The organism is Citrobacter sp. RHBSTW-00986, assembly GCF_013783065.1.
GTDB classification, from domain to species: domain Bacteria; phylum Pseudomonadota; class Gammaproteobacteria; order Enterobacterales; family Enterobacteriaceae; genus Citrobacter; species Citrobacter braakii.
The window spans coordinates 802368-1033053 of record NZ_CP056200.1 but is presented as its reverse complement, the minus strand read 5'-3'; the positions used below and the strand labels follow the sequence as shown (position 1 = coordinate 1033053).

198 protein-coding genes, 4 tRNA genes, 1 other RNA gene and 3 pseudogenes (2 of these 206 only partly in view) are annotated in these 230686 nt (G+C 52.4%); 71 read left to right on the top strand and 135 right to left on the bottom strand.

The window, feature by feature from the left end; translation table 11 throughout:
• On the bottom strand, window positions 1-488 hold the 5' portion of the coding sequence (syd, locus tag HV345_RS05055; protein WP_181636330.1) for a SecY-interacting protein. The gene continues 58 nt to the left of window position 1, outside the view; only the first 488 of its 546 coding nucleotides appear in the window; its start codon is at window positions 486-488; the stop codon falls past the left edge of the window.
• Between the two features lie 68 nt (window positions 489-556).
• Between syd and queF the strand changes: the two genes are divergently transcribed.
• The 5 genes from queF to xni all read left to right on the top strand — a co-directional run bounded on the left by queF (window position 557) and on the right by xni (window position 7049).
• Window positions 557-1405, top strand: coding sequence for an NADPH-dependent 7-cyano-7-deazaguanine reductase QueF (gene queF / locus HV345_RS05050; protein WP_016154246.1), 849 nt, complete (start codon window positions 557-559; stop codon window positions 1403-1405).
• Between the two features lie 113 nt (window positions 1406-1518).
• On the top strand, window positions 1519-2883 hold the full coding sequence (ppnN, locus tag HV345_RS05045) for a nucleotide 5'-monophosphate nucleosidase PpnN (RefSeq protein WP_003840366.1): 1365 nt from the start codon (window positions 1519-1521) through the stop codon (window positions 2881-2883).
• A gap of 562 nt (window positions 2884-3445) precedes the next feature.
• The gene (locus tag HV345_RS05040) at window positions 3446-4735 is read left to right on the top strand and encodes an HAAAP family serine/threonine permease (protein WP_016154247.1); all 1290 of its coding nucleotides are present in this window, start codon (window positions 3446-3448) and stop codon (window positions 4733-4735) included.
• 53 nt (window positions 4736-4788) lie between these two features.
• Window positions 4789-6156 (top strand): L-serine ammonia-lyase, encoded by a 1368-nt coding sequence (locus HV345_RS05035; protein ID WP_016154248.1) that lies wholly within the window; start codon window positions 4789-4791, stop codon window positions 6154-6156.
• Window positions 6157-6293: 137 nt separating this feature from the next.
• Complete coding sequence (gene xni / locus HV345_RS05030) at window positions 6294-7049, top strand: flap endonuclease Xni (RefSeq protein ID WP_016154249.1); 756 nt, start codon at window positions 6294-6296, stop codon at window positions 7047-7049.
• 91 nt (window positions 7050-7140) lie between these two features.
• Here the strand turns inward: xni and fucO are convergent, their stop codons facing one another.
• The 7 genes and pseudogenes from fucO to HV345_RS04995 all read right to left on the bottom strand — a co-directional run bounded on the left by fucO (window position 7141) and on the right by HV345_RS04995 (window position 15315).
• Window positions 7141-8289, bottom strand: a complete 1149-nt coding sequence (gene fucO, locus HV345_RS05025; protein ID WP_141895572.1) for a lactaldehyde reductase — start codon at window positions 8287-8289, stop codon at window positions 7141-7143.
• Between the two features lie 27 nt (window positions 8290-8316).
• Window positions 8317-8964, bottom strand: a complete 648-nt coding sequence (gene fucA, locus HV345_RS05020; protein ID WP_003034062.1) for an L-fuculose-phosphate aldolase — start codon at window positions 8962-8964, stop codon at window positions 8317-8319.
• Between the two features lie 141 nt (window positions 8965-9105).
• The gene (locus HV345_RS05015) at window positions 9106-10104 is read right to left on the bottom strand and encodes a LacI family DNA-binding transcriptional regulator (protein WP_016154251.1); all 999 of its coding nucleotides are present in this window, start codon (window positions 10102-10104) and stop codon (window positions 9106-9108) included.
• Between the two features lie 66 nt (window positions 10105-10170).
• A complete protein-coding gene (locus HV345_RS05010) occupies window positions 10171-11751 on the bottom strand; it encodes an FGGY-family carbohydrate kinase (protein ID WP_047414355.1) in 1581 nt (526 codons plus the stop codon).
• Window positions 11752-11804: 53 nt separating this feature from the next.
• The gene (locus HV345_RS05005; RefSeq protein ID WP_016157361.1) at window positions 11805-12755 is read right to left on the bottom strand and encodes an ABC transporter substrate-binding protein; all 951 of its coding nucleotides are present in this window, start codon (window positions 12753-12755) and stop codon (window positions 11805-11807) included.
• Between the two features lie 73 nt (window positions 12756-12828).
• Entirely contained in the window at window positions 12829-13812 is a 984-nt protein-coding gene (locus tag HV345_RS05000; RefSeq protein WP_003034055.1) for an ABC transporter permease, read from the bottom strand.
• Between the two features lie 3 nt (window positions 13813-13815).
• A pseudogene (locus HV345_RS04995) lies at window positions 13816-15315 on the bottom strand (sugar ABC transporter ATP-binding protein).
• A gap of 463 nt (window positions 15316-15778) precedes the next feature.
• Between HV345_RS04995 and fucI the strand changes: the two are divergent.
• The 4 genes from fucI (at window position 15779) to fucR (ending at window position 20282) form a co-directional block, all read left to right on the top strand.
• Window positions 15779-17554, top strand: a complete 1776-nt coding sequence (gene fucI, locus HV345_RS04990) for an L-fucose isomerase (protein WP_075847504.1) — start codon at window positions 15779-15781, stop codon at window positions 17552-17554.
• A gap of 99 nt (window positions 17555-17653) precedes the next feature.
• A complete protein-coding gene (gene fucK, locus HV345_RS04985; protein ID WP_181636329.1) occupies window positions 17654-19072 on the top strand; it encodes an L-fuculokinase in 1419 nt (472 codons plus the stop codon).
• 1 nt (window position 19073) lies between these two features.
• Window positions 19074-19496 carry an L-fucose mutarotase gene (fucU, locus tag HV345_RS04980; protein WP_019077593.1) on the top strand — a complete coding sequence of 141 codons (423 nt, stop codon included), beginning with the start codon at window positions 19074-19076 and terminating at the stop codon, window positions 19494-19496.
• Window positions 19497-19553: 57 nt separating this feature from the next.
• On the top strand, window positions 19554-20282 hold the full coding sequence (gene fucR / locus HV345_RS04975) for an L-fucose operon activator (protein WP_181547005.1): 729 nt from the start codon (window positions 19554-19556) through the stop codon (window positions 20280-20282).
• Window positions 20283-20317: 35 nt separating this feature from the next.
• Here fucR and rlmM read toward each other — a convergent pair whose 3' ends face one another.
• The 4 genes from rlmM to HV345_RS04955 all read right to left on the bottom strand — a co-directional run bounded on the left by rlmM (window position 20318) and on the right by HV345_RS04955 (window position 23333).
• Window positions 20318-21418 carry a 23S rRNA (cytidine(2498)-2'-O)-methyltransferase RlmM gene (rlmM, locus tag HV345_RS04970; RefSeq protein ID WP_003034040.1) on the bottom strand — a complete coding sequence of 367 codons (1101 nt, stop codon included), beginning with the start codon at window positions 21416-21418 and terminating at the stop codon, window positions 20318-20320.
• Window positions 21411-21806 (bottom strand): DUF423 domain-containing protein, encoded by a 396-nt coding sequence (locus HV345_RS04965; RefSeq protein ID WP_003034037.1) that lies wholly within the window; start codon window positions 21804-21806, stop codon window positions 21411-21413. Before HV345_RS04965 ends, rlmM begins: the two co-directional genes overlap by 8 nt.
• An 18-nt stretch (window positions 21807-21824) precedes the next feature.
• Complete coding sequence (gene gcvA, locus HV345_RS04960) at window positions 21825-22742, bottom strand: glycine cleavage system transcriptional regulator GcvA (protein ID WP_016154260.1); 918 nt, start codon at window positions 22740-22742, stop codon at window positions 21825-21827.
• A gap of 363 nt (window positions 22743-23105) precedes the next feature.
• Entirely contained in the window at window positions 23106-23333 is a 228-nt protein-coding gene (locus tag HV345_RS04955) for a YgdI/YgdR family lipoprotein (RefSeq protein WP_016154261.1), read from the bottom strand.
• Between the two features lie 192 nt (window positions 23334-23525).
• Here HV345_RS04955 and csdA point away from each other — a divergent pair, with 192 nt between their 5' ends.
• Window positions 23526-24731: a cysteine desulfurase CsdA gene (gene csdA, locus HV345_RS04950; RefSeq protein ID WP_181636328.1), complete on the top strand. Its 1206-nt coding sequence runs from the start codon at window positions 23526-23528 to the stop codon at window positions 24729-24731.
• Entirely contained in the window at window positions 24731-25174 is a 444-nt protein-coding gene (gene csdE, locus HV345_RS04945; protein WP_016154263.1) for a cysteine desulfurase sulfur acceptor subunit CsdE, read from the top strand. Before csdA ends, csdE begins: the two co-directional genes overlap by 1 nt.
• Window positions 25175-25221: 47 nt before the next feature.
• On the opposite strand, the gene tcdA is transcribed toward csdE, so the two are convergent.
• On the bottom strand, window positions 25222-26028 hold the full coding sequence (tcdA, locus tag HV345_RS04940) for a tRNA cyclic N6-threonylcarbamoyladenosine(37) synthase TcdA (protein ID WP_103766717.1): 807 nt from the start codon (window positions 26026-26028) through the stop codon (window positions 25222-25224).
• Window positions 26029-26067: 39 nt separating this feature from the next.
• Entirely contained in the window at window positions 26068-27165 is a 1098-nt protein-coding gene (gene mltA / locus HV345_RS04935) for a murein transglycosylase A (RefSeq protein ID WP_019077597.1), read from the bottom strand.
• Window positions 27166-27370: 205 nt separating this feature from the next.
• On the opposite strand from mltA, the gene HV345_RS04930 reads away from it, so the two are divergent.
• Window positions 27371-27447 (top strand) — tRNA-Met (locus tag HV345_RS04930).
• 34 nt (window positions 27448-27481) lie between these two features.
• Window positions 27482-27558 (top strand) — tRNA-Met (locus HV345_RS04925).
• Window positions 27559-27632: 74 nt separating this feature from the next.
• Here the strand turns inward: HV345_RS04925 and amiC are convergent.
• On the bottom strand, window positions 27633-28886 hold the full coding sequence (gene amiC, locus HV345_RS04920; RefSeq protein WP_016154266.1) for an N-acetylmuramoyl-L-alanine amidase AmiC: 1254 nt from the start codon (window positions 28884-28886) through the stop codon (window positions 27633-27635).
• Between the two features lie 235 nt (window positions 28887-29121).
• Here amiC and argA point away from each other — a divergent pair, with 235 nt between their 5' ends.
• The gene (gene argA / locus HV345_RS04915; protein WP_181636327.1) at window positions 29122-30453 is read left to right on the top strand and encodes an amino-acid N-acetyltransferase; all 1332 of its coding nucleotides are present in this window, start codon (window positions 29122-29124) and stop codon (window positions 30451-30453) included.
• A gap of 46 nt (window positions 30454-30499) precedes the next feature.
• On the opposite strand, the gene recD is transcribed toward argA, so the two are convergent.
• The 12 genes from recD to rppH all read right to left on the bottom strand — a co-directional run bounded on the left by recD (window position 30500) and on the right by rppH (window position 48863).
• Window positions 30500-32320, bottom strand: a complete 1821-nt coding sequence (gene recD / locus HV345_RS04910) for an exodeoxyribonuclease V subunit alpha (RefSeq protein ID WP_149381204.1) — start codon at window positions 32318-32320, stop codon at window positions 30500-30502.
• Window positions 32317-35862 carry an exodeoxyribonuclease V subunit beta gene (gene recB, locus HV345_RS04905; protein WP_181636326.1) on the bottom strand — a complete coding sequence of 1182 codons (3546 nt, stop codon included), beginning with the start codon at window positions 35860-35862 and terminating at the stop codon, window positions 32317-32319. Before recB ends, recD begins: the two co-directional genes overlap by 4 nt.
• A complete protein-coding gene (ptrA, locus tag HV345_RS04900; RefSeq protein WP_181636325.1) occupies window positions 35855-38743 on the bottom strand; it encodes a pitrilysin in 2889 nt (962 codons plus the stop codon). Before ptrA ends, recB begins: the two co-directional genes overlap by 8 nt.
• Before the next feature lie 179 nt (window positions 38744-38922).
• On the bottom strand, window positions 38923-42291 hold the full coding sequence (gene recC / locus HV345_RS04895) for an exodeoxyribonuclease V subunit gamma (protein ID WP_181636324.1): 3369 nt from the start codon (window positions 42289-42291) through the stop codon (window positions 38923-38925).
• Window positions 42292-42303: 12 nt separating this feature from the next.
• Window positions 42304-42627 (bottom strand): prepilin-type N-terminal cleavage/methylation domain-containing protein, encoded by a 324-nt coding sequence (locus HV345_RS04890; RefSeq protein ID WP_181636323.1) that lies wholly within the window; start codon window positions 42625-42627, stop codon window positions 42304-42306.
• Window positions 42612-43019 (bottom strand): DUF2509 family protein, encoded by a 408-nt coding sequence (locus HV345_RS04885; RefSeq protein ID WP_016154272.1) that lies wholly within the window; start codon window positions 43017-43019, stop codon window positions 42612-42614. The genes HV345_RS04890 and HV345_RS04885 overlap by 16 nt, the downstream gene beginning before the upstream one ends.
• Window positions 43016-43579 carry a prepilin peptidase-dependent protein gene (locus HV345_RS04880; RefSeq protein ID WP_016154273.1) on the bottom strand — a complete coding sequence of 188 codons (564 nt, stop codon included), beginning with the start codon at window positions 43577-43579 and terminating at the stop codon, window positions 43016-43018. The genes HV345_RS04885 and HV345_RS04880 overlap by 4 nt, the downstream gene beginning before the upstream one ends.
• A complete protein-coding gene (locus HV345_RS04875) occupies window positions 43570-44049 on the bottom strand; it encodes a prepilin peptidase-dependent protein (RefSeq protein ID WP_181636322.1) in 480 nt (159 codons plus the stop codon). Before HV345_RS04875 ends, HV345_RS04880 begins: the two co-directional genes overlap by 10 nt.
• Window positions 44050-44232: 183 nt before the next feature.
• On the bottom strand, window positions 44233-45027 hold the full coding sequence (gene thyA, locus HV345_RS04870; protein WP_103928555.1) for a thymidylate synthase: 795 nt from the start codon (window positions 45025-45027) through the stop codon (window positions 44233-44235).
• 6 nt (window positions 45028-45033) lie between these two features.
• Window positions 45034-45909, bottom strand: a complete 876-nt coding sequence (gene lgt, locus HV345_RS04865; RefSeq protein ID WP_003825606.1) for a prolipoprotein diacylglyceryl transferase — start codon at window positions 45907-45909, stop codon at window positions 45034-45036.
• Between the two features lie 164 nt (window positions 45910-46073).
• Complete coding sequence (ptsP, locus tag HV345_RS04860) at window positions 46074-48320, bottom strand: phosphoenolpyruvate--protein phosphotransferase (protein WP_181636321.1); 2247 nt, start codon at window positions 48318-48320, stop codon at window positions 46074-46076.
• Between the two features lie 12 nt (window positions 48321-48332).
• Window positions 48333-48863 (bottom strand): RNA pyrophosphohydrolase, encoded by a 531-nt coding sequence (gene rppH / locus HV345_RS04855; RefSeq protein WP_003825602.1) that lies wholly within the window; start codon window positions 48861-48863, stop codon window positions 48333-48335.
• A 684-nt stretch (window positions 48864-49547) separates the two neighbouring features.
• Between rppH and mutH the strand changes: the two genes are divergently transcribed.
• From mutH to HV345_RS04835, 4 genes are all read left to right on the top strand, one after another.
• Window positions 49548-50243: a DNA mismatch repair endonuclease MutH gene (mutH, locus tag HV345_RS04850; RefSeq protein ID WP_181626981.1), complete on the top strand. Its 696-nt coding sequence runs from the start codon at window positions 49548-49550 to the stop codon at window positions 50241-50243.
• Window positions 50244-50318: 75 nt separating this feature from the next.
• Complete coding sequence (locus tag HV345_RS04845) at window positions 50319-51032, top strand: TerC family protein (protein WP_016154277.1); 714 nt, start codon at window positions 50319-50321, stop codon at window positions 51030-51032.
• Window positions 51033-51176: 144 nt separating this feature from the next.
• Window positions 51177-51395: a lipoprotein YgdR gene (gene ygdR, locus HV345_RS04840; RefSeq protein WP_000758660.1), complete on the top strand. Its 219-nt coding sequence runs from the start codon at window positions 51177-51179 to the stop codon at window positions 51393-51395.
• A 106-nt stretch (window positions 51396-51501) separates the two neighbouring features.
• On the top strand, window positions 51502-52542 hold the full coding sequence (locus HV345_RS04835; protein ID WP_046276130.1) for an NADP(H)-dependent aldo-keto reductase: 1041 nt from the start codon (window positions 51502-51504) through the stop codon (window positions 52540-52542).
• A gap of 100 nt (window positions 52543-52642) precedes the next feature.
• Here the strand turns inward: HV345_RS04835 and lplT are convergent, their stop codons facing one another.
• Both lplT and aas read right to left on the bottom strand, forming a co-directional pair.
• Window positions 52643-53848, bottom strand: a complete 1206-nt coding sequence (lplT, locus tag HV345_RS04830) for a lysophospholipid transporter LplT (protein ID WP_016154279.1) — start codon at window positions 53846-53848, stop codon at window positions 52643-52645.
• Entirely contained in the window at window positions 53841-56000 is a 2160-nt protein-coding gene (gene aas / locus HV345_RS04825; RefSeq protein ID WP_181636320.1) for a bifunctional acyl-ACP--phospholipid O-acyltransferase/long-chain-fatty-acid--ACP ligase, read from the bottom strand. The genes lplT and aas overlap by 8 nt, the downstream gene beginning before the upstream one ends.
• 597 nt (window positions 56001-56597) lie before the next feature.
• On the opposite strand from aas, the gene galR reads away from it, so the two are divergent.
• Both galR and HV345_RS04815 read left to right on the top strand, forming a co-directional pair.
• Entirely contained in the window at window positions 56598-57626 is a 1029-nt protein-coding gene (galR, locus tag HV345_RS04820) for an HTH-type transcriptional regulator GalR (RefSeq protein ID WP_016157382.1), read from the top strand.
• Window positions 57627-57639: 13 nt separating this feature from the next.
• Complete coding sequence (locus HV345_RS04815) at window positions 57640-58650, top strand: LacI family DNA-binding transcriptional regulator (protein WP_008785715.1); 1011 nt, start codon at window positions 57640-57642, stop codon at window positions 58648-58650.
• Window positions 58651-58701: 51 nt separating this feature from the next.
• Here the strand turns inward: HV345_RS04815 and lysA are convergent, their stop codons facing one another.
• Window positions 58702-59958, bottom strand: a complete 1257-nt coding sequence (gene lysA / locus HV345_RS04810) for a diaminopimelate decarboxylase (protein ID WP_016154282.1) — start codon at window positions 59956-59958, stop codon at window positions 58702-58704.
• Window positions 59959-60076: 118 nt separating this feature from the next.
• On the opposite strand from lysA, the gene HV345_RS04805 reads away from it, so the two are divergent.
• Complete coding sequence (locus HV345_RS04805) at window positions 60077-61012, top strand: LysR family transcriptional regulator (RefSeq protein WP_016157385.1); 936 nt, start codon at window positions 60077-60079, stop codon at window positions 61010-61012.
• Here HV345_RS04805 and HV345_RS04800 read toward each other — a convergent pair.
• Window positions 60984-61691, bottom strand: a complete 708-nt coding sequence (locus HV345_RS04800) for an aspartate/glutamate racemase (RefSeq protein WP_016154284.1) — start codon at window positions 61689-61691, stop codon at window positions 60984-60986. The genes HV345_RS04805 and HV345_RS04800 overlap by 29 nt on opposite strands.
• Before the next feature lie 137 nt (window positions 61692-61828).
• Between HV345_RS04800 and HV345_RS04795 the strand changes: the two genes are divergently transcribed.
• Complete coding sequence (locus HV345_RS04795; RefSeq protein ID WP_065554331.1) at window positions 61829-62155, top strand: cupin domain-containing protein; 327 nt, start codon at window positions 61829-61831, stop codon at window positions 62153-62155.
• Between the two features lie 144 nt (window positions 62156-62299).
• Here the strand turns inward: HV345_RS04795 and kduD are convergent, their stop codons facing one another.
• The 4 genes from kduD to HV345_RS04775 all read right to left on the bottom strand — a co-directional run bounded on the left by kduD (window position 62300) and on the right by HV345_RS04775 (window position 66605).
• Window positions 62300-63061 carry a 2-dehydro-3-deoxy-D-gluconate 5-dehydrogenase KduD gene (gene kduD / locus HV345_RS04790; protein WP_181636319.1) on the bottom strand — a complete coding sequence of 254 codons (762 nt, stop codon included), beginning with the start codon at window positions 63059-63061 and terminating at the stop codon, window positions 62300-62302.
• Window positions 63062-63118: 57 nt separating this feature from the next.
• Entirely contained in the window at window positions 63119-63955 is an 837-nt protein-coding gene (gene kduI, locus HV345_RS04785; RefSeq protein WP_181636318.1) for a 5-dehydro-4-deoxy-D-glucuronate isomerase, read from the bottom strand.
• 484 nt (window positions 63956-64439) lie between these two features.
• Window positions 64440-65618, bottom strand: a complete 1179-nt coding sequence (locus HV345_RS04780; protein ID WP_016157388.1) for an acetyl-CoA C-acetyltransferase — start codon at window positions 65616-65618, stop codon at window positions 64440-64442.
• A 102-nt stretch (window positions 65619-65720) separates the two neighbouring features.
• Window positions 65721-66605 carry a LysR family transcriptional regulator gene (locus HV345_RS04775; protein WP_047357807.1) on the bottom strand — a complete coding sequence of 295 codons (885 nt, stop codon included), beginning with the start codon at window positions 66603-66605 and terminating at the stop codon, window positions 65721-65723.
• Between the two features lie 101 nt (window positions 66606-66706).
• Between HV345_RS04775 and HV345_RS04770 the strand changes: the two genes are divergently transcribed.
• The gene (locus HV345_RS04770) at window positions 66707-67162 is read left to right on the top strand and encodes a multidrug/biocide efflux PACE transporter (RefSeq protein WP_016154290.1); all 456 of its coding nucleotides are present in this window, start codon (window positions 66707-66709) and stop codon (window positions 67160-67162) included.
• A gap of 142 nt (window positions 67163-67304) precedes the next feature.
• Window positions 67305-68534 carry an amino acid permease gene (locus tag HV345_RS04765; RefSeq protein ID WP_029139645.1) on the top strand — a complete coding sequence of 410 codons (1230 nt, stop codon included), beginning with the start codon at window positions 67305-67307 and terminating at the stop codon, window positions 68532-68534.
• 53 nt (window positions 68535-68587) lie between these two features.
• Here the strand turns inward: HV345_RS04765 and rcnR are convergent, their stop codons facing one another.
• Window positions 68588-68860, bottom strand: coding sequence for a Ni(II)/Co(II)-binding transcriptional repressor RcnR (gene rcnR, locus HV345_RS04760; protein WP_016154292.1), 273 nt, complete (start codon window positions 68858-68860; stop codon window positions 68588-68590).
• 120 nt (window positions 68861-68980) lie between these two features.
• On the opposite strand from rcnR, the gene HV345_RS04755 reads away from it, so the two are divergent.
• The gene (locus HV345_RS04755; protein WP_142418179.1) at window positions 68981-69862 is read left to right on the top strand and encodes a nickel/cobalt efflux protein RcnA; all 882 of its coding nucleotides are present in this window, start codon (window positions 68981-68983) and stop codon (window positions 69860-69862) included.
• 45 nt (window positions 69863-69907) lie between these two features.
• On the opposite strand, the gene HV345_RS04750 is transcribed toward HV345_RS04755, so the two are convergent.
• The 7 genes from HV345_RS04750 to HV345_RS04720 form a co-directional block, all read right to left on the bottom strand.
• Window positions 69908-71290, bottom strand: coding sequence for an amidohydrolase family protein (locus HV345_RS04750; protein ID WP_016157391.1), 1383 nt, complete (start codon window positions 71288-71290; stop codon window positions 69908-69910).
• Between the two features lie 12 nt (window positions 71291-71302).
• Window positions 71303-72253, bottom strand: a complete 951-nt coding sequence (locus HV345_RS04745; protein WP_181636317.1) for a carbamate kinase family protein — start codon at window positions 72251-72253, stop codon at window positions 71303-71305.
• 26 nt (window positions 72254-72279) lie between these two features.
• Window positions 72280-73830 carry a hypothetical protein gene (locus tag HV345_RS04740; RefSeq protein ID WP_016154296.1) on the bottom strand — a complete coding sequence of 517 codons (1551 nt, stop codon included), beginning with the start codon at window positions 73828-73830 and terminating at the stop codon, window positions 72280-72282.
• A 117-nt stretch (window positions 73831-73947) separates the two neighbouring features.
• Window positions 73948-75366 (bottom strand): DUF1116 domain-containing protein, encoded by a 1419-nt coding sequence (locus HV345_RS04735; protein ID WP_016154297.1) that lies wholly within the window; start codon window positions 75364-75366, stop codon window positions 73948-73950.
• Window positions 75366-76913, bottom strand: coding sequence for an acyl-CoA synthetase FdrA (gene fdrA / locus HV345_RS04730; RefSeq protein ID WP_181636316.1), 1548 nt, complete (start codon window positions 76911-76913; stop codon window positions 75366-75368). Before fdrA ends, HV345_RS04735 begins: the two co-directional genes overlap by 1 nt.
• On the bottom strand, window positions 76891-77679 hold the full coding sequence (locus tag HV345_RS04725; RefSeq protein ID WP_181636315.1) for a DUF2877 domain-containing protein: 789 nt from the start codon (window positions 77677-77679) through the stop codon (window positions 76891-76893). The genes fdrA and HV345_RS04725 overlap by 23 nt, the downstream gene beginning before the upstream one ends.
• A 126-nt stretch (window positions 77680-77805) precedes the next feature.
• The gene (locus tag HV345_RS04720) at window positions 77806-78411 is read right to left on the bottom strand and encodes an ankyrin repeat domain-containing protein (protein ID WP_181547490.1); all 606 of its coding nucleotides are present in this window, start codon (window positions 78409-78411) and stop codon (window positions 77806-77808) included.
• A 391-nt stretch (window positions 78412-78802) separates the two neighbouring features.
• On the opposite strand from HV345_RS04720, the gene HV345_RS04715 reads away from it, so the two are divergent.
• Entirely contained in the window at window positions 78803-79732 is a 930-nt protein-coding gene (locus tag HV345_RS04715) for a LysR substrate-binding domain-containing protein (RefSeq protein ID WP_046276120.1), read from the top strand.
• A gap of 42 nt (window positions 79733-79774) precedes the next feature.
• On the opposite strand, the gene HV345_RS04710 is transcribed toward HV345_RS04715, so the two are convergent.
• The 6 genes from HV345_RS04710 to pgaA form a co-directional block, all read right to left on the bottom strand.
• Window positions 79775-80047: a GNAT family N-acetyltransferase gene (locus HV345_RS04710; protein ID WP_016157396.1), complete on the bottom strand. Its 273-nt coding sequence runs from the start codon at window positions 80045-80047 to the stop codon at window positions 79775-79777.
• A gap of 11 nt (window positions 80048-80058) precedes the next feature.
• Window positions 80059-80289 (bottom strand): 4Fe-4S mono-cluster protein YjdI, encoded by a 231-nt coding sequence (gene yjdI, locus HV345_RS04705; protein ID WP_016154303.1) that lies wholly within the window; start codon window positions 80287-80289, stop codon window positions 80059-80061.
• A gap of 82 nt (window positions 80290-80371) precedes the next feature.
• Window positions 80372-80878 (bottom strand): poly-beta-1,6-N-acetyl-D-glucosamine biosynthesis protein PgaD, encoded by a 507-nt coding sequence (gene pgaD / locus HV345_RS04700; protein WP_181636314.1) that lies wholly within the window; start codon window positions 80876-80878, stop codon window positions 80372-80374.
• Window positions 80875-82209 carry a poly-beta-1,6-N-acetyl-D-glucosamine synthase gene (gene pgaC / locus HV345_RS04695; RefSeq protein ID WP_016154305.1) on the bottom strand — a complete coding sequence of 445 codons (1335 nt, stop codon included), beginning with the start codon at window positions 82207-82209 and terminating at the stop codon, window positions 80875-80877. Before pgaC ends, pgaD begins: the two co-directional genes overlap by 4 nt.
• Window positions 82206-84227 carry a poly-beta-1,6-N-acetyl-D-glucosamine N-deacetylase PgaB gene (gene pgaB, locus HV345_RS04690; RefSeq protein ID WP_016157399.1) on the bottom strand — a complete coding sequence of 674 codons (2022 nt, stop codon included), beginning with the start codon at window positions 84225-84227 and terminating at the stop codon, window positions 82206-82208. Before pgaB ends, pgaC begins: the two co-directional genes overlap by 4 nt.
• 9 nt (window positions 84228-84236) lie before the next feature.
• Entirely contained in the window at window positions 84237-86699 is a 2463-nt protein-coding gene (gene pgaA / locus HV345_RS04685) for a poly-beta-1,6 N-acetyl-D-glucosamine export porin PgaA (protein WP_016154307.1), read from the bottom strand.
• 949 nt (window positions 86700-87648) lie between these two features.
• Between pgaA and HV345_RS04680 the strand changes: the two genes are divergently transcribed.
• A complete protein-coding gene (locus tag HV345_RS04680; protein WP_047414402.1) occupies window positions 87649-88185 on the top strand; it encodes a GNAT family N-acetyltransferase in 537 nt (178 codons plus the stop codon).
• A gap of 228 nt (window positions 88186-88413) precedes the next feature.
• Here HV345_RS04680 and vexE read toward each other — a convergent pair whose 3' ends face one another.
• The 12 genes from vexE to actS all read right to left on the bottom strand — a co-directional run bounded on the left by vexE (window position 88414) and on the right by actS (window position 103909).
• Entirely contained in the window at window positions 88414-90396 is a 1983-nt protein-coding gene (gene vexE / locus HV345_RS04675) for a Vi polysaccharide transport protein VexE (protein WP_181636313.1), read from the bottom strand.
• 19 nt (window positions 90397-90415) lie between these two features.
• Entirely contained in the window at window positions 90416-91720 is a 1305-nt protein-coding gene (gene vexD, locus HV345_RS04670; protein ID WP_047499334.1) for a Vi polysaccharide ABC transporter inner membrane protein VexD, read from the bottom strand.
• Window positions 91721-91742: 22 nt separating this feature from the next.
• Window positions 91743-92438, bottom strand: coding sequence for a Vi polysaccharide ABC transporter ATP-binding protein VexC (vexC, locus tag HV345_RS04665; RefSeq protein ID WP_047499332.1), 696 nt, complete (start codon window positions 92436-92438; stop codon window positions 91743-91745).
• Window positions 92439-92463: 25 nt separating this feature from the next.
• Window positions 92464-93258 (bottom strand): Vi polysaccharide ABC transporter inner membrane protein VexB, encoded by a 795-nt coding sequence (gene vexB / locus HV345_RS04660; RefSeq protein WP_047499331.1) that lies wholly within the window; start codon window positions 93256-93258, stop codon window positions 92464-92466.
• Between the two features lie 9 nt (window positions 93259-93267).
• Complete coding sequence (gene vexA / locus HV345_RS04655; protein ID WP_181636312.1) at window positions 93268-94335, bottom strand: Vi polysaccharide ABC transporter protein VexA; 1068 nt, start codon at window positions 94333-94335, stop codon at window positions 93268-93270.
• Window positions 94336-94380: 45 nt separating this feature from the next.
• Window positions 94381-96117 (bottom strand): Vi polysaccharide biosynthesis glycosyltransferase TviE, encoded by a 1737-nt coding sequence (gene tviE / locus HV345_RS04650; protein WP_181636311.1) that lies wholly within the window; start codon window positions 96115-96117, stop codon window positions 94381-94383.
• The gene (gene tviD, locus HV345_RS04645) at window positions 96117-98612 is read right to left on the bottom strand and encodes a Vi polysaccharide biosynthesis protein TviD (protein ID WP_181636310.1); all 2496 of its coding nucleotides are present in this window, start codon (window positions 98610-98612) and stop codon (window positions 96117-96119) included. The genes tviE and tviD overlap by 1 nt, the downstream gene beginning before the upstream one ends.
• Before the next feature lie 29 nt (window positions 98613-98641).
• Complete coding sequence (tviC, locus tag HV345_RS04640; protein ID WP_181636309.1) at window positions 98642-99682, bottom strand: Vi polysaccharide biosynthesis UDP-N-acetylglucosaminuronic acid C-4 epimerase TviC; 1041 nt, start codon at window positions 99680-99682, stop codon at window positions 98642-98644.
• A gap of 2 nt (window positions 99683-99684) precedes the next feature.
• Window positions 99685-100962: a Vi polysaccharide biosynthesis UDP-N-acetylglucosamine C-6 dehydrogenase TviB gene (gene tviB, locus HV345_RS04635; protein WP_016157409.1), complete on the bottom strand. Its 1278-nt coding sequence runs from the start codon at window positions 100960-100962 to the stop codon at window positions 99685-99687.
• Between the two features lie 257 nt (window positions 100963-101219).
• Window positions 101220-101747: a Vi polysaccharide biosynthesis protein TviA gene (locus HV345_RS04630; protein WP_046274927.1), complete on the bottom strand. Its 528-nt coding sequence runs from the start codon at window positions 101745-101747 to the stop codon at window positions 101220-101222.
• A 1250-nt stretch (window positions 101748-102997) separates the two neighbouring features.
• Window positions 102998-103071: transfer RNA gene (locus tag HV345_RS04625), tRNA-Gly, on the bottom strand.
• Between the two features lie 79 nt (window positions 103072-103150).
• Entirely contained in the window at window positions 103151-103909 is a 759-nt protein-coding gene (gene actS, locus HV345_RS04620) for an amidase activator ActS (protein WP_181636308.1), read from the bottom strand.
• Between the two features lie 166 nt (window positions 103910-104075).
• Here actS and idi point away from each other — a divergent pair, with 166 nt between their 5' ends.
• Window positions 104076-104624, top strand: coding sequence for an isopentenyl-diphosphate Delta-isomerase (gene idi, locus HV345_RS04615; RefSeq protein WP_181636307.1), 549 nt, complete (start codon window positions 104076-104078; stop codon window positions 104622-104624).
• Between the two features lie 85 nt (window positions 104625-104709).
• On the opposite strand, the gene lysS is transcribed toward idi, so the two are convergent.
• The 5 genes from lysS to xerD all read right to left on the bottom strand — a co-directional run bounded on the left by lysS (window position 104710) and on the right by xerD (window position 110925).
• Complete coding sequence (lysS, locus tag HV345_RS04610; RefSeq protein ID WP_005123357.1) at window positions 104710-106227, bottom strand: lysine--tRNA ligase; 1518 nt, start codon at window positions 106225-106227, stop codon at window positions 104710-104712.
• 9 nt (window positions 106228-106236) lie between these two features.
• Window positions 106237-107335 (bottom strand): peptide chain release factor 2 gene (gene prfB / locus HV345_RS04605; RefSeq protein ID WP_100250065.1). Its coding sequence is split into 2 segments (ribosomal slippage): window positions 106237-107259 and window positions 107261-107335, totalling 1098 coding nucleotides; the frame shifts between segments, so codons are not numbered across the junction.
• Between the two features lie 217 nt (window positions 107336-107552).
• Window positions 107553-109286: a single-stranded-DNA-specific exonuclease RecJ gene (gene recJ, locus HV345_RS04600; RefSeq protein WP_131346809.1), complete on the bottom strand. Its 1734-nt coding sequence runs from the start codon at window positions 109284-109286 to the stop codon at window positions 107553-107555.
• Between the two features lie 5 nt (window positions 109287-109291).
• Window positions 109292-110005 carry a bifunctional protein-disulfide isomerase/oxidoreductase DsbC gene (gene dsbC / locus HV345_RS04595; protein ID WP_181636306.1) on the bottom strand — a complete coding sequence of 238 codons (714 nt, stop codon included), beginning with the start codon at window positions 110003-110005 and terminating at the stop codon, window positions 109292-109294.
• Window positions 110006-110028: 23 nt separating this feature from the next.
• Window positions 110029-110925: a site-specific tyrosine recombinase XerD gene (gene xerD / locus HV345_RS04590; RefSeq protein ID WP_016154346.1), complete on the bottom strand. Its 897-nt coding sequence runs from the start codon at window positions 110923-110925 to the stop codon at window positions 110029-110031.
• A 112-nt stretch (window positions 110926-111037) separates the two neighbouring features.
• Between xerD and fldB the strand changes: the two genes are divergently transcribed.
• Window positions 111038-111559 (top strand): flavodoxin FldB, encoded by a 522-nt coding sequence (fldB, locus tag HV345_RS04585; protein WP_016154347.1) that lies wholly within the window; start codon window positions 111038-111040, stop codon window positions 111557-111559.
• Between the two features lie 100 nt (window positions 111560-111659).
• Here fldB and HV345_RS04580 read toward each other — a convergent pair whose 3' ends face one another.
• Window positions 111660-112067: a protein YgfX gene (locus HV345_RS04580; RefSeq protein WP_016154348.1), complete on the bottom strand. Its 408-nt coding sequence runs from the start codon at window positions 112065-112067 to the stop codon at window positions 111660-111662.
• A complete protein-coding gene (gene sdhE, locus HV345_RS04575) occupies window positions 112048-112314 on the bottom strand; it encodes an FAD assembly factor SdhE (RefSeq protein ID WP_016154349.1) in 267 nt (88 codons plus the stop codon). Before sdhE ends, HV345_RS04580 begins: the two co-directional genes overlap by 20 nt.
• 257 nt (window positions 112315-112571) lie before the next feature.
• Here sdhE and ygfZ point away from each other — a divergent pair, with 257 nt between their 5' ends.
• Window positions 112572-113552: a tRNA-modifying protein YgfZ gene (ygfZ, locus tag HV345_RS04570; protein ID WP_019077629.1), complete on the top strand. Its 981-nt coding sequence runs from the start codon at window positions 112572-112574 to the stop codon at window positions 113550-113552.
• A gap of 79 nt (window positions 113553-113631) precedes the next feature.
• Here the strand turns inward: ygfZ and HV345_RS04565 are convergent, their stop codons facing one another.
• Window positions 113632-114291 (bottom strand): hemolysin III family protein, encoded by a 660-nt coding sequence (locus tag HV345_RS04565; protein WP_016154351.1) that lies wholly within the window; start codon window positions 114289-114291, stop codon window positions 113632-113634.
• A gap of 163 nt (window positions 114292-114454) precedes the next feature.
• Entirely contained in the window at window positions 114455-114766 is a 312-nt protein-coding gene (gene yqfB, locus HV345_RS04560; RefSeq protein WP_101700204.1) for a N(4)-acetylcytidine aminohydrolase, read from the bottom strand.
• Between the two features lie 52 nt (window positions 114767-114818).
• Here yqfB and HV345_RS04555 point away from each other — a divergent pair, with 52 nt between their 5' ends.
• Entirely contained in the window at window positions 114819-115547 is a 729-nt protein-coding gene (locus tag HV345_RS04555) for a MurR/RpiR family transcriptional regulator (protein ID WP_008785744.1), read from the top strand.
• 121 nt (window positions 115548-115668) lie between these two features.
• On the top strand, window positions 115669-117102 hold the full coding sequence (gene bglA, locus HV345_RS04550) for a 6-phospho-beta-glucosidase BglA (RefSeq protein WP_016154353.1): 1434 nt from the start codon (window positions 115669-115671) through the stop codon (window positions 117100-117102).
• Window positions 117103-117196: 94 nt separating this feature from the next.
• Here the strand turns inward: bglA and HV345_RS04545 are convergent, their stop codons facing one another.
• The 8 genes from HV345_RS04545 to HV345_RS04510 form a co-directional block, all read right to left on the bottom strand.
• Window positions 117197-117940 carry an SDR family oxidoreductase gene (locus tag HV345_RS04545; protein ID WP_016154354.1) on the bottom strand — a complete coding sequence of 248 codons (744 nt, stop codon included), beginning with the start codon at window positions 117938-117940 and terminating at the stop codon, window positions 117197-117199.
• Window positions 117941-118001: 61 nt separating this feature from the next.
• A complete protein-coding gene (gene gcvP / locus HV345_RS04540) occupies window positions 118002-120875 on the bottom strand; it encodes an aminomethyl-transferring glycine dehydrogenase (protein ID WP_181636305.1) in 2874 nt (957 codons plus the stop codon).
• A gap of 176 nt (window positions 120876-121051) precedes the next feature.
• Entirely contained in the window at window positions 121052-121441 is a 390-nt protein-coding gene (gene gcvH, locus HV345_RS04535) for a glycine cleavage system protein GcvH (RefSeq protein WP_003026965.1), read from the bottom strand.
• Window positions 121442-121466: 25 nt separating this feature from the next.
• Complete coding sequence (gene gcvT / locus HV345_RS04530; protein ID WP_047499315.1) at window positions 121467-122561, bottom strand: glycine cleavage system aminomethyltransferase GcvT; 1095 nt, start codon at window positions 122559-122561, stop codon at window positions 121467-121469.
• Window positions 122562-123013: 452 nt separating this feature from the next.
• On the bottom strand, window positions 123014-124216 hold the full coding sequence (gene ubiI / locus HV345_RS04525; protein ID WP_016154357.1) for an FAD-dependent 2-octaprenylphenol hydroxylase: 1203 nt from the start codon (window positions 124214-124216) through the stop codon (window positions 123014-123016).
• Between the two features lie 139 nt (window positions 124217-124355).
• Window positions 124356-125534, bottom strand: a complete 1179-nt coding sequence (gene ubiH, locus HV345_RS04520; protein ID WP_181636304.1) for a 2-octaprenyl-6-methoxyphenyl hydroxylase — start codon at window positions 125532-125534, stop codon at window positions 124356-124358.
• Window positions 125531-126856: a Xaa-Pro aminopeptidase gene (gene pepP, locus HV345_RS04515; RefSeq protein WP_181636303.1), complete on the bottom strand. Its 1326-nt coding sequence runs from the start codon at window positions 126854-126856 to the stop codon at window positions 125531-125533. Before pepP ends, ubiH begins: the two co-directional genes overlap by 4 nt.
• 24 nt (window positions 126857-126880) lie before the next feature.
• Window positions 126881-127459 carry a YecA family protein gene (locus HV345_RS04510; protein ID WP_181626961.1) on the bottom strand — a complete coding sequence of 193 codons (579 nt, stop codon included), beginning with the start codon at window positions 127457-127459 and terminating at the stop codon, window positions 126881-126883.
• 167 nt (window positions 127460-127626) lie between these two features.
• Between HV345_RS04510 and zapA the strand changes: the two genes are divergently transcribed.
• The 3 genes from zapA to HV345_RS04495 all read left to right on the top strand — a co-directional run bounded on the left by zapA (window position 127627) and on the right by HV345_RS04495 (window position 128797).
• On the top strand, window positions 127627-127956 hold the full coding sequence (gene zapA, locus HV345_RS04505; protein ID WP_003026980.1) for a cell division protein ZapA: 330 nt from the start codon (window positions 127627-127629) through the stop codon (window positions 127954-127956).
• Window positions 127957-127997: 41 nt separating this feature from the next.
• Window positions 127998-128181, top strand: a non-coding RNA gene (ssrS, locus tag HV345_RS04500) — 6S RNA.
• 19 nt (window positions 128182-128200) lie between these two features.
• On the top strand, window positions 128201-128797 hold the full coding sequence (locus tag HV345_RS04495) for a 5-formyltetrahydrofolate cyclo-ligase (RefSeq protein WP_181636302.1): 597 nt from the start codon (window positions 128201-128203) through the stop codon (window positions 128795-128797).
• 382 nt (window positions 128798-129179) lie between these two features.
• Here the strand turns inward: HV345_RS04495 and serA are convergent, their stop codons facing one another.
• Window positions 129180-130412 (bottom strand): phosphoglycerate dehydrogenase, encoded by a 1233-nt coding sequence (gene serA, locus HV345_RS04490; protein WP_016154363.1) that lies wholly within the window; start codon window positions 130410-130412, stop codon window positions 129180-129182.
• 271 nt (window positions 130413-130683) lie between these two features.
• The gene (gene rpiA / locus HV345_RS04485) at window positions 130684-131343 is read right to left on the bottom strand and encodes a ribose-5-phosphate isomerase RpiA (RefSeq protein WP_016154364.1); all 660 of its coding nucleotides are present in this window, start codon (window positions 131341-131343) and stop codon (window positions 130684-130686) included.
• Window positions 131344-131513: 170 nt separating this feature from the next.
• Between rpiA and argP the strand changes: the two genes are divergently transcribed.
• From argP to HV345_RS04460, 5 genes are all read left to right on the top strand, one after another.
• Window positions 131514-132407: a DNA-binding transcriptional regulator ArgP gene (gene argP, locus HV345_RS04480; RefSeq protein WP_003825477.1), complete on the top strand. Its 894-nt coding sequence runs from the start codon at window positions 131514-131516 to the stop codon at window positions 132405-132407.
• Window positions 132408-132633: 226 nt separating this feature from the next.
• Window positions 132634-134778: a methylmalonyl-CoA mutase gene (gene scpA, locus HV345_RS04475; RefSeq protein WP_181220820.1), complete on the top strand. Its 2145-nt coding sequence runs from the start codon at window positions 132634-132636 to the stop codon at window positions 134776-134778.
• Complete coding sequence (meaB, locus tag HV345_RS04470) at window positions 134771-135766, top strand: methylmalonyl Co-A mutase-associated GTPase MeaB (RefSeq protein ID WP_047357829.1); 996 nt, start codon at window positions 134771-134773, stop codon at window positions 135764-135766. Before scpA ends, meaB begins: the two co-directional genes overlap by 8 nt.
• A 10-nt stretch (window positions 135767-135776) precedes the next feature.
• A complete protein-coding gene (gene scpB, locus HV345_RS04465; RefSeq protein WP_049041966.1) occupies window positions 135777-136562 on the top strand; it encodes a methylmalonyl-CoA decarboxylase in 786 nt (261 codons plus the stop codon).
• Window positions 136563-136586: 24 nt separating this feature from the next.
• Window positions 136587-138053, top strand: a complete 1467-nt coding sequence (locus HV345_RS04460; protein WP_016154368.1) for an acetyl-CoA hydrolase/transferase family protein — start codon at window positions 136587-136589, stop codon at window positions 138051-138053.
• On the opposite strand, the gene HV345_RS04455 is transcribed toward HV345_RS04460, so the two are convergent.
• From HV345_RS04455 to argO, 3 genes are all read right to left on the bottom strand, one after another.
• Window positions 138050-138946 carry a LysR family transcriptional regulator gene (locus HV345_RS04455; protein ID WP_016154369.1) on the bottom strand — a complete coding sequence of 299 codons (897 nt, stop codon included), beginning with the start codon at window positions 138944-138946 and terminating at the stop codon, window positions 138050-138052. The genes HV345_RS04460 and HV345_RS04455 overlap by 4 nt on opposite strands.
• A 186-nt stretch (window positions 138947-139132) precedes the next feature.
• A complete protein-coding gene (locus HV345_RS04450) occupies window positions 139133-139855 on the bottom strand; it encodes an oxidative stress defense protein (protein ID WP_029139653.1) in 723 nt (240 codons plus the stop codon).
• Window positions 139856-139948: 93 nt separating this feature from the next.
• Window positions 139949-140584: an arginine exporter ArgO gene (gene argO, locus HV345_RS04445; RefSeq protein ID WP_181636301.1), complete on the bottom strand. Its 636-nt coding sequence runs from the start codon at window positions 140582-140584 to the stop codon at window positions 139949-139951.
• A gap of 200 nt (window positions 140585-140784) precedes the next feature.
• On the opposite strand from argO, the gene dctP reads away from it, so the two are divergent.
• Complete coding sequence (gene dctP, locus HV345_RS04440) at window positions 140785-141831, top strand: TRAP transporter substrate-binding protein DctP (protein ID WP_181636300.1); 1047 nt, start codon at window positions 140785-140787, stop codon at window positions 141829-141831.
• Window positions 141832-141872: 41 nt separating this feature from the next.
• On the opposite strand, the gene HV345_RS04435 is transcribed toward dctP, so the two are convergent.
• The 6 genes from HV345_RS04435 to HV345_RS04410 all read right to left on the bottom strand — a co-directional run bounded on the left by HV345_RS04435 (window position 141873) and on the right by HV345_RS04410 (window position 148871).
• Complete coding sequence (locus HV345_RS04435) at window positions 141873-142733, bottom strand: small-conductance mechanosensitive channel MscS (RefSeq protein ID WP_016154372.1); 861 nt, start codon at window positions 142731-142733, stop codon at window positions 141873-141875.
• Between the two features lie 127 nt (window positions 142734-142860).
• Complete coding sequence (gene allS / locus HV345_RS04430) at window positions 142861-143793, bottom strand: HTH-type transcriptional activator AllS (protein WP_032931810.1); 933 nt, start codon at window positions 143791-143793, stop codon at window positions 142861-142863.
• Entirely contained in the window at window positions 143711-144583 is an 873-nt protein-coding gene (locus HV345_RS04425) for a DUF2877 domain-containing protein (RefSeq protein ID WP_016154374.1), read from the bottom strand. The genes allS and HV345_RS04425 overlap by 83 nt, the downstream gene beginning before the upstream one ends.
• A gap of 110 nt (window positions 144584-144693) precedes the next feature.
• Window positions 144694-145956 carry a DUF1116 domain-containing protein gene (locus HV345_RS04420; RefSeq protein WP_016154375.1) on the bottom strand — a complete coding sequence of 421 codons (1263 nt, stop codon included), beginning with the start codon at window positions 145954-145956 and terminating at the stop codon, window positions 144694-144696.
• Window positions 145957-145972: 16 nt separating this feature from the next.
• Window positions 145973-147634, bottom strand: coding sequence for an acyl-CoA synthetase FdrA (locus HV345_RS04415; protein WP_181636299.1), 1662 nt, complete (start codon window positions 147632-147634; stop codon window positions 145973-145975).
• 13 nt (window positions 147635-147647) lie between these two features.
• Window positions 147648-148871 carry an MFS transporter gene (locus tag HV345_RS04410; RefSeq protein WP_181636298.1) on the bottom strand — a complete coding sequence of 408 codons (1224 nt, stop codon included), beginning with the start codon at window positions 148869-148871 and terminating at the stop codon, window positions 147648-147650.
• A gap of 338 nt (window positions 148872-149209) precedes the next feature.
• On the opposite strand from HV345_RS04410, the gene HV345_RS04405 reads away from it, so the two are divergent.
• The gene (locus HV345_RS04405) at window positions 149210-150115 is read left to right on the top strand and encodes a carbamate kinase (RefSeq protein ID WP_181636297.1); all 906 of its coding nucleotides are present in this window, start codon (window positions 149210-149212) and stop codon (window positions 150113-150115) included.
• Window positions 150116-150163: 48 nt separating this feature from the next.
• On the opposite strand, the gene fbaA is transcribed toward HV345_RS04405, so the two are convergent.
• The 10 genes from fbaA to tkt all read right to left on the bottom strand — a co-directional run bounded on the left by fbaA (window position 150164) and on the right by tkt (window position 161511).
• A complete protein-coding gene (fbaA, locus tag HV345_RS04400; RefSeq protein ID WP_003027029.1) occupies window positions 150164-151243 on the bottom strand; it encodes a class II fructose-bisphosphate aldolase in 1080 nt (359 codons plus the stop codon).
• Window positions 151244-151331: 88 nt separating this feature from the next.
• Window positions 151332-152495, bottom strand: a complete 1164-nt coding sequence (pgk, locus tag HV345_RS04395) for a phosphoglycerate kinase (protein WP_003027032.1) — start codon at window positions 152493-152495, stop codon at window positions 151332-151334.
• Between the two features lie 39 nt (window positions 152496-152534).
• Window positions 152535-153563, bottom strand: coding sequence for an erythrose-4-phosphate dehydrogenase (epd, locus tag HV345_RS04390; RefSeq protein WP_016154379.1), 1029 nt, complete (start codon window positions 153561-153563; stop codon window positions 152535-152537).
• A 287-nt stretch (window positions 153564-153850) separates the two neighbouring features.
• Complete coding sequence (locus HV345_RS04385) at window positions 153851-154561, bottom strand: nucleoside/nucleotide kinase family protein (protein WP_181636296.1); 711 nt, start codon at window positions 154559-154561, stop codon at window positions 153851-153853.
• Window positions 154558-155067, bottom strand: a complete 510-nt coding sequence (locus HV345_RS04380; RefSeq protein ID WP_016154381.1) for an MltR family transcriptional regulator — start codon at window positions 155065-155067, stop codon at window positions 154558-154560. The genes HV345_RS04385 and HV345_RS04380 overlap by 4 nt, the downstream gene beginning before the upstream one ends.
• Before the next feature lie 15 nt (window positions 155068-155082).
• Window positions 155083-156054, bottom strand: coding sequence for a class II fructose-bisphosphatase (gene glpX, locus HV345_RS04375; protein ID WP_103928578.1), 972 nt, complete (start codon window positions 156052-156054; stop codon window positions 155083-155085).
• On the bottom strand, window positions 156051-157328 hold the full coding sequence (locus HV345_RS04370) for a zinc-binding dehydrogenase (RefSeq protein ID WP_016154383.1): 1278 nt from the start codon (window positions 157326-157328) through the stop codon (window positions 156051-156053). Before HV345_RS04370 ends, glpX begins: the two co-directional genes overlap by 4 nt.
• Window positions 157329-157352: 24 nt before the next feature.
• On the bottom strand, window positions 157353-158732 hold the full coding sequence (locus tag HV345_RS04365; RefSeq protein WP_016154384.1) for a PTS mannitol transporter subunit IICB: 1380 nt from the start codon (window positions 158730-158732) through the stop codon (window positions 157353-157355).
• Between the two features lie 27 nt (window positions 158733-158759).
• Window positions 158760-159203 carry a PTS mannitol transporter subunit IIA gene (gene cmtB, locus HV345_RS04360; RefSeq protein ID WP_181598886.1) on the bottom strand — a complete coding sequence of 148 codons (444 nt, stop codon included), beginning with the start codon at window positions 159201-159203 and terminating at the stop codon, window positions 158760-158762.
• A gap of 316 nt (window positions 159204-159519) precedes the next feature.
• A complete protein-coding gene (gene tkt / locus HV345_RS04355) occupies window positions 159520-161511 on the bottom strand; it encodes a transketolase (RefSeq protein WP_016154386.1) in 1992 nt (663 codons plus the stop codon).
• Between the two features lie 279 nt (window positions 161512-161790).
• On the opposite strand from tkt, the gene HV345_RS04350 reads away from it, so the two are divergent.
• Complete coding sequence (locus HV345_RS04350) at window positions 161791-162549, top strand: M48 family metallopeptidase (protein WP_016154387.1); 759 nt, start codon at window positions 161791-161793, stop codon at window positions 162547-162549.
• 111 nt (window positions 162550-162660) lie between these two features.
• On the opposite strand, the gene speB is transcribed toward HV345_RS04350, so the two are convergent.
• The 4 genes from speB to HV345_RS26635 form a co-directional block, all read right to left on the bottom strand.
• The gene (gene speB / locus HV345_RS04345) at window positions 162661-163581 is read right to left on the bottom strand and encodes an agmatinase (RefSeq protein WP_016154388.1); all 921 of its coding nucleotides are present in this window, start codon (window positions 163579-163581) and stop codon (window positions 162661-162663) included.
• 142 nt (window positions 163582-163723) lie between these two features.
• The gene (gene speA / locus HV345_RS04340; RefSeq protein ID WP_016154389.1) at window positions 163724-165700 is read right to left on the bottom strand and encodes a biosynthetic arginine decarboxylase; all 1977 of its coding nucleotides are present in this window, start codon (window positions 165698-165700) and stop codon (window positions 163724-163726) included.
• 8 nt (window positions 165701-165708) lie between these two features.
• Entirely contained in the window at window positions 165709-165840 is a 132-nt protein-coding gene (gene yqgB / locus HV345_RS04335; RefSeq protein ID WP_049041971.1) for an acid stress response protein YqgB, read from the bottom strand.
• 91 nt (window positions 165841-165931) lie between these two features.
• Window positions 165932-166069, bottom strand: coding sequence for a hypothetical protein (locus HV345_RS26635; protein ID WP_269149342.1), 138 nt, complete (start codon window positions 166067-166069; stop codon window positions 165932-165934).
• Between the two features lie 538 nt (window positions 166070-166607).
• On the opposite strand from HV345_RS26635, the gene metK reads away from it, so the two are divergent.
• From metK to ruvX, 8 genes are all read left to right on the top strand, one after another.
• Window positions 166608-167762 carry a methionine adenosyltransferase gene (gene metK, locus HV345_RS04325; RefSeq protein ID WP_003027071.1) on the top strand — a complete coding sequence of 385 codons (1155 nt, stop codon included), beginning with the start codon at window positions 166608-166610 and terminating at the stop codon, window positions 167760-167762.
• A 398-nt stretch (window positions 167763-168160) separates the two neighbouring features.
• A complete protein-coding gene (galP, locus tag HV345_RS04320) occupies window positions 168161-169555 on the top strand; it encodes a galactose/proton symporter (RefSeq protein WP_016154390.1) in 1395 nt (464 codons plus the stop codon).
• Window positions 169556-169632: 77 nt separating this feature from the next.
• A complete protein-coding gene (locus tag HV345_RS04315; RefSeq protein ID WP_103928579.1) occupies window positions 169633-170130 on the top strand; it encodes a SprT family zinc-dependent metalloprotease in 498 nt (165 codons plus the stop codon).
• 94 nt (window positions 170131-170224) lie between these two features.
• Window positions 170225-170932 (top strand): deoxyribonuclease I, encoded by a 708-nt coding sequence (gene endA / locus HV345_RS04310; protein ID WP_016154392.1) that lies wholly within the window; start codon window positions 170225-170227, stop codon window positions 170930-170932.
• A gap of 75 nt (window positions 170933-171007) precedes the next feature.
• Window positions 171008-171739: a 16S rRNA (uracil(1498)-N(3))-methyltransferase gene (gene rsmE / locus HV345_RS04305; RefSeq protein ID WP_016154393.1), complete on the top strand. Its 732-nt coding sequence runs from the start codon at window positions 171008-171010 to the stop codon at window positions 171737-171739.
• A 12-nt stretch (window positions 171740-171751) separates the two neighbouring features.
• Window positions 171752-172699, top strand: coding sequence for a glutathione synthase (gshB, locus tag HV345_RS04300; RefSeq protein ID WP_016154394.1), 948 nt, complete (start codon window positions 171752-171754; stop codon window positions 172697-172699).
• 176 nt (window positions 172700-172875) lie between these two features.
• Window positions 172876-173439: a YqgE/AlgH family protein gene (locus HV345_RS04295; RefSeq protein ID WP_016154395.1), complete on the top strand. Its 564-nt coding sequence runs from the start codon at window positions 172876-172878 to the stop codon at window positions 173437-173439.
• Window positions 173439-173855: a Holliday junction resolvase RuvX gene (gene ruvX, locus HV345_RS04290; protein ID WP_075847430.1), complete on the top strand. Its 417-nt coding sequence runs from the start codon at window positions 173439-173441 to the stop codon at window positions 173853-173855. The genes HV345_RS04295 and ruvX overlap by 1 nt, the downstream gene beginning before the upstream one ends.
• On the opposite strand, the gene HV345_RS04285 is transcribed toward ruvX, so the two are convergent.
• Window positions 173852-174832 (bottom strand): type IV pilus twitching motility protein PilT, encoded by a 981-nt coding sequence (locus HV345_RS04285; protein ID WP_181636295.1) that lies wholly within the window; start codon window positions 174830-174832, stop codon window positions 173852-173854. The two genes, ruvX and HV345_RS04285, sit on opposite strands and share 4 nt — an antisense overlap.
• Before the next feature lie 17 nt (window positions 174833-174849).
• Here HV345_RS04285 and HV345_RS04280 point away from each other — a divergent pair, with 17 nt between their 5' ends.
• The 8 genes from HV345_RS04280 to HV345_RS04245 all read left to right on the top strand — a co-directional run bounded on the left by HV345_RS04280 (window position 174850) and on the right by HV345_RS04245 (window position 181305).
• A complete protein-coding gene (locus HV345_RS04280) occupies window positions 174850-175554 on the top strand; it encodes a YggS family pyridoxal phosphate-dependent enzyme (RefSeq protein ID WP_016154400.1) in 705 nt (234 codons plus the stop codon).
• 18 nt (window positions 175555-175572) lie between these two features.
• The gene (locus HV345_RS04275) at window positions 175573-176139 is read left to right on the top strand and encodes a YggT family protein (RefSeq protein ID WP_181636294.1); all 567 of its coding nucleotides are present in this window, start codon (window positions 175573-175575) and stop codon (window positions 176137-176139) included.
• Complete coding sequence (yggU, locus tag HV345_RS04270; protein WP_005123286.1) at window positions 176136-176426, top strand: DUF167 family protein YggU; 291 nt, start codon at window positions 176136-176138, stop codon at window positions 176424-176426. The genes HV345_RS04275 and yggU overlap by 4 nt, the downstream gene beginning before the upstream one ends.
• Window positions 176427-176433: 7 nt before the next feature.
• On the top strand, window positions 176434-177027 hold the full coding sequence (locus tag HV345_RS04265) for an XTP/dITP diphosphatase (RefSeq protein ID WP_016154402.1): 594 nt from the start codon (window positions 176434-176436) through the stop codon (window positions 177025-177027).
• Window positions 177020-178156, top strand: a complete 1137-nt coding sequence (hemW, locus tag HV345_RS04260) for a radical SAM family heme chaperone HemW (protein WP_181636293.1) — start codon at window positions 177020-177022, stop codon at window positions 178154-178156. Before HV345_RS04265 ends, hemW begins: the two co-directional genes overlap by 8 nt.
• Window positions 178157-178469: 313 nt before the next feature.
• Complete coding sequence (locus HV345_RS04255) at window positions 178470-179456, top strand: TRAP transporter substrate-binding protein (RefSeq protein WP_181636292.1); 987 nt, start codon at window positions 178470-178472, stop codon at window positions 179454-179456.
• A gap of 44 nt (window positions 179457-179500) precedes the next feature.
• Entirely contained in the window at window positions 179501-180004 is a 504-nt protein-coding gene (locus tag HV345_RS04250) for a TRAP transporter small permease (RefSeq protein WP_181636291.1), read from the top strand.
• Window positions 180004-181305: a TRAP transporter large permease gene (locus tag HV345_RS04245; RefSeq protein WP_016157446.1), complete on the top strand. Its 1302-nt coding sequence runs from the start codon at window positions 180004-180006 to the stop codon at window positions 181303-181305. Before HV345_RS04250 ends, HV345_RS04245 begins: the two co-directional genes overlap by 1 nt.
• 63 nt (window positions 181306-181368) lie before the next feature.
• Here the strand turns inward: HV345_RS04245 and ansB are convergent, their stop codons facing one another.
• The 4 genes from ansB to trmB all read right to left on the bottom strand — a co-directional run bounded on the left by ansB (window position 181369) and on the right by trmB (window position 184418).
• On the bottom strand, window positions 181369-182415 hold the full coding sequence (ansB, locus tag HV345_RS04240) for an L-asparaginase 2 (protein ID WP_016154404.1): 1047 nt from the start codon (window positions 182413-182415) through the stop codon (window positions 181369-181371).
• A 188-nt stretch (window positions 182416-182603) separates the two neighbouring features.
• Complete coding sequence (locus HV345_RS04235) at window positions 182604-183323, bottom strand: DUF2884 domain-containing protein (protein WP_016157447.1); 720 nt, start codon at window positions 183321-183323, stop codon at window positions 182604-182606.
• A gap of 49 nt (window positions 183324-183372) precedes the next feature.
• Window positions 183373-183699 carry a YggL family protein gene (locus HV345_RS04230; RefSeq protein WP_016154406.1) on the bottom strand — a complete coding sequence of 109 codons (327 nt, stop codon included), beginning with the start codon at window positions 183697-183699 and terminating at the stop codon, window positions 183373-183375.
• Window positions 183699-184418, bottom strand: coding sequence for a tRNA (guanosine(46)-N7)-methyltransferase TrmB (trmB, locus tag HV345_RS04225; protein ID WP_016154407.1), 720 nt, complete (start codon window positions 184416-184418; stop codon window positions 183699-183701). Before trmB ends, HV345_RS04230 begins: the two co-directional genes overlap by 1 nt.
• Window positions 184419-184578: 160 nt before the next feature.
• On the opposite strand from trmB, the gene mutY reads away from it, so the two are divergent.
• The 4 genes from mutY to HV345_RS04205 all read left to right on the top strand — a co-directional run bounded on the left by mutY (window position 184579) and on the right by HV345_RS04205 (window position 188581).
• Window positions 184579-185631 carry an A/G-specific adenine glycosylase gene (mutY, locus tag HV345_RS04220; protein WP_049268553.1) on the top strand — a complete coding sequence of 351 codons (1053 nt, stop codon included), beginning with the start codon at window positions 184579-184581 and terminating at the stop codon, window positions 185629-185631.
• Window positions 185632-185658: 27 nt separating this feature from the next.
• Entirely contained in the window at window positions 185659-185934 is a 276-nt protein-coding gene (locus HV345_RS04215) for an oxidative damage protection protein (protein ID WP_016154409.1), read from the top strand.
• Between the two features lie 94 nt (window positions 185935-186028).
• Window positions 186029-187114 carry a membrane-bound lytic murein transglycosylase MltC gene (mltC, locus tag HV345_RS04210; RefSeq protein WP_016154410.1) on the top strand — a complete coding sequence of 362 codons (1086 nt, stop codon included), beginning with the start codon at window positions 186029-186031 and terminating at the stop codon, window positions 187112-187114.
• Between the two features lie 210 nt (window positions 187115-187324).
• Window positions 187325-188581, top strand: coding sequence for a nucleoside permease (locus tag HV345_RS04205; RefSeq protein ID WP_016157449.1), 1257 nt, complete (start codon window positions 187325-187327; stop codon window positions 188579-188581).
• A 55-nt stretch (window positions 188582-188636) separates the two neighbouring features.
• Here HV345_RS04205 and HV345_RS04200 read toward each other — a convergent pair whose 3' ends face one another.
• Window positions 188637-190772, bottom strand: coding sequence for an ornithine decarboxylase (locus HV345_RS04200; protein ID WP_047357853.1), 2136 nt, complete (start codon window positions 190770-190772; stop codon window positions 188637-188639).
• Window positions 190773-191240: 468 nt separating this feature from the next.
• Here HV345_RS04200 and HV345_RS04195 point away from each other — a divergent pair, with 468 nt between their 5' ends.
• The 4 genes from HV345_RS04195 to HV345_RS04180 all read left to right on the top strand — a co-directional run bounded on the left by HV345_RS04195 (window position 191241) and on the right by HV345_RS04180 (window position 194476).
• Entirely contained in the window at window positions 191241-191948 is a 708-nt protein-coding gene (locus HV345_RS04195; protein ID WP_047357842.1) for a DUF554 domain-containing protein, read from the top strand.
• Between the two features lie 105 nt (window positions 191949-192053).
• Window positions 192054-192129: transfer RNA gene (locus HV345_RS04190), tRNA-Phe, on the top strand.
• Between the two features lie 625 nt (window positions 192130-192754).
• Window positions 192755-193831, top strand: a complete 1077-nt coding sequence (locus tag HV345_RS04185) for a methyl-accepting chemotaxis protein (RefSeq protein WP_181598882.1) — start codon at window positions 192755-192757, stop codon at window positions 193829-193831.
• A 48-nt stretch (window positions 193832-193879) separates the two neighbouring features.
• On the top strand, window positions 193880-194476 hold the full coding sequence (locus tag HV345_RS04180; RefSeq protein ID WP_181636290.1) for a dienelactone hydrolase family protein: 597 nt from the start codon (window positions 193880-193882) through the stop codon (window positions 194474-194476).
• Window positions 194477-194530: 54 nt separating this feature from the next.
• Here HV345_RS04180 and HV345_RS04175 read toward each other — a convergent pair whose 3' ends face one another.
• The 21 genes and pseudogenes from HV345_RS04175 to HV345_RS04075 form a co-directional block, all read right to left on the bottom strand.
• Entirely contained in the window at window positions 194531-195871 is a 1341-nt protein-coding gene (locus HV345_RS04175; RefSeq protein ID WP_181598880.1) for a VasL domain-containing protein, read from the bottom strand.
• A 1-nt stretch (window position 195872) separates the two neighbouring features.
• Complete coding sequence (gene tssE / locus HV345_RS04170) at window positions 195873-196325, bottom strand: type VI secretion system baseplate subunit TssE (protein WP_181636686.1); 453 nt, start codon at window positions 196323-196325, stop codon at window positions 195873-195875.
• Window positions 196325-196870 carry a type VI secretion system lipoprotein TssJ gene (tssJ, locus tag HV345_RS04165; RefSeq protein ID WP_181636289.1) on the bottom strand — a complete coding sequence of 182 codons (546 nt, stop codon included), beginning with the start codon at window positions 196868-196870 and terminating at the stop codon, window positions 196325-196327. Before tssJ ends, tssE begins: the two co-directional genes overlap by 1 nt.
• Window positions 196848-197933, bottom strand: a complete 1086-nt coding sequence (tssG, locus tag HV345_RS04160; RefSeq protein WP_181636288.1) for a type VI secretion system baseplate subunit TssG — start codon at window positions 197931-197933, stop codon at window positions 196848-196850. The genes tssJ and tssG overlap by 23 nt, the downstream gene beginning before the upstream one ends.
• Window positions 197897-199651: a type VI secretion system baseplate subunit TssF gene (gene tssF / locus HV345_RS04155; protein WP_181636287.1), complete on the bottom strand. Its 1755-nt coding sequence runs from the start codon at window positions 199649-199651 to the stop codon at window positions 197897-197899. Before tssF ends, tssG begins: the two co-directional genes overlap by 37 nt.
• A 42-nt stretch (window positions 199652-199693) precedes the next feature.
• Window positions 199694-201295, bottom strand: a complete 1602-nt coding sequence (tssA, locus tag HV345_RS04150; RefSeq protein ID WP_181547388.1) for a type VI secretion system protein TssA — start codon at window positions 201293-201295, stop codon at window positions 199694-199696.
• On the bottom strand, window positions 201295-204699 hold the full coding sequence (locus HV345_RS04145; RefSeq protein ID WP_181636286.1) for an ImcF-related family protein: 3405 nt from the start codon (window positions 204697-204699) through the stop codon (window positions 201295-201297). Before HV345_RS04145 ends, tssA begins: the two co-directional genes overlap by 1 nt.
• A 5-nt stretch (window positions 204700-204704) precedes the next feature.
• Window positions 204705-206135: a hypothetical protein gene (locus HV345_RS04140; RefSeq protein ID WP_181636285.1), complete on the bottom strand. Its 1431-nt coding sequence runs from the start codon at window positions 206133-206135 to the stop codon at window positions 204705-204707.
• A complete protein-coding gene (locus tag HV345_RS04135) occupies window positions 206135-206398 on the bottom strand; it encodes a PAAR domain-containing protein (protein WP_181636284.1) in 264 nt (87 codons plus the stop codon). Before HV345_RS04135 ends, HV345_RS04140 begins: the two co-directional genes overlap by 1 nt.
• A 90-nt stretch (window positions 206399-206488) precedes the next feature.
• A complete protein-coding gene (locus HV345_RS04130; protein ID WP_181636283.1) occupies window positions 206489-208420 on the bottom strand; it encodes a DUF3274 domain-containing protein in 1932 nt (643 codons plus the stop codon).
• Window positions 208410-209459: a hypothetical protein gene (locus HV345_RS04125; protein ID WP_181633249.1), complete on the bottom strand. Its 1050-nt coding sequence runs from the start codon at window positions 209457-209459 to the stop codon at window positions 208410-208412. Before HV345_RS04125 ends, HV345_RS04130 begins: the two co-directional genes overlap by 11 nt.
• Before the next feature lies 1 nt (window position 209460).
• Window positions 209461-211956 carry a type VI secretion system Vgr family protein gene (locus tag HV345_RS04120; RefSeq protein WP_181636282.1) on the bottom strand — a complete coding sequence of 832 codons (2496 nt, stop codon included), beginning with the start codon at window positions 211954-211956 and terminating at the stop codon, window positions 209461-209463.
• Entirely contained in the window at window positions 211953-214607 is a 2655-nt protein-coding gene (tssH, locus tag HV345_RS04115) for a type VI secretion system ATPase TssH (protein ID WP_181636281.1), read from the bottom strand. The genes HV345_RS04120 and tssH overlap by 4 nt, the downstream gene beginning before the upstream one ends.
• A gap of 174 nt (window positions 214608-214781) precedes the next feature.
• Window positions 214782-215273 (bottom strand): type VI secretion system effector Hcp, encoded by a 492-nt coding sequence (hcp, locus tag HV345_RS04110; protein WP_167809322.1) that lies wholly within the window; start codon window positions 215271-215273, stop codon window positions 214782-214784.
• A gap of 5 nt (window positions 215274-215278) precedes the next feature.
• Window positions 215279-216988: an OmpA family protein gene (locus HV345_RS04105; protein ID WP_181636280.1), complete on the bottom strand. Its 1710-nt coding sequence runs from the start codon at window positions 216986-216988 to the stop codon at window positions 215279-215281.
• A pseudogene (tssL, locus tag HV345_RS04100) lies at window positions 216985-217674 on the bottom strand (type VI secretion system protein TssL, short form). The gene HV345_RS04105 and the pseudogene tssL overlap by 4 nt, the downstream one beginning before the upstream one ends.
• The gene (tssK, locus tag HV345_RS04095; protein WP_181636279.1) at window positions 217671-219011 is read right to left on the bottom strand and encodes a type VI secretion system baseplate subunit TssK; all 1341 of its coding nucleotides are present in this window, start codon (window positions 219009-219011) and stop codon (window positions 217671-217673) included. The pseudogene tssL and the gene tssK overlap by 4 nt, the downstream one beginning before the upstream one ends.
• Window positions 219012-219028: 17 nt before the next feature.
• A complete protein-coding gene (gene tssC, locus HV345_RS04090; RefSeq protein ID WP_032947171.1) occupies window positions 219029-220576 on the bottom strand; it encodes a type VI secretion system contractile sheath large subunit in 1548 nt (515 codons plus the stop codon).
• Between the two features lie 33 nt (window positions 220577-220609).
• Window positions 220610-221107 (bottom strand): type VI secretion system contractile sheath small subunit, encoded by a 498-nt coding sequence (gene tssB / locus HV345_RS04085; protein ID WP_016154481.1) that lies wholly within the window; start codon window positions 221105-221107, stop codon window positions 220610-220612.
• A 579-nt stretch (window positions 221108-221686) separates the two neighbouring features.
• A pseudogene (locus tag HV345_RS04080) lies at window positions 221687-221861 on the bottom strand (IS3 family transposase); the annotation flags it as partial.
• A 111-nt stretch (window positions 221862-221972) separates the two neighbouring features.
• On the bottom strand, window positions 221973-222560 hold the full coding sequence (locus tag HV345_RS04075; protein ID WP_141875638.1) for a MarR family winged helix-turn-helix transcriptional regulator: 588 nt from the start codon (window positions 222558-222560) through the stop codon (window positions 221973-221975).
• Window positions 222561-222743: 183 nt separating this feature from the next.
• Between HV345_RS04075 and HV345_RS04070 the strand changes: the two genes are divergently transcribed.
• Genes HV345_RS04070 through HV345_RS04060 form a run of 3 tightly spaced genes read left to right on the top strand, consistent with a single transcriptional unit; the run spans window position 222744 to window position 224313 of the window.
• Complete coding sequence (locus HV345_RS04070) at window positions 222744-222983, top strand: thioredoxin (protein WP_046276182.1); 240 nt, start codon at window positions 222744-222746, stop codon at window positions 222981-222983.
• Window positions 222984-222991: 8 nt separating this feature from the next.
• A complete protein-coding gene (locus tag HV345_RS04065) occupies window positions 222992-223732 on the top strand; it encodes a hypothetical protein (protein ID WP_181636278.1) in 741 nt (246 codons plus the stop codon).
• 41 nt (window positions 223733-223773) lie between these two features.
• Entirely contained in the window at window positions 223774-224313 is a 540-nt protein-coding gene (locus tag HV345_RS04060; protein WP_181636277.1) for a redoxin domain-containing protein, read from the top strand.
• 180 nt (window positions 224314-224493) lie between these two features.
• Here the strand turns inward: HV345_RS04060 and gss are convergent, their stop codons facing one another.
• Both gss and HV345_RS04050 read right to left on the bottom strand, forming a co-directional pair.
• A complete protein-coding gene (gene gss / locus HV345_RS04055; protein WP_181636276.1) occupies window positions 224494-226356 on the bottom strand; it encodes a bifunctional glutathionylspermidine amidase/synthase in 1863 nt (620 codons plus the stop codon).
• A 153-nt stretch (window positions 226357-226509) separates the two neighbouring features.
• The gene (locus HV345_RS04050) at window positions 226510-228798 is read right to left on the bottom strand and encodes an FdhF/YdeP family oxidoreductase (RefSeq protein ID WP_181636275.1); all 2289 of its coding nucleotides are present in this window, start codon (window positions 228796-228798) and stop codon (window positions 226510-226512) included.
• Between the two features lie 218 nt (window positions 228799-229016).
• On the opposite strand from HV345_RS04050, the gene yghU reads away from it, so the two are divergent.
• Window positions 229017-229883 carry a glutathione-dependent disulfide-bond oxidoreductase gene (gene yghU, locus HV345_RS04045; RefSeq protein WP_181629818.1) on the top strand — a complete coding sequence of 289 codons (867 nt, stop codon included), beginning with the start codon at window positions 229017-229019 and terminating at the stop codon, window positions 229881-229883.
• Between the two features lie 50 nt (window positions 229884-229933).
• On the opposite strand, the gene hybG is transcribed toward yghU, so the two are convergent.
• The 3 genes in view from hybG to hybE are tightly spaced (at most 30 nt apart) and all read right to left on the bottom strand, a layout consistent with a single transcriptional unit that may run on beyond the window.
• Window positions 229934-230182 (bottom strand): hydrogenase maturation factor HybG, encoded by a 249-nt coding sequence (hybG, locus tag HV345_RS04040; RefSeq protein WP_003024459.1) that lies wholly within the window; start codon window positions 230180-230182, stop codon window positions 229934-229936.
• Between the two features lie 30 nt (window positions 230183-230212).
• Window positions 230213-230554 (bottom strand): hydrogenase maturation nickel metallochaperone HypA, encoded by a 342-nt coding sequence (gene hypA, locus HV345_RS04035; RefSeq protein WP_016157467.1) that lies wholly within the window; start codon window positions 230552-230554, stop codon window positions 230213-230215.
• Window positions 230547-230686, bottom strand: partial view of a hydrogenase-2 assembly chaperone gene (hybE, locus tag HV345_RS04030; RefSeq protein ID WP_181636274.1) — the end only. 349 nt of this gene lie beyond the right edge of the window; 140 of the gene's 489 nt are visible here — the last part of the coding sequence; its start codon lies beyond the right edge, outside the window; its stop codon occupies window positions 230547-230549. The genes hypA and hybE overlap by 8 nt, the downstream gene beginning before the upstream one ends.

The window sequence follows — 230686 nt, the reverse complement described above, 5'->3', positions numbered from 1 at the left end:
CGTTTACGGGTTCCCAGCGTTTCTTTGCACATTTCACCGGAGAGATTGCACACCGAAATGACGTCAAGCTCATTGTCCTGGGTGGCAATAAAAAGCGTAGGCGACAGCTTGAGGCGCTTTTGCGTAACCAGGTGACCAATCAGGTTTTCCTGAACGCGCCTGAAGTCGTCTTCGCTCCAGGTTTGCAGCAGCGTTAGTTTTTCATCCGCAAACTGCGCGTGCATGTCCCCAGCAAACTGGGTGGTGTAAAAAGCGTGAACGGCTGGTTGTATCACGATATCAAAGGCGCGTTCAACCGCATTGAGGTTTTTTTCGCCTACAAAAGGCTGAGGTTGCCAGAATACCGCATCGTCTGTGGAAGAAATGATGCACGGAGAAGGTACGCCATACAGCTCTTCGCTGAGGGGCCAGCTGTTGTTTTTTTCGTACCATGCGTCGCAATAACGTGTCGTAAAGGCTGTCAACGCCTGCGCTGTCAATTCGTCCACTGATTTCTCTCTTCACAAAAGCCAGGATACACTTGTCGCATAGTGTATCTGGTTTATGACGGTGAAACATGTCCTCTTATGAAAATCATCAGGCGCTTGACGGCCTGACTCTCGGTAAATCAACAGATTACCGTGACAATTACGATGCCAGCCTGCTGCAGGGCGTTCCACGCAGCCTGAACCGCGACCCGCTGGATTTACAGGCCGATAATCTGCCTTTTCACGGTGCCGATATCTGGACGCTATATGAACTGTCTTGGCTGAATGCCAACGGTTTACCGCAGGTAGCGGTCGGTCATGTAGAACTGGATTACACCAGCGTAAATCTGATCGAATCGAAAAGCTTTAAGCTTTACCTGAACAGTTTTAACCAGACGCGTTTTGATTCCTGGGATGCGGTACGCCAGACGCTGGAAAACGATCTGCGCGCTTGTGCTCAGGGTGATGTCAGCGTAGCGCTGTACCGTCTTGACGAACTGGAAGGACAACCGATAGCCCACTTTAACGGCACCTGTATCGACAATCAGGATATCGTCATCGATAACTACCAGTTCAGCACAGAGTATCTGGAAAATGCCGTTGGCGGTGAAAAAGCGGTGGAAGAGACGCTGGTCAGCCATCTGCTGAAGTCTAACTGCTTGATCACCCACCAGCCGGACTGGGGCTCCATACAGATTCAGTATCGCGGACGAAAAATCGATCGCGAGAAGCTGCTGCGTTATCTGGTCTCCTTCCGTCACCATAATGAGTTTCACGAGCAGTGCGTGGAACGCATTTTCAATGACATTCTGCGCTTCTGCCAGCCGGAGAAACTGAGCGTTTACGCACGCTACACGCGACGTGGCGGCCTGGACATTAACCCATGGCGCACCAACACCGATTTCACTCCGGCAACGGGGCGTCTGGTACGTCAGTAATCTTTTTTCTCAATTTTGCGTGCCGGATTCCGCGCGCAAGGTTGTGAAAGGTCATAAGCCAGGGCTATTGTAATCAACAGGGAATGACGTGTTGCGTCCCATAAGGAGTTTACTTGATTACACATATTAGCCCGCTTGGCTCAATGGACATGTTGTCGCAGCTGGAAGTCGATATGCTTAAACGCACGGCCAGCAGCGACCTGTATCAACTGTTTCGTAACTGTTCGCTTGCCGTTCTGAACTCCGGCAGTTTGACCGACAACAGCAAAGAGCTGCTGTCACGCTTTGAAAGTTTCGACATTAACGTGCTGCGCCGCGAACGGGGCGTAAAGCTGGAACTGATCAACCCGCCTGAAGATGCGTTTGTTGATGGACGCATTATTCGCGCACTGCAGGCCAACCTGTTTGCTGTGCTGCGCGACATTCTGTTCGTCAATGGCCAGATCCATAACGCCGGTCGCTTTCAGCATCTGGATCTTGAAAGCTCGGTGCATATTACCAACCTGGTATTCTCGATCCTGCGCAATGCCCGGGCGCTACACGTGGGTGAAGCGCCGAACATGGTCGTCTGCTGGGGGGGTCACTCAATCAACGAAAATGAGTACCTGTACGCCCGTCGCGTTGGTACCCAGTTGGGCCTGCGCGAACTGAACATCTGTACCGGCTGTGGTCCGGGGGCGATGGAAGCGCCAATGAAAGGCGCTGCGGTCGGTCACGCCCAGCAACGATACAAAGACAGCCGCTTTATCGGTATGACCGAACCGTCAATCATTGCCGCTGAGCCGCCTAACCCGCTGGTTAACGAACTGATCATCATGCCGGACATTGAAAAACGTCTGGAAGCGTTCGTGCGTATCGCCCACGGTATAATCATCTTCCCAGGCGGCGTAGGGACAGCAGAAGAGCTGCTGTATCTGCTGGGGATCCTGATGAACCCGGCCAATAAAGATCAGGTTTTACCGCTGATCCTGACTGGACCAAAAGAGAGCGCCGATTACTTCCGCGTGCTGGACGAATTTATCGTGCACACGCTGGGGGAAGATGCGCGTCGCCACTATCGCATTATCATAGACGATGCAGCAGAAGTGGCTCGTCTGATGAAAAAAGCGATGCCGCTGGTGAAAGAGAACCGCCGTGACACCGGTGATGCCTACAGCTTTAACTGGTCGATTCGTATTGCACCTGATTTGCAGATGCCGTTCGAGCCGTCCCATGAAAACATGGCTAACCTGAAGCTGTACCCGGATCAACCCGTGGAAGTACTGGCGGCAGACCTGCGCCGTGCGTTCTCGGGGATTGTAGCCGGTAACGTGAAGGAAGTCGGGATCCGCGCCATCGAAGAGTTTGGCCCGTACAAAATCCACGGTGACCGCGAAATGATGCGCCGCATGGACGATCTCCTGCAGGGCTTTGTTGCACAGCATCGTATGAAGTTACCTGGCTCCGCGTATATCCCTTGCTACGAGATTTGCGCCTAACCTCCAACAGCCGCCAGCAGATGCTATCGCGGTGACAGTTTTGTCCATATCAAAGCCGGGTTTGGCGCATCAGCCTCCCGGCTTTTTTTAGTGATACCAGTCACATAGCTCAGACGATCATATAAATACCAATGATGTTTCATTAAAAATAACGCGCTACGCAAACGATTACCTTCAAAACCCAACCGTGATTTATCTTAGGAAATTATTATTAGTCGCCAAAATCCTCTAAAAACAACAGTTTTTACAGCGTAACGCTCGTATCTTCGCGCCTTCGCTTTCATGATATATGTCGTTAATGTTAGCCTTCGCGCCCGTAAATTCGCTTTGACTATTTTTTAACAGATTAATGGTCCAAATTTATCCACATAAAAGGTGGATTATTGCATTTGGGATCGCGATCACTGATACATTCATTACTAAAATGTATCTTTCCGCCCGCAAATTATTACGGCGAAAAATTATATAAAAAATCGCTCAACGAATTTCGATTTACAGTCGGGTATTTTCTCATTGGATTGATCCCAAACCCGACTTTTTAAGCTTCCTCCAGGAGAAATAGATGGAAAACACTCAAACCAGCACTATCGTTACGGGCCAGACCCGCAGCGCATGGCGCAAGACAGACACCATGTGGATGCTGGGCCTTTACGGCACGGCGATTGGCGCGGGTGTATTGTTCCTGCCGATTAACGCAGGCGTAGGCGGTATGATTCCGCTGATCATCATGGCGATCCTTGCTTTCCCAATGACCTTCTTTGCACACCGCGGCCTGACTCGCTTCGTGCTGTCCGGTAAAAATCCGGGTGAAGACATTACTGAAGTTGTAGAAGAACACTTTGGTGTAGGCGCAGGTAAACTGATTACCCTGCTCTACTTCTTCGCTATCTACCCAATTCTGTTGGTCTACAGCGTAGCAATCACCAACACCGTCGAAAGCTTCCTGACCCACCAGCTGGCAATTACGCCGCCGCCGCGCGCAATCCTGTCTCTGATCCTGATTGTCGGCATGATGACCATCGTGCGTTTCGGTGAGCAGATGATCGTGAAGGCGATGAGCATCCTGGTATTCCCGTTTGTTGCCGCCCTGATGCTGCTGGCGCTGTACCTGATCCCTCAGTGGAGCGGTGCAGTTCTGGAAACCCTGTCCTTTGACTCTGCAGCAACCACCGGCAACGGACTGCTGTTGACCCTGTGGCTGGCAATTCCGGTAATGGTGTTCTCCTTTAACCACTCACCGATCATCTCCTCCTTCGCCGTGGCGAAGCGTGAAGAATACGGTGATGAAGCTGAGAAGAAATGCTCTAAGATTCTGGCATTCGCTCACATCATGATGGTGCTGACCGTTATGTTCTTCGTCTTCAGCTGCGTATTTAGCCTGACCCCAGCGGATCTGGCTGCAGCGAAAGAGCAGAACATCTCTATCCTGTCTTACCTGGCAAACCACTTTAACGCGCCGATCATTGCCTGGATGGCACCGATCATCGCGATTATCGCTATCACCAAATCCTTCCTCGGCCACTACCTGGGCGCACGTGAAGGTTTCAACGGTATGGTGATTAAGTCTCTGCGCGGCAAAGGCAAAACCATCGAAATCAACAAACTGAACAAAATCACTGCGCTGTTCATGCTGGTAACCACCTGGATTGTGGCGACGCTGAACCCAAGTATCCTCGGTATGATTGAAACCCTGGGTGGCCCAATCATCGCGATGATTCTGTTCCTGATGCCGATGTATGCAATTCAGAAAGTACCGGCAATGCGTAAATACAGCGGCCATATCAGCAACGTCTTCGTTGTGATTATGGGCCTGATCGCTATCTCCGCTATTTTCTACTCTCTGTTCAGTTAATTCCCCTGCGCCGCTCCTCGGGGCGGCGCACCTCGATACACAATGGACGCCTCATGATTAGCGTATTCGATATTTTCAAAATCGGCATTGGCCCTTCCAGCTCCCACACTGTTGGCCCGATGAAAGCAGGCAAACAATTCACGGATGACCTGATTGCACGCGGAATTCTCACTGACGTAACCCGCGTAGTGGTTGATGTCTATGGCTCTTTGTCTCTGACGGGGAAAGGTCACCATACCGACATCGCGATTATTATGGGCCTGGCGGGTAATCTGCCGGATACCGTAGACATTGATGCCATCCCGGCCTTTATCCAGGATGTGAATACTCATGGACGTTTGCTGCTGGCGGACGGTCAACATGAGGTCGAGTTCCCGGTCGACAAGTGCATGAATTTCCATGCGGACAATCTGTCCCTGCACGAAAACGGGATGCGTATTACCGCACTGGCGGGCGAAAAAGCCATTTACAGCCAGACTTACTATTCCATTGGCGGTGGGTTCATCGTTGATGAAGAACATTTTGGTTTACCGAACAACTCGCCGGTAAACGTGCCGTATCCGTATAAATCTGCGGCTGATTTGCAACGTCATTGCCAGGAAACCGGCCTGTCACTTTCCGGTCTGATGATGCAAAACGAACTGGCGCTGCACAGCAAAGAAGAGCTGGAACAACACTTCGCCAACGTCTGGGACGTCATGCGCAGCGGGATTGAGCGCGGCATCACCACCGAAGGTGTATTGCCGGGCAAACTGCGCGTTCCACGTCGCGCGGCGGCGCTGCGTCGTATGCTGGTCAGCAGCGACAAAACCACCACTGATCCGATGGCGGTTGTTGACTGGATCAACATGTTCGCGCTGGCCGTGAACGAAGAAAACGCTGCCGGTGGACGCGTGGTTACGGCGCCAACTAATGGCGCATGCGGGATTGTTCCTGCCGTGCTGGCGTACTACGACAAGTTTATCCGCGAAGTGAACGCTAACTCGCTGGCACGCTACATGCTGGTCGCGAGCGCCATTGGTTCGCTGTACAAGATGAACGCCTCTATCTCTGGCGCCGAAGTGGGCTGTCAGGGTGAAGTCGGCGTTGCCTGCTCCATGGCTGCGGCCGGTCTGGCTGAACTGCTGGGCGGTAGCCCAATGCAGGTGTGCATCGCGGCGGAAATCGGTATGGAACATAACCTGGGTCTGACCTGCGATCCGGTTGCCGGCCAGGTGCAGGTACCGTGCATTGAGCGTAACGCCATTGCTTCGGTTAAAGCAGTGAACGCCGCACGTATGGCGCTGCGCCGTACCAGCGAACCGCGCGTGTGCCTTGATAAAGTCATCGAGACCATGTACGAAACCGGTAAAGACATGAACGCCAAATACCGTGAAACATCTCGCGGCGGTCTGGCGATGAAGATTGTCACCTGCGATTAAGTCCCACCACGTTTCAGGATCTGTAGGCCGGATGAGGCGCTCGCCGCCATCCGGTCTACGGATAACGCTATTTCGCAACACTCGCCTCCCCTCTCCGTGAATGTTACCCTACAAACTTATTTGTTAGGGAGAACACCGTGGCCGTCCACCTGCTCATTGTCGATGCACTGAACCTTATCCGCCGCATTCACGCCGTACAGGGCTCACCCTGCGTAGAGACGTGCCAGCACGCGCTCGATCAGTTGATTGTGCACAGTCAGCCTACGCACGCTGTGGCGGTATTCGATGATGAAGCGCGCAACAGCGGCTGGCGTCACCAACGGTTGCCTGACTACAAAGCCGGTCGCCCCCCGATGCCTGATGAATTGCACCAGGAAATGCCCGCCTTACGCGCCGCTTTTGAACAGCGCGGCGTCTGCTGTTGGGTCTCCAGCGGGAATGAAGCCGATGATTTAGCCGCAACCCTGGCGGTTAAAGTGAGCCAGGCGGGACATCAGGCTACCATCGTCTCAACCGATAAAGGCTATTGTCAGTTGCTCTCCCCGACGCTACGTATTCGTGACTACTTCCAGAAGCGCTGGCTGGATGCACCGTTTATTGAGAAAGAGTTTGGCGTGCTGCCGCAGCAGTTGCCTGATTACTGGGGACTGGCCGGGATCAGCAGTTCGAAAGTACCGGGGGTTGCAGGTATTGGTCCCAAAAGCGCCACGCAGCTGCTCGTACAGTTTCAACATCTGGAAGGCATTTACGCGCATCTTGATGAAGTACCGGACAAGTGGCGCAAGAAACTAGAGATGCACCAGGAGATGGCGTTTCTGTGTCGCGATATCGCACGGCTGCAAACGGACTTACATATCGACGGAAACCTGCAGCAATTACGGTTGGTGCGATAGGTCTGTTGCCGAATGGCGCTGTGCTTATCTGGCCTACACGTCGAACACCCCGGTAGGCCGGATAAGGCTTTCACGCCGTCACGCTGAAAAATTACCAGGCGGTGTGGTACAGCTCAACGATATCCCCAAGATTCGCTTCACGGGGATTTCCCCCGGTACAAACATCGTCCAATGCCGCCTGCGCCAGCGCAGGAATATCCTCTTTACGTACGCCAACATCGCGTAAATGCAGTGGGATCCCTACATCGCGGTTAAGGGCGAAGACGGCATCCACTGCCGCTTTACGTGCCTCAGCCAGCGTTAGTCCTTCAACCTTAACCCCCATCACCCGGGCGATATCGCGGAATTTTTCCCCGGTGAATTCGGCGTTATAGCGCATCACGTGCGGCAGCAAAATGGCATTTGCTACGCCGTGCGGCGTGTTATAAAACGCGCCTAACGGGTGTGCCATTCCATGCACTAATCCCAGACCAACGTTGGAAAAGCCCATCCCGGCCACGTACTGGCCCAGCGCCATCGCTTCCCCGGCCTGGGTATCGCCCGCAACGGAACCGCGTAATGCCCCGGCTATCATTTCAATGGCTTTAATGTGCAGCGCATCGGTAAGCGCCCACGCCGCCCGCGTGATGTACCCCTCAATAGCATGGGTCAGGGCATCCACTCCGGTGGCGGCTTTTAGCGCCGCTGGCATGCCGTCCATCATGTCAGCATCGATGAACGCTACCTGTGGGATGTCATGGGGGTCGACACAAACAAACTTACGCCGATTTTCTTCGTCAGTGATCACGTAGTTAATGGTCACTTCCGCTGCCGTTCCCGCGGTGGTTGGGATAGCCATAACCGGCACGCTCGGGCTGCGCGTTGGCGATAACCCTTCAAGGCTGCGTACATCCGCAAACTCAGGGTTATTATTGATAATGCCAATCGCTTTACAGGTATCCTGAGGGGAGCCTCCGCCGATGGCGATCAGATAGTCTGCGCCGCTTTGCTGAAAGACACCCAACCCTTCCTGCACCACCGCAATGGTTGGGTTAGGAATAACGCCTGAATAGATTTCCCATGCCAGACCTGCAGCATCCATTCGGGAAGTCACCTTATCGACAACGCCGCACTGCACCAGATTTTTATCAGTCACAATCAACGCCTTGCGATAACCACGACGGATGACTTCATCGGTTAATGCACCAACAGCTCCCCGGCCAAACCATGCCGTTTCGTTCAGAATCATTCTGTTCGCCATCGTATTTCTCCTTTTCGCTATGCGAAGTTACTCTTCAATGCGTAATCCGTAAGATTTGAATTTCTCCAGCACAATGGCGATCTCCTCGTCATCCAGCACCGGCACCGGGTCGACAATCGCCAGCGTGCTCAGATAAAGGCGGGCCAGAACTTCCACTTCATGCGCCAACCACAGTGCTTTTTCCAAATTCGCTTCACAAGCAATCAACCCATGGTGCTGTAAAAGCGTTGCCTTACGGTTTTTCAGGGCGACGCTCACATGCTCTGACAGCTCTCGTGTACCAAACGTCGCATAAGGCGCACACGGAATAGAGTTCCCCCCAGCCGCCGCAATCATGTAGTGAATTGCCGGGATAGGGCGATTAAGAATAGAAACGGCCGTGCAATGTACGGCATGGTTATGGACAACCGCATTGGCATCCGGACGCGTCTGGTATGCCGCCAGGTGAAAACGCCATTCACTGGAGGGTAATTGTCCTTTATCATATTTCCCGTCGTTATCTACATACACGATCATATTTTCAGTAAGTCTTTCGTAAGGAATACCGCTGGGCGTGATCAGCATCCCATTTTCATAACGCGCACTCACATTTCCCGCCGTCCCCTGATTCAATCCAAGGCTGGTCATTTCAAGGCAGGTTTCAATGATTTCTCGCGACAAACGCATTCTTTCCATAATGATTCTCCGGGTACAGTTTCCCCTCGTCTTTATTGCGAAAAATGCAGCCGCAGAGTAAGACGGGTCAGGTTTCAGATACAGGCAGCCACTGAACGTATATATTCAGGTTCAGTAGGCCGATTTATTTATAGCGGCGTATTAAGGTTGTCTTACGCGCTTAATAAGTTTCATCTCAACTTTTACAGTTTCTTTAATTGGCTGGTCATCAATAGCACTCATCATCATATCGAACGCTTTTTCCGCCCAAACATTTTCATCCTGCTGCATTGACCAGACATTATTGGCGAGGAATCCCAGCATCGGGTGTTCATCGAATGTCCCAATATTAATTTCAGGTGGAATTGTGCCAAAACGATTACGAATAGCGTTAATGGCCCCTTCCAGTACGGGTAATGATGAGGCGATAAATGCCTGTGGGCAGCCCTGTTCGCCGATCAACTCATCCATCAGTCGATAACCTCCCTCGGGCGTGTTGTCCGGACCTTCGCGCACCCAATCGCTATGCAAAATACCATTATTGTTCAATGCATTAAGATAACCTTGTAAACGGTCGCCGATGCTGGGCAATCCGGTATCTCCCACCAAAAACCAGATCGGCGACTTTCCAGCGTCAAACAAACTTTGCGTCAACTTTTCGCCGCCCAAAATGTTATGGCTTTCTACCAGAGCGTTATCGGTATACTTAAAATCACGGTCAAGTAACACCATCGGTTTTCTGACCTGACGTAAATGGTGCTGCTGATTCTCTAATGTTGAGGGAACAATAAAAAGGCCATCGACATTGCGAGCTATTAACGCTTTGGTCAGTTTATTTTCGTAATCAACATCGTCATAGGTACAGCTAATCGTTAGCTGATAACCGGAGCGACGACAGCGTTGCTCAAGTTTTTCTGCGAGTGTGGCAAAAAACACGTTGGAAATATTGGGCACAATCAATCCCAACGTATCCGTTTTATTCAATTTCAGGCTGCGTGCTGAATGGTTAATGACGTAACCATAGCGCTCGACATATTCATTAATACGCGTTTGGGTTTTGACACTGATTCGATATTGCTCTGCTTTCCCGTTCAGCACCAGTCGTACGGTCGTAACCGATAAATTCAGATCGCTGGCTATCTGTTCTACTGTTTTAGCCATTTATATGCCCCAGTTCACATCCAAAAACGTCAATCTACAATCATAAAAGTATTTTAAACTTTTGTCTTACTGCATAAGTTGGTTAATCGCCTGCTGCTGATCCCACATCATCAGATAAGCCTGATATTTGCGGTCATAGAAGTTGCGCCGTGCCGGGTTAGCCTTAATCACCTCGCCTGATCGAACCATCGCCTGGCATGCAGATGGAATATTTTCCCACGCGCCGCAGGCAACCGCGCCAGTGATGGCCGCCCCTAACGTCACCGCATCCTCTTCCTGCATCAGATGAATATCGCATCCGGTGGCATCGGCATATTCTCGCAACCATAGTGGGTTATGCGTTGCGCCGCCGCACAGCGTCAGTCGGGAAATGGTGTGACCGTTTTCGCGCATCACTTCCATAATATGCCGCGTACCGCAGGCGATCGCCTGTAATGTCGCCAGGTACAGACGAGCAACCTGCATCTCGCCTCGCTCAAGAGTCAAACCGCAAACACTCCCCCGGGCATCGGGTCGCGCGCGCGGTGAACGATTACCGTGATGATCGGCCAGCACATGCAAATAACGACCAGGCTCTGACTCCTGCGCCTCAAGTGCGGCAACCCATTCATTAACTAAAACGATGGGATGGCAACCCCGCGCCTCAGCCTTGTGAAATAGCGCCGCGCTGGCTCCTGACTCCTGAAGCGTCCAGTCGACTAACGCCCCAGCGGCACTTTGCCCCCCTTCTGTCAGCCAGTAGCCTGGCAGCATGGCTGACCAGTACGGCCCCCATACACCAGGTGTATGAATTTCCTGCTCGCTGCACAGCATATGGCAATTTGACGTTCCGCTGATCAACGCCAACGTCCCCTCAGGCTCAACACCGGCAAGCGCTACTCCGCCCGCATGGGCATCAATCATTCCGCTGGCGACGACCACTGCAGTCGTCAGCCCCAGCGCCTGGGCCGCATCAGCGCTAAGCGTTCCAACGGCAGCGCCTGGTGGCAGGATCCGCGACGGGATTTTTCCCAACAAATCCGTTAGCTCAACAGCGTCAAGCAGGGAGTGGCTAAAGCGTTGTTCATGTGCCAGATAGTTCCATTTACACGTCAGCGTGCACAGACCAGCAACATCACAGGCGGTAGCTTTAGAGACCAGAAAGTCCGCCAGATCGTAGAAGCGATACGCACTCTGCCAGGTGGCTGGAAAATGGTTTTTCAGCCACAGTACTTTAGGAAGCTCCATTTCGACGCTGACTTCACCGCCAACGTAGCGCAGAGCCGGATCCTGCGTGGCGTTTATACGTTGCGTCTCCTGCGCCGCACGATGATCCATCCACATGATGATGTTATGGTCTGATGGTTCGCCAGGTGAAACCGCCAGACCCCGCCCCTGCTCATCCAGTGCTACCAATGAACAGGTGGCATCAAATCCCAATGCGCGAATCTCCTCAATGCGAACCCCGGATGACGACACCGCCTCCTTCACTGCATGGCAAACCTGCTGCCAGATTTCTGCAGATGACTGCTCAACCCGCTCAGGACCGGGTCGAAACTGCGAGATGGCGTATGTCGCAAAAGCCAGCCGTTTGCCACTGGCATCAAAGACACCAGCCCTGACGCTGGCGGAACCGACATCCACACCGAGGAAATATCCACTGCCCATAGTAACTCCCTGACGCTGGCGAATGATGGGGCGAGCACTTCGCCCCAACGGTGTTATTTTTTACCGAATGGGTGTAACAGCTTGTCAATTTCCGGGGTGTCAATGTTCTTCGCATTAACGAATTTAACCGGAATATCAATTTCTTTCGGTACAGACTGACCCGATACCGCTGCATTTAGTGTCTTGATACCCTGGTAGCCAATCTGATAAGCGTCCTGCACGACAAAGCCCTGAATGACCCCAGACTTCAGGAAAGCAATGATTGCCTCGGTGCTATCAAAACCAATCACTTTCACTTTGCCTTTCAGGTTTTGACTATCAATGGCGTTTGCTACGCCCAACGTTGAGCCTTCATTGGTGCCATAAATCCCTGCAATATCAGGGTTGGCCTGGATCATATCGATGGTTTTATCCATCGCTTTTTGCGGATCGCCATCGCTGTACTGGACCGGGAGCACCTGGATTTCCGGGTATTTCTCCTTCATGCGGGCAATAAACCCTTCCGAACGCTCAATCGCTGAGGAGGTCCCCGCTACGTGCGCAATAATGCCCACTTTACCTTTGCTGCCCACTTCCGCTGCCAGTGCATCCGCCGCTTCAGCACCGGCTTTACGGTTATTCGTGGCGACAAAGCTCACTGGGATATCGGAATTCACGCCGGAGTCAAACGTCACAACTTTAATGCCGCGTGAATTTGCGGTCTCAACTAATGGCGCCAGCGCATTGGCATCTAACGCTGCCAGCAATAGCCCATTGGGTTTTTGCGCCATCGCGTTTTCAACTAGCTGAATCTGCTCGGCAATCTGAGTTTCATCCGCCGGGCCAACATAGCTGGTTTTATCACCCGACTCTTTTGCTGCCGCTTCCGTCCCCATTTTTACGGTTTGCCAGAATTCATGCTGGAAACCTTTACTGACCACCGGAAGGTTCATATCTTTAGCCAATACGCTGGATGTCATACAGGCCAGCAGGGATAACGCATAGACAAAATTCCTGGTTCTCATTGTTTTACTCCGTTCTGAGTGAGTCACCCTAAACGTCAGGGTTATGATGCCCCGTGACTTCCGGGAGCGTAAATCAACGAATTTTTTTGCGTAATGTATCGAGATAAACCGCAGCAATGACCACCACGCCCATGGCCACCATTTGCCAGAACTGGGAAACCCCCATCAGGTTCAGACCATTTTTCAACACGCTCATAATGAATGCGCCGATGATAGTCCCGCCGATGGTGCCAATTCCTCCCATCAGGCTCGTACCGCCAATAACAACCGCCGCGATGGCTTCCAGTTCATAACCCACACCAACCGTTGGCTGACCAGAGTTCAGACGTGAGGCCAGAATAACGCCGGCGATCCCGGTCAGCAGACCACAAAAGGCGTAGACGAAAATTTTGACGCGTTGAACTTTAATACCGGAAAGATGTGCGGCCACCTCATTGCTACCCACAGCGTAAACATAGCGACCAATCACCGTTTTCTTCAGGATGTAGGCGGCGATTAGCGCCACCACCACCAGGTAAAAAACGGGATAAGGCAACACATCGAACAAACGTCCCTGGGCCAGCATTTTGAAGGTGGGGTAATCAGCGAAATAAATCGCACGACCATCTGTCATCACCATATTGATGCCTCTGACGGACATCATCAGGCCCAGCGTGGCGATAAAAGGTGGGATAGTCATTTTGGTGACCAGCAGACCATTGATATAGCCGCATAATCCACCGGCCAGCACCCCGGCCAGAATACATACGGGCAGAGGCAATCCCAGCGTGGCGCTGATGCCCACCGCAACACCAGAAAAGGCCACCACCGAGCCAAGAGAAAGGTCGATTCCTGACGTGATAATGACGAAGGTAACGCCAATCGCCATAATGCCAATCACTGAAGTTTGCAGAGCGATTGTCATGATGTTTTCAGTGTTAAAGAAAAATGGCGAACCAAAGCTAAAAAATATTACTAAAATAATCAGACTCAAAAGCGGCGCAAGGCGCATTAAAAGTTCTTTGTTAATTTTTATTTTCTTATTATTGCTGTCTGAAGAGGTTACAGAGATAGTCATAAATTAGTCCTCTAACGTCGCATATTGCATGATTTTTTCTTGTGTGGCGTCATCAGAAGCTAACTCCCCGGTAATACGTCCATTACGCATCACTAAAATGCGATCGCACATACCCAGCACTTCCGGTAATTCAGAGGAGATCATGATAATTGACTTCCCTTTTGCCACCAGTCGATTCATTAATTCATAAATCTCAAGTTTGGCACCCACATCAATACCGCGAGTGGGTTCATCAAAGATGAGAATATCGGTGTCTTTACACACCCATCTGGCAATAATAATTTTCTGCTGATTACCACCACTTAAATTCAGAGCAGCCTGTTCTAAATGTGGTGTTTTAATGCGTAGGGCTTTCACCTGTTCTTCGCTGGTTTTCTGACAACGTTTGCTGTCCACGTTGCCATAACGATCGGAATACTCAGGATAATTGCCCAACATAATATTGCGCTCAACGGACAGTCCTAATGCCAGCCCCTCTTTTTTCCTGTCCTCGGTTAAATAGCTGATACCCTGTTTGATTGCATCAGGAATATCTTTAATTACCGTCACGTTACCGTTCAGCTTGAGGGTTCCGCCATCAATGGGATCCGCACCAAAAATTGCCCGCGCCAGCTCAGTACGTCCTGCCCCCATCAGACCGGCGAAGCCCAAAATTTCGCCCTGATACAGAGTGAAATCAATATTGTTCAATACGCCATTGCGCGTCAGACCGCTTACTTCCAACACCGGTTTGCGTTGAGCCAAAGGTTCGCGGCGAGGATAGATATTGCCAAGATCGCGCCCAACCATCATGGCAATCAGATCGCTAATTTTAACCGCATCATAATCCACAGTGGCAATAAACTGACCATCCCGCATCACCGTCGCGCGATCGGCGATCAGCGCCAGTTCCTCTAATCTGTGCGAGATATAAACAATGCCCGTTCCCTGTTCTTTCAGCAAACGAGTTACCTAAAATAAGCTGTCAATTTCCGTTTCGGTCAGTGCTGCCGTCGGTTCATCCATAATAAGAATCTTGGCATTCACCGATATCGCTTTAGCAATCTCAACCATTTGTTGTTGCGCGACGGTCAGATCGGCCACCAGCGTTTCTGGAGAGATATTCAGGTTTAATTTTTGCAAAATATCGATAGCTGCCTGTCGCTGTAGTTTTTCATCCAGACGCCAGCGATTATTTTTGCAAAACTCCCTGCCAATAAATATATTTTCTTCCACCGTGAGTTCAGGGAAAAGGTTAAACTCCTGGTGAATGATGGTGATACCTGCGCTTTGTGCACTCAACGGATTCGCAAAAGTAACAGGTTGGCCCTCAAAAATAATATCCCCTTCATCAGGCTGATAAACACCGGATAAAATCTTCATCAACGTAGACTTTCCTGCGCCATTCTCACCCAGCAGCGCATGAACCTCTCCTTTGCGTAAAGCAAAATCCACATTACTCAACGCTAATACGCCGGGAAAACGTTTCGTAATATGACTCATCTGTAAAAATGTTTCAGACATTGCTGCTTTCCTCAATATACAGAAACTGCAATCAGTGAATCAGGCGCAAAACGTTGCCAGGAAGCCATCGTCACCGTTAATGCGAATACTACCTATAAGTTCATATGCGTTTTATCAATTATGCTAACTCGAGTTAGCGAAGTGCCTTTTAAAGCTATTTTAGCTACTCAAAATAGCCAAATCATTTGGTTTAAAACTGTGACGCTGAACAGACAATTTATCACAACCTATTAATTTAAAAAGGATTTATTGAAAATACCCGTCCAGGTTTATTTGACGCAGATCGAATTTTAACCACTTCTCGTGAAGCCTCTCACAGTTCCACAACAAAAAAGTTGTGCAAAAAACTCTCTAATACCTAAGCTAACTCGAGTTAGCAAAAATGGGTTATTCAGCCAACTGCGACAGTGGTGTTCAACATCCGCTTTTGCAGCACGGCATAAAGTGAGATGAGGAACCTCGAATGAACAAAAATAGCTTACCGAAAATTGGAATTCGTCCGGTGATTGATGGGCGCCGTATGGGTGTTCGTGAATCGCTCGAAGAGCAAACCATGAATATGGCTAAAGCCACTGCTGCGCTGATCACAGAGAAACTTCGTCACGCCAGTGGCGCACAAATTGAATGTGTGATTGCCGACACTTGCATTGCCGGGATGGCTGAATCTGCCGCCTGTGAAGAAAAATTCAGCAGCCTGAACGTAGGCGTGACGATTACTGTTACCCCATGCTGGTGCTACGGTAGCGAAACCATCGACATGGATCCGATGCGCCCGAAAGCTATCTGGGGCTTTAACGGAACAGAACGTCCCGGCGCAGTTTATCTGGCCGCAGCATTGGCTGCGCATAATCAAAAAGGACTTCCCGCCTTCTCTATTTACGGCCATGACGTACAGGATGCCGGCGATACCACGATCCCTGCCGATGTTGAAGAAAAATTGCTGCGCTTTGCCCGCGCGGGCCTGGCGGTTGCCAGTATGAAAGGCAAAAGCTACCTGTCCGTAGGCGGCGTTTCAATGGGCATTGCCGGCTCGATTGTCGATCATAACTTCTTTGAATCCTGGCTGGGAATGAAGGTTCAACCCGTTGATATGACCGAACTGCGTCGTCGCATCGACCAAAAAATCTATGACGAAGCTGAGCTGGAAATGGCGCTGGCGTGGGCGGATAAAAACTTCCGCTACGGTGAAGATCAGAACGCACAGCAATATAAGCGTAACGCAGAGCAGAGCCGTGCGGTGCTGAAAGAGAGCCTGCTGATGGCCATGTGCATTCGCGACATGATGCAGGGTAACCAAAAACTGGCAGACAAAGGTCGGGTTGAAGAGTCGCTGGGGTACAACGCGATTGCCGCAGGCTTCCAGGGCCAGCGTCACTGGACCGATCAATACCCGAATGGCGATACCGCCGAAGCACTGCTCAACAGCTCCTTTGACTGGAACGGCATTCGCGAACCGTTCGTTGTCGCCACCGAAAACGACAGCCTGAACGGCGTGGCGATGCTGTTTGGTCATCAACTCACCGGCACAGCGCAGGTCTTTGCCGATGTGCGCACCTACTGGTCGCCAGAGGCGGTTGAACGTGTCACGGGTAAACCGCTGACCGGCCTTGCTGAGCACGGTATTATTCACCTGATTAACTCCGGCTCGGCAGCGCTGGATGGCTCCTGCAAACAGCGCGACGGCGAAGGGAAACCGACCATGAAGCCGCACTGGGAGATCTCACAGAAAGAGGCGGATGATTGCCTGGCGGCTACCGAATGGTGTCCGGCTATTCACGAATACTTCCGCGGCGGCGGCTATTCTTCTCGCTTCCTGACCGAGGGCGGCGTGCCGTTCACCATGACCCGCATCAACATCATCAAAGGCCTGGGCCCGGTGCTGCAAATCGCGGAAGGCTGGAGCGTGGAATTGCCTAAAGAGATGCACGACCAGCTTGATGCGCGCACCAACTCCACCTGGCCAACCACCTGGTTTGCCCCGCGCTTAACCGGTAAAGGCCCATTCAGCGATGTCTATTCCGTCATGGCTAACTGGGGCGCAAACCACGGCGTACTGACGATAGGTCACGTGGGCGCGGACTTTATTACGCTCGCCGCCATGCTGCGTATCCCGGTTTGTATGCACAACGTGGAAGACGAAAAAATTTACCGCCCTTCAGCCTGGGCAGCCCATGGTATGGATATGGAAGGCCAGGATTATCGCGCCTGCCAGAACTACGGCCCGCTGTATAAGCGTTAATGCGACTCTGGCCCGGTGGCGCAAGCTTACCGGGCCTGCGCGGTGAATTTTGTAGGCCGGGTAAGCGCTGCGCCATCCGGCTACGTTTGGGGAGCGATTATGAAACAAGACGTTATCCTGGTTCTCGACTGTGGCGCGACCAACGTGCGGGCTATCGCCGTTGACCGACAGGGAAAGATTGTCGCCCGCGCAGCAACCCCGAACGCCAGTGACATCGCAACAGAAAACAGTACCTGGCATCAGTGGTCGCTGGAGGCCATTCTGCAACGCTTCGCCGACTGCTGTCAGCGCCTCTGCACGCAACTGGCCGCCTGCCATGTCCGCGGGATCGCCGTCACCACTTTTGGCGTAGACGGCGCGCTGGTTGATAAGAACGGCAAGCAGCTGTATCCGGTGATTAGCTGGAAATGCCCACGCACCGCAGCGGTGATGGAGAATATTCACCGCTACATATCACCGCAGCAATTGCAGGAAATTTCCGGCGTCGGCGCATTTAGCTTCAACACGCTGTATAAACTGGTGTGGCTGAAAGAAAACCATCCGCAATTTCTGGAGCAGGCGCACGCCTGGTTGTTTATCTCGTCGCTTATCAACCACCGTTTAACCGGCGAGTTCACCACAGATATCACCATGGCGGGCACCAGCCAGTTGCTGGACATCCGGCAGCGCGATTTTAGTCATGACATTTTGCAGGCTACGGGCATACCGCGCCGTCTGTTCCCGCGCCTGGTTGAAGCAGGCGAACAGATTGGGGCTTTGCAACCAGAGGCTGCCAGCCTGCTCGGGCTTACGGCGGGAATTCCGGTCATCTCTGCCGGACACGACACGCAGTTTGCGCTATTTGGCGCTGGAGCCCAGCCAGATGAACCGGTGCTCTCTTCCGGCACATGGGAAATTCTGATGGTGCGCAGTGCGCAGGTGGATACCTCCCAGCTCAGCCAATATGCGGGTTCCACTTGTGAGCTGGATAGCCAGGCTGGACTGAATAACCCCGGCATGCAGTGGCTGGCTTCCGGTGTACTTGAGTGGGTACGTAAGCTGTTGTGGACTGCCGACACCCCCTGGCAGACGCTGATTGACGAAGCCAGGGCCATCCCGGCAGGCGCCGAAGGCGTGAAGATGCACTGCGACCTGCTGGCCTGTCAGAATGCGGGCTGGCAAGGGGTTACGCTCAATACCACCCGTGGGCACTTTTATCGCGCCGCGCTGGAAGGACTGACAGAACAGCTGCAGCGAAACCTCCATACGCTGGAAAAAATCGGTCATTTCCAGGCCACAGAACTGCTATTGGTTGGTGGGGGAAGCCGCAACGCGTTGTGGAATCAGATCAAAGCGAATGTTCTCGGGATACCTGTCAAAGTGCTGGATGACGCCGAAACCACCGTGGCAGGTGCCGCAATGTTTGCGTGGTCAGGCATTGGGGAATTTACCTCACCGGAACAGGCACGCGGGCAGGTACGCTACCAGTACCGTTACTTCTATCCGCAAACCGAATCCGAACTAACAGGAGTTGAGTAACATGCTCAAAACAATATCTCCCTTAATTTCGCCCGACCTGCTGAAGGTGCTGGCTGAGATGGGCCACGGCGATGAGATTATATTTTCCGATGCCCACTTCCCGGCCCACAGCATGGGACCGCAGGTTATCCGCGCCGACGGTCTATTGGTCAGCGACCTGCTACAGGCGATTATTCCGCTCTTTGAACTGGACAGCTATGCCCCACCGCTGGTGATGATGGCGGCTGTTGAAGGCGATGCCCTCGATCCTGACGTCGAGGCCCGCTATCGTCAGGCGCTTTCACTGCAAACCCCCTGCCCGGACATCACGCGTATTGACCGCTATGCCTTCTATGAACGCGCGCAACAGGCGTTTGCGATCGTTATCACAGGAGAGCGGGCAAAGTACGGGAATATTCTATTAAAAAAAGGAGTAACCCCGTAATCTCTGGTCTGAATGCCCGTCAGCTACGGGCATTCATCATAAGATGAGGATCAGAACATGAAAGCGGCGCGCCAGCAGGCGATCGTAGATCTGCTTACCAACCACAAAAATCTGACAACCGAAACCCTTGCTTTGCAACTTAAGGTCAGCAAAGAGACTATCCGCCGCGATCTCAGCGAGTTACAAGCCCAGGGAAAAGTGCTGCGCAATCACGGGCGAGCCAAAGTGATTCATCGGGAAAATCAGGACAGCGGCGACCCGTTTCATATGCGACTCAAAAGCCACTATGCCCACAAAGCGAATATTGCCCGCGAAGCGCTGGCATGGATCGAAGAAGGTATGGTGATAGCCCTGGACGCCAGCTCAACGTGCTGGTACCTGGCGCGACAGTTACCGGACATCAACATTCACGTCTTTACCAACAGCCAGCCCATTTGCCAGGAATTGGCTAAACGCGAACACCTTCAGCTCATCAGCTCCGGCGGTCGCCTTGAGCGTAAATACGGTTGCTATGTTAACCCCTCGCTCATCTCGCAGCTCAAACCACTCGAGATCGATCTGTTTATTTTTTCCTGCGTAGGGATCGACAGCGACGGCGCACTCTGGGACTCTAACGCGACCAATGCCGACTTCAAGTCCATTCTGCTTAAGCGCGCAGCGCAGTCATTATTGCTGATCGATAAAAGTAAATTTAATCGTTCGGGGGAGGCCCGGATTGGGCATCTGGATGATGTGACGCATATTATTTCAGATACGCCGATGATTGAAACAATGCAGGCCGGATAAGGCATTTACGCCTTCATCCGGCCTGCAATTTTACCTTATCGCTCGTCGCGACGGCCACCAACAGCAGCCCACAGGCGACGGACGTGCACGGTGACTTCTTCACGGTCATGATACAGCTGACGCGCCTGAATCTGGGCATTTACGCCATGCTCGTCAAGCTGTGCCTGAATATAAGCCAGGTTTTGCGACACCTCTTCGTAGCGTTTTTTCATCGGCAGCTTGAGGTTGAAAATAGTCTCACGACACCAGCCGTTGACCAGCCACTGCGCCATCAGGGCGGCAACCTTCGCGGGCTTTTCCACCATGTCGCAAACCATCCACGAAATGTTATTGCGATTTGGCCGGTACTTAAATCCGTCTTCGCGCAGCCAGGTAACTTGTCCGGTATCCATCAGACTTTGCGCCATCGGACCATTATCCACGGAGTAAACCCACATGTTGCGTTTAACCAGTTGATAGGTCCAACCGCCCGGGCATGCCCCTAAATCCACCGCATACATTCCGTTAGCCAGACGTTCATCCCACTCATCGGCAGGAATAAACACGTGCAGCGCTTCTTCCAGCTTCAGTGTTGAACGGCTCGGCGCATCGGCCGGGAACTTCAGACGCGGAATGCCCATGTAGAACGGGGAGTTATTGTCGGGCCAGGAATAGCCGGTATAGCAACAGCCTGGTGCGATAAAGAACACATGAACCACCGGACGTTTTGGCGTTTCATATTTTGCCAGCACGCCCGCTTCCCGCAGCGCCGCGCGCAGTGGTACGGTAAATTTACGGCAAAATTTAACCAACTCTTTGCTTTCATTGGTATCAGCAACTTCAACGCGCAGATCGCCGCCTTTCTCTACCACGCCCTGCAACATGCCGACAATCGGCGTAATGCGGTCTTCCGGCGGTAAATATTGCAGCAGTTCGCCCACCACAAACATTTGACGGGCAAAAATCAGCGAGCTAAACGGTAACTCTTTCACTAACTTTTCGGCATCGTCCTGCTGATAGCATTCGAAGATGACGTAACCCGCATTGTCTTTCACGCGGGCAAAACCGAAGATTTCCCGGCGTCCTGCTTTATCCGTAATTTCTGCGGCGCACTCTTTTTCAAAACCTGGGCGACACAACAATACAACCTTATTCATGGCTAACGCCCTTACGTTTCAATCGAATAGCGCCCACTAACATCAGCGCCCAGCCCACAAGGAAGCTGAAACCGCCGACGGGGGTAACAAACGCCCACAGGCGTAAATGCGAGAGCGCGAGGCAATACAGGCTGCCGCTAAACAGCACCGTTCCTAATGCCAAAAACACGCTACTCCAGTAAAACCAAATGCTAATGCGCCGCTGCATGGCGACGGCCAGGCCAAATATAGCCAGCGTATGGAACGCCTGATACTCGAGGCCTGTCTGGATCCACCCCATCTCAACGACACCGAGGGTTTTACTCAGAACATGTGCCCCAAAGGCGCCCAACGCCACAAAGATAAAGCCACTTACGGCGGCAAAAATCAGCATAAAACGGCTGGTCATGTGAATACCCTACGTAAATTATTGTTCATAACGAAAGCGGAATTTTTCTTGTTCCGTGGCCGCTTTCGCCAGAATCCACTGACGGAAGGCGGCTATTTTACCCAGTTCTGCCTGACTGTCATGACAAACCAGATAAAATGCGTTTTTGCTGACCAGAACATCATTAAACGGACAGACCAGACGTCCGGCTTCTATTTCGGATTGCGCCATGACGTTATTAGCCAACGCAATTCCCTGTCCATGGATAGCAGCCTGGAGCACCATGGCGCTATGGCTGAAGATGGGTCCCTGCTGTACGTTGATATGATTCAGGCCAAGCTGGCGCGTATAGGCTTGCCAGTCACGGCGTGACGCATCGTGCAATAATGTGTGTTTCGCCAGATCTTCGGGCGTCTTTAGCGGTTTATCACCGGTGAGTAATAGCGGCGAGCAGACCGGCAATAAATATTCTGCGTACAATTTTTCAACGCGCAGACCCGGCCAGTTGCCACGTCCGTAGAAAATCGCCACATCAACATCGTCAGCCAGTTTGTCTTCCTGACGGTCCACCGCCTGGATCCTGACATCGATTCCCGGATAAGCTGAGTTAAAGCTAGAGAGTCTGGGAACCATCCATTGGATTGCAAAACTGGGCAATAAACTCACAGTGAGCGCACCTTTTGCACTGCGTGCCTGAAGTTTACGCGTCGCGTCGGTTAATTGCGAAAAAATCTCTTTGATGTCGAGAAAGTAGCTTTGGCCTTCTTCCGTTAACAGCAAAGATCGATTGCGTCGACGAAACAGCTTCAGCCCCAGGAAATCCTCAAGTGACTTGATTTGATGACTTACTGCGGCCTGCGTCACAAAAAGCTCTTCTGCTGCGCGAGTAAAGCTCAAATGACGCGCTGCAGCATCAAAAACACGCAACGCATTTAGGGGTGGTAATCGTTTTGACATGACTTTTAGGCTTTGATGTTAAATGAATTTAACAATTAACCAACAGGTTGTAACCTATTAGTTTTTTTTATCTGAGCCATTATAAATTGTCCGTTGAGGTTCTACCAGCAAATACCTATAGTGGCGGCACTTCCTGAAGCCGGAACGAAAAGTTTTATCGGAATGCGTGTTCTGGTGGGCTTTTGGCTTACGGTTGTGATGTTGTGTTGTTGTGTTTGCAATTGGTCTGCGATTCAGACCATGGTAGCAAAGCTACCCTTTTTCACTTCCTGTACATTTACCCTGTCTGTCCATAGTGATTAATGTAGCACCGCCAAATTGCGGTGCTTTTTTTTGTCCGACTCTTAGTCGATGGACGACCGGTTAGTTATCCAGTTCTACCATCTCTTTCACATCGGTACGGTTAATCTGCTGTTTGTTGCCGTTAGCGTCTTTATACGAAATCATCCCCGTTTCATTATCGGTCTGTGGCTTACCATCAGATACGATTGATCGACCATCATTGGTGTGCATCACGTAATTCGAACCAGAACAGGCGCTCAGGGCAAAAGTCAGCATACAAGCAGAGATAATTGCGGCAGTCTTTTTCATCTTTTTCTCCTTAAAGCGATTTATGCTATTAAAAACACACTCCGTAACAGGCTAAATTGCTCGCCTAACGGTATATAGCATAAGACACTGCGTGGACTTTGCCAGGATATCCAGAGTATTCCGATGGTTAGCACACCCCTTGTATCAGCGCCCTTTTTGCGCCACGATCGGTTTACTGAACTGAGGAATACCATGAACGCTTTTAACCCCGCGCAGTTTCGCGCGCAATTTCCCGCACTCAACGATGCTGGCGTCTATCTCGACAGCGCTGCTACAGCACTGAAGCCGCAGGCAGTGATTGAGGCCACCCATCAGTTTTATAGCCTGAGCGCCGGGAACGTCCATCGCAGCCAGTTTGCCGAAGCACAGCGCCTGACCGCACGCTATGAAGCCGCGCGGGAAAAAGTCGCAAGCCTGATTAATGCGCCGGATGATAAAACAATCGTCTGGACCCGCGGTACGACGGAAGCGATCAACATGGTTGCCCAAAGCTATGCGCGACCGCGCTTACAACCGGGTGATGAGATTATCGTTAGCGCAGCAGAACATCATGCCAACCTCGTGCCCTGGCTGATGGTGGCGGAGCAAACGGGGGCGAAGGTCGTCAGGCTGCCGCTTAACGCCCATTTATTGCCAGACGTTGAAAGCCTCGCGCAACTCATCACTCCACGCAGCCGCATTCTGGCGCTTGGGCAGATGTCGAACGTTACCGGCGGTTGCCCGGATCTGGCCCGCGCCATTACGCTCGCCCATGCGGCTGGCATGGTGGTGATGGTGGATGGCGCCCAGGGGATTGTCCATTTCCCTGCCGACGTACAGCAATTAGACATTGATTTCTATGCGTTCTCGGGCCACAAGGTGTATGGCCCCACCGGCATTGGCGTGCTGTACGGTAAACCGGAACTGCTGGATGCCATGTCTCCCTGGCTCGGTGGCGGTAAAATGATTAGCGAAGTCAGTTTTGACGGTTTCACCACCCAGGCTGCTCCATGGAAGCTGGAGGCCGGTACGCCTAACGTTGCTGGCGTTATCGGACTAAGCGCGGCGCTCGAATGGCTGGCGGACGTTGACGTGGTGCAGGCCGAAAACTGGAGCCGGGGTCTGGCGACGTTGGCAGAAGATGCGCTGGCGAAACGCCCCGGCTTTCGCTCCTTCCGCTGCCAGGACTCCAGTCTGTTAGCCTTTGATTTCGCAGGCGTTCATCACAGCGACATGGTGACGTTGTTGGCCGAATATGGCATTGCACTGCGTGCAGGACAACACTGTGCGCAACCGCTGCTGGCAGAACTGGGCGTATCCGGGACACTACGCGCCTCATTTGCACCTTATAATACGCAAAGTGATGTAGATGCGTTGGTCGCAGCCGTTGACCGCGCGCTGGAAATATTGGTGGATTAATGACAAGCCCTCTGTTCGCCGGACACCCGTTTGGCACAACCGTAACGGAAGAGACGTTACGCAATACCTTTACCCCGCTCACCCAGTGGGAAGATAAATATCGCCAGCTGATTCTGCTGGGTAAGCAGTTGCCAGCGCTTCCTGATTCGCTAAAGGCACAGGCCAAAGAGATCGCGGGCTGCGAAAACCGCGTTTGGCTGGGGCATACCCTTCATGAGAATGGTACTTTGCATTTCTTCGGCGACAGCGAAGGTCGCATTGTACGCGGGCTGTTGGCGGTATTACTCACGGCGGTTGAAGGTAAAACCGCAGCCGAGTTACTGGCGCATTCGCCTATGGCATTATTTGACGAGCTAGGTTTACGCGCGCAGCTCAGCGCCTCGCGTACCCAGGGGCTGCATGCTCTGAACGAGGCGATTCTTGAGGCTGCCCGACAGGTTTGATGGTTGCCGGATGGCGACGCGAACGCGCCTTATCCGGCACAACACACTCAACTCTGGCGCGACGCTTTCGCCATCATCTTCTTCAGCGCGTGTGAGACGGCAACAAAGCCAAAGGTGGCGGTCACCATAGTGGCCGCGCCAAAACCGGATGCGCAATCCATTCGCTTCGGCCCTTCCGCCGTCGCTTTCATCGCACATACCGAGCCATCTGCCTGCGGGTAAACCAGCGCTTCGGTCGAGAACACACAGTCCACGCCCAGCTTGCCTTTGCTGTTTTTCACCACGCCAAAATCGCTTTTCAGCCGCTCGCGTAGCTTGGCTGCCAGCGGATCCTGGATAGTTTTTGCCAAATCAACGACCTGTATCTGCGTCGGGTCGATCTGCCCTCCCGCACCACCGGTGGTCACCAGCGGAATTTTGTTACGCCGACACCAGGCGATCAGTGCCGCTTTTGGGCGCACGCTATCAATCGCATCAATGACATACGAATAACCCGCACTCATATACTCAGCAACATTATCCGGCGTGACAAAATCATCGACCACGTTCACCCGGCACTCCGGGTTAATCTGGCGGATACGTTCAGCCATCACTTCAGCTTTTGCCAGGCCGACGTTATCGCGCAGAGCATGGATCTGGCGGTTAGTATTGGTGACGCACACATCATCCATATCGATGAGCGTGATGGCGCCAATACCGGTACGCGCCAGCGCTTCCGCCGCCCACGACCCTACCCCGCCAATCCCGACCACACAAACGTGCGATTGGGCAAACAACTGCAGCGCATTTTCGCCATACAGACGCGCCGTACCGCCAAAACGCTGGCGCCAGGCATCACTGATAACCACAGACATAACACCTCAAATTCATTAATATCGAGCGCCATCCGGCTATTAACCGCTGAACACGTTACCCGTACCCGGCGCTGTTTTCAGTACCCACACGCGACCGTAGTGATTATACCACCCCGCACGGTGTCCGGCGTCAGCACCAATGCCCTGATAGATATCGAAGTGTTGCCCTTTAATAGCGCCACCCACATCTAACGCCACCATCAGGCGCAGTTCGTACTGGCCGGTAAACTTGCCGTTATTGTCCAGTAACGGGACTTCCGCCAGCAATGTTGTGCCCGCCGGAATGATACTGCGATCAGAAGCCACAGATGCGCGGCCAATCAACGGTACCGCGCTCGCCCCTTTGACCGGTGCAAAAGATTGCGGTTTAAAGAAGACAAACGATGGGTTCTGCTCCAACAGCTCACGCACTTCGGCTTCGCTGTGCGTTTCACCCCAATGGCGAATAGCCTGCATCGACATATCTTCTTTTTTCACTTCGCCACGGTCGATAAGCACCTTACCGATGCTGCGATAGGCGTGGCCGTTTTTCCCGGAATAGCTAAAGAAGTTAAGCGGACTGCCATCGCCAAAATCGATGTAACCACTACCCTGCACATCCATAATGAAGTTATCCATTAGGGAGTTGCTGTACGCCAGAATGTAGTTGTCGCTCAGCGCGCCCGCGTAGATCTCGGCACGGCTTGGTAAGCGCCCACGTTTTGGCGGCATGCGATAGATAGGATACTGAAACTCGCCCTGGCGCGTATGGCGCGCCTGGATAACCGGCGTGTAGTAACCGGTAAACTGGACGTTACCGTAGTTGTCCGCCCCTTCCATTTGCCAGGCATCAATACCAAACTGGCGCATACTGCGCGTATCACCGCCCGCACGTAACCACTGCTGGATAGCGTTGTAAACGTTGCTCTGGTTGCCGTACAAACGTGGCGAAGCGCTGCGAATTTGATTAACCTGCTCGGCGAAATCACCGGCATTGATTGGTGCGCCAACCGCATCAGGCTGGTTCACCAGTGAGAAAGGCTGGGTAAATTTCCCGTCTTTATACTGCTGCCCACGATCGGTGGGTTTTGAGGAACACGCGGCGAGCATCGCGACGACTGCTCCCGCAAGAAGATATTTTGCCCAACGTCCTTTCATTGTTCTCGTCTTATGTTGCCTGAATGCGAGACGAAGATAACAAACCCCCGAACCTAATGAAATGCGTATACATACCCGAACGCAAATTTTGAGCAAAAAACAATCCAGAATGCGTTGTTTTTGTTCATTTTCACCTTAAAAACGTGATCAAGGTGAAAAAAGGGTTGCATGAAAATGCGAGCAGAGTATAGTGCGCATCCACGGACGCGGGGTGGAGCAGCTTGGTAGCTCGTCGGGCTCATAACCCGAAGGTCGTCAGTTCAAATCTGGCCCCCGCAACCAATTAAAATTTGATGAAATAAAAGCAGTACGGTGACGCGGGGTGGAGCAGCCTGGTAGCTCGTCGGGCTCATAACCCGAAGGTCGTCGGTTCAAATCCGGCCCCCGCAACCAACATTATAAACACCCTAAAGGGTGTTTTTTTGTATCTGCGGTCCATAAAAAAAGCGCTTTTCAGCGCTTTTTTGTTATCCCCTTCTCGCCAGCGTCGCGCCATCGGCAAAGTAGGCTTTGATCCCCGCCAGAATCGACTCTGCAACTTCCTGCTGGAAGGTCGCAGTTTTGAGCTTGCGCTCTTCCTCAACGTTACTGATAAATGCGGTTTCCACCAGAATAGACGGAATATCCGGCGCTTTAAGTACCGCAAACCCGGCTTGTTCAACCTGGTTCTTATGCAGATTGTTGACTTTACCGAGCTTATTCAATACCGCTTTACCAAACTTCAGGCTGTCGGCGATGGTCAGCGATTGCACCATATCGAACATGGTATGGTCGACGTAGCGATCGCCGCTCTTGCTGACGCCGCCAATCAAATCCGAGGCGTTCTGAGTTTGCGCCAGATATTTCGCGGCGGTGCTGGTCGCCCCTTTGGTCGAGAGTGCAAACACCGACGAACCTCTGGGCTGTCGACTGGTAAATGCATCGGCGTGAATAGAGACAAACAAGTCTGCACGCTGCTTCTGCGCTTTCGCCACGCGGACTTTAAGCGGAATGAAGATATCTTCATTTCGCGTCATAAAGACCTTCATGTTGCCCTCTTTCTCTATGAGGGCTCGCAGGCGTCGGGCAATCTGCAGCACCACATCTTTTTCACGCGTCTTGTATTTCCCCACCGCACCGGAGTCCTCTCCGCCATGTCCTGGGTCGAGCATAATGACAATGGGACGATCGCGCCCCGCTTTACCCGGCTGCGGGCCACTTTGCGCAGGCGGCACCTGTTTGTCCAGATCGCCCTTGTTGTATTCTTCCAGCAACGCCAGCAGCGGATCCTGAACATCCTGGGCATTCGCGGGATAGAGATCCATCACCAGACGTTCTTTAAAGCCGGCCACCGGAGCCAGCGCAAAAAGTTGCGGCTTCACATTCTGTTTCAGCTCGAACACCATCCGCACGGTCTGTGGGTCAAACTGCCCGACGCGCGCCGATTTAATATACGGATCGTCAGGACGGATCTGCGCACCCATGCCCTTGAGCACCGAGTTCAAATTAACGCCTTCAATATCCACAACCACACGCTCAGGATTACTCAGGGCAAACTGTTTGTATTTCAGCAGACGGTTAGATTCTACCGTGACGCGGGTATAGCTGGACGCTGGCCAGACACGTACGGCAACGACCTGACTCATGGCAGCCAGACCAACCTGGCTGACGCTCAAAAGCCACATAGCACCCGCACCTTTCAGTAAACGGCGGCGACTGATTGCTGAATTGGATCCCGACATGCTTCTCCCGAGCAAAAAGAAATCTTTATTGAGGTAATACGTAAAACGTCTGAATTGACCGGAAACTTTAGCGAATGACGCATAATCTGTCATCTATAAAAGGGTAAACATTCTTTTTATATTCACGGCATTACTGAGAAAAATCTTCGGCATGGGTAAAAATTACGCTTGCGCACAGCGTTAAAACAGAATAAAAATACATAAATTACGAATAATCATGCAATGAGGGTGTGCCGTGGTGAAGGAGCGTAGAACCGAACTGGTACAGGGATTCCGCCATTCTGTTCCCTATATCAATACCCATCGGGGAAAGACGTTTGTCATTATGCTGGGCGGCGAAGCCATCGAGCATGAAAACTTTTCCAGTATCGTCAATGACATTGGCCTTCTTCATAGTCTCGGCATCCGCCTTGTCGTGGTCTATGGCGCACGACCGCAGATTGATGCCAATCTTGCGGCACATCATCATGAACCGGTGTACCACAAGAATACGCGCGTTACCGACGCTAAAACCCTGGAGCTGGTCAAACAGGCGGCAGGGTTACTTCAGCTTGATATTACCGCCCGCCTGTCAATGAGCCTGAATAATACGCCATTGCAGGGGGCGCACATCAATGTGGTCAGCGGTAATTTTATTATCTCCCAGCCGCTGGGCGTTGATGACGGCGTGGATTACTGCCATAGCGGACGTATTCGTCGTATTGATGAAGATGCCATTCACCGCCAGTTAGACAGTGGCGCGATTGTGCTGATGGGCCCGGTCGCCGTTTCCGTCACCGGAGAGAGCTTTAACCTGACTTCAGAAGAGGTCGCCACGCAGTTGGCTATCAAACTGAAGGCAGAGAAAATGATCGGCTTTTGCTCCTCTCAGGGCGTCACCAACGATGATGACGATATTATTTCCGAGCTGTTTCCTAACGAAGCCCAGGCGCGCGTTGAGTTGCAGGAAGAGAAAGGCGATTACAGCTCCGGCACAGTGCGCTTCCTGCGCGGGGCAGTGAAAGCCTGTCGCAGTGGGGTACGGCGCTGCCATCTGATCAGCTATCAGGAAGATGGCGCATTGCTGCAGGAACTGTTCTCCCGTGACGGGATTGGTACGCAGATCGTAATGGAAAGCGCCGAGCAGATCCGCCGCGCTACCATTAACGATATCGGCGGGATTCTGGAGCTGATCCGCCCGCTGGAGCAGCAAGGCATTCTGGTACGTCGCTCCCGCGAACAACTGGAAATGGAGATCGACAAATTCACGATTATTCAGCGCGATAACCTGACCATCGCCTGCGCCGCTCTGTACCCTTTCCCGGAGGAGAGAATTGGCGAAATGGCGTGCGTGGCGGTGCATCCGGACTACCGTAGCTCATCGCGCGGGGAAGTATTGCTGGAGCGGATCGCCGCGCAGGCCCGGCAAATGGGACTGAGCAAACTGTTCGTGCTGACCACGCGCAGCATCCACTGGTTCCAGGAACGTGGTTTCACGCCGGTGGATATCGACCTGCTGCCGGAAAGCAAGAAAGAGATGTACAACTATCAGCGGCGGTCAAAGGTGCTGATGGCGGATTTGGGGTAGTGGTCGTTGCCGGATGCGGTATAAATGCCTTATCCGGCAACGAATTTTATTGATTAAACAACGCCGACAATCCGCTGCGACGTTCGGTGCGGGTGGCAATGGCGTTACTTAATATCCGCTCATCGGCATACAGTGACAGACGCCGGCGCGCGCGGGTGACGGCGGTATAGACCAGCTCGCGGGTAACCACGGGTGAATGCTGGCTAGGTAAAATCAACGCCGCATGGTCAAACTCAGATCCCTGCGATTTGTGCACGGTCATCGCCCAGGTGGTTTCATGTTCAGGTAAGCGACTGGGCTGGACTGATTTGATAGAACCGTCCGGCAGCGCAAACCACACCCTCAGGCCCTGTCCACGATCGAGGGCAATGCCGATATCACCGTTAAATAATCCCAGCGAACTGTCATTGCGCGCGATCATCACCGGCCTTCCCTCATACCAGCGGCTATGCGTTGAACGATGAATTTTACGTTTTTGCGCCATCACCTGCTCAAGGCGTTCATTCAAACCACCCACGCCAAACGGACCTTCACGCAGGGCACACAACAGCTGATACTCATTGAAGGCCTGAATGACGGCATCCGGCTCAGCGCCCTCGCGCAGTAAATCCAGATAGTGCCCATAACCCGCCAGCGCCTCATCCAACATCGCGGCGTAATCTTCGCTGCTATGTAGCGTGCGTTTTTCGATGTCGCTAAACCCCTGCTGGAAGACCGTTTTGAGCGCGGCTTTGTCACCACGATTAATCGCAGCAGCCAACTGACCGATTCCGGAATCGCTACCGAAACGGTAACTCTTTTGCAGCAGACACAAACTGTCGCGCAAAGCGGCGGCCTGAGTTCCCAGACCTGCCGGAATAGCGCTTCCGGTCAGACGACTGAGCTGGCGGGCGCGTTCCGGGGTAAACCCGTCACCGACGAAAGCACAGATATCCCCCAGCACCGCCCCCGCTTCGACGGAAGCGAGCTGGTCACGATCGCCAAGAAAAATCACCCGCCCGTGCGGCGGCAGCGCATCGATAAGGCGCGACATCATCGGCAAATCAATCATCGAGGCTTCATCCACCACCAGCACATCCAGATGCAGCGGGTTTCCCGCATGATGGCGCAGGCGCTGACTGCCTGGCTGAGCGCCTAATAATCGATGCAACGTACTGGCGTCATCGGGAATGCGTTTCTTTTGCTCTTCGGTTAACGGCAGTTCTCGTAGCGCTGCGCCCAGCGAGGCAGTCAGGCGCGCTGCCGCCTTTCCAGTAGGAGCCGCCAGGCGAATACGGCAGCGTTCCCCCTCCGCCATCTGAATCAACGCCGCCAAAAGCCTCGCAACTGTTGTCGTTTTTCCGGTCCCCGGCCCGCCGGAGATCACCGATATACGACGGGTCAACGCCACCGCAGCGGCCACTTTTTGCCAGTTAACACCTTCCGCTGGTGGAAACAACGCCGCAAGCGTGTGGGTAAGCCGTTGTTCATCCACCTCAATGGCGTGGTTAACTTCACTGAAAAAGCGAGCCACCGCCCGTTCGTTATGCCACATCCGGTTCAGATACAAGCGATCGCCGTGCAGCACCAGCGGCGTGGGTTGCTCACCACGGCTTACCGCCCCGGAGGCCAGCAGACATTCCGTCCAGTCTTCTGGCTCCCCCACTTCAGCGAGCCAGGCGCTTAAAAGGGGATGGGCATCCTCGCTCAGGGATAACCGCGAAAGTGGTAAGCAGACGTGCCCTTCTCCTGCTTCACGACTGAGCAACGCCGCCGCCAGCGCAACGGCAGGGTTGTCATTTCCGGCAACCGCCAGCGCAAACTGGGCATCCAGAGGCCGGAGCTGTTTTTGCTCCACAGCTTCCAGTAATCGTTTCTGGATTGTCATGACATCTCCTCCAGTGGCGCACCGACAAACATCTCGTCCATCAAGGCGATTAACTCCCCGTCAGGTCGGGTCGCGTAAATTCCCTGTTGCGGATTTTCACTGTCAATGCCACGCAAGAAGAGATAGATAACACCGCCAAAATGGCGTTCATAATCGTAATCAGCAATGCGATGGCGCAAGTAGCGATGCAGCGCCAGGGTATAAAGTTGATACTGCAGGTCGTAGCGATGCGCCTGCATGGCAGAGGCCATCGCCTGCTGCGTATACGCTGAGCTGTCTTCCCCCAGCCAGTTCGATTTGTAATCGAGAAGGTAATAACGCCCCTGGTGGCGGAAAACCAGGTCAATAAATCCTTTCAGCATGCCGCGTACCTGCATAAATTCCAACGCAGGGCACCCCGCGGAGAGCGGATCGTATTGGCGAATTAACGCATCAAGTTGGCTGGCCATCAGCGGCTGCGAAATCGGCAGGTAAAACTCCATCTCCACCTGTTTTTCACCCGCGGAAAGATGGCTCAAACTCACGCCCGTCTCGTTGAGAGGCGCCTGCAAAATGGCATCCAGCCATTCGGTCAAAACCGGCGTCCAGTGCGCGTCATAACCGCCCAACGCCAGTTTTTCCTCGACCCAACGCGGATCTACCGGTTGAGTAAAGTCGAGATCTTCAAACAGGCTATGCAAGAATGTACCTGGCGAAGCGCCGCGCGGGAACTGATGCGGTGTAAGCCCTGACTCTTCAATAACCTCACCAACGCCTGCGGCATCAATATCCAGTCGCGGGATCAGATCCTGCGCGATTCCATGCCCACGCTGTTGCAGACCGGAATAACTGGTCACGCGCCAGCTATCGCCGGGCGTACGCTGCAGTATTTTCGCACTCAGTTCGCAGCTAACAGCCTGCGCAACTTGCCAGGGTTCACCGTCAGGCTGCGCAGGCGTCTGGCAGGCAATATCGTCGCTACACAGCGCTTCAATCGCACTACGCAGACCCGCGGCATCCATCGGCTCACCTTTTTGCAACAGGCGACCAAGGGCGCTGTGATGTACATCGGTATCCCCTTTTTTATCGCCCCGACGTCGCACCAACGGCGCCACGCCAAGGCTGCAGTGCCATACCGAACGGGTTAGCGCGACATAGAGCAAACGCAGGTCTTCCGCCAGACGTTCCGCTTCAGCCAGCTCAACGCTCTCCTCGGCATCGCTGAGATCCAGCACGGCTTCAAAAGAGCTGCGATCGTGGTAGAAAGCCTGATCCTGGACGCGGAAATTCGTGATAAACGGCAGCCAGACCAGCGGATACTCCAGCCCTTTAGATTTATGGATAGTGACGATTTTGACCAGATGCTTGTCGCTTTCCAGCCTGAGCTGCTGGCTGGACGCGTTGCTGTCGGGTTCAAGAATATGCTGGGACAGCCAGCGCACCAGCGCATGCTCGCTTTCCAGCTGCGAGCCTGCTTCCTGCAACAGTTCGCTGATATGTAAAATATCGGTCAGGCGGCGTTCGCCCCCCGCCGTCGCCAGCAGGTTTTCCGCAATCTGGCGGGTTGTCATCAGCGCGCGCAGCATCGGCATCACGCCGCGTTTATGCCAGATCTGACGATAGCCATCAAACTCTTCGACCACCGCATCCCAGGCATTTTCGTCGTTATTTAAGGCTTCAAGATCCTGCGCATTCAGCCCCATCATTGAGGTCGCCAGCGCGCTACGCAGCGTGTTCTCACGTTCCGGCGTCATCACCGCCTGCAGCACCCACAGCAACTCCCGCGCTTCCAGCGTTTCAAATACGCTGTCACGGTTGGAAAGGTAGACGGAGGGAATTGCCAGCTGCGTCAGCGCATCACGGACCAGTGCCGCCTCCTGGCGGCTACGAACCAGTACGCTGATATCCGACGCGCGTACCGGACTGGATGTTTTACCACTGACCAGTTGCGCAGCGCCAGACTGCCCGGCCTTAAGCCAGTCGCGAATTTGCGTGGCGCACACCAGGGCCATGTAGTTCTGGTAATCGCCTACGCCGCAGCTTTCCCCTTCCATCAGCCACATGCTCATGGCTGGCTGTGTCTCACCGTGTAAAACAAACCGAAACGACTGGTTTTTTTCTGCAAATTTTACCGGGCTAAAGGGGATTTCGCGGAACATAAAGGCGTCATTCATCTGGCTGAAAAGCGTATTTACGCTATTGACCATGCCGGGGGCCGAACGCCAGTTGGTATCGAGCGTATAGTGTGCGCTGACCTCGCTGCGCGCCTTCATATAGGTGAAGATATCCGCGCCGCGAAACGCGTAAATCGCCTGTTTTGGGTCGCCAATCAGCAGCAGTGCGGTATCCGGCTGATGCTGCCAGATCCGGCGAAAAATACGGTACTGCTGCGGATCGGTATCCTGAAATTCATCGATCATCGCGACCGAAAAACGGGTACGGATAGCCGTCGCCAGCGCATCGCCGCTTTCACTGCGCAACGCCGCATCCAGACGGCTGAGCATATCGTCAAAGCCTAGCTCACCGCGGCGTCGTTTCTCCTCGGCAACCGCTGAACGGATCTCCGCCAGCGCCCGGGTGATCACCAGATCGCGGAGAGTTAACGGTTCGCTAAGCAGTTCATCAATAGCGACAAACAGCGGGTGCTGAGGGGGTATTCCGCCCGCTTTAGTGCGCTCTTCCAGAAAACGCTGTGAGAATTTCTCCAGCGCGTCAGGAAGCTGATAACTTTGGGTTTCTTCTTGCGCCCATGCGCTGATCTTTTCGATCCACTTGCCCTGGTTACCACGATTAAATTTACGCCGGTCAATCCCGGAGGCTTCCAGCAGGCCATCCAGCTCATCAACGGATTCACGCCATTGCTGCTTGATCTGGTTAATGCGCGTGAGAATTTGTTCGTGCCGGGAAGCCAGCGTTTCGTCATCAGACGGCGGAGCCTTGATGACCGGCGCTTCCCCCTGCAGATAGCGATCGATGTCTCTCAGCAGAGCCTGCGGTCCTTTCCACGTTTCAAAAATCACCTGCGCAATGTCGCGGGGTAGCGGATAGCAGTGCCGACGCCAGAAGTCCGCACAGGCCTGATAGCGCAGCAGCGATTCATCTTCTATCAGTTGCTGTTCGAACAGCATGCCTGATTCAAAGGCGTTGAGACTGAGCATACGCTGACAAAAGCCGTGGATGGTAAACACTGCCGCTTCATCCATCTGTCTTTCAGCCAATAGCAGCCACTGAGCGGCCTGTTTTTTATCGGCGATTTCATCTAACAAACGGGCATATAGCGGGTTGTCGGTTGTTTCACGCAGGCAGGCAATTCGCAGTTCATGAATGTTGCTACGAATTCGACCACGCAACTCTTCGGTGGCCGCCTCGGTGAAGGTGACCACGAGCAGTTCTTCAACGGTCAGAGGACGAGGAAAGGCGGCAGAGCCGCCCAGTCCAAGCAGTAAACGTAAATACAGGGCGGCGATGGTAAAGGTTTTACCGGTGCCCGCAGAGGCTTCAATCAGGCGCTCGCCCGTCAGGGGCAAGCGCAGTGGATCAAGGGACTCAGCGGCATCATTCATTCTTATCACTCATCAGGGGTAAGGTTTGCTGCAACGCGCTGACGGTCTGCCACACTTTCCAGCCTTCCGGGTGCACATATTCTGCTTTCCCGTTCTGACTGCCGGAAACCTGTGACAGTATCGCCATGCCTTGCGGCTCAACCACCGCCTGATGGAAGAAGTCGGCAAGTTTTTGCGGCGTCAGCAGTTTAATCTGAGCCACTATTTTATCACGTGAATCGAAGCGCATATTGCCGCGATCAAAATCTTTGCTTAACTGTGAGGCTTCTTCCCCCAGCGTTTGCGGCGCCTGCAGCATTTGCGCAATAATCGCCTGCTGAATTTGCGCAAACTCTTCAGGTTTCATCGCCCGCAGCTTCGCTTCCGCCGTCGGGAAGAACGCTTTATAACGCTCCCAAAGATAAGACGGCTGCTTATCATTGCTTTGCAGCAGGAACCCCATTCCCCACTGACGGCCGATACTCATCGGGAAAGCAAATACAGCGTAGCCTAACTGCTCTTCAGTACGCAGTTGATTGTAGAACCACGGCTGAACAATCTGCCCTAACATGGCGCTGTAGGCTGAACTGGCGTATTCATCGTATCCGGTTGGCACAAATACCGCCGCCAGCGCGGAGTCCGTGCTACTGCCTGCTTTTTCAAAGATGACGGACTGCTTCTTGTCCACAACCACATCTTTATTGCGACACCACTGTGACCCGTTAGCGCCAAGCTGTTGTTGGATATCCCGCGCCATGGTCGTCGCCTGAGCGGCGCTCATATTACCTATTACCAGGAATTCAGGCCGCGCACCGGTTTTTAAGGCGTCGCGGTACGCCATCACCTCTTTCAGGGTGATGGAAGGCAGTAGCTTACGGCGCTCATCGCGTGAGAAGTACGGCACCTGAGAAAGCATTTGCACTGGCATAATTGCCTGATCGTAGGCTTTACCCTTCTCTGCAGAATCCATCATCTGGACATACCAGGATTTCGCCTGTTCCAGCTGTTCATCCGTTGAGGTGTAGCTGAAATAGCCGCTCAGCAGAGCCTGAAAAAGCTGCGGCAGACGTTGGGTGTAGCCGTTGGCGTTAAGCATCAACCCATTGTTAGCGTTGGTAGAGAAACCAATTCCACCTACCGACGCCTGGTTGCTTAACTGATCGAGCGCAATCCCCGCCAGGTAATCGTTAAGTGCGAATAATACCTGGTTGCGAGCGCTGTCCATGGCCTTCGGGTTACGCAGGATCACGCTGACGTCAGCCTTCGGCTCACTGGCAAAATACTGGCTCGGCGCATACACCACGCGTAGATCCGGCTCATCAACGATCAGTTCCGGGTGAGCGTATTTTTTATCCGTTTTAATCAGCGTGAAATCATCCGGAATGTAGGGGTTCAACTCCGGTAACGACAGCGCAATGCCCTGCGCTTTTTGCTGCCAGTCGGCAAAGGTTTTGTCGCTGATTTTATCCACCTGGTAAGGCGCATCGACAAAATAAGCGGTTTTATTATGCGGTTCTTTCGCACTGATATACCAGATACGCGCATTCTGTGGCGTCATCATTGCCAGGCGTTGCTCAACGGCTTTCACATCGTACTGGTCGGCAATATTCACCGCATCCAGCGTATGTTCGACAGGAACGCGGATCATGGTATCAGCCAGCCATTCCACGTAGTCCATATCACGGGTGATGGAGGGATAACGGAAATCGAGATCCAGTACGTGCGCCAGTTCGTCAAAATAGCGTTTATCGACGCCTTTATCGCGTAACAGATTGAGATAACTGAAAATTGCCGCAACAACTTCATCGCGGTTCGCCAGCCCTTTGTCGGTTAACGTCGCGGAAATGGCTAACACGCCGCTGTTCCCATTGACCACCGGATCGGAATCCGCACGAATACCTTCAACCAGTCCCTGCTTTTGCAGCCAGTCAGACAACGTGCCAGGGCTACGATTACCAATCAGATAGGTCACCAGCTCATCGGTTTTACTGCGGAACTGCGCGCTGTTGTTATCGATACGAAACTCGACGCGCAGTACTTTACGCGGCATTGCCGGAACATAGTGGATGATGACGCCCTTTTGCGCGTCGGTGACTACCGGTACGGTAATTTCAGGCTTTACGATATTTCTGTTCGGTACGCGTCCAAAGGTGTCAGCAGCTATCCGCGCCAGCTCTGGCAGCGGCTTATTGCTATAAATCACCGCCTTCATCAGGTTCGCGGAGTAGTACTTTTCATGAAATTTTTGTAATGCCTGCACCACCGGGTTTCCCGGTTTATCGCTTAATGTCTCGAGATTTCCGCCGGAGAAACGCGAGCCAGGGTGCGCCGGATTGATGGTCTCAGCACTCACCTGCGCCATACGCATCCCGTCTCGGGTACGCGCCAGCGTCAGCTCGGAGTTAACCGCGTTACGCTCACGATCGGCATATTTTTTATCCAGCAACGGATCGGCAATAGCGTCCGCCAGGCGATCCACCGCCCCCACCAACGCGTCGTTTTCGACTTCAAGATAGAAGGCCGTACGGTAAGGCGCGGTGCTGGCATTGTGGCTGCCGCCGTGCATTTTCAGGAATTCAGCCAGACTGTCCGGCTGCGGGTATTTTTTCGAACCCATCAGACACATATGTTCGAGATAATGCGCCAGCCCCTGATGCTCGTCCGGATCTTCCAGCGAGCCCACGGGAACCACCAGTGCAGAAAGGGATTTCACGGCCTGAGGATCAGATACCAGCAACACGACCATGCCGTTATCAAGGCGCACGGCCTGATACTGGCGGGTGTCTTTATCGCTTTTACGGATGGTTTCAGCTAAAGGCTGCCAACCGGTATCTGCCTGACTTACGGGAACCCAAAGGGCGACGAACAACAGTAATGCGCTGAACCAGGTGCTGCGGGGCATTCACAAACCTCATCATTAACGTATTCACCTGTTCACAGCAAAGCACGCATAAATACGTGGTCTGAACAGGGCAAGACTATGTGCTGAACGAGCCAGCATCCTCTCTTTGTAAGAATCAGTCCGTGACAGAATGCGCATCATAGTGGAAGCCATCGAACCGCGCAATTTTTATACAATCATCATGACTGATTAAAGCGAAAAATTGGTAACAGGTAGCGCTGAGACTGTAAAACAATGGTCTCCAGCGTAGCCGCATCCAGCTGACGCCAAAGACGCTGATACCAGATATCATCACCTTCACCCCGTACCATCATGTTGCCTTCATAGGCCTGCAGAAACTTACTGCGCGCTTTTTGCAACGTTGCATCGTCATCTAACATGGCATCATTTACGGCGTCATAACAGGTTTTTATCCAGGCGCCGCCGCTTTCGGGCAATACCAGCAATGGTGACGACATGCCTTCCCGATACCCCTCAACGAGCTGCGACAGGTACAGCAGCGCCTGCTCTGCATCCAGTGGCGGAAAACGCCATTCCCCGTCTTTACGCAGGAACAACCGGCTCTCTCCCGTACCGCCACTGGCACAATAGACAAGATGTTCCAGCCAAAGTTGCACACCCTGCGCAATGCTTATCAAAGATGGGCGCCAGCGCAACAAACCGTCCTCTTGCACCTGTGGCAGCCAACCGGTGATTTGCACGCCGTTACAGTTAAGATCGATTTCCATACTCTGGCAGGGCTGACGACAGGCGATAATGCGTTCAGCCAGCGACTGCATCTCCTGACGCTGCGTATCCCACAGAATTTCGCCAAATGGCCCATAGGGAAGCGTGCCCGCCGCACGAAAACGGCGAAACAGTTGTTCAGCATCCTTCTCTTCAACCAGCGTGTTAAGCAATTGCTGATTAAGCTGATAGCGGGTTAATCCTTCAAGAGTGAACGGTTCCGTTTCCGGGATCTCACTTTCTTCAGAGCGGAAGTTGACCCTCAGCCGCATCTGGAAAAAAGCCCTTACCGGATGAGCCCAAAATCGCTGCAACGTTTCCAGCGTCAGCGTTTCAGGCATCTCAAAGGGAAGCGTCTGGACAAAATCCGTGTGCGCTTTTCCTGACAGGCTCGCCGCAGGCAGCCATTCCCGGGCATAGCTTTGCTGTTCACCCGGCAGATAGTTTTGTGCATCAAAGGGCATACGGGTATGCAAACGAGTAATGTGTGCTTTTACCCGGGCCTCGCTTTGATCGCAGGTCAACGATTCATCGCCCGGCAGATAGTGGCTTTGCCCGATGTAGTCCATCAGTTCCTGCACCAGTACCGACGGGAAGCGCTCGCTGTTGTCCTGAATGGAGCGGCCAATGTAGCTGATGTAGAGCGTTTGCTGTGCCGAAATCAATGCTTCAAGAAACAGGTAGCGGTCATCATCGCGACGGCTGCGATCGCCCCTCATCGGTTTTTGACTCATCAAATCAAAGCCCAACGGTGCAAGCTGACGCGGATAAACGCCATCGTTCATACCCAGCAGGCACACCACCTTGAAAGGAATAGAGCGCATCGGCATCAGCGTACAAATGTTAACTGGCCCCGCCAGGAAGCGCTGGCTAATGCGCTCCTGGTCAAGACGCTGGGCCAGCTCATCACGCAATAGAGAGAGCGGTATGGCATCACCATACTCAGCCCCCAGACCTTCAGTGATAATGGCCTGCCACTGCTGTTCAATCAGCGTCATCGCCGCTTCGGTATCTGCATCCGGCAGGAAGAAATCATTAAGCATGTCCCGACAAACGGGCAGCCACTCTTCCAGCGGCCGTTCCTGCGCTAACCCTCTACGCCAGAGATTGAGCTGCATCAGCAACGAGGCCAGATGCCCTACCAGCTCGGCAATCAAACCGTTGGGCTCATCGTATGGCAATACCGATTGCCACTCGCCCTGCGCGCTTTCCATCGCGTAGCCGAGCAGCATGCGCGTTAAACCAAATTGCCAGGTATGCTGACCTGTAGGCGGAAGTTCCAGTTCACGCACGTTATCGTCGTCAATTCCCCAGCGAATCCCGGATTCATTGACCCATAAACGAAGATAGCGCAGCCCTTCTTCATCGATATTGAAACGCGCCGCCAGCACGGGCACATCCAGTAATGCCAGCACATCCTCTGAGACAAAACGGCTATCCGGCAGCGACAGCAGGCTAATAAAGGCCTGTAAGACGGGATGAGACTGGCGCGCCCGACGGTCGGAAATCGCATATGGTAAGTAACGCTCAGCTGGCGCGCTGCCAAAGACCGACTGAATAAATGGGCTGTAGCTGTCGATATCCGCCACCATCACAATAATATCGCGCGGCGTCAGCGTGGGATCCGCTTCCAGCATTGCCAGCAGGCGGTCATGAAGAATTTCTACCTCGCGCTGTGGGCTATGACAAACATGGAAAGTCACGCTGGTGTCGTTCAGCTCAAGCCGTCGTTTATTGTCGCTACGCGAATACTCTTCCAGCGTAACGCCCGCCACGGCATGGCTTTCAAGTTCCAGAATATCCGATTGAATATTATGCAAAAGATTGTCAGGCGTAATATCGACAAACGCATCCAGTTCCTGACTATTTTCCAGTTCTGAAAGCAGATAAATGTAATCGCGCCCCAGTTTGCCCCACGAGGCCAGCATCGGGTTGCCCACATCCTGTTCACCATCGCTGTTAAACAATCCTTCGGCTTTCTGACTATCGCGAAACAGCGGCAGATGGCGTTCTTCAAAGCTGTGCCGACGCTGACGCGCCATCAGCTTCGCCAGCCAGGCGGGATCTTTTATATCTCCCCAGTAGTAGCGACAAGGGTTGGTAAACAGCAGATGAATATCAATGTGCTTGCCCAGCGCCTGCAATGCCTGCAAATAAACCGGCGGCAGCGCTGAAATGCCGCAAATAAAGACGCGAGAAGGCAGTCCCTGCGGGCACTCGGACGCACTTTCCAGAGTCTGAATAAATCGTTGGTATAAATTGGCGCGATGCCAGCGCGGTTGGCCCAATTCCTCGGTGTGTTCCACCAGCGCTTTCCACAACGGCGCCTGCCAGGCCTGAGATTCGCCGAGTCCCTCAACCAGTCGCCCGGCTTCCCACTGGGTCAACCACTCAGGTCGATAGACTAAATACTGGTCGAAGAGGTCAGCCGCGCGCGAGGAAAGCTGAAAAAGCTTACGTTTATCGGTGTCGTCCGTCAGATAGTGGCGCAGCAATGCGAAGTCATCGCCATCCAGCAATTGCGGCAACAGCGTCATCAACTTCCAGCTCATGCTCTGTTTGCTGAACGCGCTCTCTTTCGGGATATCCGGCAGCACGCGCACAAACATATCCCAGATAAAACTCGCGGGCAGCGGAAAATCGATGTTGGCGGCAATACTAAACTTCTGTGCAAGGGTCATTTGTAGCCACTGCGCCATACCGGTACTTTGAACCAGGATCATCTCAGGTTCAAAGGGGTCGTCCAGCCGCTCGCGCTCAACGATAAATTCCATTAACGCTTCCAGCACATCCAGACGATTGGAGTGGTAGACCCTTAACATAGCGACTCCTGACTACTGACGATTCGGGCAATGCAGACGCGTCATCTGACCTTGCCTGCCCAAGGGTGAAGAAATTTTAACGTTGATGCTGACACATCCCGCGCTCGTTGTCTGCATTCGGTTAACCTGCCAGTTCAAAGGCGATGAAAACTGATACATCTGGGTTTGCTGCCAGGCGTGACGCCAGAGTTGCTGATACTGGTTTCTGATGATAAAGCTGTTCATCAGCGCCCGCTGGTATCCTGACAGCGCGGTCACAATCATGATCATCAGCACCATTGCCAGCATCACTTCCGGCAGGCTAAAGCCACGCTGTCTGTTCAGGGGATCTGACATAGCGCCTGCTCCTTTAGCGGACAAAAATCGCTCCAGCCATGCACCGAATATTCGATATTGTCATCAATAATCGCCCCCTGCCGCCATAACGATACCCCTTCATAATGGACTATTAGCAGCACGAAATTATTAGTAAGCAGTCGCAGGCAAACCGCGGCATCCTGCGTGGTATAACGCCGACACTGTACGGCGAGTTGTAAGCGCCAGGGCTGCATACGCCCCCATTCCATCGCGGATTGCACCACCGCCTGGCGCTGCAGAGCCTGACTTTGCGTGACCACTCGCGAAGCAAAACGGGACTCCTGCCTGCTAACGCCTTGCAGCAGAAGGCTACCGAGCACCAGTAGCAACAAGACCATCGCTAAAGATGAAACGCCCCGCTCACGGTTCACAGGTTGAATCCTGTCACGCTGTAGACTGCTTCAATAACCTTTTGTGGTTCGGCATTGTTCACTCCGCGCAAACGCAGCGTAAGGAGCGGGGAATATCCGCTGATATTCAGACGTTCGACCTGAAATGCCTCAATCTGTATCGTGGCTGGATCGGTCATTTTCTCCCACCCTTTTCCATTGCAGTCCGTTACTCCCCGCAGGGTCTCCAGTACCTTGTCCTGTAAACGAAATCCAATCGTATCGGCCTCTTTCGCGGGACTGCTCTCCCAAATGCCGTTGCTATTGGCATCCCAGCGCGCAATGACACAGTCGCCCTTAGCCGATATCTCCAGCCCTTCTCCGACACAGTTTCCGCGGCAGTACCCTGCCCGCTGAAGATGCTTCGCCACGGTGTATACCCGCTGCCATATTTCATCTTCAAGCGCTAACTGGCGCGTGTTGCGCAGGATCTCTCGCTGCAGCGCGGGTAAAAATCGCGCTGAGCTAAGCAATAAAACGCTGCTAATCGCCATAGCAATCAGCACCTCAAGGAGTGAAAAGCCCCGTTCATTTACGGACATAACCTGGCCTCATCTTTCTCGCAAAGCCTGATTCGCCCCCAGCCTGACACCACCACGCGCCATTCCCCTGTCGTATTTTTCAGGCGAATATGTCCAGCCCATGCCGTATTGCGCAGACCAAAAAAGGCCAGTGAAGGCGTTATCTCTGCCATTTCGACATCGTCCCAGGGCGGTGTAAAAACCAAGGGCGAAACGGGTAGACACGTGGTTTGCACAGCAGCAGAGCTGACAAAACACCAGGATGTGCCATCCCGAATCACGCTGATGACGTGATCGCGGTTACGCCAGTTAGCATCTTCACGCAGTTGCAGCAGGTAATCTCGCACCTGAATGGCGGTTTGCCATAGCCGCTGTTGCTGCTGCCAGCGCTGCCAGCGCTGCCAACCATACAGCCCCGAGGCGCCAAGCGCCGCGACGATCAGCATCGCAATCAGGGTTTCGAGAAGCGTGTAGCCGTGTTGTTTTTTCATGTTGCCAGTATGGCGTGAGGAAAATGAATAACGAGCGGGAAATTCGGTTTCTACGGCGAGCTACGAGGAATATTTGTCGCGTTGCAGGTCGTTGCAATATTTCAGGAACCCACGCCGAAGAACGCGATTTGAGACAAAAAAAACCGACGCACACGGGCGTCGGTTGTGACAGCATGAAGCCGATTAGATAGCCACTGGCGCTTTAATACCAGGATGCGGATCGTAGCCTTCAATTTCGAAATCTTCGAAGCGATAGTCAAAGATAGATTTAGGCTTACGTTTGATGACCAGCTTCGGCAGCGCGCGCGGTTCGCGGCTAAGCTGCAGATGCGTTTGATCCATATGGTTGCTGTACAGGTGCGTGTCGCCACCGGTCCAGACAAAATCACCCACTTCCAGATCGCACTGCTGCGCCATCATGTGTACCAGCAAGGCGTAGCTGGCAATGTTAAACGGCAAACCGAGGAACACATCGCACGAACGCTGATACAGCTGGCAGGAGAGCTTGCCATCCGCCACGTAAAACTGGAAGAACGCGTGGCACGGCGCTAGCGCCATTTTATCCAGCTCACCGACGTTCCATGCAGAAACGATAATTCGGCGAGAGTCCGGGTCATTTTTGAGCTGGTTTAACACCGTGGTGATCTGGTCAATATGGCGACCGTCTGGCGTAGGCCACGCACGCCACTGTTTGCCATAAACCGGGCCCAGATTACCGTTTTCATCCGCCCATTCGTCCCAGATTGAGACGTTGTTTTCATGCAGGTAGGCAACGTTGGTGTCGCCCTGCAAAAACCACAGCAGTTCATGAATGATCGAGCGTAAATGGCAGCGTTTAGTCGTAACCAGCGGGAACCCTTCCTGCAGATTAAAACGCATCTGATGACCAAAAATGGAAAGCGTTCCGGTTCCGGTACGGTCGTTTTTCTGTGTGCCTTCATCCAGCACTTTTTGCATCAGTTCTAAATACTGTTTCATGGTTCCTCAGGAAACGTGTTGCTGTGGGCTGCGGCGGTACGCCCAAACCATCATAATAATGCCTGCGACAATCATCGGGATTGAGAGGATCTGTCCCATGCTGATGTACTGTACCCAGGTGCCGGTAAACTGCGCATCCGGCTGGCGGAAGAATTCAACGATAATACGAAACGCGCCATAACCAATCAGGAACAGACCGGATACCGAACCCATCGGGCGCGGTTTACGAATGTACAGATTAAGAATGATAAACAGCACAACGCCTTCCAGCGCCATCTCATAAAGCTGTGAGGCATGGCGCGGCAGCGAGCCGTAGGTATCAAAAATAGACTGCCATTGCGGGTTAGTTTGCAGCAGTAAAATGTCTTCGGTACGGGAGCCCGGGAACAGCATGGCGTACTTGAAATTCGGATCAACGCGTCCCCACAGCTCACCGTTGATAAAGTTGCCCAAACGCCCTGCCCCCAGACCAAACGGAATCAGCGGAGCAATGAAATCAGAAACCTGGAAGAACGAACGCTTGGTGCGTTTGGCGAAGATAATCATCACCAGGATCACACCAATAAGCCCACCGTGGAAGGACATCCCGCCGTCCCAAACGCGGAACAGATACAGCGGGTTATCGAGGAATAACGGGAAGTTATAGAACAGTACGTAACCAATACGCCCTCCAAGGAAAACCCCGAGGAAGCCCGCATACAGTAGATTTTCTACTTCATTTTTGGTCCAGCCACTGCCCGGACGATTAGCACGGCGCGTCGCCAGCCACATCGCAAAAATAAACCCCACCAAATACATTAAGCCGTACCAGTGAAGCGCGACGGGTCCGATTGAGAAAATGACCGGATCGAAATCCGGAAAATGCAGATAGCTACTGGTCATCTGTCACCACAAGTTCTTGTTATTTCGCTGAAGTCAGACAGCAATTGATAAGCGCGCCTGCATAATGCAGGCGCTCCAAAGGTGCGAATGATAGCACATGGGGATCGCAGCGGATGCCGATTACAGTTAAAAGATATGTATACCTACTGTTACCAGCCCCCGATTCACAATCCCCCGCGAATCAGTCCCCCCATGCCACGGCGTTCCATAAAAGCCGCCACCTGATGGCGTACTTCTGTCGCCATCTGTGCTTCCAGGCTGCGTTGCGCCAGCGTTTGCGCCTCATCAAAATCGATATGGCGCAGCAGATATTTAACGCGAGCCACGGAACGACCGTTCATCGACAAATGGCGAAAACCCAGGCCGATCAGAATGGCCACGCACATCGGGTCGCCCGCCATTTCACCGCACAATCGCAAATCGATACCGCTTCTTTCGGCTTCCTGCGCAATCATCGCCAGCACACGTAACATACCCGGATGCAGGCTGTCATAAATGCTGGCCACCCGCGTATTGTTACGATCAACAGCCAGAATGTACTGGGTGAGATCGTTGGTTCCGACCGAGATAAAGTCTATCCGGTTTATCAGATGCGGCAGCATAAACACCATCGACGGAACTTCCAGCATGATGCCAATGCGCGGTTTTGGGATCGCGTAGCCGATCATATCTTCCACTTCGCGTCCGGCGCGTTCAATCAAACGTCGCGCTTCGTCCACTTCATCAATGCTGGTGACCATCGGCAGCAAAATGCTCAGGTTGCCGGTTGCCGCGTTGGCACGCAGCATGGCCCGAACCTGGATCAAAAAGATCTCCGGCTGATCGAGCGTTATGCGAATGCCACGCCAGCCAAGGCACGGGTTCTCTTCACTGATCGGCATGTAGGGCAGTTGTTTATCGGCACCGACATCCAGCGTACGCAGGGTCACCGGCTTGTCGTTAAACATTTGCAGCATGCCCTGATACTGCGCAACCTGTTCTTCTTCCGAAGGAAAACCGCTTTGCAGCATGAACGGGATTTCGGTGCGATACAGGCCAATGCCGTCGATCCGGCTCCCCAGCTTCTCTTCATGCTCCGGGCTGAGGCCCGCATTGAGCATCACCTTCACACGCTCGCCGCTTTTCAACTGCGCTGGCTGGTTGACGTCATCTTCCGCTAGGCGGCTCAGCTCAATTTCTTCACTGATAAGACGTTGGTATTCCTGGATCAATACCGGTTCTGGATCGACCAGCAGTTCACCGCGATAACCGTCCACTACCAGCGTACGGCGGTGTAACACCGATGGCTGGATATCGGCCCCCATGACGGTAGGGATACCCAGCGCACGAACCATAATAGCCGCATGAGAGTTGGCCGCGCCGTCCCGGACAACCACACCGACTAAGCGGTCCTGAGGAAGTTCCGCCAGCGTGGTGGCGGAAAGCTCATCCGCCACCAGCACAAAACGTTCCGGCCAGGTATTCGGCCCCTGGATCGAGTCGTCAAGATGGAACAGTAGACGCTGGCCCAGCGCGCGTAAATCTCCGGCCCGCTCTTTGAGGTAGTTATCACTCAGCGCGGCAAACTGTTCGGCAAACTTTTCAATGATCGTTTTAACGGCCCACTCGGCCACCGAACCGTTATCCACTTCCGCAAACAGCTCACGGCGCAGACGAGTATCGGAAAGCAAGTGTGAGTAGAGATCAAAAATCGCCGCCGTTTCTTTTTGCGCCCCAGCGGTAAAGCGTTTGCTGTAGCGGCGGAATTCATTCGCCGCCTCTTCCAGCGCACCGGTGAGTCGCTCGCGCTCAAGCACCGGATCCAGCGTTGAAGCCTGATAGACCTGCTCCATCAGCGGCAGCGTCGCATCCTGCCAGCCTTCGGCTATTGCCACACCAGGGGCGGCGGGCAATGCGCGGATGCGCGTTTGCCGGTATTGGCCGAACAGCGCGTTAAGCTGCGACTGCGAAAGAATCGCCGCCATTTGCGTGGCGAGCGTGACGAGGAAAGACTCTTCACTTTCATCGTACTGGCGCAATTCGCGCTGCTGGACCACCAGCACACCTAACAGCTGACGGCGCTGAATAATCGGTACGCCTAAGAACGCACGAAAGCGCTCTTCTTTTACCGAAGGGATGTATTTAAAGCTGGGATGTTTTTGCGCATCGGCGAGGTTGATAGGTTCCGCCAGCCTGCCAACCAGGCCAACGATACCTTCATCAAAGGCGAGTGCGACAGTACGACCACGCGGTTTCTTCAGTCCCCGGGTCGCCATGAGGTAATAACAACGTCGATCGTGATCGGCCAAATAAACCGAACAGACCTCTGTATCCATCGCAAGACAGATGTCGGTAACCAGAATATTCAGCGCTTCATTCAGACGCGGAGCACTGGCCACCTTTTCGACTATTTCGCGCAGGCGGGTGAGCATAATTTGCGTAGCTTAACCTCTTTTACGTCTGTACGCAGGTGCGCTTTGCGGCTTAGGAGTGCTCTCCTGAAGCGCCATGACAACACTTGCGAATTCTTTCATCACCCTGCGATAGACATCGCGTTTAAATGACACCACCTGTCGAACCGGATACCAGTAACTCACCCAGCGCCAGCCGTCGAACTCAGGTGTACTGCTGGTTTGCATATTGATTTCAGCATCGCTGCTGACCAATTGCAGAAGAAACCATTTTTGTTTCTGGCCGATACAAACCGGCTTCGTGTCCCAACGCACCAAACGTTTCGGTAACTTGTAACGCAACCAGTTACGAGTAGAAGCAAGGATCCGTACATCTTTACGACTGAGACCCACTTCTTCAAAGAGTTCCCGGTACATCGCCTGCTCTGCTGTCTCTCCTGCATTTATCCCACCTTGCGGGAATTGCCAGGAGTGCTGACCAAATCGCCGGGCCCACATGACCTGCCCCTGGCGGTTACAAATTACTATCCCTACATTCGGGCGGTAGCCATCGTCATCAATCACCGGACTACCTCAATATAAACCTTATATACAAACGATTGTTTCACACTCCAGAGAGGCGGTAAACCACTCTGTTAAGGGCGCGATACTCTAATAACAATTGAATAACTCACAGCTAAGGGCGGAGTTATAAACAGAAGAAGGGCAAGCAAGGCGATTTTATTCACCTTTTCTGTGGATATAGTTGTGAAGAAGTACGGAATTACTATGGGAAAACCCAGAACAGTCCGAATAAGACATTCGTCACATATCAAAAATAGTCTTCTATATTCATAAAGTTAAAACCGTTCAGCGCAAATAAACCCATAGAAACGTGACGTATATCACGCACACGATCTTCAGGCTGATGAAAGATCGACCAGCGTTGGTTTTATCCACAGATTATGCCAATAAGTTAGGCACAATTTGTGTGAAAATTCGATTTTCGTCGCACGTCAAGGCTGTAAATTGAAACAGTAGTGGGGGTTTTTCACAGTTATCCCATCTTTCTGTGGATAACATGGTGTAAGATCCTGTTCATTGTCAGTGACCAGAATTGGAAAACCCGCTTCGCTGTTGCGCAACTCTGCGTATGTGAATCTAAAAACCAATATAAATCATAGAATTGAATAAAGCATGTGGAAAAAGATAAACTCTGTCCACACGGTATAAAATCTTTGCTCATTTTTTCACCTAAGGGTTAACCCGATGTCAGAACTCCATCCGCTGCTTTCTCCCCCTGAATCTGAAGCCCAGTTGTTGAGTCAGGCACGGCAGCTTTCGGGCTACGCGCTGGGAGAGTTGGCGGCAATGGCGGGACTCGTCGCACCCAAGGATCTCAAGCGCGATAAAGGCTGGATTGGCGTACTACTGGAAATCTGGCTTGGCGCCAGTGCGGGCAGCAAACCGGAACAGGATTTTGCGGCGCTGGGCGTGGAGCTGAAAACAATCCCAGTGGATAGCCTTGGCAGACCGCTGGAAACCACCTTTGTGTGCGTGGCACCGTTAACCGGCAATACCGGCGTTACCTGGGAAACCAGCCATGTGCGGCACAAACTTAAACGCGTTCTGTGGATCCCGGTAGAAGGCGAACGCAGCATCCCGCTGGCTGAGCGCCGCGTCGGTTCTCCCCTGCTGTGGAGCCCGAATGAAGAAGAAGACCGGCAATTGCGTCTGGACTGGGAAGAGTTGATGGATATGATTGTGTTAGGCCACGTCGAACGCATCACTGCCCGCCATGGGGAAGTGCTACAGCTGCGTCCTAAAGCCGCCAACGCCCGAGCGCTTACCGAGGCCATTGGCGCCCATGGCGAACCCATCCTGACCCTACCACGCGGTTTTTACTTGAAAAAGAACTTCACGCGCGCATTGCTTGAGCGACATTTCTTGTTCCAGGCGCAATAGGCACCGTCCGGTCTTTCACCCGCCGCGTTACGGGCCTATAATTACCGCTTCTTTTTTTTGGCAGGACTTTGTTCGATGTTATTTGCATGGATAACCGATCCTAACGCCTGGCTTGCGCTCGGTACGCTGACGCTGCTGGAGATCGTTCTTGGGATCGACAATATTATTTTCCTCTCTCTGGTTGTAGCCAAACTCCCGACAGCGCAACGCAATCATGCCCGACGTATTGGGCTTGCGGCGGCGATGATCATGCGTCTGGCACTACTGGCCTCTATCGCCTGGGTAACGCGTCTGACAAACCCGCTATTCGAAGTGTTTGGCGAGGCAATATCAGCGCGCGACCTGATCCTTCTACTGGGGGGATTGTTCCTGATCTGGAAAGCCAGTAAGGAGATCCACGAATCCATTGAAGGTGAGGAAGAGGGGCTGAAAACCCGCGTTTCCTCTTTTCTGGGCGCGATTGTGCAGATCATGTTGTTAGACATTATCTTCAGCCTGGATTCCGTGATTACTGCGGTAGGCTTGTCCGATCATCTGTTTATCATGATGGCGGCAGTGGTGATTGCCGTGGGTGTGATGATGTTTGCTGCACGCCCGATTGGCGATTTTGTCGACCGCCATCCTTCGGTAAAAATGCTGGCGCTCTCGTTCCTGATTCTGGTCGGTTTCACGCTAATTCTGGAAAGTTTCGACGTCCACGTTCCGAAAGGATATATCTATTTCGCCATGTTCTTCTCTATTGCGGTAGAGACCCTGAACCTGTGGCGTAATAAAAAAAATCCGCTCTGATGAAATCCATCGCTCCCCGCACGGGGAGCGAATGCGCGCCACACCTACCTCTTCTCACAGTTTAAGATTTTACTGCTTTCGCCATGCACAACTTCGCGTTATTACTAAACTATTGTCAGATGCAGGCCATGTGAGGATAAGCAGATGAAAAAATGGGCAGTTTTGATTTCCGCCGTAGGACTGGCTTTTGCCGTTTCCGGATGCAGCAGTGATTATGTAATGGCGACAAAAGATGGTCGAATGATCCTGACCGATGGAAAACCAGAAATTGACGATGATACCGGTCTGGTGAGCTATCACGACCAGCAAGGCAATGCGATGCAGATTAATCGCGATGATGTGTCTCAAATCATTGAACGCTGATGGTTGAGGTCAGCAGCGCGCTGGCCTTAACAATTTTACTTCCCTTTTTCTCTTCCCTCAGCCATTTTTATAATCCTTATGTCGTGATTATAAAAAGGAAACGGCTATGCAATATCACCGTATACCCCACAGCTCGCTTGAAGTCAGTACACTGGGGCTGGGCACAATGACGTTTGGTGAACAAAACAGCGAAGCCGACGCACATGCACAGCTCGATTATGCCGTAGAACAAGGCATAAATTTGATCGACGTTGCCGAGATGTATCCGGTACCGCCGCGTCCTGAAACCCAGGGTCTCACCGAAACCTACGTAGGTAACTGGCTCGCCAAACACGGCAGCCGTGAAAAGCTAATCGTTGCTTCTAAGGTGAGTGGACCTTCACGTAACAACGACAGCGGTATTCGACCGAATCAGGCGCTGGACCGTAAAAATATCCGTGAAGCGCTGCACGACAGCCTGAAAAGACTGCAAACCGATTACCTGGATCTGTATCAGGTTCACTGGCCGCAGCGCCCGACCAACTGCTTTGGTAAGTTAGGCTACAGCTGGACGGACTCTGCGCCAGTCGTTTCGCTGCTGGATACGCTGGACGCGCTGGCAGAGTTTCAGCGCGCGGGGAAAATTCGCTACATCGGCGTGTCCAATGAAACCGCGTTTGGCGTGATGCGCTACCTGCACCTGGCAGACAAACACGATCTGCCGCGCATCGCCACCATTCAGAACCCCTACAGCCTGCTGAATCGCAGCTATGAGGTTGGACTGGCGGAAGTGAGCCAGTATGAAGGCGTTGAACTGCTGGCCTACTCTTGCCTTGGCTTCGGTACATTAACCGGTAAATACCTGAACGGCGCGAAGCCAGCCGGTGCACGCAATACGCTGTTTAGCCGTTTCACACGTTACAGCGGCGAGCAAACGCAAAAAGCCGTTGCAGCCTATGTGGATATCGCGAAACGCCATAATCTGGATCCTGCGCAAATGGCGTTGGCATTCGTGCGTCGTCAGCCGTTTGTCGCCAGCACCCTGCTGGGAGCCACGACGATGGAGCAGCTAAAAACCAACGTTGAAAGCCTGCATCTGGAGTTGAGCGAAGAAGTACTGGCAGAGATTGAAGCGGTGCATCAGGTATATACCTATCCTGCACCGTGACGGTTAGTGCCTGATGGCGCTACGCTTATCAGACCTACAAATTGCTGCTCTCTGTAGGCCAGATAAGGCGACGCTGCCATCCGGCACATTCATTGTTCATTCATCTCGTACCAGGCTGGCGGCGCTGCCAAATCCACAGCGCCGCAATCGCCAGCGCAAACAGCGCACCGAATCCAATACCAATCGCTACCGCCGGGATCCCCACCAGCACTGCCAGTGAGTAAATCCCAAGCATCAGCAGCATCGCGCTGTTTTCGCCCAGGTTTTGCACCGCGATCGCATTACCCGCACCAACGCTTTTCTTGCCCCGCTCCTGCAGCAACGCATTCAGCGGTACCACAAAGAAGCCACCTGACACGCCGATAAGCATCAGCAACGCGTAAGCCGGAAGCAGCGCATGCTGAAGTGAGAAAATCAGCACCACGACGCCAATCAGGATCCCCGCTGGCATACAGCGCGACACGGTTTCCAGCGTCACCAGCTTCGCTGCCGCCCCCGCGCCTACGACAATCCCAATCGCTACCATAGCATTGAGGTAGGTCGGCGTAGCGTTATCGGTGATGCCGAGCGCCACCGGAACCCACAGCACCAGCAGAAAACGCAGCGTGACGCCCGCGCCCCAAAAAAGGCTGGTTCCGACCAACGAAAAACGTGTTTCACCGTTGCGCCACAGCGAAGAAGCGGCGCAGAAGAAACTGCGCGTCATTTTCCCCAGATGCCAGGATTGGCCAGGACGAGCCGCGGCCAGTTTCGGGATGTACAGGTTAGCCACCACGGCGCCAGCATAGGCCAGCGCACAGGCAGAAAGCGCGGCAATCACATGCCAGTCGGCCAGAACGCCACCAGCGACAGAACCGAGCAAAATCGCGGCGATAGTGGAGGCTTCCATCAGGCCGTTGGCTTTCACCAGTTTGTCACCGGTGGTCAATTCACCGAGAATGCCATACTTGGCCGGTGAGTACGCGGCCGCGCCAATCCCCACCAGCGTATACCCGAGAAACGGATTAATGCCGAAGCAAATACTCGCCGCGCCCAGCAGTTTCAGGGCGTTCGCGAACATCATCACTCTGCCTTTGGCAAAGCTATCCGCCACCTGTCCAACAAATGGCGCAAACAGGATGTAAGCGCCCACAAACACCATTTGCAGGATTGGCTGGCTCCAGTCCGGATAAAATTGTTCCTTCAGCAGCGCCAGCGTGGCGAACAGCAGTGCGTTATCGCCAAACGCCGACAGAAACTGCGCGGCGATGACGGACATCATCCCTTTGGACCAGATTGAAGTGTTAGTGTGCGCTGACTCAATCATGTTGTTTTTCCGGCTCATCGACCCAGCTTTTCAGCGTAACAAAATCCGGCTTACCGCTGCCGAGTAATGGGAGTTGCTTCAGGTGGCGAATATCACGCGGTACGGCAAGTTCAGGCACGCCATGCGCTCGCGCATACTGCTGTAGTTTTTCACGTGTGAGTTCGCTGTCGGTAGTGAACAGCACCAGCGCCTCACCTTTGCTGGCATCGCTCTTGATCGCCGTGGCGTGCATTTTGTCTGCAGATACCGCCAATGCCAGTTGCTCAACCATTTCCAGCGAGACCATCTCTCCGGCAATTTTAGCAAAACGCTTGGCGCGCCCCAGGATCTGTACAAAGCCGTTTTCATCAAAGCGGACGATGTCTCCGGTGTCATACCAGCCGCGCTCAATCTCACCCTGCGCATTTTCTGCCGTCGGCACTTCCAGCACGCCAGGTTTTTCGACGCGCAAATAGCCGCTCATAATATTCGGGCCTTTCAGTTGCAAACGCCCACCATCCTCAATACCCGGAACAGCCAGCAGTCGGGCATCCATGCCAGGCAAGATGCGCCCTACCGTTCCTGATTTTGCCGCCATCGGCACATTGATCGACACAACCGGCGCACATTCCGTCACGCCATAGCCTTCAAGGACGCGCAGGCCAAATTTCTCCTGCCATAGCTGTTTTGTGCTGTCTTGCAGTTTTTCCGCGCCTGCCACCACATAGCGCAGGCGGTGGAAATCGTACGGATGCGCGAAACGCGCATAGTTGCCGAGGAACGTTGAAGTACCAAACAACACGGTGCAGTTCCGGTCGTATACCAGCTCCGGCACAATGCGGTAATGAAGCGGGCTGGGATAAAGAAACACTTCCGCACCGGTCAGTAGCGGCGTGAATAATCCCACCGTCAGGCCAAAGGAGTGGAACAGCGGCAGTGCCGACATAAAGCGGTCATCGGCGGTGAAATCGGCAATTGTTTTAATCTGCTCAACGTTCGCCAGAATACTCTTGTGGCTGTGGACCACGCCTTTCGGATGGCCTTCCGAACCAGACGTAAAGAGGATCACCGCAGCCTCTTCCGGCTGCTGTTTCACCTGCGCCAGATGCGGTGCCAGCAGATGTGAGAAAATCCACAGCTTATCGCTCAACGTCACATCGGCTTTTAAATCTTCCAGATAAACCCAGCGTACCTGGGTGAGCTGTTCCGGTAGATGCCAGAGTTTGCCTTTATCGAGAAACTGTCGGGAAGTGAAGATCGTTTTGATTTCAGACGCAGTAATGGCGCTGGTTAACCCTTTCACGCCCGCCGTGTAGTTCATCATGGCCGGAATGCGTCGACGCGCAATGGCACCAAAAATTACCGCCGCGCTGATCCCCGCATTTGGCAGCATCAGGCCGATTTTTTCACCTTCGGCGCTGTATTTTTCCAGAATACGGGCCACAAAGAGCGTCTTAGTCAGCAGTTTGCGGTAGCTGTCCGGCGTAAAGTTAACATCTTCAATGCAGTTTTTGCCCGCGCCAAAACGGTATTTTGCCGCCAGCAGCGACTCGTATAGCGTTTCACGCGGGCGTACAGCCATGCGTGCTTCCATCATAATTTGATGCAGCATTTCACCGGCGATTTTGCGGCGATCGCGAGCTCGCGGGGCTTCCGGCATTGGCATTTGAGTCGGCGGTAGAATGTGCAGTTGGATACGCGGGAAGAATCGCTGTTTAACCAGACCTTTCAGGCGGCTGAAGTGGGAAAGCTCTGCTCCCTCAATGCGGACAGGAACGACCGTCGCTCCCGACTTCGCGGCGACAAACCCGGCACCGTCATATATTTTCATCAACGAACCGGTGGTCGAAATGCGTCCTTCGGGAAAAATCACCACCGGACGGCCCTGCTCGACCAGACGGACCAGATGCTTAATCGACATCGGTTTGGTTGGGTCTAACGGCACAAAGTCAATCAGCGGGGTTAGCCAGCGCATATACCATTGCTGGCTGATCGAGGTGTAAACGGCGAAGACGGGACGAATCGGTAAAAATAGCGCCAGTAGGATGCCGTCTATAAATGAGACATGGTTGGGAGTGATTAGAACGCGTTCTCCCTGTAGCGCGCTGACATTGCCCGTGACGCGAACGCGGAAAAGCACGCGAAACAGATTACGAAAAAAGCCAAATAGCATCTCAACTCCCTGTGCCATTAATTATAGAAACATTAATGGTGGGAGAGTATACGAGTTGGGGAATGGGCGCGACAGGTAAACAGGTAAATACAGTCCGAAAAAAAACCTGCGCATCCGCGCAGGTCGGTGCAAGAGACAGGTACGAAGTGCGTACCGAATAATCTCACCAATCAATACCTCTGGGATCTTGATTGTGGTCGTCAGCAGCCAGATACGCCAGTACGAAAACGCAAAGGAATGAACCCAAATGCAACGAGTTGTGTAAATTATCGGTTACTGTTACAGATAGGCTGAAGGCAAAAAAAACCTGCGCATCTGCGCAGGCTGGTGTAATTCTAGTGATCAACCCGAAAGTTGATTTCACCTATCAATACCTCTGGGATCCCAACTTTAGCAATCCGCTCAGTTCTCCCACCAGCGAACAATCGCAACAGCACATCGCAAAGTGTAAGCAAAAATTAGCATTTTCTATTTTCTGTCTTACTTCGCTCGCGCGCGCTCACATTTGCGAGGTCCTGACGGGCAATCTGCTTGAACAGCCAGCCATTTTCCGTAACACTGACGGAATGTAAGCGTTTACCCACAACAGGTACTATCATGGCGACCATAAAGGATGTAGCCCGACTAGCTGGTGTATCAGTCGCCACCGTTTCTCGAGTGATCAATGATTCCCCCAAAGCCAGCGAAGCATCGCGTCTGGCCGTAACGAGTGCAATGGAATCACTCAGCTACCACCCCAATGCCAATGCGCGTGCACTGGCGCAACAATCCACTGAAACCATCGGACTGGTCGTTGGTGATGTGTCCGATCCATTCTTTGGGGCAATGGTTAAAGCTGTCGAGCAGGTGGCCTATAACACCGGGAATTTTTTGCTGATTGGCAACGGCTACCATAATGAACAGAAGGAACGTCAGGCGATTGAACAGCTCATTCGCCACCGCTGCGCGGCCCTTGTTGTCCATGCCAAAATCATCCCGGATGCGGATTTGGCTTCATTAATGAAGCAAATCCCCGGCATGGTATTGATTAACCGAATTCTGCCGGGATTCGAACAACGCTGCGTTGCCCTCGATGACCGTTTCGGCGCGTGGCTCGCTACCCGACACCTTATTCAACAGGGCCATACGCGCATTGGCTACCTGTGTTCCAATCACAGTATTTCTGATGCGGAAGATCGTCTGCAAGGCTATTACGACGCGCTGGCGGAGAGCAATATACCGGTAAGCGATCGACTGGTGACGTTCGGCGAACCGGATGAAAGCGGTGGTGAACAGGCCATGACTGAGTTACTTGGTCGTGGCAAAAACTTCACTGCGGTAGCCTGCTACAACGACTCAATGGCGGCTGGCGCCATGGGCGTATTGAATGATAACGGCATTGATGTGCCGGGAGAAATCTCGCTGATTGGCTTTGATGATGTGCTGATTTCCCGCTATGTGCGCCCACGTCTGACCACGGTACGCTATCCCATCGTGACGATGGCAACCCAGGCCGCCGAACTGGCGCTCGCGCTGGCGGAGAAGCGACCCGCACCTGAAATTACCCACGTCTTTAACCCAACTCTGGTGCGTCGCCATTCCGTTTCGGCGCTGACAGAGCCGGGGAACTCATCGTCAAACGATTAACCAGGATTGCGTCATGACTACGATGTTGGACGTTTCACGACACGCAGGCGTCTCAAAAGCGACCGTTTCGCGCGTACTAAATGGAACGGGTCAGGTAAAAGAGAGCACACGCCAGAAAGTGTTCAAGGCCATGCAGGCACTCGATTATCGGCCCAACTTTTTAGCGCGCTCTTTAGCGAATCGCACCAGCAACAGCATTGGTCTGGTGGTTTCCACATTTGATGGATTCTACTTTGGCCGCCTGCTGCAACAGGCCTCGCGCCAGACGGAGTCTCACGGCAAGCAGTTGATCGTCACCGATGGTCACGACACGCCGGAGCGTGAGCAGGAAGCCGTGCAAATGCTGGCCGACAGGCAGTGCGACGCCATTATTCTCTATACCCGCTATATGAGTGAAAAGGCGATTATGTCGCTGATGAACAGCATTGCGATGCCCTTGCTGGTCATCAACCGTGATGTCAGTCAGGCCCGCGATCGCGCGATTTTCTTTGAGCAGGAAGACGCGGCGTATCAGGCGGTCAATTATCTGATCTCACAGGGGCACAGCGATATTGCTTGTATCACCGTGCCAGGCCATACGCCAACCGGTAAATCCCGCCTGATGGGGTATCGTAAGGCTCTGGAAAAAAACGGTATTCCCTGGGATCCTGATAAGGTTAAATACGGCGACTCCACGATGACGCGAGGCTATGAAGCCTGTCGAGAACTGCTGGAGGAAGGGGTGAAATTCAGCGCCCTGTTCGCCTGTAACGATGACATGGCATTAGGTGCATCAAAAGCGTTACATCAGGCCGGACTGAGGATCCCGACGGACGTCTCGCTGTTTGGTTTTGATGATGCGCCCAGCGCCAAATGGCTGGAACCGGGGTTATCTACCGTTTATCTGCCGATTGATACCATGATAACCACGGCAATCGACCAGGCTATACGTCTGGCCAACGGTGAGAGCGTGGAGCCGATCCCTCCGTTTACCGGCAAACTGGTATTACGTGACTCAGTAACGCTCGGACCGTACTTTAAGTAATATGAAAAAGAGCCGGATGGCGACGCAAGCACCTTATCCGGCCAGCTTTACTCAGATTAATTCCAGCGCTAACAGCTCATCAATGGTCTGGCGACGACGAATCAGTCGCGCCACGCCGTTATCAAACAAGACCTCCGGTAGCAGCGGGCGGCTATTGTAGTTTGACGACATTGACGCTCCGTACGCCCCGGTATCATGCAAAACCAGATAATCACCCGGCACCACCGCAGGCAACAGACGGGTTTCCACATTTCCGCCTTCCTGCTGGGTAAACACGTCGCCTGATTCGCACAGCGGTCCGGCCACCACGGTCTCTCGTTGAGGAGTTTGTTGCAGAGAACGACCATCTCCCGCCAGCGCGGAGATATGGTGATAGCTACCGTACATGGCCGGGCGCATCAGATCGTTGAAGCCCGCATCGATCAGCACAAAGTGACGGCTGCCCATCTCTTTTACGCTGCGCACCTGCGCCACTAACACACCAGCTTCCGCGACCAGGAAACGCCCTGGTTCGATCTCCAGTTTGACGGCATGACCCAGATGACGCGCAATACTATCGCGCGCGGCGTTCCACAATCCAAAATAGTGATCGGTGTCGATCGCCTCCTCACCTTCGCGATACGGGATTGATAAACCGCCGCCTGCGGAGATCGCCTCCAGATCCTGACCAAATTCCACCACCTGACGCACCATCGCGCCGCACACCTGCTCCAGATGCGCGTAGTCCACGCCAGAGCCGATATGCATATGAATACCTACCAGCTTCAGCTTATAGCGCTGAATTACCTCCAGCGCCGCCGGAAGATCGCTGTACCAGATGCCGTGCTTGCTGTTCTCTCCCCCGGTATTGGTTTTCTGACTGTGTCCATGCCCAAAGCCAGGGTTTACGCGGAGCCAGACGCGATGGCCCGGCGAGAGCTGGCCCAGTTGTTCCAGCATATCGACCGACCCGGCATTTACCGGAATGCTCAATTCATGCACCCGGGCGAGCGTCGCTTCATCAATCATATCGGCGGTAAAGACAATCTCATCTTTGCCAGGTACAAAACCTGCCGCCAGCGCGCGTTCAATTTCGCCAAGCGAGACGGAATCGACCTTCACGCCCTGCTCGCGCATCAGGCGCAAAATATGAATATTCGAACATGCCTTCTGGGCAAAACGCACCACGTCAAACTGACTCAGTTTGGCAATCTGCGCGCGAATAATCTGCGCATCATAGACCCACACCGGGCAGCCGAATTCGGCAGGCAGGCGCAACAGGTTGTCGGCGGTCAGGTCAGTGTCTGTGTTGTTGAGTGGGCGTGGCATGGTGTGCTCCGGTATTGGCTTTTTTATGATTACGCCACAGCCCAAAAAGAATAAAAAATATCGTTTTATCGTGAGTCTATGCAAAAATGATATGGATTAGCTCATTCGAGGATTGCCTATGCCCGCGGTTAACCTGCGCCACATTGAAATTTTTCACGCCATCATGACCGCTGGTAATCTGACGGAAGCCGCGCGCATGCTACATACCTCGCAGCCCACCGTCAGTCGGGAACTGGCCCGATTCGAAAAAGTCCTGGGATTAACGCTGTTTGAACGCACGCGTGGCCGACTGCATCCAACCGTGCAAGGCTTACGTCTGTTTGAAGAGGTACAACGTTCGTGGTACGGCCTGGACAGAATTGTGAGCGCCGCCGAAAGCCTGCGCGAATTTCGTCAAGGTGAATTGTCGATTGTTTGCCTGCCGGTATTTTCGCAGTCCTTTTTACCACCGCTGCTGCAGCCATTTCTCGCGCGCTATCCGCAGGTCAACATTCAGATCGTGCCGCAGGAGTCACCACTGTTGGAAGAGTGGCTGTCGGCGCAGCGCCACGATCTGGGGTTAACGGAAACGCTGCATACGCCAGCCGGAACGAAACGCACCGAATTGCTGGCGCTGGATGAAGTGTGTGTACTGCCGCAGGGGCATCCGCTGACCGAGAAAGCGGTATTAACGCCGCAGGATTTTCAGGGAGAGAACTATATCAGCCTGTCGCGGACCGACAGTTACCGTCAGCTATTGGACACCCTGTTTAACGAACATCAGGTGAAGCGCCGCATGGTGATTGAAACCCACAGCGCCGCTTCAATTTGTGCAATGGTGCGGGCGGGCGTGGGGATCTCGGTGGTAAACCCACTGACCGCGCTGGATTATGCCAGCAGCGGAGTGGTTATCCGCCGCTTCAGTATTTCGGTACCCTTTACGGTCAGCCTGATCCACCCACTTCATCGCCCTGCCTCGGCGCTGGTCGATGCTTTTACGGCGCATCTGCAAGCCCATCTCCCGAGACTTATCGATCCGCTGGAGGCTATTTTGTATCCACAGACGAAAGCATAAACGCCACCGCATCTTGCGCATGGATTGCCGCGGTGTCGAAAACCGGTAATGGACTTAGCTCGGCTGGAACCAGCAGACCAATCTCGGTACAGCCAAAGATAACCCCTTGAGCGCCCTGTTTAGCCAACTGATCAATTACGCTCAGGTAGTAGTCGCGGGAAGCGTTGCTGAACTCACCGAGGCACAGCTCGTCGAAAATAATCTGGTTTATTTTCTGACGATCATCAGCCTCAGGAATAAGCGTGCTAATACCAAATTCAGTCTGTAGACGTCCGCGGTAAAAATCCTGCTCCATGGTGTAGCGCGTACCCAGTAGCGCCACGTTGCTCATCTGCTGTTTTTGTATGGCCCGACCCGTCGCATCGGCAATATGCAGGAACGGCACGTCACAGGCGGTTTCAATCGCCTCAGCAACTTTGTGCATGGTGTTGGTACACAGCACAATCCCTTCCGCTCCGGCTTGCTGAAGCCCTGCGGCGGCCTGCGCGAGGATCTCCCCAGCTCGCTGCCAGTCACCGCCAGACTGACAGGCTTCGATCTCGTGAAAATCTACGCTGTGCAACAGAATCTGCGCCGAGTGCAGGCCACCCAGACGCTGTTTTACCCCTTCATTAATGAGTCGATAATAAGGAATGGTGGATTCCCAGCTCATACCGCCTAACAGACCGATCGTTTTCATCATTTCCCCTGATTTGTTGTTATCTCTCCAGTGAACCAAAGATGTGATCAACTTTCCACATCTGTTGGCGTGCATTTCTTTTTTTAATTTTCTGATATAGGTTTAATGAAACATTGTTTTAATTACTGGAAGGCCAGATGTTTATTTTTCATAAAGAGACCACCCTTGAAGATCTGGGCAATGGCGTTACCCGACGTATTCTTGCTCACGACGGTAAAATGATGGCGGTTGAGGTGAACTTCGAGCAAGGCGCGATTGGCCCGATGCACAATCATCCGCATGAGCAGCTGACTTACGTTTTGTCTGGGGAGTTTGAATTTACCATCGGCGAAGAAATGCATGTCGTTAGGGCAGGCGATACCCTATATAAACAGCCCAACATTATGCATGGCTGCGTCTGTTTAAAACCGGGAACGCTACTGGATACCTTTACGCCCATGCGCGAAGATTTTCTGCCTGCGTAATTTTATCTGTTCGTAATCTGCCTGGCGGCATAATGTTGTTCCAGAGGGAATGAATATGTCGCCTCCGGTGTATTGCTACATTCACCTTATGTTTAACCGACAAACCCTGCCAAAGGGCAGGGTTTGTCGGTTCTGGAAAGCAGATTAACGCGCCAGCCAGCCGCCGTCTACCGCAACGGTATAGCCGTTGATATAGTCAGATGCGCTGGATGCCAGGAACACAATCGGCCCCATCAGGTCACTCGGCAGACCCCAACGACCCGCCGGGATACGATCGAGAATTTCTGCGCTACGCTGCTCATCAGCGCGCAGCTGTTGAGTATTGTTCGTCGCCATGTAACCCGGCGCAATTGCGTTGACGTTGATGTTATGTTTGGCCCACTCGTTCGCCATCAGGCGGGTGACGCCCATTACGCCGCTTTTAGACGCGGTGTAAGACGGCACGCGGATCCCGCCCTGGAAAGAAAGCATAGAGGCGATGTTGATAATTTTGCCGCCGTTACCCTGAGCGATAAAGTGCTTCGCCGCGGCCTGAGACATAAAGAACACGCTCTTAATGTTCAGGTTCATCACGTCGTCCCAGTCTTTTTCGCTGAAGTCGATCGCATCGTCACGACGGATAAGACCTGCGTTGTTGACCAGAATATCGATATGACCGAATTCTGCCACTGCGCGCTCCAGCAGCGCCGGAATGCCGTCAATTTGACGCAGGTCGGCGGTCAGACTTAAGAAACGGCGCCCCAGCGCGGTCACGCGTTCGATAGTTTCCGTCGGTTCAACGATGTTGACCCCCACGATATCGCAGCCCGCTTCAGCCAAACCCAACGCCATACCCTGACCCAGGCCAGTGTCACAACCGGTCACAACGGCGACCTTACCTTCAAGAGAGAATGCATTCAAAATCATTGTAAATCCTTAATTTTTTATAATGCCCGCCGCAGCAGGCACGGCTATCGCCCGCAACTAGCGCAGATCTTTGACCGCTACATGGTCCATATCATCAAAGACCTGGTTTTCGCCGACCATGCCCCAAATGAACGTATAAGCTTTTGTGCCAACGCCGGAGTGAATTGACCAGCTTGGCGAAATCACCGCCTGCTCGTTGTGCATCACAATATGACGCGTTTCCTGAGGCTGCCCCATCATGTGGAAGACGCAGGTATCTTCTTCCATATTGAAATAGAAATAGACTTCCATACGACGTTCATGGGTATGACACGGCATGGTGTTCCACAGGTTACCCGGCGCCAGTTCGGTCAGACCCATACTCAACTGGCAGGTTTCCAGCACATCCGGCACAAAATATTTGTTGATGGTACGACGGTTACTGGTGAGGTCATCGCCCAGCGTTACTGGCGCAACGTCTGCTGGCGTGACTTTTCTGGTGGGATAAGTCGTGTGGGCCGGCGCGCAGTTATAGTAAAACTTCGCTGGTTTCGCCGTATCGATGCTGGCGAATACCACTTCTTTGGCCCCTTTCCCGACGTACAGCGCGTCACGATGACCAATTTCATAGCACTGGCCGTCAACGGTAATCGTGCCCGGGCCACCGATGTTAATCACACCCAGCTCACGACGCTCGAGGAAGTAGGTTACGCCCAGCTGTTTGCCGACTTCGCCACCCACAGAGACGGTTTTGGCCACTGGCATAATGCCGCCAACAATGATGCGGTCAATGTGGCTGTAGACCATGGTGTATTCATCTGCGACAAACACTTCTTCGACCAAAAACTCATTACGTAGCTCCTGAGTGTCCAGGGTTTTCGCATGCGCACTATGGATGCTTTGTCTTACGTCCACATTTACCTCCAGTGATAAATTGACCGTGAATGCTTAAACGAATAGCAAAACGCTGTTCCGTTTTATCTTATGCGCTCATGATATCCCTCCCGGAATGGGTTTTCAATTACAAATAAAACAACGTTTCACTTTTTCTGCATCTTATTATCAAAAGTGTAATTGCGATCACGCTAGCGCATATAAATCGCGGGAATGGTTTCAATAAAATCATTTAAAACAATTAGATAGATAAAAACAAACAAGAGTAGTTCATGAGGGGTTGGGATAAGACATTGAAAATACAGCCAGCCTCACACGCCGTTCACACACCTTTTCTAACAAAGTGCGCTGTTAATCACATGAAATGAAACACCGTTTTGATACGTTAGCAGAGTTTAGAGTGTATGTTTCTGTAACTGGCCTTGCCCTCCTGTTGGAGGGCTTTTTTATAGATGCAGGGGATATACAGCGGGAAAGGCGTTTAAGCAGAGAAAACTTCGGGTGGTTAATCTCGCTCGATAGCGAGCGCCACGCCCTGACCACCGCCGATACATAACGTTGCCAGGCCCTTGTGCGCCCGACGCTTCACCATTTCATGCACCAGTGAAACCAGAATACGGCAGCCAGATGCGCCAATCGGATGACCAAGCGCAATGGCTCCGCCGTTCACATTCACTCGCCGTTCATCCCACTCCAGCATTTTTCCAACGGACAATGCCTGTGCGGCAAAGGCTTCGTTGGCCTCGATAAGATCAACATCAGCCAGTTGCCAGCCCACACGCTCAAGGCAACGGCGCGTCGCGTACACCGGCGCAATTCCCATGAGGGCGGGATCGACCCCGACGCTGGCAAAGGCACGAATGCGGGCCAGCACCGGCAAATTCAGCTCCAGGGCCTTAGCCTCGCTCATCATCATCACCGCAGCGGCGCCATCATTGATAGATGACGCGTTGCCCGCGGTTACTGAACCGAGCCTGTCGAAGGTCGGATCCAGACGCGCCAGCCCTTCTGCGCTGGCATCGGTGCGCGGCTGTTCGTCGGTATCCACCACGAACGATTGCCCATTACGCTGCGTTACCACCGGCACGATTTCATCTTTAAAGCGCCCGGCGTCAATTGCCATCCGCGCCTTGTGCTGCGAATGCAGTGCGTAGGCATCCTGCAGTTCACGGCTGATGCCATATTCCCGCGCCAGATTTTCCGCGGTAACGCCCATATGGTAATCGTTGAAAGCGTCCCACAGGCCATCATGCACCAGGCTGTCGACCAGTTGACTGTTGCCCAACTGTGCGCCGGTACGGCTATCAGTAAGGACATGCGGCGCACGGCTCATATTCTCTTGTCCGCCCGCAATGACAATGTCGGCTTCGCCGCACTGGATAGCCTGGGTCGCCAGATGCAGCGCTTTCAGACCCGAGCCGCAGACATCGTTAATGGTGATGGCGGAGACGGTATTGGGTAGCCCACCATTGATGGCGGACTGACGCGCCGGGTTTTGCCCGGCACCTGCGGTAAGCACTTGCCCGAGGATCACTTCATCCACAGCGTGAACGTCCACGCCCGTGCGCTCCAGTAACGCCCTGACTACCATGCTACCTAATTCAACGGCAGAGTGGCGCGCCAGCGTCCCCTGGAAGCAGCCGATCGGTGTCCGTAACGCCCCGACTATCACAACCTCTTTCATCACCACCTCAGCGCAAAATAACACCGCAATAGTAGATGATTGTTAAAAAGAGTTATCAAGGTTGTTTAAAAACGGTGATTTTTATCACAAAGGAAATTCGTATCATTTATTGGTCATCTGAACGCCACTCTGCTGTAAATGGTCGCGCAGCCAACTTCCCGCCACGCCAGGCGGTGATTTCTTATTCCACAGCAGATCGATAGAGATAGCCTTTGGCCAGCCGGGCAGCATCAATTGGACCAGCGGTTTTTCTGCCGCAAACTCCTCCACCAGCGCACAAGGGAGCGCGCACCAGCCGAATCCCTGCACCGCCATACTCAGCAGCAACAAATAGTTAGGCGCCGACCAGACGGGGCCGCGCGCCACGTTGGTGCCGCTCTCCAGATAGGTATTCAGCCGCAGCTCTCGCCAGGTATGTAGCTGTTCCCACTGCATTTTTTCTTGAGTCGCCAGTGGATGTGATGCCGCAACGTATAATCCCATCCAGGTTTGCATCGGCAGACGCGTGACGCCCATGTCGGTCGGGTAATCCTCCCGCGCTTCGATCAACCCAACCTGAGCACGTCCTTTTTGCAGCAGATCGATAACGTCTTCATCTTCGCCAATCAGACATTCAAACTCGGTATGGGGAAACTTGTGGTCAAACTGCACCATCAATTCTTCCAGCACATCCGGATGCAGCGTGTCAGACAAAACGAAGGTCAGACGCGCTTCCGTTTCACCCGACAGCGAAATTGCTGCCTCATCAAGACGTTCGCTGGCCGTCAAAATTGCCTGCACATAGCCCAGCACCCGCTTACCTTCTTCGGTTAGCGTCGGCTGACGTGATGAGCGGTCAAACAGCGCAAAACCAAGATCGGCTTCCAGATGCGCAATGGCCGTGCTGATGGTGGACTGACTTTTACGCAGCCGCCGGGCCGCAGCAGAAAATGAGCCGCAGGAAACGGTCTCCACAAATGCCGTTAACGCTTCAGGAGAGTAACGCATGAACTATCTACTTTATCGATGGATACTATCTTTTAGATATCACATAAAACGATAAAATTGCCACCATTCCGTTATCCGGGCATCAAAGAAGGTTTTAGATTATGCAACACGATACAGTCCAACGCCGCTCGTTACTGGAGCGAATTTTTCATGCCGTCTGCTTTGAAGGCATTGCCACCGCGATCCTCGCACCAACCACCGCATGGTTGATGCAGCGCTCGGTGCTGGAAATGGGCGGACTGACCATTCTTCTCGCCACGACGGCGATGATCTGGAATATCATTTATAACGCCCTGTTTGACCGACTGTGGCCGTCGCACCTGGTAAAACGTACGGCTAAAGTGCGGGCATTCCACGCCTTAGGCTTCGAGAGCGGTTTTATTGTCATCGGGGTGAGCATCGTGGCGTATGTGCTGAACGTCAGCCTGCTCCAGGCATTCACGCTGGAAATAGGTTTCTTCCTGTTCTTCCTGCCATACACCATGTTCTATAACTGGGCTTATGACACTTTACGCGAGCGCGTTATGAAGCGTCGCCAGCAGCGCGTTACTGCCTGATAATTCAAACAATAGCCGGAATCTTCTCGGTTCCGGCTTTTGATCCATTCACTCGCCCGCTTGTTGACACCTCCCCCAGCCCCTGCCATTTGTGGTAAATTGCGCTTCTTTTTGTTTATTTTATAGTTGATACGTTCAAATAATGTCGAAATTTTGGTCAAAAGAAGAGACTCTCTGGAGCTTCGCACTATATGGGACTGCCGTCGGCGCAGGAACCCTCTTCCTCCCCATACAGCTGGGTTCTGCAGGCGCGGTGGTACTGTTTATCACCGCACTCGTCGCCTGGCCTTTAACCTACTGGCCGCACAAGGCGCTGTGCCAGTTTATCCTGTCCTCAAAAACCTCGGCAGGTGAAGGGATCACTGGTGCAGTTACGCACTACTACGGCAAAAAGATAGGCAGCCTGATCACGACCCTCTATTTTATTGCCTTCTTTGTGGTGGTGCTGATCTACGCCGTGGCGATAACCAATTCACTCACTGAACAACTGGCAAAACATATCGCCATCGATCTGCGTGTTCGCATGCTGGTCAGTCTTGGCGTGGTGCTGGTGCTGAACCTGATTTTTCTGATGGGCCGACAAGCAACCATTCGGGTAATGGGCTTTCTGGTGTTCCCGCTCATCGCGTACTTTTTGTTCCTTTCGCTCTACCTGACTGGAAGCTGGCAGCCAACGCTACTCACCGGCCAGATGTCTTTCGATCAGCACACGCTTCATCAGGTTTGGATATCTATTCCCGTGATGGTTTTCGCTTTTAGCCATACGCCAATAATCTCGACGTTCGCCATCGACCGACGTGAGAAATATGGCGAGCAGGCCATGGGTAAATGCAAAAAAATCATGAAGGTAGCCTACGTCATCATCTGCCTGAGCGTGCTGTTTTTCGTCTTCAGCTGTTTGCTTTCGATTCCGACAAACTATATCGAGGACGCGAAGAATGAAGGCGTGACCATTCTGTCAGCGCTATCGATGATGCCAAACGCACCAGCATGGCTGTCGATTTCTGGGATCATTGTCGCCGTCGTGGCGATGTCAAAATCGTTCCTCGGCACCTACTTTGGCGTGATTGAAGGGGCAACCGAGGTGGTAAAAACATCGTTGCATCAGGTGGGAGTGAAGAAAAGCCGGGCCTTTAACCGCGCCCTGTCCATTATGCTGGTTTCGACCATTACGTTTATCATTTGCTGCATTAACCCTAATGCAATTTCAATGATTTACGCGATTAGCGGGCCGCTGATTGCCATGATTCTGTTTATCATGCCGACATTATCTACCTATCTGATCCCGGCGCTAAAGCCGTACCGTTCAGTGGGAAATCTGATCACCCTGATTGTCGGTCTGCTGTGCGTATCTGTGATGTTTTTTGGCTAGAACGTGTTTTTAACGGCTCATTCATCAGTATGTGGATGAGCCGTTAAACTGACTTATTTGATGTACGAATCGAGTACCTTCAAAACCACATCCAAATCTTCTTCGCGCTTAATTTCATCGCCCTGATGCACAATGTGCTCGGTCAGATGACCTTTAATCACCTCGCGCATTAACCCGTTTACCGCACCGCGGATCGCAGCTATTTGCTGCAATACCGCCGCGCATTCATGCGGTTCATCCAGCATGGTTTTCAACGCCGCTACTTGCCCCTGAATCTTACTGGCTCGGGCTTTCAGCTTTTGTTTGTCGCGGATCGTGTGTGACATAGCAATACCTTTTCAACGTCTGGCTGGAGCGACAATACCATCGTCATTCTACTGGGGGGTAGTATTTAATACTGGGGGGGAGTAGAATCTGGCAAAATTAAACAACTAAGAATCATTCTCATGGGTGAGTTTTCTACGCTTCTTCAGCAAGGCAACGCCTGGTTTTTCATTCCCAGCGCGATTCTACTAGGAGTGTTACACGGTCTGGAACCGGGGCATTCCAAGACGATGATGGCGGCCTTTATTATTGCCATTAAGGGGACCATCAAACAGGCGGTGATGCTGGGGCTGGCGGCAACGTTGTCGCATACCGCAGTGGTATGGCTGATTGCGCTCGGCGGGATGTATATCAGCAAAGCGTTTACTGCCCAGGCCGTTGAGCCGTGGCTGCAGTTTGTCTCGGCGATTATTATTCTCGGGACCGCATTCTGGATGTTCTGGCGAACCTGGCAGGGAGAACAGAACTGGCTGACCCAGACGCATCATGACCACGATCATGAGCATCACCATGATCATGATGACCATCACCACCATCATAACCACGGTGAAGCTCACCACCATCATCACGAACATGATCATCACCATAGCGCCCTGGCCGGACTGAGCGAAGATTCAAAAGCGTATCAGGACGCGCACGAGCGGGCACATGCTACCGATATTCAGCGCCGCTTTGCAGGCAAAGAGGTCACCAACGGCCAAATATTATTGTTTGGTCTGACCGGCGGGTTGATCCCCTGCCCTGCTGCCATTACGGTACTGCTGATTTGCATCCAGCTCAAAGCCTTCACGCTGGGTGCCACCATGGTGCTGTGCTTCAGCCTCGGGCTGGCGCTAACGCTGGTAACGGTGGGCGTGGGAGCGGCAATCAGCGTGCAACAGGCGGCCAAACGCTGGAGCGGATTTAACACACTGGCACGCAAAGCCCCCTATTTTTCCAGCGCGCTTATCGCGATGGTCGGCTTATATATGGGGATTCACGGCTATATGGGGATCGTCGGTTAACGAGCAGAGAGCGCAGCAGCGATTGCCGCTGCGCATCAAACCAGGCTAGCTTGCGACGTTCCCCCACACCAGTTGGCCTTTGTGGAAGGTCGCGGTGCGTGGGGAGATTCGCGCGACCGCTTCCGCTGAGCAGGAGGCATCCACCAGTACAAAGCTGGCTTCATCCTGCGCCTTCGGCCAGACGCGCTCACCTTTATCGTTAAGCGGCAGCACATCGCCGGTGGCGAGGAACAGCGCTCGCGACAGGTTGAGTTCATTGGGACGAATATACAGCTGCGCGTACAGATTCGCCTTCTCCAGCATGTCTCCAAGCCCGTACGGCGACCAATGGTCAATCACACTGTCGGTCCCGGTAATCACTTCCACGCCTTTGTCACGCAACTGCTTGAGCGGCATATGCAAGGTACCGATCGGCACCGTCGAGGCAATGGTAATCTGCTGCGCCGCCATGCGGCTCGCCAGCGCATCCACCTGTTGTTCGTTCAGGGTTGCCAGCGCAAATGCGTGACTGATGGTCAGTTTGCCCTTCAACTGCGGCGTTTTCTCCACCGTTTCCACCATGTAATTCACTGCCGCAACGCCTGCCGGGCTGGTTTCATGCAGATGGATATCCACGCCTTTATCGTAATCCAGCGCAATCTGGAACATGGTGTCGAGGGATTTTTCCATCGCCCCATCCACGCTGGTTGGGTCCAGACCGCCGACGTAATGCGCCCCCGCCTGCATTGCTTCACGCATCAACGGTTCAGACTTCGATAACAGCAGGCCATGCTGCGGAAACGCCACGATTTCACAGGCAAAACCCGGCTGGCGACGCGCCAGCACCGCCTGCAGATTTTCCAGGTTTTTCAGCCCGGAAACCGGTTCGATATTGCAGTGGCTGCGGGCGATCGAGGTGCCTTTTGATTGCAGCAGATCGATGAGCTTTTCCGCGCGCTCCTGCGTGTAAGGCTGGAGTTCAGGCAGCAGCTTTTGCTCAAGGCGGATCATATCCTGAATGGTGGTGCCAGCCGGGCGATTCAGCGAACGCCAGGGACCGCCGTAAAAGGTTTTATCCAGATGGATGTGCATGTCACGCATGGCGGGCAGCATCAGCTTTCCCCCCGCATCGTAGTGCGGCAGCGTCGCATCCGGATGCTGCTTATTCTCACGCAGGGCAACAATTTTCCCGTCCTGAATTTCAACGGTTTGTAGCGCGGTACGGGTATGCACCACCACCGAGTTTTCGTAATCAAACCCCGCTTCCAGCAGGACGTTATCCAGGTAATAGTGCTTATCGTTAATCGTCATTGTGCTCTTCGCCCCGCAGGTGTTCCCGACAGGATTAGCAGCATACGCTACCGGAGCCACTGCGCCAAACAGCGCGGCAGCGGTCACCATTTTTCCGCTCTGACTTAAAAATTCACGGCGGCTGTTACTTTCCTTCATTCACATTTCCTCTCAGGAATGGACAATATGGGTGCCCGTTTCGCCGCGCAGTGCGGCCGGCAGGCATTCCGGCGTGGTGATGATCACTCGCTTACCGCCACGCGCCAGGAACGCCAGACTGGCAACGATTTTGGGTAACATGCTCCCCGGCGGGAAATGTCCCTCCTGCATGTAACGGGTCATCGTTGCGACATCCACCTTATCCAGCACCTGCTGGTTGGGTTTGCCAAAATGAATACAGACCTGTTCGACGCCGGTGGTGATCACCAGAATGTCAGCGCGGATCTCCTGCGCCAGCAGAGCCGTGGAGAGATCTTTATCAATCACCGCATCCACGCTCTGATAATCCCCCTGATCGCTACGCACCACCGGGATCCCACCGCCCCCCGCGCCAATCACCACAAAACCTTGCTGGGTCAGCGTTTTGATCGCCTCCGCCTCGACAATACGCTTCGGTTCCGGAGAGGCGACGACCCGGCGGTAGCCGCGTCCCGAATCTTCAACAAAGCGCCAGCCCGGATTGACCCGCTGCAGTTCATCGCGCTGCGCTTCGCTAAAGAACGCGCCGATAGGCTTGGACGGGTTAGCGAAGCCCGGATCGTTTTTGTCGACCTCCACCTGCGTGACCACCGTAACCGCCTTCTGCTCACCGCGCCGCGCCAGGCGGTTGTTCAGCGCCTGTTGGATCAGATAGCCGATCCCGCCCTGCGTATCGGCGACGCAGTTTGCCAGCGGGGTGAGCGGCAACCCTTCACGCTCATGCGCGATTTCCGCACGCCGTAGATCCAGCCCCACCTGCGGCCCGTTTCCGTGCGTCAGCACAATGTTGTAGTCCGATGCCAACATCTCCAGCACCGTGTCCGCCACCGCTTTCACCGCTTCAGCCTGGTGCTCAATCGACTGGCTGGCGTTATCTTTGATAATGCTGTTGCCGCCAATGGCAACGACCACAAGTTCTTTCATAGTGTTATCTTCCGCTTACAGGCGATTCAGGTCGTTTTCGTCGGTTCCTGCTCAGGCGCAGTCACCGCTTCACGGCTATCAAGAACATGCTTGAGGACAAACATGCCGCTCATCATCAGGTAGGCCACAACAAACATCATCGAACTGCCTTCTGCAAAGCCAACCGCCGGAGAGTGGATCACACCAAACAGCGATAACAGCGCGCCAAAAGCTGCGGCAATCGCCCCACGCAGCGGCTTATTCATAATGGCGAAGATAGCGACGCAGCCCCACAGCATACTGGCCAGCGGCGCGCCGCTTCCCAGATGTACCAGCCCATCGTAATAGACTCCTTTGCTGTGCAGCAGGTCGCTACCCAGTTTCCCCGCGGATGTTCCGGCGGCGCCCATCACGCTGTTGACGATGGTCAACGCCCAGTTAGCGATCCACGGGAACAAGCAGATAAAGATAACGGGAACCTCGACTTTGGGCGTCTCTCGCACCACCTGGTTGGCGGTCACCACGCCGATAAACACCAGAATCGGCACTATCGCAGTCATCGGAATAATCGCGAGCATAAACGCCCCCAGCCCAAACAGCGGTACCAGGAACATGGTGATGCCTGAAGCGAGGGTATAACCGATGCTGGCCCCCATCGCTTTCCAGCCCGCATGCCCAACATATACGGTCACCGGGAATGGGTTGCCCAGCATGCAGCCGAGCATGGAGGCAAAACCGTTCGCCATCATGACCTTACGGGTGTTGTACTCATCACCCGCCGCATGCGCACTTTCAATGTTCTCAAGGTCAAAAATGTAGTTCGCCAGACCCAGAGGAACCGCAGAAGCCAGGTACGGCAGCGCGTGCGGCAACCCCTGCAGGAAGCTGTCGACATGGATTTCCGGCGGGTTGAAGCCAAAGGAAGACATCGAAGATTTAATGGCTTCCGGGCTTTGCAAACCGGAGATCCACGCCAACGCTGTACCGGCAATCAGCAGCAGCAAACCGGTGGGGATGCGGGCAAAAATCGGCTTCTTACCGAACCAGTTAATGAAGATCAACAACAAGACGATGAAAGAGACGGTCGGCGCTTCAAATGCCTGCAGCATCGGGTTCATCGCCAGCAGCAACAGTCCCAGACCGGACAGACAAGAAAGTAATACCGTACGCGGGATCATCTTGCGGATGGTCTCGCCCAGGAAGGAGCCGCCGACCAGGATCAACGCTTCTACAAAGCACCACACCAGGGCTATCTGGATAGCAAAGTTGGCATCTTTGGTTTGCTGATATACCGGCATTAGCACCAGGAAGGTCACGGTAAAAATTGACGGTGCGCTCGGCCCGGACGGCAGCGCCGTCACGTCTTTACGCCCCGTGTGCTTTGCCATCTGCAGGCCAAACCAGGCGTAGCAGACGCTGGCCACCAGCACCGCCAGACCAAAGGCAGGCGCAATGCGACCATAGACAATTTCGGTAGGGATCCCGACGACAAAAATGAGCAGCCCCATCATTGTCAGCAGGTTAGTCAGGTTGTTGGTCATCAGCCCAAAGTAAGCAGCCCAGTCACCACGTTTCCATTCTAGTTTTATGCTGTTCATGGAATATCCTTAACAGGTTAAGCATCGTTTGCGATCCCGGGGATCGCCCAGCCCTGCAGGTAAGCAACGTTTTTCGCTTCGCTACTGTGGGGCTAACAGCGTTAGCCCCGATTGTTGTTATTGGCAGTAGCGGTCGCGCCAGTTGAGGATCGCCTTTTCAAAACAGGCGAACGGCGGATGGACTATTCCGGCGCCGATCATGCCGATCCCCGCATCTTTGTGCGCAATTGCGGTGTTAATCACCGGCAGAATGCCGGTGCTACCCACGCGCGTAATGTCGATAGCGGTCGGTACGCCCATAAAACCAAGTAACGGAATGGTAACGTTGGGGTTTTCGCCGAGAGTGATTTCACGCATCTGGCGAGAGAAATCGACCGCCTCTTCAACCGTACCGCCCACCAGCGCCACGATGGCCGGTGCCGTGGCCATGGCAAAACCGCCGATGCCGTAGGTTTCGGTAATTGCGCTATCACCGATATCACGTCCGGAATCTTCGGGCTTATAGCCCGCAAACATTGGGCCAATCACCTGCTGCGCCGGACCGGTAAACCACTGACCCGGTAAGCCGCTGATGCGCAGACCGAATTCAACGCCGTTACGCGCCATCGTCGTAACTACGGTGCTGTATTCGATCCCGTGTGCGGCGTCCATTGCGGCTTTACACATCGCCATCCAGGTCGGTCCGGAGAAGTAATCGCTGCTGAGGACGAACTCGAATACCTCACGCTGCTGCTCAACCGGATAGCCGGTCTGAATAATCCACGGCGTCAGTGCCTGTATCAGTAGCGCCGTCCCGGCATTGTTGCGGTTATGACACTCATCGCCCATGTGCAGCGCCTGCGCCAGCATCAGGCGCAGATCGATTTCGCCCGCCAGCTTCATGGCGTCGCGCAGCATCGGTCCCATCACATCGCGCATCCAGTTCAGGCGATCGATAACGCTCTGATCGTTCGCGCCCATGCGCAGGATCTTCGCCATCTGCTCGCTCATATTGGTATATGCGCGGTTGCCGTAGGTTTTGTTCTCGACGATGTGCATAAACATCGACGCCGACGTTACACCCGCCATCGAACCGACACAGTCATGCTCGTGGCACGGTGAGAAGATGATTTCACCCGAGGCGGCCAGGTCGGCGGCTTCATCCAGATCTTTCGCCAGCCCTTCAAACACCAAAGCCCCGGTGACCGCGCCCTTCATTGCGCCGCACATTTTTTCCCAGCAGATGGGCGGTCCGGCGTGCAGGATGGTGTTGCGGGTCATGCCCGGCACGACGTTGATCGCCTGGTCATAGCCAATCAGCACCGGATGCGACTGGATAATGCGTTCCAGCGCCTGCTGGTTAGCGGCAGCGATTTTGTCAGCCAGCGGTGAATCGGCAATTTCGTCCAGTGCGGCCACGACCTGCATGTTGCCCTGGCCCGGCGGCGTCCAGTCGAGCTGGGTCACGGGAACATTCTGCTTTTTCAGGTCATCGCTGAACATCGCGATGCCGACGTTAATCACGTTCAGCGGCTGGTTAAACAGTGTCTGGCTCATCAGGCTTCCTCCCCTTTACAGATAAATTCACGCGCCAGCAATCCGGTATTGGTGCTACTGCTCGCCCAGATCACGCCTGCATCGGTCAGCATCTGGCACTGTTTTTCCAGCGACGGCGTATCGAGATCGGTTCCCAGCACGTAGCCGAGGATCTCAAGCGGACGCCCCTCTGCGGCGGCGATCGCTTTGGCTTCGACGATCGCCTCGATCATCACGCCAACCGGATCTTCATGTGATCCATATCCAAGAACGAAGTCCATAACGATCACGCCGACTTCAGGATCGCGTGCTTCCTGCAACAGACGACTAATGCGGTTGGTTGGATCGATCATCGGGTGCGGTTTACCGTTGGTAAAATCGTCATCTCCGAAATCAAGGAAGGTATGTCCCACGCTGCGGTTGAGATCTGTCAGGCGAAAAGCCGGATCCGGATGAATGTTGCTGTAAACCTCCGCATGTTTTTCCATGGCAGCAAACATCGCCTCATCGCACAGCGTGCCGCCACAGAACAAGCCGCGAATGTACTTTTGCTGCGGGGTCAGGCGGGCGCGGACCTCTTCAATCAGCGGCCAGTTGAGCGGATGCAGATCCAGACTCTCTTTTTTCACGCCAGTCAGCAGTACCGCTTTCAGCGCCGCCTCTTTAGTGCCGCGTGCAAACAGCAGACCGTTTTCATCCGCAGGCGCGGCTTCACGTCCGAGGAAACACACCACGACGGGCTTATGGCAGGCGCGCGCACGTTCCAGCACCTTGCGCGCCACTGTTGGCGCAGGAGGTTTGGAGATAAGCGCGATGATCTCGGTTTGCGGATCGACCTCCAGCATACCAATCGCGTCAAACATCATCAGGCCGCCAATCTTTTCGCTCAGATCGCGTCCACCGGTGCCAATCAGTTGGGAAATCCCGCCGCCAAACTCGTGAATGCGTACGCTCAGTTCCTGGCTACCGGTACCGGAGGCGCCAACAATTCCGATGTTGCCGCGACGCACCGCATTGCCAAAACACAGCGCCGCGCCGTTAATAATGGCGGTTCCGCAATCGGGCCCCATCATCAGCAGCCCTTTTTCATGCGCCAGCTGCTTGAGCGCCAGTTCGTCTTCAAGAGAGACGTTGTCAGAGAACAGCATCACGTTGAGGTTATTTTGCAGCGCCTGACGCGCTTCACGCGCGGCAAACAGACCATTGACCGAGATCACCGCCAGGTTGCTGTCAGGAACATGCTTCTTCGCACTGGCAAGCGTGGCATAGCGCGCTTCATGCTGCCCCCCTTGCTCTTTATGCGTAAACAAATCTACAATCGCCACCAGCGTCTGATCGTTCGCCGCCTCGCTGGCGCCTTTAATGACAATCATCAGGTCGCCACTTTTCGCCTCTTCAAGTTCAGGCGTGAGCAGACCGAGATTATTCAGTACGCCCTTATTCATTTCTGTCGCCATAGCCACGAACGCCTGCTCAACGCCATCGAGCTTATTTGCGCGTGTGGAGATAGACATCAGTGAGACAGAATCAAAATACGTGTTCTTTTTAACAACTATCCTGATCGACATAATTCCCTCCGGACCTGTGGCTCAGGGCGCAGGCGTCCGCCATGCCATACAGCATGTCGCAGCCAGAACTTGAGCCGATATTTTTAATGTCAGTAATATATTGCGTAGAAACGGGTTGTTGCTCAGTAATAATATGGTTCAGCAGCCGTCCGACGCTTTCCCGATAACGTTGATGAAAGGCTTCCTCTAGCGTTATTTTGCTGAGTAGCGTGGTATTATTTCCGGCACGTTGTAAGGCTGCTAAAAATTCATCACGATATTTCCCCAGCGGATGTCCAGGAATAAATAAAATAGTGCTTAAACCCACTAAATAATCATCAGATGAAGGCGTCAGACCAATCCCCAGACCAATTAAATGGCTGACCGCTGTAGAGATATTTTCTCCTGTATGCAACGCCGCCAGTAATGTTTGTCGGCGACTCAGTAATTGACGGGTGATTTCCAGATAAAACGGGTTATCACCCTGGTACAGAAATAATGTGTCAGCGCTTCTTAGCTGTTGGCGGATAACCTCTTCCCAGCGCAGCCAGCGGATTGCAGCAAGGCTTATTGCATCAAGCCTCCACCGTGGTATGCGCCATGGCAGACAACCGGAAGTTTCTATCCATTTATCGTTGCCAACGGCTATCCCCGATTCGGTAAAACTGACTCTCTCACCGGGGTGAAACAGCTCTTCACAATGCGTCAGCGCCAGCCGACAGCTGTTAGGCGCGTTATCACAACCTTCACTCAGTAACGTCAGCAACCGCTGCTGTTCAGGTATCAACAGGTTTACCGCGCGGGAAAAAACCTGTTCAACCCGTCCCGTTCCCCGGAAAGCGAGAAACGCGCCGTCTGCGGTTAGCGCCCGTACGCATCGCCGTGATGGCGTAGCGATAGTGGCGCTCCTCTGTCAGGCTCCGGCCGCAATCAGCAGCTCGGAAATTTCGTGGTATCCTTTCTCCCGCGCCAGCTCCAGCGGGGTTTTACCGTATTTATCCGTCATGTGCGGGTTTGCGCCATACTCGAGCAGCAGCTTGACGATTTCCTGCTGTTTCGCACCGCCGTCATTAAGCACGATGGCTTCCAGTAACGGCGTCCAGCCGACAAAGTTGGTATGATTAACATTGATATCGGTACGCAGCAGCAGTTCGCGTACGATCTCTACATGACCTTTTTCGCTGGCTGGCGTAATACCGACGCCGCCAAAACGGCTCAGGCAATTAAGATCGGGGTTGGCCGGTAATACGGTACGCAGCAGCGTTAAATCGTTAGTCAGACAGCTAATCAGGAATGGATTAAAACAGGTTTGATCCTGTTTATTAATATCGGCACCGGCAGCAATCAATAAAGAAACACAGTCATAATGTTTATTCAGGCTGGCAATAATTATGGCAGTGCGCCCCTGGCGGTTAGTGGCATTAATATCCACATTTTTTGCCAGGCAGGATTTTAATCCATCGGCATCACCCTGCTCTGCCGCCAGCAGAAATTCAGTAATGAGTTCTTTCTCTGACATAATCGCTCTCCTGCAGTTTTTTAGACTTTTTAAATATCCGATAAGCTGAGAATAGCAACAGAGTGCAGAGAATAATATCCGCTTAAATTTCATTCATCGTAAGCGTGTCGATTATTGAATCAAATTTAACAATGAGAACAAAACGTGCTGTAGTGCAATCTTTTCCTTATGACAGAGCCGCTTTTAGCCATTAATCAGTTGTCAGGAAAATCAGGCGTGATGCTACACGGATAGCGGCCTGCAATTAATATACAGAAGTGTGATTGCCTTCAAATCAATTGTAAAACTAGTGTTAAATTCTGTTCAAAACTGATTGCTCTGCATAAGGATTACAAATACATTCAACAATCATCGCGTCGCAGATGCGCGTTTGTCGCCGGAGGGGAGGAAGATGAATTCAATTTTTACCGAGGAAAACCTGCTGGCATTTACGATGGCAGCCCGCTACAGCAGCTTCAGCAAGGCAGCTGAGGAACTTGGCTTAACCACATCAGCAATTAGTTACACCATTAAGCGCATGGAGGTGGGGCTTGACGTGGTGCTGTTTACCCGCAGTACCCGCAGCATTGAGCTGACCGAGTCCGGACGCTATCTGTTTCGCAAGGCGACCGACCTGCTCAACGATTTCCACGCCATCAAGCGCAGTATAGATACCATTGCTCAGGGCATTGAAGCCCGGGTACGCATCTGTATTAATCAACTGTTGTATACCCCTCAACATACGGCACGACTGCTGCAGGTACTCAAGAAACAGTTTCCAACCTGCCAGATAACCGTCACCACCGAGGTATATAACGGCGTCTGGGATTCGATCATTAACAACCTCGCCAACATCGCTATCGGCGCGCCGGATACGTTACTGGACGGCGGGGGGATTGATTACACCGAGATCGGCGCGATCCGTTGGTCGTTTGCGATTGCCCCGGATCATCCGCTGGCTTTTATGCCTGAACCGATTTCTGAGAGCCAACTGCGCCTGTACCCGAACATCATGGTGGAAGACACCGCCCACACCATCAACAAGAAGGTCGGCTGGCTGTTACACGGACAGGAGTCGATTCTGGTTCCTGATTTTAATACCAAATGCCAGTGCCAGATCCTGGGTGAGGGCATCGGTTTTCTGCCGGACTATATGGTGCGCGAGGCGATGGAAAAGTCGTTGCTGGTCACGCGGCAGATCCACAACCCGCGTCAGGATTCACGGATGCTGCTGGCGACCCAGCATTCGGCCACTGGTCGTGTAACCCAATGGATTAAAAAAGAGTTTGGCCCACAAGGGGTGTTGACGGGAATTTATCAGGATTTGCTGCATCGGGAGTGATGCGCCGGACGGCGGTCATGCCTTCCGGCGCACGTAAGATTATCAGGCGCGAATATCGTCGTACTCGCGGGTTTTATCAAACTCATGTTTGGCAAACGGGCACAGCGGAATAACTTTGCGGTTTTCGGCGCGCATTTTCTCCACCACCTTCGCCACCAGCAGTTTACCGACCCCCTGGCCTTTCAGGCTGGGGTCGACATCGGTATGTTCAATGATGCTCAGATGCTCACCCGTCGGCACGAAGACAATCTCGGCAACCTGATTGCCTTCGGCATCGTTAACATAAAATTTGTTGTGGCCTGCAAGAATTTCCATGGTCCCCTCACTCATTTCTGGCGATATTTCAGCGCACCGCTCGGACAGGTATCAATCACTTTAATGACCGTCGCGACATCCACTTCATCCGGAATGATCCACGGTTTACGCTTCAGGTTAAAAAGCGCTGCGCTTCCCCGCACGCAGTTGCCCGAATGTTGACATATCGCCGTATTGAAGTAGACGTCAATCTTCTCGCCGGTATAGGCCCGGTAACCGGCATCCAGTAGTTCCTTATCCACGACATTGCCTCGCATTTTTTTATTGTCTGGGTCTAATCATAGACCTGTGCGAGGCTGAAGGAAGCAACTGAAAGTAGAAATATCACTCAGGCCTTTTCTGCAACAACGGCTGCGGCTCTGGCGGCAAATACTCCAGCATCGCAGGCGTCGGCGGCGGTAGACGGTTATCGGCGATGTCCTTGTCCACATCGATATGACTGATTTCACCACTTTCATGATGGTGAACCGTCAGCACCCGCGCTTTGTTCAGCTCTGTCACCAGTTCCCGGGTAATACGCAAACTTTCCGCCAGCTCATGATCTTCCAGTCCGGGTCTGCGGCTACGACGTTCCACCCGAAAACGAAACTGGTTGTACTTCGCCCAACCAATCAGCACCAGTCCGTTGACCAGCGCGACAAGGATGTAAAACGTGACCGTATCCAGCGTGGTGAAAAAGGGTCGCACGCCTATATAAGGTGAGTGCGCCAGAGCGGTGATCAGCCCTTTATAGATCAAATATAAAAAGCCAACCCAGGCAAAAAGCGTTAACAGCACGTCAATGATGCGCGGCAGCAAACGCTGCTCCGTAAAGATCAGCGGCTGGCTCATGATTCGATCCTCCCAATTCCACGATCGGGACTCACCCAACGCGCCCTGCCGCGTTTGCGTTTGAGCATTACTTTCGGGAAAGCGACCAGCGTGGTGAACAGGCTTAGCATCCAGTACACCACCGGGAACCAGATAATCCAGAACAACGACGCGCCAATGCCTTTTTCATAGCGCCGCTCAATCATCAGACTCACCGCAAACTGCAACAAGCACACCACGCCGAGGATTAGCCCAGTAAAGGCCGGCGGGAACAGATGTTGTACATACAGCGAGTCCGGCATCGGGATCATCAGCCCTAACAGGAACAGCACGATACTGATCGCATAGGCAAACGCCCAGGTGGTAGAAAAACAGAACTCAAAAAACAGCGGCCACATACGGCGATATTCCCATGACCACAGGCGGCGCATATTCACGATAAACACCTCCGCACCGCCTTGCGCCCAGCGCAGTCGTTGTTTCCATAACCCTCTTAACGTTTCAGGCATCAGGATCCAGCACAGTGCGCGCGGCTCAAAGAATATCGACCAGTGGCGCAATTGCAGCTTCCAACTGATATCGATGTCTTCGGTGATCATGTCCGGGCTCCAGTAACCGACCTCGGCCAGCGCGCGACGACGAAACGCAGCAACCACGCCGGAAACGGTAAAGATCTGCCCATAAACTCGCTGAGTGCGCTTAATCAAGCCGATAATGGAAGAAAACTCCCCGACCTGCACCCGACCGATTAAGGTGGAGCGGGTTCGAATACGTGGGTTCCCGGTCACCGCACCGACGCGCGGGAACTGGATCAGCGGCGCCACAATATAGGCAACGGCATCACGGTCCAGTAACGCATCGCCATCAATACACACCAGGTAATCACTGCGCGCCGCTGCTGCCCCGGTCTTGAGCGCCAGCGCTTTGCCCTGGTTTTCAGCCAGATGAATCACCCGCAGACTGGGGTATTCCACCGCCAGTTGTTCCAGCACGTCGTGGGTGTCATCCGTTGAACCATCGTTGATGGCAATCACTTCAATATTTTTATATCGCTGCGCCAGCGCGGCCTCAATGGTTTCGCGCGCATTGATCCCTTCGTTAAAACAGGGGATCAGAATGGAAACCAGCGGATTCCCCTCCAGCGTCGGTGGCGGTGTGTCATCTCCCCATTTCCAGTGACGCTCACGGTAGAACCAGAAATAGACCCCGCCGCTTATCCACAAAGCAGACATAAACAAGGGCCAGAAGAAGACGAAGTTCAACATCACTTCACCTGTAAAGATGACCGCCACGCCAAACGGCAGGCTGAACATCAGGCAAAGTATCAGGAAAGCAATTATGCGATCGGTCATTTTTGCGGGTACCAGTATGAGGAGAACGTCGAGCGAATCTCTGACATCTCAGGTTTGTCGCTGATGAAATCATCCGGGTAATAGCCGTAGTTACCTGCACCGCTTAATTTCAGCTGGCGCATCCATTCGGCTATTTGTTTTCCGCTGATTTCAGCCTCGTCCCCGGATTTACGCCAGTCTCGTGCCTGTAGTTCAAACACGGTTTTGTCCAGCGCGCCGGGCGTTTGTGCAACGGCATTCACTAATCTGTCGAGCCAGGCGTTGGCATCATTAGCCGGGATCTGCTCCATGAAAGGCATCGCCATCGGTGCCGTCCAGTCATAGGTATTGAGGAAATCATTCAGGTTCTGCGCAAACCAGGCTTCACTCTCCGGCTCCAGTACCGGCATGGCGTAAATATTGCGCGCCGTCTGCACCTGCGGACCGCGAATATTACGCACCGCCTGGGTCAGTTGTTTGGTGAAGTCGATCAGCACCTTACTTTTCAGTCGCGTCCAGCGCTCGAACGCCTGTGGATTGCTACGGATTTGCTCAATGCTTCCGGGAAGCCCTGCGGCGCGGTAGGCAGCCAACGCCTCCGGTGACGCGTCTTCAAAGTCCGTCAGGAAAGCATCGTCATGGAACAAAATCCCTTTGAAGCTGGCGTGTTTGGCCAGGTCTTCATAGATTTCAGTGATGCGCTGACGCGCTTCGCTGCTCCAGGGAGACAGACGGACATAGTTCTCGCGGTTGATCGCTGTACGTCCCGTTTTCGGATCCCAGGCGGTTACGCGTGGGATGGAAGCGTCGAGATCGAAAGCCAGAACCGGCATCCAGGCATACACCGTCACCCCTGCCCGCGTTTGTAACTGCCAGGAGATATAGTTAAAGAGGTCGGCACGCATCGGCAGCCAGCGGTTAGGGAAATAGAGCTCGCGAATATTTCCGTCGCCCTGCGGATCGGCGTAGGCCTGCAGGAAGACATGAGAAATACGCATGTCATAAACGCGCTGGATAAGCTTGTCGATGTTTCGCTTCTGCTGAGCAGGGTCCTTGTCATACACGTAATCCAGATCGACATGCATCACGCGCATCGTCTGCGGTTCACGTACCTGAGCGACCTGGCTGGCAAAGCGCTTAAGAGAGGGGTTATCAGAGATTAGCACGCGCGGGATGTCATCAAGAAACGCGGCATTCGCCAACCCTTCGTTGAGCGTGAAGGCCATCTTATAGCCATGCTCTTTAGCCAGGTTTAACGTTGTGCCGTTGGCTGCCCCGTAAGGCCAGACCCACGCGCGCGGTGATTTCCCGGTCACCGATTTGATCTTGTTGGTGATGAGAGAGATATCCGCGTTTATACGGCGCGTGTACTGTTCATCCGTTTCGTAAGTGCCGGTTTTCTTATCATACAGGCGGTTCGCCACCGCCGGTTCTTTACTTCCCTGCGGGTTGGCTTGTGCACCGAAATGCGAATTCCAGGTGTGCGCACCGACTTCCACCAACGGTGATTTGCCCATCTCTTCGACCATTTTCCAGGTGGCGAATTTATCTCGCGCCGTCATTAAGCCGCCAAAATCGACTTTTTTGTTGGCGGGAGCATCAACCCAACTCCCCACCGGCGCCCAGAGCGCAGGCCAGTTATAGGCTTTCAGCAGCGGCCAGACGCGGGTATAAAAACTGCTATATCCGTCATCAAAGGTGAGTAATACCGCTTTTTCCGGCAACACGATTTTACCGTCATGGGCGTCCAGGATTTGCTGCACGCTGATCGGGTTATAGCCATTATCACGCAGCCAGGCCATTTGGTCGCTCAACGCGCTGGTGCGCACAGAAAGATAGCGTTGGTCGGCGGCACCATCCTCGACATCGTGGTAGCCGAGCACCAGGAAGCTATTTTTCGGCCACGGATGATCCGCCGTCAGCGGCGTTCTCTCTGCGGGAGGAACGTAGCGAGGCGTTGTATTGTGCGCGCTACTGCACGCGGTAATCATCAACCAGCCAGCGATTAATGCGCTAAGCCACAGGCATCTTTTCAGCATGAACAATCCTTAAAACCTGACATTTAAATCGAAAGCGAGGGAGATATTCCGCTCACGTTTACCGTCGTAGGGGCGTTTATCCCAAATCAGCATCACCCCGCCATCTACGACGTTGTTCCATTTGAGCCGTTGTCCGTATCCCACCTGAACGATGGCACCAGCGTCCTGGCCTTGCTGCCAATAGCCACCTACGCCAGCCAGACCTTGCTGCGTCCACACGGTGTCATAATGGCGGTAAAGAACCTGCTCCGCGCTCAGACCAGGTACCACGGAAAAATCACTCTTCGGGTTGTAATACGGCACATTCTCTTTGGTGTTGGTGCTCCCGCCGATGCCCGGGGTAAAGTCCAGGGTGAAGCGCGGCGTTGTCCACATGCGCTCTTTTCCGCTGAGTCCGTATTCGATGCGATCGTTACCATCTGAGAAATGTGATGCGGCAAACGACAGTTGATATTCACGTCGTTCGTTTTGATACCAGCGAACAAACATATCGCCGCCGTTGGCATACACGCCGCTACGCAGCGCGCGCAGTGGCGTATTACGCGACAAGCGCTCGGCCGAACCGCCTACGCGCCAGTTGTCATTGAAGTCATGCCAGCCGGAAAGACGACCGCCAATTTTCTGACCATCGCCATAATTTCGGCCAGAGACTTCCATTTCTGCCCAGTAGTCGCGGGAAGTCCATTCCGCCCCCGCCGCCAGATCGCGGCTGATGCCTTTACCTTCCTCAAATTCGCCAGTAGCAAAGTTGAATCCAGTAAACAATCGCCAGTTGTCGTTAATTGGCGGACTGTAAATGGCAGTATTGATATTGAAGTCATTCTTACCGCTGACCGGGCTATCGGACGAGATCCCTTGTGTGCCGCTAATGCGCACTTCCGACATTTTGTGGACATCACGAATACGCGCGAGGCGCAGCGTCGCTTCATCATCCGGGCTACGAGCGATGACATCATCCGTCAGTTCATCGGCCTGCCTCCATTCCTGGAGATCCAACGCAACATAAGCCTGCTGACGTTCCAGTTCCAGGTTACTTGGCTCAATCACTTCCGCCAGCTTCAGCTCTTTCTCCGCCGCATGCGGCAAGCCACGTGCTTCAAGAACGGAGGCATAAGATATGCGCAGCCCCTGGTTACCTGAACCTGTTCGCGCCAGATGCTCTGCGAGCTTTTCAGCCTCAGGTAGTTCATTGGCAGCAATATAATATTGCGTCAGCATCGACTGTCCGAGCAGCCAGTTATCGTTAGGCTGTGGCGTTGGCGAACCATAGATGCGTCGCAGGTACGGACTCTCTTTAATTAGGTTTTCGGCCTGTTTTTTAGCGGCATCAAAGTTTTCATTATCGATATGCGCGTAGAACAGATCCTGTTGATCCTCAGGACCAAGCGGCGTAACGGGAATCGGTCCATTCGGGTAGTAGATGCTCATCAGCATCGCTTCGGTTTTTTCTGGCTGGCGTTCGCTTAACCATGCCGATGCTACCCAGCGTTTTGCGTAGTTTGGCACTTCGCCGCTCGCAGAAAGCGATTCGTATTCCTTAATCACTTCAGACGTTCGCTTACGAACCAGCAAAGCGCCCATGCGGTCAATTCTCGCCCGACGGACATCATTCTGCGCGGATGGCTCATCCTTCCAGGCAGCCAGCAACTGGTCATAGCGGGCCAGCGCTTTATCCGCCACGATAAACCGCTCTTCTTCATTACGTGCAGACGTATAGGAGGAGCGTACCATTTCGGCGGCCGCATCAAGCTCAAGGCGGCGCTTCACAGGATCTGCCGTAGGCACTACCTCCGCCATATTTAAGGCGGGTCCGGAAACACGGTTTGCTGACAGAGCAGACAGCAGCGTGGATTTTGCATTTTTGTTGCCAGGATCAACGTCATCCGCCTGGCTGGCAACCAACAGCGCGTCCCAGTTTTTTCCCTGAGAATGATATACGTAGGCAAGTAGTGCATCGGAGTCAGCACCCGGATGTGCCTGTGCCCATTTATTCGCTTCAGTAAGGGCTTGCTGATTGTAGCGAGCATCTGCCAACGTCATTATCCAGCCGGTGCGTACGTCAACGTTGTCAGGCTCTTCCTGTAAAACGCTTTCCCATACCGCCAATGAATCATTCCAGTTTTTCTGGTTACGGTACGCACGTGCAGCGGCGACTTTGCCGCGTGCAGGCACATCCATCTGCCCACGATAGCGCTGCCAGATTTCAATAGTGGCTTTATCGTTGTTATCAACCCAACTGGAAACTTGCAGCCAGTCGGCAACCTGATTTGGCGTTAGCGCGCTTTGCTTTCCCTGATCCTCTAGATAACGCAATAACGGTGCGCTATTACCACCCCGCGCTTCAATAACCAAAGCGTCATAATCTGATGTCGCTGCAGAGATTTGCATAGGGAAAAGAACGCTTGCCGTAAATAAACAGCTTAAAGACTTAAAACGTTTAATGAAGTTGGCATGTCGACGCATACTTAACATATCTGCCCTTATAACTTACATCAGAGTAAAAATAAGCGTTTTCAATATATTACAGTCGGTTACTAACGATACCCGACCATGTAAGATGCACTGCCGCTTATTTTGCAATAGGGTTATGAAGCAATTAACTCTTTCGTCTTATTGACTACCCGCGCCTCGCCCTCTAATCGTGGGAAAGCAGGCGTAAACTCGAAAATTTTATCACTCAGCGTAGTTCGTGGCTATGCGATACGAAAACTCTTAGACAAAAAAGTATTTTAGACTAAATAATCCTAATACTCTTGGGATTGAATTCTGGATTTAGATTAAGTTTGCATGACGAAACCTTGTGACGATGATAACTATTGCTGGTTGGCATAGCTACACCGCGCAACTGTTTGCATGGTAACTATTGTGTGCGGATAGAGAAAGTTCTGATAATAATGCCCCTGATAACAACAAAGATAACAATGTAAATAATATAACCTAATTTTAAGTTTCGAACAGGGTCGATAAAATGAAATTAAAGGTACAGTCATAAGCAGAACTAAGTACAGTAAAAACTCAATAAAATCAAATGACTTCTTAACCTATCATTGAAATCTACCAAAATTGGTATTTTGGTATCCGCCATAATACGTGCGCGAAGAATTGTGCATTGCTCGACTCGCTAAAATATTTACCACTCTTGCGTATTATTGACAGTATCAACCACACTCACTTTACCCTTACAATTTGAAAGCTTATTTACATTGAAAATAATTTATATACCCTAAATAATTCGAGTTACATGAAGGCGGCAAGTGAGTAAATCCCCAGGAGCATAGCGAACTATGTGACTGAGGCGAGCTAACGTAGCCAACGCACATGCAGCTTAAAGAATGACGGGTATAGACGCATAATTTTTTGCACTTACCTTCCCTCCAGCCTTTGAGGTAATTTGGACAAAGATGCCAATGGGAGCTGGTCAATGAAAATCGTTAACGCTGAAAAAAAACACATCCCCGCCATACGCGATATCTACGCCCATCATGTTATTCACGGTACCGGCAGCTTTGAAACTGACCCGCCGGATACCCGCGAGATGCAGGATCGTCTGGAAAAAATCCGCAGTCTGGGACTGCCGTGGGTTGTCGCATTGCAAGAAGATAAGGTCATCGGGTATTGCTATCTCACCCGCTACCGCGAGCGTTATGCCTATCGCTATACCCTCGAAGATTCGATTTATATTGACCCGACGGCACAGCGTCAGGGGGTGGGAAAAGCGTTGCTACGCCATGTAATTGAGTGGGCTGAAACGCAGGGTTATCGGCAGTTGATCGCTATTGTCGGCGACAGCAATAATCAGGGATCGCTGAAAGTCCATCAGCAGGCCGGATTTACGAAAATAGGTACGCTGACGAACATTGGATTCAAGCATGGGCTCTGGCTTGATACGGTATTAATGCAACGCAGCCTGGGCACAGGTAACAGTACGCTACCAGCGGATTTCGATGCCGCTATTTAACATTGCTAAGGGATGACTTCAGGATACTGTCTTCTGGTAACCCTCAGACAAACAGAACCACAATCAGGTATAACGTAGCTATTATATAATTCTCCATTTTTCAGCTCGTTAGAACGAAAAAAGCACCCGAACGTTAATGAACGGATGCTTTCTAAATCGAATAACTCAGTTTTACTTAGCGGGCGGCCCCGCCTGGTGCGCCAAAGGCATCGCGGGGCAAACATCTTTTCAGCCCGAAGATGATTCATCCCTGCGCGTGATATTTCGCCAAATCCCCCCCGACAGTCTCAGATTTTCAGGCCCGCTATTCAGGATTTGGGTTACACATTTCAGGTAATTGTCTTTCCAGCGCTCAATAAAAGAAGACTGGCTTTCGAACCTCTGCGGATCGACCATTTTCTCCAAAACAAAATGGATGCGCCCGTCTCGCCACACCGGAACACCAAATACGGTGGGTAAGTGCATTTTCCAGGCAAGTCGAGAGCAAAAGGTGGAGTAGGTAATCTGCTGGCCGAAAAAGTCGATAGTCGGCGCGCTCAAATTCAGCGCGCCGTCGATCGCTACAACAAGCGACTGCCCACTATGTAAGGTCTGTATGCAGGCCCTGACCACGTCCGCTTCGCTTTTGTCACTAACCGAAATCAACCGCTCACCGTAGCCCCCTTTGAGCACGCCAGGCGTGGAAGCCACCCATTTACTGTTCATTTCCAGCAAGGAGAGGATCATCGGCCCGGCATACATTGCGCCCATATGAGCCGATACAACAATGCAACCACGCTTATCGAGCTGCAGCCGTTGGAAAAACTGCTCGACATGCGATATATCGGCCAACCGATACATCGGTTCGTCGGCCTGCTCTCCACGGCATTCAAGCCAGTCGAGGAGATAATTATCGGCAAGATACCCCCACTTCGCCCGGCGTTCCCATTCATCGCGCTCGATACCGGACTGTCTGCCGGCAACTTCCCATGCCCAGTCAAGGCGCTCAGGCGGTAGATTAACGGCAGATATTTGCCCATCAAGCGCCAGCAGCCCCTCTTCGAATGACTGAGGCAGATGGCTTGCTCTGGCCTGAATATAGTGCTCAAAGATGCTTTCCGCTTCGCTTGTTTTCCCCGCCTGTAACAACGCCGCCGCGGCATAACGGTTCCATTTACTGGTCACCCCTTTTTCCCTTGCCAGTTGTACAAACTCATCGCTGGCAGCAGCGTATTGCCCAACCTGGCGCAGTGCTCGGGCATACATGGCTCTGACATAAGGAAGATCAGGATGAGTCGCGAGCGACTGCTGCAGTAACGGAATGGCTTTCTCATTCTGACCCGTTCTGATTAAGGCATCGGCATACAGGGTCACGATCCGTAAATTATCAGGGTTAAATTGCAGGGCATGACGCCAATGCTCAGCGGCCTGAAGCTTCGCTTCCCGGCTGCGACCAGATTGATAGTGGGCAAGCCCCAGGCTACGACGCAGCGCTGCACCATCCAACCCACGGGCTAATGCAGACTCCCCAGTCTGAATGGCTTCCTGATATTTACCGACAGCGCACAGCGTATCAACCGCCAGCCCCGCCGACTCCTGCTTTTCTAACGCGAAGAAAGGGAGCAATGCGCGGGCCAGGTCATGATCTTCTGGTAGGCGGCTTTTATTTAAGAAACGGAGGCAGGTCTCAATCATATCTCCCCGCGGGGGAACTTCCTGCGCCTGTGTTCTGGCCAACGAGATTGCCTGTAACTCTTTATCCACCAGCGTCAGGCTGCGCAGATGGAGGGCAAAAATTTTGCTATTGCCCGAAAAAGCGAGCCATGCCCGCTCGGCTAAGTCAGCAACAGTCGCATATTGTTTACTCTTAAGCAGCACGCTTGCGACCAGCAGGACATCCTCCGGCTGGCACACATTCACCGCCAGCAGTTTGTTAACCACCTGTAGTACAGCGTCCCGATGATGTGATGCCAGTGGTGAAATAACCCAGCGTCGCAATAAATCACGGCTATTCTTTGCTGTCAGCACACGGTCGGACAACAAAGTCAGCGCGGCATCTGTTTCATCTTTACGCAAACACGCGATAGCGAAGAGAATAATGTTTTGCTCATTTCCAGCACTATCTCGCACTTTTTCGGGATGCTGCCCGAAATAGTGACATAGCCCCTCCCAATCCTCTTGTTTGAGCAGGGTGGTTGGCGATTTTTTTTTACATGTAGAGTGCAAGCTCATCGTATTTCCTTACTCCGCCTTATTCACGCATCCGCCTGATAGTTATCAGGAGAGAAGTCACCAGGTATGCGATGCCCAGCAACACGAAGAACAGTAACCACTTTGTTCCATCGGCATAGCGAGTGGTGTCAGACACCACCATCGGTTGAGAAATGATCAGCAAATACCGTCTCTCACGTAGCGCTTGAAGTTTCCCTTGCTGTAAGGTCTGTAAGGCAGATTCCCAGCGTGTTTTGGCGATCTCACTCTGCAGGCGAAGATCTTCAAACAGGGACAGGCTTTCTGAAGAGCCTTGCGACCCTAACTTATTTGACAGGCGGTTACGTTGTTCGCCGATCTGCTTTTCCAGGACCTTGATTTTGGCCGACAGGCGAGGAATAAGGGGGTTCTGATCCAAACCATTAGCCATTAATTGCGCGTATTCCGCTTTCGCCTCCGCCAACTGCGTTTCAAAGCCAGCAATTAATTGATAAATCGCGGTCACGGTTTCCTGCGGTTCAATATCTTTTTGTATATGCTGTATTTTTAGCAATTCAAGCCGAGCTGCCCCCAGGTTTTCCTGGGCCGATTTAACATCGTTTTCCAGCCATAAAATTCGTTCCTGCTGCATCCGCGCTGAAACGGTATTAACGTGCTGTTCAGCAAAAGCCAGAATGCGCTGGGCAAAAAACTCAGCCTGTTTCGCACTCCGCGCCTTGACGTTTAAACGCAGCATGCCCTGTTGAATATCGACAGCAACCGAGACTTTCGATAAATAGTAACGATAAGGATCATCATTAATACCCAGCGGTGCATGGTAGCGGGAAAATAATGCGATATCGTCTTGCGCGAAATAAGATAAAAAACCGAGATCTTTTTCCATCCGCTCCATCATTTCTTTCGAAAGTATAAACTCGCGAACCTGAAAGCCCTCCGACATCTCATTGCCTGCACCAAAGAAAGCTGTTCCAGAAAAATTATCCTGGCTGGCATCAGTTTGCACAATAAAGGTGGCATCCGCGCTATAAAAACGCGAAGTTAATAGCCACGACATAAGCATAATAACCAGCAGCGGCAAAGCAATATAAAGAAAGAGCCGACGTAGCGATTGTTTGGCTTGCTGAACACGTCGCTCTTTAATAACCAATGACGCTCTACGGACGGAATCAGCATCCGTCGCGGACCAACCGGCGTCTGGGCGATGTTGACTTTTCGCATCGGCCGTTTTTTCTGTCTGGCGAAGGGCGCGTTCATCCTCTTTTTGTTTCAGTCGCAAGGCTCGGCTTTCTTCTGCTACCTTCGCCCTTTCCTCTTTCCATTTTTTAATACGTTCTGAATTTTCCACTCTCTATCCGTATATTTTCTATTTATATATCAAAGGAATAATTATCAGTTTGAAGCATCGCCTGATTTGACTGATATTGTTCAAAAAGCGCAGATGCCTGTGCTAAATCTTCACACATCGTAATTTTCCCATGCAGCAGTACGCCAAACGCATGACAGTGTTCTTTAATAAGCCGAGGGTTGCGCGTTAGCACAATCAACCCTTTCTGTTGCAGCTCATAAGCTAGCGCCGCCTGCATACGCAATTGTGAGGTATTATCCCCGGTGTACAGCTTGTCATCGGCAATATAAAGGCGACAGGGAAGCAGTAAATTAATGGCAAATGCCAGATGCGCTTTCATCGTGACAGAATATTCACTCACCCTGTCGGTATAGCGCTGTTCAAGCTGGGTCAATTGATAGCAGAAATGTGAAAACTCATCGCCATCCAGGCCATAAAGACTGGCCATCATGCGCGCATTCTCTTCGCCGGTTAACCCCGGCAGAACAAAAGCATTTGCCCCCAGTGGGAGCGCATCACCCCGTAGCCCAATAAAATCCCCTTCATCAGGAGCATCTATACCGCACAGCAATCGGGTTAGCGTCGTTTTGCCTGAACCAGGGGCCGCCAGAATACCGATATGCTCATGGTAATCCATGACAAAATCTGTTTTATCAAGGACCACCCGCGGGCCCTTATCAGACTCAAAATAGCGTGTACAACCTAATAAACCGAACACGAACGCGTCTCTCCTGAAGCCAAAGTCAGTGATTTTCAGTGTCACAAATCAGGTGAAAAATGATGCCCGCGAGGAATAACGTTGCGGAAAATGCCAGAGGGTAAAGAGGTTCAAGGTACAAGGAGTTATACCCCTCAAACATTCCTTCTCTGACTATCTCATTAGCATGAAGTAGAGGGTTCCAGCTGAATATGCTTAATAATGAATAGGGCAATTCATTCGCCGTATAAAAGACAGCTGAAATCAAAAACATCGGTCTTAGCACCACAGGAACGGCTTTGTAGACCAGCGGAAACCGTTCAGACAGTGCGTCACAAAAGTAACCAAACGATAACCCCAGAAGCCATGCGATAACCATCCCTTCAAAAATCAGGATCGGTTTCTGGGCTTCCCAACGGGAGAAGATAAGAAAGTTAATCAATGAAACAATAATATAAATGATAACCGCATTAACAAATTCGACTGCGGCAAGAGCAAAAATCACATGTCTTTTCTTAACCTGCGAGACAACCGCCAACGATGTGGAGAATGAACGGGTGCGCATGGTTGCGGTAATGGTATAACGAAATAACAGATACGGTAATATACCTGCAATAACAAAGCTGATATCGTCAGTGAATATTGGCACGGTGCGATTTAAATATTGAAAAGAAATAACGGTAATGGTTATCCATACCAGTGGTACGGCCAGCACCATCATATAGTTTAGCAAATTACCGTTATAGCGTGTTTTGATATCGCGTGACATTAACAAAATGATTAACTCACAGACGGTAATGAGTTTCATAAAATAATAAGTATTATTTTTCAAAATATTCATATGGCGACGTTAGAAAGAATTAGAGCCGCGGATCAAAAAGCTATCGAATGCGGCTTTCACCTTAGCGAAATCAGTCAAAGAGGCGTTCGAGATATAGATAACATCGCCGTCTTCCACCCGCATGGCCTGTGCTAAAAACACCGAGTCAGGTTGGCTCATATCGACATGATAGATATTCAGCTTACGCATCTGCTGTTTCGCCTGTTCCGCTTCGTCATGCTTGTACAGAAAAACCGCCTGCGGATCGGCAAGATTGTCGTTTAATCCTTTCGCCAGCGCCAAAGCATCCACTACGCTGGAATGACGCTGAACCAGAGCATGTTTCCCCTGAACACCCGCCGCGCCGAGCACATTAACATACTCGGTCACTTGACGCAGAGTGATACGGTCATCCGGCTGTAAGACAATATCCAACCCGGGATACTGATAAATATCTGACAGTCGCGCATTGAAATAATGCTGCTGGCGCGTCACGTGAACTTCCATCATATCTGCGCTGGTATTTTCTACTGCCGCCGCCGTTGCCAAAAAATGACTAAGACGATTCATACTCTGTTCGAGAGGGTAGCGACCCGTTTTCCCGCTGCCCTCGACCGTCACCATGGCTCCGGTGCGGGCGGTAAGCGTCACCAGCACCTGAGGATTCAGGACAACGCGCGAAAGTCGCTTTCTGATCTCTTCAGCCAGTTGTGTCACATCCAGCCCGGTAACCGGGATTATCCCGGCATAAGGCACCTGAACGATATTACCGTCAGTCACAAGAATATTTTCAAAATCCGCCCGGTCGCCGCTCGCGTTATTGGATAAGTACCCCGCCCCGCCCGAGGATAAAATAGTGATATGCAGCACATCGCCTTTAGCCAAAGATGTCCAGTGCCAGTTATTTTCGGCAAAGACCGGATCGACAATAGTTTTCGGCACAGTATCGACATCACTCAGTTTTAATGTCGGTGTGACTTCAACCAGATGATAATGAGGATCGTCCTGATTAATCAGGCTGGATTTAAATACCGCCCTAGGAATAGTGCATCCCGAAAGCAGAAAAAACGTCGTTAATAATATAATAATTTTTTTCATAACTTATTTTATAAATGAAATAGCTGAAAAAATGCTGCCCATTAATTAACGAGGCTGAGAGGCAATGGTTTGTACAAACGTTCCCACCATATGTTCCACGGTGAAGCGTTCTTGTAAAAATGACTGCGTCTGTTGGCAAATACCGGTTCTGCTGCGCCATAAATTGACCAACTGTTCTGCATAGCGGCAGGCCTGGTCAAGATTGACCGTCTGTGCATCATCAAGAATGAAACCCGAAACACCCTCAATAAAGCATTCTGCCGATCCACCTGCAGGGGTTGAAATCACCGGCACCCCGACCATTTGTGCTTCAATGAGCACATTGGGTAGCCCTTCATAACGCGAAAACAAAATGAATACGTCCATTTTTTGCAGCCAATACCCCACGTCACGCGAGACGCCAACGAATAGTATTCTCTCCAGAATCCCCAACTGTTCGGCGCGTTTCTGCGCTTCAGCGCGCAAATCACCATCGCCTACCAGCACAAAGCGTGTGGCGGGGTGGTGCTGTAAATAGCGTGCTGCAAAATCAATCCATGCAAAAGGGTTCTTATCGCCTACAAAGCGGAAAACGCCACCAATAGTCGTGTCCGCATCCTGGGTTTTTTGCGTAAACTGCTGCCAGATTTTATGTGGCACCTCAGAAGAGGGGTCGGTAGATGGCGGTAAGACGCCGTTATATACAACCTGGAAGTGCTTCGCCTCCAACTTTAGCCAGTCGGCATAATGGCGGGTCACACAATGGTTGTTACTCATAAAATCAACGCCAGGCACGGCCGCCAGCGCCTGGTAAAGAGGCTCATATTCCGGCTTGAACAGACGCTTTCTCACCACCGGCGGTAAGCCACGTAATCCCAGTTGAATTCTGGGCACGCCAGCAATCAGCGCTGCAAGCGTAATCATCAGACAAGCGCCATCCTGCCAAACGGAGAGATAATCCGGCTTGCGCTCGCATAAGTGGGGGACCAGATGCTTGATGCCGTAGTTACACACCGGCGGCAGATGAGAGAGCAATAAGCGCAACTCCGGAGATTCTATTGTCGCATCGTCAAAGAAGTTTCCGGTAATCTTCGCGATTTCAAGCACCTCGACCTGTTCTTCCAGCACTTCTTTCAGGAAAAAGTCTTGCCTGAGTTCCGGTGCCAGGGAGCGAATAATGAGCTCTACCGGCTCTTCTACTTTCAGGCCGCCAATTTTCCCCTGTTGCCGATATTTTCTGGCGATCTCGATAGCCAGCCTGGAAATCTGACGCTCTGCACCGCCGCTACCTAGCGAGCCTGTACAGAGCGCAAGGCGACCAAAAGATCCGACGGGAAGCTGCCGCGGCTGACGATTTCGATAAAACAAGATGGCATGCTTCATTGCAATAATACGGGTGTTGGTCCCCACGGGGATCGCTTCCCCTTCAAGGCGTTCAAGCAAATCGCAGATCTTATTTATTTTGCCTAAATAATTGTTATATTTTTTCTGCACGCCAGTGCTAACCTTTTTAAGAATTTGCTGCGCATCTTTGGCTAGTCCCGCATTATATAAACGCCGCGCATACTCATAACGTGCTTCATCATTGTTTTGTGCAATCAGCGTTTCGTAGAGCGCGTATGCACGCGCCGTTTCATTGAAATCATGAAGAAATTCTGCTTTTTTTAGCATCGCTAATGAAGTTAAAGCCTCAGCCGGTAATTCACTGTCAATTAATGCAATAGCTTGCGCAAGCTTCCTCTCTTGTTTCAATGTTAAAAGCGTTTTCCCTAGCGCAGCTAACTTTTCTTCCTCCGTAATCATTACGACTTCCCTGATGTATTTTTTTGTAATGCGGTTATGCAGGTCGAGATCTGCCTTGTCACCGGCTCCGTTGGCCCATTCACTTTCTCCAGTCGCTGCCAATACTGCAAAGCCTGGGTGTAGTCGCGTAAATGCATTGCATTTAATGCGGCATATTTCAAGGCATAGGCATTTTCGCTATCAAAAACGAGTAATTTTTTCGCATAATCCAGATGTTCATAAGACGCGATAGTGCTGCCGCCATCCTTCAGTGACTCATTAAATAATCTGATAATTTGCTTATATTCACGCATCAGGCGAGAAACATCAGGATCAATTCGTTTCAGGCTAATCAATACAGACAATGCTTCATCCAGACGCCCTTCAGTTTTCTTCTGGCGTACATATTTAAGGGCTCTGGTTGCAACATTGCGACACTCTTTCTCAAACAGCTCGTTCATCGAGGCATTCTGGAATGATGGAGAAATGCTCATGACGTTAGCAATCAAATCAATGAGGAACGGAATGTCGTTAATATGACGTATACTGCGTAACATAATCGACTGCAGGCTGGTAATATTCGAATTACGAATCAAGGTCATATGGGCTAACGTGCACGCGTCTTTCCAGGCACCAAGATTCACCAGCGTTCTTGCACAATATACGGTGCTAACGGGATCGAACTCCAGAAGTGGCCACACTATTTTCGCCCCTACCAGGATATTTTCATAATCCTCACGCTCATACATTTCTCTTAATTTCTCGCGCCATGCCGTTTTAACTTCATTATTAAAGCGAGAAATACGTGCATGGGGATAAACCATAAATGCAGAGAAGGTGTAGACCAGCGAAGTACTCAGTGAGACAAAATCATCAACCGAATGTAGCGACAGCGCGGTATTGTTCCATGCCACAAAAACGTCGTGGAGTTTATCTTTATACGAGGTGCTAAGCGCCTGATGATAGCTCATATTCTTGATGCAGAAAGCTGCGTGGATGACGAGACCGGTATCATGAATCGTCGACAATACCGTCAGCGCAAATTCTGACTCATGGCGGAGTAACTGCTCAAGCGCATGCTTGAAAATCAATTCATCACTGAATTTGATTGCCAAAGATAACGCTGTTTCCATAAACGCATCATTTAGGCGCTGCGATTGAATGCCGGCATGGAAAGCTTCGGAGAATGCGTTGCCATCATTGAAATATTGCGTGCTGCTCAGGAAATTAACCCATCCGCTTTGGGTTTCAGGATTCAATAACAGTACACTTTTCCAGTATTGATATGACTTATCAAACAGCTGTAAAGCATCGGCTGAGCCGGCGGCAACGGTAAGGACTTCTTCATCTTCAATTTCATTGGAAAGCATCATCTCGGCCGTCGATAAGGCTTCCCGCCAACGCGCTAATCCATGCAGAGACCTCAGCCGACAACGTAATGTGCTGTCCGTCGTACCGATAATTTTCTCAACATCACTAATATCCTGATAAGCCTGTTCATAATAACCTAAACGGCTGAAGATTACGGACCGAAGTTGGATTAGAACGGGCTCTTGCTGCTGATTTCTTAATGCGGCAAAAAGTTGCTGTGATGCAGCAATAATGTCGCCATCGGCAAGCAGCTTAGTGATCGATAATGTAATCTCACGTATTTGGTCCTGTTTCTCTTGCCGCCTCTCATCAAGATGATGCTTAGTATTGTTGATCACTCCCTTAAAAATAGCCGCAACGATCGCATCACCAAACATGTCGGTATAATGAGTAAGATCGTCGCCATTTTTTTCCAGGGCTCGTTTCTGCCCCCACTTTTCCATCAAATTTGTCGGGTTAACGCAGGGAATATCCATCCTGGCGGCGATGGTCTCGACATTTTTAATCAACCGACTGCGGGACTGAATGACGGTTCCAGCACGAGTCACGGCATCAACATGGGTCATAAACATAACGCGATCGCGACCAAGAAGCTGAATGATTTCCATCATATCCTGTTCGATAGCATGCTCATCCATCTGCTCAACATTAATATTGCTTAATAAGGCACGATCGTCTTCCGACATTCCGGCAAAACAGGGATCGTCTTTGAGATAGGCCAGCAGTTTGTGTTGATTCCCTTGCGTGGCCAGCGACCAGTACACACGCGCCCGCTCTGTTTGGCTAAAAAACTCATAAAAATGACGAGTTATATAATTTTGTTGTAAGCACAACCCATAGGCCATAATCTTCTTCTGACTTGAAATCTCAACGACATAGAAATCAGAACGACTATGAACGTCGGTTTTTGAATAATTTACAGCAGTTCTAAAAATAAAAGGCCGGACCTTTTCAGGAATATCTATCAATCCCAAAATAAAACGGACCTGCTGTAATGCCTCGCTGCTCGTATGCGTAAACCCATATATTTTCTTAAAATTAGCCTTGAAATTAAAATAAGGCTGAGCTCTTTTTACCGGACTCGCGATACGGCAACTACCAATGGCTGTAAGCGTAAACATCTCTGACGATTTCATTAAATTCATCCACGTGAAAAGAAAGTGAGTAGTTATACTCAGGAATACAAAGCAGTCTGTTTATCGATATACCATTTTAGAGTCTGCTTAAGTCCTTCTTTAATATCAAATTCAGGCTCATATGATAGAAATGTTTTTATTCTGGTAATATCTGCCTGACTATGCTTAACGTCACCGTCACGAAAATTTTTATAAATTGGTTCAGCACTAATTTGTTCGTCCCGCCATAAATTCAACCCATCGCGGATGAGATAATAAAGCTCATTTAGCGAAGTTCTGTCTCCAACAGCCACATTATAGACTTTATTTTTTGAGTCTAAATCATTAGTCGTTGCTGATAATAAATTGGCCTGAATCACATTTTCTATATAGCAAAAATCGCGGCTTGTTGAACCATCGCCATTGATATAAATTGGTTCATCTTTAAGAAGCGATAGTATCCAGCGAGGAATGACTGCAGAGTATGCTCCGTTAGGGTTTTGGCGACGGCCAAATACATTAAAGTAGCGTAGGCCAATAGCGTTAAAATCATAGCTGCGAGCAAACACCTCGGCGTACAATTCATTGACGTATTTTGTAACCGCATACGGGCTTAATGGCCGGCCGATCCGTTCCTCAATTTTAGGTAAATCGGGATGGTCACCATAAGTACTACTGCTTGCGGCATAGGTGAAACCAGATACATGTGCATCTCTCGCCGCCGTCAACATATTTAAAAAACCATCAATGTTAGCGCTATTTGTCGTGATAGGATCCTGCAAGGAACGTGGTACGCTTCCCAGAGCGGCCTGATGTAAAACGTAATCGACATTCTCACAAACAGCCTGACAATCGGCAAATGACCGGATATCCCCATGAACAAAGGTAAACCGCGACCATTGTTCTTCACTGACAGCGGCACGCACATCCTCTAAGTTATGTTGATAGCCAGTTGAAAAGTTATCCAACCCAATTACTGTTTGATTTAAATTGAGTAGTTCTTCTAATAATCCAGAGCCGATAAAACCTGCTACGCCAGTAATAAGCCAACGTTTTGGTTCAAGAACGAGTTGTATTTTTAATTCATCATAGGCTGTCATGATTATAACCTCACATCTGACTGCTCAGGCGAAAGGATATACTTCAAATCATAAAGCACATGTTTATCTTTTCCAAAGCCACGAATATCAGTACTCCCCATCTTCTTAAACTGCTCATGGCCAACGGCAACAATAATGGCATCATAAGAAGCCGCCTTGATTTCTGATACAGGTATAATCCCGTATTCCTCTTCGACTTCCTCAGCATCCACCCAAGGGTCAAAAATATCAACATTACAGCTGTAATTGCCCAACTCTTTTACAACATCGATAATGCGGGTATTCCTGATATCCGGGCAGTTTTCTTTAAAGGTGAACCCCAGAATCAGAACGTTAGAACCCTCAACATTAATCCCTTTTTTGATCATGGCTTTGATCAACTGTCCCGAAACATAGTTACCCATATTATCGTTCAGTCGACGACCCGCGAGGATAATTTCCGGATAGTAACCGATGCCCTGAGATTTATGAGTCAGATAATAGGGATCGACGCCAATGCAGTGACCACCAACCAGTCCAGGACGGAATGGCAGGAAGTTCCATTTACTTCCCGCTGCTCGCAGCACGGCTTCAGTGTCAATCTCTAATCGGTTAAAGATAATCGCCAATTCATTTACCAGCGCGATATTAAGATCGCGTTGGGTATTTTCAATCACCTTTGCCGCTTCCGCGATCTTAATGCTTTCCGTTTTGTACGTTCCTGCCGTGATGATCTGTCGATAGATCTCATCAACCAGACAGGCCGTTTCTGCAGTTGAACCTGAGGTAATTTTCTTGATAGTTGTCAGACGATATTTTTTATCGCCGGGATTGATGCGCTCTGGGCTATATCCGACAAAGAAGTCTTTGTTAAATGTCATCGCTGACATACGCTCAAGGATCGGCACGCATTCTTCTTCAGTACACCCTGGATATACCGTAGATTCATACACCACGATATCCCCCGGCCTCAGTACTTTGCCAACAGTTTCACTTGCCATAATCAAAGGGGTGAGATCTGGTTGCTTATAATCGTTGATCGGCGTCGGGACGGTAATGATGTAAAAATTGCATTCTCTGATTTCATCAATTGATGAGGTAAACGTCAGATGGCGAGCATCACGTAGCTCTTCTTCTGTGGTTTCGAGATTGACATCGATCCCTTCTTTTAGCTCGAGTATACGTTTATGATTAACATCAAAACCAACCACCTGACGAATTTTCCCAAATTCAGCAGCCAATGGTAAGCCAACATACCCGAGTCCAATAATGGCAATTTTTACATCATCTTTGCTGATCATTACTGATAAGTCCCTTATTTAATAATTATTAACTTTAAATAAATCCCAGATGTTTTCTGGAACGCTACCGCCCCTGACGTTCTTAGCCAGCGTATCTATTCTTATCGAAATCACGACAGTTTCTAGTCTAAGCAAGGCTAGAAATTTTATATTTCCTAATTTTAGTTAAATGGAGGTCGTATGCAGTATCCGTTCTAAAACAACAATTAAAGATCGGATCTTTAATTGTAATTCTTAATGAGAAAACGCATAGCATTTTATTCTGGCAATAGAAGATATCGAGGGTCTCGCACGCCAAATTTAAGGGCGATCTCTTTTCTCCAACGATACAATGTTGACGGCGAGTTCATAAATCTATCCTGAAGCTCCTCCATACCGCTTTCGGTTAAGAAGTACTTCATCTTCATGATATCTTTGTTGCTAATCTTAAAGTTACATTCCCTTCGTCCTGCCGTTATCTTGTCACCATTTCGTCGATATAGGCTTATTTTCTTAATCATCTCCGACACAGATGTTGAGGTATCGAAAACAGCAATAACATTTTTGATATTATCCAGCCAAAAAAGAGCCAAAGGCATCAACCGTGAGCTGGAAATGATGATTATGATTTTATTGATATTTTTATTCCGTGAGAAAAAAACCAAGGTGCTACGTAAGCTATATTGATTAAGATTCACGAATAAATAATTTCTTTCGTTTGTAATCAGTGACATTTCATCAATAACACTAGCGACACCACCCCCAAAGTAAATATCATTAGGTGGCCAGAAATGTTGATACTTCATGAAGCCTCCATAACCTCAAAAAACTCTATTTCATCCATGGAAAGGTAAGTGTGTACTTTTAAGCACACCGACCCTCTAAAAAATACCTAACAATCGAGTAATTGATTTTATTAATATTGCTAAATACATGAGATGAACTTTTACACAACAAGGATGTGATATCAACCCCTCGCCATTCATAGTTAAAAGCTATCAATCACTCATTCTTAGATTTAAATTACTAATGGATATCGGCATTTTAATACGATTATTGGTTGTATTATTAGCACCACCTGTGAAACCGTACTTTCATCTTTTATTCAAAATGAGAAAATTCTCAAAACACAATGAAACATTTTCTTACAAATTACCAGCATACATACTATGGTTAAAGGTAGCCTGACTGAATTGTCACCCATGTCTCTACCTTTAAATTCTTAGCTATACCGTGTGAGATTTTAATCAGTACAACTGAAGTCTATCTAACTATATTTGCTATATTTTTCAACAACAATGACAGAATATACACAAGGCTAACGAGCCCCCCGGCATAGCAAGCATTCAAAATGGTACAAAGTACTAAAGTAATTCGTATATTTTTGTGTATCTACATAATTTCGTTACCGGATAATGAGAACAAAACTAGTCACCTTAAGAAATTATTACTAATGATAAAACTCCTGAAGATATTTTTAACAAAATAGATGTCCACCATGTTTATCCAGGCAAAATCCTACCAAGTCTAAACCATTTAAAACCTGTTACTGCCGATTAGAGAAAATTGACCTACGAAAAGGCCACATTACTTATTTATGAAAGATGACTAATCTTATATCGTGTTCAAAAAAGATAACTATGGAATTATAATCTAACAATTAACTACGTGACCTGTATTAGCGTTGATATATTTTCAGACAGACAATCAAACATACTCCTTAAAATTTCTTAAATAAATTCAATTGATTGATAGTTGATTTTTTGTACCACGGGGGAAATGCGATATTTAAGACACCAGTATCGCGAATTGAAAGGCTTAACCAGCATATACAAGGCTGTACTATCCGAGAACGTCAAAGATTTCTCTTTGGCCCCTGTGGATAGTTAGTTTCATATGAGGTATCTGAGGTATCTCCCGCCAGGGGAGCCTATCGTCTCCCACAATCGCTTTAGCCTGCATAGTCGTGCATTGAGTCTGTCTGACCGTTAAACAAAGAAACACATTGAGATTACGAAGGATAATTGAATCAGGAGAGTCAGTGAGAAGTAAGTCGTGGAGCGGGCGAAGGGAATCGAACCCTCGTATAGAGCTTGGGAAGCTCTCGTTCTACCATTGAACTACGCCCGCATTGGAGTGCGTAAGGGATTATAAACCTTACGCTCCTCTTGGCAAGGGACTAACTGACTGACTGGCGATTAATTCACCGTCAGCATTTTGGCTTACTGCCCTGCGGTGGCAAATAACGCAGCGGATCGATAGCCGTCGCCCGATAGCGGATCTGGAAATGCAGCCGCACCGTGGTCGCATCCGAGCTGCCCATCGTCGCGATCTTCTGCCCGGCTTTCACGTTTTGACCGTTGTTCACCAACATGGTGTCATTATGCGCATACGCAGTGATGTAGTCCTCACTGTGCTTAATCATAATGAGATTACCGTAACCCCGTAGCTGATTACCGACATAAACCACCTTCCCGGCTCCGGCGGCATAAATCGGCGTACCGCGCGCAGCTGAGATATCAATGCCTTTATTGCCGCCGTCCGCGGTTGAATAAGGCAGAATCACTTTACCGCTGGCAGGCCACTGCCAGCAGCGCTGCCCTACCGGAGGCCAGGAGGATTGCGGTACGGACGAAGATGGTCTGACCGCTGCCGTTTTGGTTGAGGATTTCGTCGTTGTTTTGCCAGAGCCTGAACTGGTTTTCGCGCCGCCGCTGACCTTCAGCTTTTGCCCCACTTCAATGGTATAGGGCGGTGAAATATTATTCAGGCGTGCAAGCTCTTTTACGCTGGTCCCGGTGGCGCGCGAAATACGGTATAGCGTATCTCCCCGCTTCACGGTATACACGGAGCCGGAATAACTTCCTGTATCAGACGACTTGCTCCCGGAACAGCCTGCTAACAGCAGACCGACACACAGCAGTATCGCGATACTCAGGCCATTTTTCTTCAGGCGTCCTGCACTCAAAACAATACCTCGCAACATTTTCAGACGCTTTATCATAGCAGCCAGAAACCGGATGCCAAATCATATCGCGCAACGAAGCGTCGACTCTGGCATTTCACACCCTCTGTTAATCATTCTGACTTAATACAGCATATAATGTGAATGCTTAAGATTGATGGTGGACGCTATGCGACAGGAACATGTCATTTTATTGAATGAGCAGGGCCAGCCCTGTGGAACACTGGAAAAGTATGCGGCGCATACCGCCACAACCCCCCTGCACTCTGCTTTCTCATGCTGGATATTTAACGAGCAGGGTCAACTGCTGGTCACCCGCCGTTCGCTGCACAAAAAAGCCTGGCCAGGCGTCTGGACCAACTCTGTCTGCGGTCACCCGCAGTTGTGTGAAACCACCGAAGCCGCTATTATCCGCCGGGCTAGCTTCGAGCTGGGTGCAGACATCGACTCGCTCAGCCCCGTGTATGCTGATTTTCGTTATTGCGCCACGGATCCGAGTGGAATAGTGGAAAACGAAGTATGCCCGGTTTATGCCGCACATATCGTCAGTGAGCTACAGCTAAACCCAGATGAAGTGATGGATTCCCAGTGGAGCAATCTTGAGGATGTTTTAAGCGGGATTGACGCGACGCCGTGGGCTTTTAGCCCGTGGATGGTAATGCAGGTTTCAGATGTTAAGGCGCGAGAGTTACTGCGCAAGTTTGCCAACGGGAATTGATTGCCTGACGGGGCTACGCCCATCAAGCCTACATAACGCATCGTAGGCCTGATAAGGCATCAGCCGCCATCCGGCATTTCACATCTTACTTAACCGGGCGCATTGCCGGGAACAGGATTACGTCGCGGATAGTATGGCTGTTTGTGAACAGCATAACCATACGGTCTATACCAATGCCCAGGCCCGCAGTCGGCGGCAGACCGTGTTCCAGAGCGGTAACATAGTCTTCGTCGTAGAACATCGCTTCGTCGTCACCTGCATCTTTGGCGTTAACCTGATCCTGGAAACGCTGCGCCTGATCTTCTGCATCGTTCAGCTCGCTGAAGCCGTTACCGATTTCACGTCCGCCAATGAAGAATTCGAAGCGATCGGTGATTTCCGGATTTTCATCATTACGACGCGCCAGCGGAGAAACTTCTGCCGGGTACTCGGTAATGAAGGTCGGTTGAATCAGGTGCGCTTCTGCAACTTCTTCAAAGATTTCGGTCACGATACGGCCCAGACCCCAGCTCTTCTCAACTTTGATGCCGATAGATTCCGCAATCGCTTTTGCAGAATCGAAGTTATCCAGATCGGCCATGTTGGTTTCCGGACGGTATTTCTGAATCGCTTCGCGCATTGTCAGTTTTTCGAACGGCTTACCAAAGTCAAAGACTTCTTCGCCGTAAGGCACTTCAGTCGTTCCCAGAACGTTCTGCGCCAGCGTACGGAACAGCGATTCGGTCAGTTCGATCAGATCTTTGTAGTCCGCATAAGCCATGTAGAGTTCCATCATGGTGAACTCTGGATTATGGCGAACAGAGATGCCTTCGTTACGGAAGTTACGGTTAATTTCGAATACGCGTTCGAAGCCGCCAACCACCAGGCGCTTGAGGTACAGTTCCGGTGCGATACGCAGGTACATGTCCAGATCCAGCGCGTTATGATGGGTGATAAACGGACGCGCTGCCGCCCCGCCAGGGATCACCTGCATCATTGGGGTTTCTACTTCCATAAAGCCACGACCAACCATGAACTGGCGGATACCAGCCATAATCTGTGAACGCACTTTAAAGGTATTGCGGGATTCATCGTTAGAGATGAGGTCCAGGTAGCGTTGACGATAGCGCGCTTCCTGATCCTGCAGACCGTGGAATTTATCCGGCAATGGGCGCAACGCTTTCGTCAGCAGACGCAGCTCGGTGCAGTGGATAGACAGCTCACCGGTCTTGGTCTTGAACAACTTACCTTTCGCGCCGAGGATATCGCCCAGATCCCATTTTTTGAACTGCTCGTTGTAGACGCCTTCCGGCAGATCGTCGCGAGCAACGTACAGCTGAATGCGGCCGCCAACATCCTGCAGCGTAACGAATGATGCTTTACCCATAATACGGCGGGTCATCATACGGCCAGCAACGGAAACCTCAATGTTCAGCGCTTCCAGCTCTTCGTTTTCTTTCGCGTCGAAGTCAGCATGCAGTTGGTCTGAGGTATGATCGCGACGGAAATCGTTCGGGAAGGGGATCCCCTGCTCGCGCAGGCTCGCCAGCTTCTCACGGCGCGTTTTCAGTTCGTTGTTAAGGTCGGCTACCGCGTCAGCGCCCTGTACGTGTTGTTCAGACATGTTGGTTCCTCATAACCCTGCTTTCAAACTTGCTTCGATAAATTGATCCAGGCTGCCATCCAGCACCGCCTGCGTGTTGCGGGTTTCAACCCCGGTACGCAGATCTTTGATGCGGGAGTCATCAAGGACATAAGAACGAATCTGGCTACCCCAGCCGATATCTGATTTAGTATCTTCCATCGCCTGTTTCTCGGCATTCTTCTTCTGCATTTCCAGTTCATAAAGCTTCGCTTTCATCTGCTTCATGGCCTGGTCTTTGTTCTTGTGCTGGGAACGGTCGTTCTGACACTGCGTCACAATCCCGGTCGGGATGTGGGTGATACGCACCGCAGATTCGGTACGGTTAACGTGCTGACCGCCCGCACCAGAAGCGCGGTAAACGTCAATACGCAGGTCCGCCGGGTTGATATCGATATCAATATCATCGTCAACTTCCGGGTAGACAAACGCAGAGCTGAACGACGTATGGCGACGACCGCCGGAGTCGAACGGGCTTTTACGCACTAGGCGATGTACACCGGTTTCAGTACGCAACCAACCGTAAGCATATTCGCCAGCAATTCTGATGGTCACGGATTTAATACCCGCCACTTCACCTTCAGATTCTTCAATAATTTCAGTCTTAAAGCCGCGCGCTTCAGCCCAACGCAGGTACATACGCATCAGCATGCTTGCCCAGTCCTGTGCTTCCGTACCGCCTGAGCCAGCCTGAATATCGAGATAGCAATCTGCGCTATCATATTCACCGGAGAACATACGACGGAATTCCAGCTGGGCCAGCTTATCTTCCAGCGTATCAAGTTCTGCTACGGCTTCGTTAAAGGTTTCTTCGTCGTCGGCTTCTACAGCCAGTTCCAGCAGGCCGGAGACATCTTCCAGGCCTTGGCTCATCTGATCAAGCGTATCAACGATGGCCTCAAGGGAGGAACGCTCTTTACCCAGCGCCTGCGCGCGTTCGGGTTCGTTCCATACGTCCGGCTGTTCCAGCTCGGCGTTTACTTCTTCCAGACGCTCTTTCTTGGCATCATAGTCAAAGATACCCCCTAAGAACGTTGGAGCGCTCCGTGAGGTCCTGAATGCGGTTATTTACCGGATTAATTTCAAACATTGTCTGATTTCTTTTATTGGACTAGTCAAAATGCGGTTATAAGAGCGGGATTGTAACTAATCCACACCCTTTTTTATAGCGAATATACACATCATCCTTCAAGCTGCCTCTTTGTTGGCTGCGCGATTTCTCCCCATTCACGTACTACTCGTACGCTCATGGAGACTCATCCACTTGCCGCCTCGATGCAGCTTGAATGATTTTGTGTAAAGTGACGCTAAAGTGGCCAGATATTATCGATTATAATCTGCAGGCTGCGGTTGCCGCGAAACTCATTAATATCCAGTTTGTAGGCAAGCTGAACTTCGCGAACACCGTTATCCGGCCAGCAGGTGGTATCAACGTTAAACGCAATACCGTCCAGCAACGGTCCACCACCGACGGGCTCCACCATCACCTTCAGATGACGCTCACCGACCAGACGCTGCTGGAGCAGACGGAAATGCCCGTCAAACAGCGGTTCCGGGAACATTTGTCCCCACGGTCCGGCATCACGCAGCATTTGCGCGACCTCCATGGTCATCTCCGCCGCGCTCAGAGCACCGTCTGACACCACTTCGCCCTGCAGTAAGGCGGGGTCCAGCCACTCGGTTACCAGTTCGCCGAAACGCTGCTGGAAACGCTCAAACTGCGCCTCTTCCAGCGACAAACCCGCGGCCATAGCGTGACCGCCAAACTTGAGGATCATACCTGGATGAAGAGTGTCCAGGCGCTCCAGCGCATCGCGCATGTGCAACCCCTGAATCGAGCGCCCGGAGCCTTTCAGCGTACCGTCACCGGCCGGGGCAAACGCAATTACCGGACGGTGAAAGCGCTCTTTAATACGCGATGCCAGAATCCCCACCACTCCTTGATGCCACTCGGGATGGTACATCGCCAGACCGCCCGGTAGCGTTTCGCTACTGCGCTCCAGCTTTTCACACAGAGTCAGCGCTTCCGCCTGCATACCCTGCTCGATCTCTTTACGCGTCTGGTTGAGTGCGTCCAGCTCATTGGCCAGCACGCGTGCTTCACCAATGTTGTCGCACAGCAACAGCGCCACACCAACGGACATATCGTCCAGACGCCCCGCTGCATTCAGCCGTGGCCCGAGGGCAAAACCTAAATCACTGGCAGCCAATTTGAGTGGGTCGCGATTGGAAATCTCCAGCAGCGCTTTTATACCAGGGCGGCACTTTCCGGCACGAATACGGCTTAAGCCTTGCCACGTCAGAATGCGGTTATTGGCATCCAGCGGGACCACGTCGGCCACCGTACCAAGCGCAACCAGATCGAGCAAATCCGCCAGGTTCGGCGGCGCAATTCCTCGTTCATCAAACCAGCCTTTGTCACGCAGGAAGGTGCGCAGCGCCAGCATCAGATAGAAGGCCACGCCAACGCCAGCCAGCGATTTAGACGGGAATTCACAATCGTGCAGGTTAGGATTGATGATCGCTTCAGCGCCCGGCAGCGTGTCCCCTGGCAGATGGTGATCGGTCACAACGACCGGGATCCCCAGCGTTCTGGCATGTTCAACACCCGCGTGGGACGAGATGCCGTTGTCGACGGTGACAATCAGTTGAGCGCCACGGGCATGGGCCTGATCAACGACTTCCGGGCTTAAGCCATAACCGTCTTCAAAACGATTAGGCACCAGGTAGTCCACGTTACTGCAGCCCAACGCGCGCATCGCCAGAATGCTGAGCGCGGTGCTGGTCGCGCCATCGGCGTCAAAATCGCCGACCACGATGATTCGGGTTCCTTCGCGAAAAGCGTTATAGAGGATTTCAACCGCTTTTTCGACACCGTTCAAATGCTGCCACGGCAGCATGCCTTTCACACTACGCTCAAGCTCCTGCGCGCTGCGCACGCCACGGCTGGCGTATAAACGGCGCAGCAATGGCGGCAAGTCGGCAGGTAGCTCGGCGGTCTCGTCGGCTTCACGCCGACGAAGTTGTATCTGTTGTTTCACGCGAATTATTTACCGCTGGTTTGTTTTGCATGTGCGTCGAGGAATTCTTTCATCTCTTTCGGGCCCTGATAGCCAGGCACTACATAGCCATTGCTCAGCACAATCGCCGGCGTACCGCTGACGCCAAACTGTACGCCCAGCGCGTAGTGGTTAGCGATGTCCACATTACAGGTCGCAGGCTTCACATCTTTGCCAGCCATGGCGTCGTCAAAGGCTTTGTTTTTGTCCTTCGCACACCAGATAGATTTCATACCCTGCTCGGCCTGGCTTTCCAGTCCCTGACGAGGGAAGGCCAGATAGCGTACGGTAATCCCTAACGCATTGTAGTCTTTCATCTCTTCATGCAGCTTGTGGCAGTAGCCACAGGTGATGTCGGTGAAAACGGTAATGACGTGTTTTTCCTGCGGCGCTTTGTAGACGATCATCTCGTTTTCCAGCGCGTTCAAATGCTTCATCAGCAGTTGGTTGGTGACGTTTACCGGGCTTGCACCGCTCACGTCATACATCGGTCCCTGAATAATATGTTTACCGTCTTCGGTAACGTACAACACGCCGCTATTGGTCAGTACAGTTTTCATGCCCGCAACCGGAGCAGACTGAATCTCGGTACTCTGAACACCCAGCTTCGCTAATGACTGGCGAATCGCCGCATCGTCTGCATGTACCATGCCGGAAAACGCCGTCGCCAGCAGGGTGAACATCATAAAACGTTTTTTCATAACCTATCCTTTCCTGTCAGCACTCACGCTCGCGGGTGATGCTGTTGATGTAGTTGCCGCAAGCGCTCCGTTGCGACATGAGTATAAATCTGCGTTGTCGAGAGGTCACTATGCCCCAGTAGCATCTGCACCACGCGCAGATCAGCGCCATGGTTGAGCAGATGCGTGGCAAACGCGTGCCGCAGGACGTGCGGGGACAGCTTTTCGCTGTCGATTCCAGCCAACACAGCATAGTGTTTGATACGATGCCAGAAGGTTTGACGAGTCATCTGTTGCGCCCGCTGGCTGGGAAACAGCACATCTATTGATACACCGTTGAGCAACCACGGACGCCCATGCTCCAGGTACGTTTCCAGCCAGTACACCGCCTCCTCACCTAACGGGACAAGGCGCTCTTTATTACCTTTACCGATCACCCGAACCACGCCCTGACGCAGGCTGACGTCACTCATCGTCAGCCCCACCAGTTCAGACACGCGCAGGCCTGTGGCATACAATACTTCCAGCATGGCTTTGTCGCGAAGTTCCAGCGGTTGTTCTATCAGCGGTGCCTGCAGAAGTCGTTCGACCTGTGCTTCGCTGAGATCTTTGGGCAGACGCTGCGGAAGTTTAGGTGATGCAAGCGAGGCGCTGGGGTCATCTTCGCGATATTTTTCACGGTACAGATGCTGAAAAAAACGCCGCATTGCACTGAGCAAGCGTGCGGAACTGGTGGCTTTATATCCCCCATCCATCCGCTCAGCCAGCAATGCTTGCAGGTCATCACTCTGCGCGGTCGCAAGCGAGGCGCCGCGGTGATGTAGCCATTCAACAAGCATGGTCAGATCGCGACGATACGCACTTAGCGTGTTTTCCGCCAGATTTCGTTCCAGCCACAGGGCATCAAGAAACTGCTCGATGCGCGCCAGATCCTGTTCCACTCGCGCCCCTTATTTCACTCTCATTTTGATGCATTATGCCTCATTGTGCCGAGAATGCGGCGATTCTGTTACACTACCCGCAACGCTACAGCAGAATTGAGATGTTTACGTCATGAACATGGGTCTTTTTTACGGTTCCAGCACCTGCTATACCGAAATGGCAGCAGAAAAAATCCGCGATATCCTGGGTCCCGAACTGGTGACACTGCACAACCTCAAAGATGATTCCCCGACCTTAATGGAGCAGTATGACGTGCTCATTTTAGGCATCCCGACCTGGGATTTCGGTGAAATCCAAGAGGACTGGGAAGCGGTCTGGGAGCAACTGGACGACCTCAACCTGGAAGGCAAAATTGTTGCGCTTTACGGTATGGGCGATCAGTTGGGATACGGTGAATGGTTCCTGGATGCGCTGGGTATGCTGCACGATAAACTGGTCACCAAAGGCGTAAAATTTGTTGGTTACTGGCCAACCGAAGGATATGAATTTACCAGCGATAAGCCCGTCATTGCCGATGGACAGCTGTTTGTTGGCCTGGCGCTGGATGAAACAAACCAGTACGATCTCAGCGATGAACGCATTCAGGCCTGGTGCGAGCAAATCCTTGGTGAAATGGCCGAACACTGGTCCTGATAACCATTTTGCCGGATGTAGGCGTAAACGCTATATCCGGCCTACATGCCGCACCGAACCGTAGACCTTAACGCTGCACGCCATCAGGCATTCATCAGCATTATCCCTGCTTCGCCTGTTGCAGTATTAACCGCCGCAAATCCCGCCACTCCGCGTCATCCATACTGTCTGCCGCCAGCCACAAATGCTGACGTTTTCCGGCATCGGAACGTAAACGCAGCATCATGCCTGTTTTGACCATCCAGGGTGCGCTAGCAATAGTCCACTCTTGCCCTTGCCAGCGCAGACGACCGTCCATCAACAGCCGAATCTCGCCCTGACAGGCATTGATTCGGCGCTGGCTACGGACGCTATCGAACACCACCAGAGAGAGCAGAACCAGCCATAATGGGGTGTAGCTCAATGGCCAGGGCATCAATAAAATAAATACCGCGACCAGCCCATGAATGAGCAACGAAAGCCATTGCGCGCGCCATGAAACGCGTAAATCAGATTGCCACTGGACCACGTTCCCGATTCCGTGTCTGGATAAGTCGCACCATCTGCTCTAGCTGAGCATCAGCCGGTTTCCCATGATTCATCAACCAGTTAAATAAGTCTGGATCATCACATTCTAGCAGACGGATAAAGATACGTTTTTCTTCATCACTTAAGCTGTCATATTCATGTTCGAAAAACGGCATGATCGAGATGTCCAGCTCACGCATACCGCGACGGCATGCCCAATGAATACGTGCTTTGTTGTTAATATCCATGTTCTTCTTCCTGTCTCGCGAAAACGAAGTATCCCGCTATTGTAACGTGTTTTTCCCTCATATTTACGGGAATATCAGCAAACGGAAGCGTGCTCGCTAAATAAAACCACATTAAGTCAAAGGATTCAGCATTTTTGGATTTCTCCTCGCAAAGCTTAATATATGGCACAAATAGCCTGTTTAAACCGCTTGCAATGGGCCATAGCTCTTTTACCATTAGTCATTATCACTGCGTTAAGCAAATCAGGACATTAATTATGGCTTTTATATCTTTTCCTCCTCGCCAGCCTTTCGCGTCAACGCGCTTGCCTCTGACGCTAATGACGCTCGATGAATGGGCGCTCGCCACCATCACCGGTGTCGACAGTGAGAAGTATATTCAGGGTCAGGTCACAGCGGATGTCAGCCAGATGACCGAGCATCAGCACGTGTTGGCAGCACATTGTGACGCCAAAGGTAAAATGTGGAGCAACCTGCGTCTGTTCCGCCAGGGTGACGGTTTTGCATGGCTTGAGCGCCGTAGTCTGCGCGATGCGCAGCTCACCGAACTGAAAAAATATGCGGTCTTCTCGAAGGTGGCGATTGCCCCGGACGACGAGCGCGTACTGCTGGGCGTCGCGGGATTCCAGGCGCGCGCAGCGCTGGCCAATCTCTTTAGCGAATTACCAAACAGCGATAAACAGGTCATTACTGAAGGTTCTTCCACCATATTGTGGTTCGAACATCCCGCTGAGCGTTTCCTGCTGATCGTTGATATTGCAACGGCGGAAACCCTGGTAGAGAAGCTGCGCGGTGAAGCGGAGTTAAATAACAGCCAACAGTGGCTGGCGCTGGATATAGAAGCAGGTATTCCGGTGATTGATACTGCCAACAGCGCACAGTTTATTCCGCAAGCCACCAATCTGCAGGCTCTGGGCGGGATCAGCTTTAAAAAAGGCTGCTATACCGGTCAGGAAATGGTTGCTCGCGCAAAATTCCGCGGAGCCAACAAACGTGCCATGTGGACGCTGGCAGGTGCGGCCAGTCGGGTACCGGAAGCAGGTGAAGACCTGGAGCTGAAAATGGGCGAGAACTGGCGTCGTACCGGCACCGTACTCGCCGCGGTGCAACTGGCGGATGGACAGGTACTGGTGCAGGTTGTGATGAATAACGACATGGAAGCCGACAGCGTGTTCCGCGTTCGTGACGACGCGAAAACGCTGCATATCGTACCGCTGCCTTATTCGCTGGAAGAGTAAATCGCCGGGTGGTGACTTTATCTTACCGGGTCACGCGTTTTAAAGACCCGGTAAGCACAGCACCGCTGGGTAATAATAATTACGCCTGCCCCACGTACAGGTAGATCGCCAGGAAATGGCAAACGCTGCCACCCAGCACAAAGCCGTGCCAGATCGCGTGGTTGTATGGAATGCGCTTACAGACGTAGAAAATAACGCCCAGCGAATACACCACACCACCAACTGCCAGCAACGTCACACCACCCACCGCCAGCTTAACCGCCAGTTGATACACCACAATCAGCGATAGCCAGCCCATCGCCAGGTAGGTTACCAGCGACAGGACCTTAAACCGGTGCGCAATGGTCAGTTTGAATAAAATACCGAGCAGCGCCAGGCTCCAGATAACAATCATCAGTCCACGTGCCAGCGGCGAATCCAGCCCCACCAGCAGAAATGGCGTGTAGGTCCCGGCAATCAGCAGATAAATCGCGCAGTGGTCGAACTTTTTCAGCCAGACTTTCGCTCTTTGATGGGGGATCGCGTGATATAAAGTTGAGGCGAGGAACAGCAGGATCATGCTGCCGCCATACAGGCTATAGCTGGTTATCGCCATGGCGCTGGCGTTGGTATCCACTGCCTGAACCAGCAACAATACCAGTCCGACAATCCCAAACACCAGCCCGATACCGTGACTGATGCTATTGGCTATTTCCTCTGCCAGCGAATATCCCTGCGCAATTAATGGCTTCTGAACCATATTTTACTCCCGAGAAACGAACACTATCGTGATTGCTCCTCTAGCGTAACTGAGAATGGTTCCAGTGAACACCTGTTAGCTAAAATATTTGCCAACTAAATAACAATCCATAAAAATCATGATGTTATATTTTAATATTCAGCTAACAGGCGTACCGTTAAAATCAAAGGCATTTAAAATCAATCACATAAAATTGTGTTTGATCCGGGTAAATCTCGGCAATCACGTGTTTAAGTTCTTCTAGCGTCATGTTTTCCTGGTGAGCATGTTTCTCTGTCAGCGTATCCAGCGTGACGGTTGAGGTGCCAACAACCTCAATCGTGCAGAAGTACCCCTCATCTTCGAAGCGCCCAACCCGTAGAATGTCACCGGCTTTGAAGTGTGATTCGGACTCGTCACGAATCGTAATGGTTTTGCGTCCGGCCAGAATGTCATCCTGGAAACGCTGAAAAAAAGTGATGTCATTTGGCTGCATGTTATTATTCCCTGTAGATGAAGTCTGATGAGTGAGTTTTGCCATTGTGAGTATGTTCTCCCACGCTGCCATCGCCAGTCTCAACAATCTTGAGATGCTGGTCTACAACTATGTCATCAAAAACCGTGACAAAGTCATGTACATGACCATTCGCGAACTGGCTGATGCCGTGGGCGTTTCCACCACCACCGTACTGCGCTTTTGCCGCAAGCTTAAGTGTGAAGGTTACTCAGAATTTCGCGTACGCTTCAAATTATATTTAGAGCAGAATGAACCGCAACAGGCTAATTTCGGTGCCAGCGAAATTATCAGCTTCTTTAAAGGCGTCAATAACGACGAGTTCGACAATTTACTCGATCAGGCTGTTGATATTATATTATCTTCCGAGCGTATTATATTCGTCGGGGCGGGAACATCCGGAGCTCTGGCAAAATATGGCGCTCGTTTTTTCTCAAACGTCGGAAAATTTAGTAACCACATCGATGACCCTTATTTCCCGGTAACTAATGATATGGCCAGAAACGCGCTGGCGATCGTGCTTTCCGTTTCTGGAGAAACCGAAGAGATCCTACGCTTTGCCAGCCAGTTCAGCCTGCATAACTGTAAGGTTCTGTCGGTCACCAGCCATGAACATTCGCGCCTCGCGAAACTTGCCGACTTTAATCTCTCCTGGCACGTTCCACAGACACGCATTGCCGGGGTATACGATATAACCACGCAGATCCCCGTTATTTATATTCTGGAATCACTCGGTCGCAAGCTGGCGAAAAGAATAGCGTAAAAAAAACAATATGTTTTTTTGATGTAACAAATCACATTAACGCTATTTTGTTATATCGTGACATTTATCTTTCCTTTGTTAGACTCAAAATCAGATTGTATTAATTTGAGACTGAGCGCAGATGAAAAAACTTACCTTACCAAACGATTTTTTATGGGGCGGCGCGGTTGCGGCGCATCAGGTTGAAGGCGGCTGGAATAAAGGTGGTAAAGGGCCCAGCATTTGCGACGTACTGACCGGGGGGGCACACGGCGTTCCGCGAGAAATCACTCAGGACGTCGTGCCAGGTAAGTACTACCCCAACCACGAAGCCGTCGATTTTTACGGACATTACAAAGAAGACATTAAGCTGTTTGCCGAGATGGGCTTCAAATGCTTCCGTACGTCAATTGCCTGGACCCGTATCTTCCCCAAAGGGGACGAAACCCAGCCAAACGAAGAAGGGCTAAAATTCTACGACGACATGTTTGATGAACTGCTGAAGTACAATATCGAACCGGTCATCACTCTTTCCCACTTCGAAATGCCTCTACACCTGGTTCAACAGTACGGTAGCTGGACCAATCGTAAAGTCGTTGATTTCTTTGTCCGTTTTGCTGAAGTAGTCTTTGAGCGCTACAAGCACAAAGTCAAATACTGGATGACCTTCAACGAAATCAACAACCAGCGTAACTGGCGTGCACCGCTGTTTGGCTATTGCTGCTCCGGCGTGGTGTATACCGAGCATGAAAACCCGGAAGAGACTATGTACCAAGTGCTGCACCACCAGTTCGTGGCCAGCGCTCTGGCGGTGAAAGCCGCACGTCGCATCAACCCTGAAATGAAAGTCGGCTGCATGCTGGCAATGGTCCCGCTATACCCGTACTCCTGTAAGCCTGAAGATGTGATGTTCGCGCAGGAATCGATGCGTGAACGCTATGTATTCACCGACGTTCAACTGCGCGGCTACTATCCATCTTATGTACTGAACGAGTGGGAGCGCCGCGAATTCAATATTCGAATGGAAGCTGGCGATGAACAAATCCTGCGTGAAGGTACCTGCGACTATCTCGGATTTAGCTACTACATGACCAACGCGGTAAAAGCGGAAGGTGGTAGCGGCGATGCAATTTCCGGTTTTGAGGGCAGCGTGCCGAACCCGCACGTCAAAGCATCCGACTGGGGCTGGCAGATTGATCCGGTCGGCCTGCGTTACGCCTTATGCGAACTGTACGAGCGTTATCAGAAGCCGCTGTTTATCGTTGAAAACGGATTTGGCGCTTACGACAAAGTGGAAGAAGACGGCAGCATCCACGATGACTACCGCATCGACTATCTGCGCGCCCACGTCGAAGAGATGATGAAAGCGGTAACGTATGACGGCGTAGATCTGATGGGCTACACGCCGTGGGGCTGCATCGACTGCGTCTCGTTCACCACCGGCCAGTACAGCAAACGCTACGGTTTTATCTACGTGAACAAACACGACGACGGCACCGGCGATATGTCGCGTTCGCGTAAGAAAAGTTTTGAGTGGTATAAAGCGGTGATTGCCAGCAACGGCGAGAATCTGTAATTTTTTGCCGGATGGCGCTGCGCTTATCCGGTTTACGGGAACTGAACCTGTAGACCAGAGCAGACATTTACGCCGCCATCCGGCAAGCAACGCATTACTTCCCGCCGGCCAGCTCCAAAAAACTGCCCGTGACGTAAGACGCCTTCTCACTCAGCAGCCAGGTAATCGCCTGCGCGACCTCTTCCGGCTGTCCGCCGCGCTGCATAGGCAACATGGATTTCACGCGATCCACCCTTCCCGGCTCACCGCCTGACGCATGCATTTCCGTGTAGATAAGACCGGGTCGCACACAGTTCACGCGTATCCCCTGCGCCGCAACCTCCAGCGCGAGGCCAGTGGTGAGCGTGTCCACCGCACCTTTTGAGGCTGCATAATCAACGTATTCGAACGGAGCGCCAAGCCGTGACGCCGCCGAAGAGACATTCACAATCGCCCCGCCCTGACCGCCGTGCTTAAACGACATGCGCTTTACCGCTTCCCGACAACACAGAAAATAGCCGGTAACATTCGTCGCCAGGACGCGATTAATACGCTCAGCGGTTAGGCTTTCCACCGTGCTCTGTTCAAACAAAATCCCGGCATTGTTCACCAGCGCAGTCAGCGGCTCGCCCTCGCGGTCAATGGACTCAAACATCGCCCCGACCTGGCTTTCATCGCTGATATCTGCCCGCAGAGCAAACGCCTTTCCTCCCGCAGCGGCGATATTGTTCACCACCTCCGTTGCCGCACGAATATTGTGATGAAAGTTAACGGCGACCGTGTAACCCTCTAGCGCTAACTGCAGCGCGGTTGCCCGACCAATACCGCGACTGCCTCCCGTAACCAGTGCTATAGCCATCACTATTCTCCCCAAAAATAAAGGCGCCGAAGCGCCTTTAAAAGATAGCTGAATCAGTCGATTACTGATAATCGCTCAGCGGCACGCAGGAGCAGAACAGGTTACGGTCACCGTAAACGTCATCAAGGCGTTTCACGGTCGGCCAGTATTTGTTCGCTACGCCCGCCGGGAAGACGGCGATTTCGCGGCTGTAACCGTGATTCCACTCCGCGACCAGCTCATTTTGCGTGTGCGGGGAGTTAACCAGCGGGTTATCTGTAAGCGACCATTCACCGGCTTTCACGCGATCGATCTCAGCGCGGATTGCCAGCATCGCATTGATAAAGCGATCCAGTTCCACTTTGCTTTCCGATTCAGTCGGTTCCACCATCAGCGTACCCGCTACCGGGAACGACATGGTCGGCGCATGGAAACCGTAATCGATCAGGCGCTTGGCAATATCCAGTTCGCTGATGCCGGTCTCTTCTTTCAGTGGGCGAATGTCGAGAATACATTCATGTGCCACGCGACCATCGCGACCGGTATACAGCACCGGATAGGCATCTTTCAGACGGCTGGCAATGTAGTTAGCGTTCAGGATCGCCACCTGGCTGGCTTGCTTCAGACCTTCTGCGCCCATCATACGGATGTACATCCAGCTGATCGGCAGAATGGATGCGCTACCGAACGGTGCCGCAGAAACCGCGCCCTGACGGGTGAGCATCCCTTCAATCTGTACTACGCTATGACCCGGCACGAACGGCGCCAGATGCGATTTAACACCGATTGGTCCCATACCTGGGCCACCGCCGCCGTGCGGAATGCAGAATGTTTTATGCAGGTTAAGGTGAGAGACATCGGCACCGATAAAGCCCGGTGTGGTGATCCCAACCTGAGCATTCATGTTCGCGCCATCAAGATAAACCTGGCCGCCAAACTGGTGCACAACGTCGCACACTTCACGGATCGTTTCTTCATACACGCCATGAGTAGAGGGATAGGTCACCATGATGCAGGAGAGGTTTTCACCCGCCTGCGCCGCTTTTTCACGCAGATCGCCAAGATCGATGTTGCCGTTCTTATCACAGGCGACAACCACTACCTGCATACCCGCCATCTGTGCGGAGGCCGGGTTGGTACCGTGGGCAGAGGCCGGGATCAGACAGATATCGCGATGGCCTTCGTTACGGCTTTCGTGATAATGGCGAATCGCCAGCAGACCCGCATACTCGCCCTGCGCGCCGGAGTTCGGCTGCATGCAGACTGCGTCATAACCGGTCAGTTTTACCAGCCATTCGGAAAGCTGGCCGATCATCTGGTGATAACCTTCTGCCTGCTCTGGCGGGCAGAACGGATGCAGTTCAGCGAATTCCGGCCAAGTGATAGGGATCATCTCGGCGGCAGCGTTCAGCTTCATGGTGCAAGATCCCAGCGGGATCATTGCCTGGTTCAGGGCCAGATCTTTGCGCTCCAGCGAGTGCATGTAACGCATCATCTCGGTTTCGCTGTGATAGCGATTAAACACCGGATGGCTGAGGATCGCATCATCACGCAGCATACTGTCCTGAATGGAACGGCTGTCGAGCGCCACGTCTTTGTCCAGCGTTTCGATGTTCAGACCGTGGCTGTCTCCCAGCAGAACATTAAACAACTGCACCACGTTTTCACGGGTGGTGGTTTCATCGAGCGTAATACCTACCGCGTTATGGATATCGCTACGCAGGTTGATTTCTGCCGCTTCAGCACGCGCCAGTACCGCAGCCTTATCGGCCACTTCAACACACAAAGTGTCAAAGTAGTGTGCATGACGCAGCTTCAATCCTTTTTGTTGCAGACCGGTTGCCAGAATATCGGTCAGACGATGGATGCGATTAGCGATGCGTTTCAGGCCAACCGGGCCATGATAAACGGCATACAGGCTGGCGATGTTGGCCAGCAGAACCTGCGAGGTACAAATGTTGGAGTTCGCTTTCTCGCGGCGGATATGCTGTTCGCGAGTCTGCATCGCCATGCGCAGGGCGGTATTACCCGCTGCATCTTTGGAGACGCCGATAATACGGCCTGGCATGGAGCGTTTGAATTCGTCTTTAGCGGCAAAGAATGCCGCGTGCGGGCCGCCGTAGCCCATCGGTACGCCGAAGCGTTGCGCAGAGCCGAAAACGATATCCGCGCCCTGTTTGCCCGGTGCAGTCAGCAGTACCAGCGCCATAAAGTCGGCAGCGACGCTGACCACTATTTTACGGGATTTCAGCTCAGCCATCAGGGCGCTGTAGTCGTGCACTTCACCGATGGTGCCAACCTGCTGCAACAACACGCCGAACACATCCTGATGATCCAATGCTTTTGCCGCGTCATCAACAATGACGTCAAAACCAAAAGTTTGCGCACGAGTACGCACTACGTCCAGCGTTTGCGGATGAACATCAGCCGCCACAAAGAAACGGTTGGCGTTTTTCAGTTTGCTGACGCGTTTGGCCATCGCCATGGCTTCAGCTGCAGCAGTAGCTTCATCCAGCAGAGAAGCGGAAGCCATGTCCAGGCCGGTCAGGTCCAGCGTCACCTGCTGGAAGTTCAGCAGTGCTTCCAGACGGCCCTGGGAGACTTCCGGTTGATACGGGGTGTAGGCGGTGTACCAACCCGGGTTTTCCAGCATGTTACGCAGGATAACCGGTGGCAGCTGCACGGCGGTGTAGCCCATGCCAATGTAGGACGTGAAGCGCTTGTTACGCCCGGCGATGGCTTTTAATTCAGCCAGCGCAGCGTATTCGGTCGCCGCCTCGCCCACCTGTGGCGGGGTTGCGAGCTGAATGTCTTTCGGCACAATCTGGCCGATCAGCGCGTTTAACGACTCGGCGCCAACCGCATTCAGCATCTCTTGCTGCTGCGCGGCGTCCGGTCCGATGTGGCGTTCAATGAAAGCGCCGCTATTTTCAAGCTGGCTTAACGTCTGTGTCATGGGCGATGGTTCCTGAAACGTGCAGTGAATCGTAGGTGTCTCTACTTACCTGAATACGCAAAAAATTCGCGTTGCAGGAAGGCGGCGACGCAGCACATCCCCAGGAGCTTACATCAGTAAGTAACTGAGGTGTGCAAGAAAGCCAACACACCTGCAACGTGAAGAATGAAGCGTATTTATTCGTCTTCTAACAAAGCTTCATATGCAGTCGCATCCAGCAGCGATTCAATTTCGCTTTCATCGCTGGCTTTGATTTTGAAGATCCAGCCCCCTGCATACGGCTCGCTGTTGACCAGTTCCGGGGAGTCGCTGAGCGCGTCGTTAACCGCAACAATCTCACCGCCTACTGGCGCATAAATATCGGATGCCGCTTTTACGGATTCCGCAACGGCGCAGTCATCGCCCGCGCTGACGGTTGCGCCAACTTCGGGCAGGTCAACGAAAACCATGTCACCTAACAGCTCCTGAGCATGTTCGGTGATCCCAACGGTGTAAGAGCCGTCAGCTTCTTTGCGCAGCCATTCGTGTTCTTTGCTGTATTTCAGTTCTGCAGGTACGTTGCTCATCAATCAATCTCCAAAAAAGGATGAATTACGCGACGGCTTTGCCGTTACGCACAAAAACAGGTTTAGTCACTTTTACCGGCATTTCGCGGTTACGGATCTGTACGATCGCGGTCTCACCAATACCCGCAGGGACACGCGCCAGCGCGATGCTGTAACCCAGGGTTGGGGAGAATGTCCCGCTGGTGATAATACCTTCCTGCTGATTGCCGGAAGCATCGGTGAAACGCACCGGCAGTTCATTACGCAGTACGCCTTTCTCGGTCATCACCAGTCCGACCAACTGTTCGTGGCCTTTTTCACGCTGCATTTCCAGCGCTTCCCGACCGATAAAGTCGCGGTCAGTCGGTTCCCACGCGATGGTCCAGCCCATGTTGGCCGCCAGCGGGGAAATGCCTTCGTCCATCTCCTGACCGTACAGGTTCATGCCGGCTTCCAGACGCAGCGTGTCGCGCGCGCCAAGACCGCAAGGTTTGACACCTGCTTGTACCAGCGCACGCCAGAAGTCTGCCGCCTTTTCACTCGGCATAGCAATTTCATAGCCTGCTTCGCCGGTATAACCGGTGGTTGCGATAAACAAATCACCCGCCTGAACGCCGAAGAACGGCTTCATGCCTTCTACCGCCTGACGCTGCTCGTCAGTAAACAATGTGGCTGCTTTTTCCTGCGCGTTTGGGCCCTGCACCGCAATCAGCGACAGATCATCTCGAACGGTGATGTCGATGGCGTAAGGTTCAGCGTGTTGGGTAATCCAGGAGAGGTCTTTTTCGCGGGTGGCGGAGTTTACAACGAGGCGGAAGAAATCTTCAGTGAAGTAGTAGACAATCAGGTCATCTATCACGCCGCCCGACGCGTTGAGCATACCGGAGTAGAGGGCTTTACCCGTCTTCGTTAGCTTCGCGACGTCGTTTGCCAGCAGATAACGCAAGAACTCCCGGGTGCGGCTACCGCGCAGGTCGACGATGGTCATATGTGACACATCAAACATTCCGGCATCGGTGCGAACAGCATGGTGTTCATCAAGCTGAGAACCGTAATGCAGTGGCATCATCCAGCCATGGAAATCTACCATGCGCGCGCCACATAGCGTGTGTTGTTCGTACAAAGGAGTCTGTTGAGCCATCTTTTCCTCGTTGAATAAGCGGGGCTACCAACTCTTTCGCGGTGAAATTTTCGCCACGAAACCCAGCACCGCAGCCGCTCCAGGGGCCACGACGCAAACGTTCTCTTTGTCCTGAACTTACCACCGAAACAGACGCTAAACCATAAGGCAAAATTAACCATCACATTAGCTTATGGCCAAAAACAGCAAAATCACCGGCAGAACAAAACCCCATCCATAAGGCAAATAATCAGAATAAAAAATAAATACAAGCTGGAATTAACAGCACCAACCAACATTAAATGTGGAAAAATTGTCAAAAATGGCGTTATGAAAAAAACGTAATATTAAAAAAACTAATGCGAAAAAAGGCGTGGAATTAGATTATTTCAAATGAGAGAAGCACCCCGGCGCGCAGGCCGGGAGTGGAAAGTGTGACGGGTCTCAAACTCTTAAGATTGTCCTTACGGACGCTAGCGTAACCACTCAGGAAGATCGTTCAGTCCCATCGCCTGGCGGATGAGCTGTGGTTTTACGCCTGGCAGGGTATCGGCCAGTTTCAGACCAATATCACGCAGCAGTTTTTTCGCCGGATTCTCGCCTGCAAACAGTTCACGAAAGCCCTGCATACCGGCCAGCATCATCGCTGCGCTGTGCTTACGGCTGCGCTCGTAGCGGCGCAAATAGAGATACTGACCAATATCTTTGCCCTGACGCTGGAGCCGCTTCAGCTCATCGATCAGCTCCGCCGCATCCATAAAGCCAAGGTTAACCCCCTGACCCGCCAGCGGGTGGATGGTATGCGCCGCATCCCCCACCAGCGCCAGACGATGAGCAGCGAACTGACGGGCATAGCGTCCCGTCAGCGGAAACGCCTGACGCTCGCTTTCAAGGCTGCACAGCCCCAGGCGATTATCAAAAGCGATATTCAGCGCCTGATTAAACTCGTCAACGCTTGCCTGCTGCATGCGTTCTGCTTCCTGCGGCGAAAGCGACCAGACGATAGAGCACAGGTGCGGGTCACTGAGCGGCAGGAACGCCAGGATCCCCTCACCGTGAAACGCCTGCCGCGCAACCGCGCCGTGAGCTTCCTGCGTACGAATAGTCGCCACCAGCGCATGATGACGGTAATCCCAGAAAGTGAGCGGAATATCCGCTTTGTTGCGCAGCCAGGAGTTAGCGCCATCGGCGCCGACCACCAGGCGAGCTGTCAGCATTGCGCCATCTTTCAGGGACAGAAATGCCTCATTCTCACCCCAGGCTACCTGCTGTAACTCAGCGGGCGCCATCAGCGTAATATCCGCTGAACGCTGTGCTTTTTGCCAGAGTGCGTAATGGATCTCTGAGTTTTCAACGATGTGGCCTAAATGGCTGTAGCCCATGCTCTGGTCATCAAACGCAATACGCCCAAAGCTGTCTTTGTCCCAGACTTCCATGCCGTGGTAGCAACAAGCGCGACGGGCAACAATGTCGGACCAGACGCCCAGTCGGCTAAGCAGTTTTTCACTGGCGGCATTAATGGCCGATACGCGAAGCTGAGGAGGTGCATCCGCCGCCAAAGGCTGCGGAACATGTTGTTCTAACACCGCAACGCGCAACCCGCTGCCCTGCAAGCCGCAGGCAACCGCCAGTCCCACCATGCCGCCACCAACAATTGCTACATCAACACTTTGCACTGTTTGCTCCTGAAAATAGGACAATCAAAAACCGTAGGCCGGATAAGGCAAAGCCGCCATCCGGCATTACTTCCGCGACATTGCCTGATGGCGCTGCGCTAATCAGGCCAACTTCTTTAATTCGGCCTACAGGATATATCTATCGCGCAACCCAACCGAGGGTCCGCTCCGCCAGCGCATCGCGTGCAGGCGTGAATAATTCCATCGCCATCAGCCCGACATTCCGCCCAACGACCAGCGGGGCCCAGCGATTGGCAAACAAATACACCAAATTGTTGGTCACACCAATCGTCGTTTCGCGATCGCGTTCGCGGCGCTGCTGATAGCGTGCCAGTACCGCATAATCACCGATATCTTCCGCGCAGCTTTGCGCCTGCGTCAACGTCTCAGCCAGGCTCATCACGTCGCGCAGACCAAGGTTGAAACCTTGTCCGGCAATGGGATGCAGCGTCTGTGCTGCGTTCCCCACCAGCACAGTACGATGGATAATGGCTTTTTGCGCCGAGGTTAATGAAAGCGGATAGGCGTTGCGTTTACCGGCCTGGGTAATACGCCCCAACCGCCAGCCAAACGCAGTTTGCAGTTCGCGGCAAAATTGTTCGTCGGACCAGGCCATAATCTCATCACGCCTCTCCAGCGGATGGCACCATACCAGCGAGCAGCGACCATCAGACATCGGTAGCATTGCCAGAGGACCATATTGTGTGAAACGTTCAAACGCTCGCCCGTCATGCGCAACAGAGGTCGTGACGTTGGCAATCACCGCCAGTTGTTCATAGGGTTGTTGCTGCCAGTCAACGCCGCAGGCGGTAGCCAGCGCGGAGCGCGTGCCATCGGCGGCCACCAACAGGCGACCATTAATCATCTCGCCATTTTCCAGCGTAACCTCAACGCGTTCCTGCGTGCGTGACACGCTGGCTACACGGTCGGGGCAGTGCAGCGTGATGCCCGGCGCTTTACGCAGCAGCGCAAACAAACGCAGCCCGACATCGTGCAGTTCTACCACCTGGCCCAGCGCCGGAATACGGTATTCCTGCGCATCCAGCGTCACAAATCCGGCATGGCCGCGATCGCTGACGTGAACCGTTTTGATCGCCGTTGCGCAATCGGCAATCGCCTGCCATACGCCAATTCGCGCCAGCTGTTGGCAGGTCCCTGCCGCCAGCGCGATCGCCCGGGCGTCAAACCCTGGATGGCGGTCAGTTTCAGGTTCGCTCGCTTCTATCAGGTGAACAGGCAGAGTCCCGTGGCTGAGCTGAGAAATGGCCAGCGCCAGCGTCGCACCGACCATACCACCACCAACGATAATCACGCTCATTGCAGTCGCGCCGCAGCCATTAAGGCTTCAATGTCATCCGCTTTCTTCACCACGCTGGCGGTCAGGTTCTCATTGCCGTCCTCGGTGATGAGGATGTCATCTTCAATACGAATGCCGATACCACGATAAGCAGGCGGCACATCGGCGTCCGGTGCGATATACAGCCCCGGTTCGACGGTGAGCACCATTCCTTGCTCGAGAATACGTGAGCGGTCCTGACCATAAACGCCAACGTCGTGCACATCCAGTCCCAGCCAATGGCTAAGACCATGCATAAAGAATGGGCGATGCGCATTTTCGGTAATCAGTTGGTCGATCTCGCCGTGCAAAATGCCAAGCCTCACCAGACCCGTAATCATGATGCGCACCACTTCGCCGGTGACTTCCTGGATGGACGTCCCCGGGCGATACAGGCGCAGACTGGTCTCTAATGACTCCAGTACGATGTCGTAGATTTCACGCTGAGCAGGGGAAAATTTGCCGTTTACCGGGAAGGTACGCGTAATGTCGCCCGCATAACCTTTGTATTCACACCCGGCGTCAATTAACACCAGATCGCCATCGCGCATTTCACTTTCATTTTCGGTGTAATGGAGAATACAGCCGTTTTCGCCGCTGCCGACAATCGTGTTATAGGATGGGTAACGCGCGCCATGGCGAGTAAACTCGTGGTGAATCTCCCCTTCCAACTGGTATTCAAACATTCCCGGACGGCATTTTTCCATCGCGCGGGTATGCGCCAGCGCACTGATCTCTCCGGCACGGCGCATGACCGCAATTTCTTCTGGTGATTTGAACAGGCGCATTTCATGGACCATTGGACGCCAGTCGATGATCGCGGCGGGTGCGTGCAGATTTTGTCTGGAGCCTTTACGCAGTTTATCCAACGCCGTGCACACAATCTCGTCTGCCCAGGCATATTCGCCCTGTGCGTGGTACACCGCGTCCAGGCCATTGAGCAACAGGTGCAGTTGTTGGTTGATTTCACTGAAGGCCAGCGCCCGGTCAACGCCGAGTTTTGCCGGTGCGGCATCCTGGCCCAGACGGCGGCCAAACCAGATCTCCGCCGTCAGATCGCGAACCCGATTAAACAAAACGCTGTGGTTATGAGTGTCATCACTTTTAATCAGCACCAGCACGGCTTCCGGTTCGTTAAAACCGGTGAAGTACCAGAAATCACTGCTTTGGCGGTACGGGTATTCACTGTCCGCGCTGCGCGTCGCTTCAGGCGCGGCAAAAATCAGCGCGGCGCTGCCGGGCTGCATTTGTGCCAGTAAAGCCTGGCGACGACGCTGGAATTCTTGCTGAGATATCTCGCTCATCACACTCTCCTTTGCGTTTCGTTCTTAGTGCAGAGTCGGTTTACGGACTTCCGGCGCGGTCGGCTGCTGACGCGTAAACGTGTCATGACACAGCAAGGCGGCTACGCGCACGTATTCGATAATCTCTTCGAGCGACATTTCCAGCTCTTCCTGATCTTCGTCTTCGTCATATCCCAACTGAGCGATATTGCGCAGGTCGTCAATCGCTTCACCGGTTTCACCGGTCACTTTGTCGAGCTTTGGCTGCGTAACGCCAAGGCCCAGCAAAAAGTGGTTTACCCACCCCGCCAGCGCATCGGCACGCTCAAACACGCTAACGTCGTCGCCTTCAGGCAGATAAAGCTGAAAAAGGAAGCCGTCGTCCTCGAGGGCATCGCTGGTGGCAGAGTGCATTTTCATCAGTGCCTGAGCCAGCTCGTGACCGAAGGCCAGACCTTCGTTCGTCAGGTCGTGCAGCAGCGGCTGCCATGAGCTGTCGTTGTTGCCGCCGCAAATCATCCCGCTGATCAAGCCGTGCATTTCGGCCGGGGTTAATCCAGCCCCTTGTTGGTTCAAAAACTGGCTAACGTCGTTGTAGCCAGGCATTTCGTTCTGTATAGACATAAGCATTCGTCATCAAAGGGAGGAATATTCATGGTATGCTACCACTTTGGGCCCTGGTGGACCAGAAAAGGGCTTGTATCTTGATACCAGGGTAGCTATAGTGTCGCCCCTTCGCGGACCCAAGGTCTGGAGACGAAGGCAGCGCAGTCAATCAGCAGGAAGGTGGCATGTCTGCACAACCCGTCGATATCCAAATATTTGGCCGTTCACTGCGAGTGAATTGCCCGCCTGAACAAAGGGATGCGTTGAATCAGGCTGCGGACGATCTCAATCAGCGATTGCAAGATCTGAAAGTTCGCACTAGAGTCACAAATACTGAGCAGTTGGTTTTCATCGCCGCGTTGAACATCAGCTATGAATTAACTCAGGAAAAAGCGAAGACGCGTGAGTACGCGGCGAGCATGGAACAACGTATTCGGATGCTACAACAGACCATCGAACAGGCGTTGCTTGATCAGGGTCGCATAACCGAAAAAACGGGCCAAAACTTTGAATAACACTTTTCGGTTTACTGTGGTAGAGTGACCGTGAAGACAAAATTTCTCTGAGATGTTTGCAAGCGGGCCAGTCCCCTGAGCCGATATTTCATACCACAAGAATGTGGCGCTCCATGGTTGGTGAGCATGCTCGGCCCGTCCGAGAAGCCTTAAAACTGTGACGACGCATTCACCTTGAACCAAGGGTTCAAGGGTTACAGCCTGCGGCGGCATCTCGGAGATTCCCTTCTACCTGGCAACAGCCATGACACTACTTTCTGAACTCCCTTTATCCCGGCAAGAAATTCGTCAACTGATTCGACAGCGTCGTCGCGCGTTGACCTCTGAACAGCAACGACAATACGGTCAGCAAGCCGCGACCCGAATGCTCAGTTTTCCCCCTGTTGTACTCGCGCATACTGTGGCGGTATTTCTCTCGTTCGATGGCGAACTCAATACCCAGCCGCTGATAGATCAGCTGTGGCGAGCGGGCAAGCGCGTTTACCTTCCGGTTCTTCATCCCTTCAGTCCCGGTAATTTACTGTTCCTGCACTATCATCCGCGCAGCGACCTGGTGACCAATCGCTTAAAGATCCAGGAACCACGGCTTGATGTACGCGACGTATTGCCGCTGTCAAAGCTGGACGTACTGATTACGCCGTTAGTGGCATTTGATGAGGACGGGCAACGCCTGGGCATGGGCGGCGGATTTTACGACCGCACGCTACAAAACTGGCAACAGCATAAGCTCCAACCCGTGGGCTACGCGCATGACTGCCAGTTAGTAGAAAAATTGCCGGTTGAAGAGTGGGATATCCCGCTGCCAGCGGTGGTGACGCCGTCCAAAATCTGGGAGTGGTAGCCGTTTTTTGCCGATTGACAGCGCCGTTTTTTTGACCTAAATTCCTCGGTGAAGGGTGAGGGAGGCGAACCTCCCTCCTGCGTACTCTCTGTTAATATGCTGGCCAAGCGATGATTAACAGGATCAGCAGCATGATGACGTATCTCATCATCGTCCCTTTCCTTTTTAGAGCCCCTGCTTCGGTAGGGGCTTTCCCGTTTCAGCGCTATGCTGCGCCCCTATCGTAAATTCCTTTTATTGCTGTACAACACGCAACGCTGCCTTTAGTTGCCAACTGCGGCAAAGCTCGAAAAACAGAATGTATGCGTTACAGAAAGAGATTTTGAGGCAGGGAAATCAGAGGAAAGATGGGCAGGTCAACCGCCTGCCCATGTAGAGGAAATCAGTACAGCAGACGAGCGCGAATGGTTCCCGGAAGGGCTTTCATCGCCAGCAGCGCTTTCTCCGCCACATCTTCATCCGCTTCAATATCGATAACCACATAACCTACCTGCGCGGAAGTCTGCAGATACTGCGCGGCAATGTTGACGCCCTGCTCGGCAAAAATCTGGTTCAGTGCCGTCAGTACGCCCGGACGGTTTTCGTGAATGTGCATCAGACGACGACCACCGTGCAGCGGCAGCGAAACTTCCGGGAAGTTTACCGCAGACAGCGTAGACCCGTTGTCGGAATACTTGGTCAGTTTCCCAGCTACTTCCAGACCGATGTTTTCCTGCGCTTCCAGCGTTGAACCACCAATGTGCGGCGTCAGGATCACGTTATCGAAATCACACAGCGGCGAAGTGAAAGGATCGCTGTTAGTTGCCGGTTCGGTTGGGAATACGTCGATTGCAGCCCCCGCCAGATGTTTAGTCGCTAATGCGTCGCACAACGCAGGAATATCAACAACCGTACCGCGTGCGGCGTTAATCAGCAGCGCCCCCGGTTTCATCAGCGAAATTTCACGCGCGCCCATCAGGTTTTTGGTGGAGGCATTTTCCGGTACGTGCAGACTCACCACGTCGCTCATATTGAGCAGGTCGGAAAGATGCTGTACCTGCGTGGCATTGCCAAGCGGGAGTTTATTTTCAATATCATAAAAAAAGACATGCATCCCGAGCGATTCCGCCAGAATGCCCAACTGAGTACCAATGTGGCCGTAGCCGATGATCCCCAGTTTTTTACCACGCGCTTCAAAAGAGCCGGTAGCCAGCTTATTCCAAACGCCGCGGTGCGCTTTGGCGTTCGCTTCGGGTACGCCACGTAGCAGTAGCAGCAGTTCGCCAATCACCAGCTCAGCAACGGAACGTGTGTTAGAGAATGGTGCGTTAAACACAGGGATCCCGCGCTTTGCCGCTGCACTTAGATCAACCTGGTTGGTGCCAATGCAGAAGCAGCCAATCGCGACCAGTTTCTCTGCGGCGTCAATCACATCTTCAGTCAGATGGGTACGGGATCGCAGGCCAATGAAGTGGGCATCACGGATGGACTCTTTCAGTTGTTCAGTGTCCAGAGCACCTTTGTGAAACTCGATGTTGGTATAACCTGCTGCACGAAGGCTTTCGAGTGCTTTTTGGTGCACGCCTTCAACCAGCAGAAATTTAATCTTATCTTTCTCCAATGATACCTTTGCCATTTCCCCGACCCTGTCTTTTTTTGTTCAAACTAATGTGTTGTGTGTGGGATTTTCATCCGTCTCTTCAACATATCAAAAAATAATATTGCGGCAATATGAACGTTTGCGTCGCCGTGCTGAAGAAATGTCATTCAACGGGAAATGTCAGAGGAAAATACTGGCGATAACTTTTTCTTTGGAGAGATCGGCAGGACAATATTATAAACGTGACACAAGTCACCAAATTTGCCCTGCCAAAATTTTTTTAACGGGAGAAGACGCTCCCGTCAGATCATTTTACGATAGTTTTCACGCCGTCAGGCGTACCGATCAGCGCGACATCCGCACCACGGTTGGCAAACAGGCCGACGGTTACCACACCTGGAATCGCATTGATGGCATTTTCCAGCGCGATGGCGTCGAGGATCTCCAGACCGTGCACATCGAGGATCACGTTGCCGTTGTCCGTCACGACGCCCTGACGGTATTCAGGACGACCGCCCAGCTTCACCAACTGGCGAGCCACAGCGCTGCGCGCCATTGGGATCACTTCGACCGGCAGTGGGAAGTTACCGAGAATATCGACTTCTTTAGACGCATCCGCGATGCAGATAAATTTCTTCGCCACGGAAGCAATGATTTTTTCACGGGTCAACGCTGCGCCGCCGCCCTTGATCATCTGCATGTGACCGTTGATTTCATCCGCGCCGTCAACGTATACGCCGAGGCTGTCCACTTCGTTAAGATCGAACACGTGGATGCCAAGGCTTTTGAGTTTTTCAGTCGATGCGTCCGAACTGGATACCGCACCTTCAATCTGACCTTTCATTGTGCCCAGCGCATCAATAAAGTGTGCGGCTGTTGAACCTGTACCTACGCCCACAATGGTGCCGGGCTGTACATACTGAAGTGCCGCCCATCCTACTGCTTTTTTCAGTTCATCCTGCGTCATGATCGTTTCGCCTGTGGTGTGAATATGGTGGGAAAATTCACGCGCATTATAGAACATTGTGCAGAAAAATGTCCCCACACCCGCTCGCAAGCGGCGGATTTCGTCTTTACCCAATCAAAAATTGTGTCATAGTGCAGAACAAGCAAAAATTTCAGGAGTGCGTCAAAGCAATGAAACGTCCGGACTACAGAACACTACAAGCACTGGATGCGGTTATTCGTGAACGAGGATTTGAACGCGCGGCGCAAAAGCTGTGCATCACGCAATCCGCGGTTTCACAGCGCATAAAACAGCTTGAGAATATGTTCGGACAACCGCTGCTGGTGCGCACCGTACCGCCGCGCCCAACGGAACAGGGACAGAAACTACTGGCGCTACTGCGCCAGGTTGAACTGCTGGAAGATGAGTGGCTGGGCGATGAACAAACCGGCTCGACGCCGCTTCTGCTTTCGCTGGCGGTAAACGCCGACAGTCTGGCGACCTGGTTACTTCCGGCGCTGGCCCCGGTACTGGCTAATTCACCGATTCGACTGAACCTGCAGGTTGAAGATGAAACCCGAACCCAGGAACGTCTGCGTCGGGGTGAAGTGGTCGGTGCGGTGAGTATTCAACATCAGGCGCTGCCAAGCTGTCTGGTGGATAAACTGGGCGCGCTGGACTACCTGTTTGTTGGCTCTAAACCTTTCGCCGAGCGTTATTTCCCAAACGGCGTCACCCGTTCCGCCCTGCTGAAAGCCCCGGCGGTCGCGTTTGACCATCTTGATGACATGCACCAAGCGTTCTTGCAACAAAACTTCGACCTACCACCGGGCAGCGTACCGTGCCATATCGTTAACTCGTCTGAAGCCTTCGTCCAGTTAGCCCGTCAGGGAACAACCTGCTGCATGATCCCACACTTACAGATTGAGAAAGAGCTGGAAAGCGGTGAGCTTATCGACTTAACGCCAGGCCTGTTCCAGCGTCGGATGCTATACTGGCACCGCTTTGCGCCAGAAAGCCGCATGATGCGCAACGTCACCGACGCGCTGCTGGCCTATGGCCACAACGTACTGCGTCAGGATTAATTCCTCGAACAGAGGCCGGATAGCGGCGTAACGCCTTATCCGGCCTACAAGCCTTTCCCCTCATTTCATGCTATTCCCGCCACGTCTTTGAAATACATCACAAAATAAAACACGCCACACGGCAAAAAACGACGTCCTGTTGGCTATTTTTTGCTGGCGACAAGCCAAATGAAAAAGCACACCGTATTCGCAAAGATTCAACTTATTGCGTAATACGGAGCAAAAAATGGCAAACGTGCAGGAGTGGCAAACACTCGCCAATAAAGAACTCAGTCGACGGGAAAAAACCGTTGAGTCGCTGGAAAGACAAACGGCGGAAGGGATTACAATCAAGCCGCTGTACACCGAAGCGGATCTCGATAATCTGGAAGTCACGGGCACCCTGCCCGGTCTGCCGCCTTACGTGCGTGGCCCGCGCGCCACTATGTATACCGCGCAGCCGTGGACGATTCGCCAATACGCCGGTTTCTCTACCGCCAAAGAGTCCAACGCCTTTTACCGCCGTAACCTCGCCGCTGGGCAAAAAGGGCTTTCCGTCGCCTTTGACCTTGCCACTCATCGTGGCTATGACTCAGACAACCCGCGCGTAGCGGGCGACGTCGGCAAAGCCGGCGTGGCGATCGATACCGTCGAAGATATGAAGGTGCTGTTCGACCAGATCCCGCTGGATAAGATGTCCGTTTCGATGACCATGAACGGCGCGGTGCTGCCGGTACTGGCGTTTTATATCGTCGCGGCGCAGGAGCAAGGCGTGACGCCGGAACAGCTCACCGGGACCATTCAGAACGATATTCTGAAAGAGTACCTGTGCCGCAACACCTACATTTATCCGCCAAAACCCTCCATGCGCATTATCGCCGACATCATCGCCTGGTGCTCAGGCAACATGCCGCGCTTTAACACCATCAGCATCAGCGGCTATCACATGGGTGAAGCCGGGGCAAACTGCGTACAGCAGGTGGCGTTTACGCTGGCAGACGGTATTGAATACATCAAGGCCGCGCTTTCCGCCGGACTGAAAATTGATGACTTCGCCCCGCGCCTGTCATTCTTCTTCGGCATCGGCATGGATCTGTTTATGAACGTCGCCATGCTGCGCGCTGCACGGTATCTGTGGAGCGAAGCGGTCAGCAGTTTTGGCGCGACCAACCCGAAATCTCTCGCTCTGCGTACCCACTGCCAGACGTCAGGCTGGAGCCTGACCGAGCAGGACCCGTACAACAACGTGGTACGAACCACCATTGAAGCGCTCGGCGCTACGCTTGGCGGCACCCAGTCTCTGCATACCAACGCTTTTGATGAAGCGCTCGGCCTGCCCACCGATTTCTCCGCCCGTATTGCGCGTAATACGCAGATCATCATTCAGGAAGAATCAGAGATCTGCCGCACCGTCGATCCGCTGGCCGGATCGTATTACGTCGAATCACTCACCGATCAAATCGTGAAGCAGGCGCGCACGATCATCAAGCAGATTGATGAGGCAGGCGGTATGGCGAAGGCGATTGAAGCCGGACTTCCTAAACGGATGATCGAAGAAGCGTCCGCGCGCGAACAGTCGCTGATCGACCAGGGTAAGCGCGTTATCGTCGGGGTGAACAAATACAAGCTGGATAAAGAAGACGACACGTCGGTGCTGGAGATCGACAACGTGAAGGTGCGCAACGAGCAGATTGCCTCACTGCAGCATATCCGCGCCACCCGCGACAATGATGCGGTTAAAACCGCGCTATCCGCGCTGACCCACGCCGCGCAGCAGAATGAAAATCTGCTGGCAGCCGCCGTCAACGCCGCCCGCGTTCGCGCCACGCTCGGCGAAATATCCGATGCGCTCGAGGCCGCCTTTGACCGTTATCTGGTTCCCAGCCAGTGTGTTACTGGGGTGATTGCGCAAAGCTATCACCAGTCCGACAAATCCGCCGATGAGTTCGATGCCATTGTTGCGCAAACTGAACAGTTCCTCGCAGAAAATGGCCGCCGCCCGCGTATTCTGATCGCCAAGATGGGTCAGGACGGCCACGATCGCGGTGCAAAAGTGATCGCCAGCGCCTACTCCGATCTCGGCTTCGATGTCGATCTCAGTCCGATGTTCTCCACACCGGAGGAAATTGCCCGTCTGGCGGTAGAAAACGATGTGCATGTCATTGGCGCATCATCGCTGGCGGCGGGTCATAAGACATTGATCCCGGAGCTGGTCACCGCGCTCAAAGGCTGGGGACGCGAAGACATTTGCGTCGTCGCCGGCGGGGTTATTCCGCCACAGGATTACGCTTTCCTGCACGAGCATGGCGTGGCAGCCATTTATGGCCCAGGCACGCCGATGCTCGACAGCGTCCGCGATGTGTTAACCCGTATCAGTAAACATCATGATTAACGCCACCACGCTTGAGGATACCGTCCGCCGCTTGCGACTCGGTGAACGGGCTACGCTCGCCCAGGCGATGACGCTGGTCGAAAGCAATCACCCGCGCCACCAGCCGCTGAGTACGCAATTGCTGGACGCGATTATGCCGTTCACCGGTAACGCCCTGCGTCTGGGGATCACCGGCACGCCGGGCGCAGGTAAAAGCACCTTTCTGGAAGCATTCGGCATGCTGTTGATTCGCCGCGGGTTACGGGTAGCGGTGATCGCCGTCGATCCCAGCAGCCCGGTCAGCGGCGGCAGCATTCTGGGTGATAAAACCCGCATGACGGAACTGGCTCGCGCAGAATCTGCGTTTATACGTCCGGTTCCTTCCAGCGGTCATTTAGGCGGCGCCAGCCAGCGCGCCCGCGAATTAATGCTGCTGTGCGAGGCGGCTGGCTTCAACGTGGTGATTGTGGAAACCGTCGGCGTTGGGCAGTCAGAAACCGAAGTCGCAGGCATGGTGGATTGCTTTCTCTCACTGCAAATCGCCGGCGGTGGCGACGATTTGCAGGGCATCAAAAAAGGCCTGATGGAGATGGCGGATCTGGTCGTCATCAACAAGGACGACGGTGATAACCGTACCAGCGTTGCCATCGCCCGCCATATGTACGAATCAGCCCTGCATATTCTGCGCCGCAAATATGACGAGTGGCAGCCGCAGGTTCTGACCTGCAGCGCCCTGGAAAAACGCGGCATTGAGGAGGTTTGGCAGGCGATAACCGACTTTAAAACGTGCCTTACCGCCAGCGGTCGACTGGAAAAAGTCCGCCAGCAGCAGGCGGTGGAATGGCTACACAAGCAGGCTGAAGAAGAAGCCTTGCATCTGCTGTTTGCTCGGGCTGATTTCGACCAGTATTTCCAGCAGACGCTGCTGGCCGTCAAAAACAATGATCTTTCGCCGCGCACCGGCCTGCGGCACATCAGCGAATTTATCCAGCATCATTACTTTCAATAAAGAGAACATTATGTCTTATCAATACGTCAACGTGGTCATCATCCAGAAAGTCGCGGTCATTGAGTTCAATTACGCCCGCAAGCTCAATGCCCTGAGCAAAGTGTTTATTGACGATCTGATGCAGGCGCTGAGCGACCTCAATCGTCCGGACATTCGCTGCATCATTCTGCGCGCCCCGAGCGGGGCCAAAGTGTTCTCTGCCGGGCATGATATTCATGAACTCCCCACCGGACGTCGCGATCCGCTCTCTTATGACGATCCGCTGCGTCAGATAACTCGTATGATCCAAAAATATCCGAAGCCGGTGATCTCCATGGTTGAAGGCAGCGTCTGGGGCGGCGCGTTTGAGATGATCATGAGTTCCGATCTGATCATCGCAGCCAGTACGTCTACCTTCTCCATGACCCCGGTCAACCTCGGCGTGCCCTATAACCTGGTGGGCATCCACAACCTGACCCGCGACGCTGGTTTTCACATCGTTAAGGAGCTGATTTTTACCGCCTCGCCCATCACCGCTCAACGCGCTATGGCGGTCGGGATCCTCAACCATGTCGTTCCAACCGAGGAACTGGAAGATTTCACCCTGCAAATGGCGCATCACATCTCGGAAAAAGCGCCGCTGGCAATCGCCGTCATCAAAGAAGAACTGCGCGTGTTGGGCGAAGCACACACCATGAACTCTGACGAATTCGAGCGCATTCAGGGCATGCGCCGCGCGGTGTACGACAGCGAGGATTATCAGGAAGGGATGAACGCGTTTATGGAAAAACGTAAACCTAATTTTGTTGGCCATTAATCACGTCCGACGAAGGAGACGGCCATGAAACGGATGAGCGCCGAACAGGCGGCAGAAATTATCCAGCACGATGATATGGTGGCGTTCAGCGGCTTTACCCCCGCGGGTTCGCCAAAAGCGTTACCCACCGCAATTGCCCAACGCGCCTGCGAACGGCATCAGGACGGGCAGCCTTTTCAGATCCGCCTGCTGACCGGGGCGTCAATTGGCGCCGCCGCTGATGATGCATTATCCGCGGCGGATGCCGTTTCCTGGCGTGCGCCTTATCAAACCTCATCTGGCCTGCGCGAGAAAATTAACCAGGGCCAGGTGAGGTTTGTCGATCTCCATTTGAGCGAAGTCGCGCAGATGGTTAATTACGGCTTTTTTGGCGATATCGATGTTGCCGTCATTGAAGCCTCCGCCATTGCGCCGGATGGCCGGATTTGGCTTTCCAGCGGTATTGGCAATGCGCCCACCTGGCTGCTGCGGGCGAAAAAGGTGATTATCGAGCTGAATCATTACCATAATCCACGCGTGGCAGAGTTTGCCGACATCGTAATACCCGGCGCACCGCCGCGGCGTAACAGCGTGCCCATATTTCATACCATGGATCGCGTGGGCAGTCAGTGCGTGCAGATAGACCCCAGGAAAGTGGTCGCGGTGGTGGATACCGAGCTGCCCGATGCCGGGAATGTGTCGGATAAAACCAATCCGGTCAGCCAACAAATTGCCGATAACGTCGTCACTTTCCTACTGGCAGAAATGGCGCACAAACGCATTCCAGCAGAGTTTCTGCCCTTACAAAGCGGCGTGGGCAATATCAATAACGCGGTAATGGCGAGACTGGGAGAGAATCCGGATATCCCGCCCTTTATGATGTATTCAGAGGTGTTACAGGAATCGGTGGTGCATCTGCTGGAAACGGGCAAGATCACCGGTGCCAGCGCCTCCAGCCTGACCATCTCAGCCCCGTCGCTACAGAAGATTTACGACAACATGGACTTCTTCGCCAGCCGAATTGTGCTGCGCCCGCAGGAGATCTCCAATAACCCGGAAATCATCCGTCGGCTGGGGGTCATTGCGCTCAACGTTGGGCTTGAGTTTGATATCTACGGCCATGCCAATTCCACGCACGTTGCGGGCGTGAACCTGATGAACGGGATCGGCGGCAGCGGGGATTTCGAGCGCAACGCCTACCTGTCTATCTTTATGGCGCCGTCGATTGCCAAAGGCGGGAAAATCTCAACCATCGTGCCGATGTGCAGCCATGTCGACCACAGCGAACATAGCGTTAAAGTGATCGTGACCGAACAAGGGATTGCCGATCTGCGTGGGTTATCTCCGATGCAGCGGGCGCACACGATTATCGATAACTGTGCGCATCCCCTTTACCGGGACTACCTGCACCGCTATCTGGAAAAAGCGCCCGGCGGGCATATCCATCACGATCTCAGCCATGCGTTCGATCTGCATCGCAACCTTCTCGAGACAGGATCGATGCTCGGTTAACTTGCCGTACCGTCACGATCTTCAGCAATATGCTGGAGCATGGTGCCGGTATAGCGATGATTTTTCAGCGAATAGAGAAACTCCTGCATATACATGGGGCTGCCGGGCGCGTCGAAATACTTTAGCGTCGACGGATTCACCAGCCGCCAGGCAAAATGAGGAATCACCGTCAAAAACTGCCCGCGCTCCACCGCGCTAATCTTGGCCATAAAGCTGTACGGACGGTAGATAATCGTCGGATTGATCCCACAGGGCCGCATATAAGCATCCAGCATCGCCTCAAAGTTGGCGCGATTCTGGAAGCGCATTTGCAGCCAGGGTAGCTCGCGCAGCAGATCCTGCGGCTGTTTCTCTTCGTAGCGCCGGGAAACGAGAAACCCCAGACGCAGCGGAGACAGTTCGCTGATCGCCAGATTTTCCAACTCTTGTACGCGGGGAGAAACGTGCTGTGGCGAGATAATGAAATCCAGTTTGCGGTCGAACAGATTATCAATCACCCCATTCTCACTGAATTCAACGGCCTGGGCCGTCACGCCGTCATATTTATCGCCAAGGCTAATCAACTGGTCAAAAATAATCGTTGGATAAGTATTATCGATACCGATGACGATTTCCCGCGAGCGACAAGAGGCGTTATGGATTTCGTTATCAATGGCAGAGAGGCGCTGGTAGACGGGAAACAGCTTCTGATACAGCTCCTGTCCGGCTTTATTCAGGCTGATGTTGTTATCTTTACGGGTAAACAGCGTATAGCCGATTTGATCTTCCAGTGCAGCAATGCTTTTACCGAAAGGCGATGCGGTCATATGTATTTTTTCTGCCGCTCTGGCGATGTTATTGGTTTGCGCCAGCAGAATGAAATTACGCATCTTTTTCGAGATAAAAATATCCATAGCGTCCCCTTAAAAATCGCTATGGCCTATCCTCATTACCACGAAAAAAAAGACTGGATGTGAGGTCTCATTTTTACAGTTGCTCACAGAAAAACCGGCTGGAATGTTTTATCGGCCTGATGAGACGCGTAAGCATCGCCATCAGGCTAAAAACTTGCCGGATGGCGACTTACGCCTATATCAAGACTACTTATTGGTTACTGTAGGCTCTATCTGGAAGACGACATCAACCTGATCGTCAAACTGAATAACCGGCTGTTCGTAGGTTTCCTGAGCAGAGGTTGCAGGCGCTGCATCTGCTTTCATCATCCGTACCATCGGGCTCGGTTGATAATTGGAAACGTGGTAACGCACACTGTAAACGGGACCCAGTTTGCTATTAAAGCCCGCGGCCAGCTGTTCAGCCTGATGAACAGCATCATCAATCGCCGCTTTACGCGCTTTGTCTTTGTAAGCATCCGGCTGGGCAACGCCCAGCGATACCGAACGAATCTCATTCAGACCGGCCTTCAGCGCGCCATCAAGCAGAGCGTTGAGTTTGTCCAACTGACGCAGCGTGACTTCAACGGTGCGCACTGCACGATAACCTTTGAGGATGCTTTTGCCGTTCTGGTAGTCGTAGTCCGGCTGCGTACGCAAGTTTGCAGCGCTAATGTCTTTCTTCGCTATCTGGTTCTGTTCAAGGAAAGACAGATATTGCGCCACGCGCTCATCGGCCTGCTTCTTCGCGGAAGCCGCATCCTTTGCAGCAACGTTCACTTCAATCGCCAGGGTGGCGATGTCTGGTGTTGCATCTACGCTTGCCGTTCCGGAAGTCACGATGTGCGGTCCATTTGGCAACTCATTTGCCTGTACCGATAGTGCGCTGAATCCGACTAATGCCGCCAGGGCCATTATTTTGAACTTCACGGTCGTTCCTCCATGTTTCATTAATTACCCCAAAACTCAGGGCACATGCAGGCAAGCTTAGCCGATCTCGCTGCGTTGTCCATCAGACAACACTTAGTTGAACAGCGCATGAACGTGCGCAACACCTTCTTTTGCCAGCTGAAAAGCGATAAACCACATCACTAATCCTACCAGCGTATTGATGATGCGCTGTGCTTTCGCAGTTCGCAGACGCGGTGCCAGCCAGGCCGCCAGCAATGCCAGACTGAAGAACCACAGGAACGAAGCGCTGACGGTTCCCAGTGCAAACCAGCGTTTAGGCTCAACGTCCAGTTGCCCCCCCAGACTCCCGAGCACCACAAAGGTATCCAGGTAAACATGTGGGTTGAGCCATGTCACCGCCAGCATAGTGGCGATAATTTTCCAGCGCCCCTGCTTCATCACTTCGGCGCTGGCCAGTTCCAGATTACTGCTCATCGCCGTTTTTAGCGCACCGAATCCGTACCAGAGTAAAAATGCGACCCCGCCCCAGGTGACCAGCGCCATCATCCATGGCGACTGCATCAGCAAGGCGCTACCGCCGAAGATACCCGCGCAAATCAGCACTAAATCGCTGATGGCGCAGAGTAAAGCAATCATGATGTGATACTGACGACGGATCCCCTGATTCATCACGAAGGCATTTTGTGGACCAAGCGGAAGTATCATGGCTGCACCAAGCGCAAGCCCTTGAAAATAGTAGGATAACATGTAAAGCATCTCACATAATTGTCTTGTGGGCAGACTATACTGCGCGGGATTCATTAGAGGAAATGGATAATATTAATCAGTAATTAGCATTATTAATAATACCGCGCACACTCCCCTCCATATTCAGTCTCGGACAATAGCGATTGTGCGTTACCCGAGGTATGCTGAAAGATAAATCTGTCTATACCAAAGGAATGGGTATGAAGCATAACGCGAACATTTTTCTCTTCTGTGCCTCGCTGATAGTTACCAGTTTGTGGCCCACTGTCGCCAGCGCAGACAGAACGCTGCGCTATACCGATCACGAGCCATATGGCAACATGCGTACCCGGCTCATAAAAGAGACTTTTTTTCGCGCGATCGAACAAGAGTCGCTTGGACGTTTGAAAATCGACTCTCACTGGAACGGCGAGCTGTCCACCAGCTATGACGCCTTAAAAACGATCGGCCAGGGCAGCGTGGCGGATATGGGGATCGTGGTCCCTGAGTACACGCCCGAACAACTGCCGCGACACCAGATTTTTAAGAGCTTCCCCCTCGGACCGGGCCGTGGTGAAGCGCAGGTTAACGCCTTTCAGCGGATTTTCCGCGAGTATCGCCAGTTTGGTCGCGAGCTGGAAAACAACAATCTGGTGAATCTTCAGTTTTTCCTCGGCTATCCGGTTGGATTTTTTACGACCAGGCCGAACGTCGATTTGGCACAGCTGAATGCAAGCCAATGGCGGACCGCCAGCTTTTGGCATCAATCATTTTTACGCAACGCGGGCGGCGTGCCGGTCAGCATGCCATGGAATGAAAAAATTACCGATGCGCTTCAGACCGGACAGCTTGACGGCCTGATGGTTAACCTCGACAGCGGAGATGATATCCATGCCCAGCGGGCGGCCCCCTATATTCAGCTCTCCCCTTCGCTCTGGCTCGGACACGTTTATCTTCTGGTGATGAATAAAGACGTCTGGGATAGCCTGGATGTGAAAGATCGCGCAGCCATCAATCGGGCCGCCGCCATGACGCAAAAGCGTATTGGCGCAGTGCAGGACGCAAGCCTGACCGCAATGGCGAAAAAGATGGCAAAAGAGGGCGCACACGTTCACTACCTGAGCAACAGCGAGCTGAATGCGTGGCAAGCCGCTACCGGTTATCAGCACGTTCAGGCCGAATGGATTGCTCAACAGGAAAGTAAAGGAATAAGCGATGTTGGCGAGCTGATGCAGGGTGTCAGCGCAATTCTTAACAAGACGAGATAAATCAACGCCCGCCTCTCTCTGGCGGGCGTTTTTAGCTGAAGTTACTCGGTCGCGTTCTCTTTCACGCGTTTAAAGTTCACATCCATCTGCGGGTACGGGAAGCTGATACCGTTGGCGTCAAACTCGCGCTTAATACGCTCCAGTACATCCCAGTAGACGCTTTGCAGATCGCTGCTGTTACTCCAGACACGTACGACGAAATTAATCGAGGAAGCGCCCAACTCATTCAGGCGTACCGTCATTTCACGGTCTTTTAGGATGCGATCTTCAGACTGGATGATATCAGTGAGGATTTTTTTCACCTGATCGATATCGGAGTCGTAGGCCACGCCGATAATAAATTCGTTACGACGGACCGGCTCGCGAGAGAAATTAATGATGTTCCCGGCAATGATTTTACCGTTTGGGATCACCACAATCTTACCGTCTACGGTACGCATAGTTGTGGAGAAAATCTGCACGTTAAGCACGGTTCCCGCAACGCCGCCAAGGTCTACATATTCACCCGCGCGGAACGGACGGAACATCACCAGCAGCACGCCTGCGGCGAGGTTGGACAGCGACCCTTGCAGTGCCAGACCGACAGCTAAACCTGCAGCACCGAGAACGGCGATCACGGAGGCAGTTTGCACCCCAACGCGACCCAGCGCGGCAATCAGCGTGAAAGCGATAATACCGTAGCGCACCAGTGCAGAAAGAAAGTCGGCAACGGTGGCATCAATTTTACGCGCCAGCATCAGGCGATTAACGGTGTTTGATACGATACGCGCCACGATCATACCGATAATGACAATCGCGATGGCCGCAACGATGTTGACGGCATAGCTCAACAGTAGCTCCTGATTGCGGACCAGCCAGGTGCCCGCACCGTTTATGCTGTCGACAACATTCAAATCTTCCATTCAATAGTCCTTGAGCATGTCAAAAAAATTACGAGATCAATCTCACGAAAACACCCTATTAAAGGTAAACAAAAAAGACCGAATCTGCCATTTTTTCAACATGATCCCTTAAAAAACCGCCGTAAACTCAGTTCTCCGCCGGTCGGTCGACCATCCGCAGGAACCCGCTCACCAGAGAATCTTTTTGCTTAAAAATGTCCGCAATTTCACTGACCACCTTTCCGCTGCCCGCATTCTTCCAGGCAATCGAGAGCGGCGATGGCTGGCGCGGATTAATCACCTCACGGGCAACCAGTGCCCCGGATTCAACATAAGGACGACACATCCGCTCGGGTAAAAAACCGACGCCAAGCCCGCTTAAATGACAGGCCAGCTTAGTGCTGAGATCCGGCACTTTGATCTCCTTTTGTCCGCTAAGCAGCCAGGCGACGCGGCGCGTAAGCGTACGCGAGGTATCTTCAATATTGATAGCCGGATAGCGGCGCAGCATATCGTCTGACAGTACCGGCACTGGATGGCTGGCCAGCGGGTGATTTTGCGCTACCACAAACCGCCAACTGATATCTCCCAGCGGCAACAGAGAGATATTATTGGAGAGCGATTCCGATCCGGTGACGCCAATCGCCAATTGGAAATCGTCATACAGTAGCGAATCCCACACGCCCATATAGACCTGTCGGGAAATTTGAAATCGGGTGAAGGGAAATTGTTGGTGCAGCCAGGTCAGTAAATCTGCCGTGGTCTGCGGCTGGTACAGCAGATTGTTGATAACGATGTTCACCTGCCGTTCAACGCCCGCGTTGATCTGCTGAAGCTCGTCCGGCATTGCATCCAGCCAGTTAAGCCACTGTCGACAATGCTCAAGCAGATGTTGTCCGGCTAGCGTCAGACTGACGGAGCGGGTTGTACGTAAAAAGAGCTGCGTCCCCACCTGCTCTTCCAGCGTTTTAATGCGATAGCTAATCGCCGCGGGCGTTTTATGCAGGGAGCTGGCCGCGCGGGAAAAACTCTCCGTCTGTGCAACCCGAATAAAAGTGCGTATTGTTTCCTGATCGAGCATGCGTTCCCCTTGAGTCGACCACCTGTAACCACCGTTGCGCTATCGCGATTCCCAGCAATATGTCCGCCCCCGAGGAGTGCCCGACAGCAAGCAGGCGTCTGATTGCAGAATGCGGATCGCGTCCGGACTGTAAACCACGTATCACCTTCTGTAGCGGCGTTGAAAATTCGCCCACTCTGGCGCTGTTCAGATAGCTACAGCTTACTGACGTGGTGAGCGGCACAAGTTGCTCCGTCGGGGGTAAAAAATAGCGCAATTTGGCAGAAAGCCCCGCAGCATACAGCACAGCCAGCATCCCCGTCAGCATATCATCGCCGCTGGGCGTCAGTCCTGGGCCGTATCCGATCAGCCAGCGCCAGTCAGGCGTCACGCCACGATGCCAGCACTCAAGTTGCTCAATGATTTCAGGGTAGTGCAACATCGTATTGAGTGGCTGATTCAGCGCTCCGGAAAGACCACTGTGTTGAGTGCAAAAAGAGAGATCGACAGGGGCAAGTACGGCAGGATCCAGCGACATCCGGAGTGTGCGACGCGAGCAAAGCGCTATACCCTGTCCCCGCAGGATGCTCCCCTGTTTGATAAGTCGTTCAATATGCGCCACGCGGGAAAACTGTGTGGTGCTCAGCAGCATGCCCGTCGGTCCCATCCCCTTTCCGTAGCGAAACAGCGTCAACAGCTCGCCGTCAGGACGGCAAAAATTAATCGCCTGCGAGAAGCGGCTGTGCAACCTCCATTCGCCATCGGGAAGTCGATAAAAACCCGCGCTGGCTAATGCCTTAATCGTCACCATCGATACACTCCAGGACACTGGATGGCAGGGAGAGCGCCCGAGCCGGCCTACGGAATGAACTCATTCGCAGGCCGGATAAAACGCAACTGCGTCGCCTTCCGGCAACGTTGTTATGCCGTGATGTGATGCAGTTCTGCCAGCGCTTCAAGCGCTTTTTCAAAACAGAGCAGCGGTGCGCGAACGGTGCCCGCCCCCACCTGGCCGATCCCCGCATCCTTGTGAGCAATACCGGTGTTAATCAGCGGCGTAATCCCCGTTTCCACGACGCGACGGATATCCAGCCCCAGACATGCCCCTTTGAAATCCCATGACGGGATCTGGAACAGCGGATTGTTGGCAAGATAGATCTCCGCCATCTCTTCCGATGTCTCCAGCGCAGCCCCCATGCCACCCGCGCCAACGAAGCGCGTTACGCCCGGTGCGGCGATCATCGCAGCACCGCCAATCCCCAGCGTTTCCGTGATGGCACTGTCGCCGATATCCGGATTGGCATCAGTCTGGCTATAGCCGGTAAAGAACAGCCCCTGCGGCGTGTTCACCGGCGCGGTAAACCAACGATCGCCTGTGCCGCTCACGCGAATACCGAAATCACGGCCGTTACGCGTCATGGCGGTCACCACAGAACCTGCTTTAATTTCCGCCGCCGCATCCATAACGGCTTTACTGTAGGCCATTGCCAGGTTAAGGAAGAACTGGTCGGTGACGCTCAGGAATTGCAACACCTCAATGATTTCCGCCTTCGGACGCGCCAGTCCGGCAATCACCGGAGAAAGCGTGCGTAGCAGCAGAGAAGAGGCCGCAATATTACGTTGGTGGAACTCATCGCCCATCGTGATAGCCTGCGCCATCAGTGCCGTCAGATCGACGCCGTTTTCCATCTGCGAGAGCGCTTCCTGCAATACCGGCGCCAGCGTATCACGCATCCAGCGCAGACGTTTCTGCACGTCATCGCCGTAAGCGCCAAAGCGCATCACTTTGCCGATCCCCTCATTGAGGTTGCAGCAGGCCTGATTGCCGTGGACGATATCACGCACGACCAGCACCGGCATATTGGCGGACGTAATACCACCCATCGGACCGACCGCGCCAACGTGGTGGCAAGGAATAAACTCGACCTCTCCCTGCTCCAGCATCCGCAGGGCATCTTCCTCCGTGACCGCCCAGCCTTCAAACAGCGATGCGCCAATACAGGCTCCGCGCATTGGGCCAGTCATCTCTCCCCAGGCAATCGGAGGACCAGCGTGCAGTAATTTGCGTCCAGAAGATAATTCGGCCACCGCTTCTTTTGCAGGACGCACGGCAACCCAGTGGGGGCGTGCAGCTTTAATTCGTTCGATAATGGCTTCGTTGGCCTGTGCAATAGATGAATACATATCCGTACCTCTGAACTTAATGTAACTGTTTGAGTAAGCTGGCAAGACGGGCGTTGCCACCGGCAACAGGCGCCCACTGATAATGCACAACCGGCGTGCCGCTGCTTTGCAGATCCAGCGCGAAGCTGCGCAATCCGGCGTTGATGACCTGTACGCCCGCAAGAAGCGCGCTATGCGTCGGTGGAATATTGTGATTCTGGTAATGCGTCAGGCTAACGGCGAGCAGTACCGCCTCTTCCAGGGTTTCCATCACGGCAACCCCGGCTTCACGGAGTTTCTCTTCCTGCTCGCTGCGGCCCTGCGGATCGCCCTCGGTTCCGGTCAGAGTGGCAATCACCACCAGCGGCGCAGTGCGTTTGGCGCGCACTTGATCTACCGCCTCAACAACCGCCCCCGCTGGATCGGCGCAGGCGCCATAGCCCAGTACGACATCCAGCAGCAGTACCCCGACATCCGGAAACGCGGCCAGTTTTTCGATTTCAATGCTGCGGGTGGTTGGGTCAATCATAGGATGCGGTCTGCCCAGGGTGTAGCTGTCGTCCCCGAGGTCGACAATACGATGACCACCGGCGTCCAGCATCACGCCCTGGTCGTGGCTTTCACTCACGGGAACCCCCAGCCCCGCTGAGAGCAGCATGGCGGCTTCCGCGGCCAGCGTCCCCCCGGCATACAGGCCGTAAATCCCTTTGCCTGCCACTTCCGGCTGAGCCCGTCTCTGCTGCGCCACGCGCATCAGCAGCACCGCCAGCCGCGCGGCATCAGAAAGTGAATTCGCCAGCCAGACGTTTCCTTCGCGACGCTGCTCCGGCTTGCTGCCCAGAAACAGCGCGACAACCGGTTTCCCCACCTTTTGCATCGCAGCAATAATGCGGGTTCGCACCTGCGGAGACGGCGGCTTGGAGACAAAAGCCATTACCCGCGTGGCATCATCCGCAGCCAGCATCTCCAGCGCGGTCAATGCGCTGATACCGCCCACGTCAGCGCTCAGGTCACGTCCCCCCAGGCCAATCGCATGGCTAATGCCCTGCTGATGCAGCGCAATCTGCGAGGTAATTTCCTGAATACCAGTGCCTGACGCGCCAATCACGCCAATCCCGCCTTCAGGCAGGACGTTGGCAAAAGCTAATGGGCTTCCGGCAATCATCGCCGTTCCGCAGTCTGGTCCCATGACGATCAGCCCGCGCTCGCGGGCCATGGTTTTCAGCTCAACTTCCTGCTCCAGCGGTACGTTATCGGAAAACAACATGACGTTTTTATTGGCCTGCAACCCCTCTCTGGCAACAGATGCGGCATATTCTCCGGCGACGGAGACCAGCAGAAGATTGGCCTGAGGTAATTTCTGGCACGCGCTTTCGAAGCGGCGAGCTTTCACCAGATGATGTGAACTCCCCGACGCGTTGGCGATCGCGCTTAGCTCTTTCTCCAGTTGCTCACGAATCAAATCCAGGATCTCAGGCTGCTCACCTTCGGTTCTGACCGCCACACAAATATCATTTGGCGTGGCATCGGCAAAGTCGTCGTGCCAGAACCCTGTGGAATCCAGCATCGATTTATTGGCTGGTGTTCCCATCATGACCGAAACCTGATCAACTTCCGGGCGCTCACTGAGTTTTCGGGAAATGATCATCAGGCTGACGGAATCCTGAAAACTTCCCTTTTTAATAAAGGCGTAAATCATTACCACTACCTCTTTATGTGCGTTGTTCTTTTAAAAACAGCATTGCGAATAAACCAATAGCCAGCAGTACGGCTGAAACATAGAAACTGGAAGCCAGGCTTCCGGTCATATCACGTGCAGCCCCGGCAATAATCGGTGCCAGAATGGATGAACTCATGCCAATAAAATTAAATAAGCCAAATGCGGTGCTGTAATTATTTTCATCCACGCTGTCGGCTACCAAGGCAACCAGTACCGGATCCAGCGCCAGTTTACCCACCAGACCATAGGCACACAGCGCAGTGATAACACCTGTCATATTCGGCATCCAAATAATTGACAACATGCTGATAATCGCGACCGGCACCAGGAACATAATTAAAGGTTTACGCTTGCCTAATTTGTCAGACAGGCTGGAGAATAGCAGCGCCCCAGGAATGGAAATCCAGGCCACCAGCGAAGAGATAAATCCGGTTTCGCTGCCAGCGATACCCCGTTCATTTTGCAGATAATAGGGAAGCCAGGTCAGGATAACGAAGAAACCGAACAGGCTACAGAACACCATAATATAGGTGATAATTAAATTACGGTTTTTCAGCAGATCGCTGAATTTACCCTTTTTAACCGGCGCGCCATCGGCGTCGGCAGTACGTTTCTTCTCTTTCACAAATAGCCAGATAGCCACCCCAACCAGCACGGATGGAACCGCCATCGCATAGAATGGCATCCGCCATGAATATCCCTGATCGTATACCAGCCAGCTGGAGGTCATCAGCCCCAGCGCAATACCAAAAGCCATACCGCTGTTGATGATTGCGCTGCCAAGAGAGCGGTACTTCTTCGGGATCTGCTCAGAGGAAAGACCGTATTGCGGACCATAATAGGTTCCTTCACCCGCCCCCGTCACCACGCGGGCAAACAGCAGGGTGTACCAACTTTTTGCCCAGCCGGTTACCGCGGTGAAAACACCAAAAAGAATAAACCCCGGAACCAGCACCTTTTTCTTACCAATTTTGTCACCCAGAATTCCGGCAGGTACCTGAAGTAATGCGTAAGAAAAATAGAACACAGAATTAAGAATACCCAATTGTGTGCCGCTTAAGCCAAATTCTTTTTCTAATTCGCCCATCACCGGATTGAGCACCGTGCGGTCGGCATACATAAAAATCCATCCCAGCCAGAACAGAAAAACGGTGACCCACCAGGCCGGTATTCCTCTTTTCTTTGTGGCCTCAGCCACTTCATATGAACCAGACATAATTAATCTCCCGGTAATCATTACCGCTGAATACCTCATGTTATCTGACAGGATACGTGAGGTTTGATGTTTTAACTGCGTCTACCATATCGGGGTAAAAATTCATTTCATTTGAACAAAATCACACAAAATCCATTGTTATAAATTTCTGGGAACTGGCCACAACATTATTAAAAAAAGTCTAATAATCACTTTCAAAGCAATTTAAATAAAGAGACAGAAAACATCATTAATTATCGAGATATTTTTACAGGTATTTGAGTTGTCGACCTTATCACATAATAAAAGCGATAAAACGCTATGTTGACCACGAGATATTTTTCACAATGAGGTCATTAATGAAAAAGAAGATTGTCATTGCGCTTGGCGGCAATGCCTTATTACAGCGCGGAGAAATTTTGAGTGCAGAAAACCAGCAGCGTAGTATTCAGGTATTTGCCGAAATGGCATCCGAATTAGCCCGTGATTATCAACTGGTCATTGTTCATGGCAACGGTCCTCAGGTTGGTCTGCTGGCGCTACAGAACGCTGCTTACAAAGAGTCCCCGGCCTGGCCGCTGGACATTCTGGTTGCGGAAAGTCAGGGGATGATCGGTTTTGCCATTGCCCAGGCGCTGGCGTCATCCACGGGTAACGCGCCCGTGACGACGCTGATGACCCGCGTTGAGGTCGATCCGCAGGATGACGCTTTCTCAACACCCGGTAAATATATCGGCCCCGTCTACCAGCCGGATCAACAGACAGATCTGGAAGAACGCTATGGCTGGCAGATGAAAGCGGATGGGCAATATATTCGCCGCGTGGTTCCCTCCCCGACACCGCTAAAAATTCTCGACAGTGATGCCATCTGCACGTTGATGGATGCGGGGCACATGGTGATTTGCTGTGGCGGTGGCGGTATTCCGGTCATTGCGCAAGGCGATGGCTATCAGGGAACCGAAGCCGTCATTGATAAGGATTTGACCGCTGCCGTGCTGGCGCAATCCATTAACTCTGACCACCTGCTGATCCTGACGGACGCCGATGCCGTGTATGAAAACTGGGGAACCCCCCAGGCGCGTGCGCTACGACATGTCACACCAGAAGAGCTGGCGCCGTTTGCCGCGCCTGACGGTGCAATGGGCCCGAAAGCGGCGGCGGTGATACAGTTTGTCAAACAGACCGGAAACGCAGCATTTATCGGCGCCCTGAAGGATGCGCCACAGGTCCTGGCGGGTGAAAAAGGAACCTGCGTTATGCAGTAAAAAAAATGGCTTCCCAAAGGAAGCCATTTTTACTGTCCGCAGACGGAATTACAGAACGTCAACCGCGTTCAGTTCTTTGAAAGCCTGTTCCAGACGGGTGATCATAGTTGCCTGACCAGCACGCAGCCATACGCGCGGATCGTAGTATTTCTTGTTCGGCTGATCTTCGCCTTTCGGGTTGCCCAACTGACCCTGCAGGTAAGCTTCGTTTGCTTTGTAGTAGTTCAGAACGCCTTCCCAGGTAGCCCATTGGGTATCGGTATCGATGTTCATTTTCACTACGCCGTAGCTTACGGAGTCTTTGATTTCCTGAGCAGTAGAACCGGAACCACCGTGGAAGACGAAGTTCAGGCTGTTATGCGGCAGGTTATGTTTCTTAGAAACATAGTCCTGAGAGTCGCGCAGGATGGTCGGGGTCAGAACTACGTTACCCGGCTTGTAAACGCCGTGTACGTTACCGAAGGACGCTGCGATGGTGAAACGCGGGCTGATTTTGCTCAGCTCGGTGTATGCGTAGTCAACGTCTTCCGGTTGGGTGTACAGTGCAGAAGCGTCCATGTGGCTGTTGTCCACGCCGTCTTCTTCACCACCGGTGCAACCCAGTTCGATTTCCAGAGTCATGCCCATTTTGGACATGCGCGCCAGGTATTTGGAGCAGATTTCGATGTTCTCTTCCAGAGACTCTTCAGACAAGTCGATCATGTGAGAAGAGAACAGCGGTTTGCCAGTTGCTGCGAAGTGTTTTTCACCCGCGTCCAGCAGACCGTCGATCCACGGCAGCAGTTTCTTCGCGCAGTGGTCAGTGTGCAGGATAACCGGAACACCATAGTGTTCAGCCATCTGGTGAACGTGATGCGCACCAGAGATAGCACCCAGGATTGCAGCGCCCTGAGGAACATCAGACTTCACGCCTTTACCCGCGATGAAAGAAGCACCACCGTTGGAGAACTGTACGATTACCGGCGCTTTAACTTTTGCAGCGGTTTCCAGAACGGCGTTGATGGAGTCGGTACCAACGCAGTTAACAGCTGGCAGAGCAAAGTTGTTTTCTTTAGCTACCTGGAAAACTTTCTGTACGTCATCACCAGTGATTACGCCTGGTTTTACGAAATCAAAAATTTTAGACATGTTGCGAGTCCTGTATCTTCGGCCTTGGAAAGGGGGCGCGCTCGACAGCGCGCTAATAATTGGGCAGGTTTCCCTGCCCATCAATGTCTTACTTTTTAGCACGCTCTTCGAGCATGGCTACTGCTGGCAGTACTTTGCCTTCCACGAATTCGAGGAATGCGCCGCCGCCAGTAGAGATGTAGGAGATTTTGTCAGCAATGCCGAACAGGTCGATTGCTGCCAGGGTGTCACCGCCGCCTGCGATAGAGAATGCTTCGCTGTCTGCGATAGCATTAGCAACGATTTCAGTACCTTTGCGGAAGTTCGGGAATTCGAACACGCCAACCGGGCCGTTCCACAGAATGGTTTTCGCATTCTTCAGGATGTCAGCCAGCTGCTGTGCAGAAGCGTCGCCGATATCCAGGATCTGCTCGTCTTCTTTTACATCGCTAACGGATTTAAGCGTAGCCGGTGCAGTTTCAGAGAATTCAGTCGCTACGCGAACGTCAGTCGGGACCGGGATATCGCAAGTCGTCAGCAGACGCTTAGCTTCATCAACCAGGTCAGCTTCGTACAGGGATTTGCCGACGTTGTGGCCTTGAGCAGCAACGAAGGTGTTCGCGATACCACCACCAACGATCAGCTGGTCAGCGATTTTTGACAGAGAGTCCAGAACGGTCAGTTTGGTAGAAACTTTAGAACCACCAACGATAGCCACCATCGGACGAGCAGGTTCTTTCAGCGCTTTACCCAGCGCGTCCAGCTCAGCAGCCAGCAGCGGACCAGCGCAAGCTACGTCGGCGAATTTACCGATACCGTGGGTAGAAGCCTGCGCACGGTGAGCGGTACCGAAAGCGTCCATTACGAATACGTCACACAGCGCAGCGTATTTTTTGGACAGTGCTTCGTCGTCTTTCTTCTCGCCTTTGTTGAAGCGAACGTTTTCCAGAACAACCAGTTCACCGGCAGCGACTTCAACGCCGTCCAGGTAATCTTTTACCAGGCGAACCGGAGCAGACAGTTTGTCTTTCAGGTAGTTAACAACCGGCAGCAGAGAGAATTCTTCGTTGTACTCGCCTTCGGTAGGACGACCCAGGTGGGAAGTTACCATCACTTTAGCACCCTGTTTCAGGGCCAGTTCGATGGTCGGCAGGGAAGCACGGATACGCGCATCGCTGGTTACTTTCCCTTCTTTAACTGGTACGTTCAGGTCCGCACGGATAAAAACGCGTTTACCAGCCAGATCCAGATCGGTCATCTTAATTACAGACATGGTGAATCCTCTCGTTGATTCATAAAGTTTTGTCGACGCTCAAGCGTCGAGCCTGAAACCAATAGCAGCCATCGCTAACGTTGTGTCGAGCATACGGTTAGCAAAGCCCCATTCATTATCACACCAGACCAGCGTTTTGATCAGGTGAGCGCCACTCACGCGCGTTTGCGTACCATCAACGATGGCGCTGTGCGGGTCGTGGTTAAAATCTACAGAGACCAACGGTAATTCCGTATAGTCAACTATACCATGAAATGCACCTTGTGCTGCTTTTTGCAGCAACTGGTTGACTTCACTGGCTTTTACTGGTTTTTTCACCGTCACGCTTAAGTCGATCGCCGTCACATTTATGGTCGGTACACGCACCGCAATCGCTTCAAAACGATCGTTAAACTGCGGGAAAATTCGCGTGATGCCCGCCGCCAGTTTGGTATCAACCGGAATAATAGACTGGCTGGCCGCTCGCGTGCGACGCAGGTCAGGATGATAGGCATCAATAACCTGCTGATCGTGCATCGCGGAGTGGATCGTGGTGACGGTACCAGACTCAATGCCGTAAGCATCATCCAGCAATTTAATGACGGGTATTATGCAATTCGTGGTGCAGGAGGCGTTGGAAACGATCCGGTGTTCAGCGCGCAGCTGATCCTGATTAACGCCATACACAACGGTTGCGTCGATGTCGTGACTACCAGGATGTGAAAAGAGCACTTTTTTTGCACCAGCGGCAATATGCGCCTCGCCGTGTTCGCGGTTGCCGAAAACCCCCGTACAGTCCAGCACAACGTCGACACTCAGTTCGCGCCAGGGAAGCGCATCGAGCGTTCGCTCATGCAGAATGCGGATCGCGTCATCGCCAACGATGAGCTGGTCACGTTCCTGACGAACATCCCAGGCAAAACGTCCATGGCTGGTGTCATATTTCAACAAATGCGCCATGCCTGCAGCATCCGCCAGTTCGTTGATTGCCACCACGGTGATTTCCGCCCGACGCCCGGATTCATACAAAGCACGAACCACGTTGCGTCCGATGCGACCGAAACCATTAATCGCTACGCGTACGGTCATAGGTCTCCTGCAAGGATTTCTCAGAAACGATGTGGCAGACAGAGTAATGCAGCAAATCGCTCAGGGAAACCTTACCTGTCGCAAACTGCGACTAATTGGTTAATTGTCGAACATTTAATCGACTGAAACGCTTCAGCTAGAATAAGCGAAACGCGGAATAAAAGGAATGATTGTCCAGCCAAAGAAAACAGTTATCTGACGTACATCACATTTTTCCCGCTGAGACCGGGGGAAATTATTCCAGTAAACCGTAATAATCATTACGGCTTAACAGGAATAATTGGCCTTCACGCAATCCGATATTCACCAGATTCCAGCATCTCCAGCGTCAGGTCTCCAGGCAGACTTGCTTCCAGTACCCGATGAACATTCGGTCCGTCGGTACGCTCATAAAACGCCTCAGCGTCAGCTTGTGATAGTCCGCCCGCCAGTTTACGGCCTACCAGTCGTGTACGGAGCGCGTTGGCAGGAGCACGAATAAACAGCGAGTAATCACAAAACTCAGCTAACGCCCGCCACCTTTCATCATCGCGTAATAACCAGTTACCTTCCACAATCACAATCGGCGCGATCACTGTTATAGCCGCTTCTACCGGATCGTGTTTTTGCCGGTCGTACTGAGGCCAGGTGCCCTCCCCTTCCCTTATCAAACGTAGATTCTGTGCAAGCTTATCCACATCAAAGGTTTCCGGCGCACCTTTGTATGCTCGCAGGTTATGAGCATCCAGCCAGGTGTTGTAGTGATGGAAGCCATCCATCGGCAGCGTCTGGATCTCCGGCAGGCCAGGATCCTGACGGGAGAGATATTCCCAGAAGGTGGTCAGCGTCGATTTACCCGTACCAGGCGGTGCGCTGAGAAAAACGATTGTTCGTCGCTGCGGGTGAGTGGCGTGTATTTTTGCCAGCTGTTGTAATAACGGTTTGTGGACGTTCTCTATCTCATCATCACGGTAATGTGCTTCAACCTGTAGCCCATTCACCGTTAGTTTGATTTTCACGGCGTTAATTCCTTTAAAATCGCCGTCACTGCCAGCGTCATTGCCGTCTTGACCATTGCGCTAAAGCGCACTTCGGACCACGCCGCAAAGTCGGCAAATTTCATCGACTCCAGCGCACCGTAGAGCGTTGCGTTACGGGTGATACTGTTCACGTTGCTGACAAAATCCCAGGTAATGTCATCGGCAAAACCGGGGATATTATCCTGCTCGTTCAGGTACTGATAAAACTGAGAGAAATGGGTGATGTCGGCATAAAGCCATTTATCCATTTTTCCCAACGCATAAATCAGACGTAACGCAACGTCGATATCGTCAAGCGGTCCACTTTGGGCGAGTAACGGCTTCACTGCATATTCCACGATCTCTTCATCGTTATTAACGAACAGCGACGGTAGAAAGCGCTTAATGCCCTGGAGCAAAATGTTATGTGCCGTCGTCATAAACGAGAGTAAATTATTTTGAGCATCCAGTTGCTCAAGCACATCGTCTTCTGTCAGCGTCGTCATTCGTTTCTCGATAAATCACCATGAATGCAGAGAGTCTATTATATTACACGTTCGATCCGCGCCGCCGATCAGTAAAGTTTGCGTGCGCACACCATTCGCAACCTGTTGGATCCCTTTCACAAGATCGCCGCCCGTGACTCCTGTCGCGCTGAAGAGGATCTTATTTCCCCCTACCAGTTCGTCCAGCGCGTAGATCCGGTTGATCTCAACGCCCATTTCCGCGCAGCGCTGATGTTCCTGTGCCGCAATCAGACGATTATCTGCGTTATTTCCTTTCGCTTCGCAAAAATCAATCAGTTCAGCCTGCATATCGCCCCCCAGCGCTTTAACCGCACAGGCTGAAATAACCCCTTCAGGCGCGCCGCCAATGGTATACATCAGATCATAAGGATTCTCCTGCATACAGGCCAGCACGCTGGCGGCCACGTCGCCGTCGGACAGAGCAAAGACCTTGACGCCAAGCCGTGTCGCCTCGGCAATAGCTGGTTGAAGGCGCGGTTTATCCAGCGTCACCATCCGCAGTCGCTCCAGCGGTTTACCCAACGCCTCTGCCACATTACGCAGATTATCTGCCAACGGCAGCGCCAGATTAATCGCCCCTTTCGCAAACCGATTAACAACCAGTTTTTTCATGTACATATCAGGAGCGTGTAACAAACTACCGCGAGGGGCAAACGCCATGACGGCCAGCGCATTGCTTTGCCCCATAGCCACCATTCGGGTTCCTTCGATAGGATCAACGGCGATATCTACCTCAGGTCCGGTGCCGGTTCCCACTTCCTCACCAATCCACAGCATCGGGGCTTGATCAATCTCCCCTTCGCCAATAACGATGCGTCCGCGAATGGCAATACTGTTCAATGCTTCCCGCATTGCCGTCACAGCCAGACCATCAATCTTGTTTTTATCGCCGCACCCGGTTTGCGGCCAGGCTGCCAGTGCAGCCTGCTCCGTGATACGAAATAGCGGCCATGCCAGCGACATCATATCGCCGCCTCCCCGATATCAACGCCAAAGTGTGCCAAAAGGTATTTTTCTGCCTTTTCATTCCAGATACCGTGCGTCTCCTCCACCAGCAGCGCCAGTTCTTTGAATAATGGGTCAGTTTTCCCTTTCTCGGCAAAATCAGCAATGGCGGTTAGTGGCATGGTAACGCCGTTATATATCAGCTTCTTACCGCCGGGGATCGCCGGTAAATTCAAAACAGTTTCCGGAACTGCATCAAGGCCGCCAATGTGCGTCACCATAAACGACGGTTGCAGTTGGCCAGTTGCACTGAGCGCAATGGCCTCTTTCATATCATCCGTTGAACCACCGGATGTCCCGACAACGTGAGTGCTGTTGTAGTGCACGTTATAAAAATTAAACGGCACTTTGAAGTTACTGTCCGTAGGACCGGCAAAAAAATTCAGGCAACCATCTTCCGCGAGTAAATCATCAGCCATCTCAACAACTGCAGGCACTGCCGCATACACAAAAACATCATCAAAACCTGCGTCATGAGTTAACGCTCGCAGCATCGCTGTCGGAGAATCCATGCCAGTAGTATTCACATAGATGAGCTCAATCCCCTTTTCTGCCGCCAGCTCAACGGGCAACAGTTTTTTAGCCTGCGCCAGTCGTGCTTCGTCAATGTCGACCACCACCACGCGCGACGGCTGAATATTTCCGTTAATGGCATAATCTATTGCACCAATACCCATCGGCCCGGCGCAGGCCAGAAGCGCAATGTTCCCCCCTGGCTTAATCCCCATGCGATGCTCATAAACGTAAGGCGTGGTATGAAAATTCGCGTTATACGCGCCAATAATGCAGCACATCGGTTCCGCCAATGAGGCGGCGGCAAAATAAGAGCCGTGGTAAGGCAAAACGCATCCCAGGTTAATCGCCACTTCCGGGATAATCATATATGTCGCATTGCCGCCAAAATATTCATAGCTGTATCCTGCTGAATATCCACTTGGCAATCCCATCGCGGGTTGCAACACAAAACGCTGACCTTTCTTATATTTATCCGTCAGGTTTTTCCCCACCTCAACAATGATACCTGCACATTCATGTCCGGTAATAACCGGATGATTTTCCAGATCGTCCGGTACGCGTTTATGATCGCTCCCCAATGCTGCTGCTTTCCAGGTGGACAAACAAACGCTATCGGATATTACGCTTACTAACAATTCATTATCTGTAATTGCAGGCAGTTCAAACTCGCGGATACGAATATCCTGCTTGCCATATATGGCAGCAACTTTCGTTTTCATATTCACTCCAAAAATAGAAGAAGGCTAGTTCGCAGTAATGCGTTTAAATAAATCATCCAACAATGGGTCACCAATATAGTTCTTAATCAGCACTAATGGCTTTTCACTTACACGTTTAACACGACCTTCAAGACTGGCATGGGTGACAATAATATCGGCATCTTGCGGAACGTTTTCGATAGCATAATGCGTCACAGTAATATTCAATCCCGCTTTCTCCAGACGCTTACGAAACGTGGTTGCCCCCATAGCACTGGAACCCATTCCTGCATCACAGACAAAAGCGACACGTTTAATGTTTTTATAAGAGAATTTCCCTTCCTGCTTCATCGCTTTGACGGTTCTGGCTGATTCAGCAAAGTCATCTTCACTTTCTGTTTCAACGTTCTTTTCCATTTTCAGGATGACAGAGGTAATAACAAAAGTAACAACGGTTCCCGCGGTAACTCCTGCAATGGTCGCGAGGAAAGAACCTTTCGGCGTTAATGCCAGATAGGCAAATATGGATCCTGGGCTTGGCCCCGCAACTAACCCACCGTCCAGCAGGTGGAATACCCACGTCCCGGTCATTCCCCCGGCAATCATCGCGATCAGGGTCAGAGGCTTCATCAGCACATACGGGAAATACAGTTCATGAATACCACCGAGGAAGTGGATAATCATGGCGCCTGGTGCAGACTTTTTACTCATTCCTTTGCCAAAGATAGCAAAGCCGAGTAACAAACCTAATCCCGGCCCTGGGTTAGATGCCACCATGAAGAAAATCGATTTTCCCGTTTCAGAAGCTTGCTGCATCCCCAGCGGATAATACACCCCCTGATCGATGGCATTGTTCAGAAAGAGGATTTTTGCCGGCTCATTGATTACGGATAGCAACGGCAGATAACCCGCATGAACCAACGCTTCAATACACTCCTTCACGAAATTATTGGCAATGAGAACCGCCGGGCCGATAACTTCAAACCCCAGCAAGCATAAGAGCATTCCCGCGATACCAAGAGAGAAATTATTGATAACCATCTCGAAGCCTGCAGGAATGCGTTTTTCCAGCAGACGGTCGATATGCTTAATCACCCAACCGCCAAGCGGCCCCATTACCATCGCGCCAAGGAACATCGGGATATCCGCGCCCACAATAACGCCAATAGAACCAATGCCCCCCATTACCGCACCGCGTTTCCCGCCAACCAGATGCCCCCCAGTGGAGCCAATCATGACGGGCAGTAAATAGGTAATCATCGGACCGACAATTTTAGCGAAATGCTCATTCGGCATCCAACCGGTAGGAATAAATAATGCGGTAATAAAACCCCAGGCAATAAACGCACCGATGTTGGGAATGACCATTGCAGTCAAAAACCCACCAAAAGCCTGGACTTTGGCACGAGCAGACTTGTTTTCCATAATAATGTCCTGAAAGGAAACCGTTAATTATGCTTGAGCGATAATATCCGCCAATTGTTTTTCTGATTTAGCCGCTAACAAAGCGGTTAGTGCTTCCTCTTCACATAATAATTCGCTTAAGGCCTGAATAGCGCCAATGTGTGAATCAGCATTAGCCGCCGACAATCCGATTAATAATCTGATACCTTCATCATCTTCGGCAAATTTCACTTCCTGTTTGAGAAGCGTTAATGACATACCGGTTTTTAACGCGCCACACTCCGGTCGAGCGTGCGGCATGGCGACGCCTGGCGCTAAAATATAATAAGGACCATTGTTAGTCGTTGAGTCTTTAATGGCCTGAATATAATCTGAATTGACATATTGATTGGCGAGTAAGGATGACATAGAAAAGTCAATTGCCTCCTGCCAGTTCTTTGCTGAATTTTTTATTGAGATAGATGATTCGGGAAAGTAATCAATCAGCCGCATACATTTTCCTTATTTTATTTTTAGGGTACGAGTTAGCGTTAAAAATAAAATACGCGCACGGCAAAATGAAATCAATCGAGGAGAAAACTACATACAGCGCAGAATGTTTTTTGGTGATGCCTTTAAAAACAATGGATTGAGAAAAGAAATATAAAAATCAACAGCAATAATGTGATTCAAGCTGCAAATATAAAACATCACTAAATATCATATTTGTGATGCAAATCTACATTTTCAGGTTGCGCACGATCAAATAAATTTACTTACTTTAAAAAAACGGGCCGCATAAGCGACCCGTTTTCACCTGTAATCAAAATTACAGCAGTTCTTTTGCTTTCGCGACAACGTTGTCGACAGTGAAGCCAAACTCTTCAAACAGCAGCTCAGCCGGTGCAGACTCACCAAAGGTAGTCATACCAACGATAGCGCCGTTCAGGCCCACGTATTTGAACCAGTAGTCTGCGATACCCGCTTCCACTGCAACACGTGCGGAAACAGCTTTCGGCAGTACAGACTCGCGATAAGCGGCATCCTGTTTGTCGAACGCGTCGGTAGACGGCATGGAAACCACGCGCGCTTTAACGCCTTCAGCGGTCAGTTTGTCCCAGGCAGCCACAGCCAGCTCAACTTCAGAACCGGTAGCGATGAAGATCAGTTCCGGCTGACCGGCGCAATCTTTCAGCACGTAACCACCGCGCGCGATGTTCGCCAGCTGCTCTTCGGTACGTTCCTGCTGTGCCAGGTTCTGGCGGGAGAGGATCAGCGCGGTCGGACCGTCCTGACGCTCTACACCGTATTTCCATGCAACGGCAGATTCAACCTGGTCACACGGACGCCAGGTGCTCATGTTCGGGGTCACACGCAGCGAAGCTACCTGCTCTACCGGCTGGTGAGTCGGGCCATCTTCGCCCAGACCGATGGAGTCGTGGGTATAGACCATCACCTGACGCTGTTTCATCAGCGCAGCCATACGCACCGCGTTACGGGCATATTCCACAAACATCAGGAAGGTGGAGGTGTACGGCAGGAAGCCACCGTGCAGGGAGATACCGTTAGCGATAGCGGTCATACCGAATTCACGTACACCGTAATGGATGTAGTTACCGGCAGTATCTTCGTTGATAGCTTTAGAACCAGACCACAGAGTCAGGTTACTTGGTGCCAGGTCAGCGGAGCCGCCGAGGAATTCAGGCAGCAGAGGACCAAACGCTTCAATCGCGTTCTGAGACGCTTTACGGCTGGCGATTTTCGCCGGGTTAGCCTGCAGCTTAGCAATGAACTCGTTCGCTTTTGCATCGAAGTCAGACGGCATTTCACCTTTCATACGACGGGTGAATTCAGCGGCTTCCTGCGGGAAGGCTTTCGCATAAGCAGCGAACTTCTCGTTCCATGCAGCTTCTTTTGCCTGGCCTGCTTCTTTCGCATCCCACTGCGCGTAGATTTCAGACGGAATTTCAAACGGCGCGTATTTCCAGCCCAGCTGTTCGCGGGTCAGTGCGATTTCTGCATCACCCAGCGGCGCACCGTGAGAGTCGTGGGTACCAGCTTTATTCGGGGAACCGAAACCGATGATGGTTTTGCACATCAGCAGGGACGGTTTGTCGGTCACAGCGCGAGCTTCTTCAACTGCGCGCTTAATCGCGTCAGCATCGTGACCATCAACGCCACGAACCACGTGCCAGCCGTAAGCTTCGAAACGCTTAGCGGTGTCATCGGTGAACCAGCCTTCAACGTGGCCATCGATAGAGATGCCGTTGTCATCGTAGAACGCTACCAGTTTACCCAGCTTCAGCGTACCGGCCAGGGAACATACCTCGTGAGAGATACCTTCCATCATGCAGCCGTCGCCCATGAAAGCATAGGTGAAGTGGTCAACGATGTCGTGACCAGGACGGTTAAACTGCGCCGCCAGCGTTTTTTCGGCGATAGCCATACCCACAGCATTCGCAATGCCCTGACCCAGAGGACCGGTAGTGGTTTCAACACCCGCGGTGTAACCCACTTCCGGGTGACCCGGCGTTTTGGAATGCAGCTGACGGAAGTTCTGCAGCTCAGACATCGGCAGATCGTAGCCGGTGAGGTGCAGCAGGCTGTAAATCAGCATGGAGCCGTGGCCGTTGGACAGCACGAAGCGGTCACGGTCAGCCCAGGACGGGTTAGTCGGGTTGTGGTTCAGGAAATCACGCCACAGGACTTCGGCAATGTCAGCCATACCCATCGGGGCACCCGGGTGACCGGATTTGGCTTTCTGTACTGCGTCCATGCTCAGCGCACGAATAGCATTGGCAAGCTCTTTACGTGAGGACATTTTGACTCCAGATCGGATAATGAAGGCTGAGCCCTTAACGACTTGACGACAGCGCGTTTTGGGCTACGCCGGAAAAAAGTGCCAACAATGTAACCCAAGCCGCGTGTCATGTACATGGAGCATCCTTTTACCGCTTCAGAAATCTCTGGATCATGCGCGCAAGTTGCGCAATCTTCTCGCCCGCTGAATGTTCTTTTCTTTATACTAAGGCCGAGCGTCGGTTTACCTGCAAACGACGCATTTTTTAGAAAAATCCTGACTTTGTGCGGAAGAGAAAAAATGAAAATTCGCGCTTTACTGCTTGCTACGAGCATGGCGGCGGCATTGACCGGCTGCCAGAACATGGACTCAAACGGACTGCTTTCTTCTGGCGCAGAGGCTTTTCAGGCCTATAGTCTGAGCGATACTCAGGTAAAAGCGCTGAGCGATCAGGCCTGTAAAGATATGGACAGCAAGGCTACTATCGCCCCTGCCAGCAGCGAGTACGCAACGCGTCTTGGCAAAATCGCCGCCGCGCTTGGCGACAACATTAACGGCCAGCCGGTGAACTACAAAGTCTATATGGCGAAAGATGTGAATGCCTTTGCCATGGCGAACGGTTGTATCCGCGTGTACAGCGGCCTGATGGATATGATGACCGATAACGAAGTCGAAGCGGTGATCGGCCACGAAATGGGCCACGTCGCGCTGGGTCACGTGAAAAAAGGCATGCAGGTCGCGCTGGGCACTAACGCCGTACGTGCAGCAGCGGCTTCCGCTGGCGGCATTGTCGGCAGCCTGTCGCAGTCGCAATTGGGCGATCTTGGCGAGAAACTGGTGAACTCGCAGTTCTCCCAGCGTCAGGAATCCGAAGCGGATGATTACTCGTATGATTTGTTGCGCAAACGTGGGATCAATCCGGCAGGCCTGGCCACCAGCTTTGAGAAACTGGCTAAACTGGAAGCAGGACGCCAAAGCTCAATGTTTGACGATCACCCGGCATCTGCAGAACGTGCGCAACACATTCGCGATCGCATGAGCGCAGACGGGATAAAATAATCCTCGAACAGTGCTGGATGGCGGCGTGAACGCCTTATCCGGCCTACAAATTCAGCAATAATGTAGGCCGGACTAGCGTCAGCGACATCCGGCAAAATAGTCCGAAACCCGTTATTCGCCTTTCTTCGCCGCCTGGATATACAGCATTTCCAGTGCCAGCGTAGCCGCCGCCAGCGCGGTGATCTCTGACTGATCGTAGGCCGGAGCTACTTCCACCACATCCATCCCGACGATATTCAGATCTTTCAGACCACGTACCAGCTTGATCGCGCGATCGGAAGTCAGACCGCCGATCACGGGCGTACCGGTTCCTGGAGCAAACGCCGGATCGAGGCAGTCGATATCAAAGGTCAGATACACCGGCATATCACCAACAATCTGCTTAACCTGGGCGATGATGTCATCTACGCCGCGATCGTTCACCTGGCAAGCATCCAGCACGGTAAAGCCGTTATCTTTGTCGAACTCGGTACGAATACCGATCTGCACAGAGTGATTCGGATCGATCAGACCTTCGTTCGGCGCAGTGTAGAACATGGTACCGTGGTCGAATTCACAGCCGTTAGCGTAGGTGTCGGTGTGGGCATCAAAGTGCACCAGCGCCATTTTACCAAAGTGTTTAGCGTGCGCGCGCAGGAGCGGCAGCGTGACGAAGTGGTCACCGCCGAAAGAGAGCATGCGCTTACCAGCAGAAAGCAACTTCTCAGCATGCGCCTGCAGTTTTTCACTCATTTCACGGGCATCACCGAACGCATAAACCAGATCGCCGCAGTCCACCACGTTCAGGCGCTCGCGCATATCGAAGTCCCACGGGAAGCGATTGTGTTCCCACGCCAGGTTAGTGGAAACCTGACGGATCGCAGCCGGACCATGACGACCGCCCGCGCGGCCAGACGTTGCCATATCAAACGGTACGCCGGTGATCACCCAATCGGCGTCGCTGTCGTACGGCATGAAGTTCATCGGCAGACGCAAAAAACCAAAGGCGTTAGAAACCAGGGAGTTGTCGTATTGATGACCTAAGGTGCTCATGTACTGACCTCTTTTAAAATCGGTGAAAAAAAATCCCCTCCGCGTCGTTAAGCCCGACGAGGAAGGGATTGATTTACGTGACTACTTGTATAGGCGAATTATCGCCGTTAATTTGCTCAGGTTCAAGCGAACCCCAACAGCATTACTCGTCTTCGAGATAGGTATATCCGTACAGACCTGCCTCAAACTCTTCGAGGAACTGCTGCTGCAACTCGGTATCCAGATCGGTGTTTTTCACCTGGTCACGGAACTGCGTTAGCAGGGTGTTCGGATCCAACTGCACGTATTGCAGCATATCCGCCACGGTATCCCCTTCGTCAGACAGCTCAACTTCCACGCTGCCGTCAGGGAAGACGAACACGTCAACCGCTTCAGTATCACCGAACAGGTTGTGCATGTTGCCAAGGATCTCCTGGTACGCCCCCACCATAAAGAAGCCCAGCATCGGCGGATTCTCCGGGTCGTATTCCGGCATCGGCATGGTGGTCGCAATGCCGTCACCATCAACATAGTGGTCGATAGCGCCATCAGAGTCACAGGTGATATCCAGCAGCACCGCACGGCGCTCAGGAGCCTTGTTCAGCCCTTCCAGCGGCATCACCGGGAACAGCTGATCGATCCCCCACGCATCCGGCATCGACTGGAACAGCGAGAAGTTGACGTAAATCTTATCCGCCATACGCTCCTGCAACTCGTCGATAATCGGACGGTGCGCGCGGTTGCTCGGGTCGAGTTGTTTTTGCACATCGTGACACATGTTCAGATAGAGCTGTTCTGCCCACGCGCGTTCCTGCAGGCTAAAGGTGCCTGAAGAGTACCCAACGTGAATATCGTGCAGATCCATTTGGCTGTCGTGCAGCCATTCACGCAGCGAACGACGGGTTCCCGGCTCATGCATCTCTTGCCAGGTTTCCCACATGCTTTGCAGGGCACGCGGCGCATCGTCAGCCGGAGGCGTTGCTTCGGTATGCTCGCTACGCTCAACGCCGATAATATTAGACACCAGCACGGTATGATGCGCGGTAACAGCGCGACCGGATTCGGTAATTACCGTCGGGTGCGGCAGACCGTGCTCTTCACAGGCGTCGCCAATGGCCCAGATGATGTTGTTCGCGTATTCGTTCAGGCCGTAGTTTACGGAGCAGTCAGACTGCGAACGGGTACCTTCGTAGTCCACGCCCAGGCCACCGCCCACGTCGAAGCACTGGATATTTACGCCAAGCTTGTGCAGCTCAACGTAGAAACGCGCCGACTCACGTACGCCGGTGGCAATATCACGAATGTTCGCCATCTGTGAGCCGAGGTGGAAGTGCAGCAACTGAATACTGTCCAGACGACCGCGCTCGCGCAGCATTTCTACCAGTTGCAGCACCTGGTTTGCCGCCAGGCCAAATTTCGATTTCTCTCCGCCGGAGGACTGCCATTTGCCGGAACCCTGCGACGCCAGACGCGCACGCACGCCCAGACGCGGAACAACATTCAGTCGTTCAGCTTCATCCAGCACGATAGCGATTTCAGACATCTTCTCGATGACCAGATAGATCTTATGGCCCATCTTTTCGCCAATTAGCGCCAGGCGGATGTATTCGCGGTCTTTATAGCCGTTACACACGATCACGCTGCGGGTCATTCCGGCATGAGCCAGAACGGCCATCAGTTCAGCTTTAGAACCGGCTTCCAGCCCCAGCGGTTCGCCGGAGTGGATCAGCGATTCAATCACGCGACGGTGCTGGTTAACCTTGATCGGGTAAACGAGGAAATAGTCACCGTTGTAGCCGTAAGACTCACGGGCGCGCTTAAACGCGGCGTTAATCGAACGCAGACGGTGTTGCAGGATCTGCGGGAAGCAGAACAATGCAGGCAAACGCTGGCCCTGCGCTTCACGGGCTTTCACCAACTCAGCAAGGTCAACGCGCGCTTCTGGTACGTCGGGATCCGGGCACACGCTGATGTGGCCCAGTTCATTGACGTCATAGTAGTTATTACCCCACCAGGCAATATTGTAAGTACGCAGCATCTTGCTGGCTTCCTGGGAACTCATTGCAACCTCCTGCATGGAGCGTAGTACACCGTGTTCGCCTGCTGACGAAGGCGAACCCAAAGAAATGTCGTCAGACATAGCGAACCTCAAATTTTATTAACAAGTGTAAAACAGTTGACTACTATCGCAATCCGAAGACGCGATAACAACCCAAATACAGGCAGAATTTCCAGCAGATAGTGCTGACGCTCCGACTGTGCGACCGGTTTCTTTTTCATATCAATGTAAACACGTAACCGAACTTAATGCTGACGGTTCGGCGAAACCACGAGAAAACTCTTGTTTACCAAGAGCGCCCTTGTTCAGTTCTTAGTGACCGTTGCCGGCCCTGGAGTCCTGAGAAGCGCCGAGATGGGTATAACATCGGCAGGTATGCAAGATGCAGATTGCGGGGGACATATGTACACCAGAACGGTGCGACAGATTCAGCAGAATACAACGGTTCATTATCTCGTATCACCTCCACGGTTGCTCCTGACGGAACGAACCCACAAGCCAAAGCTAAAGTTTTAACCCGGCTGGAAGTGGCAACACGATGAAAACGTCGTGTGCTTTTTTGTCTATCCTCAATAAATCGAGTTGCGGGAAGGCGGCAACGCAGTGAATCCCCGGGCGCTTACAGGAGTAAGTGACTGGGCGAGTATTGCCAACGCACATGCAACTTGAAGTATGACGGATATGAGCCGCGCGCCGCGTTTTATACCGACAACAGTACGAAAAAGCAAAAGATAAATACGCGCATTGCCAGCACCGTCAGGAAAAATTTCCAGTTACATTTTCAGTACAATGCGAGCTCAATCAAAAAAAGCTGGAAATCAGGCGCAGAACCGACTTAAAATAGCCGTCCAGATGTTAATCCATCTATACCGATTAACACTCAGACTGCCAGTGTCCGTCATCTGCAGACTCATGGTAGAATCTTCTACACATGGCTATTCCACTCGACAGTTTGAGCTAACTACATTCTCCTTAGGTGAAATTAAATATGGCAAAACACCTTTTTACGTCCGAGTCCGTATCAGAAGGGCATCCTGACAAAATCGCTGACCAAATCTCTGATGCCGTGCTGGATGCAATCCTGGAGCAGGATCCGAAAGCACGCGTTGCCTGCGAAACCTACGTCAAAACCGGCATGGTTTTAGTTGGCGGTGAGATCACCACCAGCGCATGGGTTGATATCGAAGAGATCACCCGTAACACGGTTCGCGAAATTGGCTATGTGCATTCCGACATGGGCTTTGATGCCAACTCTTGTGCGGTACTGAGCGCGATTGGTAAACAGTCTCCGGACATCAACCAGGGTGTTGACCGTGCGGATCCGCTGGAACAGGGCGCAGGCGACCAGGGTCTGATGTTTGGTTATGCAACCAACGAAACCGACGTGCTGATGCCAGCCCCGATTACCTATGCTCACCGTCTGGTGCAGCGTCAGGCTGAAGTGCGTAAAAACGGCACCTTATCCTGGCTGCGCCCGGATGCAAAAAGCCAGGTAACCTTCCAGTATGACGACGGTAAAATTGTCGGTATTGATGCGGTTGTTCTGTCGACTCAGCACTCTGAAGATATCGATCAGAAATCGCTGCAAGAAGCCGTTATGGAAGAGATCATCAAGCCGGTACTACCGACTGAATGGCTGACAGCTTCAACCAAGTTCTTCATCAACCCAACTGGTCGTTTCGTTATCGGCGGTCCAATGGGTGACTGCGGTCTGACGGGTCGTAAAATCATCGTTGATACCTACGGCGGCATGGCCCGTCACGGCGGCGGCGCATTTTCTGGTAAGGATCCGTCTAAAGTTGACCGTTCCGCAGCTTATGCAGCCCGCTACGTAGCGAAAAACATCGTTGCCGCTGGCCTGGCTGACCGTTGTGAGATTCAGGTTTCCTACGCAATCGGCGTGGCTGAACCGACCTCTATCATGGTGGAAACGTTCGGTACTGAAAAAGTGCCTTCAGAGCAGCTGACCCTGCTGGTGCGTGAGTTCTTCGACCTGCGCCCGTATGGCCTGATTCAGATGCTGGATCTGCTGCACCCGATTTACAAAGAAACCGCCGCTTACGGTCACTTTGGTCGCGAACATTTCCCATGGGAAAAAACCGACAAAGCCGCCCTGCTGCGTGAAGCTGCCGGTCTGAAGTAATACCCCTACGGCTCAACGCTTATGAAGACCAGCCTCGTGCTGGTCTTTTTTTATGTCATTTGCTCTCCCATCCCCCATCGCTATAACCACGCTAATTTCATTTGCTTCAATAACAAATGAAAGCGATTACATAGCACGATATTTCTATACACCTTGAATTCACATCTCTTCGTTACCAGCATTGCATCACTGTTACATCATATTTCAGCATTGTCTTAAAATCAGCCAATCAACTTTATTCTATAATAATAAATAATGTTAACTTTCAACTCATTAAACAATAATCCACATGAATGCCAGTGTAACCGATTACACTAATGTGATGTGATTCGCATTTTTTTACCCCGTACTCACCTACCCTTAACATCAACAAAACTAGCTACCCAACGGAGGGCATCATGCCTGACAATAAAAAAACGGGGCATTCCAACAAAGCCATGACATTTTTTGTCTGCTTCCTGGCAGCCCTGGCTGGATTACTTTTTGGCCTGGATATCGGTGTTATTGCCGGTGCTTTACCATTCATCACCGACGAGTTCCAAATTACCCCACACACTCAGGAATGGGTGGTGAGTTCCATGATGTTTGGTGCGGCAGTGGGCGCCGTCGGCAGCGGTTGGCTCTCCTTCAAGCTGGGACGTAAAAAAAGCCTGATGATCGGCGCAATCCTGTTTGTTGCCGGTTCGCTGTTCTCCGCCGCAGCGCCAAACGTTGAAGTGCTGCTGGTTTCCCGCGTGCTGCTCGGCCTGGCAGTCGGCGTTGCGTCTTATACCGCACCGTTGTACCTGTCCGAAATCGCCCCGGAAAAAATTCGCGGCAGCATGATTTCTATGTATCAGTTAATGATCACTATCGGTATTTTAGGTGCGTATCTTTCCGATACGGCGTTTAGCTACAGCGGCGCATGGCGCTGGATGCTGGGCGTGATCATCATCCCTGCCCTGTTACTGCTGGTTGGCGTCATCTTCCTGCCGGACAGCCCGCGTTGGTTTGCGGCTAAACGTCGTTTTGTCGATGCCGAACGCGTTCTGTTGCGTCTGCGTGACACCAGCGCTGAAGCCAAACGCGAGCTGGATGAAATTCGTGAAAGCCTGCAAGTGAAGCAGAGCGGCTGGGCGCTGTTTAAAGAAAACAGCAACTTCCGCCGCGCGGTTTTCCTTGGCGTCCTGCTACAGGTGATGCAGCAGTTCACCGGGATGAACGTCATTATGTATTACGCGCCAAAAATCTTTGAGCTGGCGGGTTACACCAACACCACCGAACAGATGTGGGGGACCGTTATTGTCGGTCTGACCAACGTGCTGGCAACCTTTATCGCCATTGGCCTGGTTGACCGCTGGGGCCGTAAACCTACGCTGATCCTCGGCTTTATCGTCATGGCCGTCGGTATGGGCGTGCTGGGTACAATGATGCACGTGGGTATTCACTCGCCAGCCGCACAATACTTCGCTGTGCTGATGCTGCTAATGTTTATCGTTGGCTTTGCGATGAGCGCCGGTCCGCTGATTTGGGTACTGTGCTCTGAAATCCAGCCGCTGAAAGGTCGCGATTTCGGCATCACCTGCTCTACCGCAACTAACTGGATTGCCAACATGATTGTCGGCGCAACCTTCCTGACGATGCTGAACTCGCTGGGCAGCGCCAACACCTTCTGGGTCTACGGTGGCCTGAACGTACTGTTCATCTTCCTGACCCTGTGGCTGATCCCTGAAACTAAAAACGTCTCTCTGGAACACATTGAACGTAACCTGATGAAAGGTCGTAAACTGCGCGAAATTGGCGCACACGACTAATCACGTTAGGCTTCCTCCCAAGCGGGAGGGAGCCTTCCTCTTGCAGTCCCTTCCCTGTCGCACTATCCTCTGGCGTTATGAAAACCTCCCGTCTCCCGATCGCCATCCAGCAAGCCGCTATGCGCAGCCTGCGGGAAAAACTCGCTCAGGCCAATCTCAAGCTCGAACGCCAATACCCGGAACCAAAGCTGGTTTACCAACAGCGCGGAACCGCCGCGGGTACCGCGTGGCTACAAACCTACGAAATTCGTCTTAATCCAGTTTTGCTGATGGAGAATGTTGACGCGTTCGTTAACGAAGTGGTGCCCCATGAACTGGCGCATCTACTGGTGTGGAAACACTTTGGCCGCGTACCGCCGCACGGGAAAGAGTGGAAATGGATGATGGAGAGCGTGCTGGGCGTACCGGCCCGGCGCACGCATCAGTTTGAGCTGCAATCCGTGCAGCGTAAGACCTTTACATACCGCTGTAAGTGTCAGGAGCACCAACTGACCGTCCGCCGACATAACCGCGTTGTACGCGGCGAAGCCACCTACCGCTGCGTTCACTGCGGTCAACCGCTGGTTGCAGAATAATCTTCAGAATTATCAGGAACTTTTCTGATCTAACTGATTGCATACAGGAATGACTTTCGCTACGTTGCGGGCTCGTTTTGACACGGAGTTCGTGATGTACCGTAATCTTTCTTTTGCTGCGGCCCTGTTAGCCGCTGCGTTTTCAGGCTCGGTTTTAGCCGAAGGCATCAACAGTTTTTCTCAGGCAAAAGCAGCAGGCGTTAAAGTTAACGCCGATGCGCCAGGCGATTTCTATTGCGGATGTAAAATTAACTGGCAAGGAAAAAAAGGGGTCGTTGACCTCGAATCCTGCGGCTATAAAGTGCGAAAAAATGAAAACCGCGCCAGTCGAATTGAATGGGAACACGTTGTCCCCGCCTGGCAATTTGGTCATCAGCGCCAGTGCTGGCAGGACGGAGGGCGTAAAAACTGCGCTAAAGATCCGGTCTATCGCAAAATGGAAAGCGATATGCATAACCTGCAGCCCGCGGTGGGTGAGGTCAATGGCGATCGCGCAAACTTTATGTACAGCCAGTGGAACGGTGGTGAAGGCCAATATGGACAATGCACCATGAAGGTTGACTTCAAAGAGAAAGTTGCCGAGCCGCCAGCCCGCGCCCGTGGCGCCATCGCGCGTACCTATTTTTACATGCGCGACCAATACAACCTGACGCTCTCCCGCCAGCAAACTCAGCTTTTTAATGCCTGGAATAAGCAGTATCCGGTCACCGATTGGGAGTGTGAGCGCGACGAACGCATTGCGAAGGTACAGGGGAACCATAACCCCTATGTGCAACGCGCTTGCCAGGCGCAAAAGAGCTAACCTACACTAGCAGCAATATTTTTTAACCATGCCCTGGCCTTTTGCAGCCCAGGGCCATGACGCGGATGTTTAACTATGCGCATTCCTCGCATTTATCACCCTGAGCCACTCACTTCCGGCAGCCAAATTTCACTGTGTGAAGACGCTGCCAACCATATCGGCCGCGTGCTGCGTATGGGGCCAGGCCAGGCGCTACAGCTGTTTGATGGCAGCAATCAGGTATTCGACGCCGAAATCACCCACGCCAGTAAGAAAAGCGTGGACGTGAAGGTGCTTAACGCTGAACTCGACGATCGAGAATCGCCGCTGCACATCCACCTGGGCCAGGTGATGTCGCGGGGTGAAAAAATGGAATTTACTATCCAAAAATCGATTGAACTGGGTGTAAGCCTCATTACGCCACTTTTTTCTGAGCGCTGCGGCGTTAAACTGGACAGCGAACGCCTGAACAAGAAGCTCCAGCAGTGGCAGAAGATCGCCATTGCCGCCTGCGAACAGTGCGGTCGTAATCGGGTGCCTGAAATTCGCCCGGCGATGGATCTGGAAGCGTGGTGCGCCGAACAGGATGAAGGTCTGAAACTGAACCTGCATCCCCGCGCCAGCGCCAGCATCAATACGCTGCCGCTCCCGGTGGAACGCATCCGCTTGCTGATTGGCCCCGAAGGTGGGCTGTCGGCAGATGAAATTGCCATGACCGCACGGTATCAGTTTACTGATATTCTGTTAGGACCTCGCGTTCTGCGTACTGAGACAACTGCGCTCACCGCCATCACCGCGCTACAGGTGCGTTTTGGCGATCTGGGCTAACGGAGAAGAACAATGATCAAGCTCGGCATCGTGATGGATCCCATCGCAAGCATCAACATCAAGAAAGATTCCAGCTTCGCTATGCTGCTGGAAGCGCAACGTCGCGGTTACGAAATTCATTATATGGAAATGGCCGATCTCTATCTGATCAACGGTGAAGCCCGCGCCCGTACGCGTACCCTGAGCGTAGAGCAGAACTACGACAAATGGTATGAGTTCAATAGCGAGCAGGATCTCCCGCTGGCAGATCTGGACGTCATTCTGATGCGTAAGGATCCGCCGTTTGATACCGAGTTCATCTACGCAACCTATATTCTGGAACGTGCAGAGGAGAAAGGGACGCTAATCGTCAACAAACCGCAGAGCCTGCGCGATTGTAACGAGAAGCTGTTCACCGCATGGTTTGCCGACCTGACGCCGGAAACACTGGTCACGCGTAACAAAGCGCAGCTGAAAGCCTTCTGGCAAAAACACAGCGACATCATTCTCAAACCGCTGGACGGCATGGGCGGCGCATCTATTTTCCGCGTCAAGGAAGGCGATCCGAACCTTGGCGTTATTGCCGAAACACTGACCGAGCACGGTACCCGTTATTGCATGGCGCAGAACTATCTGCCAGCAATTAAAGACGGCGATAAACGCGTGCTGGTGGTCGATGGCGAACCCGTTCCGTACTGCCTGGCGCGTATTCCACAAGGCGGCGAAACCCGTGGCAACCTGGCAGCCGGCGGTCGTGGCGAGCCGCGTCCATTAACCGACAGCGACTGGGAAATTGCACGTCGCATTGGGCCAACGCTGAAAGCAAAAGGTTTGATTTTTGTCGGTCTGGATATCATTGGCGACCGTCTGACGGAAATTAACGTCACCAGCCCAACCTGTATTCGTGAAATTGAAGCGGAGTTCCCGGTTTCGATTACCGGTATGCTGATGGACGCCATCGAGGCACGTTTGCAGAAATAAATAAGTTGCCGGATGGGGATGCCTTCGCGTCTTATCCGGCCTACATTCGCACCCCGTAGGCCGGATAAGGCGAAGCCGCCATCCGGCAAAGCTATCTTCAGAGGGTGACATCTTCGCGCTTTGCCCACATACTGGGCTCTGTTGCTTTTTTGAACCAGGAAACAGAACCTCTGACAATGAATTTACAGCATCACTTTCTAATTGCCATGCCTGCTCTCCAGGATCCGATTTTCCGCCGTTCCGTGGTGTATATCTGTGAACACAATGAGAACGGAGCAATGGGGATTATCGTCAATAAGCCTCTGGAAAACTTACAAATTGAAGGGATTCTGGAAAAGCTGAAGATTACTCCAGAAGCACGCGATCCTGCCATTCGTCTGGACAAACCGGTGATGCTCGGCGGCCCGCTGGCGGAAGACCGTGGATTTATTCTACACACCCCGCCGTCACGCTTTGCCTCCAGTATTCGCATTTCAGATAACACTATCATCACCACCTCCCGCGATGTACTTGAAACCCTTGGTACGCAGGAGCAGCCATCCGAAGTGCTGGTTGCGCTGGGCTATTCATCATGGGAAAAAGGTCAACTGGAACAAGAGCTACTGGATAACGCCTGGCTCACTGCTCCCGCAGACCTCAACATCTTATTTAAAACGCCGATTGCCGACCGCTGGCGCGATGCGGCGAAGCTTATCGGGATTGATATTCAGACCATGCCTGGCGTGGCGGGACACGCCTGATGAGCGAAACATTACTCTCTTTTGATTTTGGTACGAAAAGTATCGGCGTCGCGGTTGGTCAACGCATTACCGGTACAGCGAGACCCTTGCCCGCCATCAAAGCACAGGACGGCACGCCAGACTGGAGTTTGATTGAACGCCTGCTAAAAGAGTGGCAGCCGGACGAAATCATTGTCGGCCTGCCGCTCAATATGGATGGCACCGAACAACCCCTTACTGCGCGCGCGCGCAAATTCGCTAACCGCATTCACGGTCGCTTTGGCGTAACCGTAACGCTGCACGATGAACGTTTGAGCACCGTCGAAGCCCGCTCAGGCCTGTTTGAGCAAGGCGGATACCGGGCGTTAAATAAAGGCAAAGTAGATTCCGCTTCTGCCGTTATTATCCTTGAAAGCTATTTCGAGCAGGGCTACTAAAGTCGCCCCTGCGCCTGGCGCTGCTGCTGACTTTGTGCAAACGTCTGCATACCTGTCTGCTGCCCGGTTTGAATCACACCGGGTAGCTGATGCGTTTTCCCTTCACGGATCAAATTGCCCACGGCGGGAGTGTTGACGAGCAGTTCGAATAGCGCCACGCGTCCTCCCTGCTTATCTTCCTCCAACTTTTGCGAAAGTACCGCCCGCAGGCTGTCTGCCAGCTGGTTACGCACCGGATCTTTCTCCTGAGCGGGAAAGGTGTCCACCAGCCGCGCGATGGCCTGCGCCGCCCCTCGCGTATGTAAGGTTGCCAACACCAGATGCCCGGTCTCCGCTGCCGTTAAGGCCAAACGAATAGTTTCCACGTCGCGCAGCTCGCCCAGCAAAATGACGTCGGGATCTTCGCGTAACGCGCCGCGCAAACCGGCAGCAAAAGAAGCGCAGTGTACGCCTACCTCCCGCTGTTGAATAAGACAACGCTGGCTGGTGTAGCGATATTCAATCGGATCTTCCAGCGTCAGAATATGCCCCGCAATATGTTGATTAAGGTACTCCACCATCGCCGCCAGGGTGGTTGATTTACCGCTGCCGGTGGCTCCAGTGACCAGAACTAATCCATTTTCACCGTGCAGCAGTTCAGGTATGGCCTCGGGGGTCTGAAGATCGTCTAAACGAGGACATTCAAGCGGTAGCAATCTTAGCGCCAGCGAGGTTCCCTGTTGATGAGCAAATGCGCTGGCGCGTAGACGCCGGGAGTCCGCCAGCGTAAGGGCAAAATCAATCTGCCCCTGTTCCCGCCACTGTACCTGTTGTTGCTCACTGAGCCAGCACATCAGCAGATTCTCCACGTCAGGCGTAGTAAATGGTGCGGTTTCGACTTTTCCACCTATGCGCCAGCGCGCAGGCCATGCATTGCACAGGTGTAGATCCGACACGTTATGCTTTACACTAAGGGCCACTATTTCTTCCATATTCATATGAACATCCTCGGAAAATGAACGATATCGCGCATAACCTGGCACATGTCCGGGACAAAATCTCAGCCGCCGCGACGCGTTGCGGGCGGTCTTCAGAAGAAGTTATGTTGCTTGCAGTCAGCAAAACCAAACCTGCGAGCGCCATCGAAGAAGCCATGACCGCAGGGCAGCGTGCCTTCGGTGAAAACTATGTCCAGGAAGGGGTGGATAAGATCCGCTACTTTCAGGAAAAAGGCGTTAACGATCTGCAGTGGCACTTTATCGGCCCGCTGCAGTCGAACAAAAGTCGTCTGGTCGCTGAACATTTTGACTGGTGCCATACGATTGATCGTCTGCGTATCGCTGCCCGTCTGAGCGAACAGCGCCCGGCGGAACTGCCGCCGCTCAATGTGTTGATTCAGATTAATATCAGCGATGAGAACAGTAAGTCAGGTATTCCGCTTGCAGAGCTTGATGCACTGGCCGCTGAAGTCGCCGCGCTGCCACGCATTACCCTGCGTGGTCTGATGGCGATTCCGGCGCCAGAGTCAGATTATGTAAGGCAGTTTGAAGTTGCACAGCAAATGGCGGTAGCATTTGCCGGGTTGAAAACACGCTACCCAAGTATCGACACGCTCTCACTGGGGATGTCTGATGATATGGATGCCGCCATTGCGGCGGGTAGCACGATGGTGCGCATCGGCACTGCCATTTTTGGTGCTCGTGATTACACTAAAAAATAAGGAAAACTAAGGAACACCATGAATACGTTGACCTTCCTGTTCTCAACGGTAATTGAGCTGTATACCATGGCGCTGCTGCTGCGCGTGTGGATGCAATGGTCTCGCTGCGATTTCTACAACCCGTTCTCGCAGTTTATTGTGAAAATCACTCAGCCCATTATTGGGCCGTTACGCCGTATCATTCCGCCGATGGGGCCAATTGACAGCGCATCGGCATTAGTTGCGCTCGTTCTGAGCTTTATCAAGGCCATCGTGCTGTTTAAGGTGGTTACGTTCCAGCCGATCATCTGGATCGCCGCCGTGCTGATTGTCCTGAAGACTATCGGACTGCTGATTTTCTGGGTTCTGCTGGTGATGGCGATTATGAGCTGGGTCAGCCAGGGCCGCAGCCCTGTGGAGTACGTGCTGATTCAACTGGCAGATCCGCTGCTGCGTCCTATTCGTCGCTTACTTCCAGGCATGGGCGGGATCGATTTCTCGCCAATGATCCTGGTTCTGCTGCTGTATGTCATTAACATGGGCATCGCAGAAGTATTACAGGCGACAGGTAACATGCTGCTGCCGGGGCTGTGGATGGCGCTATGAGTGCCGTTACCCCCTGCGATGACGGTCTGGTTTTACGGCTCTACATTCAGCCTAAAGCCAGCCGTGACAGTATTGTAGGTTTACATGGCGACGAACTAAAAGTCGCCATTACCGCCCCACCGGTTGATGGGCAAGCCAATAGCCATCTGGTGAAGTTTCTCGGCAAACAGTTCCGCGTGGCAAAAAGCCAGGTCGTCATTGAGAAGGGCGAGCTTGGTCGTCACAAACAGGTTAAAATCATTCATCCGCAACAGATCCCGCCCGAAATTGCGGCGCTAACTGATTAGGTATCCCATGCAAAAAGTTGTCCTCGCGACCGGCAACGCCGGTAAAGTGCGTGAACTCGCCTCTCTTCTGAGTGATTTCGGTCTTGATGTTGTTGCTCAAACGGATCTGGGTGTTGATTCTGCAGAAGAGACCGGGCTGACGTTTATTGAGAACGCCATTCTGAAGGCTCGTCATGCCGCGCAAATTACCGGTTTACCCGCCATTGCTGATGACTCCGGTCTGGCGGTAAATGCCCTTGGCGGCGCGCCGGGCATCTATTCAGCCCGCTATTCCGGCGAAGATGCAACCGATCAGCAGAACCTGGAAAAACTGCTCCACACCCTGCAGGATGTTCCTGATGACAAGCGCCAGGCACAATTCCACTGCGTGCTGGTGTATATGCGCCATGCAGACGATCCAACACCTGTGGTTTGCCACGGACGCTGGCCGGGCGTTATTGCCCGTGAACCTGCCGGAAACGGTGGTTTTGGCTACGACCCAATCTTCTTTGTGCCCTCCGAAGGGAAAACCGCCGCCGAACTGACCCGCGAAGAAAAGAGCGCGATTTCTCACCGCGGACAAGCGCTGAAGCTGCTGCTGGATGCCCTGCGTAATGGTTAAGCTTCCGCCGTTAAGTCTTTACATACACATCCCGTGGTGCGTGCAGAAATGCCCGTACTGCGACTTCAACTCGCATGCGCTTAAAGGCGAAGTCCCTCATGACGACTATGTGCAGCATCTGCTGAGCGATCTGGATTCTGAGGTGGCCCACGCCCAGGGCCGCGAGGTAAAGACGATTTTTATCGGTGGTGGTACGCCGAGCCTGCTTTCTGGCCCGGCAATGCAAACGCTGCTCGACGGCGTGCGCGCACGGCTGAATCTCGCCGCAGATGCAGAAATCACGATGGAGGCGAATCCCGGTACGGTGGAAGCCGATCGCTTTGTGGATTATCAACGTGCTGGCGTAAACCGTATCTCCATTGGTGTACAGAGCTTTAGCTCCGCCAAACTCGAACGTCTGGGACGTATTCACGGACCGGAAGAAGCCAAACGTGCAGCGCACCTGGCGAGCGGTCTGGGACTACGCAGCTTTAACCTCGACCTGATGCACGGTTTACCGGATCAGACGCTGGAAGAGGCGCTGGGCGATTTACAGCAGGCCATCGCGCTCAACCCACCGCATCTTTCCTGGTATCAGTTGACCATCGAACCGAATACGCTGTTCGGGTCCCGACCACCGGCATTACCGGACGACGACGCGCTGTGGGATATTTTTGAGCAAGGCCACCAGTTGCTTACCGCCGCGGGGTATCAGCAGTACGAAACCTCTGCCTACGCCAGACCGGGTTATCAGTGTCAGCACAACCTAAATTACTGGCGTTTTGGCGACTACTTAGGCATTGGTTGCGGCGCGCACGGCAAAGTCACTTTCCCAGACGGTCGCATCCTGCGCACTACCAAAACGCGACATCCGCGCGGATACATGCAAGGACGTTATCTGGAAAGCCAGCGAGATGTCGCCGAGGCCGATAAGCCGTTTGAGTTCTTTATGAACCGTTTCCGGCTGCTGGAAGCCGCGCCTCGCGCGGAGTTCACGCAATATACCGGGCTTACCGAAGACGTTATTCGTCGACAGATCGATGAGGCCATTGCCCAGGGCTATCTGAGTGAATGCGATGAATACTGGCAGATTACCCAACACGGTAAGCTATTTTTGAATTCTCTGCTGGAGCTGTTTCTGGCGGAGTAATCTCTGTGCGCCTGTCGGCGCATTTTCTTCTACAAATTCCTCTAAATATTGTACTCGGAAAAACCGAGTACAATGCACGTCATTTATTGACAATAACCATATTAATTATTTTATTCATTTTAAATAGCCTCTTCACCAACATAAATATATTGAACACAGCGCACAAAATAAGATCAAACTGCTGCCATGCAAAAGGTATGTGATCTATATAGTGGATAGATGTCTGACAACTATATTAATTTATCATACAGAAAAAGGTGAACCATCATCAGATGTCAACCAATTACTGTACCTTAAAGCACGGAGCTTACTTATGAAAATCAAAACCTTTTCCCGCTCGCTAGTCTGTGCATCCTTGTTGGCGCTACTTAGCACTGGCGCAAATGCTGCTGAAAAAGTGACTCTCAAACTGGCACACAACCTTGAACGTAGCCATGTGGTTCACCAGGCTTTCGAAGAAATGGCCAAAGAGGTAAAACAACTCTCCGACGGTAAAATGATTGTACGTATATATCCCAGTAGCCAAATGGGTAATGCCCGAGAAACGATGGAGTTGTTACAAAATGGCGCGTTGGATATGACAAAAGGTTCTGCCAGTGATTTAGAGTCATTTGATAATATTTATGCCATTTATAATTTACCTTTCTTATTTAAAGATCAAAACCATTTCAATAACGTTGTATTTGGTGAGGTAGGTAAAGACATTATGGAATCCACAAAAGAAAAGGGATTCTTTGCGTTATCTGCTTACGTTGCCGGCACGCGTAGTTTTTATGCCAAAAAACCTATTACCAAACCAGAGGATCTGAAAGGTCTGAAAGTCCGCGTTCAACCCAGCCCCACAACCATTAAAATGGTTGAACTGATGGGCGGATCGCCGACCCCCATTTCCTTCGGTGAGGTTTATACCGCTATGCAACAAGGTGTAGTGGATGGCGCAGAGAATAACGTTCCATCGTGGGTGCAAACACGTCATATCGAAATAGCTAAAGTCTTCTCCGAAGATGAGCACGCCTCTATTCCAGATTTTCTCGTTATCTCAACCAAAACATGGAATAAGCTGACCCCGGAGCAACAACTGATCCTTCGTCAAGCGGCTAAAAATTCCGAGGCTTATCAACAAAAGTTGTGGGATAAAATCGATGCTGATACCCGCGCTCAAGCAAAAGCTATGGGTGGCGAGATTATCAAAGTTGATAAAGCCCCTTTCCGCGCCGCTGTTCAACCGCTGTTTGATGACTTCAAAAAAGACCCAAAACATGCAGCCCTGCTGGCGAAGTTTGAGGACGCAGAACAATAACCCTTTGGGCCATTGATTGGCCCTGTTTCACCAGGAAACTCACCATGATATTTAACCGCCTTAAGCTTGCGGTAGACCGCGTCATTGCCGCATTTTCGGTCATCGTAATGATTGCGCTGGTAGTGTGCGTAGTCTGGCAAGTTTTTAGCCGCTACGTGCTCAATCAGCCCAGCACCTTAACTGACGAACTGGCACGCTTCTTAATGATCTGGGTCGGATTATTAGGTGCAGCCTATACCGTAGGCGCCCAGCGCCACCTGTCTATCGATCTACTGTTCATGTCGATTAATAAACGTAAACAGGCGTTATTGTGCTTATTCATTAATCTGCTGATTTTTGGCTTTGCAGGTTCAGTCATCGTTACCGGCGGTATCAAGCTGATTAATAAAACGCTGGCAACGGTGCAAGTTTCCGCGGCCATGCAAATTCCAATGGGTTACGTGTATATCATCCTGCCGCTAAGCGGCGCAGTCATGATGTTCTATGCCCTGTGGTTTATTCACCAAAATATTCAGCAACTGAAACAATCTTCGCAGGGAGTAATTTGATGGAAGGCTATATCGCACTAACCCTGTTTGGCTGCTTCTTTGTCCTGGTGTTCATTGGCGTACCTATTTCGTTCTCCATCGGTATCGCCACTGTAGCCTCAATGCTGCTGATGTTTCCTTGGGATGTTGCCGTTATCACTGTCTCTCAACGTCTGGCAAACGGATTAGATAATTTTGCCCTATTGGCGATCCCGTTTTTCATTTTCGCAGGTACGCTGATGAACAGCGGTGGGATCGCCATCCGGCTAATTAACCTGGCGCAGGTGATGGTTGGGCGAGTTCCCGGCTCACTTGGTCATGTCAACGTGCTGGCAAACATGATGTTTGGTTCGATATCCGGCTCTGCCGTTGCCGCTGCTGCAGCCGTTGGCGGTACGCTTAATCCTATTCAGACAAAGCAAGGATACGACCCAACCTTCTCGACAGCCGTTAACGTTTCCTCCTGTATTACCGGGCTGTTAATTCCACCATCAAATGTGTTAATTGTGTTTTCTCTTACTGCTGGCGGTGTTTCAGTTGCTTCGTTGTTTATGGCGGGTTATTTACCAGGGATCCTGATGGGGCTTTCGATCATGGTGGTATGCGCCATTATCGCCAAACGCCGTGGTTATCCCCTGTCGGAAAGGCCAACCTGCGCACAGGCAGTAAAAGCACTTCTGGATGCGCTACCGAGTCTGTTACTGGTCATCATTGTGATGGGGGGTATTTTAGGTGGGATCTTTACCGCAACAGAAGCCTCAGCGATTGCGGTCGTCTACACCTTCATTCTCTCGGTGCTGATTTACCGGGAAGTAAAATGGCGCGATTTACCAAAGCTGATCCTGGAATCAGTCGTGATGACCTCTATCGTACTGTTACTGATCGGCTTCTCTGTCGGCATGTCCTGGGCGATGACCAATGCCGATATTCCCTACATGATCAGTGACACATTAATGGGTATTTCCGATAATCCACTGATTATCCTACTGTTAATCAATATTGTACTACTGGTTGTTGGGATCTTTATGGATATGACACCGGCAGTCCTGATCTTTACCCCCATTTTCTTGCCAATCGCTCAAGAGTTAGGTATGGATCCGGTACATTTCGGCATCATGATGGTCGCCAACCTGTGCATTGGTCTGCTGACACCGCCGGTAGGAAGTGCATTGTTTGTAGGCTGTTCGATTTCTGGCGTGAAGATCCAGCAATTGATCAAACCCCTGCTGCCGTTTTACGCCGCATTGCTGGTCGCACTCATGATGATCGTATACATTCCACAGATCTCTCTGTTTATTCCACAGATGCTGGGGTTGATGTAAATACGAAGAGTAACTACCTCTGGAGAATGCCCCAACGCTACGGGAGGGGCATTTTTTATGCCATTAATACTGATTAAACATTTCCTGGATCTGCTTAGGATCCTTGGTTTGGGTCAGAGCCAGTTGCAGCAGAACACGCGCTTTTTGCGGGTTCAGAGAGCCTGAAGCCACAAATCCGTATTTCGCATCATCAACTTCAGCATCCTGGGTGGTGGCGCCCGTTGGTACACGGGATGAACGCACCACAACGGTACCTTTATGCGCGGCAGTTGCCAGCGTATCGAAAATGGTTTTATACAGGTTACCGTTACCTACACCCGCACTGACGATCCCGGCGTAACCCGCGTCTACCAATGCTTTGGCTGGCAGATCGGAGGCGTTAGCGTAGTTGTAAACAATCCCAACTTTCGGCAGCTCAGTCAGCTTAGATACGTCGAACGGCGTGGATGTGGTGTGCTTACGCGCAGGCGTACGCTGGTAGTCGATTTTACCGTTATGGATATACCCCAGCGGACCATAGTTAACAGATTTGAAAGTAGCGACATCCGTGGTGTTAGTTTTGGTCACGTCGCGACCATCCATAACGGTGTCGTTCATCACCACCAGCACACCACGGTTGGCAGAGGCTTTGTCTGCGGCGGTTACCACGGCGTTATACAGGTTGAACGGGCCATCAGCGCTCATACCTGTAGACGGACGCATTGCGCCGACCAGCACCACCGGCTTGTTGCACTTGACGGTGAGATCGAGGAAATAGGCGGTTTCTTCCATGGTATCCGTACCATGTGTTACCACGAAGCCGTCAGTTTTATCACACTCGGTATTAATCTTTTTCGCCAGCGTTAGCCAGACTTCGTCATTCATATCCTGGGAGCCGATGTTTACCACCTGCTCGCCTTTCACAACGGCGATATCTTTCAACTGAGGTACGGCATCAACCAAATTTTCTACGCCGACTTTGCCTGCCGTGTAGTTAGATTTTGTTGCGGAGTCACCACCGCCGGCAATCGTCCCGCCGGTAGCTAAAATAGTGATGTTTGGCAGTGCAAGCGCCGCGCCGCTGAAACCCATAACCAGTGCGGCAAGTGCCGTTCTCTTGAAAAACTCCATGTTATTTCTCCAGTTACTTGAATTTGCAGCATTATGTCTATCTTACAGATGAATAATGTGACGCCATCCAATTAACCAGATTTATATCTCCATCAAATTGTTATTCTTAGAGATGGATATCAAAAAAACAGAAAAGTACAAAATAAAACGGCACAGAATGTTTCTGTGCCGTTAAAAAGAGGTGAAGATTATTTCAGAGTGCTAACCAGCGTTTTACGATCGTTTTCCAGCGTCACGACGCGGGCACAAACATCTTTGCCAAACTGCTGGAAGTCTTGTTCCTGATTCTTCCATTCGTTCTGAATTGAGGTTTGCAAACCTCCGAGGCTTCCGAGCACGCCCTGCAGCGGATTACCACCGCCTTTGAGCACGGCTTTCGCCCCCATCTCGTTGATGCTGTCCTGCAAAATACCGCCCATCGCCTGATTGACCAGCTGTTGTCCATCCGCGCGAACCTGATCAATCGCCTTATAATGGAAGGTCAGGCCGTCAGTGCGATGCTCAATAATGCGGTTCATCTGCTCTTTCAATTGCGCATCCAGCTTAGTTAAGCGGCCACGCATGTTGCTGCTTTCGCCGACCTCTTTGGCGATGATTTTATCCAGCGCCACGCGACCTTTCTCCACGCGCGCTCTGGCACCTTCATCAATCCACGGCAGACTGCTACGCAACGCCGCCTGATAATCTTTGGCCTGTTCACGCTGCGCGGCGTTCAGGTTGTACTGTTTACCGTTAAAGGTGACATCACCGGCCTGGGTTATGACCAGGTTGCCGTTCTCACCCTTCACCTGTACCGTTTGTGGACTCAAAATCACATCGTCACGCGGGGTGACGCTGCACTGATAATCAGCATGTGCGGCCATCGCCGTGAACGTTAGGACTGCCGCCAGCAGCGTTTTGCGCATCATATCTTTCCCTCAATACAAATTGGGCCGGCATTTGCCGACCCTTTGCTACTTAGTCCCACCAAATATCGAAAAGTTCGCTGGTGCGCACTTCTTCGAGTTTGTGTTCTTCCAGCCACTTACGCACGATAGCCTGATGTTCTTCGGTGCATTTGCCGATTTCCTGCAGACAGATCAGACCTTCCCAGGCCAGATAGCCGCTGCCGTCAAAGGCCAGCTTGTTCGGTTCGATAACTTCATTGATAAAATCATCAACGATTTGATCGACCTGCTCTCCAGATGTACCTTCCGGGAAACGCCATGCAACCGAAAATCCTACTTCCTGGAATTCGTCGATGTGCATTTTTTTACGCAGACGACGGCTACGGTTCTTTGCCATTATTTCACCCTCTCGAACATTAAGTCCCATACGCCGTGGCCAAGACGATGACCACGTTGTTCAAATTTGGTTACCGGGCGCGATTCCGGGCGCGGTACGTAATCGTTACTCTCTGACTGGTTTTTATACCCGTCAATCGAGGACATCACTTCAAGCATGTGCTCCGCATAAGCTTCCCAGTCGGTTGCCATGTGGAACACGCCGCCCAGCTTCAGCTTGCTTAAGATATGCTCAGCAAACGGTACCTGAACGATACGGCGTTTATTATGACGTGCTTTATGCCACGGGTCAGGGAAAAACAGCTGAACCATAGATAAAGAATTGTCAGGAATCATTTTATGCAGGACTTCGACGGCATCATGGCACATGACACGCAGGTTCTCGACGCCCTCTTCATGAGCTGAAGCCAGACACGCGCCAACGCCCGGTGAGTGAACCTCAATGCCGAGGAAATTTTGCTCCGGACGCGCTTTCGCCATCGCCACCAGCGAAGCCCCCATACCAAAACCAATTTCAAGCGTGACTGGCGCATCGCGACCAAACAGCGCAGCGAAATCCACAGGTTCTTCGCTGAACTCAACGCCCATCACCGGCCAGTAGTTTTCCAGCGCGTGTTCCTGCCCTTTCGTCAGTCGCCCCTGGCGACGAACAAAACTACGAATCCGGCGCAACGGGCGGCCGTTTTCATCAAATTCCGGTGAAATGACGTCGTTCTTCATAAAAGTTTAGTCTGCTGTGTTTGAGTTCTGAAAACGGGCATTATCCAAAGTTAGTTGCCGGATGCAAGTAAAGGAAGAAAGTGAGCAGCGGAAAGTTCCGGTTTACACCCCGTTGCCGCTGTGCTGCAATCTTGCCCCCGGCAATAATGAAACGGTAATCATGCAAGCGTCTCAATTCTCGGCTCAGGTTTTGAGCTGGTACGACAAATACGGGCGGAAAACGCTGCCCTGGCAAATTGATAAGACGCCTTACAAAGTATGGCTCTCTGAGGTGATGCTGCAACAAACTCAGGTTGCGACCGTTATCCCCTACTTTGAGCGCTTTATGGCGCGCTTCCCAACGGTAACGGATTTAGCCCATGCGCCGCTGGATGAAGTCCTGCATTTATGGACCGGGCTGGGCTATTACGCTCGAGCGCGTAATCTGCATAAAGCCGCGCAACAGGTTGTGACGCTGCACGGCGGATCATTCCCGCAAACCTTTGATGAAGTGGCCGCCCTGCCAGGCGTCGGACGTTCAACTGCAGGCGCGATCCTTTCGCTCTCCCTGGGTCAGCATTTTCCGATTCTTGACGGTAACGTCAAACGTGTGCTGGCTCGCTGTTATGCTGTAAGCGGCTGGCCGGGTAAAAAAGAGGTCGAAAAGAAACTGTGGGAGTTGAGCGAGCAGGTTACGCCAGCCCATGGGGTTGAGCGGTTTAATCAGGCGATGATGGATTTAGGCGCCATGGTCTGTACGCGCTCAAAACCCAAATGTTCCCTGTGTCCGTTGGAAAATGGCTGTGTGGCGAGCGCCAATGCAAGCTGGGCGCTGTACCCAGGTAAAAAGCCCAAACAGACATTACCAGAACGGACGGGCTATTTTTTACTGATGCAGCATGAAAACGAGGTGTTGCTCGCGCAGCGACCACCCAGCGGTTTATGGGGTGGCTTATACTGTTTTCCGCAGTTTGATGATGAGGATGGGCTACGCGACTGGCTGGCGCAACGGCAAATTAACGCAGATAATCTGACCCAACTTAATGCGTTTCGCCATACCTTTAGCCATTTCCACTTAGATATTGTGCCTATGTGGCTTCCCGTGTCCTCATTCACCTCATGCATGGATGAAGGCAACGCGCTCTGGTATAACTTAGCGCAACCGCCGTCAGTCGGACTGGCGGCCCCCGTGGAGCGTTTGTTACAGCAATTACGTGCCGGCACACAGGTTTAACGTACCGGTCGATAAAGAGGATTTTTTATGAGCAGAACGATTTTTTGCACTTTCCTGCAACGCGAAGCAGAAGGACAGGATTTTCAGCTGTACCCGGGCGATCTGGGAAAACGCATCTATAACGAGATTTCTAAAGAAGCATGGGCGCAATGGCAGCATAAACAAACCATGCTGATTAACGAGAAGAAACTCAATATGATGAACGTTGAACACCGTAAGTTACTGGAACAGGAGATGATTAACTTCCTGTTTGAAGGTAAGGATGTGCATATTGAAGGCTATACGCCTGAAGAAAAAAAATAAGCATCGCTTGCTGGCAATCTCGTAGGCCGGATAGGGTGCTTGCACCGCCATCCGGCAAAACGATACAACAACAAACACAACACGCACTCCCGGAATGATGAAAAAATTTCTCGCGCTTGCCGTTATCGCGCCGTTGCTCATCTCCTGTTCCAGTTCGACCAAAAAAGGCGACTCCTATAACGAAGCCTGGGTCAAGGATACCAACGGTTTTGATATTCTGATGGGGCAATTTGCCCATAACATTGAGAATCTGTGGGGATTTAAGGAAGTGCTGATTGCGGGTCCGAAGGACTACGTAAAGTATACCGATCAGTATCAAACCCGCAGCCATATCAATTTTGATGACGGTACGATAACCGTCGAGACCATTGCCGGGACAGATCCCGCCGGACATCTGCGTCTAGCGATTATCAAGACGTTGCTGATGGGCGATGATCCGGGTTCTATCGACCTCTATTCCGATGTCGACGACATTAAGATTTCCAAAGAGCCGTTCCTGTACGGGCAGGTAGTCGATAATACCGGCCAGCCTATTCGTTGGGAGGGACGTGCAACCAACTTTGCCAACTACCTGCTACAAACGCGACTGAAAAAGCGCAGCAATGGCTTGCGTATCATCTATAGCGTGACGATCAATCTGGTCCCGAACCACCTTGATAAGCGCGCGCATAAATACGTCGGCATGGTACGTCAGGCTTCACGTAAGTATGGCGTCGACGAGTCGCTGATTCTGGCCATCATGCAAACCGAATCCTCGTTTAACCCGTATGCGGTCAGCCATGCCGATGCGCTGGGACTCATGCAGGTGGTACAACACAGCGCCGGAAAAGATGTGTTCCGTTCGCAGGGGCGCTCAGGCACGCCAAGCCGTAGCTTCTTGTTTGACCCGGCCAGCAACATTGATACCGGTACTGCCTATCTGGCAATGCTGAATAATGTCTATTTGGGCGGCATTGATAATCCGACCTCGCGTCGCTATGCGGTGATCACTGCGTATAACGGCGGTGCGGGCAGCGTGCTGCGCGTGTTCTCGAACGATAAAATTCAGGCCGCAAACATCATTAACAGCATGTCCCCTGGGGACGTTTATCAAACGCTGACCACCCGACACCCATCTGCTGAATCACGCCGATATCTTTACAAGGTCAATTCCGCACAAAAATCATATCGTCGCCGCTAATGTATCCCTCTCTTGCCCCCTAAAACGGGGGCCTGAAGAGGGAAAAACGTTAACTCCATCACTCTTTTGCTTTGCAATCCGAAATTGTTTGCAAATATTTGTCACAGGTAACAAAAAAAGAGTGCCTCTCGTTGATAGAATCACATCATATAGCCACGGCAAATGTGCCTTTTAAAACATTCATCCGCATTACGGTGTGAGGAAATTAACATGAATCTTAAGCTGCAGCTGAAAGTTCTCTCGTTTCTGCAGTTCTGCTTATGGGGTAGTTGGCTCACTACCCTCGGCTCCTATATGTTTGTCACCCTTAAATTTGATGGTGCATCCATTGGCGCGGTGTACAGCTCGCTGGGGATCGCCGCCGTGTTTATGCCTACGCTGTTAGGGATCGTGGCTGACAAATGGATCAGTGCGAAATGGGTGTACACCATTTGTCATCTGGTCGGCGCAGCAACGCTGTTCGCCGCAGCCGAAGTCACCACGCCAGGCGCCATGTTCTTTGTGATCTTGCTTAACTCCCTGGCCTATATGCCAACGTTGGGGTTAATCAACACCATCTCTTACTATCGCCTGCAATCAGCCGGGATGGATATTGTTACAGACTTCCCGCCAATCCGTATCTGGGGCACCATCGGCTTTATTCTGGCGATGTGGGCGGTAAGCTTCTCCGGCTTTGAACTGAGCCATATGCAGCTGTATATCGGCGCGACGCTGTCCGTCGTATTGGCGCTGTTCACCCTGACGCTGCCGCATATCCCGGTCGCCAATCAGCAGAAAAACCAGAGCTGGTCTTCCATGCTGGGCCTGGATGCCTTCGCGCTGTTTAAAAACAAGCGGATGGCGATTTTCTTCATCTTCTCTATGATGCTGGGCGCAGAGCTGCAAATTACCAATATGTTCGGTAATACCTTCCTGCACAGCTTCGATAACAATCCGCTGTTCTCCGGCAGCTTCATCGTTGAACACGCGTCGGTGATGATGTCGATTTCGCAGATCTCCGAGACGCTGTTTATCCTGACCATCCCGTTCTTCTTAAGCCGTTACGGTATTAAGAACGTGATGCTTATCAGTATTGTGGCGTGGATGCTGCGCTTCGGCCTGTTTGCCTACGGCGATCCAACACCGTTTGGTACCGTGCTGCTGGTTCTGTCGATGATTGTTTACGGCTGTGCCTTCGACTTCTTCAATATCTCTGGCTCCGTGTTTGTAGAGAAAGAAGTTCGCCCTGAAATCCGCGCCAGCGCACAAGGCATGTTCCTGATGATGACCAACGGCTTCGGTTGTATTCTGGGCGGTCTGGTGAGCGGTAAAGTAGTTGAACACTATACGCTGAACGGTATTACCGATTGGCAGACCGTGTGGCTGATCTTCGCAGGTTACTCGCTGGTTCTGGCTTTTGCCTTCGTTGCGCTGTTTAAATACAAACACGTACGCGTTCCGGCAGGCGCCCAGACTATCGCGCACTAATCTTTATTGATTAAATAGGGTCACCTGATGGTGGCCCTATTTGGTCAGATGACGCTTACTTCAGAACATATCCATACAGACGTTTAATACCGTCTGCATCCGTTTCACTGTAAACCCCTTGCAGCTCCGGCGAGAAGCCCGGCAGCAGGTTTATGCCCTCTTCCAATGCCAGGAAGTAACGTTGCACCGCCCCGCCCCATACTTCGCCCGGTACCACGCACAGTACGCCCGGAGGATAAGGCAGCGCGCCTTCTGCCGCAATGCGACCTGCGGCATCACAAATACGCACCAGTTCAACATCACCGCGGATAAAGGCGCTGTTAGCATCCTGTGGGTTCATCGCCACGGCAGGCAAACTCTCCTGACGGAACATCGCTTTTTGCAGATCTTTCACATCAAAGCTGACGTACAGTGAGTGCATCTCCTGACACAGTTCACGCAGCGTGTAATCCCGGTAACGTACCGGATACTTGTTGAAGACGGTGGGCAGCACGTTTGCCAGCGGCGTATCGTCCTCAATATGCTGTTCAAACTGCGCCAGCATCGCGACCAGTTGCGCCAGTTTCTCAGCGCTTTCTGCCGGGGTCAGCAGGAACAGAATCGAGTTAAGGTCGCATTTCTCCGGCACGATACCGTTTTCACGCAGATAATGCGCCAAAATCGTCGCCGGAATACCAAACTCAGTATATTGCCCAGTTTGCGCATCAATGCCCGGAGTGGTTAACAGCAGTTTGCAGGGATCGACAAAATACTGGTCGCGCGCATATCCAGAAAAACCATGCCATTTAGCACCAGGTTCAAAGCTAAAGAAGCGACGCTCGCTGGCAATCACCTGTGTCGGATAGCTTTCCCACGGTTTGCCATCCACTACCGGAGGAATAAACGGTTGAAGCAGCTTACAGCGGGTAATAATCGCTTTGCGGGCCTCGATCCCCAGCGTCACACATTCCGCCCATAGCCGACGGCCGCTCTCGCCTTCATGGATTTTGGCGTTAACGTCCAGCGCCGCAAACAGCGGGTAAAACGGGCTGGTGGAAGCATGCAGCATAAACGCATTGTTCAGACGCTTATGCGGGCAGAAGCGCGCCTGGCCGCGAATATGGTTATCCTTTTTATGGATCTGCGAGGTTTGCGAGAATCCGGCCTGCTGTTTGTGTACCGACTGAGTGACAAAGATCCCCGGATCGTTAGCATTGAGCTCTAGCAGCAGCGGCGACCCATCGGCCATCATCGGGATAAATTGCTCGTAACCGACCCATGCGGAATCAAACAGGATGTAATCGCACAGGTGACCGATCTTGTCGATCACCTGCCGGGCGTTGTAGATCGTACCGTCATAGGTACCCAACTGAATGATCGCCAGACGGAACGGGCGCGGTTGATCAGCCTTTTGCGGCGCAACTTCTCGAAGTTGCTGGCGCAGATACTCCTCATCAAAGCAGTGCTCATCAATGCCGCCAATAAAGCCAAACGGATTACGCGCCGCTTCCAGATAAACCGGCGTAGCACCCGCCTGGATCAGCGCCCCGTGGTGGTTCGATTTATGATTGTTGCGGTCAAACAGCACCAGATCGCCGCGCGTCAGCAGCGCATTGGTGACCACTTTATTGGCCGCAGAGGTCCCATTCAGCACAAAGTAGGTTTTATCCGCGTGGAAAACTTTCGCAGCAAATTTCTGCGCATGTTTCGCTGATCCTTCATGAATCAACAGATCGCCAAGCTTAACGTCAGCGTTGCACATATCCGCGCGAAACAGATTCTCACCAAAGAACTCATAGAAATGTCGGCCCGCAGGATGCTTCTTAAAAAACTCACCGTGTTGGTGTCCCGGGCAGGCAAACGTGCTGTTCCCCATTTCGACATACTGGGTAAGCGTGTCATAGAAGGGCGGCAGCAGCTCTTCCTCATACTGACAGGCAGCAGACTCCAGCTCCAGCCAGTCCTGGGCCTGACCGCGAATTACCGCATTAACGCCCGCAGGCACATCAACATCAGACTCTGCGAACAGAAACACAGGTAGATGAAAACCGGTGCGTTTCAGCAAAGCCAGGATCCCACTGCGGCTGTCCGCAACGGTAATGACGACTGCCGCAACGTCAGTAAAATCGGTGCTGTCCAGCGACACCACCTGACGATGGCTGGACAGACGAGAAACCAGTTCACTACTGGCGGCAATTTTCATTGATTTCATAAGCGCAATAACCCGTTTCGGGAAAATCAAAAGTCCCGGACAACGCCGCATGGCTTTGCCCACGAAATGACAGGTCAAACTGGTTACCAGCCCCGACCGCCAGACATCAGTAAAAGCAGATAGCCTCTGATTTTACTGTTATCCTGCAGTGAGCGTGCGCTGCCCTCACCGCATGGTGGGAGCGTAAAGATAAGTCGCGGGAAGGGGCAAACGTCGCGCAAAAAGGCGATGTTGAAGGCGATGTAGGGGGAGTAATATCATCCCAGGCAGCCCCATTCAGACAGGAGAAAATTCGCGCAATCATGGCACCTTTCACTTACAGGCGCAAGATAAAATCCTGTGCGAAAACCTTACAGATAAGCAAGTATTTCGTCTGAAAGTTGCGGCATAATAATGCAATCTGAAACATAATTTCACCCAGCTAATTGCCTTTAGTATCAAGACGATGATGGGTATGCAGGAGCAAATGTGGTAATCGGACCCTTTATTAATGCCAGCGCCATTTTATTTGGTGGCATTCTCGGCGCGCTGCTCAGCCAGCATATACCAGAACGTATTCGGGTCTCCATGACCTCTATTTTCGGGCTGGCCTCGTTAGGGATTGGTATCTTGCTGGTTATCAAATGCGCCAATCTACCGGTGATGGTTCTGGCAACGCTGGTCGGCGCGTTAATTGGCGAGTTTTGTCATCTGGAAAAAGGGATCAATGCTGCGGTAGCCAAAGCGCAGCAGCTTTTCACCCGCTCGGACGCCAACGTAACGCACGAATCCTTTATTCAAAGCTATGTGGCTATCATTGTGCTGTTTTGCGCCAGCGGTACCGGGATCTTCGGTGCGATACATGAAGGGATGACCGGCGACCCGAATATTTTAATCGCCAAGTCATTTTTGGATTTCTTCACGGCCATCATTTTTGCCTGCTCATTAGGAATCGCGGTATCCGCCATTTGCATGCCGATGCTGGCAATCCAGCTAACGCTTGCCACCTGTGCAGCACTGATTTTGCCCCTGACGACGCCAGCTATGATGGCCGATTTCAGCGCCGTAGGCGGTCTATTGCTGCTGGCAACCGGTTTGCGTATTTGCGGCATTAAAATGTTTGCGGTTGTGAATATGCTTCCTGCTCTGCTGCTGGCAATGCCGCTTTCCGCCGCCTGGACGGCATTTTTTGCCTGAGAATGCGTGCATTAGCAGCAATGTGGTGATAGATTGTGCAGTCTGCATTGATTTGAAGAAATTTCGTTGACGAAGCGAAGCGAATCGGGTTTAATGCGCCTCGTTGCCCGGATAGCTCAGTCGGTAGAGCAGGGGATTGAAAATCCCCGTGTCCTTGGTTCGATTCCGAGTCCGGGCACCACTATTTAAAGAACCCGCCCTAGAGGCGGGTTTTTGCTTTTGGAGAAACGGACTCTCCATCAAGCTCCGTTCGATTATTCGTCTCCAGCGACTCACCCTTGCGGGGCCAGCGCGACAAGCGCGTTGTTCACCCCCTGCGGCGTTAGTCCGGGTCCAGACACCGCTGTTATTATAAATACATTAATAATGTTGCATTTTAACCGGCGGTTATCACAATCTCAATTTTGCTCATGTACTCGATATATAGTGATACATCTAACCACTCTCTGAATTTTTCAATGCACACATAAATGATGTAATCCAACTACACATCCAGGTTGGGGAGCGATATCACAAGAATATTTAGGTTAAGCTAAAATATAAAACTAACAGATGGAGATTTTAATACACTGAAACATCATTATCTGTAGTGTTCAACTGAAGTATAATTCTTATCTTAATAGATAACACGCGCATTTAAAAAACACCAGGCCATTTCTGTAAAATAATTCAACAAAACAATTATCAAGAAAATATAATACATCAAGTAATACTAATTAAAAATATATTGACGTAATCTATAACATAGGCGATAAACTATTAAACCATTATTTTCTTAAAGCTATTATCGAAAAAGGATTGATAAGATGATCAGGAAAATTATCGCTAAGATAGTTAAAAGAAATAGTAACTATAATTACAACACTTCTTCCGAAATCATCGAAACTGATACCCCCATCGCTGAACAAAAAGCAGAAAACTACAATAAAATCATCTGCCATCATTTCACTTCTGGCATATCAACACTCAACCTGATCAGAACATCATTAATTTCAACTCATGAACAATTAAATACAGAAAAAGATAAAATAACAGAACTAAACGCACAAAATAATAAAGCAATGCATTCCCTTGAATCACTCGTTATTGAGATCAATGAGGCAGGCAAAGAATCAGCAGAAATTCAAAAACAAATGACTCATCTGAAGTTATCACTGACTGAAATTAATGATGCAATTAAAGACATACAAAAAATTGCCAATCATACAAATCTAATCGCAATAAATTCAGCGATTGAAGCTGCCCGTGTAGGTGAGGCGGGAAGAGGATTTAGCGTTATATCTAAAGAGGTTAGACAACTGGCTGAAAATGTTAAAACGTGCACTAACCATATATTCTTGCAAACGGAAACCCTCCAGAATAATGGTTCTACGGTTGATACATCCATCGAAGCACAGCTAGCAATAATCACGAAAATCACTCAGCATATGAATGAAGTTGTTTTTTCTATTAAAAGTGTAATTGAAAAATCAGCCGCAATGAAGTCAATTATTGACTACATATCAAATTTACTATTTTTAAGTATCATTAAAATGGATCATGTTATCTGGAAAATAGATCTATATAAAAAACTTACCGAGAATAAATTAGATGATACGTTGACATCATATAGTCAGTGCAGATTGGGGAAATGGTATTACGGTGATACTGGAAGATGTTTCGCTCATTTAACGGGATTTAAAAATCTGGAGGACCCTCACCAGATGTTACATAATTCCGGCGTTCTTGCAATCGAGTATTCGATTTCTGGCGACCATGAGCATATGTCCCTGGCGTTAAAAAGAATGGAACAGGCCAGTGATGAGGTAATGAATCAGCTCGAGATCCTTGGTAACGAGATTTTCAGGGAGGTTGTAAAATTTACGCCCGGTGATAACCCTTGACAAACTTTATTATTAAAATAGATAGTTAAAAGCTATTGGAGACAGTTGATGTATACTCTATTATCTAAAAATGAAAATGCTGTGATAGTTTTACATGAAATTTATGGATTGAATAATCATATCAAGCAAGTATGTAAAGAACTGCACAATTCAGGACTTGATGTATATTGCCCCAATTTTTTGAACCGCGAAGAACCTTTCTCATACGATCAACATAGCCAGGCATACGATTATTTTATGAAGTTCTGCGGATTCGATACATCAATGATCTTCGATTTACTGATAAGAATACGTGATCATTATAAAAAAATAATAATCGTCGGATTCAGTGTTGGAGGGACATTAGCATGGCTTTGTTCGGAGAATACACAATGCGATGGTATCGTCAGTTTCTACGGAAGCCGTATACGTGATTATACTGATATAATGCCCAACAGCCCAACACTGGTTATCCAGGCGAAATATGAAGAAGCCTGTGATCCTTACTTTCTCCAGCATAAACTCCGTCAGTATCCACTAGTATCGTTTCATATACTCAACAGCCGTCACGGATTTTGCGATCCTTATAATAAGGCATACAATCCGCCTGAATCAGCGAAAGCGCTGACTCTTTCGCATGATTTTATAACGAAGATCATTAACTAAGTTAATATAAACGTCTGACTCATTTGATGGTCTTTGGCTGGCTTATTTCCAGTGCTACCGCCCTCGAATGGCATTTTGTTTCAGCAGCGTATAACGATTAAGAAGCTGGTTAAGCCGTATATCGAGCTGCTGATACAAAGCGGGTGACACACTCCCCTGTTTTTTTAATTCCTCATCGATTTGACGCAACAATTCTTCTGTCGGCGGCGTTTGGTCAAGCTGGCGGCGGATAGTGAAAATGGCTGATTTCAGCTCCGACCCTGTCAGATATTTACCTTTGCGTTCATCAAGTGCATTTAGCTGGGCGGTTAACGCTTCCAGCCCCTGCTGGGCATGATGCCAGTTTTGCAGAGCGCCTTCTGACAACGCTTCCGTAGTTAACTGTTTCTGTAATCTGCTCGTGAATACTGTCGTCTGCGATTCTTCCGGCCACAGAGTGACTAACTGCTGCGCTAATGATGCAGCATATTCCCGCGACCACAAAGGTGACAAGCGATGTAAAACGTCCAATTGCCCTTGCGTTGCAGCAATTATATCTTGCTTCTTCCCCTTCAAATCTGAGGACTGCTTCAACGTGGACAATTGTTCAGGTGTCAGCACCTGCGGCAATGGCTTAACCAGTTCATATCCGTCAGCTCGCATAGGGTTGATACCAAGAAAAGCGCCTGTACTCACCACTGCTGTAACCATGACACCGATAGCAAACCCCAGCCACATGCGTCGGGTTCCATGATCGATTTTGGTAGCTAAAACCGCAGTGCTCGATTGCCCGGACGACGCTGGCTCATTAACCACAAAGACCAGTTGTGGCAAAGACGTCGCAACGTTATTTGTTGCACCTGGAGCCGGTATCATCACTACGGCCGATCCCGAATCGGGATCGGACTTCTCCAGACGCAAAGCTGCATTGTGCATCCAGGTCACGATAACCTCCAGTTTACTAAGCGCTTTCAATTCAAGCCGTTGCAGCACTGCGCAGGCATGTTTTAAACTTTGTTCAACCCGATACACCTTTGATAAATCAGCATATGACAGCGTTAGCGTACGCAATTCTTGCTGTAAGCGAACAGACAGCCATGCCAAGATCTCAACGCGGGCATGGGTTTGCTGTGGCCATATTGCATTCCAGTGGTGCGTCAGTAAGGCCTCCAGAAGTTCCGTGCCTTCGGCAAGTCCCTCCAGTCCCGCATTACGTATTCTGGCTACGGTGTACCAGGCCAGTGTTTGCAGTTCGACGCCATTATGACGAAACAATGACAGGCTTAATTGTTCAACTTTTTGCCAGTCAACGTCCGGGCGCGCAGGGTGAGTCAGCTTGCTAATTTCATCACGTAACTGCCCGAACTCCATGAAAGCACGCGGGTCCCCCCCGGTGCTGATGCGATTCTTTTCCATATCAGAACACTCCAGTCTCAAGCCAACCCTGCCTCTTGAGGTGCCGAATCAGAACCCGCCCCTCGGGCATAAACTCGGTTCCGTAACGCACGAGGCCAATCCCCTTAAGCTCAGCATCAATGGCATAGCGCAGTTCACCAGGAACGTGCTGCTCCAGCAGGACAACCGTTATTTTTTTCAGGCGAGGCTCATATTTGAGCAGAACAGCAGACAATGTCCCCATGAGCTCATGGGCCGTTCCCGGCATGCCCTGAAGGATTTTCGTCATATCGGGCAGGCCGTAGTCTGGCAGATGCGCCAGAGTGCCGGCACGGCAGTTGAGGATGCGTTGCATGTTATCCAGTACCGAGAGGATGACCTGATTTTCTTCACTGACCTGGTTGAGATTGAGACCACCGGTAAAATTTCCGGTCAGCATTTCATACAGCGAAGGCGTGTTATGTCCCTGGGGCATCATTCGTCCTTGAGCGGTTGCAGCGTCAGATGGTTGTTACCGGCTTCCAGAATGCGCGGCTTATCCGGCTCAAGTTCTTCGCGGCCTATCACCAGCTTCCAGGTGTTGTTGACCATATCCGGGTGACGGAACAGACCCACCACCGCCACAAACAGTGTATCGGCCTCCATCGGCATATTCAGGGTCGCATCACCGCCCGGCTTAACCACCACATCACGGCTTGCCAGCAGGTCAGCTTTCAGAATGGTCTCCCCGTCTATCAGCAACTGCTGGTAGACCGTTTTGTCGAAGGTTTTGCGGTCTTTCAGTTGGTAGATACGGATCACTACCGGTTCAGACAGCGAGTTACTCTCGCGCGAATCGGTGTTCAGCGCCTCACGCGCGGTGAAATCCAGGAGCAGCACCTTAATCTTTTTGTAGAACACTGCGTTAAAGGTCGATTTGGTGCCATCGGTGATGCCCTGCGCCACCCCGCAGCCCGTCAGACTGAATGCCAGTAGGGGTAACAGCCAGCGCGCTGTATTAGTTAAACTTGTACGTAACACGTCGGTTTCCTTGTTGTGGTGTCGCGGGCTGAAGTCCGGTGTAATAGCCCAGTTCGGTCGTAAAGGTCTGGGGGATATCGTCCGGGAGGTCTTCGTCTTCCGCGCCCAGCACGCCATTCATCCCAAGCCAGAAGGGGCCTTCGCCGAGCGGCGGAGCCGCCAGCAGTCGGGTTCGGGTGGTCAGGGTGATTTTTGCCCTGAAGCGCCAGCCGAGATAGACACGCAGCATCGCCAGAAAGTCCTGATACAGCAGGCCATCCGGCTTCCAGCCCTGTACTTCCTGTTCATTTTCCGTGGTGATAGCAACGAGCAGCTGGCTGTTGGCATCCATCGCTTCGTCGCCGAGCGGCGTGTTGCCATCCAGAAGAAAATCGTCATCACCGTAAAAGCCCAGTGGCTGGCTGACCTCCACCGGGCGCAGACAGTAGGGGCTGACCTTCACAGTGGTATCCGGGGCCAGCAGCGTCACCAGCGCCTGCATTCCCTCCTCGGTTTTACCGGGCTGTTGCAGTACGCCCAGCAGCGCAAGAAATCGGGATACCGGCGTGGCAATATGGTTTGCCGTACCGGGAATGCCCAACCCCACCAGGCCCAGCAACGACTGCGAGATGCTGTCAGTCCCGCCAGGCTCGAATGTGGCCGGGTAGGAATATTTTCGCCAGATACGATAAAACTGAGTCAGGATGCGGTGGCTGAAGATATCCAGAAAACCCTGTAATGCCTCATGCCCTTCCCGGCGCTGGGTGATGTCATCAAGGTACGCTGTGGGCAAAGGAGAATCGACACCATACATCCCCATAAAGGTCGTGCGGATGAGCGGTGGCCTGCGGTCATCATCCTCGTCATATTCGACAGCTTTCAGTTCACTTGCAGGGAAACCCATCCCCGGATGCGGCGCAAACCGCACCGGGTCATCTTCGGGGTGGCTGGTTGAGCCCATCAGCGGCCGGTCCGGATTCAGTTTCTCCAGCAACTGGCAGAAACGGTAAAAGTTTATCCGGTTAAGGTCAGCCTCCAGGCGCGGGGTCAGCCGGGAATACGGCGGTTGTGCTTCTCTTCCCATTCAAGGCGTTCTCCGGTCGGTTGCAGGATGATAATCAGGCGGTTAAACAAATAGATATCGGTATACAGCGCGAAGAAGCGACTGAGCATCTCACCAAACAGGCAGATGTCACCGCGTCCAGCAAAGCCGTGGCTGTCCAGCGTCACCTCAATCTGCACACCGCGTACCAGGTAGCCCTGCTCAAAGCGCTCGGTTTCGCTGTGCTTCACGTCAATGATGGCTTCCAGGCGGCGACGGTTCATCTCGCTGTCGGTCCATTCGTACAGCGCCAGGGTACCGCGCAGCACATCGACATTATCCATCATCGACAGGAAGCCGCTGCCGAGGTGACTCAGCACGCGCCAGTGGAAACGGTCCTGCGCCGGCGGATAACAGGGCAGTGTCGGCGCACACAGGTTACGTACGGCAATACTGGTCGAGGTGGTTTTCATCACCGTATCAAGCACCGTGCTCTGCAGTGCTCGTCGTGGCAGTTGGCCGTTGGTGCCGGTGAGCGTCAGCGACAGGCTTTCGTCTTCCGGTACGGTGTGGTTATCAAAGGCTTCACCACCAAGGATAAGCCAGGTGTTATGCAGGCCCGACGGGCCACGGCGCACGCGGGTGTGGTAGTAATATTCCGGCGCTTCATGACGCATCATTCCACCTTTGTGGCGGAAACTCGAAAACGGCACGTAGGTGTGCTGGCTCGATGACATTACCGAATCCACCGCGTATATCTCGGTATGGCCATCCTGCACGCGCATTGGGCGCAGCATGTATTCGGTCTGCAGGGAGTTGAGCGTCAGCGGGTCGGATTCCAGCGGGAACAGGTTAATCACCGGCACACAGTTCAGGCGCAAATGCTTTTCGGTAAAGCTGAAATCATGCTCCCAGCGCTCCGCCAGTACCACGTCGATTTCAAACCATGGGAGCTCAGCCGGAAAGGCCACGGTCTCCAGCCCATGCAGCCCCATGAACATGAATTTCTCACGGAAGGTGAAGTACTCCAGCAACAGCTGATAGCCGCTAAAGCTGCTGCTTCCCTTCGGCCACAGGTCATCGTCATCACCAAAGCCCAGCGCAGTGAAATATCCGTCGAGCGGTCTTCTGTCCATGCCTCCCGGCATCCGCAACCATAGGCGGGCCGTGTTCATGGTAAAAGCTTCATGCATGGCGCAGGCCAGCGGAGCGTCTGCATTGAAGTAGAACGGGAGCTGACTGAGATCGACACGACTCCAGTCGGCAAGATGGCTGCAATTAAAGCGCAGCGTGATGACCGAACGCCCGTCAGGGTCGGTGGACAGTCGGGCGTGCTCCAGCGACAACGGTTGAAGGGTAATCTCTTTGGTAGTGGTGTACCGGCAGCGCGTACCCTTCTCACCGATCGGTCGCGAGTTTACCTCGAAACCTTTGACGATACGCATCTGCTCTTTCATCTCACGCCAGTCAGGGGTGAACTCCACCACCGACATTGACGGAATGGTACGCAGGTAATGCGGCCACAGCAGGCTGACTAGCCCTTCGGTTAGTTCCGGTAGATCGTCATCAAGTTTCTCGCGCAAGCGGCCCATCAGGAAGGCAAAGCCTTCAAACAGGCGTTCCACATACGGGTCGCGCGCGCCCGCTTTATCGAGATTGAGCATTGCCGCCTGCTCCGGGTGAGCACGGGCAAACTCTTCGCCCGCTTCCAGCAGGTAGCGCATTTCAGCGTCGTAATAACGCAGGGTTAAATCGTCCATAAAAACCTGAATATGTGTGTTTTAAAGGTATGCCAAGTGGTGTTACCCGCAAAGCACTGCACTGCCTGCCGGATCGAGCGCAATCAGACCAGCCAGAAGCTGGTCCATCTCAGGCTGAAGCCGTGATTTATCGGTTTCACTGCGTGTAGCTTTCATACGCAGCAGTCTGAGGCGACGCGATTTCACTTCAAACAGCAGCGCCGGTGTCCACTGCGTGAGGGTGATGGACTGCGCAGCACCATCGAGCTCGCCCAGCAGATGCAGCGCCAGTTCATTCTTGCCCTTCTGCTCGGCTACACGGGCCATCAGCAGGCGCAGCAGCCATTTGTCTTTTGTGGAGTCGGAGCCCGGACGGGTCTGCAGCCAGTGTAGTGTGGCATCCAGACCGTCAGTGTCCGCTTTCTCCAACGCTTCCGGCTCAAGGGCCAGAATATCGTTGCCCGTCTCACTGACGGCACTGACCGGCTCATCGCGCCAGCCGGACATATCGTCCAGTACGCTCTGATTTATCCAGTTCAGCGTGACTTCATCGGCAAACGGCGTTCCGTCATTAAAGGCCAAGGTTTCAAGCCCGGTAAGGCGGCGCAGCAACCCTTTCAGGTCTGCAGTGATGATATCGGCCAGTACATCCTGCCCTGACTTTATCAGTGCCTGGTGGATATACCACTGCAAATCCAGCCAGAGGTGATTGGCACCGCGCGAGAAGGTATTGTCCGCCTGCTCCAGTATTTCCAGCCAGCTCTGCTGCAGATACAGGCGTTTGAGCATGGCCCGCTGGTCAGCACGCGGCGGTTCGATGCGCGTTTTCCCTTCGGCATCAGGTGCCGGAATAGCACTCAGCGTGTCATGACGCAGGCTTTTCATCAGCCGGTGTGCGGCGAGCCAGCCATCGGGCTGCTCACGCAGATATCCGGTCAGAGTACGGGCCTGGGCCAGCAAATCTTGACCAGAGGTGATGCGGCTCAAAACCGGCGTGTCTGACTCGATGGTATGCATAGCGCTCTGTGACTGAGCCTTATTACCAGCGTTCTGCGGTACCACAGCATCCACGCCACCGGCCTTCATCAGGCGAGACTCCAGAGCACTGTATAGTGCATTGAGCTCTGGCCGTGACGCTTCTGGTTCTGGCTCCAGACTGTCGCGGATGAGCAGCAGCGCACCGGCAGTGCGCAGTGCATCATCGCGTACCACTTCCGGCCAGAGTGACAGGCTGTCCAGAACGCGGGAGCCTGCGAGCCACTCCAGCGCCGGTTTACGGCTCCGCTCACGCTGAGGATGAAGCTGCGTTCCATAGCGCTGTAGCAATCTGGCCAGCAGTTCAAGCCCTTCGGCAAAGCCGGTCTCCCCGTCCTGATGCAGACGCGCCCAGCAGTAGTAGGTGGCGATCCGGATATCTTTGGCTGTGGTGGTCAGCAGTTTTTCGGCAAGCGTGCAAATCAGGCCAGTATCGATGCCGGAAAGTTTATTGACCTCCTCGCGGATACGCTGAAAATCATCGTCATAACCGGGGTCTTCTCCGGTCGGACTGGTGTCATTTACCGGAGCAAGCCAGGGCTGCCAGTTTTCCGTGCGTGCCTGCGCCTGTTGCCGCAACTGAGTTTCGTCAGCCTGACAGGCGGCAACCAGATTCTGCAGTGTGCTCATTATTCGCCCCCCTCCATGTCATTGTTTCTGGTGTTGGCCATCAGCGCCTGCGCGGTGGCCTCGCTGTCAACACTGAATATCTGATCCGGCAGCGTGAAACCACGCAGTTCCAGCAGCGCTAGCGGACCTTTTCCGAGTTGTGAGCGCAGCACCCACTGCAGGGTGCGACCATCCGGGGCGGTAAAACTCATCATCCACTGACTGCGGTCAAGCTGCTGGCGCTTGCCCTGGTCCAGCCAGCGAATAAAGCCCCAGGTCCCACTGAAATCCCCGAACAGACGCGCACCGGCATTGACCGTGGTCCAGGTCAGCATCGTCCCCGGCTTGTAGGTATCTCCCGGCCAGCGGAAGCTTTGCCAGTCGGCCATCTGGTTGAAGTAGTGCAGCTTTTGTCCATCAATGGTCAACTGGGTTTCCACCACCTGCGGCACAGGACGCGCCTGCAGTTCAAAGCTGATGCCCTGGCTGCCATCTGTGAACAGAATGTCTGACAGTTGACTCAGTTGGTTAATGGCCCGCAGGAAGGCCGGGTTAAAGTTCAACCTCTGGCTGTTGACCTTATCCGGTACCCACTGACTACCCTCTTTGTGCAGCACACCGTTGAGCTCTGTCGTCAGGAAGCGCTCTATACGTCCGCTGTCCTTACGCACAAATTCAGCCAGCATCGGCAAAGAGGCATCACTTTTACTCACCGCAAACGGGAAGCGCCCGTCAAAGGCCGTGTGCCAGTTCGCCACCACGGCGCGGCTCCATTTATCATTCAGGCTCGCCGCCGACGGCTGCAGCACCGTTTCCCAGGCCTGAGTCAGTGGCAACACGAACATCGTGCTGCCAAAACTGCTCCACTCTTCGCCAAGGCTTGCCGAAATAAGGCTACCGTATTGCTGGGTGTCGGTCAGATCGACGCTCTTGCCCTTAAACACGGTCTGGGCGAGAGTCTGCATCATCTCCTGTGGATCAGAAGCGCTTGCCACCTGCTGCAGGCGCAGACGCACGCGGGTGATACGGGTCAGATAGGTCTGCAGGCTCAGCGAAGTGTCAGCCGACATGACGTTGCTGCCTTTGTTTTTACCCAGAAGCTGAAGCAGCGGACCAAAGGTTTCATCCAGCGGACCCTGCGGCCCTGACGCAGACTGGTCAATCACCGGTTTGTCTTTCCCGCCGACAAGATCCTTAGCCGATTTGATAATGGAATCCGAAAGTCCCTCGCTTTGCTGGCCGGTCTGCCCCTGCCAGGCGAGAGTATTCATCAGAGCAATCAGTGGCGACTGGCGCACATCACTCATCAGCGTCAACTGGTCAGTGACGTCTGCAATGTTGTTTGCCGGGTTAAGCCGCAGGCTGTTGAGAAAATTCAGCCAGCTACCCGCAAAATCAGTGAAGTAACGTTGCGTCAGGCGCGCTTTCAGGGCTTCCGGCGACAGGTCTGAGGACACTGCTTTTCGGCTGTCGCTCAGCACCCAGTCAATTTCGTCACGACGGGAGTTAGCCGCTTTCTCTATCGCCTGCTGAATACCGCCCTCCCACGCCTGACGGGTAAACATGCCTGGTACCACTTCATCAGTGGTGAACAGGCGGCGGGCATCAGTACCGCTGGTCATGTCCTCCAGAGATACATCTGCAAAGTTACGGCGCACCGATTTGAGCATGTTTTCATACAGCGTACTTTCCGCGTTGCGACGCCCGATTTGCTGCAACAGCACCTGGCGGCTCTGGCTGACCAGTTGCGCATCCGGGGCGATTTTCCACTGTGGCTGTTTTGGGAGTGAGGCGATATAGAAGGCCCACAAATCCGGCGACAGGCTTTGCCACAGACCGGTAGAGATGCCCGTCCGCGCTGGCTGCACGGTTTTCAGGGTCTGCGCGTAGAATGCGCCGTCGGCTTTATCCGGCCGGGCCATCATCATCCACGCCTTCAATTGGTCATAACCGGGTTTAGCAAGCTGCGCTCGCCGATCGCTGTTCGGCACAGAGTTGATCAGCGCGGTCAGTTTTTCCGTCAGAGCGGCATTGGCTGGATCGCGAATCAGGCGATTATTCGCGACACCGTACCACGGCAGCATCGCGCTCAGCAGCTGTTGGCTATGATCAAGGCCAAAGCGCTGATACAAAGGTGCGCCATTCTGAATGTGATGCTGTAAACGACCCGCATCGTTACGCAGTTCATGCAGTGTCGTCAGCTGGTAATCCGATACGGAAGGATGTTCCACCAGGTTGCGTACTTTTGTCGCGACAGAAGAGATTTGCCCGTAGTTCAGTGAAAACGAAAGCAGCGTCCCGCCCCCCCAGACCCCGATACTGATCATCAGTATCCAGGCAAGCGTTTGTTCCCACGCCATCCCGACACGGCGGCCACGTACACGGAGGCAGTCGTCAACGATACCCTGCCAGGTCGCTGGCAGAGTCAGCGCATGGCGCTTTGATTCCAGGACATATTTCTCCGCATCAGCATAAGCAACTGCGTTTTCAGGCGACTGACTTCCCGGCAGGCTGAACATCAGGCCACGCAGTGGAATACGTGGCTGGGAAGCAGACAGCCATGGCACCAGTTGCTGAGCCCAGCGGGCGATACCGCCGTCTTTGAGGTGCTGGCCAAGGCGTAGCAGGAAGTCGTGACCATTGTTCTCAGCGACCTGACTAATACCCTGTGCCCGCAATTCCGGCAGTATCCTTTCAAGCTGGCGGGTAATATCGTCTTCTTTTGCACGCAGCGGAAAGCGTGCCCCGACAGTCTGCTCAGGGCGTTTTGTCTGCGACCAGTTGCTGTCGCATAACTGCCATAGCCAGACCGGGGCAGAATAACGCAGCAGCTCGCTGATTTTTTCCAGCCCGCGTAAATCGTTGTCACTGACCTGTGGCGTCAGGTTAAAAGACTGAGGTATTACCCGGACAATCCCGTCCAGTGGGCGTCCACGGCGTAATTTGCGTAGTGCAGCGTATTTTTCTGTGTCGTGCTCTGCGGTCAGGCTGCCACCATAAATCAGCACCGTGCAGTTCCCTTCCAGCCATTGGCTTTCCTGCAGGCCGGGAACCAGCTGTTCGATAGCGGCTTCGTCGCCAGTGACCAGTAGCAGACGGACTTTATGACGCCAGAAGAACGAGTACCGTCTTCTGAGATGTTTGTTCAGTGCTGAAAAATCATTTTGATCCGACGTTCTTTCTTCTTTGTGATTATTTTCACCATCAGGCGTAACGGGAGAGGGATTTTGTTGCCTGGACCACGTAAAAAATACCAAGGTGCATAATGTGGCAGTCAGGATGATGAAACCAGCCATCACATACCAGAAATTATCGTCACCACTATCAGAGGGCAACTGCGTTGTCTGTGCAAAAATAAAGAGTATCAACAGCAGGACTGCCACGATGAGTAGCCCAGCCCCCAGTGGCTTTGAAATCTTTTTCATGCCGGTTATTCCTTTACGGAGTGTCGTGCAACCCTGATAAATTCCGGGCGCTGGAGACGAGCTGTAATTCGCCTCAGCAAAATAGCCAACCCGGGCAATATCACTATCAGTGACAGCAGAAGAAGAGTGATCCCTGACCAGGAGAATGCCGTTGAAGGGAAATAGCGGATCATGAGGCTGTACAGCCCGGCATTGAGCAGTAATGCCATCAGAACAGATCCTCCGGGGAAGGGTGGCTGAATAACGAAATGATCATACCCGACTTCGGGGGCGTTGTTTCCGATCGTCACTGCCCAGGCATCTTCCTCGCCTTCGAGAAGTAGCCACTGACTGGCTGGGCCATAAGCAGCCATCTCAGCCGCAGCGCCAATCATTGCCCAGCCAGCAAGGCCGCCATACCAGACACATGCGGTGTCAAAGTCAATGACACCACCAGTTCCAATGCTATCGTACAGAGGAACCGGCAGATCATTCAGCACCCTATTCACTGACTGCCGTGGCGCATCTGACAGCCCACTGTGCCAGACAAGGTGTTTCTTGCTGGCAGGCGTGAGGGCCATATCCCGTAATTCACTGAGTTCCGTTGCAAGCGTACGGGTGTTGAGCGGCATCGCCCGGAAAATCCGTAACGCATTTTTTCCTTCACCCTGATTTAGCATCGACGGATGAATCATAAACAACGCGCTGGCAAATTCAGGTAGAACATCATCGGGAAGCCGATAGTGCATTGCCAGTACCAGTACGGGCCGCTTTGTTGACCCTACAAACTGATTCCAGTCACCAAAGGATGAATCTGCATCCTGAAAATGAACGTCGACATTCCAAGGTGTGGAACCTACTGACCAGATGCGATGGAATGACTGAGATTCACGATCTTTGTCGCTACCATTGGTCTGAACAATAATCTGGAGTGGGCCGGAAGGATATCGTCGCTGAATCGAAGGACTTATCTGAGCGATGAGATGACGAAGTAGCTGCTCAAAACGTGAAATGCCGGGCGTAATAGGGGCGTCCGACAACAACGTTAAAGGTGGCGGGTCCGCGCTATCCCCTGCCTGTGTATGTGCAAGACGAGACAACAGGTTCGTATTGGCAGTGATGAAAACATGGCTAAGAATGACGAGATGCTGATGCGCGCGTAAGCGCCATTTCAGACGCATACTCCGGCACCACTCATTCCAGTTCCAGACTCGAATTGCGAGCGTTTCCCACCAGAAACTATAGACAGCGATAGCTGCCGAAATGCCTGTAAATGTCCGGATAGTCAGTGGTAACCAGTACCCACTGCTCAACGAAGGCAACCCTGTCGTCGGTAATTTCAGCACAGCAACAATTAGGCCAATGAAAAGGCCTAATACGATAATCAAAAGACAGACCCAGGGCGACCAGGCCGTTGCCTGCGCTTTTTCAGGCACCTCCGGCAGAGACCATCCCATCAGCCAACCTCCATATCCTGCAAGCTTGCGATGACGCTTGCACCACACTGCGTTTTACAGCCATGTAGAACAATTCCACGCCCGTTTTCTTCATAGGCAGAAATATTGCACTCAATAATTTTATTTATGCCATGCTCAGGGCAGGTGACGGTATCATTTAAGAGTGCGGCATTTTTACCGGATATATCAAAACTGGATGAGGCTGATGTGACTTTACCACCATGTGTAGTGACATCCCCTAAAACAACTGCAAATTTCCCCACTTTCTATTCCTTTAATTATAATTAAACACCTGACTCCATAGTGCTTAATTTTAGAAAACTCACCGAGACTTAAAGTCAGCTTAAATATATTTATGCCTTATTTACAACTCTGTAAGCGGGTAACTTACGTTGCTCTGTATTAAACTCATCACCAACAGTATCCCGGCTAATTAAATCAGGCTCTGGCACTTTGTCAGGGATTCCACTAAAGAGATAGGGATCCTCCCCCTGTACCCAGTCCGCTTTTCGCCGTAAATCAGCCATAAATTCCTTATCCCAGGTTGCATCGCAATACCCAATCGGCAAATCATAAGCTACCACCTGCGACATGAAATCAGCACGCATTGGCAAAGTACTATGGTCCGTGGGCTGGGAAACGTAGGTTCTCAGGCGAGCATCTTTCTCTTCAAATGTTTCTTTGCGAGTCACGGGTACCAGTCGAGGCTCTGATTGTGTCCCCAAATTCTTAAAGCCAATCACAATATCCTGATTAGGGTAAAGATTAATGTAGTTGTCATAGGTATTGTCGTTTTTATTTTTTTTATCCGGGTTGAACTCTCCCCAGCCATCTATTTGCCTGGCGTCATGTTCCATCCCCACTCGTGTTACATCAAAATTTGCCAATTTAGTAGCATCAATAGGCTCCGGAACTTTTTCGGCATTAATAAAAACCGTTTGCCATTCTGGAGGATCCGGATAGGTGAAACTACTGCTTTGATACTGGTCGCCTTTATCATCCCAGAAAGGTTTTTCATCCGGCAATTTTGCAAAAGGCGTCACGGGATTTGGAGCTTCGCCACATGGAGTACTGCGAGCCAGCATCCGCTGAAATAAATTTCCCTGATGCTTTTTCAGCAGAGGATGAGGATGCCCCTGAGAATCATTGGGTAATCCCTGCCAGCCAATTGAGCGTAGCGGCCGTGATCCCATAACACGGTCATGAGGACAAAAGTAGATATAAGTGCGCCCGTGATTATCGCGTTCGGTAAGACTGGTACCATTTTCATCAGCAAGAGTGACATCAGGTCGCCAGTTTTTTTTATCTGCCGTTTGTCCGACACAAAGCCCTTCATAGCCCAGTGATGACAAATGATTTTTTCTGGAAGCGACCTTATCAACAATGGCAGACAATGTACTTTGCCTCCCTTTAGGTGAGATACATTCCTCTGCAGGAAGCGACGCACCATTGAGATCGTTGTGATCCAGTGCATAGGGGGAGTTAAGTACAAATAATGCATCAGGTGCTTGTTCAGCAATTGCTACGGCAGCCATTGCGACCATGGTTCCCTGACTGTGAGAAATAATGGTCACCGTATCTTTGGGATATTTATTACGAATACTGTCAACCATGTCTGCAAGGCGTTTGGCTGCATGCGCATAATATTTTCGCGGTGGCGCATTGGTTAACAGGCGATCTTTGTCTTCATTAAACCACTGGACTTTAATACCTGCAACGCTCTCTTTAAACCCTTTCTCACTCCATAAAGAATGTAGATTATTTGTACCGTTCTGGAATGGCCCCCCGCCCCAGAAAAATGGCCCCTGAGCAATAATGCTTTCATGAGAAACACCTTGCATTTTCAACTGATGATAATCAACGCCTTTCCTATTGGCTAACGGTATAACGTATTTATCTTCATTACCTTTAGGTGAGGAATACCCCCAATAGAATCTAATCACAGGAGAGTTTGATTCTTTTGTGTTTGTCGCATCTCTTTCAACTAATGGTGTAGTTGAAACCACAGAATCGCTTTTGTATTTATTCTTAATTAGAAGATATGGTTTTTCAAGGCCAAGCCGTTTATTTAAACCTACACATAGGCTTTCTTCAGCGCTCTCAAACCATTCTCCCGTTGAATTAACACCATGGACCAGTATAATAATCCCAGGTAAATGAGGTGGTAAATCACATCCACCTCTAACCTGACAATTCTTATGTGAAGGAAATGAACTCCAGGAAGGGTGTCCATTATCATCGAACTTACACTCAAGCTCTCGGATTGGCTCTTTGCTATTGCTCATTTTTCACTACCTCCCTTTTACCATATTTCGATATATAGATTATAGTTTTGGCTTTAACTTCATTATTGCATTGATAAGCTCTATCACTACCTTCATCAGATAATCGGGGGAACCCAATTCTATTTTTATAAACATCTCTTGTCATTTTTGTGGCTATATCAGATAGCTCATTTGCCAGTCTATTAGTTTCGTCATGCGATTTAGGCGGAATAGACTCCCTTGCATAGTCAAATATATTAAAACGCGGACCATAATCATTAGCATATGGTAGTTTTCTTCGAGACACTTCCTTCTTTATCCGTTTTTCAACTTCAATATCCATATCATTAAATACATTTATTAACTTACCGCTATTGCTATCGAAGCGAAATTTATTCACACCAGAAAGACCATCAGTATATCCATCACTATAAACTGGCTCTTTCTTGGACTCATCCCTTAGATAAACACCATCATTAGCCACTACCACTTTAAGCTTACTGAATCGTTCAGGGGTGTTGTACTCCTCAGCTATAATTTTATAGATAAAGGTTTTTCCATGATCTGCTGAAAAGAAGAAAAACACAGGACAACCTCTTTCTGACCTTCCGCTACCACAATATTGCCTGGTTGATGCACCGGGGAATGCCAGATAACCATTATCTGCACCATTAATAATGGTTCCCTGATAAGCCGCAACATTATTACCACGACGATATGAGAAATCATAAAAATCTGTATCCCATCCCAGTTGGGTTTTTATTTCCCTTTCAGTATCATTATAATAAATCTGCCCCCCCTTATCACAAGATATGTAGTTTTCCAGTGTCAGATATCGATTTTTATCTATGCGATAAATAATTTGAGTCGGCGCATCCGTTTCAACTTTTCGTGATTCTTCTACCTGTTGAGACCCGCTCATTCCTCCCAGACCGACCCCAAAACTGGCCCCCATTGATACACCAGCTAAAAACTGAAGTCCTTTATAAATGGCATACAGGAGCACACCAGTAATGGCTATAATTGTGAGTACTTTTCTGTCTGACTGATTCCATTTCATATTATTGCGCCTTAACCAGGGTAATGAGCATATTGTCGATAACATCAGATGAGTTCAGCGACGTCGCGCCCGACGAATCTGTAACACCGGAAACGACAGAACCATCTGGCATAGTGATTTTGTACGCCTTACCAGGTATCGGTTCTTTTGTTAGCGCATTTCTGACAACAAACTTCTCATCAAATGTTGCTGGCTCAAACGACTTCATTACCCCCTGCAGACTGCCAGAACCCGCTTTTTTGATACCGGTGTTTTTGATAAGCAGCTTACCTGGCCCGCCAATCTCAACATTCCCACCCTTAATTTTGATATATCCCCCCCCGCATATCAGCGTCAGTTCATCCTGCGCCGTCACGACCAGTTTCCTGCCACTCGAAATATGCGTGTCCTGTGTCGACCACGTGGTGATATTTCCCCCCTGAGCCTGAATATCAATATCGTTATGCGAGCTAAACAATTTTGCACCTTCACGGCTGTACAGGCTGAGTTGTTTACCCGCAGCCAGCGTGAAATCTTTCTGTGCTCCGACATCCAGTTGCTTACCTGCCGTCAGCGTCAGATTGTCACTGGCTGATACCTGCAAATCTTCGCCACTCACCAGCGCCATGCCTTTCGGCGCACTGCCCAGGATGACCTCTTCATGCAACTGCTCGATTTTTTGCTTCAGGAGTTTTTGCTGGCGGCCGATATCCGCTGCCAGCGCCTGAGCCTGTTGTGCGCTGGCCGCAAGAGATTCCATCTCCACTAATGCTGCTGAAAGCCGCGTGAGCGCAGGCTCCATATCAAGAACCTGCCCCTGCGCTTTCGCCTGCCCGTCCGCACTGATAAACAGCCCTTTCTGTGCCCGGATGGCTCCCCAGCTGTCGGTTCTGAGCTCAAAACCTTCACCGCGCTTCTGCTTCTCAGCATCCACTAAATGTCCGAGATTCAGCTGACTCTTGCCGCCGTACTCAGTGGAAACCTTGATATGCTCTTTCCCGCGCTCATCGTCGAGGCGGATTTTGTTGTTCGCCGGTGTGCGCAACACGTTACGTTTGTAGTTGCGGATGGTGACGTGATCGCCGTGGGCCGAGTCGTGAAGTACGCCAGAAATGTACGGTCTGTCCGGGTTACCGTCCTCGAAGCCAATCGCCACTTCGGTGCCCGCCAGCAGCGGCAAATGCAGGCCGTAGGTATCACCCGCATAAGGGCGGGACTGCCGCACCCACAGGCTTTCGAATCCGGTTTCCCAGTTGTCACGATCAAACAGCATGTTGACGCGATAGCGGCCATCTTTATCGATATGGCCGTAGGTATCGTTCTCGGTGGTGCTGGTGACGCGGGCCGGCAATGTGCCGGCCATCACCGGGCGTGAGCCAGGCTCAGGGCGGAAACTAAAATCAGTGCTGTCCGGGATGCCGTCGAACCTGACGCCGAAGTCTTCATCACGGCGCGCATGGCTGTGCATCGCTGTGACGACCACGCCCTGAGCAAACACCTCTGCCACTTCGTACCCGCCGGTGACTTTCAGCACCTGCCCAGGAGAGAGGGTCGGGCAGCTGGTGATGGCATGCGTCTGCGTCTGACCATTCAGGTAGCGCTCATGACGAATGCGGGCGTAGAACACCCCCGATTCCGGCGCCGGATTGCGGTCGTATGCGCTGCCCGGCGTCAGATAATTGTCGGCATAGTGGTAGGCATCACCGTAGGTGGTGGCATCCCCGCGAGTCGCATCGACCCGGGTGTTCATGTCTTCCGTCGCCTGACGGTAGTTGTAATCACGGGTGCTGACCTGCTTCTGCACCACGTTATGATGGCTCTCCATGCCCCAGACCGAGTCCACGCCTTTTGAATGCTGTCCTGATGGCGGAACCGATGGCAGCGTCAGGCCTTTTTCATACCCCTGCTGACCGTCATAAAACTCCACGACGTCGATGTTCAGGCGCGTATCAGTAGTAAACCGGAACCAGATGCCCACCTCACCCAACAGACGGGTAATAAAGTGCAGGTCATCCTCGCCGTACTGCATCACCTGCTCACGACGCGGGTACTCTTTTGAGAGTGAGAACAGAAAATCCTGACCGCGCATGTTGTGACGCTCGCGCAGAATTTTTTCCACGATTTGTGGGACCGACATGTCCTGATAAATGACGTTCTGATGCGAACGGTCAAGCAGCGCCAGGCGTGGCTGGAGCGTCAGGGCATAGTGGGTTTCATCCTTTGAGGTGTTGAGGCGTTCAAAGCCGCTCACCAAACCCTGAATCACCCGCACTGGCTGCTGCAGCTTAATGCCGTAACCCTGGTCAACCGGGGCCTGCAGCGTCAGGGAGGCCGCTTTCATCAACATCATTTCTTTGCTGATGGCATGGTTGCCGCTGGTGAACTCAATCCGGTAGCTGAACGGCGAGCTCAGGGCTTCATCGCCTTCAAACGCCAGCACATCGAGCTCTGCTGCACAGCCCTTCACCGCCAGCTGTTGATGGTTGTGGCTGAATCTGATCGGGGGATTACTGCTCATGCGTGCACTCCTTGTGTACGGTCAAACTCCAGCCCGATACCCTCTTCCTCACTCCAGCTAAGGCATAGCGACTGTGGTTTCTGTTTCGCAGACATGTGGGTCAGCAGTTGCTGGCTCAGCACCGGCAGAATTTGTTGATTGAGCAGACTGTCGACGTTACGCGCCCCGGTATCCGGAAGCAGGCAGGCGGCAGTCAGTGCGTCATACAGGCTCTCATCAATCTGCGTGGTCAGGCCGTAGTGACGGTTGAGGCGTTTGCTCACCTGCGCCAGCTTCATTTCCACGATGGTGCGCATCGCCGCTTCCGCTAGCGGACGATAAATCACGGTCTGGAAGCGGGCCAGCAGCGCAGGCTGGAAGTGGTCGCGCAGAGTCGGGCGCAGCAGTTCGTGCAGGTCGCCTTCGCTGGCCTCCGGCTGTTCGTCCAGCAACTGCATGAGGTGGTCGCTGCCGAGGTTCGAGGTCATCAGAATAACCGTGTTGCGGAAGTCGATTTCGCGCCCTTCGCCGTCGCGCATAAAGCCACGGTCGAAGACCTGGTAGAACAGGTTCATCACGTCGCGGTGCGCCTTTTCCACTTCATCGAGCAGCACCACGCTGTACGGACGCTTGCGGACCGCTTCGGTCAGAATGCCGCCCTGACCGTAGCCGACGTAGCCCGGCGGCGAGCCTTTCAGCTGGGACACCGTGTGCGGCTCCTGGTACTCGGACAGGTTGATGGTGATGAGTGACTTCTCGCCACCGTACAGCACATCCGCCAGCGCCAGCGCGGTTTCAGTTTTGCCGACGCCACTTGGACCGACCAGCAGGAACACACCCTGCGGACCATTCTCTGACGTCAGCCCGGTCTTCGCCGCGCGCAAGCGCTGGGCGATAGCGTTGAGTGCCACGTCCTGACCCACCACGCGTTTGCTGATTTCATTTTCCAGGGTCAGCAGCTCAGTCTGCTCGTCTTTCATCAGGGAAGAGAGCGGCACACCGGTCCAGTCGGCAATCACATTGGCGACGGTGCGGACGTCCACATCCACCGACAGCAGCGGGTTGCTGTGCTGTATGCCGTTCAGCGCCTGTTGCAGCGCGTGCGCCTCACTCTGACGGGAGATGTCCTGGCGGCTTTCCAGCAGTTGTTCGGTGAGTTTCAGCTCCTCGCCGTACCGGGCTTCCAGTTCGTCAAGTTCAGCGATAAGGTCCTTCTCTTCCTGCTCAATGGCGGTCAGGCGTTCGCCGTGGCTCTGATTGCCGACTGCGATATCTTCCAGCAGCGCCTGCTTCTCTATGTCCAGCGAGGTCATCAGCGCGCGAATACGGGTCAGCGGCTCCGGCACGGTGTCGAGGCTCATGCGCACGCGGGCTGCGGCTGTATCGAGTAAATCGACGGCCTTGTCCGGTAGCTGGCGTCCGGTCAGATAACGGCGGGACAGCGTGACGGCGGCGCGTACCGCATCGTCAGTAATATGCACGCCATGGTGTTCGGCATAGCGTGATTTCAGACCACGCAGCATCAGGCAGGCCGTATCGTCATCCGGCTCGTCGACTTTCACCATCTGGAAGCGGCGCTCAAGAGCCGCATCACGTTCAAAATATTGTTTGTATTCAGACCAGGTGGTGGCGGCGATGGTGCGCAGTTCACCGCGCGCCAGCGCCGGTTTCAGCAGGTTGGCCGCATCCGCGCCGCCCGCCTGGTTGCCCGCGCCGATAATGGTGTGTGCTTCATCGATAAACAGCAGAATGGGCACCGGCGATTGTTGTACCGCATCAATGACATTTTTCAGGCGCTGTTCGAATTCACCTTTCACGCCAGCCCCTGCCTGCAGCAGGCCGAGGTCAAGGGTGCGCAGTACAACAGGCTTGAGCGATTCCGGCACGTTACCCTCAGAGATTCGTAGCGCCAGGCCTTCCACCAGCGCGGTTTTGCCGACGCCCGGTTCACCGACCAGGATCGGATTGTTTTTGCGACGCCGCGAGAGAATGTCAACCATCTGGCGGATTTCAGTGTCGCGACCGAATACCGGGTCAATCTTGCCCTCTTTCGCTTTAGCAGTGACGTCGAGCGTGAATTTATCCAGCGCGTTTTGCAGCGCCGGGGTCAGTTCCCCCTCTTTTACCTCCGCGCCGACAGGACGCCCGACGAACTCCACTTCTCCACCATGGCTCTTTGCCAGTTCGGCTTCCTGCTGTACTTCCGGGTGTTCATCGGACTGCGCGTCGAGCAGCGGGCGCAGGCGTTCCAGTTGGCTCTGCCCCAGGGTCAGCAAAGGCCACAGACCATCACAGCGAGCAAGTCGTGGATTTTCCGTCAGCGCCATCAGCAGGTGTTGGCTTCGGATACTTTCCTCTCCGGCAAGTGAGGCCTGCATCCAGGCTTCCTGCATCAGCTTCTGAATATCCGCGGATAGCTGCGGGCGGCTGCGAACCGAACGCGGTTGATTATCCAGCCAGCCGAGCAACGCCTGCCACAGTGCATCCATATCCCACTCGTAGCGGCGTGCCAGCACCGTCAGGTCACCTTCCCCCTGTTCTAGCAGCTTCAGCAGCCAGTGCTCCGGCAAAATTTCCGCATGGGCGCGGGTCTGACAGAGCGAAGCCGCCCCTTCCATCGCACGGGCACAGTAAGGGTTCAGACGTCGCAACAGGATGGCTGGATTTTCCATGAATCTCTCTCTTTGTCGGTTCCTGGACACGCTACCGCCCATCGCTGTTTTCCGTGAAGGGGACCAAAGCGCATACGGTCAGGCTGGCAGTTTGTGGTTTTCTTTGCTGAAAACCCGTTTCAGACAGGCTCTCAGCAAAAAAAATGCGGACAGGAAACCCTGTCCGCATCAGGCTTACGCGGTGGCGCGTTCGTTCCAGGAATCGGAATGAATGATGTTGCCGTCTTTGTAAGTCCAGGTGATTTTTTCGTAGCGCAACTCAATCTGCTCCAGATGGTTGTGCTTTTCGTAGGAAGGATCCTTGATGTCGTACATCACCGGATTCACCTTCACCACCTTCACGTTCTCAAGCTTCGTGTTGAAGTACTCAACTTCCTGACCCGCGTCGTTGATTTTGTACCACTTGAATTCCGCAGACTTGAGGGTCTGACCGGTAGTCACAGCCTTGTACAGGTACGGGCTGGACGAGTCGATTTCCTTGGTGAACAGGAACGGGGTGTGGATACGGGTACCGGTCAGCTTGCCGGTGTTGTTATCGGTCGGGATGTACAGGTTATGCTCCTGAGCGACAACTTCGATGCTGCCTTCACGATCCTGAACGTCCACAGAACCTTTAATGTCCGCGCCGCCGTCGTCTTTAAGCCAAAGATAAACAGGAATTGCCATGTGATTTACTCCATTACAGTTTTATCTGCGCCATCATCCGATGACGCCTGGGGATTGCCCGGTATCTGACAGGCATCGGCCTGCGGTACCAGACTGATTTCGACACGACGGTTAAGTGCGCGCCCTTCCGGGGTGTCGTTCGTTGCGATCGGGCGGCTTTCGCCATAGCCCTGCACCGCAAAACAGCTTTCCGGTACATCACCGGTATCACGCATCCAGTTGCGCACCGCTTCGGCACGCTTAAGTGAAAGCGTCTGGTTCAGTTTTGGATTGCCGGTGTTGTCGGTGTGACCTGACACCACAATCAGCCAGCCCGGTTTAGCTTTGATGCCAACCAGGGAGGTCACCAGCATTTTGGTGGAGCCCGGCTTGAGGTCGGATTTACCGGAATCGAACAGCGACATGCTGTCGAGGCGGACAATTTTCGGTACCGGTTTGGGTTTCGGCTGTGGTTCAGGCGGCGGAAGTGGAGGCACCCAGGAACGGATCGCATCCAGCACAGGCATTCGCAGACGCTCCCCCTGATACAGACCGAGCCCCATCCGCACCGGTACGCCATTGCGCGCCCAATCATTCAGCTCTGCCGCATCGTCACGCAGGACAGCAACGGCATCGGCTTTGGGTCCGAAATCATGCATCGGGATACGGTCATAGCGGGCAATATCGAAGCTCACACGCTGCAGCAGCTGGCGATTGTTCCAGCCACTACTGAGCAGCGCAGCAATGGCCGCCAGCGTGAAAATCCCGAGCGCACAACGGAAGGCTCGCCCACGCGGCGTCAGGCCTCGCCCTTCGGGCAGCAGTGGCAGGATAAAATCCGGGAAGGGAGAGATAACCGTACTGTCCGTTCCTACCGGCTGCCAGCCCGCTACCTGCTGCATCGCAGTGTGACGGGAAAGCCACGCAGTCCAGGCAGATGTGGCCAGACTTCCGGCAAGGATCGGTCCCATTCCCCACAGCACCGCGGTAGGCGCAATGACAGGAACGTCGGGGTTCTTATCCATAAAGACAGCTTTGACGTGCTGATGGAACCAGCTCATCAGGCTGTTCATCAACACCTGTTGCTGCATCGCAGGCGACCCACCGGTGGTAACCCATGTAGCGATTGAACTCGGCGCTGAAGATTCACGCCAGACCCTCACCCCTTCCCCCGGGATAGCCGCCTGCCAGAGCAGATCATTCGTCATCGCGCTGCCAACCTGACCATTCAGAACCAGCGGCACGGAATGCCCGGTTTCTTTACGCAACTGGCTGATTTGCCAGCGCAAGGCCAGCAGACGGCTGGTAAGGCGCTCGCTGTCGGCGTGTTTCTGTGGACAGACGCTGACCATCACCGACAGCTGGCGACCCCAGTCAGGTCGCAACCACAGTACCTGGCGGGCTGCCTGCTCCAGATCCTGATGATCCTCCACGCGGATCCAGCATCCCTGCGTGACAGTGAGCACCGGTGACTGCTGCATACATGCCAGCGGCAGATCGCCACAGACCAACACCACGGGCTGACGATAAGTGGCTTCCGGGAGGTCATCCAGACGCAGGGTGACGTCATGCTCCGCACGACGACTGGCGACATACCAGAACGCCAGGATAAGCCCCAGCATCGCCAACAGAACAAGCACAGAAACCAGTCGGGACACCGGCAGGAAACCCAAGCAGACCACTGCACTCAGCTGGGCGGCCCACAACGCAAGCCCGCGCTGTTGTTCAGGACTCATTTCACGGCTCCCGGTAGCAGGGTCAGCAGCGTCTGATCCAACCAGTGATCCAGTCCCCACCAGAGTGCGGCGACTACCATCACGCTCAGGCCGATACGCACGGGCCATGACGCCAGCCAACCACCCATTCCTCGTCCGGTACGGCTTTCTGCCAGTATCGGGTGAGCCTGCGGATAGCTGAACGGCGTGACATGTTCACTGAGCGCGTTGACGAGTTTCTGGCGCTCCGGATCGTTCAGCGAGCGGAAACTGCCGAGAAACCCCAGCATCATGACCCGCTGGAAGCAGGTCACAACAGCGTGGTCGGGCGCCGGTTCACGCAGCACATCGCGCATCCGATCGCACAGCGTATCACCGGCATCCATGGTGCCAAGGAAGTGCCCCTGCAGAGGAATGTCATACCACTGCAGGCAGGCATCATCCTCCACACCGCGACCTTTGACGGCTTCATCAAGCAGCGCACACTATGCAGTGAGAATATGCTGACAGCTGGCTTCATCGAGTTCGCCCGCTTTCAGCTCACGCTGCACGCGTTCGACATCAGCAATGCAGCGCTCCCAAAACGTGCGCCCTTCTCCATCCTGAAACTTCGGACCGTGACGCAGGCTGATCACCTGCAGCCAGGTGTCCTGCAGCAGGGCATCAATATCAATCGACGCAGCAGTGCTGCGTTTAGGCTCACTCATGTTCTCAGTACCGCAAAGAGTTCAAGTTCAAGCTCGCCGAGCATGCCCGGAACGTAAAACATACAGGTGCCGCCCTGAAGCATTTCGCTGGCCAGAGGATGAGAGACATCGAGGCTGAAATACTGGTTTTCCAGACGCAGTGGGATGGCGGCCGGCACATGACGCAGGGGCATCAGGGGCACACCCACCCGTGATGAATTGACGATACTCCTGACATGATCCGGACTGCCGACCTTGCACTGGCGCGGGAACTGTTCCTGCAGCTGTGCCACCGGTATCGGTGAACGCACGGAGAGGTAGTAATCCACCCCTTCGCGCAGGCGTGGGTCATGCAGACGGGCCTGCCAGAAGTGAAGCCGGGCATCATGCTCAAGCTCGATCGCTACCACCCGCGACGGCAGGCTGGCTTCCAGCAGGTCGCCCAGCAGGTCAAAGAGCGGCGGGAAGACGTTATTCAGTTGCTCATGCTGCCAGACAGGAATAGCACTCACCTGGTGTTCCAGCGAGAAGGTCAGCAGACTGCCCGCGAGCCTTGCCAGCTCCGGATACAGACGCTCCGGCGGACTTTGCGGGTGTCGCTGAAACTGTCCGAGCACGGGTTCTGCGCTGTTCAGGGCATTGAGCAACCAGAACAGAGACACGTCAGCCACGGCAAAATCGGCCATGCGCTCGTTACTTTCACGACGCATGTCCATCAGGCGACTCAGACGGGCACGCAGTTGCATCATCAGCTGTTCCAGCTGGGTCACCAGCCAGCGGCTACCCTGCAGAGCCAGCAGTGGCGGAAGAAAGGTTTCATCGAGTGCCCAGCTCCCCTGTGAATCCTGCTGTAGACGGGCGACCGGACAGGTCAGGTAATCACTGTTGTTCTGATGGGCGAAACGCAGAGTCAGCTCGGGCTGCATCACCGCAATCTGACGGGTATCGTCCCCAAAGGCGTTACGGACATCCCGCCAGCGCTGGCGATAACGCACAGGGCGCTCGGCCACCTCATCGGGTTTAAGACAGTTGCCGCCATTTGCCCGCAGTAGCGGAAGCGCCAGAACCACCGCCACTTCCTGTGATTCGCCCTCAAGCGCCAGCACCGGCGGCAGGGAGTCGGCATTATCCGTGTCGATAAGCGTGCCGTCGGGGAAACGGATGTGCAGATGACGGGCCTGCAGGCGGCCCAGTTTCAGTGCATCCGGTTCGAAAGTGGCATCAATCATCCCCCAGGGATGGGAGAGGCCCAGTCGGGCAATGCATTCCGCAGACCAGGCCGCGTATGCGGCCTGTTGCTGGAAGTGCTGGGGAGAGACCATAACGCCCCTGCCCCATAACGGTTGTTCCGTTTTCATTGGCTTCCTGCCTTAGCTTATGACTTGGCTTTCGGCATCTGGGAAACCAGTGACAGATTGACGTCCATGCCTTCCACCTGGAAGTGCGGTACGGCGTACAGCTTCACGCGGAAGAAGCCCGGGTTGTCTTCAATGTCTTCCACTACCACTTTGGCGTCACGCAGCGGGTGAGAAGCCTGCAGCTCGTCGCCCGGATCGGTCATTTCAGTCACCAGACTGCGCACCCAGGTGTTGAGCTCAAGCTCCAGCAGACGACGGTCTTTGGTGGTGCCGATGTTTTCGCGCTGGATAAGCTTCAGGTAGTGCGCAATACGCGACAGCAGGAAGATGTACGGCAGACGGGCGTTGATACGGCTGTTAGCCGTGGCATCCGCGGTGTCATACAGTGCCGGCTTCTGGGTGGAGTTAGCGCTGAAGAAGCAGGAATAATCTCTATTTTTATAGTAGGACAGCGGAATGAAGCCCAGATTCGCGAACTCAAATTCGCGGGTTTCCGGGATCATCACTTCTGACGGGATCTTGACCTGATTGCCGGTGCCCAGATCGTACAGATGAATAGGCAGATCCTGCACGGCACCACCGGCCTGCGGGCCACGGATTTGCACACACCAGCCGTTGTTGATGAAGCTGCGAACCATATTAGAAGCGAACGCAAACGAGGCGTTAGTCCACAGGTATTTGTCGTGATCCGGACCTTTCACTTCTTCCACATAGTTGAAGCTGCGCACTGGCACGGTGTCCGGACCATAAGGCAGACGACCCAGTACACGCGGCATCACCAGACCGATATAGCGGGCATCGTCCGTCTCGCGGAAGGATTTCCACTTGATGTACTCCGCACGGTCAAAGTAGTTACCAATATCTTTGATGGCCGCCACTTCCTCCATTGAATCCTTGAGGAAAAATTTCGGGCCGGCTGAGCCGATAAACGGCATATGCGCTGCGGCAGACACTTTTGAAATATTGCGCAGCAGAGCGACATCCTGCGCAGAGGCATCGAATTCGTAGGCAGAAATCAGCGCGGCAATCGGCTCACCGCCCGGGGTGTCATACTCATCAATGTATGTATGTTTATACAGTCCACTCTGGATGATTTCCGGGCTGTCTTCGAAGTCCTGACGCAGGTCTTCTTTGGACATATCCAGCAGTTCAACCTTCACGTTCTGACGGAAATCAGTTTTGTCGACCAGGGATTTCACGCCGCGCCACAGGCTCTCCACAGCCTGGAATTCTTCGCTATGCATTACCGCATCCAGCTGACGGCTAATCTGGTAGTCCAGCTCTGCGATATGGTGGTCAATAAGGTTTTTATCGAGTTTTTCAACTTTTGAGCCCGCTTTCGTCAGGCATTCGAGAAATACCTGCATCCCCGCCGTTAGACGCTCATCCGCAGTCGCATCCGACATCGCCTGCGCATCCTGCCAGATATCCAGCGCACTCAGCTCAGAGACCGGGTTCAGGTTGATTTTTTCAAACAGGGACGCATAAACCCCGCCCGCAGCAGGACGTTCCAGCACCACGCTTTCGCCACCAGTCGCATTCTCATTTTTTACAGACATCAGCATCTTCCTTTTTAATCCGTTAAATCATCGTGACCGTTATGGCTGTTTAGGTGCCAGAGCAGACAGCTCTGAGCGGAGTTCTGCGCTTAACGCCGGGTCGAGCAGAATTTTTTCCAGCTCCTTTCGGAAAGCCTGATTGTCCAGCAGGTTCGCTTTTAAATCGCGAAGCAGGTTACGCATGGAAAGCATTGCCTTCAGCTGAGGGATCTGTCGGGAAACCTGCTCCGGGGTGAAATCTTTCATGCTCTGGAATATCAGACTGATATTGTCTTCGCTACCATCACTGGCGAGCGTGTTTTTAACGGTCAGATTGACTTTTGGGGAATATTCGGAAAGAACTGAGTCGAAATTATTCTTGTTCAAGTTAACTTTTTTGCGCTCAGACAGTGGTGCAGATTCCTGACCATTACTGAAGTCGCCCGCCACCAGTAATTTCAGAGGGAGCTCAGTTTTCTTGCTGGCTCCCCCTGTATGCAGGTCAAGCTTTAGATTAATACGTGCCTTTGGCACTTCATTCTGGAAACTATCAGCCATCTCATCATCCCTCGGTTTATCACTGCGTGCATCTTTCAAACGAAAGTTCTTTACATGTGATAATAGAACAATGATCGACAATAGATCAAATTTACCGATCTTTAATCTATTTTAAGTAAATTCTTAGGAATTTTCCTCTAAATGTTAATAGTGAATAGTGCTGAGATGTCAGTAAAATGGACTATTACCAGCACACAAAACAAACATTTATGTCGCAGTAGTTAAAATGAACGGATAATTATTGATAAATGGATCTTGACTTGATCTACATCAATATAAGAAAGTTAAAAACACCAATGCGCTTTCAAGGAAATGGTTTTAGATCAGAAAGAAATCAAAGGGGGCAGTAAGTCATAGCCTTGCTTCATGTGGGAAACACCGCAATAGCCATAAGGAAAGCATCAGGAACATAATCGGTTTTATGTCCCGAAAGAGAGCGTTTCATTTAATGTCAGGGCTGTATGGCGCTCCTGTCAGGCTTCAGCATGACGGCCAGGAGTGCACGGGCCTGGGAAACCGCCATACACGATGACAAATCCCCAGTCACAAGAAATTCAATCGGTGCAATCAGCCTGCCCTCATCCGGAAGCCTCTCAGCGTTGACATGGTCACGATACTTCTTGCGCCAGCAAAACCATGGTTGATGTTATGCAACGCCAGAACCTGACCGCGTAATACAGCCCGTCTGCCGTCTGGTTTTTCAGGGGGTTTAACTGCTGCGATGAACCCCGAACACGTGGCAGAGTGAGCATATCACCTCTGTTCAGGTGGCCAAATTCAGTGTTCCACTACAAAATGCAGAGAATGCGCATACCATTTTCTGGATTTTTTTATGTCCGCACTTTACCCGTTCAAAAGCCAGTATCTAGCCCTTTCTCTCATTCTGAGCGCTAACGCTGCAACTATTTTCCGGCTCCTCAAATTCACGACAAATTAATGTGATACTTTCCATGGGAATCGGCTCTTCTGTTAGACCACACCAGGGATGCCCATTTATCGACTGATGAAACCGGCAAAAACGGCACTCACCAAACATTCTGGCCCCCTGATTTTTCTGCATACTCCGCAGATGGGCCAGAAAAACTGTTTTCAGTTGTTCCTCAGAAAAAGCTAATGAATCCCACGGCTCCTGCAGTGTCTCCTGCATGATGCTATGCATCACTTCACTCGCTTTGGATGTCAGAACCAGATGGACAACCCGTTTATCCTTACCGTCATTTTCTCTTCTAATCCAACCTTCACGCTCTAGTTTATTCAGGGACTGCGATACCGTGCCTTTAGTCAGCCCGAGGTATTCCGTGGTTGCAGCGGGCGTATTGGAATAACCATTGCATCGCGTTAAATAGAAAAGAATCTGAACCCATGTTGTGGGGAGTCCTTTCAGTTGCGGATGGCGATAAAAGCTGCCCATTTGCAGGCTCACCAGGCGTTCAAGAATATCAAAGAGTGTCACAGTTACCTGCCTCTGCTTGCCGGGATACGTGCTGGATAAGCAAACGTCCAGACTTTCTAACGATAGGGATTTACTGTCATCAATAGTATCGATTCAAAACCATATTGACAATATTTTCAGTGTGTGTGTAATATTAAATGGTGTCGACTCGATACTATTTAATATTACACAAGGAAAGTCATCATGAGTAAAAAAGCCGTTTTCTTTCATGCAGGTTGCCCGGTATGCGTAGATGCAGAACACCAAATCGCACTGGCACTGGATCCCGCACAATACACGGTAGAAATCGTTCATCTCGGAAATGATAAAACCCGACTGAATGAGGCCATCGAAGCTGGTGTGCAATCTGTTCCAGCCCTGGTACTGGATGGTGGTATCCCGCTTCACATCAACTTTGGTGCGTTTATTAAAGATCTGCTTTAAGGATAAAAATGAAACGTATTGCGATTGTATTAGCAATGACTATCGCCACCTCTGCCAGTGCACATGGCAATGAGCCTCATCAGGGCGGTATTAAAACCAGCACCGACAAGGCTGTATTGGCTGAGTTTGATATTGTGCACACTAAAGTCACTACCGAAGGGAATGTTGCCACCTTCCATATGGCAGTTTCCGGCAAGGCAGGTAAAAGCAAACCTGCAGTGACAGGTAAGCTGGCGGGAACGGAAATTTTCTCTTATGTCTGGCCGACAACGATCGATCCGTATGAAGTGGGATTTGAACATAAGGCCGGTATCCTGGCACTGGCGGTAACATCCCATCCCGATCTGGATGATACGCCGCTGTATGATGAAAATGGCGATGGTAACCGCAACAATGATGGCGATCTGTGGCATACCCATTGGGTGGTGCTGAAGCCTAACGAGGTCTGCGGGCCTGGCGCACTGGCCGTAGTTGATATTCCTGAGGGACAAAAACCTAGGCTGCCTAAAACCTGGCCTGGCTTGCCGGTACTGTTGGACAGTCCGGGATGGAATCCTACGCTGACAGGTGAAACTGTAGAAGTGAAAGTTCCGTTCGATAATATTGGCGTGGTCACTGCCAGCCAGTTTGATGGTGTAACTGCCGGGCTACGAGTTAATGCGTCCGTTCATGCGCCGCTACTTTGCGTCGAGGATGTATTTAAAGTGGCCTCTGGCAAGCTGACGCTGCCGGGGAAAGTAAACCAGTAACGGAAATTAACCCGCACCACAGTGCGGGTTCTGGAGTTAACATGAATATCATTCGCCATCCGCGAGCACCAACATTGACAATTGAACGCTGGTTTAATACGTCACAGCCGATAACCCTGGAATCATTACGCGGCAAGGTCGTGGTAATGGAATCATTTCAGATGCTGTGTCCTGGCTGTGTTTCCCATGGACTGCCGCAGGTTTCACGTGTGTACGCCACTTTTCCACAGGATAAGGTGGCCGTTATTGGCCTACATACGGTTTTTGAACATCATGAGGTAATGACCGCACAGGCACTGGAAACCTTTCTATCAGAATACCGCATCCCTTTCCCCGTCGGGGTGGATATGCCGTCTCCTGACAATGATGTCCCCCAGACCATGCTGTCCTACGCTATGCGCGGTACACCTACGTTGACGTTAATTGAGCAGCAGGGATACCTACGCCAGCAATATTTTGGTCAGGTAGACGACCTCGCGCTGGGAGCAGAAATCGGGGCGTTATTGAATGAATCGCTGTCCGTTTCCAAGGACGCGTCTATGGCATCAGGGTGCAGTGATGGGCAGTGTGCCACTACATAATGAGATACTGGATATGGCGGAGAGTTTTTTCCTGCCCGTGGGAAGGGTGAGACATTATCCCCGGGCAGTAAAAAAGAAACCGCAACGCTATGCATTACGGTTTCCATCAAAAGCTAAACTGACAAGCATTAGGAGATATACTCCGGCTTTTCGCATTTCAATCAAGAACTCGCAAAAAGATTACTCTTCCTTCACTACAATCAGCGGCTCGATATCGCTCTCTTTTTTAATCACCAGCGACTCATCGCCGCGCAGGCAGGTCCCCCCATAGTTACCGCCTACGGTGAAGGTACAAACCTGAATATATTTACCGGCAATTTTTGGCAGACACCAAAGCTGCTGATAAATGTTCTTCTGCTCGGCAAACTTACCGCTGGTTTTATCCAGTAACTCTTCCTGATGGCTCACCAGATCGATGTTGCTGCCACAACGTCCTGCAATAGGTTTCACTGCATAACCGGTTTGCGCCAGCTCTTCATTAACAGTGAAATCAGTATCAAGCAGATAGCGGTGGTGTGGGAACAGTTGCCACAGGATCGGCAGAATCGCTTTATTACCAGGGATCACCGTCCACAGAGGTTCAAAGACCAGCACTTCCGGGCGCAGCAACACGTCGATTAAACGCACTTCCTGATTCGTATGCCCGGTACGAATTGGTACCGCAGCGTACTCCGTTTCACTGACCTCTCGCACCTGCTCAATCGCGGTTTCCCACGCCCAGGTTTTCCAGACGCAGTTCACCAGACGACCGTCCCCGTCAATCAGCTGACCGGCGTCATCCCAACGTAGCTCATCGAGGCCACGCAGAATTTTACTGTCAAACCCGGCCTGACGTAGCGCCTGCTGCATAAACTGAGCGTGGTAGTTTTCCTCTATATCTTTATCCTGCATGATGTGGACAAAAGGACGCGCGCGGCTGTGCTTCCAGGCCCCCGCCAGTTCGTTGATCAATCCTTCAGCTGGGTTGTGTCCCTGTCCTGTATAGCCCCGCTCGGCCCATCTTTCGAGGATCAAACCAGCTTCGGTATGGCACGATGCGGAATCGGCGTTGTACTCATACACCTTCAGTCCGCGTTCATCCATACAGAAATCCATACGTCCCGTAATCATATGATGCCGACGACGCTGCCAGGAAAGACGCAGACGCGGCCAGAGGATTTTCGGGATATCGAACAGCGCCAGCAGGTTGTCATCTTTCAGCACTTTGTCGGTCGCGTGCAGATACATCAGGTGCAGCTCGTTGGTGGCTTTGATCAGTTCCTGCTCTGCACTCTCGGTAATGGTGAAGTACTGATGCGGATCCTGATTAATAACGTGGCCGTTCGCCAGCACGTAGGCTTTCTGCAGCGGATCCTGTTCATCAAGCCATTTACCGTCAAACTGCCCGTTATCTTCCAGTCGCGCGCCGCCAATTCTCAACGAGTCGTTGGCGATCTCCGGCTGCGGCAGGCTGTCACGGGTATCATCGGTCTGGATCATCCAGCCCAGGATGGTGGTGTCGTCAAAGGTATCACGCAGGGTGTAACAACCGTTTTCAACCACCATCTCCAGTTCGCGGGTCCACTGCTGTCCGGGAGGCAACGGCGTATGGAGCACGTTCTGTTCGGCAATACGGATTTTGTTTTCCAGCAACTGGGTGACGACCGCCACATGGCCGGTATCGTTAAACTCACCGCCTTTTTGCCAGATAAGCAGAGCACCGGCTACCGGCGCGCGGGGTGAACCATTCGGAAATGCCTGCAACGGCAGGATATTGTCATTCACCACTTCGCGCAGAAAGCGTAAGGAAAAGATCTCCCAGGCCATGCCTACATCGGTGAAGACCACGCCATAATTAAGGAAGAGAAAGCGGCGTGCGAACTCTACGCACTGCCATTTGTGGCCCATGTATTCGTCGTCGATATAGCTGCGAAATACCGCATCATCGTCGTAGTCCCGTGGGTCGAGGGAGCTGTAATCTGAAGAGTAGATTGCTACGCCGCCTGGGGCGTAGCCCAATAATGTCCCGAATGGGGCATCCTGACTGGTCGTTCCTTTGCTCATGCACCTTACCTCAAAACAATACAGCCTGAGCAGGTTGGCGTGAATTTTTCGCTCTGATTGCCTGCTCTGCGACACTAACCGGACAGAGGTCGACATCATCATACACCTCAACGCAGCGGCTGGCGCTCAGAGGCGAAAAATTCACAGCAGGAACTACGCTTTTGTCAGGATGACCGGTACGCTTTTATACGCCGGAGTCAAACTTTGTGTGTCCACCGCATCCAGCGAAAGCAGGACATTCGCTTCTGGAAGATAAGCGCCTATTGAGCCCACCGCCATGTTGTAAATCACCACCGTCAAGCCGCACATAATGCGATCCGCACAGGGCTGGCCGCTGTCGTCCAGCGCCTGAACGTTGACCACATCTCCCTGGCTCAGACCGCGAGTCGCCGCTTCTTCAGCGCTTAAAAACACCACATCCCGACGACCGGTAATGCCACGGTAGCGATCGTTCATACCATAAATAGTGGTGTTGTATTGATCGTGGCTGCGCAGCGTCGCCAGAACCAGTGCATCGGCAGGCTGATTTTCTCGCTCTACCGCCCGCTGATGGCTGACGATAAAATTGGCTTTACCATTCGCCGTACGCCATTCACGGCGCGAAGCGGGCGTATCCATACGAAATCCGCCCGGCTCGGCAATACGGGCATTGTAATCGTGGAACGCCGGGATCACGGCTTCAATGGCGTCACGGATCAGCGCGTAGTCCCCGGTTAACGCTTCCCAGTTGATCGGCGAAAGCGGCAGAGTGGCGTGTGCCATGCCCGCCACAATCGCGGGTTCCGATTTTAACCAGCGGGAAGCTGGCTTCAGCGCGCCGCAGGAAGCGTGGACCATCGACATCGAGTCTTCGACGGTCACCGACTGGATCCCCGTCGCCTGAATGTCGCGCTCCGTTCGACCTAATGCAGGCAGCAGGTAATTATGCTTTGCCAGCAGCAAATGCGATCTGTTCAGCTTGGTCGCAATATGCACCTGCAGATCCAAATTTTTCATCGCCGCAAAGGTACGCTGCGGCTGCGGCATCGCCACCGCCAGATTGCCACCCATGCAAATGAGCGCTTTTGCCTCTCCCAGTTCGATGGCCCGAATACTCTCCACGCTGGAGCGGCCATGTTTACGCGGCACACGGATAGAAAAATGCGTCTCAAGGCGCTGCAGGAAGTCTTCGGATGCCGCTTCGTTGATCCCCACGGAACGGTCGCCCTGCACGTTAGAATGACCGCGCAACGGGCAGATCCCCGCCCCAGGCTTACCCATATTGCCTTTCAGCAGCAGCAGGTTTACCAGTTGCTGGACGTTCTCAGTACCGTTTTTATGCTGGGTGATGCCCAGACCATAACAAATAATAGTGGCACGAGATTTACTGTAGCTGTGTGCCAGGTCCTCCATCTGACTGCGCGTCAGGCCCGAGTCCTGTTCCAGCTCCGCCCAGTTATGCTGACGTAAGTCATCATACAGCGCTGCATATCCAGCAGTATGCTCATCGATAAACGCATGATCGAGTGTCGGTTGCTGATCCAGTAAGATCCGCGCTTCATCCATTTCGATCAGCGCCTTCATGATGCCTTTGAGCAGCGAGGCGTCACCGCCCATTTTTACCTGGTAGTAGTCGTTGCTCAGCTGCGTCGACTGGCCGGTGAACATCTCTTTCGGGCTTTGCGGGAAACTAAAGCGCTCAAGCCCCCTTTCGTTCAGCGGATTGATAGAGATAATTTTAGCCCCGCGTTTGGCAACGTCGCGTAAGGTGGTCAGCATACGTGGATGATTTGTGCCAGGGTTATGCCCGATACAAATCACCAGATCGCAATGGTCAAAATCGTCAAGTTGAACGGTCCCTTTTCCAAGGCCAATGGCCGGCGTTAGCCCTGCGCTGGTCGGTCCGTGGCACATGTTTGAGCAATCAGGAAAGTTGCTGCTGCCATATTCGCGGGCAAAAAGCTGATACAGGAACGCCGCTTCATTTGACGTTCTGCCGGAGGTGTAAAACTCAACCTGCTGGGGTGAATCATAGCTGCGCAGACGCTCGCCGATCTCCTGGAAGGCGATATCCCAATCCACCGCCTGCCAGGTATCTGATGCTGCATCGTATTTCATCGGATGCGTCAAACGACCGATATTTTCCAGCTCATAATCGCTGTAGTGCCAGAGTGTGGAAACCGGGTGACGGCTGAAAAATTCCGGTGACGCTTTTTTACTGGTTGTCTCCCAGGAGACCGCTTTAACGCCATTTTCGCACAGCTCCATTGGCGCACGGTGCCCTGGGTCCGGCCACGCACAGCCCGGACAATCGAACCCTTTCACCTGGTTCATTTTGAACATCGCGATAATGTCGCGGGCGACAGCCTTTTGCGAAAACACCGAAGCAGTGACGGCTTTTACCGCGCCCCACCCACCCGCCGGGCCCTGATAACCGCTTACTCCTGGAACACCATTTTTCATTATTACTGCTTATTCACCGCCAATTTTTAATGGTGAATACGGTAGCAACTTCCGTCCAACATTGATTTCCTCTTCATGGAGTACGGACCGGGTACAATGAACGGGTTAGATTTATCTTCCCCTTTCAGCACAAAGCGACATAAAGTCCCAATCTGTTAAATTGAGTTCTACCTAACTGCTACACTGCATCAACACAACCACTCAGAAGGCAGGTCAATATGTCAGACAATACCTATCAGCCCGCGAAAGTCTGGACGTGGGAAAAATCGAACGGGGGCGCATTCGCCAATATCAACCGCCCGGTTTCCGGAGCCACCCACGAGAAAACGCTGCCGGTTGGCAAACATCCGCTGCAGCTCTATTCGCTGGGTACGCCAAACGGGCAGAAAGTGACGATTATGCTGGAGGAGTTGCTGGCGCAGGGGGTGAAAGGCGCGGAATACGATGCCTGGATTATCCGCATTGGCGATGGCGATCAGTTTTCCAGCGGCTTTGTTGAGGTGAATCCGAACTCGAAGATCCCGGCGCTACGCGATCACTCGCAAAACCCACCGGTTCGCGTATTCGAATCTGGCGCAATCCTGCTCTATCTGGCTGAAAAATATTGTTATTTCCTGCCGCAGGATTTGGCAAAACGCACCGAAACGCTGAACTGGTTGTTCTGGTTACAAGGCGCAGCGCCGTTCCTCGGCGGAGGCTTTGGCCACTTCTATAACTATGCTCCGGTAAAAATTGAGTACGCTATCAATCGCTTCACCATGGAAGCCAAGCGCTTACTCGACGTGCTGGATAAACAATTGGCGCAACATCAGTTTGTGGCCGGAGATGAATACACCATTGCCGATATGGCGGTCTGGCCATGGTTTGGCAATGTGGTTCTGGGCAACGTCTACGACGCAGCAGAGTTCCTTGACGCAGGAAGCTACGCGCACGTACAACGCTGGGCAAAAGAGATTGCAGCGCGTCCGGCGGTTAAGCGTGGTCGTATTGTAAACCGCACCAACGGACCGCTGAACGAGCAGCTTCATGAACGCCATGACGCCAGCGACTTCGATACCCATACCGAAGATAAGCGCCAGAACTAAAATAAATTGCCGGATGGCAACCGCTATCCGGCAATTTCATTCAGGATTTGTCACGCGCTGGTGACGTCGTACTCCATGCGGCGAAGTGCGTCTAACGTGGCTTTAGCTTCATCTTCATCAATGATGCTCATGGCGAACCCTACGTGCACCAGCACCCATTGCCCGACCAGCTCAGCTGTATCACCTTCACAAATCAGGGCAATATTGACATCACGTTTGATGCCGCACACTTCAACCTGCGCAAGCTGGTGAATATCTTCACCAACGGCCAGAACCTGACCAGGGACTCCAATACACATATCTGACTCCGCCCCATAGCAACCTATGGGTTATTCGACTTCAATACTTTTCACTTTCAGTGAATCGCCAGCATCAACCCGCAGACGATCGCCCTGACATTGTGGACACTGCGCATCATGCTGGGTGATTTCCACAACCTGACTGCAATCCCAGCACCATGCCTGGGCTGGCTTGTAATCAATATGCAGCTCACAACCCTGAGCCAGCGTCCCCTGACAGACGATGTCGAAACTGAAACGAACGGCGCTCTCTTCAACGCAGGAGAGCGCCCCTATTTCCAGCCAAACACCGGTTACACGTTTGACACCGTGCTGCTCTGCCTGCTGTTGAACAATCTCAACCGCGCTCTGACAAAGGGACAGCTCATGCATTTTCGCAGTTCCGACGACCCAGCAGCAACGCGCGGCGATTTAGCTGCGGCGCATTCGGATCGCTAACCGGTAGCGATAACAGCATTCGCGCGCAATCGTCAGTCAGACGCATGCCTTCTTGCGCCGACATAC

Coding starts and splice junctions, on each gene's coding strand:
- queF (WP_016154246.1), top strand. CDS start 557: ATGTCCTCTTATGAAAATCATCAGGCGCTTGACGGCCTGACTCTCGGT.
- HV345_RS05040 (WP_016154247.1), top strand. CDS start 3,446: ATGGAAAACACTCAAACCAGCACTATCGTTACGGGCCAGACCCGCAGC.
- HV345_RS05035 (WP_016154248.1), top strand. CDS start 4,789: ATGATTAGCGTATTCGATATTTTCAAAATCGGCATTGGCCCTTCCAGC.
- fucO (WP_141895572.1), bottom strand. CDS start 8,289: ATGGCGAACAGAATGATTCTGAACGAAACGGCATGGTTTGGCCGGGGA.
- fucA (WP_003034062.1), bottom strand. CDS start 8,964: ATGGAAAGAATGCGTTTGTCGCGAGAAATCATTGAAACCTGCCTTGAA.
- HV345_RS05015 (WP_016154251.1), bottom strand. CDS start 10,104: ATGGCTAAAACAGTAGAACAGATAGCCAGCGATCTGAATTTATCGGTT.
- HV345_RS05010 (WP_047414355.1), bottom strand. CDS start 11,751: ATGGGCAGTGGATATTTCCTCGGTGTGGATGTCGGTTCCGCCAGCGTC.
- HV345_RS05005 (WP_016157361.1), bottom strand. CDS start 12,755: ATGAGAACCAGGAATTTTGTCTATGCGTTATCCCTGCTGGCCTGTATG.
- HV345_RS05000 (WP_003034055.1), bottom strand. CDS start 13,812: ATGACTATCTCTGTAACCTCTTCAGACAGCAATAATAAGAAAATAAAA.
- fucI (WP_075847504.1), top strand. CDS start 15,779: ATGAACAAAAATAGCTTACCGAAAATTGGAATTCGTCCGGTGATTGAT.
- fucK (WP_181636329.1), top strand. CDS start 17,654: ATGAAACAAGACGTTATCCTGGTTCTCGACTGTGGCGCGACCAACGTG.
- fucU (WP_019077593.1), top strand. CDS start 19,074: ATGCTCAAAACAATATCTCCCTTAATTTCGCCCGACCTGCTGAAGGTG.
- fucR (WP_181547005.1), top strand. CDS start 19,554: ATGAAAGCGGCGCGCCAGCAGGCGATCGTAGATCTGCTTACCAACCAC.
- rlmM (WP_003034040.1), bottom strand. CDS start 21,418: ATGAATAAGGTTGTATTGTTGTGTCGCCCAGGTTTTGAAAAAGAGTGC.
- HV345_RS04965 (WP_003034037.1), bottom strand. CDS start 21,806: ATGACCAGCCGTTTTATGCTGATTTTTGCCGCCGTAAGTGGCTTTATC.
- gcvA (WP_016154260.1), bottom strand. CDS start 22,742: ATGTCAAAACGATTACCACCCCTAAATGCGTTGCGTGTTTTTGATGCT.
- HV345_RS04955 (WP_016154261.1), bottom strand. CDS start 23,333: ATGAAAAAGACTGCCGCAATTATCTCTGCTTGTATGCTGACTTTTGCC.
- csdA (WP_181636328.1), top strand. CDS start 23,526: ATGAACGCTTTTAACCCCGCGCAGTTTCGCGCGCAATTTCCCGCACTC.
- csdE (WP_016154263.1), top strand. CDS start 24,731: ATGACAAGCCCTCTGTTCGCCGGACACCCGTTTGGCACAACCGTAACG.
- tcdA (WP_103766717.1), bottom strand. CDS start 26,028: ATGTCTGTGGTTATCAGTGATGCCTGGCGCCAGCGTTTTGGCGGTACG.
- mltA (WP_019077597.1), bottom strand. CDS start 27,165: ATGAAAGGACGTTGGGCAAAATATCTTCTTGCGGGAGCAGTCGTCGCG.
- amiC (WP_016154266.1), bottom strand. CDS start 28,886: ATGTCGGGATCCAATTCAGCAATCAGTCGCCGCCGTTTACTGAAAGGT.
- recD (WP_149381204.1), bottom strand. CDS start 32,320: ATGACAATCCAGAAACGATTACTGGAAGCTGTGGAGCAAAAACAGCTC.
- recB (WP_181636326.1), bottom strand. CDS start 35,862: ATGAATGATGCCGCTGAGTCCCTTGATCCACTGCGCTTGCCCCTGACG.
- ptrA (WP_181636325.1), bottom strand. CDS start 38,743: ATGCCCCGCAGCACCTGGTTCAGCGCATTACTGTTGTTCGTCGCCCTT.
- recC (WP_181636324.1), bottom strand. CDS start 42,291: ATGTTAAGGGTCTACCACTCCAATCGTCTGGATGTGCTGGAAGCGTTA.
- HV345_RS04890 (WP_181636323.1), bottom strand. CDS start 42,627: ATGTCAGATCCCCTGAACAGACAGCGTGGCTTTAGCCTGCCGGAAGTG.
- HV345_RS04880 (WP_016154273.1), bottom strand. CDS start 43,579: ATGTCCGTAAATGAACGGGGCTTTTCACTCCTTGAGGTGCTGATTGCT.
- HV345_RS04875 (WP_181636322.1), bottom strand. CDS start 44,049: ATGAAAAAACAACACGGCTACACGCTTCTCGAAACCCTGATTGCGATG.
- thyA (WP_103928555.1), bottom strand. CDS start 45,027: ATGAAACAGTATTTAGAACTGATGCAAAAAGTGCTGGATGAAGGCACA.
- lgt (WP_003825606.1), bottom strand. CDS start 45,909: ATGACCAGTAGCTATCTGCATTTTCCGGATTTCGATCCGGTCATTTTC.
- ptsP (WP_181636321.1), bottom strand. CDS start 48,320: ATGCTCACCCGCCTGCGCGAAATAGTCGAAAAGGTGGCCAGTGCTCCG.
- mutH (WP_181626981.1), top strand. CDS start 49,548: ATGTCAGAACTCCATCCGCTGCTTTCTCCCCCTGAATCTGAAGCCCAG.
- HV345_RS04845 (WP_016154277.1), top strand. CDS start 50,319: ATGTTATTTGCATGGATAACCGATCCTAACGCCTGGCTTGCGCTCGGT.
- ygdR (WP_000758660.1), top strand. CDS start 51,177: ATGAAAAAATGGGCAGTTTTGATTTCCGCCGTAGGACTGGCTTTTGCC.
- HV345_RS04835 (WP_046276130.1), top strand. CDS start 51,502: ATGCAATATCACCGTATACCCCACAGCTCGCTTGAAGTCAGTACACTG.
- lplT (WP_016154279.1), bottom strand. CDS start 53,848: ATGATTGAGTCAGCGCACACTAACACTTCAATCTGGTCCAAAGGGATG.
- aas (WP_181636320.1), bottom strand. CDS start 56,000: ATGCTATTTGGCTTTTTTCGTAATCTGTTTCGCGTGCTTTTCCGCGTT.
- galR (WP_016157382.1), top strand. CDS start 56,598: ATGGCGACCATAAAGGATGTAGCCCGACTAGCTGGTGTATCAGTCGCC.
- HV345_RS04815 (WP_008785715.1), top strand. CDS start 57,640: ATGACTACGATGTTGGACGTTTCACGACACGCAGGCGTCTCAAAAGCG.
- lysA (WP_016154282.1), bottom strand. CDS start 59,958: ATGCCACGCCCACTCAACAACACAGACACTGACCTGACCGCCGACAAC.
- HV345_RS04805 (WP_016157385.1), top strand. CDS start 60,077: ATGCCCGCGGTTAACCTGCGCCACATTGAAATTTTTCACGCCATCATG.
- HV345_RS04800 (WP_016154284.1), bottom strand. CDS start 61,691: ATGAAAACGATCGGTCTGTTAGGCGGTATGAGCTGGGAATCCACCATT.
- HV345_RS04795 (WP_065554331.1), top strand. CDS start 61,829: ATGTTTATTTTTCATAAAGAGACCACCCTTGAAGATCTGGGCAATGGC.
- kduD (WP_181636319.1), bottom strand. CDS start 63,061: ATGATTTTGAATGCATTCTCTCTTGAAGGTAAGGTCGCCGTTGTGACC.
- HV345_RS04780 (WP_016157388.1), bottom strand. CDS start 65,618: ATGAAAGAGGTTGTGATAGTCGGGGCGTTACGGACACCGATCGGCTGC.
- HV345_RS04775 (WP_047357807.1), bottom strand. CDS start 66,605: ATGCGTTACTCTCCTGAAGCGTTAACGGCATTTGTGGAGACCGTTTCC.
- HV345_RS04770 (WP_016154290.1), top strand. CDS start 66,707: ATGCAACACGATACAGTCCAACGCCGCTCGTTACTGGAGCGAATTTTT.
- HV345_RS04765 (WP_029139645.1), top strand. CDS start 67,305: ATGTCGAAATTTTGGTCAAAAGAAGAGACTCTCTGGAGCTTCGCACTA.
- rcnR (WP_016154292.1), bottom strand. CDS start 68,860: ATGTCACACACGATCCGCGACAAACAAAAGCTGAAAGCCCGAGCCAGT.
- HV345_RS04755 (WP_142418179.1), top strand. CDS start 68,981: ATGGGTGAGTTTTCTACGCTTCTTCAGCAAGGCAACGCCTGGTTTTTC.
- HV345_RS04750 (WP_016157391.1), bottom strand. CDS start 71,290: ATGAAGGAAAGTAACAGCCGCCGTGAATTTTTAAGTCAGAGCGGAAAA.
- HV345_RS04745 (WP_181636317.1), bottom strand. CDS start 72,253: ATGAAAGAACTTGTGGTCGTTGCCATTGGCGGCAACAGCATTATCAAA.
- HV345_RS04740 (WP_016154296.1), bottom strand. CDS start 73,830: ATGAACAGCATAAAACTAGAATGGAAACGTGGTGACTGGGCTGCTTAC.
- HV345_RS04735 (WP_016154297.1), bottom strand. CDS start 75,366: ATGAGCCAGACACTGTTTAACCAGCCGCTGAACGTGATTAACGTCGGC.
- fdrA (WP_181636316.1), bottom strand. CDS start 76,913: ATGTCGATCAGGATAGTTGTTAAAAAGAACACGTATTTTGATTCTGTC.
- HV345_RS04720 (WP_181547490.1), bottom strand. CDS start 78,411: ATGTCAGAGAAAGAACTCATTACTGAATTTCTGCTGGCGGCAGAGCAG.
- HV345_RS04715 (WP_046276120.1), top strand. CDS start 78,803: ATGAATTCAATTTTTACCGAGGAAAACCTGCTGGCATTTACGATGGCA.
- HV345_RS04710 (WP_016157396.1), bottom strand. CDS start 80,047: ATGGAAATTCTTGCAGGCCACAACAAATTTTATGTTAACGATGCCGAA.
- pgaD (WP_181636314.1), bottom strand. CDS start 80,878: ATGAGCCAGCCGCTGATCTTTACGGAGCAGCGTTTGCTGCCGCGCATC.
- pgaC (WP_016154305.1), bottom strand. CDS start 82,209: ATGACCGATCGCATAATTGCTTTCCTGATACTTTGCCTGATGTTCAGC.
- pgaB (WP_016157399.1), bottom strand. CDS start 84,227: ATGCTGAAAAGATGCCTGTGGCTTAGCGCATTAATCGCTGGCTGGTTG.
- pgaA (WP_016154307.1), bottom strand. CDS start 86,699: ATGTTAAGTATGCGTCGACATGCCAACTTCATTAAACGTTTTAAGTCT.
- HV345_RS04680 (WP_047414402.1), top strand. CDS start 87,649: ATGAAAATCGTTAACGCTGAAAAAAAACACATCCCCGCCATACGCGAT.
- vexE (WP_181636313.1), bottom strand. CDS start 90,396: ATGAGCTTGCACTCTACATGTAAAAAAAAATCGCCAACCACCCTGCTC.
- vexB (WP_047499331.1), bottom strand. CDS start 93,258: ATGAATATTTTGAAAAATAATACTTATTATTTTATGAAACTCATTACC.
- vexA (WP_181636312.1), bottom strand. CDS start 94,335: ATGAAAAAAATTATTATATTATTAACGACGTTTTTTCTGCTTTCGGGA.
- tviE (WP_181636311.1), bottom strand. CDS start 96,117: ATGATTACGGAGGAAGAAAAGTTAGCTGCGCTAGGGAAAACGCTTTTA.
- tviD (WP_181636310.1), bottom strand. CDS start 98,612: ATGAATTTAATGAAATCGTCAGAGATGTTTACGCTTACAGCCATTGGT.
- tviC (WP_181636309.1), bottom strand. CDS start 99,682: ATGACAGCCTATGATGAATTAAAAATACAACTCGTTCTTGAACCAAAA.
- tviB (WP_016157409.1), bottom strand. CDS start 100,962: ATGATCAGCAAAGATGATGTAAAAATTGCCATTATTGGACTCGGGTAT.
- HV345_RS04630 (WP_046274927.1), bottom strand. CDS start 101,747: ATGAAGTATCAACATTTCTGGCCACCTAATGATATTTACTTTGGGGGT.
- idi (WP_181636307.1), top strand. CDS start 104,076: ATGCGACAGGAACATGTCATTTTATTGAATGAGCAGGGCCAGCCCTGT.
- lysS (WP_005123357.1), bottom strand. CDS start 106,227: ATGTCTGAACAACACGTACAGGGCGCTGACGCGGTAGCCGACCTTAAC.
- dsbC (WP_181636306.1), bottom strand. CDS start 110,005: ATGAAAAAACGTTTTATGATGTTCACCCTGCTGGCGACGGCGTTTTCC.
- fldB (WP_016154347.1), top strand. CDS start 111,038: ATGAACATGGGTCTTTTTTACGGTTCCAGCACCTGCTATACCGAAATG.
- sdhE (WP_016154349.1), bottom strand. CDS start 112,314: ATGGATATTAACAACAAAGCACGTATTCATTGGGCATGCCGTCGCGGT.
- ygfZ (WP_019077629.1), top strand. CDS start 112,572: ATGGCTTTTATATCTTTTCCTCCTCGCCAGCCTTTCGCGTCAACGCGC.
- HV345_RS04565 (WP_016154351.1), bottom strand. CDS start 114,291: ATGGTTCAGAAGCCATTAATTGCGCAGGGATATTCGCTGGCAGAGGAA.
- yqfB (WP_101700204.1), bottom strand. CDS start 114,766: ATGCAGCCAAATGACATCACTTTTTTTCAGCGTTTCCAGGATGACATT.
- HV345_RS04555 (WP_008785744.1), top strand. CDS start 114,819: ATGTTCTCCCACGCTGCCATCGCCAGTCTCAACAATCTTGAGATGCTG.
- bglA (WP_016154353.1), top strand. CDS start 115,669: ATGAAAAAACTTACCTTACCAAACGATTTTTTATGGGGCGGCGCGGTT.
- HV345_RS04545 (WP_016154354.1), bottom strand. CDS start 117,940: ATGGCTATAGCACTGGTTACGGGAGGCAGTCGCGGTATTGGTCGGGCA.
- gcvP (WP_181636305.1), bottom strand. CDS start 120,875: ATGACACAGACGTTAAGCCAGCTTGAAAATAGCGGCGCTTTCATTGAA.
- gcvH (WP_003026965.1), bottom strand. CDS start 121,441: ATGAGCAACGTACCTGCAGAACTGAAATACAGCAAAGAACACGAATGG.
- gcvT (WP_047499315.1), bottom strand. CDS start 122,561: ATGGCTCAACAGACTCCTTTGTACGAACAACACACGCTATGTGGCGCG.
- ubiH (WP_181636304.1), bottom strand. CDS start 125,534: ATGAGCGTGATTATCGTTGGTGGTGGTATGGTCGGTGCGACGCTGGCG.
- pepP (WP_181636303.1), bottom strand. CDS start 126,856: ATGAGCGAGATATCTCAGCAAGAATTCCAGCGTCGTCGCCAGGCTTTA.
- HV345_RS04510 (WP_181626961.1), bottom strand. CDS start 127,459: ATGTCTATACAGAACGAAATGCCTGGCTACAACGACGTTAGCCAGTTT.
- zapA (WP_003026980.1), top strand. CDS start 127,627: ATGTCTGCACAACCCGTCGATATCCAAATATTTGGCCGTTCACTGCGA.
- HV345_RS04495 (WP_181636302.1), top strand. CDS start 128,201: ATGACACTACTTTCTGAACTCCCTTTATCCCGGCAAGAAATTCGTCAA.
- serA (WP_016154363.1), bottom strand. CDS start 130,412: ATGGCAAAGGTATCATTGGAGAAAGATAAGATTAAATTTCTGCTGGTT.
- rpiA (WP_016154364.1), bottom strand. CDS start 131,343: ATGACGCAGGATGAACTGAAAAAAGCAGTAGGATGGGCGGCACTTCAG.
- argP (WP_003825477.1), top strand. CDS start 131,514: ATGAAACGTCCGGACTACAGAACACTACAAGCACTGGATGCGGTTATT.
- scpA (WP_181220820.1), top strand. CDS start 132,634: ATGGCAAACGTGCAGGAGTGGCAAACACTCGCCAATAAAGAACTCAGT.
- meaB (WP_047357829.1), top strand. CDS start 134,771: ATGATTAACGCCACCACGCTTGAGGATACCGTCCGCCGCTTGCGACTC.
- scpB (WP_049041966.1), top strand. CDS start 135,777: ATGTCTTATCAATACGTCAACGTGGTCATCATCCAGAAAGTCGCGGTC.
- HV345_RS04460 (WP_016154368.1), top strand. CDS start 136,587: ATGAAACGGATGAGCGCCGAACAGGCGGCAGAAATTATCCAGCACGAT.
- HV345_RS04455 (WP_016154369.1), bottom strand. CDS start 138,946: ATGGATATTTTTATCTCGAAAAAGATGCGTAATTTCATTCTGCTGGCG.
- argO (WP_181636301.1), bottom strand. CDS start 140,584: ATGTTATCCTACTATTTTCAAGGGCTTGCGCTTGGTGCAGCCATGATA.
- dctP (WP_181636300.1), top strand. CDS start 140,785: ATGAAGCATAACGCGAACATTTTTCTCTTCTGTGCCTCGCTGATAGTT.
- HV345_RS04435 (WP_016154372.1), bottom strand. CDS start 142,733: ATGGAAGATTTGAATGTTGTCGACAGCATAAACGGTGCGGGCACCTGG.
- allS (WP_032931810.1), bottom strand. CDS start 143,793: ATGCTCGATCAGGAAACAATACGCACTTTTATTCGGGTTGCACAGACG.
- HV345_RS04425 (WP_016154374.1), bottom strand. CDS start 144,583: ATGGTGACGATTAAGGCATTAGCCAGCGCGGGTTTTTATCGACTTCCC.
- HV345_RS04420 (WP_016154375.1), bottom strand. CDS start 145,956: ATGTATTCATCTATTGCACAGGCCAACGAAGCCATTATCGAACGAATT.
- HV345_RS04415 (WP_181636299.1), bottom strand. CDS start 147,634: ATGATTTACGCCTTTATTAAAAAGGGAAGTTTTCAGGATTCCGTCAGC.
- HV345_RS04410 (WP_181636298.1), bottom strand. CDS start 148,871: ATGTCTGGTTCATATGAAGTGGCTGAGGCCACAAAGAAAAGAGGAATA.
- HV345_RS04405 (WP_181636297.1), top strand. CDS start 149,210: ATGAAAAAGAAGATTGTCATTGCGCTTGGCGGCAATGCCTTATTACAG.
- fbaA (WP_003027029.1), bottom strand. CDS start 151,243: ATGTCTAAAATTTTTGATTTCGTAAAACCAGGCGTAATCACTGGTGAT.
- pgk (WP_003027032.1), bottom strand. CDS start 152,495: ATGTCTGTAATTAAGATGACCGATCTGGATCTGGCTGGTAAACGCGTT.
- epd (WP_016154379.1), bottom strand. CDS start 153,563: ATGACCGTACGCGTAGCGATTAATGGTTTCGGTCGCATCGGACGCAAC.
- HV345_RS04380 (WP_016154381.1), bottom strand. CDS start 155,067: ATGACGACGCTGACAGAAGACGATGTGCTTGAGCAACTGGATGCTCAA.
- glpX (WP_103928578.1), bottom strand. CDS start 156,054: ATGATGTCGCTGGCATGGCCGCTATTTCGTATCACGGAGCAGGCTGCA.
- HV345_RS04370 (WP_016154383.1), bottom strand. CDS start 157,328: ATGAAAACGAAAGTTGCTGCCATATATGGCAAGCAGGATATTCGTATC.
- HV345_RS04365 (WP_016154384.1), bottom strand. CDS start 158,732: ATGGAAAACAAGTCTGCTCGTGCCAAAGTCCAGGCTTTTGGTGGGTTT.
- cmtB (WP_181598886.1), bottom strand. CDS start 159,203: ATGCGGCTGATTGATTACTTTCCCGAATCATCTATCTCAATAAAAAAT.
- tkt (WP_016154386.1), bottom strand. CDS start 161,511: ATGTCCTCACGTAAAGAGCTTGCCAATGCTATTCGTGCGCTGAGCATG.
- HV345_RS04350 (WP_016154387.1), top strand. CDS start 161,791: ATGAAAATTCGCGCTTTACTGCTTGCTACGAGCATGGCGGCGGCATTG.
- speB (WP_016154388.1), bottom strand. CDS start 163,581: ATGAGCACCTTAGGTCATCAATACGACAACTCCCTGGTTTCTAACGCC.
- speA (WP_016154389.1), bottom strand. CDS start 165,700: ATGTCTGACGACATTTCTTTGGGTTCGCCTTCGTCAGCAGGCGAACAC.
- yqgB (WP_049041971.1), bottom strand. CDS start 165,840: ATGAAAAAGAAACCGGTCGCACAGTCGGAGCGTCAGCACTATCTGCTG.
- HV345_RS26635 (WP_269149342.1), bottom strand. CDS start 166,069: ATGAACCGTTGTATTCTGCTGAATCTGTCGCACCGTTCTGGTGTACAT.
- metK (WP_003027071.1), top strand. CDS start 166,608: ATGGCAAAACACCTTTTTACGTCCGAGTCCGTATCAGAAGGGCATCCT.
- galP (WP_016154390.1), top strand. CDS start 168,161: ATGCCTGACAATAAAAAAACGGGGCATTCCAACAAAGCCATGACATTT.
- HV345_RS04315 (WP_103928579.1), top strand. CDS start 169,633: ATGAAAACCTCCCGTCTCCCGATCGCCATCCAGCAAGCCGCTATGCGC.
- endA (WP_016154392.1), top strand. CDS start 170,225: ATGTACCGTAATCTTTCTTTTGCTGCGGCCCTGTTAGCCGCTGCGTTT.
- rsmE (WP_016154393.1), top strand. CDS start 171,008: ATGCGCATTCCTCGCATTTATCACCCTGAGCCACTCACTTCCGGCAGC.
- gshB (WP_016154394.1), top strand. CDS start 171,752: ATGATCAAGCTCGGCATCGTGATGGATCCCATCGCAAGCATCAACATC.
- HV345_RS04295 (WP_016154395.1), top strand. CDS start 172,876: ATGAATTTACAGCATCACTTTCTAATTGCCATGCCTGCTCTCCAGGAT.
- ruvX (WP_075847430.1), top strand. CDS start 173,439: ATGAGCGAAACATTACTCTCTTTTGATTTTGGTACGAAAAGTATCGGC.
- HV345_RS04285 (WP_181636295.1), bottom strand. CDS start 174,832: ATGAATATGGAAGAAATAGTGGCCCTTAGTGTAAAGCATAACGTGTCG.
- HV345_RS04280 (WP_016154400.1), top strand. CDS start 174,850: ATGAACGATATCGCGCATAACCTGGCACATGTCCGGGACAAAATCTCA.
- HV345_RS04275 (WP_181636294.1), top strand. CDS start 175,573: ATGAATACGTTGACCTTCCTGTTCTCAACGGTAATTGAGCTGTATACC.
- yggU (WP_005123286.1), top strand. CDS start 176,136: ATGAGTGCCGTTACCCCCTGCGATGACGGTCTGGTTTTACGGCTCTAC.
- HV345_RS04265 (WP_016154402.1), top strand. CDS start 176,434: ATGCAAAAAGTTGTCCTCGCGACCGGCAACGCCGGTAAAGTGCGTGAA.
- hemW (WP_181636293.1), top strand. CDS start 177,020: ATGGTTAAGCTTCCGCCGTTAAGTCTTTACATACACATCCCGTGGTGC.
- HV345_RS04255 (WP_181636292.1), top strand. CDS start 178,470: ATGAAAATCAAAACCTTTTCCCGCTCGCTAGTCTGTGCATCCTTGTTG.
- HV345_RS04250 (WP_181636291.1), top strand. CDS start 179,501: ATGATATTTAACCGCCTTAAGCTTGCGGTAGACCGCGTCATTGCCGCA.
- HV345_RS04245 (WP_016157446.1), top strand. CDS start 180,004: ATGGAAGGCTATATCGCACTAACCCTGTTTGGCTGCTTCTTTGTCCTG.
- ansB (WP_016154404.1), bottom strand. CDS start 182,415: ATGGAGTTTTTCAAGAGAACGGCACTTGCCGCACTGGTTATGGGTTTC.
- HV345_RS04235 (WP_016157447.1), bottom strand. CDS start 183,323: ATGATGCGCAAAACGCTGCTGGCGGCAGTCCTAACGTTCACGGCGATG.
- HV345_RS04230 (WP_016154406.1), bottom strand. CDS start 183,699: ATGGCAAAGAACCGTAGCCGTCGTCTGCGTAAAAAAATGCACATCGAC.
- trmB (WP_016154407.1), bottom strand. CDS start 184,418: ATGAAGAACGACGTCATTTCACCGGAATTTGATGAAAACGGCCGCCCG.
- mutY (WP_049268553.1), top strand. CDS start 184,579: ATGCAAGCGTCTCAATTCTCGGCTCAGGTTTTGAGCTGGTACGACAAA.
- HV345_RS04215 (WP_016154409.1), top strand. CDS start 185,659: ATGAGCAGAACGATTTTTTGCACTTTCCTGCAACGCGAAGCAGAAGGA.
- mltC (WP_016154410.1), top strand. CDS start 186,029: ATGATGAAAAAATTTCTCGCGCTTGCCGTTATCGCGCCGTTGCTCATC.
- HV345_RS04205 (WP_016157449.1), top strand. CDS start 187,325: ATGAATCTTAAGCTGCAGCTGAAAGTTCTCTCGTTTCTGCAGTTCTGC.
- HV345_RS04200 (WP_047357853.1), bottom strand. CDS start 190,772: ATGAAATCAATGAAAATTGCCGCCAGTAGTGAACTGGTTTCTCGTCTG.
- HV345_RS04185 (WP_181598882.1), top strand. CDS start 192,755: ATGATCAGGAAAATTATCGCTAAGATAGTTAAAAGAAATAGTAACTAT.
- HV345_RS04180 (WP_181636290.1), top strand. CDS start 193,880: ATGTATACTCTATTATCTAAAAATGAAAATGCTGTGATAGTTTTACAT.
- HV345_RS04175 (WP_181598880.1), bottom strand. CDS start 195,871: ATGGAAAAGAATCGCATCAGCACCGGGGGGGACCCGCGTGCTTTCATG.
- tssE (WP_181636686.1), bottom strand. CDS start 196,325: ATGCCCCAGGGACATAACACGCCTTCGCTGTATGAAATGCTGACCGGA.
- tssG (WP_181636288.1), bottom strand. CDS start 197,933: ATGGGAAGAGAAGCACAACCGCCGTATTCCCGGCTGACCCCGCGCCTG.
- tssF (WP_181636287.1), bottom strand. CDS start 199,651: ATGGACGATTTAACCCTGCGTTATTACGACGCTGAAATGCGCTACCTG.
- tssA (WP_181547388.1), bottom strand. CDS start 201,295: ATGAGCACACTGCAGAATCTGGTTGCCGCCTGTCAGGCTGACGAAACT.
- HV345_RS04145 (WP_181636286.1), bottom strand. CDS start 204,699: ATGAAAAAGATTTCAAAGCCACTGGGGGCTGGGCTACTCATCGTGGCA.
- HV345_RS04140 (WP_181636285.1), bottom strand. CDS start 206,135: ATGGGATGGTCTCTGCCGGAGGTGCCTGAAAAAGCGCAGGCAACGGCC.
- HV345_RS04130 (WP_181636283.1), bottom strand. CDS start 208,420: ATGAGCAATAGCAAAGAGCCAATCCGAGAGCTTGAGTGTAAGTTCGAT.
- HV345_RS04125 (WP_181633249.1), bottom strand. CDS start 209,459: ATGAAATGGAATCAGTCAGACAGAAAAGTACTCACAATTATAGCCATT.
- HV345_RS04120 (WP_181636282.1), bottom strand. CDS start 211,956: ATGAGCAGTAATCCCCCGATCAGATTCAGCCACAACCATCAACAGCTG.
- tssH (WP_181636281.1), bottom strand. CDS start 214,607: ATGGAAAATCCAGCCATCCTGTTGCGACGTCTGAACCCTTACTGTGCC.
- hcp (WP_167809322.1), bottom strand. CDS start 215,273: ATGGCAATTCCTGTTTATCTTTGGCTTAAAGACGACGGCGGCGCGGAC.
- HV345_RS04105 (WP_181636280.1), bottom strand. CDS start 216,988: ATGAGTCCTGAACAACAGCGCGGGCTTGCGTTGTGGGCCGCCCAGCTG.
- tssK (WP_181636279.1), bottom strand. CDS start 219,011: ATGAAAACGGAACAACCGTTATGGGGCAGGGGCGTTATGGTCTCTCCC.
- tssC (WP_032947171.1), bottom strand. CDS start 220,576: ATGCTGATGTCTGTAAAAAATGAGAATGCGACTGGTGGCGAAAGCGTG.
- tssB (WP_016154481.1), bottom strand. CDS start 221,107: ATGGCTGATAGTTTCCAGAATGAAGTGCCAAAGGCACGTATTAATCTA.
- HV345_RS04070 (WP_046276182.1), top strand. CDS start 222,744: ATGAGTAAAAAAGCCGTTTTCTTTCATGCAGGTTGCCCGGTATGCGTA.
- HV345_RS04065 (WP_181636278.1), top strand. CDS start 222,992: ATGAAACGTATTGCGATTGTATTAGCAATGACTATCGCCACCTCTGCC.
- HV345_RS04060 (WP_181636277.1), top strand. CDS start 223,774: ATGAATATCATTCGCCATCCGCGAGCACCAACATTGACAATTGAACGC.
- gss (WP_181636276.1), bottom strand. CDS start 226,356: ATGAGCAAAGGAACGACCAGTCAGGATGCCCCATTCGGGACATTATTG.
- HV345_RS04050 (WP_181636275.1), bottom strand. CDS start 228,798: ATGAAAAATGGTGTTCCAGGAGTAAGCGGTTATCAGGGCCCGGCGGGT.
- yghU (WP_181629818.1), top strand. CDS start 229,017: ATGTCAGACAATACCTATCAGCCCGCGAAAGTCTGGACGTGGGAAAAA.
- hybG (WP_003024459.1), bottom strand. CDS start 230,182: ATGTGTATTGGAGTCCCTGGTCAGGTTCTGGCCGTTGGTGAAGATATT.
- hypA (WP_016157467.1), bottom strand. CDS start 230,554: ATGCATGAGCTGTCCCTTTGTCAGAGCGCGGTTGAGATTGTTCAACAG.